We start from the raw sequence: 226,813 nt of genomic DNA on the forward strand, positions 1-226,813 counted from the left end.
ACTGGCCTCGTCGAACTCGTCATGCGCATTGCTGCTGCGGTCGCGCTGGGTGCGGTGCTGGGCTTCGGTGGTGTTGCGCTGAGCAACCCGCTCGCCTGGATTGGTGCGGTCGTCATCCTGGTTCCCGGGTATGTGCGTGCGCACAAGGCGCTGGCGCGGATGCCGATCGATCCGGACGAGATGACGCTCACCACGCCGATTGCCATCGTCGGACCCGATAACAGCTCGCTGAATGTGGATGCCATCGTCACGCAGTCGGTGCCGACCATCGTGCAGCGACGGTGGAAGCGGCTGCTCAAGCGCTAACGCGGCCTACCGTGCGAGCAGCCCGCTGCCATCGCGCAGCTCGAACACCAGCTGCGTCTCCGTGCCGCGGACGACGGGATGCACGGTGATGTGTTCCAGCACGATGTCGCGCAGTGCCGCAGCATCTTGCACTGCGACGTGCACTAGGAAGTCGTCGACGCCGGCGACGTGAAAAACCTGCAGCACGCGCGGCATCACGGCGAGAGCATCGAACAATGCGTTGACCTTCTCCCCGGTGTGATTCGCCAGGCGCACCTTGATGATCGCCTGGAGTGGAAAGCCGAGAGCGGCCTCGTCGAGGCGGATGCGGGTGTCGCGAATGATGCCACGATCGCGCAGGCTCCGCACGCGATGCGCGCACGTCGACTCTGCGATTCCCAGCTGATGCGCGAGCGCCTTATTGGTGAGATCGGCGCTGATGCTGAGCGCGGCGAGGATCTCGAGATCGAGTTCATCGAGGGATGCTGCAGGCAGTTGTGCTTTCGACAATCTGACTACCTCCGGATCGAGCGTCTTTGCTGAAGAAGTCGGAAACCGTGTCCTTTACGGCAAGTATTGTCGAATCTTCCCACTCAAGTTGCGATTCCGGCAAGATTGGGGGATGACTGCACTGCATCCCGATAAGCCGCTGCACCCGGATACCGTCGCCGTCCACAGCGGGCGCGCCGACCTTACTGAACTCGGCGTCCATGCCCTGCCGATCGACCTCTCCACCACGAATCCGCTGCCGGATATTGAACGCGGCGGCGACTCCTACGAGGCGATGGCGACCGGTGGCCGGCCGCCGGCTGACGGCAGCATGGTCTACGCGCGCTTGTGGAACCCGACGGTCGCGCGGTTCGAGGATGCGCTCGCCGAGATGGAGCACGCTGAGGCCGCAGTGGCATTCTCCTCGGGGATGGCGGCGATGACCGCGACGATTCTCGCGATGACTTCGGCGACCGGGCGGCACCACGTCGTGGCGGTACGACCGCTGTACGGCGGAACGGATCACCTGCTGGGCTCTGGTCTGCTGGGCACCGAGACGACCTATTGCCACCCGTCGGAGGTGGGTGTCAGTATCCGTCCCGATACCGGTCTTGTCGTCATGGAGACGCCGGCGAATCCGACGCTCGAACTCGTCGACATTGCCGCTGTCGTGGCAGCGGCGGGAGATGTGCCCGTCGTAGTCGACAACACCTTCGCGACGCCGATTTTGCAGAACCCGCTCGATCATGGGGCGGCCATGTCACTGCACAGCGCGACGAAGTACCTCGGCGGACACGGCGACGTGATCGCGGGTGTCATCGCCTGCAGTGAGACCACGGCCGAGGCGCTGCGCCGGGTGCGGGCGGTGACCGGGGGATTGCTGCATCCGCTCGGCGCGTACCTGCTGCACCGCGGGCTCACCACGCTGCCGGTGCGGATGCGTCAGCAACAGGAGAACGCGCAGCAGATCGTGCAGTGGCTGATCGATCAGCCCGAGGTGGATGAGGTGTTCTTCCCTGGTCTCAGTGGGGATCCGGAGGGGATTCTCGAGCGGCAGATGCGCGGGACCGGAGCGATGATCGCAATGCGGATGCGCGGTGGGTATGCCGCGGCGAGTTCGGTCGCGTCAGCCGTGCAGCTGTTCACGCACGCGGTCTCTCTTGGCGGCGTGGATTCGCTGATCCAGCATCCGGCAGCGCTCACTCATCGCCCGGTTCCCGCGGATGCGCGCCCGGATGCGGACGTGCTGCGGCTGTCAATCGGGCTGGAAAACGCCGGAGACCTCATCGCCGACCTCGGGCAGGCGCTCCGTCAGCTGGCTCAGATGCCGACGGCGACGGATCTGGGATCATCCGCGGAGCCGAGCGCCCGGTTGCTGTAGCGAGTTATGACGCGACGACGGCCGGCACCCGCCGCCGCAGACGCTTGCCGATCACGCCCTGGTGCGGCGCGAACAGGTACACGAGCGCGAACACGCAGCCCTGCACCATGACGACGAGCCCGCCGGATGCCGCATCGATCCAGTAGCTGAGGTAGATGCCGATTACGCTGCACAGCGCCGACATCACGGGCGCGATCACGAGCATCCGTCCGAATCGATCGGTCAGCAGATATGCGGTCGCGCCGGGGATGATCAGCATCGCCACGACCAGCACGACTCCGACGACCTGCAGCGCGACGACCGACGTCAGTGCGAGCACGCCGAGCAATAGGGCGCCGAGGAAGCGCGGCGAGAGCCCGATCGCGAACGCGTGCGTGGGGTCGAAGGCGTAGAGGGTGAGGTCGCGGCGTTTGATGATCAGCACGCCGAAGGCCACGGCGGCGAGGATCGCGATCTGCAGCAGGTCGGTGTCAGAGACTCCGAGGATGTTGCCGAAGATGATGTGGTTGAGGTCGGTCTGGCTCGGGGTGACCGAGATCAACACCAATCCGAACGCAAACAGGGTCGTGAAGACGATGCCGATCGCGGCATCCTCTTTCACACGGCTCGTGCCTCGGATCAATCCGATCAGACCGACCGCGAGGAAGCCGAAGACCAGCGCCCCGATCGCGAACGGTGCCCCGAAGATGTACGCGAACACGACGCCGGGCAGCACCGCGTGCGAGACGGCATCGCCCATCAGCGACCAGCCCACCAGTACGAGCCAGCACGACAGCAGCGCGCACACGATCGCGGCAATCACGGTGGTGACCAGGGCGCGCACCATGAAGTCGTACTGCAGCGGCTCCAGAATCCAGTCAAAGATCATGACGCCTCCAACCCGAAGGCTCGGGACAGATTGGCCGGTTCGAGCGCCTCAGTGACAGAACCGTGGAACAGCACCCGGTGCAGTAGCAGGACGGCTTCATCGGCCAGCGACGGCAACGCGTGCAGATCGTGGGTAGAGACCAGCACTGTATCTCCTGATGCCGCGAGCTCGCGCAACAGCCGCACGATCGTCGCCTCGCTGCGCTTATCGACACCGGCGAATGGCTCATCAAGCAGCAGGATGCCTGCACCCTGCGCGATGCCGCGTGCGACGAAGGCGCGCTTGCGCTGCCCGCCGGAGAGCTGCCCGATCTGCCGGTTCGCGAGATCGGTCAGCTCTACTCGTTCCAGGGCCTCGTCAACGGCATCCCGGTCGACCTGACGCGCTCGCCGCATGAGGCCCTGTTTTCCGTACCGCCCCATCATCACGACGTCGCGCACCGAGACGGGGAAGGTCCAATCGACGTCCTCGCTCTGCGGTACGTAGCCGACGAGTCCGTGCTTGCGGGCGGATGCCGGATCCATGCCGTCGAGTGTGGTCGAGCCGGATGCCGGACGCACCAGCCCCAGGATCGTCTTGAACAGCGTGGACTTGCCCGAGCCGTTCATGCCGATGAGCCCGGTGATGCGACCCGCCTCGACATTCAATGAGACGTCATCCAGGGCGAGCACGTCGCCGTAGCGAACGGTGATTCCGCGCACTTCGATGGCGCTGCGCGCCTTGATGGTGCTCATGAGCCGGGCCCGGCGCCGGTCAGCCCAGCGACGATCGTGTCGGCGTCGTGGCGGATGAGGTCGAGGTACGTCGGCACTGGGCCATCAGCCGTCGACAGCGAGTCGACGTAGAGCGTGCCGCCGAACTCGGCATCCGTCGCATCGACGACCTGTCGCATCGCCTTGTCAGAGACGGTCGATTCGCAGAAGACCGCGGGCACGTCATTCTCTTTGACGAACTCGATTGCCGCAGCGATCTGGCGCGGAGTGGACTGCTGCTCAGCGTTCACGGCCCAGATGTATGCCTCGGTGAGGCCGGCATCCCGGGCGAGATAGGAGAACGCGCCTTCGCAAGTCACGAGTGCACGCTCGTTCTTGGGCAGTGTCTCGAGCTCGGCGGTGAGGTCATCCTGCACCTGCTGCAGCTCGGCCTTGTACACCTCGGCGTTGGCTGAGAACTCCTCGGCGTGCGTGGGGTCGAGCTCGGCGAACGCGGTGACCATGTTGTCGACGTAGAGCTGCGCGTTCGCGGGGCTCATCCAGGCGTGTGGATTCGGCTTTCCGGCATACGCGTCCGCGGTGATGTCGATCACGTCGATCCCGTCGGAGACGACCACGTGCGGTACCTCGACCGAGTCGACGAACTGCGCGAACCAGACCTCGAGGTTCAAACCGTTGTCCAGGATGAGGTCGGCATCGGCGGCCTTGCGCACATCGCCCGGCGTCGGTTCGTAGCCGTGGATCTCTGCGCCGGGCTTCGTGATCGACTCCACGCGCAGGTGCTCGCCCGCGACATTCTGGGCGATATCGGCGAGTACGGTGAAGGTGGTCAACACCATCGGGCGGTCGTCATTCGCGGCATCCGGGGTCGCGGCATCCGGGTCGATGGAGTTCGGTCCGGCGCATCCGGCCAGCACGACGGTGCCAGCGAGGACGAGCGCCGCAGCGGCGTGGGTCAGCGACGCGAACCGAGAATTTTTAGGCACACCGAAAACGTACCTTTTAGGTGCACCGAAAACAAGCGTCGCGGGGGTTGGTCCGGGCACACCTGCAGGGCGGATGCACGGACGTAGGGCGAAACGCCGTTGAATTCCCCTGCATCCGTTCGATGGCCCTGCAAGTGTGAGTCCCATCCGCCCACGGCAGAGCCGCTCTGAGCAGATTCGGGCACCGGGGTCGCCCCGGCGACGCACTCTGGATCCATGAGCGAAGACAACCCCATCCCGCAGTTCGGTCCTGACGCCCGCCGCGCACTGTTCCACGAGCGCATCCTCGTGCTCGACGGCGAACTTAACGATGACAACGGCACTCTGCTGATGACGCAGCTGCTGACCCTTTCGGCGGAAGACTCGGCCGCAGATATCGCCCTGTGGATTCACTCTCCTGGCGGATCGGTGCCGTCGATGCTCGCCATCCGCGACATCATGAATCTCATCCCGAACGACGTCGCGACCCTCGCCCTCGGCACAGCCGCAAGCGCCGGGCAGTTCCTGCTCTCCGCAGGCACGAAGGGAAAGCGGCGCGCCCTGCCACACGCGAGGATCCTGATGCACCAGGGGTCTGCCGGGATCGGCGGCTCCGCGGGGGAGATCGAGACGCAGGCCGACGATCTCCGCCAGATGCGCGACACCGTGCTCGGACTCGTCTCCGAAGACACCGGTCAGAGCGTCGAGCGCATATTCGAGGACTCGCTGCATGACCGCTGGTACACCGCCACGCAGTCACAGGAGTACGGATTCATTGACGACATCGTCACATCCATCGCAGAAGTCATGCCGCGTCGCCGTGTGCGGGTCGGGTTGGGGACGGATGCCGCATCCACAACACAAGGAGCGAAGTCATGAGCAGCTACACGATCCCGAACGTCATCGCGCAGCATCCGCGCGGGGAACGCGTCATGGACGTCTACTCGCACCTGCTTGCCGAGCGCGTGATCTATCTCGGCACCGGAATCGATGCCGGCGTCGCCAACGCGCTGATCGCCCAGCTGCTGCATCTGGATTCGGACAGCCCGGATACCGGCATCCAGTTCTACATCAACAGCGAGGGCGGCGATCCGGGCGCGGCACTGGCGATTTACGACACGATGCAGCACATCCGGCCAGCGGTCGCGACGACCGTCGTCGGTCAGGCGATCGGACCGGCCGCACTCCTCGCCGCCGCCGGTGCGCCGGGGCAGCGGGCTGCGTTGACGCACGCGCGGATCGTGCTTCATCAGCCCGCCGGACAGTCGCGCGGGGCGATCCCCGACCTCATCCTCGCCGCCGACGAGGTGGTCAGGGTGCGTGCCGACATGGAAGCCGTGCTCGCCAGGCACACCGGTCGTTCCGTCGAAGCACTGCGCGCTGACACCGACCGGGATCGGGTGTTCACGGCATCCGCCGCGTTGGACTACGGACTGATCGACACCGTATTGGGGGAGCGGATGGTCGTGTGACGGCGCTCAGGCAGCGAGGGCGAAGACGCCAACGGCAGCGGATGCCGGGATCGATGCTGCGCGTAGCTCCTCGGCCACGTTGCTGGTGAGGTCGACGAGCGTGACGTCCAGGGCTCCGCCGATCGCGGCGATCATCTCGCTGGACGGCTCCTTGAGTCCTCGCTCGACCTCGGAGAGGTACTGCGGAGAGACGCCCGCCTTCTCGGCCGTCTCAGTGAGAGTCTCTTCGCGCTCGTGCCGAAGCCTGCGCAGCTGATCGCCGAGCAACTGGCGCCAGAGCGGCTCGGGCTCGTTCTGGCGCCGACGCGGTGGGGTCGGCGTACGCGGGAAAGCGATGATCTCGGCCATGGTTCACGGTAACGCCGCCGTCGCCCACTGCGACAGTCGTTCTGCTCAGAGCAGAACGGGCCCACCCGCCCTCACCCGGCCAGCTGCTCCGCGAGGAACGCGGCCTGGCGCTCCCACTGCAAGCCCTGGCCACCCTCGTGTTCGTTGAAGGCGTACTCGACGATCTCTGCGATTCCGCCCCAGTTGTTGCGCGCGGCGTACACGGTCGATGGCGGGCACACCGGATCCATCAGCGCGACCGAGAAGAGCGAAGGACAGGTGGCGCGGCGGGCGAGGTTCACACCGTCGAAGTACGACAGGGTCTGGAAGGTGCGCTCCGTGGCATCGCGGTGAATCGACAGGTACCGGACGACCTCGTTGTACGGGTCGCGGCCGGTCATCCCTACGGCACGTTCGAATTGGCACAGGAACGGCACGTCTGGCATTGCGGCGATGAGCCCGTTAGACAGGGCGGCTGCGGCGATCGCGATCCCGCCGCCCTGGCTTCCGCCGCACACGGCCACGCGCGATGCATCGATCCGGTCGAGCGAGCGGATGGCGTCGATCGCGAGCACCGCATCCGTGTAGACGCGGCGGTAATAATAGCTGTTCGGGTCTTCGATCCCTCGGGTCATGAATCCAGGGGCCGCCGGACCCGAGCCATGCGGGTCGGGGGTGACGCCGCCGGTGCCCCAGGCGCTGCCCTGTCCGCGGGTGTCCATGAAGAAGTGCGCGTATCCAGACGTCGCCCATCCGAGTCGCTCGTGCGGCAGCCCGCGACCTCCGCCGTATCCGTTGTACTCGACCACTGCGGGCAGTGGCTCATCCGTTCCGGCAGGCAGCAACAGCCATCCACCGATCGGATCCCCGCCGAAGCCGCTGAAGGTCACGTCGTAGACCTCGACGGCCTGAAGCGGAGAGTCGATTCGCCGCAGCTGAATCGGCTGCGCGAGCGCACGTGAGGCGGAAAGCGTCTGCTCCCAGAAGTCGTCGAAATCGGTGGGTTCGGCGATTTCGGGGCGGTAGGAGCGCAGCTCCTCGGGTGGCAGATCAAAACGCGGCATTGCGGCATCCTTCAATCGGGGGTCGGCGGCAGTTTATCTGGGCGCCAATCGTTGCCACGTCACGGCCTGCCTCGATTAGTCTTGACGTTGAGATCTCCCCTCGTTTTCCTCCCCATTTCTGCGCACTGCCTTTTTCGCCTTGACGCCCCTTGCGTCGGGAGAGTTATCCAGCGCGCAGATGTCAGAAAGGTGTTCCCCTGTGAATGACTCCGCCGAGAACAACGTCGACGAGCAGGGGTCTGACTTCTTCGACCAGCTCACCCAGGGGCAGACGCGAGAGCAGGGCGCTTTCACGATCGGCTTCCGCGGATACGACAAGGGTGAGGTGGATGCCGCGATGGCGGGCCTGCGGATGCAGCTGCAGCGCGCCGACGCAGGACTTGCCGAGGCACGCTCCGGCGTGAGCCGCGACGTCGAATCTGTGCGCTCCGAGGTCGAAGCCGTACGTGCCGAGAGCGACGCTCGCATCGCTGAGATCGAGGCGCAGGCTGATGACCGTGTGGCCGCGCTGGAGGCAGAACTCGCCGCCGCACGCGTGCAGGCAGATGATGCCGAACAGCAGGTCGCGACGCTTGCGAATGAACTTGTGGATGCGCCCAAGAGCGAAGCCGACGCCGAGGGATCGCGCCTGCAGTTCGAGGCAGTGCTGAGGGTTGCTGAGGAACAGTCCTCCGTGCTGATCCAGAACGCTGCCGTGCAGGCGGATCGTCTGCTCGAGGCCGCTCGCGCAGAAGCAGATACCCGACGGGCTGAACTCGCCGCCGAAGTCGACCGGATCACCGCACAGGCGCAGCACGATGCCGATCAGGTTCGACTGCGTATCGACACGGAGTACACCGCCCATGAGGCGCGCGTGCAGCGCGAGGGGGCGCACGCTTCGGAGAAGGTCATCCAGGCTGAGCAGGAGGCGGCGACAGTCCGCACCGAGGCGGAGAAGGGTTCCGCCGCGCTGCGCTCGATGGTCACCCGTGAGACCAGCCAGCAGCGCGCCGATGCCGAGCGTGAGGTGCGCGAGATGAACGCTCGCGTGCTGGAATTCGAAGAGACACTGACCCGCCGTCAGGATGAGGCGCAGCAGGAGTTCTTGCTGTTGCACAACCAGGCCGTCGCTCACGCCGAGCGCATCACGGGCGATGCCAATGAGCAGGTCGCGTCCTCCCTCGAGCACACCAAGCGGATCTCCGCGAAGGCCGACGACTACGAGCGTCTGATGCGCACGCAGGCTCAGGCTATTGAAGCGGATGCGCAGGTGCGTTCTCGCGAGACCCTCGAGCGTGCACGGGTGAAGGCGCAGAAGATCGTCAGCACAGTCACCGGTCACACCACCGAGGTGCTGCGTGATGCTGAGGATCGCACCCGCCAGCTGCGCTGGCAGCAGCAGCAGCTGAACAGTTTCATGGCTGAGGTACGCGAGCTGATTCGCCCCGAGGGTGTGCCGAGCGCGGATGCCGCGGATGCAGAGTCGGACGAAGATGAAGATGCTGTCGAACTCGACGAGGATGCTGCCGATGTCGAGGCTGACGAGGTTGAGAACGAGTCGGACGACGACGACGACGATGACGACGACGACGCAGAAGACGAAGTAGACCGCAAGAAGGCGAAGACGAAGTAGACGCCAAAGCCTGAGCGCTTCTAGTCCATTCGGAAGGCACCGCAGCGTACGCGCTCCGGTGCCTTTCGTGTTTCGCCCCGCGCCATCAGCGTTCGTCGTAGCCTGGGAGCATGTCCCATATGGTGAGCGCGACCGAACTGGCTGAGCTGAGGAGTTCCGGTGTGCGTATCCTCGACGTGCGTTTCCGGTTGGACCAGCCAGACGGTCGATCCGACTATCTCGAGGGCCACATCCCCGGCGCGGTATATGTCGACCTCGAGTCGGAGCTGTCCCGTCCCGGGCGCTCCGATGAGGGGCGGCACCCATTGCCGTCGACAGAGCACGTGCAGGATGCTGCGCGCAGCTGGGGGCTCAACGATGGCGATGTTGTCGTCGTCTATGACGACTATCGGGGGCTGGCGGCTGCGCGTGCGTGGTGGCTGCTGAGCCGTGGCGGTGTCGACGTGCGAGTGCTGGACGGCGGATGGGCCGAGTGGCAGGCCGCCGGTGGTGACGTTGAGACCGGTTCGGCCGAGTTCACGCCCGGCACGGTGACCTTGACTGATATTGCAGGTGACAGTCTCACGATCGATGAGGCTGCGGCATTCCCGGAATCCGGGGTGCTCATCGACGCGCGTGCGCCGGAGCGATTCCGCGGCGAGATCGAGCCGCTGGATCCGATCGCTGGACATATCCCGGGTGCGATGAATCTGCCGATGGGGGTGCACCTTCGAGAGGATGGCACGCTGCGCGATCTCGACTCTCTGCGAAGGAACTTCGCCGACGTTGGGATTGGCAACGAGACGCCCGTTGCCGCCTACTGCGGATCGGGAATCACCGCTGCGCATACGGCGCTCGTGCTCGCAGAGGTAGGCATCGATGCGAAGATTTTCCACGGTTCGTGGAGCCAATGGTCGAACACGCCTGGTCGACCGATCGCTAAAGGGGAGCACACATCATGAGCAAACGAATCGTCGTCGGGATCGAGCAGACGTCGGCAGGGGAGCGGGCGCTCGCCTGGGCCGCCCAGCGAGCAGCAGAGCGGAAGAGCGCTCTGCTGCTCGTTTCCGTTGTCAGCGGTGCACTGGGTGTGGTCGGCGAGGGCGAACTGCTCGCCGAGGCTGAACGTCAGACACAGGACTGGCTGAGTGCCGAGTCCGAGCGACTGCGCACCCACGGTCTGCGTGTCGAGACCCAAGTCCTTCTCGGCAACCCGGTCGCCCAGCTTGCGAAGGCGTCAGATGAAGAGGAGATGCTCGTCATCGGCAGCGACTATCGCGGGCCAGGGGAAGGGCCAGCGCGTGGCCTTCACGGCGTGCGCATTGCGTCCGCGGCATCCGTTCCGGTCGTAGTGATCCCCGACATGGATGTCACCGGGCGTACCGGCGTTGTCGTTGGTGTCGATGGTTCGCCCGTCTCTGAGGCGGCGATCGCCTTCGCGGCCGCCGAGGCTGACCGACTTCACGAGCCACTCATCGCGGTCGCCGTCTGGACGCCGATGACGGTGAAGCCGCGCAACGCGTTTGTGTACCCGGATGACTATCTGGAGAATCTGAATCTTGCCGCCGAGGAGAGTCTGGCGCTCTCCCTCGCAGGCCTTCGTCAGGACTACCCCGATCTCGAGATCCAGACGCAAGTCCGGCGCGGCTACCCGTCTGCGATCATCAGCGAGCTCGCATCCGATGCCAGGCTCGCTGTCGTCGGTTCGCACGGTCGCGGTGCGGTGGCACGGTTCCTGCTCGGTTCGATCAGCCACGAGGTGCTCACATATCTCCGTACGCCGACGGCAGTGGTCAGGTAGCGCGCGAGATATAGCGGCGCCGCACTGCCGACTCACGCTCGTTCGCCGAACCCCCAGCGCAGCACGAGCATCCCTGGGCCCCACCCGTGGCGCACCTGGTGAATCGTCGTGGCGCCGTCGAGGAACAGCGGTGTCACCCTGGTGTCCGTGGGGGTCTCCTCGACCTCCTCGATCCAGTCCGGCAGGGCGTCGGGGTGGAACCTGGTCCAGAGCACGATGTCGCGACACCGGCGGGCGACGCCATGTCCGGTCTCGCTGGTGCTCGGATAGCCGGGTGGGTACTCCAGCTTCCACTCGATCATCGTCGTCTGCGCGGGCCCGAGTGGGCGCTCGAGCTCGAACATCGCGCCGTGTACCTCACCGCTCGGGTGCGAATGGCGGCGAGAGATGTGTCCGCCGGAGACGAAGCTGAAGGTGGGGGCAGGCGTGCGAACCCCGGGGGTGAGATCGAGATAAGGGACGTTCGTGATCGTTCCGGAGGTGGACTGCAGAAGCGTGCGTGTGGTGCGTGAGATCACGAAGCCATCGCTGCCGACCTCGGTGACCGCGGTGGTTGCGACGTCACGTGCAGGATCCATGACCGGAGCATCCAGAGCTAGGAACGTCTCGGCCACAGCCTGCTCTAGGCGTCCTTCTTCCATTGGATACTGCGGTGGGCCGATAGGGCCGACGCGCTGGGTGGGGCCGATCAATGACAGCAGAGCGCGGGCATCCAGATCGAGCAGCGACTCGATCTGCTCGATCGCGGCCATCGATTGAGGCCCCTCCGGGCGCCGTGCACCAGAGCGCCAGTAGCTGAGCGTCGCCGCCGAGACGGGGTTGCCGCTCTCTGCCAGGCGCTCCCGCAACCACGTGAGAGTGACGCCACGCGCGAGGATCGCCGAGCTCAATGCCGCAGCGAAGTCGACCTTTTCGTCGACGCCGGCGGATTCTTCTTCGAACATCACAGACCTCCCCAGGTATGTGAAGAAGCAATGTCTAACCTTGAGCATAAGACCACGCGGGTACCCGGGCTCGGGTTCACACGTGGGCGACACGGCCGGATCGCGGCGGATAGGGCACTATCCACGCACGCGGTCTGCCCGTTACGCAGTGTCCCCCCGCTGCGTGTATGTGAGGTTCGCTTGTCGTTCTGGGGACGGCAGTCGAACCTCACATTCCTCTTCACGAGAGGCCATCGGCCCCGGAATCGCAGATGCCCGACGGTGGGCGTGCGCGCACCCGCCCACGCGTAGACTGGATACACCACCCCGGAGGACCGAGGAATCGTCATGTCTGCCCCAGATCGCACCTTCACTGTGCGCCACGTCCAGTTGCTGCGCGCACTTTTCGCGGCGGCGGCGGCTCTCATGATCACGTTCTCGTCTGATCACTCCGCAGCGGTCGGCTTCGCCGTCTTCGGCGGTTTCGTCGCAGCGAGCGGGTTCGTCCTGATCCTCGGCGCCTGGCAGTCGGTCCCCGCCGGATCGCGCTGGCCGTTCATCCTGCTGGCAGTGATCGACCTTCTTGCGGCGATCACGAGTGGCATCCCGACCTGGCGCACCGATGGCATCTTCTTCATCGTCGTCATCATCTGGGCCGCGGCATCCGGTCTGGTCGAGCTGATCGCCGGCCTTCGTGCACGCCGTACCGACCCCACCGCGAAGGATGCCATTACGGTCGGCGCCCTGGGTCTCGTCCTCGCGGTCGTCCTACTCATCATTCCGGCTGACTACTCTCTGCAGTACTCAGTCGAAGGTGCGGGAGCACTGACGCTCTCTGGAATCATCCTCGCCGTCGGCATGGTCGGCGGTTACACCGCCATCGTCGCGGTCTTCCTTGCTATCGCCGGCTTCTCGCCGCGACGCGAGGCTGTGCAGAAGGATGCCGAAACCGTTGACGCCGCAAGCGCACCGGTCGAGACTGGAGGAGCCGCGTGAGCGACAACAAGCCCAACCGCCGAGAGTTGCTGCGTCCGTTGCACCTGCTCGGGATCGCACTTGTCTGCGGTGTGTTCGCCGCGGTCGTCACCCTCGTATCAACAGGTGCCTTCACCGATCGCGTCAATCGGTTGATCTCCTCCGGCAACTACGACGGTCTGACTCCGATCGCCCTGGGCCTTGTCATCGGCGGCGGAGCGTTCATTGTCACGCTGCTTGTCATGTCGATGCTGATCCTCGCCGTCGACCCGCGCGAGTACGAGAGCAAGACTCTCGACCGTCCTGTGCTCTACGACGAGGAACCTGGCGACCAGCCCGCGGCGGATGCGGACGGCTCGGGCTCCTCGAAGTCCTAGCCTCGGGCATCCGCCGCGCGCGAACTACTTCGCGAGGCGCTCGGCGATGCCGATGTAGGTCGCAGGCGTCAGCGCGAGCAGGCGCTGCTTGGCCGCATCGCCGATCTCGAGACCCTCGACGAAGGATGCCAGCTCCGCAGCCCCCACGCGGTGACCGCGAGTGAGCTCCTTCAGCAGCGCGTACGGGTCGCTGATCGTCGAACGGCCGGCGACGACCTCGGCGCGGATCACGGTCTGAATGGCTTCGGCGAGAACCTCCCAGTTCACGTCGAGGTCGGCCAGCAGCACATTGCGCGCCAGTGAGATCTCGTTCAGTCCGCGGCGCAGGTTGTCGAGCGCGAGCAGCGAGTGCCCGAACGCGACGCCAATGTTGCGCTGTGTGGTGGAGTCGGTGAGGTCGCGCTGCATCCGCGAGGTCACCAGTGTCTGCGACAGCGAGCCGAGCAGCGCGGCCGACAGCTCGAGGTTCGCCTCAGCGTTCTCGAAGCGGATCGGGTTGATCTTGTGCGGCATGGTCGACGAGCCCGTCGCGCCAGCCACAGGGATCTGCGCGAAGTAGCCCATCGAGATGTAGGTCCAGATGTCGGTCGCGAGGTTGTGCAGGATGCCGCCGGCATGACGGGTGCGGTCGTAGAGCTCGACCTGCCAGTCGTGCGACTCGATCTGCGTGGTCAGGATATTGAAGCCCAGACCCAGACCCTCGACGTACTCGCGAGCGATCGTCGGCCAGTCGGCGTCCGGGTCGGCCGCCAGATGTGCGGACCAGGTGCCGGTCGCGCCGGAGAACTTCGCCAGGTAGTCGGATGCTGCGATCTGGGCGCGAACGCGCTCCAGACGCCACGCGAAGACAGCGATCTCCTTGCCCATTGTCGAGGGAGTCGCCGGCTGGCCATGTGTACGGGACAGCATCGCGGCGTCCGCATGCTCGACAGCGAGCTCGCGCAGCTTGGCGATCACATCGTCCAGAGCGGGCAGCCACACGTCCTCGACCGCACGCTTCACGGTGAGCGCATACGAAACCGAGTTGATGTCCTCGCTCGTGCACGCGAAGTGCGTGAGCTCGGCGATGGAATCGAGCCCGAGGGCAGACAGCCGATCGCGCACGAGGTACTCGACGGCCTTCACATCGTGGCGTGTGACCGCTTCCTTCTCGGCGAGCCAGTCGATCTCGGCCTGGCCGAAGTCACGGTATAGGCCGCGTAGGCGGTCTTTGTCAGCATCCGCCAGTGGCGACGTCTCGAACAGAGAGCGGTCAGTCAGAGTGATGAGCCACTCGACTTCTGCCTCCACTCGGGCACGATTCAGGCCCGCTTCAGAGAGATACTCGCCGAGCGGCGAGACAGCGCCGCGGTATCGACCGTCGAGAGGGCTCAGCGGCTGGATGGGGAAGGAATTTGGGGAAGTCAGGGGAATCCTCCTGATCGGGCCCCTCAAATTCGGGGCGTCGTGCGGCTCTGACGCAGGGCGGGTTCGAGCTGGCGGAACAGGCCCCGGGTCGCGGTCTCAATCATAGCGAGCACTGCATCGAACATTGCCGTGTCCGCGTAGTAGGGGTCAGGTACATCCATGCCATCAGCGTCGCGGTCGAAGGACAACAGCAGAATCACCTTGCCCTCCTGGTCTTCATTGCGCGCCCACTCGCGGAGGATGCGCTCGTGCGTGCGGTCGAGTGCGACGACCAGATCGTTCTCGGCGAAGGATGCTGCGGTGAACTGTTTCGCACGGTGGTGTGATCCGTCGTATCCGCGGCGCTCAAGCGTGTCGATCGTGCGGTGATCGGCGCGCTCTCCGACGTGCCACTCTCCGGTTCCGGCGCTGCTCGACACGATTCGCGGGCCCAGCCCCTGGTGTTCTGCGAGGTCGCGAAACACCACTTCCGCCATAGGAGAGCGGCAAATGTTGCCCGTGCACACGAAGATGACGCGGAAGGGATCCGGCGATGTCACGGGATCTATTCTGCCGGGCGAAACCCGATCCTGCACAGCCGGGACCATCTCTTTCTCCACAAACCTTCCGCAGCGTGGACTCTGCACGGTTTATGGGTTTCGGCATCCGGGCGGCAGCGCGTGCCAGGCATCCTTGGCGCATGTTCAATATCGAAAGCCCCGTCGCGGTTGAGCTCACCGGAACCACCTTGGAGTGGGTCCGGGCGTTCACTGCGGTGGAAGAGGCGATCAGCGTTCTTGAAGACGCCGGAGCCGCGCTGAACCCACTCATCTACGAGAGCGAATGGCAGGCATATGGAGTCCGTGCCCTGCACGATCTCATCGTCGAGCTGAAGACTCGCACGGCCATCGAAATCGGTGAGCTGGGTACGAGACTCTGGGAGATCAAGTTGAGGGCGACGCCATGAGCGGATCTGTCGACATCACTCACGGCGGCGCGATCGCGGTTGACCCGGAAGCGCTGCGATCGGTGGCGAGCGCATTGCTCGCCATTGCTCCCACGTTCGCGCTCGCAGGTGCGGCGATCCGTCGAACCTACAATCACGTCTTGGGCGTGCCGGGCATCATCGGCCGTGTCGACATGGGGGCGCTGTGGGCCAGCGGCGACCGGGCCGACGCGATGAGTCAGGAATGCCAGAGCGCGGCGCAGAACACGTTCCTGATGGCCGACGTCTACGAGTTGGTCGAGACCAGGGCGGAGTTGGCGGCTCTCGCCATTGCGGACGGAGCAGCAGCCGATGCGCTCTCCGCGCGGATCGCTGAGCTTGAAGCGTCCGATCCGCGTGTCACGGAGATGGAGACCTGGCTTCTTGCCGGTTGGAAGGACGGCAGGTACGAGGGTCTGGCTGAGCAGCAGCTTCAGATTCCGGGCGTCTTCGATGCATCGTGGCTGTTCCTTCTCGCAGCGGGCATCGGCACGCGTCGACTCGGAGCCATCCGTTCGGGGGACACCCTTTCCGGACACGGCGACGCAGTATCGGTTGCACCAGTGAAGACCAGCTCCCCGATTGCGCCGCCGACGAGCCTCGCCGAAGCCTTCCGACGGTTCCCCGATACGAAGGGAGCGCAGTTCAAGGTCGAGAATTACACGATGCCCGACGGCTCGCATCGTTTCGTGCTCTACGCGAAGGGCACCGGCTCGCCCTGGTACGGGTTGGGAGAGCCACTGGACATGAAGTCGAATCTCGAGCTGTACACCGGCCAGGAGTCGGCCTCGTATCAGGCGACACTCGACGTGCTGAAAGCAGCCGGTGCGCAGCCGGGAGATCGTGTCGACATCTACGCGCACTCACAGGCGGCAATCAATGCGGCCTACCTGTCATCGCAGAGCGAGTACGACGTGAAGGTGCAGGTGACAGCGGGCAGTCCGGTGCATCCAACGTTGAACGAGGATCAGCTACTGATCGAACTGCGTCACACCGACGATGTTGTCAGCTCGCTCGCCGGCGGCGGTGCACCTGGGGGCAGTGGGTCGCCGGACAGCTTCGTCGCCAGTCGAGTGGGTGACCCGGAGTATCGACCGCACGACCTTCTTCTCAAGACTCATTACCTCGACACCTACATCGAGACGGCGGAAATGGTCGATGCGTCGGGTGATGTGCGGCTGCACGCGATCGAGGAGAACTGGCGCGAGCTCAACGAGGCCGTGTCGATCGAGGCAACCGAATACGAGGCGGAACGCGAGTGAACGGGGCGCCGGGTTGGTGCGGCGCGGGGTCAGTCGCGGCGCTTCTTCTTCTGCGGGCGAAGGATCGCGCCGAACACGGCGTTGATGATCGAGATGATGATGGCCGCGAGCACGCCCCACCAAAAGTCGCCCACAGTCAGGCCCCACCCGAAGCCGGAGGTGATCGCCGCGGTCAGCCACAGCAAGAATCCGTTGATGATCAGGCCGATGAGGCCGAGGGTGAGGATGTACAGCGGGAACGCGACGATCTTCACGATGGTGCCGATGATCGTGTTCACGAGGGCGAAGATCGCGCCGACAGCCAGGAACGTCAACACCAGCTGCAGGGTCTCGCCGGGTGCGAAGGCGGTGACGGACACTTGCAGAACGGAAATCAGCGTCACCACCCACAGGGCGAATGCGTTGACGATGACACGAATGATGAAGCGCATAGTGGATTCAGTCTCGCACGATGGGGGCGGGGTGTCACCGGTGTCGGTGGCTGTGGCTACCGTGTTGAAGGAACAGAGCGATCGCCTTCGGTCGGGAAGGCACCAGGAGAACAACGATGAACCGAGGATGATATGAACATGCATTCCGACCAGTCCGCGCAGGTCGTCCTTTACACAACCCCTGATGGTGAGACGACCCTTGACGTGCTCGCGGACGACGCGACGGTGTGGTTGACGCGTCAGCAACTCGCCACGCTGTTCGGTCGTGACGTCAAGACCATCGGTAAGCACGTGAGCAATGCGCGAGGTGAAGAACTTGAAGGCATGGCAGTTGTCGCAAAATTTGCGACAACTGCCGCAGACGGCAAGATCTACCAGGTAGAGCACTACAACCTCGACATGATCCTGTCGGTGGGGTATCGAGTGAAGTCCGCCGAAGGCGTACATTTTCGGCGTTGGGCGACCGACGTCTTGCAGCGCTATCTGGCCGAGGGGGCAGCGCTCAACCAGCGTCGACTAGACGAACTGGGTTCGATCGTGAAGGTCCTCGCTCGATCGACTGATCAGCTGGTCGCCGGTGTCGCCTATCTATTAGGGCTTCGCCGGCGAAGCCCTCTATCCGGGGGTGGAAGAGAAGGCCGCCAACCTGCTCTATCTCGTTGTCAAAGACCATCCGCTCTCCGACGGGAATAAGCGCAGCGGTGCGGCTCTCTTCGTGACGTTCCTCAGCCGCAACGAGATTCTCGAGCGCGCGGGCGGTGCGATCATCAACAACAACGCGCTCGCCGCGATCACTCTGCTGGTCGCGATGAGCGACCCGAAAGAGAAGGAACTTATGGTCGCCCTCATCACCCGCATGATTGCGGAGAACGCCGCGTGAACTGCCGCACGCTCGTAGACTCATCTTCGTGACCGAGCCCATCCTTCCCCGCATCCGTCCCGAGATCGCGGCACTCGCGCCGTACCGACAAGGCAAGCAGGCGGGCCCCGACGCGTTCAAGCTCTCCAGCAACGAAAACCCCTTCGATCCGCTGCCGTCCGTTCTGGAAGCGCTCGCTCACACCACTGCGATCAACCGCTATCCAGATGCCACGGCAGCCCGACTGCGCGAGCGCCTGGGGGCGCGCTACGGCGTCGCCACCGATCAAGTGCACATTGCCAGCGGCAGCGTCGCGATCCTCTACCAGCTGGTGCAGGCCGCCGCGTCCGTCGGCGATGAGGTCATCTATGCCTGGCGCTCCTTCGAGGCCTACCCCGGCCTGCCGCTCGTCGCTGGCGCCACCGGGGTTCCGATCCCGCTAACGGCCGACGCGCGCCATGACCTCGATGCGATGGCGGATGCCGTTACCGACAACACCCGCGCCATCCTGCTCTGCACACCGAACAATCCCACCGGTCCGATCATCACCAGCGCGGAGTTCGAGACGTTCGTCAACCGTGTTCCGGCTGATGTGCTGATCATTCTCGATGAGGCATACACCGAATTCGTGACTGCCGCCGATGCCGTCGATGGTCTGGCCGAGCGCGTGTACGAGAAACACCCGAACGTGGTCGTGCTGCGCACCTTCTCCAAGGCCTACGGCCTGGCAGGACTGCGAGTCGGTTACGCGATCGGCCAGGCGAAGGTGCTCGACGCGGCGAGGGCCACCGGCATCCCGCTGTCCGTCACCTCGGCCGCGGAGATCGCCGCGATCGCGAGCCTGGATGCTGAAGCCGAGCTCATGCAGCGCGTGGCAGTACTGGTTGAACGCCGCACGACGCTGGTGGCAGCACTTCGTGCGCAGGGATGGGCGGTGCCTGACAGCCACGCCAACTTCGTGTGGCTGCCCGCAGGAGAGCGGACGGACGAGATCGCCGCCGCCTTCGTCGAGGCCGACATCATCGTTCGGCCGTTCTCGGGCGATGGCATCCGTATATCCGTTGGAGAGCATGAATCGGTGGAGAAGATCCTACAGGTTGCTCAATCCGTTGTGGAGCGTCTCCAGTAATCCATGGGCATGCTCGACTAGCGTGGAACGGTGACCTCGTCAGAGACCGATATCGTCCGCGTCCTGGAAGCGGACGGCCGTTTTGCGCCCAGTGCTGCCGCCGAACAGTACCTGCCGTTGATCGATGCGATCAGCGATGCAGAGCTTGAGCAGTTCTATCGCGACATGGTCGTCATCCGCGCCATCGACAATCAGGCCACCAACCTGCAACGTCAGGGCCAGTTGGCGCTGTGGCCACCGAGCCGCGGTCAGGAAGCGGCCCAGGTGGGATCCGCCCGCGCCGCCCGCGCACAGGACACGCTCTTCCCTTCCTATCGAGAGCACGCCGTCACCCGCATCCGTGGTGTCGACACGCTCAGCATCATCAAGCTGATGCGCGGTGTCTCGCACGGTGGCTGGGATCCGACCGAGTCGGTCAACGGAAACACTCGCCTGTACACGCTGGTGCTCGGATCGCAGACCCTGCACGCCACGGGCTACGCCATGGGCCTCACCTTCGACGGCAAGACCGGTACCGGCGACGCGGAGCGCGATGAGGCCGTGATCGTCTACTACGGCGACGGCGCTTCCAGCCAGGGTGACGTTCACGAGGCGATGGTGTTCGCTGCCAGCTACCAGGCCCCGACCGTCTTCTTCCTGCAGAACAACCAGTGGGCGATCTCGGTTCCTGTCGCCACGCAGACGCGCGTGCCGTTCGTGAAGCGCAGCGCGGGCTACGGCATCGAGAGCATCCACGTCGACGGCAACGATGTGCTCGCCAGCTACGCCGTCTCCCGAGTCGCTCTCGATGAGGCGCGTAGCGGGAAAGGTCCGCGCGCGATCGAGGCGGAGACTTATCGGCTCGGTGCGCACACCACGAGCGACGATCCGACCAAATACCGCACCAGCGAGGAAGAGCAGTCGTGGGAGAAGCGCGACCCGATCACGCGCATGCGGGCCTTCCTTGCGGGTAAGGGTGCGAGCGCATCCTTCTTCGAGGACGTGGATGCCGAGGCATCCGACGCGGCAGAAGACCTTCGCGTGCGCACTCTGGCGCTGGAATCGCCCACGGCAAACCTGATCTTCGACCACGTCTACAGCGAGCCGCATCCGCTGATGGATGAGCAGCGCGCCTGGCGCGAACAATACGAGGCGTCTTTTGAGCAGCCGACGCAGAACGGAGGCGCTCACGCATGACGCTCGAAACCATGCCATTCAGCAAGGCACTCAACGCCGGCCTGCGCAAGGCGATGCAAGACGACCCGCGTGTCCTGCTCATGGGTGAGGACATCGGCAAGCTCGGCGGCGTCTTCCGCATCACTGAGCACCTGCAGCGCGACTTCGGTGAAAGCCGTGTGCTCGACACTCCGCTTGCGGAGTCCGGCATCGTCGGCACCGCGATCGGTCTGGCGATGGCCGGGTTCCGCCCGGTGTGTGAGATTCAGTTCGACGGCTTCGTGTTCCCGGCGTTCGACCAGATCACTACGCAGCTGGCGAAGATGACCAACCGGCACGAGGGCACGATCTCCATGCCGATCGTGATCCGCATTCCCTACGGCGGACACATCGGCGCAGTTGAGCACCACCAGGAGAGCCCGGAGACGTACTTCGCGCACACTCCCGGCCTCCGTGTGGTGTCGCCGTCGACCGCGAACGACGCGTACTGGATGATCCAGGAAGCGATCCGATCGAACGACCCGATCATCTTCCTCGAGCCGAAGAGCCGCTACTGGCACAAGGGTGAAGTCGAGATCGAACAGTCCACGGCGGCCCTGCACGCATCGCGGGTGGTGCGCTCCGGCACCGACGTGACCCTGGTCGGCCACGGCGCGATGGTGACGGTGCTGCTGCAGGCGGCCGCGCTCGCCGAGGGTGAGGGGACGAGCTGCGAGGTCGTTGACGTACGCTCGCTGTCACCGGTCGACTACGGACCGATCCTCGATTCGGCCCGTAAGACCGGCCGCATGATCTACGCCCAAGAAGCCCCTGGCTTCAACAGTCTCGGCAGCGAGATCGCCGCGACCGTGATGGAGCGCGCGTTCTACGCCCTGGAGGCACCCGTGCTGCGGGTGTCGGGCTACGACGCGCCGTTCCCGCCCGCCAAGCTGGAAGGCACCTTCCTTCCGGATGCCGACCGCATCCTTGAGGCCGTCGACAGGTCGATGGCCTACTGAGTTGTTCCGAAAGGACACCGGATGAGCACCCAGAACTTCACCCTCCCGGACGTCGGCGAGGGCCTGACCGAAGCTGAGATCGTCACGTGGAAGGTCGCGCCTGGCGATGCGGTCGCGATCAACGACGTCATCGTCGAGATCGAGACGGCCAAGTCGCTCGTCGAGCTGCCCTCGCCGTACGCCGGCGTTGTCGGCGAGCTGCTCGTGAGCGAGGGGGCGACGGTCGAGGTCGGCGCGCCGATCATCAGCTTCGTATCGGATGCCGCAGCTGTCGCCCCGGCGGCGCCCGCAGCCTCTGCCGCAGAGGAGGCCGGAGGATCAGTTCTGGTCGGCTACGGAACGGGAGCGGGCGCGACCTCGCGCCGCACCCGTCCGGCGGTGCGCTCGGTGCGCTCATCGGTCGGCGTGATCGCGAAGCCGCCGATCCGCAAGCTCGCACGCGACCTGGGCGTCGATCTGTCAGCTGTCACCCCGACCGGTGCCGACGGCGAGGTCACACGCGACGATGTCGTGGGGCACGCCTCGCAGGCCAGCGTCTTCCGCAACATCGAGACTCCCGAGTGGAGCACTGTGCGTGAGGAGACCGTTCCCGCGCCGAAGAGTGCGCCCGTCGGCCTCGCCCGCGGTGTGGCTCCCGCACCGGCTTCTGACGCTTCTGACGCTTCGCGCACCGAGTCGATTCCGGTCAAGGGCGTCCGCAAGGTCAGCGCCTCCGCGATGGTGCAGAGCGCGTACAGCGCGCCGCACGTCACGGTGTGGAAAGAGGTCGACGCGACTCGCACGATGGAGCTGGTCAAGCGGCTCAAGTCTTCGCCGGACTACACCGACATCAAGGTGTCACCGCTGCTGATCGTTGCTCGTGCCGTGATCTGGGCCGTGCGTCGCAACCCGATGGTCAACGCCGCGTGGATCGAGACCGAGGACGGTGCCGAGATCTCGGTGCGCCACTATGTCAACCTCGGCATCGCCGCCGCGACGCCGCGCGGGCTTCTGGTACCGAACATCAAGGATGCCCAGGACCTCAGCATGAAGGACCTCGCCCGCGCCCTCAACCGACTCACGCTGACGGCCCGCGAGGGCAAGACGCCGCCGGTCGATCAGCAGGGCGGCACGATCACGATCACGAACATCGGCGTCTTCGGTATGGATGCCGGAACCCCGATCATCAACCCCGGCGAAGCCGGCATCGTGGCGATGGGCACCATCAGCCAGAAGCCGTGGGTCGTCGACGGTGAGGTGCGTCCCCGTTTCGTCACCACCGTTGCCGGTTCCTTCGATCACCGCGTGATTGACGGGGATGGCATGAGCCGCTTCATCGCTGACGTTGCGAGCATCCTGGAAGAGCCGGCACTGCTCGTTGACTGACGGGAGGAGACGCCTGCGCTAAGCACCCAAAGCGTCTAGGCGCGGACCTTTGTGTTCATGAGGCTCGGCTGGAAGTCGGTAGCGATTTGGATCGCTTCCTGGCGGGTGGAGCATTCAAGCTTTCGATATAGCGAGCGCAATTGCGACTTGATCGTGTTCGGTGAGACCTGGAGTGCTCGAGCCGTCGCTGTGGTTGTTCCATGTATCGTGATCGCTCTCAGAACGCGCTGCTCGCTGTCTGTCAGTTGCGGGCGCGATCGAAGATGGACATGGTGCAAGTTGGACAAGTTTGTCGTCAAGCTCTCGGCCGTCAGCGCGGGAACAAGCTCGGTGACGCACTCGACGAACTTGCTGGGAACAGACGCGAAGATTCGGCGATTATCGGGGTTGATTCCCCATCGAGCAACCTTCACTGCGGCGTACTCATCGACGTCCCCAGCGCGAGCGCACCGAAGCCAGGCTGCGAGGAGCGCGCACTCAACGCGTTGCCCCAGACCCAGGTCGGGATCAGTGATCAGTGCGCGGATCCCCAGCGCGGCGGAGTCGAAATCATCTGTGTAGAGCGCAAGCCTCACCGCGGCAAGTTGAGTGAGCGAGCCACCACGGTCAGCATATTGATTCAGGACTTTTCGTGCGTTCGCAAATTCTTCGGTTGCGGTGAGCGCCTCAACAGTGGCAGAAGTCATGACATCGGAAGCGAATGATCCGTGGTGTGGGTGTTGCTGACTTGCGAGCTGCAAGGCCTCAAAAGTTTCGTGAGGGCGGTTTTGTGCCAGCAGAGAGCGCACCCGCGCGAGGAGGGCGAAAGGCCACGTAAATTCGCTGCTGTCATACGGCTCGAGCGCGGCAATTTTGTCATCGAGGTCGTCCGTCATGCGATCGGCGCTGATGAGGGCGCTGGCGGCTGCCATCGTTGCGAAATGAGCTTTCGCGTGTGCCGGCGACGCGGGAGGCTGTATGGATGCAGCCGCGAGCGCGCTGTCTGCATTTCCCAGGGACCCGCGAACAGCATGCGCGAGTGCAGTGCGGCCCAGTGTGAGTCGCTCCGCATCGGGCTGGGCCGACATCCGGGCAAGCTGCGTCGCGCTCGAGAATTTCAGGAGTGCCTGGGACGTATCGCCGGCACTCAGAAAAGTAGATCCGATCTGCAGGTGGTAAAACCACAGGGGACCATCGGTGCGATCGCGTGAATCGGCACGCGTTTCGATGATTCGATCGGCGAATTGTCGTGCATGATTCAGCGCTTTGGACTCATCACCCTTGATGCGAAGCACAATCATCTGACCGAGAATCATGAGATCGAGCTGACCGGGGCTGAGCGCATGAGCCACCTCGGGGCGAATCTCCGGTAGCGACCAGTCGGCGGTGCGGGACAGAGTGAGCAACATGGGGTGGTTGAGGAAAAGCAGCGGATGCTTTTCAATGACGTCTCGGGGCAGCGAGTTCACCGCGGCCAGCATGAGGTCCCAATTGGTATTAAACAATGGCCAGACGTGGAACAGAAGGCTCTGTGCGATGAGTTCGTGGTCACCCGTGCTGAGAGCGCGCTCAACCCCTGCGTGCGCTGCAGTCGCGTCGTTTGGGTTCACCTGAGTGGCCCCCTTTTCGTCAAGAGTGCGTGTATCGACACCGGCTCTTTCGCCGCGCTCTTTAGAGAGATCTTTCCAATTTTTTAGATAGATCTCTCTAATAAAGATCCGTGGTGCGTCCACCATCCCATACATAACATCCAGAATGTGGGGGTGAATCGGTTTCGGATGTGCATCTAGCCCTCAGCTAACCCCGGGTCAACCTTTACGTCTTGCCAGGGAATGAGCACTTTCTTGATGATGAGAAGTATCGATGCGGTGACGGGAATGGCGATCAAGGCACCCAAGAGCCCCAATAGCGTGCCGCCGACGAGTGCGCCGATGATAACGAGAACCCCGGGAACAGAGATCGCACGGCCCATGACCTTCGGGGTAAGAACGTACGCCTCCAGTTGCATGTACACGAGGTACACCGCGGCGAAGATGAGCGCAGGAAGCCACCCTGAAAACAGAGCGAGAGACGTAGCGACCCCCCAGTACAGCACCGAGCCGACAAGTGGAATCAGGGTGAGGCAGAACGCGACAACGGCCATAAGCATCGCGAACGGCAGCTGCAGCACGAGGTGCAGCACGAAGGCGACGAGTGAGTTGCACAACGCAAGTATCGTCATCCCCATCAGATACCCGCCGACGGATTCCGCGATCTGATCCGCCATATCTGAAACGACTGCGCGGTTGCGCGCAGGCATCAAGCGGTTCAGCGAAGCCTTCATGGTCGTAAGCGATGCCAGGAAGTACAGGCTCAGGACGACGACGATGACCGATCCCGATACGGCCGTTGCAATCGAACTCCCGGCATGAACAACTCCGAGACCGATGGTTGCCATATGTGACGGCTGGGTGAGATAGGACTTCACATCAGTCACGATCGAGCTGGCATCTGTACCCAGCGTGTTCTCCAGCCAGGCGTACACACTCGACGCTTGAAAGTCCTTGATGGCGCTGGGGATGCTCTTCGTGAGCTGAGAGACCTGTTGCAACAGCGGCGGCACGATCAGCAAGATCACCACTGCAATCGCAATGGCGAAGAGAGCGGACACGAGCGCGATCGCCCACCCTCGAGTGAGACCGCGCGCCTCGAACCAGCGCACGATCGGATCGAGCCCCAGCGCGAGGAACAACGCGAATCCGATCGATATGAGCACCGTCGACAGATGCGTGACAGCGAGCCCAAGGGCGAATGCCGCGAGACCGCCGAGGGTAAGGAGAAAGCCCGTCGAGAGCGGATGGCTCGCTCTCGCCCAGATTGACTGGGGGCGTAGTTCCGTCAATTTTCTTCCTCGTCTTTGTGTGAGGCAGATCGCCAGCCCCGAGAGATGGCCGTGAAGTCGCGGCTGAATCCGGCGCCCAACATCATCCCGATCGCGATCGCAAACAGAGATGCGAAGGTGCGCAGAAGGGTGGTCGTCGCACCAGCGGTACCGGCTGCGGCTTCGCTGAGGCCGATGAATCCCATCGCACCGGGAACCAGCAGCCAGTACGCACAGGTGAGCATGATCGCCGTTGACGGTGCAGCTTTGAGCCGCCCGGCAAGATACACGGCGGGGATGACGATAACTGCGCCGATGAGTCCAGAAAGCTCAGCCCCGAGGAGGAGATTACCGAGCAACTGGGCCGAGTACGCGACGACGAGCGCGTAGAGAATCCAGACCAATGAACCACGGGGAGAGGCGGAAAACAGGTAGTAGCCAAGGCTGACCAGCAGAATTCCGACCCAGGGTGCCCATGCGCCCAGTTGCTCGGCCGTGCCCGTTGATGTCGGTGGCTGGCCACCGACCGAGATTCCCACGTACACCCCGAATGCCAGCAGCCCCAGCCGAGCGATGCCATATACCAGCCGGCTCGCGCCGGCCATCATCTGTCCTGATGTCAGTTCGACGGCCGCGATGGTGAGCGTCAGCCCTGGCAGGAAGGAGACGAGGGAGGGGGCGACGAGTCGGAGGACGTCATCATGCACGATCGGTCGAACAAGCACAGAGATAAGCAGCGTCACGCTGAAAGCAGTGAGCACCGGAAGTATGAGGGATAGCGTTTGCGACCGGCTGCCGATGAACACGATGACTCCGACGAGCGCGCCTAACACAACATAGACGGGCAGTGCGGTGACCGTCGGGTTGAGGACCATACCGAAACCCACCGTCAGCAGCATGTACCCCACAACACTGAGGACAGGTCCGAACCTCGGTGGCTCAGACCGAATCCGAGAGATTGTGGCGACGACAGTTTCTGGCAACGTTCGGGAAACCCCGGCGTCTCGCACAAGCCGCTCCATCGCCGCGGACTGGTCAAGCCGAAGTGCGTCATGATCCGCGGGGAAGATCGCCGTTTGCGATGGCGTGGTTCCGGTGTCCTCTATCAGAATGAGCGTCGGTAACACGAAAATGCGAAGATTCCGACACTCATACTGTTCGGCGAGATCGTTGAGGGTAGCTTCGACATCGTTGGTGGCCTGGGATGACGCCAGGAGCGTCGCGCCGATCTGACCAAGCATCTCGGTGACACCAGCGTCAGGAAGCGGCGCCGCATCATCGCGAAGGCGTGGTCGAACAGCCACGAGCGCGCCTCGCACCCGATCGACGAGTCCTGGTCGAGGGACTACGGCAGTCTTGCGGCTGGACATGATCGAGCTCACTCTGCTGCGTGGGCGAAGAGGTGGAAACGGGACGCGATCGCGACGGCTTCGTCACGGGTCGAGCAACCAAGTTTTCGGTAGAGCGAACTCAGCTGAGACTTGATCGTGTTGGGTGAGACATGAAAGCTCATGGCCATATCGGCCGTGGTCGCATGCACGGGTAGAGCATTGAGTACACGAAGTTCACTGCCTGTCAGCACAGGGCGACGCTGGACGTCGACGTGCGCGAGGCCCTCGGTGGCTTGGTCGAACGCGGCAACCTCATCGGCGCTCAAGCCCTCTCTGGTGAGCTCGATGAGCTGCGCAGGCATTGTCGCAAGCAGCCGTCGGCTATCCTCCCTGAGTCCGAGCCGCCAGATCTGGCGCACCGTCGCAGAGTGGAGTGTCCCCGACTGCACCATCTCATGCCAGGCAGAGAGCAACAGCAGGTTCGCGTGCTGTCCAGGGCCGAGATTTCGACTCTGTTCGAGGCGGCGCAGCGCGCTGCTCGCGAGGTCTGTGCGGGACTGGTGGAGCGAGACCCGCACGATCGCCGACAGGGTGAGCATCCCCGGCTTCGTCTGCGCTTCGATGACGTTCTGCGCTGTTGTCGCATCGCCTACACCCCAAAGCGCTTCGAGGTATACAGAAGAAATCACGTCGGACGCGAATGAGCCGTGCTGTGGAGGATGTGCATCCCGCGCCAGGCAGACCGCTTCGAGCGCTTCGTCAGGACGAAGGCGGGCCAGGAGCGACCGCGCTCGGACGAGAAGAGCGAGCGGCCAGCTCATCGCGATGCTGTCGTAAGGCTCCAAATTGGACAGGAGCTCGTCGACGTTGCTCACCATTCGTTCGACGCCGATGAGCGCAGCGGCTGTTCGCTCGGCCGTGACACTCGATTCGCGGTGTGCGATCGTCGATTGTGGCTGCAATGCGGCTTCCGCGAGGGTGGCTTCGGCGTCGCTGAGGGAACCGCGCACGGCGTAGGCGAGCGCTGTGCGCGCGAGCACGAGCCGCTCAGCATCCTCTTGCAAAGAGAGGCGCCCGAGCTCTCGGGCGATCGTGAACTGAAGTAACGCTCGCGACGATTCTCCGGCCGCGAGGAGCGTTGATCCGATTTGGTAGTGGTAGAACCAAAGGGGTCCATCGATTCTGTCGCGCGAGTTGCCCTTCGTGAAAGCGATTCGATCTTCGAGTCGCCGAGCGTAGATCAAAGACGCAGCGACATCTCCGCTGGCTCGAAATGCGATGATCTGCACGAGGGTGAGCACGTCGAGTTCGTCGGGGGTCATGATGCGCGCTTCGTCCGGGGACATGAGCGGTTTGAATGGCCGCGTCGTCCTGGCAAGAACCGGCGTCATCGGATGCAGCGCTCGCAGAATCGGGCGTCGATCCAATACGGAGTTCGGAAGCGATTCGACGGCTGATCGCAGCAACTCGAAGTGCGAGTTGAACAGCGGCCAGATGTTGTCGACCGTGGTGCGTGCGATCGACTCAGCGTTTCCTGAGGCGATCGCACGCAGCAACTCCTGCTCAGCTTTGGCAGAATCATGAAAGTTCACAGCCGCCTCCGCGCACCGAAGTGTCCGGGCAGCCCGCGACTAGTCATACGGAATCTGTCGCGTGTGCGGCGGCGAAGTTCTTGATGTCAGTGAGCGTGAGGAAATGAAGCTCCCGCAGGGGCTCGAACTCTTTGCTCACATTGCCGGCGATACCATCCGCGATGGCCAGCTTCGCGTTGAGTTCGAGGATGAGTTGCGGTGAGCCTTCGCTGAAATCGAAGTCGGCAAGATCGACCCAGACAACGTTGGGATGACTGGTTGATTCGAAGATGAACCGCTTACGGGTGAGGTCAACGACGACCTGCCAGATGGTCTGCGAGGCATCTGGCTTGCCCGGGTCCGGCAGACGGAATGGCTGCGCCGCATTACGGATCACACTGAACATCGAGGCAATCGCCTCCACCTGTGTGCGTGGCTGCGGAAGTCGATCCACGTAGTGGGCCGCGCGAGCAAAACGGTCAGAAGCAAGGGTTGTGCCAGGTAGAGGGCGATCGCCGCCGAATCCTTCGACCTCAGCGAGTAGCGCGATTTGCTCTTCATAACGCGGCGAGTTCGTCATGACGCGGTACGCGCGGTCGTGGTGGACCTCGACCTTGCCATCGATGTACTCGATGATGGCGGAATCGCCCGTGGCATCGTCGAGAGCGAGGTGAATCGCGGGGACTTCACCACTGGCAGGATCGGTGAGCTGAACGACCTGTACGCCGTGATCTTCGATCCAGGCAACGGATTCGGCGACGGTAGCGAAATTGTCCAGGAAGTATTGCAGCCAGATCGCCTGGCTGAGCGCTGGCCTCGTCTCGTCGAGCTCGCCATACGTCGATTCAGCAAGCCAGAGAATGTGGCCGCCGAGACCTGCTTCATTCAGGCCGTCCACGGAGATCATGTCGAATGCGGTCGCAACCACGCTGCCATAGCGGGAAACCCAGGTGAGGTTACCGTTCACTCCATCGTTGCGCTGGGCTCCCCGAGGAAGCGTCCAGAGATTTGTCCCGAGATCACGGTGATAGTCCATGTTCCGGCCGACGATGACGTTGCCGACTTCGTCCGTCCACACCACTCTTGTGCACATTTTTCCTCCGGGAAGTTCAGTTCAGATCGAATCAAATTGGGAAATGTCCCGTATGAGCTCTCGTATGGCGCCTGGCGCATACTCGCTACTTCTTTCGTGGTCGAAACCAAGGAAAAAGAGAACCAATCACGACACCGGTGATGAGAATAGCGAGGAACCATCCCCAGGCAGGCATGGTGAATTGAAGAAAAAGAAAGCGCAGCGTGGCAGGACCAACGTTGGAGAATACGAACGAAAGTGCCGCGATTCCCAGGATGATTGCGATAATTGCCCTACTGTTACTCGCGGCGCGTTTGTTGGCTGTGGTGTCCGACGCGGGAGGCTGCTGGTTAGTCATGCGTACTCTTTCTGCGCGCTGTCAGTGGGAATAACGGGAGATTCCGCGAACGGAATCTTGGAACGGACACTACCCACATTTGACTCTCGTCCGCGAGAGGGTGAAACCAGGGTGAAGCCGGGATGAATAGGCGGATGATGCAGAGGGCGATTTTTTAGAGCTTCGTCTGCACTGCCTTGTCGACGGCTAATAAGGTCACCACCATGACCCCAGCGACCCATGCACCGCAGAGAATGATTATTCGCAACGTCTGTGTTTTTGATGGCGTGAGCGATCGTACTCAGGACAATATTGATGTCCTGATAGAGGGCCCCCGAGTGGTGGCCCTCACTTCTTCCCCCGTCGCAGGCGGCGCATCGGATGGCGCCATCGAGATCGACGGTAAGGGAAAATTCCTGATGCCCGGCCTGAGCGATGCCCACGTGCACCTCATGGGTAATTCGAACAGCATGCTTGATTTCGTTCAAGGCGCAACCGGTGCGCTATACGGCAATACGATCGCCGAGGCGAAGCGAATGCTGTTGCGTGGTTTCACGACCGTGCGAGACATGGGCGGTGACACTGCGCCGGTGAAGGCGCTGATCGACCGCGGCACGTTCGAAGGTCCGCGCATCTTCCCCAGCCAGGCGATGATCTCGCAGACGTCCGGTCACGCCGACTTTGCGTTCGTTTACGACGTACCGGAAGAATTCGGTGGCAAGCCGAGTCGCACGGAGGAGATTCACTTCACGCGCGTCGCCGATGGTGTTCCCCGCGTCCTCGCTGCCGTTCGTGAGCAGCTGCGCATGGGCGCATCCCAGATCAAACTGACCCTTGGTGGTGGCGCAGCGTCGATGTATGACCCGCTGAACACCCTGCAGTACACCCCTGATGAGATCAAAGCGGCCGTTGACGCCGCGAGTGATTACGGCACCTACGTTGCCACGCACGTCTATACGCCGGCCGGAATCCGCCGCGGCATCGAAGCGGGCGTGAAGTCGATTGAGCACGGACACCTGGCGGACGAAGCCAGCGTTCGCCTCATCGGCGAATCCCAGACCTGGTTGTCGATGCAGCCGTTCGCTGAAGACGATCACCACTACCCCGACCCCGTTCGCGCGGGGAAGAACACTGAAATCTGTCACGGAACCGAGCAGGTATACGAATGGGCGAAGAAATACGGGGTGAAGACGGCGTGGGGCACTGACCTGCTTCTTGAGCCGCAGTCGGCCCCACGCCAGAGCGTGATGGCTGCGCGGCTGGGCGACTTCTACAGCAATGTTGAAGCGCTCAAGATGCTCACCTCCGGAAACGCAGGACTGTTCGAGCTCTCCGGCGAACGCAACACGTATCGCGGCGGAAAACTTGGCGTCATCGCTGAGGGTGCGTGGGCAGACATGATTCTGGTCGATGGAAACCCGATTAATGACCTCTCTCTGATTGCAGAACCGGAGGCGAACTTCAAAGTGATCGTCAAGAACGGTCACGTTGTAAAGAACGACCTGTAGGCCGTCCGGCCCGCCGTATGCGCGCGGGAGAAGTTCGTTCTGAAAGAGGAGAAGACATGGAATCGCACTCGGATGCATCCGAATCCGTCGCCGTGCGTGGCGCGCAACCGCGACATGCGGCACCGACGACGAACGACATTCTCATCGATGCACGAGGCCTCGGTGTAGAAGCCTCGTGGGGTCACATTTATGGCCCGGTCGATTTGAAGGTGCAAAAGGGTGGTGTGACCGTGCTGGTCGGCGCGGGTGGGCGTGGACGAACGTCGTTGATGCTCACCCTTGCCGGTCGGATGAAACCGTCAGTTGGGTCTCTCACCGCATTCGGCCAAACCAACAAAGACCATAACCTCTTCAACAACGCCGCCATCGCCAATATTGATGAGGTCGACGGCATCACGCAAACAATTCGCGTGCACGATATTGTCACCGAGCAAATTCGTTGGGCTGCACGCTGGTACAACTGGGTTCCGCAGTCGACCGAAGCAGATCTGGAACGTATTTGCCGTCCGGTTTTCGGCGATTACAAGCTTCCGACGATGAACGCGATGGTCGAGGAACTTCCTGAAGTGACGGCGACACTCTTCCGCATCGCGGTAGCGAATATTCGCAAGCCAGAACTTCTGGTCGTCGGTGGTATCGACACGCTGCACAGCGTGCGGGGTGCACACACGGTTCTTGATCGCTTGGTTGCCCTCGGGAAAGAACAGACGGTCATCACTGCCGACGTAAACGGTGTTGTGCGAGAGAGCGGGGTTCGCGAGTTCGTCGAGGTTCCCAATCTGACTGACAAAGAATTCGCGATCCTCGAGCAGGAAGGCCTAAGCCGATGATTGCCGCATTTTCTCCCGGCAGTGATTTCAAGCGGTATTACCGCGGACGGATGCCGCGTCTCGCACTGATTGTCATCATCATCATGCCGTTGATGTACTGCGCTTTGTACCTTTGGGCCTTTTGGAACCCGTTCGGTGAAGTAGACAAACTTCCCGTCGCGATCATCAACGTCGATGAGGGAGCCACGGTCGACGGTGAACGTACGGACGCCGGCGTTGATGTGGTGAAGGGGCTGATCGAGTCGAAGCAGCTCAACCTCTATGAGGTCAGTGAGAAAGAGGGCGTCGACGGTCTTGCTCACGGCCGGTTTGCCTTCACCATCACGGTCCCTAAGAACTTCAGTGAGTCGGTGACTTCGGCCGCCACAGACAGCGCTCACCAGGCGACTCTGATTTTCACGTACAACGACGCGAACAACTACCTCTCGACCGTTATCGGGCAGGACGCCGCTGAAAAGGTCATCAATCAGGTCAGCGCCCAGGTGGGTGAGCAGATCTTCGAGAAGGTGTTGGGCGTTGCTGAGGGCACGATCCCGAAGCTCCGTGAAGCCGCCGCGAAGGTCGATGAGCTGAACACCGGCATGCAAACCGCGAACGATGGTGCTCAGAAACTGGCCGAGAACCTGGTCACCGCTAAGGACGGCTCAGCGACGCTGGCCGACGCACTGGACGAACTAGACAACGCCGTAAACGGTGCGGTCTCCCAGGCGGAGACGGTCATCAATAGCCAAGGCCTCACCGGCACTGAACTGCGCCAAGTCGTGCAGCGCATCACCGCGAACACCAATCAAGCAGCTGAAGCCCTCAACACGGTGGCAGACAAGCGCGATGAAGCGGTGGCTCGGCTCGACGCCATCATTGACGAGCTGGCAGCTGGCGACGAGATCCAGCAGGACATTGGCATCCGTCTCGCTGACGTACGCAACTACATTGCCGATAACTGGCTCACGCAAGATCTCACGAGTACCTTCGCTGCGATCCAGCAAGACGTCGACATCATCGCTGCTGAACTCGATAACCAGAACAGTCGTGTCAGCGTGATTCTGCGTTCTGTTGAAGACGGTGGCATCCAGCGTGATCTCGGGAAGGTGCAGTCGGCCGCAGGCCAGCTTCGCTCCGGTGCAGACCAGCTGTCGTCCGGTCTGGTTCAGCTCAGCGCCGGCGCAACAGAACTTGCCGCCGGCACCCCGCTCCTCGCCGCAGGAACGGATCAGCTCGCTGAAGCCGTGAATGAGGGTATGCAGTTCATCCCCTCATGGGACAGCACACAGCAGGGCAATTTCATTAAAGCGATTGCTGACCCGGTGGCGCTGAAGGAGATCACAAACAACGAGGCGAAGACATTCGCCTACGGGTTCGCTCCCTTCTTCATCGGCCTCGGATTGTTCGTCGGCTCTCTCATCGCGTGGATGCTCTTCACCCCGTTGCAGGCACGGCCGCTCGCCCAGGGACTTGGATCATTCCGCGTCGTTCTCGCTTCGTTCGTGCCCACGTTCTTCGTCGGAACTCTGCAGGCGGTTCTGCTCTTCACCGTCTTGTACTTCGCGCTGGGTCTAAAGATGGTCCATCCGCTCGGAACCCTGGGCTTCATGGTCCTGATGGTGGCGATGTTCTTGGCACTGATTCAGATGTTCAACACACTGTTCGGCCCCGCGGTCGGACGTGTTGTCACCCTGATGTTCTTGATGATCATGCTGACATCCGCCGGCGGCATCTACCCCGTGCCGGTGACCTCGGTGCCGTTCCAGTACATCCACCTGTTTGACCCCATGACGTTCACCGTCACCGGCCTCAGGCAGCTCGTAGTGGGCGGCGTCGATTCCAGGTTGTGGTCCTCGATCGCCGTGATCATCGCGCTGACAGTCGCCTTCATCGCGGTCTCGACCTGGGCTGCCCGTCGTAACAGGCAGTACAACATGGACCGTCTCTATCCGCCCGTGGAGGTATAGCTCGATTCCGCGAGGGGCGAGCCATACCGACATCATCCCCATCCTCGATACAAACCTTGGAGCGAAAAGTGACTGCTAACACCTCCCACGCTCGTCAGACGACGAACATCGATCCCACGACGAGCTTGAATCCTGTTTTCGTGCGACCCGGCGAAGCAACAGAGTTCGACAAGTTCGTGATGCCGGAGAACTCGAGCCTGCCCGAGACCGCTTACCAGATCGTGCACGACGAAGCGATCCTGGACGGCAACTCCCGGTTGAATCTCGCCACGTTCGTCACCACGTGGATGGACGACAAGGCAAAGCAGATCTATGCCGAGGCTGCCGACAAGAACATGATCGACAAGGACGAGTACCCGGCGACAGCGGCGATCGAGGATCGTTGCTGGCGGATGCTCGCTGAGCTCTGGAACGTTCCGGACACGGCCGACACGATCGGTACCTCCACGATCGGTTCATCTGAGGCCTGCATGCTCGGTGGCCTCGCATTGAAGCGTCTCTGGCAGCAGAAGCGCAAAGCAGAAGGCAAATCCACCGAGAAGCCGAACCTCATCATGTCGGCGGCCGTGCAGGTCGTCTGGGAGAAGTTCTGCAACTACTGGGACATCGAGCCGCGCTATGTGCCGGTCACTCCGGATCACATGGTGCTCGATGGGTTCGAGCTCGAGAAGTACGTAGACGAAAACACCATCGGTGTTGTCGCGATTCTCGGCCAGACCTTCACCGGCGCTTATGAGCCTGTCGAAGCGATCGCCAAGAAGCTCGATGAGATTCAGGCGAGCACCGGTCTTGACGTCAAGATCCACGTCGACGGTGCATCAGGTGCGATGGTTGCACCGTTCTGCCAGCCCGACCTCAACTGGGACTTCCGTATTGACCGAGTGAACTCGATCAGCACGTCCGGTCACAAGTACGGTCTCGTCTACCCCGGTGTCGGCTGGGTTGTCTGGCGCAACCAGGCAGTGATGCCGGAGAGCCTGATTTTCCACGTGAGCTACCTCGGGGGCGACATGCCGACCCTGGCGCTCAACTTCTCGCGTCCCGGTGCGCAGGTGCTGTTGCAGTACTACCAGTTCCTGCGTCTGGGCCGTGAGGGCTACCGTGCGATCCAGCAGAACTCGATCGACGTGGCCACCTATCTGTCCTCTGAGATCGCGAAGATCGGCCCCTTCGACCTCATCAGCAAGGGGGACACGATTCCGGTCTTCGCCTGGGTGCTGAAGCCCGGGTACACCGACAAGTGGAGCCTGTACGACCTTGCCGACCGCCTGCGGATGAAGGGGTGGCTCGTGCCGGCGTACCCCATGGCCGACAACATGTCGGACATGGTTCTGCAGCGCATCGTCGTCAAGCTCGGACTCAGTCGCGACCTCGCGACAGCGCTGCTGTCAGACATCAAGGGAGAGGTGCTCTTCCTCGAATCGCTACAGACTCCGCTTCCTCGTGAGGCCGGTAGCGGGTCACACTTCCACCACTGATCTGAGTGTGTTCCGGGGAGGAAACCGATCAGGCTTCCTCCCCGGACCTATCCCACGATGGCGTCGTTGTCGTACCAAGAGAGAGATGGAGCACTGAGCATGAGCGTGGCAGCAACGAATATCGGACATCCACGCAACCGTTTCTTCGTGCCGACGGTGGCGAAGCAGTGCTGGGGCTTCATGATTGGTTCTGCATTCTTTGCCCTGGGATCTGCCCCTGGCCTGAGCGAAGCTCTCGGCAGTACGGGGTCGAATCTGCTTTTCTTCATCGGGGCATGGTTCTTTACGACGGCAGGGCTCATCCAACTGTTTTTGAGCGGCGCGATGGCGGTTCCGGTCTCGTACGCTCCCGGGCGGATGGTTCGGGCCGAGTGGCTTGCAGCGGCAACGCAGTCCTTCGGCACGCTGCTGTTCAACGTCAGCACAACCAGTGCGCTCTATGCCAAATCAGTCTCGGCGCAGGAACGCCTCGTCTGGAACCCGGATGCCGGTGGTTCAGTGGGGTTCCTCGTGAGCGGTGTGCTCGCTTTCGTGGCCTACGCCCACGTTTCCCAGCTGTGGGAGCCGTCCAAACGGGCGTGGTGGTCGGTATTGATCAACTTCGTCGGATGCGTTGCTTTCGGTATCTCGGCGGTTGGCTCGTACATTCTCTCGAGCGGCAACGTCGTCAACGGATCGTTGGCCAACTACGGGACGTTCATCGGGGCTATTTGCTTCCTCCTTGCCTCCCTCATTGTGCTGCCGCAGTGGGATCGCCGGGCACCCGCTGCCCGAGTCTCTGCAGAAACCGGGTGAGCCGTGGCGAACTCCCTGCGCCAGCGCTGGCGCACATCCGACAGCGAATCGTTCGCACTGATACTTGCGGTGTCTGCGTTCGTGGTGAGCGGGCTCATAGCCGTCTTGTGTTTCTGGGGTCGAGAACTCCCCATCTCGGGCCATCAATCGGTGGGGGAGTTTGCTTCGATTGCCGCCGCGATTGCCGCGGCGCTCTCTTTCGCCGGGTCGCGATTGGCGGTGCGCCTTAGATTGCGGTCTCGCGCTGGTCGAGCCACGAGAGTACGTTTTCAATGGTTCGATCTGGTGGCATTGTCGCTGGCTCATGGCGTGATCGCGCTTTTCGGATCGATCGGGCTGGCCGCGGTCATGCAGCAGAGCTTTCTCGGAGCGACGCTCTATGCCGATCCTGCCGCTGCGATCGTCGCCGCGATGACGGCGCTGAGTGCCTATTGCGCTTATCTCAGCGGGACGGCCATGTCTCCCCGGCATCTGTCACTGGTGCTCGCGGTCTTTCTTGCGGTGGGAATGATCACCGCAATGTTGAGTTCAAGTGACCCGCTTTGGTGGCAAATGAACCTCTCCGCGCTCGGAATCACACACGACATCTCGTCGCTCACTTTCAACCTGACATTGATCGTGTCGGGCGTCATCATCACGACGATCGCTCGCCTTGCAACTGAGGGCCTGCCTTTTTTCACTTCGTCTCAGGTTCGTCGTCGACGCATGGTGTGGGCGCTCTTCGTGCTCCTTGGCGCGATGCTCTCATGTGTCGGGTTGTTCCCCGTCGATCGGTTCTTCCTCATTCATAACACCGTGGCAACGGGCATGATGGTTGCCTTCGCGGTGCTGACAGTCGCGCTTCCGTGGCTCGTCCCCAGCATGCCGCGGGTCTTCCTCGTGCTCGGGTTTGTTTTCGTTGCCGTCATCATCGGGCTCGTGGTGCTCTTTGTAGTCGGGATCTACAACCTCACCGCCGTTGAACTCGTGGCATCGATGCTCATCTTCACTTGGATCATTCTCTTCCTGCGCAACGTCGAGTCGACCGGCGAGAACATAGCAGGCGCCACCGGGTACAAGCGGTACCGAGAGGAATGATCATGACAGGTCCCGTCGACGGTGCGGCTCTTGCACAGCGAGTGCAAGAGCTAGAAGTTGAGAACGCGAAACTCAAAAGTAAGAAAACATCGTCGAATCCGGTTGCGGGTGCCCGCTGGCGCAGCGTGGTCTCGGCTGTGTGCATCGTGGTGGCGTCGATCCTCGTTCCGGCGTCAATCATCGGCGGATGGGCGCGGATGCAACTCGTCAACGAGGATGCGTTCGTTGCGACGCTGGCGCCGCTCATCGACGATGCCGCAGTGCAAGACCTCATCGCTGACGAGACGATGTCCGCCATCCGCGCACAGGTTGACTTCGGTGTGCTTACCGACGAACTCTTCGACGCGATTGTCGACCTGGGAGTGCCTCCCCGCGCCTCCGCGGCACTAGATATCCTCCGTCAGCCGGCAGCTGATGGCCTCACGAACATCGTTGAATCGACACTCGCCAGCGCAGTCGCATCCGATGTATTTTCCGACGTGTGGGCTACCAGCGTGCGAGGCGCACACAAAGCGCTCACCCTCGCATCCACCTCTGATGGCGGCGGCATAATCGTGCTGTCGCGGGACGGTGTGGGTATTGCGACGGGTCCTCTCATTGCGGAACTCAAAGAGACGCTCACCAATCGCGGTGTCGCCGTCGCTGCGCTCATCCCCGCAGTCGACCGCACCATTGCTCTCGGCGACGGCGAGGCGCTCCTCACGATCCGTGCCACCTATGCGCTTGTCGAGACCACCGGGCAATGGCTGCCCTTCGTCACGATCGGGCTCTTCGCGCTCGGTATTGCGTTCGCTCGCCGCCGAAGCACGGCGGTCGTGGGGGCGGGGATCGGTACGGCACTGGGAAGCGGGGCACTCGGAGTCGTACTGCTGCTGGGATCGGCCGGTGTCGGCGTTGCCGCGGGCGAACTTGGCCTGGCGCCCCGAGGGGTCGAAGCGATTTATATGCACCTCACCGGCGGCATCAGAAGCAGCGTGTGGCTGTTCATGGTGCTCGGCATCCTGATGGCGATCGGCGGATGGGTCTGTGGGCGCTCCGCACTTGCGCTGAAGACCCGCGGTGCTGTTGTAGCCGTCACCGCATCAGTACGTCAGAACCTGGCTGAGCGCAGATCGCGCAACGCACAATCGCGCAGTGATGCGCTGGATTCTTCAGAAAGCAAGGTGCAGCTCTGATGCTTTCACTACTCGGAGATATTCTGACTCTCGGCGTCGCCATTGCCATTAGCCCACTGGCGATTGTGGCCGTTATCCTCATGGCTACCTCAGGCAAGGGCCGCACCAACGGCACCGCTTTCATACTGGGGTGTTACACGCTTGCCGTACTGCTGGTCGGTGTGCTCGTTCTCATCGGGCGTGCATCTGGGGCGGATGACCCAGACTCCGGTGCGAATATCACCGTGGACGTTCTTGAGATTGTGCTCGGTGCGGGGTTGCTTGCGCTGGCCTTTCACCAGTGGGGCAAGCGTCTGGAAACCGAGCCGCCAAAATGGATCAGCGGCCTCGACCACCTGAGCATAGGGAAGGCGTTCCTGCTGGGGGTGCTGATCTCGGGCCCGCTCTCGCCTAAGGACCTACCGCTGCTGATCGCAGCAAGCGGAAGGATCTCGCAGGCGCGTCTCCCGGTCGAGGAGGTCATCCCAGTGATCCTCATCTTCGCGCTCATCGGGGTCAGTGCGGCTGCGATTCCTTGGTTGATCAGCGTCATCTCACCGAATTCGGTGGAGCGTCGCCTCACGGGGGCGAGGACGTGGCTGCTGGCGAACCATTCCGTGGTGATGACAGTGCTTTTTGTGATCCTCGGATTCAAGTTGATGGGCACGGGAATCGCCGACCTGGCGAGCTGACCGATGGATGCCGTGCTCTGGGTGGTCCCGCTTCTTGCGGTTACTGCACCGCTCCTCGCTCGCGGACTTTCCCGGTGGGTGAGTATCCCCATCGTCGTGTTCGAACTTCTCCTGGGGATCATGGCTGGCCCGAGCGTGCTGGGGTGGGCCGGCCCCTCGCTCTTCATGGGCACACTTGCGCAACTCGGACTGGCGATGCTGTTCTTCGTTGCCGGCTCCGAGATCGACTTCGCATCTCTCAAGGGGCGCACCGGGCGAAACGCCACTTTCGGGTGGCTGCTGAGCATCGCTATGGGGCTGCTTTTGGGATGGCTACTCGCCCCCGGTGCAGCAGCCGTCATTATCGGTGTGGCACTGTGTTCGACCGCGCTCGGCACCGTTTTGCCGATCTTGCGTGATGCAGGTGAAATGCGCACGCCATTCGGAGCGGCGGTAGGTGCCATCGGCGCCGTCGGGGAGTTCGGTCCGTTACTGGCGATCTCGATCTTCCTGGGAGGTCGAGATCTCGGACCCGCCACGGCCGTGATGGCTCTCTTTGCGCTTCTCGCAGGTCTCGCGATCTGGCTGTCGATTCGAATTCCTACTGGAGCGATGCACCGATTCATTAACTCGACGCTGCATACCTCGGGCCAGTTCGCGATCCGTGTTGTCTTCCTTATCTTGACGGCACTGCTCGCGTTGAGCCTCTTCCTCCGCCTGGATATGCTGCTCGGTGCGTTTGTCGCCGGTGTCGTATGGCGACTCCTTATGCGCGATGCGAGCGAACATGATCGCCATGCTGTCGAAAGCAAAATTGAGGGTGCTGCGTTCGGATTCCTCATCCCGCTGTTCTTCGTTTACACCGGTGTGACGTTCGATCTGGCTGCGTTGATTGAGCGGCCGATTCTGTTCGCCATGGTCCCTCTCGTTCTTGTTGCTCTGCTCGTAGTGAGGGGACTACCTTCTATGCTCGCGGCGCCTGCCGGGGCCGGGTGGCATGAGCGTATTTCGATCGGGCTCCTGGGCGCCACCGGGTTGCCGATCATTGTGGCGGTCACCGCAATCGGTGTTTCCAGTGGAGTGCTGGACCCGGCGATGCAGTCGGTCTTGGTTGCCGGAGGAATGCTCTCTGTACTAATACTTCCGGTGATCGCGATGGCTATTCGCGGTGCGCGCACGCCCGTTGAGCAGGGGAGCACACTGTGACATTAGAGCTGTTGGTCGTCATCCTCGCCGGAGTCATGGTGATCGTGTTGGCGCACGTTCTCTCCAGCCGAATCGGCGTCGCCGGGCCCCTCATCCTGGTAGCGATTGGTCTCGCCGTCGGTCAGCTTCCGTGGGTGTCTGCCATCTCTGTGGCGCCGGAGCTCATCCTGGTCGGGGTGCTCCCTCCGCTGCTTTACTCGGCGGCGGTCTCGGCTCCAGCGATTGAGTTTCGTCGCGATCTGAGCACCATCAGCGGTCTATCCGTGTTGCTCGTGATTATCAGCTCACTCGTGCTCGGACTCTTTTTCTACTGGATCATCCCCGAGATCGGATTTCCGCTCGCCGTTGCGCTGGGGGCGATCCTGAGCCCGACGGATGCCGTAGCGACATCCGTCGTTCGCAAACTCGGAGTGCCGCGCAGAGTCGTCACGGTATTAGAGGGCGAGAGCCTTCTCAATGATGCAACCGCACTCGTTCTGCTGCGCACTGCCGTCGTCGCTGTGGCGTCCGGTTTCTCGCTGCTGACAGCGGTCGGCTCATTCATCTGGGCCGTGCTCGCGGCACTTCTGGTTGGAGCATTCGTAGGGATGCTGGCGCTGAGACTTCGCTCGTGGACCACCAGCGCCACCACCAATACCGCGATCGGACTCACTGTCCCTTATCTCGCCTATCTGCCCACCGAAGCCCTCGGAGGATCAGGGTTGGTCGCGGCCGTGATCGCAGGAGTTGTGTGTGGTCAGGGTGCGCTGAGATGGCTGACACCAGAGCAGCGCACATCAGACAAACTCAATTGGCGCACGATCGAGTTCTTGCTTGAGGGTGCCATCTTCCTGATCATGGGGCTCGAACTGTACGGCATTGTCGAGGACAGCCGGGCAGCGGATCAGGGACTACTCGCGGGACTCGGTATTGCCGCACTCGCCTTCGTCATTTTGATGGTGGTGCGAACGCTTTACGTCATCCCGGTGCTCAGCGTGCACAGCGCGCGGGTGAAACGCGCTGTGCAGGGCCGCATCGATGCGAGCACAGCAGAGCCAGAGGACGATGACGATGACGCGGAACGTACCTCTCGCTGGCGAAACATCGGGGCAGCTCGCGCGGCACGTAGCCCGAAGCACCTCGGAAAGTTGCGCGCAGATATTGATTACTTCGACGCCTCACCGCTCACCTGGAAACACAACACGATCATCGTGTGGGCCGGTATGCGCGGCGCTGTGACTCTCGCCGCAGCGCAGACGCTCCCGGAAAATACCCCCAAACGTGACCTCATCATCTTCATTGCCTTCGTCGTTGCGGCTGGCAGCCTTTTGCTTCAGGGCCTCACCCTGCCATTCCTGGTGCGAATGCTGGGTCTGATGCGGCCCACAGGAGACGGGCCACCCCGCGCCGAGATTCGTGAGATCGATCGTGAACTCCGCGATACCGCCCTCGCCGCACGCGAAAGCCGTGCACTGCTTCGCGCAGATGAGACCGAGTTCTCTGACGACGTGTTCGCTCTCCCCGGTTCGTGGTTTGTCACTTCGCGAGATACCGAGGACCAACCAGATAGGTCGGAGGAGCTTGCCTTCGAACTCGCGCTCGTCGGAGTGATGCGCGCTCGCCTTCACGAACTGGGCCGGTCGGGACGGCACACGACAAGCGCACTGCGATATGCCCTCGATGAGCTCGACGCCTATGAGATCAGCGTCAAACTCCACCTCGGAAGCGAGAAATAGCTATGGAAATGGGATCAGTTCCGCTCATCGGGATCGTGCTGGCTCTTGCCTCCGCGGCCGCGCTCGCCGTGGGTAACCTGTGGCAGGCTCGCGGCGTGCGAACGATGGAGCTTGACTTCAGTCAGCGCCAAGAAGGTTCGAAGGCAATGCGCCTTGTTCACGAGCGTTTCTGGTTGCTTGGAGCCCTGCTCCTGGTTGTCTCGATCCTCTTTCAGATGGGGAGCCTTACATTCGCGCCGTTGATGGTTGTGCAACCCATCGGCGTCACCGCTCTCGTCTTTACGGTGTTGCTCACCTCGATCGTCGCGAAGCGCGCTCCGAAGGCGGCGGTCGTCAGGGCGATCGCTACCTGTGTCATAGGCGTTGCGGCATTCGTCACAGTCGCAGCAGTCGTGAGCACACAGCACGCGATCACAGATGTGCAGCTGGTGGCAGTTCTGGTGGTTCTGGTGAGCGTGCTGGTTGTGACCGGCATCGTCCTCGTCGTGGGGCGAAGCCGGCCGACACCGAGGGTGCTGTGGGTCTTGCTCGGCGGGGTGTATTCGGGCTTCGTTGCGACGCTGGGCAAGACCGTCATCCTGCGCGTGCAGGCGGTATGGAAATCCCATAACCTCGCTTTCGACCTCTCGAATCTCCTCACAATCGGATGCCTTGTTGGTATCGGTGTGGCGGGCGCGCTGTCGATCTACTTCACCCAGCGAGCGCACGCCACGAATCGCCCCGAAGTCGTCGTTGCAGGACTCACCGTGATCGATCCGGGTGTCGCCGTGGTGCTCGCGATTACGATCCTCGGCGAAGCAAGCGGCGCCCCGCTCTGGGCAGTGATCGCGTTTGTGGTGGCCGGGGTGGTATCTGTCAGCGGAGTGTTTGCACTCTCGAGGGCAGAGAACGCTCAGGTCAGCGTTGACAGCTGAGGTGGGCCACAGCGGGTGGGTCCGTGCCCTGGTGCGATTGGCTCCGGCGCGGATCCAATGGGAACGAGTGGTGCTCGCAGCCATCGGAATCACCGTGCCGGTTGGTCTCACCCTTCTGATCAATCCACACAACGCGACGGTCCTCGGCGCCGGAGCGTTGGCGTCTATGGGGGCCTTGGTCGGATCGGTGATGGATACCGGCTCAGCTGGCGCCGAGCGCGTGCGAAAAATCGCACTGGTGACGGCCGCGGCATCCGTCGGCTTTGCTCTCGGCACCCTGGTTTATGGCCACTCCGCCTTGACCCTCTTGGCGGTGATCGCTGCCACCCTCGTTTCTGGGCTTTCCGGATCGATCGGCCCGGTCACGTCCAAAGCCGGGTTGTACTTCCTGATGTACGCCGTCACCGCCGCTAACGCAGACTTTGGCCTTCATTCGCCCTGGCTGGCGCCACTGCTTTTCTTCGCAGGCGCGCTGTGGCGGCTGTGTCTGACGGCAGTCTCGGCCGCGCTTATCGGAGTGACACTTTCGCCCGAGCGCAGGGTCGTTGCTCAGGTGTACAAAGCGCTGGCTACTCAGCTGCAGGCGCAGGCGGGGGCAGCGGCGAACGGCGCCGGTGTAAAACTGACGACCGCCCTCGATGACGCATACGACACACTGGTCGCATCGCGAACACACATCGCAGCTCGCGATACGCGTTGGCAGGATCTGGTCACGATCCTGAATACCTCTGCGCCCGTGGTTGATGCTGCGATTGCGATGGCAACAAAGCAGGTGACCCCCGAGAAAGACGCGATCGTGTTTCTGCGGGGGATCGCCCTATGGATCGCTGATCCGAAGGCCGCGCTCCCCGAGCTCGCGGAGCCGCCCGTAGCGGACTCCGCGAGTGCTGAGGCCCGCGCTCTACGTGCGGCTCTCGAACGCGTGAACAGAGTAGCCACTCAAATCTCCGCCTCTGATTCTGAGCGTTCCGAGCAGCTGGTCGATCTCGATCTTCCTGCCACGCAGTCTTTCGCAGACCTGCTGCATCGCATGGAAAGGCCGCTGTCGGCCGGAGCCGAGACGTGGAGATTCGTCGGTCGGCTCGTGTTGTGTATGGCTATCGCGCAGGGGCTATCCCTGGCACTGCACTTGGACCGCCCTTACCTCGTCATGCTCACCGTCGCCCAGGTGATGAAACCAGACTTCGGATCGATTTTTGCGCGGGCCGTCCAGCGTGGCTTCGGCACGTTGATTGGTGTTGCTGTCGCCGCGCTGACGATCTCGATGCTTCCGCTCGGAGGGTGGCAGATTCTCGTCATCCTGTTGTTGGCGGCGCTGGTGCCGATCACGATGCCGCGAAACTTTGGGCTATATTCGGCCATCACCACGTCGTTGGCCGTGCTGCTGGTGGAGATTCACGCCGGAGCGAGCTCCGGGCTCGTCGACTCGCGACTGTTGGATACGGTGCTCGGGTGTGCGATCGTCTTGCTGATCGGGTATCTGCCGTGGCCGGCTACGTGGCGTGCGCCCCGGCATCTAGCGGCCAATGTTGCGGGGCTTGTTCGATCCGTGGCCCGATATGCGGGAATCGCGCTGGTGGATTCTGCAGGGCAAGGCAGCGCTGCTGCCAGTAGCGAGGAGCGTGCGGCGGCCGCCCGCAGGGCAACCTACCGTCAACTTTCTGACATGCGCACGCTGGTCGCGCGATCGCTCTCCGAGCCGCGCACTGCCGACGCCGCGGCGACCTGGATGCTCGAGATCGCCGCGTTGGAGCGGGTCACAGATGCGATCACCGCGGCAGCGACAACGGAAGCTGCCTCTGCTGTCGCCATCAATCGGCGAGATGCCGAACGCGCGCAGGCCGCGCTGATGGAGCTCGCCGGAGCGATCGATGCAGGTCAAGCTCCGAGGCCGTTGACGGCCGCGACTGCCGGGCCTCTCGCACTGCTGGACGACGAGATCTCATCCGCGCGAGAGGCGGCTTCGGCGTGGTCTATGCACCGCAGAAGACAGCGCAGAGGCGTTCGATCACGCCGCGAGTCGGGCGCGGAGCATTGATAGCTCGTCAGCGGTGAGGCCGGCCGAGCGGAGATAGCCCGCAGAATTGCCATCTCGATCGTCGACCCAGGTAAGCGCTTGTTCGATCGCCTCCGGCGGGGTGCCAGTCACGAGCGCGCGCAGAGCGGGAGTGAGCTCAACGCCGTAGGAAGTGACCATGTGAATCATTGCGTCGGCCCAAGGCCCCGCAAGGTTTTCCTGGGAGATGGCGTAGTCATCAACCACTGCAGCTCGTTCGACACCAGCAGCATCGAGCATGAGAGCAGTTGTGAGGCCGGTGCGGTCCTTGCCTGCGGTGCAGTGCACCAGCACGGCGCTCGGGGACGCATCGTTCGATGCCGCGATCAGGCGAGCAACCTGAACAAATGCGGTGGCACTCTGCTCGAGCATCCCCGTGTAGAGATCGCCCAGGGTGGGCACCTCGAAACTCGCCGGGGTCGCCTGGGCTGCCGGGGATGAGCCGTTCGGGACCAACTGTTGTGCCATATCCGCCATCGCCCCCTGCAGGATAGGAAGCTCGATGACGCGGATCGGACGCGAGGCGGGGATGCGATCGGGTGCGACCGTTCGCTCTGACGGCGTGCGAAAATCCACGATCACGCCGATGTCGGTCGCGGCGAGTGCATCCAACCCGCTCGGGGTCAGTGACGCGAGCGCATCTGAACGGAACAACACCCCAGATCGCGTGACGCCGCCGCCCTGAAGAGGCATGCCGCCGGTGTCGCGGAAGTTGTAGAGACCTTCAATTCCGGAGCCGGTCATGGGGGTCAACCCTTCTTCCCGAAGGTGAATGCTCGGATGATGTTGATGATTCCGAGCACACACAGCGAGATGCCGAGCATCCACCACAGCACAGCTGCGCCCCACATCGGGGAGAACATCAGCACGACTCCGGCGATGATGCTGAGAATTGCGAAGAAGATCGACCAACCGGTGGGGGAGGAGCCGCCGAGCGTGGAGATGGCGACGATGCCCTCCACAATCCACATGATGCCGACGATCAATCCGAGCAGCACGGCAAGCGCAACGGTGGTTTGTGACAGGTTCATGAACGCCACGATGCCCGCGATGATGAACACTGCGCCCAGTACGACATGACCGATTCTTGGCCACGTGCGCATGCCTTTACTGAAAATACCGAGGCATGCATAGACCAGGCCAGAAACGAGTGCGTAGATCGCGATGATCGCGGCAACAATGATTGCGGATTTGCCTGGCCATACCAGGATCAGAATTCCGACGATGAGAGCGAGCAGACCGCCCACACCGAGTGCAGTGCGAATGCCGTTGAAAGTTGTCTGGGGAGTAACAGCTTCTGTAGTCATTTGATTACTCTCTGGTTGGCTGCTCAAACCACGATCTGGGGAATCGTTGGGCGATGTTCTGCTCGCACAGCCAGCATGGCGAGCAATCCTCCTGCTTTCCATGTGAGGCGAGAAAGTTCATCCCTGCTCTCACCCGATGCTTCATCCCCTGATAGCCCGGTGCGGGCATCGGTCGGCACGCCTGCCCGCTGCGGCGAGCACTCGCACTGCCGTGTTGAGAATGGTTATCATTAGCGTGTACAGTCGAAGTATGAAGAAGCCCGTCGTCACCCTTGCACTCGCATCCGTCTCCGCTCTTGTCCTGGCCGGATGCTCTAGTCCTGCAACCTCGGCGGGCGCCGACGACGGCTCGATCCAGGTCATCGCGAGCACCAACGTGTACGGTTCGCTGGCCGAGCAGATCGGCGGCGATCGGGTCGAGGTGACCTCGATCGTCACCTCCGCCGCGCAGGATCCGCACTCCTATGAGGCATCCGCTCGTGATCGCCTCTCTGTGCAGAATGCCGAGCTCGTTATCCAGAACGGCGGCGGATACGACTCCTTCATCGACACGCTGCTCGGTGATTCTGACGCCCATGTGCTCACCGCCGTCGAGTTCGCGCACGGCTACCCGGGCAATGAGGGCCACGAAAGCGAGGGCCATGAGGATGCTGAAGATGACCACGCCGCCGAAGAAGAGCACGGCCACGCCGAAGAGGCTGACGGGCACGAAACCGACGACCACGCCGACGAAGACGAGCACGCGGGCCACGACCACATCGAGGGCTTCAACGAGCACGTCTGGTTCGACCCGCACACGATGATCCATGTGGTGGAAGGCATCGCCGAGGAGCTGACCGAGCTCGACCCGAAGGGCGAAGCCGATTTCACTGCCGCAGCCGACGCGATCGTCGCTGAGCTAGAGAGCTTCGAAGCAGACCTCGAGACGCTCGGTGCTGAGGCAGACGGAGCATCCGTCTTCATCACCGAACCGCTCCCCGGCTACATCGCCACGGCCGCGGGCCTCACCGATGTCACCCCCGTTGGCTTCGCCGAATCGGTGGAGGAGGGCAATGACGTCGCCCCGGCGACCCTGCTCGCAGCCCTCGAGGTGATCGACAGCGGTGACGTGCAGGTTCTGCTCACGAATGCGCAGACCGGTGGCGCCGAAACGCAGCGAGTCGAAGACGCAGCCGAGGCCGCTGGCATTCCCATCGTGACCTTCACGGAGCTGCTCGAGGACGGATCGTCGTACGCTGAGTGGATGCACGATGCGATCCAGAACCTCGCCGACGCACTCCGGTCGTGAGTGCGGGCGACACTGAGCGCGCTCCGATACTCGAGATCCGCGGCGCTGCACTTCACCGCGGCAACCGTGAGCTGTGGTCAGGGCTCGATCTGACCGTCGAACCAGGGGAGTTCATCGCGGTGCTCGGCCCCTCCGGCTCTGGTAAGACGACGCTCATGCGGGCGATCCTCGGTCTGCAGTCGCTCAGCGAAGGCAGCATCCAGGTCGCAGGCTCCCCGGTGCGCCGCGGAAATCCGCGCATCGGTTACATCCCGCAGCAGCGGCCGCTTCCTCCGGACACCAGCATGCGCGCCCGTGATGTCGTGGCGCTGGGCGTCAACGGCACCCGGTTCGGCCTGCCGATCCCGCGTCGCGGTGACCGCGCTCGTGTGGATGCTCTGCTCGAAGGTGTCGGCGCATCCCACTTCGCGGATCGGCGTGTGGGGCTGCTTTCCGGTGGGGAGCAGCAACGGCTGCGTGTCGGTCAGGCCCTTGCCGATGAGCCCACTCTCCTTCTCTGCGATGAGCCGCTCTCGAACCTCGACCTCGCCAATCAGCTGGGCATCACCGACATCATCGACAGGCAGCGCCGTGAGCGTGCGGCCGCGGTGCTGTTTGTCACGCACGACATCAACCCGATCCTTGGCCGCGTCGACCGCATCCTCTACATCGCCGGTGGTCGCTTCGTGCTCGGTACCCCCGAAGAAGTGCTGCAGAGCAGGGTCCTCACCGACCTGTATGGCACCCCCGTCTTCGTGCTGCGCGCGGGCGACCGCCTGGTGGTCGTCGGCGTCCCAGATGCGGAGCCGCATCACGATCACGGAGACCACGACGCAGGAGATGCCGCATGATCGCCGCGACTGTGGTGTCGCAAATTCGGAGATGTGCGCGATCTTCGGAGGAATCCCGCGAATCTCTCCGAAGAAGCTGCGCATTTCCGAGCGTGGCGCACGCGGAGGACCACGCATGATCGCCGCGACGGGCCTGTGGCAGGCCGTCGACTGGAGCGACGTCTTCTCCTTCCAGGATTACGGAGCGCTCGTCGCTCTGCTCGCCAACTCGATCATCGCTGGTGCCGTGCTTGGCATCGTGGGTGGCCTGATCGGCGTCTTCGTCATGCAGCGTGACCTCGCCTTCGCCGTGCACGGCGTGAGCGAGTTGTCATTCGCCGGAGCTGCGGCGGCACTGCTGTTCGGTGGCAGCGTCGTCGCTGGATCCCTCGGCGGTGCGCTGGTCGCGGCGATCCTGATCGGAATCCTCGGCGCCAAAGCTCGTGATCGCAACTCGATCGTCGGCGTGCTCATGCCGTTCGGCCTGGGCCTTGGCATCTTGTTCCTCTCGCTCTATGACGGACGCAGCGCGAACCGCTTCGGTCTGCTCACCGGGCAGATCGTCTCGGTGTCGAGCCCCGACCTCGGTTGGCTGATCGGCATCAGCGCCTTCGTGCTCATCGGGCTGCTGCTGATGTGGAACCCGCTGCGGTTCGATTCACTGGATGCTGTCGCAGCTTCTGCCCGCGGCATCCCGACCCGGGCGCTGAGCCTGGCGTTCATGGTGCTGCTCGGACTCATCGTCGCCGTCGCCGTACACATCATCGGTGCGCTGCTGGTCATGGCGCTGCTCGTGACACCGGCCGCGGCCGCGATGCGCATCAGCGCCGGACCCCTGGCTGTGCCGCTGCTGGCCGCGCTGTTCGGTTTCGTCTCGGCGGTCGGTGGCATCCTGCTCGCTCTCGCCGGAACCCTCCCCGTGAGCCCGTACATCACGACCATCTCATTCCTGATCTACGCGGTGTGCTGGATGGTGCAGCGCTCGCGGGCGCGCGTGCGGCGCTCCGCGCGTTCATAACTCCTCAAAAACTGCGAGCGGCCCGGCGTCGACTGTGGCGTGCGGAAATGCCAGGTTCACGAGACTCACGACGAACTTTCCCGGCTCTTCATGCATGCTCAGGTGTGCCGAATTTTCGAACCAGACGACCTCTTTCGAGGGGGCCGATACCTGCTCTATCCAGCGCTCGACAGGAGGGGTCGGTGTCGTCCAGTCATGACGCCCGAGGAACTGGAGAATCGGCACATCGAAAGCGATCCGGTCCCGTGCGTCGAAGCGGAGCACTTCGGGAAGCAGCGTGGGCATGGTCGCCTGCTGCCCTGCGTCGATCAACTTCAGTTCGTCGTCGGTGTAATACGGTGACAGCTTCTCCGAGCCCCTGAGGTAGGCAGACTCTGATCGATACGCGGATAGTCCTCCGTAATGCTGCGACCATTTCCTGCAGATCATGACCCGCTCAATGGTCAGCGGCTGAGTGCCGGGATACTCGCCAAGCGCGTGAAGCTCTGCGAGAGCCTCTTCGTTTCGATCCGCCGTTGCGCTTCGTATCGCGTACTCGAAGCACTCCACCTCGTTCTCCGTACCAGAGACCACTTGACCGACGCCGATGTATCCCCAGAGCAGGTCGGGTCGTCTCTCAGCCACCGTGATTCCGACGATCGTCCCCCAGCTGTGTCCGAGAACGCCCACTTTCGACACCCCGAGCTCACCCTGAATCCACGCGATCAGTTCCGTCAGATCGTCGACGTACCTGTCGGGGTTCAGATCCATTTCATCGTTCAGGGTTGCTGCAGATTTGCCGCTGGCGCGCTGGTCATAGTTGACGACAGTGAAGTAGTCCTCGACTGCTCGCTGCCATATCCAGGACGACGGCAGCGAGGGAAGCGCTGGTCCGCCGTGGCAAACGATGAGCACGGGATTCGTCGTGCTCCGACCACGGATCGAGACGAACTGCTTGATGCCTCCGAGTTCAACATACGCGGAGCGGTCGATCGCTCCAGGGTTGGGAATCTGGCAGAGATCCACGATGACAGCGCGGCCTGTTTCGTTACTCATGCTCATCAGCCTAGAAAGGCCGGTTGGCTCGCACCATCGGCTGAACCCCCGAGAAAACCGCTGTTAACCCTCCTCTAAACTCTCCGGTTTCGTCGCGCAACTCCCGGGGGATTTCCCTACCCATCCCCTAGGGGTCGAGCCGGCCACGGGGCACCCAGCCGGTAGTGATCCGGACGGCCTAGAATCGGCGGTATGGCTCAGCGGAACACCTGGCAACGCGAGCGAGTGCGCGACGCGCTCTCCGATGCGCGCGGTTTCGTGAGCGCGCAGAGCCTGCATGCCACGCTCCGCGAGGAGAAGACCGGCATCGGCCTGGCCACGGTCTATCGCGCGCTGTCCGGGCTTGCGGCATCAGGCGACGCCGACTCGCTGCAGAGCCCGGAGGGTGAGGCGCTCTACCGTGCCTGCTCGACGGAGGGTCACCACCACCACCTAATCTGCCGGTCCTGCGGACTGACCGTCGAGATCGAAGCCAAGGAAGTCGAGGCCTGGGCGCAGCGCACTGCATCGCTGCACGGCTTCAGCGAGGCCGAGCATGTCGTCGACATCTTCGGGCTGTGCACTCCGTGCGCCAAGCAGCGGGCTGCGGCAGAAGGGGCGGCGTGAGCACGGTCACTGCGAGGCGCTCTGGCGCTTCGGCAGGGATGCCTGCACGGCGCAAGCCCCGCTCGCCGTGGCTCGCCCCGCTGATCGGCATCGCCGTCATCGCCGCTCTCTTCCTGATCGACCGGTTCGCGCCGGCACTCTTCCAGGACTCACTGCCGCACCGCGCACAGGACGGGCTCACCCTTGCGCTCAGCGTGCTCATCGAGGCGTTGCCGTTCATCGTGCTCGGCGTCGTGCTCTCGATCGTGGTGCAGGTCTGGCTGCCACCGGACACCATCCAGCGCTGGCTGCCGAGACAGGGGTGGGCTCGCCGGGCCGTGCTATCGCTGCTCGGGATGCTGATTCCCGTCTGTGAGTGCGGCAATGTGCCCTTCGCCCGAGGCTTGATGATGCGCGGCCTCGCGCCTGCGGAGGCCATGACCTTCCTGATCGCGGCACCCATCGTGAACCCGATCGTGATCATCACCACGCATGCGGCGTTCGGCTGGGATGGTGGCATCCTCATCGCCCGACTCGTCGGCGGCTACCTGATCGCGAACCTGATCGGCTGGATCTACAGCCGCCACCCCGCACCCGATGCCCTGCTCACTCAGCAGTTCACTGCCACGTGCGAGCGCATCACGCACGAGCACGGCACCCCGACCAAACGCAGCCTCACACAGTTCCTCGTCGAGTTGCGCGCCGTCATGCCCGCACTCGTGATCGGCTCCGCGCTCGCCGGAGCCGTGCAGGTGCTGATACCGCGTGATGTGCTGCTGTCGATCGGATCGAATCCGGTGCTGTCGATCGTCACGATGATGGCGCTGGCGATGACGGTCGCGATCTGCTCCAACGTGGATGCCTTCTTCGCGCTGTCGTTCGTCTCGACGTTCTCGTCGGGTGCGCTGATCGCATTCCTGCTGGTGGGGCCGCTGGTCGACATCAAAATGCTGGCGCTGCTGCGCACCACGTTCACGGCTCGCACGCTGGTCGGCGTCGTCGCGGTGGTGCTGGCGAGTGCCTTTGCGATTGGGATCGGGGTGAACGTCTTTGGCTGAGTCGCACGCATCCGCCCCCTCGCGCTGGCACGCCGTCGGATCCCGGTGGCTCGGCCTCGGCCTTGCCGTCGTCATCTCGGTGGTGACCATCGGACTCGCCGTGACCGGCCGGCTCACCCTCTACATCAGCCCCGAATCGATCTGGTTCGCCTGTGTCGGGGCGGTCGTCGTGCTTATCGGTGCGATCTGGTCGTTCACAATCCCGCTCGGTGAGGAAACGGATCACGGGCACGATCACGGACATGTGGATGCTGATGGAAAGGATGCCGCGGTACCCCGGCGCCGAACCCTCAGCATCGTCGGCACTGTTTCGGCCGGCGTCATCGCCAGCGGTGTCGTCGTCGCAGCCCTCGTGCTTCCGCCCGCCTCGCTGTCCGTCGAGCTTGCGATGTCGCGCGCCGGCGCTGACGGTGCGCTGTTCGCCGGAGCTGACACTCCGACTCTCGGGGTGGCTGACACGACGACCTTCGGTATCGGGGAGTGGTCGAGCGTCTTCGCGACTGCCTCGCGCCCTGAGACCTACGACGGACAGGCCGTCACCCTGACCGGTTTCGTCACCCCCGGCGGAGAATCGGATGCGGTGAACCTCACGCGCATGATCATCACGCACTGTGTGATTGATGCCCAGCCTGCTGCGGTGCCGGTCAGCCTCGAGGCGGGCGACTACGGCACCGGACAATGGATTGAAGTCACCGGCACCATCAAGGCCGACTCCGATGGCTCGCTGCGCGTCGTACCCACCTCGGTGGTCGCGATCGATGAGCCGGGGGATCCCTATGAGTACTGAGGATCAGTCGACGCCTCCCCGCACCCGTGCCGAGGCCAGAGCCGCCCGCGAGGCTGCTGAGCAGGAGTTGGCGGCGCAGGATGCGCCGGCGCAGGATGCCCCGGCGCTCGCGCCCGCGGCGACAGAGCGCACCGTGCCGGCCATTCCGGAAGCGCCTGCCGACGATGTCTTCATCCCGGCGCTCGCTGTTCCCGTCACCGATCCCGAGTCCCGGACCGCCGAGCCTGTCTCGGCATCGGAGCAGCGTGAGCCGTCCGACGCATCCGAACGGCCGACCGCCCCGAAAGACCGCCGCTTCCTCTACACGTTGCTCGCCGTCGTCGGAATCCTCGTGGTCGTCGCCGGTGGCCTCAGCGCCGTCAGCCTCACGCAGGGGCCGCGGTTGAGCCAGGTGCAGGTCGATCCGAGCGAAGCGATCGAGGTCTCCGGCAGCCGCGTCATCCTCACGGCAAACCAGTCGCTGCAGGAGATTGACGAGGCGCAGGTCACTGTCGAGCCCGCGGCGCCGTTCACGATCGATGCCGCGGGGCGAAGCATCGGCGTCCGCTTCACCGTCCCGCTTGACGACGCGACGAAGTACACGGTCCGCGTCGCTGACGTCACCGGCACTGGCGGAGGGCCCACGTCCGAGCTGGCGACGAGTTTCACGACTCCGGCGACCGAGATCTTCCTGCTCAACAGGACAGACGAAGACGACTCGATCTTCCGTGCCGACCTCAGTGGTGACGGGGTTCCCGTCTTCACGCATCCGCGTATCAATGATTTTCGCGCCACCGCCACGAATCTTGTCGTCGCCGTCGAAGATAACGACGGCTCGAGAATCCTCGTCATGAACCGTGATGGCAAGAATGTGCGCGAGTTGACGCTGCCTGGAGATGGCTATGTCAGCTCGGTGCAGGTCTCTGATCGCGGCGGTCTGGTCGGATACATCTACACTGACCGTGAGATCAGTGAAGACAGCGGCCGCGCAAGCGTGCTGGTCACCCAGTCGCTTAGTGGTGGAGATGAGCCGCAGATCGTGCAGGTTGGCGAGGAAGAGGCCAGCATCGCGGAGTGGCAGTTCGTGCCGGATTCCGCTGCCGTGCTGTTCATCGACTTTGCGGGAACACTGTCGCTCGATGATCGCGCGGGGGATGCCGGAGCCCAGAACATGGGCATCGCGATGCATCTGCTCGGAGTCTCGCGCGGCACTTACACCGCCATCATCGAGCACATCGACGGCAGCATCGTGGAGCTGAACCTTGCCGATGGCTCGCAGACTCCGCTCGCGGCATCCGACCCCGACTACGGACCGGCCACGACCGTCACTCCCTACCCTGGGGGCACGCTGCGTCACGTTGTTTCGCGCGATGAATCAGGGCTGCCGACCGGCCAGGCGATCATCCGCGTCGATGATGACGGGGTGGCCACGCCGCTGCTCGAGGTCGCCGCCGGTAGTGCGATTTTGCAGGCGTGCGCTTCGCCCAGCGGGCAGTATGCCGCCGTGACTGTCGCCCCGGATCTGATCGAGAACGCGTACGACGACTTGCTCGTGTCCCTGCCGAAGACCCTGCAGACGCATCTGCTTGACCTGCGCTCGGGTGAGGAAATGCCAGTGCTCACCGGATTCGACATCTCGTGGTGCCGGATGGCCCCGGGCTTCTTCTGAGCACATGGTGCTGATCCCATGACCCTGCGCCGTGCGACCAGGGCAGAGCTTGCGGGACTGCCGCTCGAAGTTGCGCCTCGCCTGCTCGGCGCCGAGCTTCGCACTGTTGTTGATGGGCTGACGGTGGCGCTGCGCATCGTCGAGGTTGAGGCGTACCACGGGCAGGGGACGGGTGATGCGCCAGACCCCGGGTCGCACGCGCGCATGGGGCGCACCGCCCGCAACGCCACGATGTGGGGCGAGCCGGGGCACCTCTACGTGTATCTGAGTCACGGCATCCACTCCTGCGTCAATGTCGTGTGTGGCCCCGACGGCCTCGCCGGAGGTGTGCTGCTGCGCGCGGGTTCGGTGATCGAAGGGGCGGATGCTGCGGCATCCCGATCCGGCAGGGCAGGGCGCGATCTTGCCCGCGGACCGGGCCGATTCGGTCAGGTGTCTGGCCTGCGGCATCCACTTCATGACGGGATCGACGCAATCACCGGCGATTCCTTGAATGGCGCGCGTGCGCAGCTGTGGCTCGGCGATCCAGTCGCAGGCATCGCGACCGGTCCACGCGTCGGAGTCGCCGGCATCGCAGGAACGAGCGCGTTCCCCTGGCGGTTCTGGATCGAGGGCGACCGGTCGGTCTCGCCATTCCGTTGGGGCCGAGGCGCGGCCGGAAGTCAAGCCATGCTAAACTGAATCTTTGTCTGCGCACACTCCTGTGCGTGGTTCGTGTGTTGTAGCCCTTTCGCCTGCTGAGCTAGTCGAAGTACGAGGGGCGCGGCACGCAGACAAGGGATCTTGGGTGAGGCCGTCCGGTCTCACGGTAATGAAGGAGTAATCACATGGCAGCAGTGTGCCAGGTGACAGGAGCCATTCCCGGTTTCGGTCACACCATCTCACACTCGCACGTTCGTACGAAGCGTCGCTTCGACCCGAACGTGCAGAAGAAGACCTATTTTGTGCCGTCTCTCGGTCGTAAGATCACGCTGAACGTGTCCGCCAAGGGCATCAAGGTGATCGACGTCCGTGGCATCGAGAACGTGGTCAAGGACCTCCAGTCGAAGGGTGTCAAGCTCTAATGGCTAAGAAGTCACAGGACATTCGTCCGATCATCAAGCTTCGTTCGACGGCAGGCACTGGTTACACCTACGTGACCAAGAAGAACCGTCGTAACACCCCCGACCGCCTCGTGCTGAAGAAGTACGACCCGGTCGTCCGTAAGCACGTCGAATTCCGCGAGGAGCGCTAAGCATGGCGAAGAAGAGCAAGATTGCTCGTAACGAGCAGCGCAAGGTCATCGTTGAGCGCTACGCAGAGCGTCGCCTCGAGCTGAAGAAGACCCTGGTCGACCCGAACGCAACCGACGAGGCCCGCGAGGCCGCACGTCTCGGACTGCAGAAGCTGCCGCGCAACGCGTCGCCGGTTCGCGTCCGTTCGCGTGACGCCATCGACGGTCGCCCCCGTGGAATGCTGACGAAGTTCGGCATCTCGCGTGTGCGCTTCCGCGACATGGCACACCGTGGCGAGCTGCCCGGTATCACCAAGTCGAGCTGGTAAGCATCGCTTGAAAAGGGGCGAGGATCTTCGGATCCTCGCCCCTTTTGCGTGTCCGGAGGCGCATCTGGAGGTGCATCCGTTCGGGAGGACTCCGCCCGAATGGGAGGACTAGAACGTAGCATCCGCTCCTCCCGAGACGGTGATCTCCTCCCGACCGAAGTGGCGCCACTCGTTCTGCACGGAATGCTGATGTTCGATGTTGTGCACGGTTCGCGCATTGGCGGGGACGCGGTCACCGTCACACGCGCCAAGATCGCTGGATGGATGCTCTCACCGCACTTCGCACGCTTGGCAACGTTGCGCCGGTCTCGGCACTTCGCGACGCCGGAGTCACCGCGCACGCGCTGAAGATGGCGAAGGCTGCGGGCGCCGTCCGGGTGGTGCGCCGCGGATGGGTGGCAACGGCGGATGCCGATCCGCTATTGATCTATGCGGCCAAGGCAGGGGTCGTGCTCAGCTGCACGACCGTTGCCAAACGGATGGGGCTGTGGGTGCCAGATACATCGCAGACCCACGTGGCCGCCCCGCCGTCATCCGGTCATGTCACCGCGGAAGACGCCATTGTCCATTGGAACAAGCCGATCGTTCCTCGAAACCCGCACTCCTGCGAAGACGGCATCGAGAATGCGTTGATCATCGCGTCGACCTGCGTGAATCCCGAGCACGCCCTCGTGCTTTGGGAATCGGCTCTCAATGAGGGCATGATTTCCCAGACGGAACTCCTGCGATTGCCGCTGCCCGCCCGCGCGAGGGAGTCGTTGGAGGCCGCGCGCCCGTTTTCAGACTCAGGGCTGGAGACGATCTTTGTACGTCGCGTGAGATGGCTCAACCTGCCGCTGCTTCAACAGGCGTGGATCCTTGGGCGACCCGTCGACCTACTCATCGGTGAGCGGCTGGTGGTGCAGATCGATGGCGGGACCCATGTCGGCGCGCAGCGGTCAGCGGACATCGCTCATGATGCGCTACTGAAGCTGCATGGCTACCACGTCATCCGCGTCAGCTACGACCAGATCATGAACCGCTGGCCCGAAGTGCAGGCGCTCATCATGGCTGCCGTCGCGCAGGGGCTGCACCTCGCCGCATGAGCGCACACGGCGCGTGTGCCGCCGGCACCACATCCGCTGGGGAGGACTTCGCCCGAACGGGAGGATCCTCCTGCCGCATCCGGCCCTCCCTGAGCGGCGTTCTCCTCCCGAGTGGATGCCCCTCCAAAGGCGGTTTCCGGGGTCACTCGAGTCACATTCGTCACTTCTGTACCGCGACACGCGCACTAAAACCTCAAAACCCGCGAAATGACGCGGAAATGTGGGCGGTGGTTGATACATTCGAGGCGGTCACTCGATCAGGAGCATCCGCTCCGGCAACCCACAATCAATGCGACACTTCGTCGCTGGAGGATGACATGGCTGACAAGTCCATCACCAAGACCGAGCTCGTCGCGAGCATCGCTTCTGCCACTGGCCAGAGCCAGGCCACCGTCTCGGGCGTCCTCGACTCGCTCTTCGCCACGGTTTCTGACGCTGTTGCCAAGGGCAGCAAGGTCTCGATCCCGGGCTGGATCGCTTTCGAGCGTGTCGACACCGCAGCTCGCACGGGCCGCAACCCGCAGACCGGCGCCGAGATCAAGATCCCGGCCGGCCAGCGCGTCAAGGTGACCGCTGGTTCCAAGCTGAAGGCATCCGTCAAGTAAGACGGCTCCTTCTCGAAGGCCGTCCCTCCTCGGAGGGGCGGCCTTCGTGCTTTCTCCGACCGCGACGAGCATAGGCTGGAGGGGTGACTTCCCACGCCCCCCGCACCGCGCAGTCCTCGGCGTACCGGGCTGCCGGCATCGTGGTGCTCGCCACGGCTGCATCTGTCGCTCTCATCGCCGGACTCTTGTTCGGTGGTGGCGCTGCCGAGCAGCTTCTCCAGGACCCCGGTGCGTTCGTGCGCTGGGGGCTTCCCGCAGCGCGCACGGTGAACAACATCAGTGCCGCGGCCATGATCGGCTCGCTCACGCTCGCCCTCTTCGCGCTGCGCGCCGGAGATAAACCGTTCGAGACGGCACTGGATACCGCATCCGTCGGCGCCGCCGTCTTCACAGTCTCCGCCGGCGCGACCGGATTTCTCACCTTCCGCAGCGCCTTCTCCGGCATCGAGCTCAGCCTGGATGATCAGTTCGGTGAGCAGCTCGGGCGATTCTTCCTCGTGCTTCCGCTCGGTCAGGCCTGGCTGATCACCACGCTGATGGGCGCGGTGGTCACGATCCTGCTGTTCGCCTGGCGAAGCTGGACGCCCACCCTCATCACGGCCATCATCGCCTTCGCTGCTCTCCTCCCGATGGCCACCCAGGGGCACTCCGGCGAGCTCTCCGGCCACGTCATCGCCGTCAACTCGATCCTGCTGCACACTATCGGCGCCGCTGTCTGGCTGGGTGGGTTGATCCTGCTGGTCGTCCTGCGCGGCGTGAAGGGTGTTGACTCGGTTGCCCTGGTGCGCCGCTATTCCAGCCTTGCGATCGCGGCGTTCGTCGTCGTCGCGGCATCCGGCATCGTGCGTTCCATCGTCGGCCTCGGCAGCTGGGAGGGGCTGTGGACGCCCTACGGCATCATCATCCTCGCCAAGGTGGTGCTGCTCGGCGGCATGGGCCTGCTCGGCGCCTGGTATCGCGCACGACTGATCCCTCGCCTCGACGGCGAGAAAGCTTCGCGCTGGTTCTGGATGCTGGTGCTTGGCGAAGTCGCCCTGATGGGACTGGCATCGGGCGCGGCTGCCGCGCTCGCACGTACGCCTCCTCCCACGGGTGAGACGAGCGCCATCAGGCAGACGCCTGCGGAGATCCTCACGCGCTCTCCGATGCCGCCGGAGTTCACCATCGACAAGTGGTTCACCGGCTGGGACTTCGACATCCTCTGGGCCATGGCTGTGGCACTTGGAGCCTTCTTCTACCTGGCTGGCGCTTGGCGTATGCACCGGCGAGGAGATGGCTGGCCGATCCACCGCACGGTGTTCTGGCTGCTCGGACTCGCGGTCCTGTTCTGGGTCACCTGTGGACCGATCAACCTGTACCAGGAGTACCTGTTCAGCGTGCACATGCTCGGGCACATGATCCTGTCGATGGCGATCCCGTTGTTGCTGGTGTCTGGTGCTCCGATCACGCTCGCGCTGCGCAGCATCCACAAGCGGGATGACGGAACCCGCGGTGCGCGTGAGTGGATCATGTGGGCCGTACACTCCCCGTTCTCACGCGTGATCACGCACCCGTTCGTCGCCGCGGGCATCTTCATCGGGTCGCTGTGGGCGTTCTACTTCACCGATCTTGTGCGCTGGTCGATGTATGAGCACCTGGGCCACGAGTGGATGATCATCCATTTCCTGATCTCCGGGTATCTGTTCGTGATGACGCTGGTCGGCATCGACCCGATTCCGTATCGACTGCCGTACCCGGGCAGGCTCATCACGCTCATCGCCATCATGGCGATGCACGCGTTCTTCGGCATCGCGATCATGATGCAAGAGGGGCTGATGGTCGCGGAGTGGTTCGGCTCGATGGGCCGCATCTGGGGCCCAACGCCCATGGAAGATCAGTACATCGGCGGCGGTATCGCGTGGTCGGTCGGTGAGATTCCGACGCTGATCCTTGCGATCACGGTCGCGATCCAATGGAGCCGAGACGACACGAGGGAGCAGCGCCGCAGCGACCGGCATGCGGATCGCACCGGCGAGGCCGAGCTTGAGGAATACAACGCGCAGCTGGCAGCACTTGCCGAGCGGGATCAGCGCACATCGCGCTGACGGGTCACTCGACTGGCGACCCGACCCGAATGGATGCTGAGTCATCCGGCAGGATCACGATCGTGCCGTTGACGCGGAACGGCACATCTTCGGAGACATGCTGAATCGACCCGTCAAAGAGGGAGCGGATGTCGACCTCGATGTGAGCGACGGCATCCGTCGCGGGAATCATCCAGTGTGCGCCGTCGGGCTCGACAGTAACGTCAGGCTGCGCGCTGATGGACCACACCGGCAGGTTCGCGAGGCGGTTCTGCACTTCGAGTCCGAACGGACAGGCCGTCGGCAGCAGCACCTGCTGGGTGGTGCACTCGGTGAGGAACTCCTCCACCCTGGTCTGCACGACGGAGACGAACTCCTCACTCGGTATTGTCTGCACCTCGACGGAAGTCTGGGTGAGGGGAGCATCGGCCAGGATGCTGACGCCGGGCGAAGTGGAGATCGCGGTGTCCACGGTGACCGAGTACACGCCGGGAGTGAACACCAGCAGCGGCAGCGGGTCGGTGGGAGCGGCATCGGCCCCGGCCGGCGATACCTGGTGCCGATCGATCTCGAAGCCGTTGACGGCGAAGCGGTCGGCGCCGAGAACGGTCAGAGATACTGCTGCCAGTGGTGTGCGGGTGAACTTCCAGTTCGGAGTGACGCCCACCCAGCCGTCCTGCTCGACCTCGAACGTGCTGACACCCGGATGCGAGCCTGCGACGTACGACACCGTGACCGATGTGACCGCGTTGATCGTCTCCTCCGAGACCACCGTGATATCGCTCAGTGGCGCGAGCGCCGACTGGCGCAGCAACGCTTCGGATGCTCCGGTGGCGATGCCGGCATCCTCAATCGTGTCGCGGTCGATGGCGACGCCGGGGACATGCAGTGCGTCGGCGGCGCGGCCGGTGGCGAGCAGATCAAGGTACCGGGTGACGAAGGCGGAAGGACCGTAGAACTCTTTGTAGAGCGACATGCCGGCGGCGCCGAGTGCGCCGAGCAGCAGCACGCCGATCAACGCAAGAATCGTGAGATCAGTGCCAAGACTGCGACGCCGCGGCGACGTCGTCACTGGCTGATCCATGGCGTCAGTCTAGGAGGACGGGCTGTGACAGTGCCGAGCGTTGCGGGGCGGCGAAGTACGATGAGTGTCGTGTCCTTTCCCGCCTTGTCCGACGAGCAGCAAGACCTGTACCAGCTCATCGAAGACACCAGGGAGCACGTTTTCATCACGGGACGCGCCGGCACGGGCAAGTCAACGCTGCTGCAGTACTTCGCCTGGAACACCGAAAAGCAGATCGCGATCTGCGCGCCGACCGGTGTCGCCGCCCTGAATGTTGAGGGGCAGACGATCCACTCGCTGTTCCGCCTGCCGATCGGTCTCATCGCCGAGAACGAGATTGATCAGAACGACGCGACCCGGCGCATCCTGAACGCCATCGACACGCTGGTGATCGATGAGATTTCGATGGTCAACGCCGATCTCATGGACGGCATGGATCGTGCACTCCGGCAGGCTCGCGGTCGTCGGGCAGAGCCATTCGGCGGCGTGCAGGTCGTGATGTTCGGCGACCCGTACCAACTCGCCCCTGTGCCGCCGCGCGGCGACGAGCTGCGCTACGTGCAGGACCACTACCGATCGTTCTGGTTCTTCGATGCCAAAGTGTGGGCCGGGGCGACGATGGGTGAGATCGACGGCCTCATGGATCTCGGACGCCACGGTGCCCAGTTGCACGTGCGCGAGTTGGTGCAGATCCACCGGCAGTCAGACGACGGGTTCAAGTCGATGCTGAACGCCGTGCGCTACGGGCGCGTGACGGCTGAGATCGCCGAGGTGCTGAACAGGCAGGGCACACGTACCCCGCCGGATCCTGAGCCCGGCGAGATCCCGATGATCACCCTCGCTACCCGCAATGACATCGTCAACAACATCAACCGACGACACCTTACGGCGCTCGCAGGTAAAGAGCAGACGGCCATGGCAGAGATCAGCGGCGACTTCGGCCGAGGGGATTCCTCATACCCCGCGGATTCTGAGCTGAAGCTCAAAATCGGCGCACAGGTGATGTTCCTGCGCAACGACGTGTCAATGACCGGTGAGCCACCGCGCTGGGTAAACGGCACGATCGGCACGGTCAAGCGCATTCTCGGTGGATCGGTGCGAGTCGAGATTGACGGTGAGGACGTTGACGTCGAGCCTGCTGTCTGGGAGAGGTTTCGCTACTCCTACGACCCGAACGCCAAGACACTCAGCCGCGACGTGATCGCGGAGTTCATGCAGTTCCCGCTGCGGCTCGCGTGGGCAGTCACGATCCACAAGTCGCAGGGTAAGACCTACGACCGGGCGATCATCGATCTCGGCGGCGGGGCGTTCGCACCGGGGCAGACCTATGTGGCGCTGTCGCGGCTGACCTCGCTGGATGGTCTCTACCTGTCGCGGCCTCTTCGGCCCAGCGACATCAAGGTCGATGAGGACGTGCGCCGCTTCATGCGCGAGGCCTGGGAGAAGGCGTCGACCCCTGAGGTGGATGCTTAGGCCGCTACGCGTGCCCGATCCAGGTCTTCGAACAGTTCCGTGTTGAAGCGGTAGGCCAACAGCACCTCGTCGATCACGCGCTCGCGCTCCGCGTCATCCCAGGGTGCAGCATCCAACTGCTTGCGATAGACGTCCTTGAACGCTTTCGGGTCGGCGATGTCATCGAACAGGTAGAAGCCGATACCGTTCGTCTCGAAGCCGAACCGGCGCTGCATGACCCGGCCGATGAACACCCCGCCAGAGAGGTCGCCGAGGTATCGGGTGTAGTGATGCGCGACGAAGCCGCCAGCCCAGGTGGAGCCGACCTCGATGATGCGCTCGACGTAACGCTGGGTGGTCTCCAGCGGCGTGATCTTGTCTCTCCAGTCCGGTCCGACGAGGAATTCGAGGTCGGCCTCAAGCGCAGGAAGGCGCGTCAGCTTGTCAGTGATGAAGACGGATGCCACGGGGTTTCGGCGCATCCGTTCGCCGGCAGACTCCAGCGCCGAGTAGATGAAGTAGTGCTGAGCGACGAGCGCGATGTAGTCCTCGCGGGACCCTTCGCCTCCCAGCAGATCCGCCATGAAGCCTGCGTGCTCACTGCGGGAGTGGGAGGTCGAGGATCGCTCGCGCAGCGCCGCAGAGAAGGAGATGAGTTCCGCCATGCGCCCAGTGTAAGGCGTACCTAACCTGAATGATAGGGGAGCGCTCAGGCGTGTGGTCGAGGCGTGACGCCGAGCCGCTCGCAGGCCGCGTCGTATAGGGCGACGACTTCGCGCCGCACTGCGGAGCGTTCCGTGATCGGACCGCCGAGCCAGGGGACATCCAGCTCTTCGGGGATGCCGACGCGGGTGATCTGCCAGACGCCGCCGTTGCCGTCGAAGTCCAGCATTACCGCACCGGTGATCTTGAAATCGGATGCTGAGGCGAACGCGCGCGCGATGAGGAGGTTGTCCTCTGCATGGTCCTCGTTCATATGATGCAGAACCGCAGAGACGACGTCGTCTTCGAAGATATGGGACACGTCTTTACTGTACGTCTCCCGCAAGCGGGAGTGGATGGTGACGAGTTTCCAGGTGGGAGCTTTAGACTCGGGGCATAAACCACCCTGGAGTTTCTTTCATGCACGTACTTCCGTCGCGCCGCTGGCGCGCCGCCGCCGCAGGCGCTGTTGCGCTCGCGCTCGTCCTGACCGGCTGCTCGACCACGGAGGAGACTTTCTCCTACACGCCACCAGAGCAGGTCGACCAGTCGCTGCCTGAGGACACGGCCGCCCAACTGCAGGCCGCGGTCGAGAACGCGATCGTGAAGACCGGCTCGACGGGCGCGATCGTTGGCGTGTGGGTGCCGTGGAGCGGTACCTGGGTGACGGCGATGGGGACGCAGTCTCTCGAAGACCAGACGGCAGTCACCACAGACATGACGTTCCGCATCGCGGACACCACGCGGATGATGACCTGCGACGTGCTGTACGGCCTCGCCGATGACGACGTCGTTGAGCTGGATGCGCCAGTGCCGGACTATGTTTCCGGTGTCGCTCAGCTTGAGGACATTACCCTGCTCGACCTCTGCAATGGCACGAGTGGTGCCGGTTCATCCGAGTCAACGGTCGCGAGCATGTGGCTGAACACTCCAGAGCGGGTGTGGGCACCGCTGGAGCTGGCATCCTTCGGTCTGGGGCAGGCGCCTGCGACCTCGCACACGACCTATCGCGACTCCGATTCCGGATATTTGCTGCTCGGGCTCGCGCTGGAGCGGGCAGCCGGAAAGAGCGCATCGGAGCTCATTGCCGAGTACGTCACTTCCCCGCTTGACCTCGCCGGCACGTCGCTGCCGCGTACTGCTGCCGCAACGCCGGGGGAGAACTCGCTGAGTGGAAACTACCTGAACGCGATCGAGGGCGGCTACGACTGCTCGGCGCCCGTCGATATCACGACGCTCTCCTCGAGCACCGGCTTCACCGACTCCGGCGTGGTCTCAACGATCGACGATCTCGGCCGCTACGTGCAGGCCACGGCGCGTGAGGCACTGCGCGGCGAAGATGCGGAGTCTGATCGATTCGCAAACGCACTGCCCAGCTCGCCGGGTGCCCCGTCTTGGTATCAGGCCACCGGCGGCGCGTTTCTGGTCGGGTCGATGATCGGCCAGCACGGCTGGACTCCCGGCTACGCGAGCTCTGCCTACTCTGACCCGGAGACCGGCTTCACCGTGGCAGTCGTGCTGAACAACTCCTCGGCAGGTTCGGGCCCCGCGGCGTACCTCGCCTGGGAACTCGCCGCAATCGCGTCGAAGTCGCCGGCCGCGAGCGGACAGACCGCACCGGATTCGGGGCTGCCCTTCACCGCGGAGCAGTATCACGACGTCATCTCCAACCTCACCGTCTGCGCCACGCCGCCCGCCGCGGAGTAACAGCGCACGAGACGCCCTACCCTGGTGTCATGTCCCAGACAGAGAAGTCTGATCGTGTTCGCCGTATCGTCGTCGCGCTGACGGTGGCTGGCGCTGTCGTTGCCGCAGTACTCAATTCCGGACTCCTCGGCGGCACGGGCATTGCGGATGCTGCAGGCGGAGCCTTCGCCGCAGATGCCACAGTGCTTGCACCTGCCGGCATCGCGTTCGTGATCTGGTCCGTCATTTACCTGGGCCTGGTGGGGTACGGGCTCTGGCAACTGCTTCCCACTCAGGCGGCGAAGCCGCTGCATCGCGCGGTCGGCTACGGCATTGCGGCATCCGCTCTGCTGAACGCCGTGTGGATCGTGTGCGTGCAGGCGTGGCGCATCGCCGAGTCGTTCGTGATCATCATGATTCTGCTCGGGGTGCTGCTGGTGACTTTCGTGCGGGCGTGCCGTAGGGCTCGGCGCGGGACCGTCGCGGAGATCGTGCTCGTCGACGGGATGCTCGGGCTGTATCTCGGCTGGGTGACGGTCGCTGCGAGTGCGAACCTCGCCGCGTGGCTTGCGGACATCGGGATCGACGGGTGGACGGAAGCACCGGGGGTTCCCGGCACGATCGCCCTCATCATCGCCGGGCTCATCGCGGTGTTCACGGCCTGGCGCGGCGGTCGCTGGGCGCCAGCGGTGGCGACGTCGTGGGGGCTGGTGTGGATCGCCGTCGGACGTTGGTCGGGCGCGCCGGACGCGCCGGTCGTGGCATCCACCGCGATCGTGCTGGCGGTTGTGGTGCTCGCGGTCACGGTATGGCGGTTCCGGTCGCGCACGCGGCAACCGCAGGTCGCAGCCGTGAGGCGGAGCTAGATCGGCCAGCCGGTGTAAGCCTCTGCCAGGTAAGTGCGACCAGCCTCGGAATCGGTGACAGAGCGCAGCTCGCCGAGCTGGCGTTGGCGGTCGAATTCGTTGTGCTCGGGCAGGCTGTGCAGCATGTTCGTCATCCACCAGGAGAAGTGCTGCGCCTTCCAGATGCGCTTGAGCGCGTCATCGGCGTAGGTGCCGATGAGGCGGGTGTCATTCTCGTTGAGGAGCGTGTCCAGGGCGCGGGCGAGCAGCACGACGTCGGCGATCGCGAGGTTCATGCCCTTCGCGCCGGTGGGCGGCACGGTGTGTGCGGCGTCGCCGACGAGCGCGGCGCGGCCGTGCCGCAGTTCGCGCGCGACGAAGCTGCGGAAGCGCAGCACGTCGCGCTGCAAGATTTTGCCCTCTTTGAGGGTGGTGCCCGGTACGCGTACCTGCAGCGTTTCCCAGATCTCCGCTTCGCTCATCGCGTTCGGGTCGATGTCGGGGTCGCACTGGAAATACATGCGCTGTACGTCGGGGCTGCGTTGGCTGATCAGGGCGAAGCCGTCGGGGGAGTTGCTGTAGATGAGCTCGTCCGCGCTCGCCGGCGCGTCACACAGGATGCCGAACCACGCGAACGGATATTCGCGGAAGTAGCCGTCCCGCGAGGTGCCGGCAATCGCCGGGCGCACGACCGAGCGCGAGCCGTCGGCGCCGACGACGAAGTCCGCGTCGATGATGAGCTCTGCGCCATCAGCGTCCGTCGCGATGACGCGCGGCGTCTCGGTGTTGATCCCTTCGACGCGGGATGCGGTGACGCCGAAGCGCAGGTCCTGGCCGGTGCGCAGACGCAGGGCGAGCATGTCTTTGAGTACCTCGTGCTGCGGGTACAGCCAGACACTGCGGCCGACGAGCTCGCGGAAGTCGATGCGGTGACCCGCGCCCTGGAAGCGCAGCTCGATGCCGTCGTGGCGGTCGCCGACGGTGTGCACGCGGGTGTGCGGGTCGATCTCGGTGAGCAGGTCGACGGTGCCCTGTTCGAGGATGCCGGCGCGGATGGTCTGCTCGATGTCTTCGCGCGAGCGCTGGTCGATCACGACAGAGTCGATGCCGGCGACGGCGAGCAGGTGGGAGAGGATCAGCCCCGCGGGGCCGGCTCCGACGATCGCGACTCGGGTGCGGACGGTAGTCGCGTTCGGTGTGGCGGTGCTCATGGCGTCTCCTTCGACGAATGGATGCTGCGCACCAGTGTGCCCCGTTCGCCCTCGCGTAGGCAGGAGATTCTCATTGAATGGGAGTCTCGACGGGGTCTCGAATGGGAGTCAGTGGAGCTCGCGGAGATCCAACTCGATGGCTCGAGCCGCACCGATGAGAGCGTTGATCGCCGGGGTCGGCGCGGTCTCCGGTGTCGGCGCGGTCTCGCGGGGGAGTACCACAGAGAGAGCGGCGACGACCTCACCGTGCGCGCGCACCGGGACGGCGACCCCGGTCGACACTGCTTCGATGGATCCGGGGGCGACGACGTAGCCCCGCCGCCGGATCGACGCGAGTAGCGAGCGGAGAGTCGCGGCATCCGTCACCGTCTCCGGCGAAACCGCGCGCAGAGGTGCGGCGAGCACGCGCTCGCGCACCTCTGGGTCCGCGTGCGCGAGCAGCACGAGGCCGGAGGACGACGCGTGCAGCGGCAGGCGTCCGGCGATACGGGTGATGTTGGCCCCGGCGTCCGGATCGGAGAGGCGCTCGAGGAACAGTGCCTCCTCGTGTTCGAGCACGGCGAGCTGCGTGTGCTCGCGAATCTGCGCCTGCACGCGCTCCATGTGTGGCAGGGCAGCCTGGCGCAGGCGGAGTGCGCTCGATCCGCGCAGCGCGAGTTCCCACAGGCGCATGCCGAGGCGGATGCGACCTTCCTGGTCACGCTCGAGCAGGCCTTCCGAGACGAGCTCGCCGACGATGCGGTGGGCGCTCGATATCGGTAGGCCGGTGCGGCGTGCGATGTCTGTGGCGGTCTGCATCGTGCGCTCTGTCGTGAACGTGTCGAGCACGCGCACGATGCGCTGGGTCATCGAGTCACCGGAGGGGGAGTTCGCCATGGGGCTACTTTCTCACGCGTGCTCTGGTTTCTTCCCCTGACACTGGGTACAATCGTTGGTGCCCCAACTATCCCGACTCGGTCGGAAGACTTCTCCGGCTCAGCCCGGATGTGATCAAAGGAGATCTGATGCAGTTCTATCGCGACGGATACCGTCCAGGTGACCCGGACATCCGCCCGGCATCGCCGCAGGCGCTCGGACGCAGCGCGGAGTTCCCGGAGAAGGTCGATGTCCTCATCGTCGGTACCGGACCCGCCGGAACCGTGCTCGCCGCCCAGCTGGCCGAGTTCTCCGACATCACCACGCGCATCATCGAGCGCCGCGAGGAGCCGCTTCAAGTCGGCCACGCCGACGGCGTCGCCTGCCGCACGGTCGAGATGTTCCAGGCTTTCGGTCTCGCCGATGCTCTCGTTCGCGAGGCGTACTGGGTCAATGAAGTGCGCTTCTGGGGTCCGTCCGAGGGCGACCGCTCGAAGATCGCCCGCACCGGCTGGGTCGAGGACACCCCCGAGGGTCTCAGCGAGTTCCCGCACGTGATCGTGAATCAGGCGCGCATGCAGCAGTACCTCCTCGAGCACGCGGCGAATTCGCCGAGCAGGCTTCAGGCTGACTACGGCATCGAGTTCATCGGATTCGAGATGGAGGAGTCCGAGCATCCCGTCGCAGCACGCCTCCGCCGAGCCGATGGTACTGAGTTCACCGTCCGCGCGAAGTACGTCGTCGGTGGTGACGGCGCGCGCAGCAACGTGCGCCGCGCGCTCGGCATCCAACTCAAGGGCGATGCCGCCAACCATGCCTGGGGAGTCATGGACGTGCTTGCCACCACTGACTTCCCGGACTGGCGCACGAAGAATGTCGTGCAGTCGGCTGGCAAGGGAAGCCTGCTGATGATTCCCCGCGAGGGTGGCAACATGGTGCGCTGCTACGTCGACCTCGGCGAGGTGTCCGCCGGAGACGGCGAGATCCGCAAGAAGACGGCCGAGGAGCTCCGCGTCGTCGCGAATGAGATCCTGCACCCGTACTCGATTGATGTGCACCAGGTCGCCTGGTCGAGCGTCTACGAGGTCGGCCAGCGCGTCGCCGACCGCTTCGACGACCTGACCGCGGATGCCCCGGCCGATGCTGCTCCGCACGTCTTCGTCGCAGGAGACGCCTGCCATACCCACAGTGCCAAGGCCGGTCAGGGTATGAACGTGTCAATGCAGGATGCCTTCAACCTCGGTTGGAAGCTCGCGGCCGTTCTGCAGGGACGCTCGGAGGCCACGCTGCTGCGCACGTACTCCGAGGAGCGCCGGGCGATTGCCGTCGATCTCATCGCGTTCGACAAGTACTGGTCGGCTTACATCGCTCAGCCGGCGCTCGATCACGAGCATCCGGAGCGCGGCGGCGTCTCGCCCGCCGACATGCAGGCCGAGTTCGCGCGTCAAGGTCGTTACACCGCGGGGCTCGCGACGACCTACACGCCATCGACTCTCACCGGTGCATCCGACCACCAGGGGATCGCGAGCGGGTTCGAGGTCGGCGCCCGCTTCCACTCGGCACCGGTGCGCCGCGTGGCGGATGCCCGGCCGATGCAGCTCGGCCACACGCACCTCGCGGACGGACGCTGGCGCATCTACGCCTTCGGCGACGAAGGCGGTGTCGCGCTGAGCCAGTTCGCGTCGTGGTTGACCGAGGGCGAGGACTCGCCGGTGCGGACGTTCACCGCTGCGGATGCCGACATCGACAGCGTCATCGACGTGCACGCGATCTTCCGCGGATCGCACCACGACATCGACGTCACCGCGTTGCCGTCGATTCTTCTTCCGCAGTCGGGACCGCTGGGGCTGCAGGACTGGGAGAAGACCTGGGCCGCCGACGCGAAGGACGACATCTTCGTGAGTCGCGGGATCGCAGCGGAAGGCGCGATCGTCGTGGTGCGTCCGGACCAGTACGTCGCGCACGTGCTTCCGCTGACGGCCCGCGAGGAGCTGCGGGACTTCTTCGCAGGCTTCCTGCTGCCCAGATCAATCGCGCAATCGATATCTGAATGATCGCAGGGAGGATATTGAAAGCTTCGCAGAAGCGATAGCTTGACGATCGCAGAAGTCATAGTGAAAAGTTCGCAGAAGCGATAGTCTCGTTATATGACCACTTATCGTGAACGAGTCGCTGACGTGATCGTTCGCGATGCTCTCGCCAGTTTTGGTGCGCTCATCATAGAAGGGCCCCGCGCGGTGGGTAAGACGACGACGGGCCTGCGTCATTCCGCGAGTTCCGTCCGATTGGATTCTTCGCCACAGGTCGCCGACCTCGCTGAGGTTGCGCCCGGCGCCGTTCTTTCGGGTGCGGTTCCGCGGCTTCTTGATGAGTGGCAGCTCGCGCCCACGCTGTGGAACGCTGTGCGCCACGAAGTCGACCATCGCGGCCTGCCTGGGCAGTTCATCCTCACCGGATCCGCTACTCCTGCGGACGATCAGACGCGACATAGCGGCGCTGGCCGCTTTCGCAGAGTTCGGTTGCGGCCGATGGCGCTGGCTGAGAGTGGGGAGAGCACGCGCACGGTGAACCTGCGAAGCATCCTCGTCGGTGAACCAGCGGGTGCGTTCGGTGGACCGACGGTCGAGGAGTATGCGCAACTGATCGTGCGAGGTGGATGGCCCTCGCTCGTCGATGCGCCTCAGCGCTCTGCGACGGACTATCTCACGAGCTATCTGGACGACATCTCCCGAGTGGACCTGCCGGAGATGGGCGTGCGGGTAGACCCGGTTCGGATGCGTGCCCTTATCCGGGCGCTTGCACGGAACATCGCGACTGAGATCCCTCTGGCAAAGCTCGCGCGCGAAGCCGAGATCGGGCCGGATGCGGCGGCGACATCCGCGCAGACGGCGCGCCGTCACATCGATGCGTTGACGCGGGTTTTCGTCGTGGAGGAGCTTCCTGCGTGGGCCCCGCACCTCCGGTCAAAGGTTCGCCTTCGCGTTCAGCCAGTGTGGCACTTCGCCGATCCATCACTCGCCGCCGCTGTCCTCGGGGCATCGCCGCAGAGGTTGCTGGCGGACCTCGAGACATTTGGTTTCTTCTTCGAATCCCTGTGCGTGCGCGACCTTCGGGTGTACGCCGAGGCGCTGGGGGGTGATCTGTTCCACTATCGGGATGAGACTGGGCTGGAGGTCGATGCGATCCTCGAGCTGCGGGACGGAACATGGGCTGCGTTCGAGGTAAAGCTCGGCGGTGCGAAAGCGATCGATACGGCGGCCCGTAGTCTTCACGCCCTCGCAGCCAAGGTGTCATCGCAGCGAGCATCGGAGTTGAAAGCCAAAGTCGTTCTCACCGCCGGCAACGCGTCGTATGCGCGTCCCGATGGTGTTCAAGTGGTCTCGATTGGCCACCTCTTTACAACCTGATGGCGCGTCGCAAGCTGGAGCCGGCTGAGAGGATGGATGCCGTGATGACCATGGCCGACCTCCCCGAACCGCAGCGACACGTCGGAAACCTCATCCGTCGTGCGCAGCAGCTGCACCTGGCGACGTGGGCGCGCGTGGCCTCGGCCGAGATTACGAGCGCGCAGTACAGCATCCTCGCGGTGCTGGACCGGCTCGGCGAGGCGAGTCAGCGCGAGCTGTGCGACGAGGTCGACCTCGACCGTTCCACGATCACCGATCTCGTGCGAAGGATGGAGAGGGCAGGACTGATCGCCCGCCGACGGGCCGAAGGCGATGCGCGCCGGAATGTCGTGACGCTCACCGCGCACGGCGAGGCGGAGCGTGCGCGTCTCGTGCCGCTCGTGATCGAGGTGCAGCGCGAGCTGACCGGGCACCTTGATTCGACCGAGGTGGATGCGCTCTTTCGCGGACTCTGGGCGATGCTTCAGCGGTAGCCTCGACACATGCCCACCTCTGTATCCGCTTCCGCGACTGCATGGGCACCGCTCGATCCTCAGGCGGCCGCCGAGCTGCTGTCCGCGGCATCCGTGCGCTGGTGGCTGTCTGGCGGAGCCGCGCTTGACCGTTGGCTCGGGCGCGATATTCGTCCGCGGCCGAACATTGATGTCAGCGTCATCGCCGCGGATCTCGCCGGGCTGGTGGCGATCCTGCCCGAGGGTCTCAGCGCCTGGGCGCCCGCAGACGAGGGCGATGACATGATCCCGTTCGCGGATGCTCCGGCCGACGCCGACCTGCAGCCAGTGCTCGTCCGTGACGACGCGGAGGGCGTCTGGATCCTCCAGATCAACGTCGAAGACGGCGCCCCGCGCGCATGGGTCTACAAGCGCGACCCCCGGCTGCAGCTGCCGTGGGATCGCGCGGTGCTCGATATCGACGGCATCCCGACCGGCGCCCCCGAGGTGCAGTTGGTGTGGAAGGCACTGCGCCCCCGGCCGGAGGACGATGCCGACAAGGATGCCGTCGTCGCAGAGCTCTCCGACGAAGCGCGCGCCTGGTACGAGAAGGCGATCCTCTCGATCCACCCGCACTCGAACTGGTCAATCCATGTGCGGAGCCCGTTCGCGCCGGCCAAGGCCAGCTGGAACAAGAAGAACCGCACCTGAGTTCCGTCAACTTTACGTGAATTGCATCGACTTAACGGCACAATTCACGATAAGTTGAACCTGACTGAGGAGGTGCTCGCGTGATCAACCGCGTGACCTGGGAGCGGATCGATGCTGTCGCCGACGAGTATCGGCACGCAGCCGCGCGTCACCCTGAGGCGCTGGCCGAGATCGCGCTCGTCGAGCTGGCAGAGTCTGTGCAGCAGTCGAACGCCATCGAGAACTCCACGCTCACGTTGGATGACACCGAGCGGATCCTCGACGGATATATGCCCGCAGCGCGCCACCAACTTCGCGAGGTGTACGAGGCGAAGAACCTGGCGGCCGTCACGGAAGATCTGCTGTCCGGCGGCGAACCGTTCACCAGCGACGTGATTCTGCGTTGGCACGGGATGCTGCTGGCGGGCATCCGCGACGATGTCGCCGGGAGGTTCCGTCGGGCGGAAGAGTGGGTGCGTGTCGGTGGTCACCTCGGCGCCAACCCCGCGTTCGTGCCCGAGCTGGTCGCGGACGCCGTCGCCCGATTCCAGGAGGACGAGTCGATGCCGCCACTGGAGCGCATCGCATGGTTTCACTGCGAGTTCGAGGTCATCCATCCATTCGTCGATGGCAATGGCCGCATCGGGCGCGTGCTGATCAACAAGCAACTGCAGGACATCGGGATGCCTCCGGTGATCGTGCGTGCGCGCAATCGGCATGCCGACTATTACCCGCAGCTCGAGGAGTACTCGAAGAAGTACTCCCACGACGGCATGACCCGGCTGCTCGTGCTGCTGATGCTCGAATCGATGCACAAGCGCATCGCGCTGATCACGAGCCGTCGCGTTGTCACGCTCGCCGATTGGGCGCGGGCTGCAGGCATCAGCGGAGCGTCGGCGACGAACAAGGCGAAACGGCAGACGATCCCGGCGTTCCGAGTACGCGATCGATGGATGATCGCGGAGGACTACCGCTGACCCCAGCGACAGCCCCCAGCCCCGCTATATGGCGCGAACCTCCGGTTCGCCGCGGAAAAGCGCAGGTTAGCGCCACATAGACGGGCCGGACGGCGGGGCAGGGCGTCAGCCCCGCCGGTACTCGTCCGTCGTCACGGCATCGCGCACCACGGAACGGAACCATTTCTGAGCCGGCGACAGGCTCGCCTCGCGCCGCGTGTACAGCGATACCGGGGTGCTCTGGGCAGGCCACGGCAGATCGGCGATCTGCAGTCCGCCGAACCATCCGCTGAACACCTCGGCGACGTGTCGCGGCAGTAGGACGACGAGATCGGTCGCCTGGAGCACGGCCGGCACGGTCGAATACTCCTCCACGGTCAACGACACCTGCGGCATGAGCCCGTGTTCGGTCAGCACCTGCAGCGGGAAGACGTGCCCACCGCGGGCCGAGACGCGCACGAAGTGGCGCCCGCCGAACATCTCCGGGCCGGTCTCGGGAAGCGGATGCTCTGCCGACGACAGTGCGACGTACTCCACTGCCCGCACGTGCGTACGCCACAGCCGCGGGCTGCCGATCATCGACACCGTCATCGCCAAGTCGATCGTGCCGCGGATGAGGCCGTCCTCGACCTGGTCCGAGTCCAAGCGCTCCACCTGCAGGTGCGGGCCAGATGCCTCGCGGGCGAGCGCGGCCATGATCGGCGGCAGGAAGGTCTGCTCGCCGATCGAGGTGAGGCCGAGCGCCAGCTCGCCGCTGAATCCGGCGGGTTCGAAGGCGTCCGGATCGCTGACGGTCTCGTCGATCTGCGCCAGTGCTTCGTGCAGCGGACCGAACAGGGCTGTGGCCTTCGCGGTCGGGACCATGTCGTGCCCCTCGCGGCGGAAAAGGTCGTCGCCGAAGCGGTCGCGGAGCTTGCGCAGTGTGTAACTGACCGTCGGCTGAGTCACATGCAGGCGCTCGGCGGCGGCCGTGACGCTGCGCAGCTCGTAGAGCACGACGAAGGTGCGCAGCTGGTTCAGATCCGCGAGTGACATCTATCGATTGTATCTATGGCCATTGGCTTCTATATCTATTGGACTATGTTCAGTGCCCGACTTAGAGTCGGGACCAACAGCATCCGAGTGACAGCATCCGAGTGACAAGGACGACACGCGTTGATCATCGACATTCACGGCCACTACACGACCGCACCCGCACAGCTGGGCGCGTGGCGTGACCTGCAGATCGCCTTCACTAAGGCAGGTGGAGAAGCACCGGATCCCGCGACGCTGCACATCAGTGACGACGACATCCGCGAGACGATCGAAGCTAACCAGCTCAAGCTCATGAATGAGCGCGGCAGCGACGTGACCGTTTTCAGCCCGCGCGCCTCTTTCATGGCACACCACATCGGCGACCTTGAGGTGAGCAAGACCTGGGCCCGAATCTGCAACGACCTCGTCGCGCGTGTCAGCGAGCTGTATCCGAACCGTTTCCTGATGGGCGCGATGCTCCCGCAGTCGCCCGGCGCGGATCCGGCGACCACCATCGACGAACTGACTCGTGCCGTCGAAGAACTCGGCGCCGTCACCGTGAACCTCAACCCCGATCCCTCCGGTGGAAAGTGGAGCGCCCCGGCGCTCACCGACCGCTCCTGGTACCCGATCTACGAGAAGCTCGTCGAGTACGAGATTCCGGCCATGGTGCACGTGAGCACCACCTGTCGACCCGACGTTTTTCACACCACCGGCGACCACTACCTTGGCGCTGACACGACCGCGTTCATGCAGTTGCTCAAGGGTGACCTGTTCACGGACTTCCCCGACCTCAAGCTCGTCATCCCGCACGGTGGCGGCGCGGTGCCCTACCACTGGGGTCGCTTCCGCGGGCTTGCGATGGCGCTGGGAAAGCCCGAGATCGAAGAGCACCTGCTGAACAACGTCTACTTCGACACTTGCGTGTATCACCAGCCGGGCATCAACCTGCTGACCGAGGTTATTCCGACTGACAACATCCTGTTCGCCAGCGAGATGATCGGTGCCGTCCGCGACATCGACCCGCGCTCCGGTCACTACTTCGATGACACCAAGAAGTATGTCGACGCGACCTCGAACCTCACCGATGCGCAGCGTCAGCAGGTCTTCGAGGGCAACGCCCGCCGTGTCTACCCACGACTTGACCGCGCCCTGACCGCGCGCGGTCTGTGAATCTGGAAGAAGAGAAATGCGACTGAACAACCTCGGCATCGTCCGCACGAACATCGAGCGCCCCGACCCCGACGACGTGGCGCGCCTGGCGAAGTTCGGCGTCGCGACCATCCACGAGGCCATGGGCCGCGTCGGCCTCATGCGCCCCTACATCCGCCCCATCTGGAACGGCGCGAAGCTGTGCGGTCCTGCCGTCACGGTTCTGCTGCAGCCGGGTGACAACTGGATGTTCCACGTCGCCGCTGAGCAGGTGCAGGAGGGCGACATCATCGTCGCCGGCTGCACCACCGAGAGTGAAGACGGCTTCTTCGGCGATCTGCTCGCCACCTCGCTGACTGCCCGTGGCTGCAAGGGCCTGGTCATCGACGGCGGAGTCCGCGACGTCGCCGACCTGGAGAAGATGGGCTTCCCGGTCTTCTCTCGTGCGATCAACTCCAAGGGCACAGTGAAGGCGACGCTCGGCTCGGTGAATGTGCCGGTCGTGGCTGCGAATGCGCTCGTCAATCCGGGTGACGTGGTCGTCGCCGACGTCGACGGTGTTGTGGTCGTGCCGCGCGAGCTGGTCGGTGCGGTGGCGGATGCCAGCCAGAAGCGCGAGGACAACGAAGAGGCCAAGCGTCAGAAGTTCCGCGAGGGCGTGCTCGGGCTCGACATCTACGCAATGCGCGAGCCGCTGGCTGCGGCCGGCCTGGAATATGTGGAGGACTGACGATGGCGCACGGTGACACCACGGGTGACTTCACCAAGAGTGAAGGCTGGTTGGACTGGTACGACGGCCCTACGAAGCCGACGTTCGTGCTCCCCGAAGGGGCAGTCGACGCGCACTGTCACGTCTTCGGGCCCGGCGCCGAGTTCCCGTACGCTCCCGAGCGCAAGTACACCCCGTGCGATGCCTCGGCCGCGCAGTTGTTCGCCCTGCGTGACCGCCTCGGTTTCGACCGCAACGTCATCGTGCAGGCGACCTGTCACGGCGCCGACAACAGCGCTCTCGTCGATGCGCTGCGTCGCAGCGAGGGGCGAGCGCGCGGCGTCGCGACAGTCCGCCGCGACGTCACCGACGAGCAGCTCGCCGAGCTGCATGAGGCCGGCGTCCGCGGAGTCCGATTCAATTTCGTCAAGCGTCTCGTCGACCGGGTGCCGACCGACTCACTCGAGGAGATCGTCCAGAAGATCGCCCCGCTCGGATGGCACGTGGTCATCTACTTCGAAGCCGAAGACCTGCCCGAGCTGTACGACTTCTTCTCAGGCATCCAGGCAGATCTCGTCGTCGACCACATGGGTCGGCCCGACGTCACCAAAGACCCGAACGGTCCGGAGTTCGAACTGTTCCTGAGGTTCATGCGCGAGAACCCGAACGTGTGGACCAAGGTGTCATGCCCCGAGCGACTCAGCGTCACGGGTCCGCGTGCACTTGATGGCGAACAGCACGCCTACACTGACGTCGTGCCGTTCGCGCGTCGCGTGGTCGAGGAGTTCCCCGATCGCGTGCTGTGGGGAACAGACTGGCCCCACCCCAACCTGAAGAACCACATGCCCGATGACGGACTGCTGGTCGATTACATCCCTCAGATCGCGACGACGCCAGACCTGCAGCGAAAGCTGCTGGTGGATAACCCGCGCCGCCTCTACTGGCACGAATCTCTCAAGACCGAAGGAGTATGAAATGGCACTCGATAAGCCGTACAAAGACGTCCCCGGCACCACGATCTACGACGCCGATCAGGCCCGTAAGGGTTACCACCTCAACCAGTTCTCGATGTCGCTGATGAAGCCGGAGAACCGCGAGCGGTACCTGGCCGACCGTGCAGCCTATCTCGACGAATGGCCGCTCAACCCGGTGCAGCGGCAGGCCGTGCTCGACATGGACATGAACACCATGATCGCCGAAGGCGGGAACATCTACTTCCTGAGCAAGATCGGCGCCACGCACGGTCTGAGCTTCCAGCAGATGGCCGGATCCATGACCGGGATGTCGGAAGCGGCCTACCGCGACATGATGGTCGGCGGTGGACGCAGGCCCGAGGGCAACCGTCTCAAGGATCTCGATGGATGGACGCCTCCGGAGCCCGGTGAGAAAGCGAACACCTTCCGACCGGATGCTCCGGCGAAATACACCTCGGCACTGTTCACCTCGCACGTGCCAGCGATCGGTGCCGCGATGGATCTCGGTAAGACCGAGGAGCCGTACTGGAAGAAGGTGTTCGACGGCTACCAGTGGACCCGCAAGTGGGTGAAGGACCAGAAGCCTGACGTCGTCATCCTCGTCTACAACGACCATGCCACCGCATTCGATGCGTCAATCATCCCCACGTTCGTGCTCGGCACCGGCGCCGACTATCCGGTTGCCGATGAGGGCTATGGGCCCCGCCCGGTGCCTGATGTGAAGGGCTATCCGGAGCTTGCCGCGCACATCGCCCAGTCGGTGATCCAGGACGATTTCGACCTCACGCTCGTGAATGAGATGGTCGTCGATCACGGACTCACGGTGCCGCTGTCGCTCGTGTTCGGCGAGGTCGACGAGTGGCCGGTCAGGGTCATTCCGCTGGCGGTCAACGTCGTGCAGTATCCGGTGCCGTCTGGTCGCCGTTGCTACGAGCTCGGGCGTGCGCTTCGCCGCGCGCTGGACAAGTGGGATGGCGAAGAGCTCAACGTGCAGATCTGGGGCACCGGTGGCATGAGCCACCAGTTGCAGGGCCCGCGCGCCGGGCTCATCAACGAGGAGTGGGACAACGCGTTCCTCGACCACCTCATCGAGGACCCGCTGGGCCTGACCGAATGGCAGCACATGGAGTACGTCGACGAGGCGGGTTCCGAGGGCATCGAGCTCGTCGACTGGCTCATCGCACGTGGTGCGATGGATGATCAGTTCGGTGGGGATGCTCCTGAGCTGAACCACCGGTTCTACCATGTGCCCGCGTCGAACACGGCGGTCGGACACATGGTGCTGACCAACCCGTCTGCCCACAAGGAGTAGTGCATGACTGACAAGATCCGCGTAGCCGTCGTCGGCGCCACCGGCGCCTTCGGCATGAAGCACCTCGACGCTCTGGCGAACATCGACGACGCCGAGGTGACTGTCGTCAGCGGCACGCAGCTGGAGAAGACGCAGGCCGTCGCCGACAAATACGGCGTGCCGACGGCGGTCGTCGGCCTCGACGCCGTGCTCGAGCGCGACGACGTCGATGCCGTCATTCTCGCGACGCCGACCGGCATGCACGCCGCTCAGACGCAGGCGGTGCTCGCCGCGGGCAAGCACGTGCAGGTGGAGATTCCCCTCGCCGATTCGCTGGCAGATGCCGAGGCGACGCTCGCGGCAGCCGAAGCGGTCGAAGCATCCAATCTGGTGGCGATGGTGGGGCACACGCGACGGTTCAACCCCTCGCACCAGCTCGTGCACAACCAGATCACCGCGGGCGAGTTCAATGTGCAGCAGATGGACGTGCAGACGTACTTCTTCCGCCGTAGCAATACGAACGCCAAGGGCGAAGCGCGCTCGTGGACCGATCACCTGCTGTGGCACCACGCAGCGCACACGGTCGATCTGTTCGCCTACCAGGCGGGCAAGATCGTGCAGGCGAATGCGATTCAGGGCCCGATCCATCCGGAGCTCGGCATCGCCATGGACATGTCGATTCAGCTCAAGAGCGAATCCGGCGCGATCTGCACGCTGTCGCTGTCGTTCAACAACGACGGCCCGTTCGGCACGTTCTTCCGCTACATCGGCGACACGGACACGTATATCGCCCGCTACGACGACCTCTTCAACGGCAAGGAAGAGCAGATCGACGTGTCGAACGTCGCCGTCAGCATGAATGGCATCGAGCTGCAGGACCGCGAGTTCATCTCCGCGATCTGTGAAGGGCGCGAGCCGAACTCCTCGCTTCGTCAGGTCATCGACTGCTACCGGGTGCTCGGTCAGCTGGAGGAGCAGCTCGCGTGACTGTGTCTTCGGGTGGGCCGCAGGCGCTTCCCCGCATGGGGCTCGGATGCATGAACCTGAGCCACGCCTACGGCATCCCACCGTCTGCTGAGGACGGGCTCGCACTGCTGCGGGCAGCGCTCGACGGCGGTGTGACGCACCTTGACACCGCGACGCTGTATGGCGCAGGCAGTAACGAAGAACTTGTCGGGCGCGCGCTGCGTGGGCGGCGCGATGAGGTCGTGCTGGCGAGCAAGGGCGGCATGGCGATGACTCCCGAAGGCAAGGTGATCGACGGTCGTCCTGCCACGCTGCGCGCCCAGGTGGATGCTTCGCTCTCCCGGTTGGGCGTGGACCATATCGATCTGTACTACCTGCACCGGTGGGACAAGAGCGTGCCGATCGCCGAGAGCGTGGGCGCTTTGGCCTCGGCTGTCGAGGCGGGGAAGATTGGTGCGATCGGGCTGAGCGAAGTGTCGGTCGCGACGCTGCGCGCGGCGCAGGCGGTCGCCCCCATCGCCGCCGTGCAAAACGAGTACTCGCTGTGGAGTCGCAACCCAGAACTCGGGATGCTTTCGGCTACGCAGGAAGCGGGTATCGCGCTGGTCGCGTTCTCGCCGGTGGCGCGCGGATTCCTCAGCGATTCGGTCGGGGACCCTTCTGCGTTGGCGGAGAAGGATATTCGTCGCGCGATGCCACGGTTTCAACCGTCGAACTGGGCAGCGAATGCTGCATTGCTGCCGGCCTGGCGTGCGCTCGCCGCAGAGGCTGGTGCTACGCCCGCGCAGCTCGCGCTCGCCTGGCTGCTCTCTCGCGGCGAGCACGTCGTGCCGATTCCCGGGACGACCAGCATCGACCATGTGGGCGAGGACTTCGCCGCGGTTTCGCTGACGGTGGATGCCGCGCTGCTGGCGCGCGCGGGTGAACTGATTTCCACTTCCACTGTTTCGGGTCCGCGCTATGCGCCGGGTCCTGCCGCCGAGGTGGATGCTGAAACGTTTGAGGACGCCGCGTGAAGGCGATCTCCTCGATGGCGACCCGGCATGTGCTCGCCGATCTGGCGGCCGTGGCAGTCGATGCGGGGCTGCCGCTCGTCGAGGTCGAGTCAGTCGGGGGTGTGGATGCTGCCGAGCGGGTGGCCGCAGGTGAGCAGTTCGACCTCGTGTTCCTGGCTTCGGGGGCATTGGGGAAGCTCGCCGATTCGGGACACGTGGATGCCGCAACCGTCGTGCCGCTCATGCTGTCGCAAGTGGCGGTGGCCGTGGCATCCGGTTCGTCCGAGCCTGCCGCGCGACCAGATGGCGCCGCGTTCGACGACGCCGCGGGGCTGCGTGAGGCGCTGCGCGCGGCGAAGCGGATCGGGTACTCGACCGGCCCCAGCGGCACGGCCCTCGTTCGCATGATCGAGGCGTGGGGTATGACCGAGGAGATCGGTGATCGGCTCGTGCAGGCGCGCCCGGGTATCCCGGTGGCGCGCTCGCTCGCCGACGGCGATGTCGACCTCGGCTTCCAGCAGCTCAGCGAACTCGTCGGCCAGCCTGGTGTGCGCATCCTCGGTGTGATGCCCCCCGACTGCGCGATCGATACGGTATTCGGCGGGGCGGTGGCCACGGCATCCTCCGACAAGGACCGCGCGGCCGAGGTGCTGGCCTTCTTCGCGTCTGCCGAGGCCGCCCCGATCAAGACGGCGCAAGCCTTCGGCGCCCCCTAACCCCCGCCCGCCCCGCCCGCCCCGCCGACACGACCCCGCCCGTCCCGTATTAGAAGGGCTGTGGCTGGCGGCTCGAGCGGCGTACACTTCCACTCACCGGAAGCGGTTCGTCACGAGGAGGTGGCCGATGGCTGAACGTGCGGCCGAGCCAGGGCAGAGCGTTACAGGGCGAGTGCTCACGATTCTGGCGCTCTTCGAGCGATCGCTCGCACCGCGAAGCCTGACTGAGATCAGTGCCGAGACCGGATTGCCGTTGAGTACGACCCACCGCCTGGTCGCCGAACTGGAAGTATGGGGCGCCCTGCAAAGGGACGACAACGGTCGCTATCAAATCGGGCTGCGGCTGTGGGAACTCGGCCAGCACGCAGGACGTCAGGTGCGCGAGATCGCCCGGCCTCTGCTGCAGGACCTCTTCACCCTCACTCAGGAGATGGTGCACATCGCGGTCAGAGAGAACGCCGAGGCGCTGTACATTGACCGCGTATACGGCACCAGGCGCGTACCGCAGGCGACGCGCGTCGGTGGTCGACTGCCGTTGCATGCGACCGCAGTCGGCAAGGTGCTGCTCGCATTCGAGGAGCCATGGGTGCGCGAGGCGATCATCACGCAACCACTCGAAAGACGCACAGCGCTGACGCACGTCGATCCGGATGCTCTGCGCGCTGAGTTGGCAATGGTGCGCTCGCAGAGCTTCGCCACGACGGTCAACGAAGCCCGGCTCGGCGCGACATCGATCGCTGTGCCGGTGTTCCAGTTGGGGGTGGTCGGCGCTGCCCTAGGGGTGGTCACCACGACAGATGCCGCGTCATCGATTGAGCGTCATCTTCCGGCGATGAGGGGGATCGCGCGACGCCTCGAAGCGAGTGTCGGCGGCTTCCCGTTGCAGACACTTCAACAAGCCGCTTCCACTGGACGGAAGTCGACCACCCGAAAGCCTGATCCGAAGCGTTAGATGAACACTAGTTCCGGCGGCCCACCTGCACATCATGGAAGGTCGTCGGAATCCCAATGCATCAGGTGCTGACACGAAGGAGTCGTCATGGCACTCTCGCCAACCGAAGCCCGAGCCGCAGCCGCAGCCGGCTGCCCCGTCGATCACAGCGCAGCCGCTCAGGCTGAGGCCGCCCACGATCGCCATGGCTATGAGCCGTTCGATATGAAGAACCCGTTCCCGTCCTACGCCGAACTGCGTCGCAACGAGCCCGTCATGTACGACGAGAGCATCGACTGCTGGGTCGTCACCCGCTACGCCGATGTGAAGTCGACGTTCGAGAACTGGGAGATCTTCTCCAGTGAGAACGCGCAGGCACCGGTCCGTGAGCGTGGCCCGCAGGCCACGCAGATCATGAAGGATGGCGGCTTCACCGCCTACTCCGGACTATCCGCTCGCATGCCTCCGGAACACACCCGCATTCGCGCCATCGCACAGCGTGCGTTCACCCCGCGCCGCTTCAAGGCGCTTGAGCCCACGATCCGTGAGAACACCCGTGCCGCGCTCCAGGGAATGCTCGCGAACCCCGACCGCACCGGCGACTTCTTCGCCCAGGTCGCCTATGACATCCCGACCATCACGATTCTCACTCTGCTCGGCGTCGACCCTTCGCTCGTCCCCACCTACAAGCGCTGGTCGGATTCCCGGGCCGCGATGACGTGGGGAAACCTTGACGACGAGGATCAGATCCCGCACGCACACAACCTCGTCGAGTACTGGCAGGAGTGCACCGCGCTGGTCACCGAGGCCCATGCCGCCGGAGGCGACAGCCTGATCGCCGACCTCGTCACGGCGCAGGACGGTGGAGCGGAGATCACCGATCACGAGATTGCCTCGCTTTGCTACAGCCTGCTGTTCGCAGGGCACGAGACCACCACGACCCTGATCGCGAACTGCATCCGCGTGTTGCTGACGCATCGCGAGCAGTGGGAGCACCTCGTCGACGACCCCAGCCGCATCCCCAGTGCGGTCGACGAGGTGCTCCGTTTTAGCGGCTCGATCGTCGCCTGGCGCCGCCGTGCGCTGGCCGACACCGAGATCGGCGGTGTGGCGATCCCGAAGGGCGCGAACATCCTGCTGGTCATGGGCTCCGCCAACCGCGACGCCGAGGTCTTCGAAAACCCCGACGCTTTCGACATCGGCCGCAGCGACGCCCGCAACCACCTGTCCTTCGGTTTCGGCATCCACTACTGCCTCGGCAACATGCTCGCCAAACTCCAAGCGAAGATCGCCCTGGAAGAGACCATCTCCGCCGTCCCAGGCCTGCAACTGGCCGAGGACGCCGACATCGACTTCCGTGAGAACCTCTCGTTCCGCGTGCCGCTCTCCGTACCTGTCACCTGGGAGGCCTGACATGAACGACTACCTCTTCATCCGCTTCTTTGACACGGCAGGTGCGACGACGATCGAAGACCTCGGTGGCAAGTGTGCATCGCTGGTGAACCTCACATCGGCGGGGATGCCGGTTCCTCCCGGCTTCGCCGTGACCACCGCTGCATATACCTCCTTCGTGGAACTCACCGGCCTCGCCGATGAGATCGATCATCTGCTTGAGGGCCTCAACGCCGACGACGTATCCGAGGTCGACGCCGTGTCGGAGAAGATCCGCGCCGAATTCTCCACCCGTGAGATTCCGGATGCCATCGTCGCCGAGTTCGATCGCGCTTACGCCGCACTGCAGCAACGCTTCACCGAGGAGCAGCCAGTGGCAGTGCGCTCGTCTGCCACGGCTGAGGACCTGCCGGATGCGAGTTTCGCCGGACAGCAGGACACCTACCTGTGGCTGCGGGGTCGGGATGCTGTCGCCGAGCATGTGCGCCAGTGCTGGGCCTCGCTCTATACCTCGCGTGCCATCGTTTACCGCCTGCGCAATGAGATCCCGGACGAGGGTCTGTCCATGGCGGTCGCGGTGCAGAAGATGGTCGACGCGAAAGCGGCAGGAGTCGCCATGACCATCGACCCCTCCAACGGTGACCGCTCCACCATCGTCATCGATGCGGCCTGGGGCCTGGGCGAATCCGTGGTTTCCGGCACTGTCACCCCCGACAACCTGCACATCGACAAGGTGCTTCTGACGATCTCCGAGGAGCAGATCGGTGAGAAGCACATGGAGATCGTTCCGGATGCCGCATCCCGCGGCGTCGTCGAACGCGAGGTGGAGGCAGAGCGCCGCAGCATCCGCTGTCTCACTGACGAAGAGGTTACCGCCGTTGCGGCGATCGCGAAGCGCGCGGAGAAGCACTTCGGCTCACCCCAAGACATCGAGTGGGCGATCGATCGCACACTGCCCGCCGGTGAGAACCTGCTACTGCTGCAGTCCCGCCCTGAAACGGTGTGGTCAACGAAACAGCCAGATCGCGCGCCGACGAGTTCCGGCTTCGGAATCGCCAGTATCACCCAGTCCTTGATGACCCAGATCGGCCGCTGAGCCGCTTACCCGAAGTTTCCGAAGATCCCGCAGTCCCCGAAAGGACGCAGTCATGTCAGAGTCGACCGCTGTAGACACCACCACCACCACCGCACGCAATTCCTTCCCCAGCCCCTATGAGCAGGAGCCGCCTGCTGGCGCCGAGGGGTGGAAGGACCTCTACGCCTACAACCTCGTGTTCCAGGACAACCTCCGTGAAGTGGAGGAGAACAAGTTCTGGTTCTGTGACAGCCAGCACTGGCCGACAGTGACCAAGCCCTTCGAGACGATCGGATTCGAGTTCGCCGTCGGCTGCCTCGGCCAGTACAACGCTCGTCAGCTGCTCATCCCCACCGCGAACGGCATCGAGTATCGCATCCACAACGGCTACGTCTTCATGTCGCCGGTGGCGGTTGACCCGCAGCACATCGAGGCGCGTGTTCCGGAATTCATGAAGCGCGCCGGGCACTACTTCGAGAATTGGGACAGCCTGCTCGAAAACTGGCACAAGAAGCTCCGATCCACGATCGATGAGATCGAGGCACTCGACTTCACCGGACTGCCGGATGTCATCCCGATCGAGGACGTGCTGGCAGGTAAGGGTACGAGCCCTGCCACGGAGTTCCTGGAGAACTACGACCGCCTCATCTCGTTGGCCTACCGTGCCTGGCAGTACCACTTCGAGTTCCTCAACCTCGGCTACGTCGCCTACCTCGACCTGTTCATGTTCTGCAAGGAGTTGTTCCCGCGGATTCCCGACCTGGCCATCGCGACGATGGTGCAGGGCGTCGACATGGACCTGTTCCGCCCGGATGACGAGCTGAAAAAGCTCGCCAAGATCGCCGTACGCGACGGCCTGAGCGACCTCTTCTCAGACGCACCGGACGCCGAGGCTACACTGGCAGCGGTCACCGCACATGCTTCCGGTGCCGCCTGGATGCAGGCGTGGAACGACGCACAGGACCCGTGGTTCAACTTCACAACAGGCAACGGCTTCTACGCACACGACCAGTACTGGCGTGATGTACCGGCGATCCCGCTGGCGTTCATCAAGGGCTACATCGATCGACTGCAGACCGGCGCCGACATCGACCGGAACGTGGACGTGCTCGTCGCAGAGCGCGACCGCATCACCGGCGAGTACGCCGAAATGCTCTCCGGTGACGAGCTGGCTGCCTTCCATGGCAAGCTCGGACTGGCGCGCGTCGTCTATCCCTACGTGGAGAACCACAACTTCTACATCGAGCACTGGACCATGGGCGTCTTTTGGCGCAAGGCCCGGCAGCTCTCGAACGTGCTGCATGAGGCCGGTTTCTGGGCCGAGCCGAACGACATGTTCTACCTGCGCCGCGACGAGGTGCGCGAGGTGCTGTTCGACTATGTCAACGGCTGGATGGTCGGTGCTCCCGCGATCGGCCCCTCACGCTGGCCGGCGGAGATCGAACGTCGCCGCGGCATCGTGGACGCACTCTCGACCGCACGCCCGCAGCCTGCCCTTAACACGCCGCCAGCGGTCATCACCGAGCCCTTCACTCTCATGCTCTGGGGGATCACCGACGACCAGATCCAGAACTGGCTGGGCAAGAGTGACGTCCCCGAAGGCACGCTGAAGGGCATGGCGGCCTCTCCCGGCATCGCCGAGGGCCCCGCGCGCGTCATCGGCTCCGCAGACCAGCTCTCCGAGGTGCAGGACGGCGAGATTCTCGTCGCTCCCGTCACCGCTCCCAGTTGGGGGCCGATCTTCGGCAAGATCCGCGCAACCGTGACCGACATTGGCGGCATGATGAGCCACGCTGCCATCGTCTGCCGAGAGTACGGGATGCCTGCCGTCACGGGCACGGGCACCGCATCCGTGAAGATCAAGACCGGCCAGCGGCTGCGTGTCGACGGAAACTCCGGCACCGTCACGCTGCTGGATGACTGAACGGGCCAGGAGCTGACATGACCGGTACATCGAATGCCCGCACCGTCGTCGTCACAGGCGCCGGCGGCGGCCTCGGAGCGCAGTTCGCGCGAGCCTTCGCCGCACTAGGCGATCGAGTGATCCTCGCCGACATTGACGCGGATGCCGCATCCAGAACCGCTGCCGAGATCTCGTCCACAGCCGCCGTCCCTGCACTCGCGGTGCACGTGGACGTCACCGACCGTGCGTCGACGGATGCCCTAGCCGCCGCGGCGATAGCCGTTGGGGGATCCGTCGACGTGCTGATCAACAACGCCGCCATCTACGGCGCGGTCACGCGCTCGCCGTTCGAGGACATTGACGAGGACGAGTGGGACCGGGTGATGGCAGTGAATCTCAAAGGTCCGTGGCAAGTGGCCCGCGCCATGTCGCCGCACCTCGTCAGTGGCGGCCGGGTGATCAACATCTCATCGGCCACCGTCTTCAGTGGCTCGGCGCAGTGGGCACACTACGTGGCATCCAAGGCCGGTGTCATCGGCCTCACCCGAGTGCTCGCCAAGGAACTCGGCGCTCGCGACATTACGGTCAACACCGTCGCGCCCGGGTTCACTCTCACCGAGGCCAGTACTGCACTGATCGAGAACGCGGCCGAATACGGTGTCGACCGCGGGGCGATCCGCAGGCCGATCTCTCCCGAGGACATCGTCGGGACCGTGCTGTACCTCGCCTCACCCGCCAGCGCATTCGTCACCGGGCAGACCATCGTCGTCGACGGCGGACGCCAGTTCATCTGACCACCCTTATCTGATCGAAGGAGACCAATCATGAGCACCGTCATCTACACCGCCGACGATGGCATCGTCACCGCGATCGACGGCCGCCCAGGTGACTCGGTCATGGAGACCGCTGTTCGCAACGGCGTGCCAGGCATCGTCGGGGAATGCGGGGGAAGTCTCTCCTGTGCGACCTGTCATGTCTTCGTGGCCGAAGAAACCCGCGATCTTGTTGGCGGGCCGGGTGATCTCGAGGACGAGATGCTCGATGGCACTGCCGTCGATCGCCGGGACGAGTCTCGTCTGTCCTGCCAGATCAAGCTGCAGGACGGCTGCGAATACCACGTCACCACACCGAGCGACCAGATCTGATTCGGAGCACACCATGAACGTGACACTCATCGTCGGAGCCTGCCAGGCTGGCGTGCAGATCGCATCGGTCATGCGCGAACGCGGGGACACCTCCCCGATCATCCTCATCGGCGAGGAAGCGCACCGTCCCTATCAGCGACCGCCACTGTCCAAAGGCTGGATCAAGGGCGAGCTGCAGCCGGATGACGTGATCCTGCGCACCCGGGAATGGTTCGCCGACCGCGATATCGAACTCGTGACCGGCGACCGGGTCGTCACGGTGCACCGCACCGCCGACGGTACGGGCACCGCGGTGACCGAAGGTGGTCGCCGCATCGCCTTCGATCGTCTGGCGCTGACGACCGGAGCATCCGCTCGTCGTCTGCCCTTAGAAGGCACTGACTATCACGGCGTGCACTACCTGCGCGACGCGGATCATGCGATCAGCCTGCAGCCCGCGCTCGCCGACGCGTCGGCAAAGAATGTCGTCGTGATCGGTGGCGGTTTCATCGGCCTGGAAACCGCGGCTGTCGCCCGAGGGCTCGGCAAGAACGTCACGGTGCTCGAAGCCGCACCTCGCCTAGTCGGACGCGTCGTCGCGGAGGAGACCAGCGCCTTCTATCTGGGCGCGCATCGGCGCCGCGGAGTGCAGGTCGTCCTGGATGCGCGCATCGCGCGCATCATCGGCGGCGATGCCCGCGTGGCTGGTGCCCAGGGATCGGTAACCGGAGTCGAGCTCGAGGACGGCACCGTCATTGCCGCCGACCTCGTTCTGATCGGCGTCGGCGTGATCCCGCGCACGGAGCTTGCCGAGCAACTGGGCCTGGACGTCGAGGGTGGCATCGTCGTGGATGCGGCGGCCCGGGCATCCGATGGTCTGACGGTTTCGGCAGGCGACTGCACCATGATGCCCAATCCCTACCCGCTCGGCATGGGCGGCAGCATCCGGCTGGAGAGCGTCAACAACGCACTCGAGCAGGCGAAGATCGCGGCTGCTTCCCTTCTCGGTGAACCTGCGGAGTACCGCTCGGTGCCGTGGTTCTGGTCGGACCAGGGCGATCTGAAGCTGCAGATCGCGGGGCTGTCGACCGGCTACGACAGCGTCGTGGTGCGCGGCGATCCCGACACCGAGAAGTTCGCGGTGCTGTACTACCGCGAAGGGCGATTGATCGCCGCCGACGTCGTGAACCACCCGGCGGAGTTCCTGGCGATCAAGTCGGCCCTCATCAAGGGTGGGACGATCTCACCCGCCGCCGCGGCCGACGTCAGCACATCCCTGAAATCCGCCATCGTCCTGCCCGACGCAGTGAACGCCTGATATCGGAGTCACCATGACACTTTCCACCGCTGTCCCCGTAGACACCAGCCCCATCGCCGCCGCGTCTGCGAACGACGACCTCGACCCGCTGTGGCGTGCCATCGTCGCCGAGTCGCGCTCGCGACAGAACGACATCCATCTGCCCATCTCGTTCGCTTTCGCCGAGCGCTTGTGCGCCTCGCACCCCGAGGCGGACGCCCTGGTCGTCAGAGTCGCCATTGTGCTGCATGACACGGGTTGGTCGCGCGTCGACCAGGACCGCATCATCTCCGAGGGATTCTCCGGTGACTGGCGTCGGGCGGATGTTCGATACGAACATGAGCGGCACGGCTGCGACATCGCCCGCGAGGTGCTGCCGCCGCTGGGGTACGACGAGGCCTTTATCGAACGCGTGACCGCGATCATCGACGGTCACGACACCCGCCAGGTGTCGCACTCCATCGAGGACAGTCTCGTGCGCGACGCCGATCGACTCTGGCGGTTCACTCCCACCGGAATCGCGCTCGCTTCGTCGTGGTTCGGCATCACGCCCGCCGCGTACTGTGCACGACTGCGCGTAGAGATCGTGCCCGAGCTGCTCACCGACGCCGCAGTGCGCATGGCCGAGGCCGAGCTCATGCGCGCCGAAGTGCTTTTGAAGATCGAGCAATTGTCATGACGATGCTCGATGCCGATTTCGTGGTGGCGATGCGTCATCGCCACGACGAAGCTGCCGCTGGATTGCCTTACACACACGTCTCTGGACACCGCATCGGCGGCGTCGAGACGAAGGCATCCGGTGGCGTGAACTCCCCGGTTGTGGACCCAGCCACAGGGGAGCGTTGGGGCTCGGTACCGGATGCTGATGCGTCCGATATCGACGCGGCAGTCGCCGCAGCTCGCGCTGCCTATCCCCAGTGGGCGGCGCGGGCTCCCTCCGATCGTGCCGAGCTGTTGCGCCGCATGGCGGATGCGATCGAGAACAGAGCCGATGTGCTCAGCCTCACCAACACGCTGGAGAATGGATCGCCGGTGGCCGAGACTGCTGGCGCAGCGGCGAATGCGGCATCCATCCTGCGAGTGTTCGCAAGCCTGGCCGGGCAACTCGAAGCGGGCGACGTGCGCGCCTTTCCGGATCGACGCAACGAGACTGTCGTCGCGCAGGACCCCATCGGCGTGTGTGCGCTCATCGCGCCGTGGAACTTCCCGATCAACCTCGTCGTGATCAAGCTCGCACCCGCGCTCGTCGCCGGATGCACCGTCGTGATTAAGCCCGCAGGCCCGACGCCCCTTTCTGCGCGGTTCCTCCTCGACGCCGCGGAGGAGGCCGGTGTTCCCGCGGGGGTCATCAACCTCGTGACCGGCGATGGTGCGACGGGCGAACTGCTCGTGCGCCATCCTGGCATCGACAAAGTGGCTTTCACGGGGTCGACACCGGTCGGGCGTCGCATCGCTGCTGCGTGCGGCGAGCTGCTGCGTCCGGTGACCCTCGAGCTCGGCGGTAAGTCGACGGCGATCGTGCTGCCGGATGCTGATTTGGATGCCATGTCGGCGGTGCTTCTGCGCAGCAGCATGCGCAATACCGGGCAGACCTGCTACATATCGACCCGCCTGGTCACCACTCCCGATCGGTATGACGAACTGGTCGACATGGTTTCGGCGACGGTTGCCGCAGCGCCCGTCGGAGACCCGCTGGATCCCGCGACCGTGTTCGGCCCTGTCGCGACGTTCGCGCAGCGTGATCGGGTGCTCGGGTATATCCGCGCGGGTGTGGCAGAGGGCGCCAGGGCGACGGTCGGCGGAGAGGTGCCCGAACCGCTGCGGGGTGGCGCGTTCGTCGCCCCGACCGTGTTCGCCGACGTCACGCCCGACATGACCATCGCCCGCGAGGAGATCTTCGGACCCGTCATCACTCTGCTCCGCGCGCCGTCAGTGGACGCCGCCGTCGACATCGCCAACAACACGTCGTTCGGCCTCGGTGGGATCGTCTTCGGCGGAGATGAGGATGCCGCGTTCCGTGTGGCGCGACGCATGGACACCGGCTCGGTCGGTGTGAACATGTTCGCCTCGAACCACTACGCGCCCTTCGGTGGTCGGCACGATTCCGGTCTCGGGGTTGAGTACGGGCTGGAGGGGCTCAGGGCGTATCTCACGCCGCAGTCGGTGCATCGCCGCGTGCGCTGACTGTAGGCGCCGCTGCGCCGGGCTTCGTCGTCCCCGATACACCTGCAGGGCGATCGTACGGATGCAGGGCGACACGCCGAGGGATGGCCGTGCATCCGGGGTTTGGCCCTGCATCCGTACGAGGGCGAGGGCGAAGGCTGGTCAGTGACGTCCCCTAAGGAGTATGCTGGCACCGCATAGCGAACCATCATTCGCAGAGCGAACACTCTCGAGGAGGCGCAGTGATCGACAAGACCGTGCCGGATGCGGCATCCGCCGTCGCTGGCATCCCCGATGGGGCGACCGTCATGATCGGGCGGCTCGACAGGGCAGGGCGGCTGGTGGAGCTTTCATGACCGTCACCTATATTTACGACGCTGTGCGCACCCCGTTCGGACGTGCCGGCGGTGCGCTCGCCGGCATCCGGCCCGATGATCTGGCTGCCGTGGTGATGAAGGCCACTATCGAGCGCACCGGAATCGATCCTGCGCGCATCGAGGATGTTATCTTCGGCGACGCGAACCAGGCCGGTGAAGACAACCGTAATGTCGCGCGGATGGGTGCGTTGCTGGCTGGGCTTCCGACCTCGGTGACGGGCACCACGGTGAACCGGCTGTGTGCGTCGAGCGTCGAGGCGGTCATCCAGGGCGCGCGTGCGATCGAGTCGGGGGATGCCGAGATCATTCTCGCCGGCGGGGTCGAGTCGATGAGTCGGGCGCCATACGTCGTGGAGAAGTCCGCGAAGCCGTTCCCTGCCACGGGCAACCAAACCATGTGGAACACCGCGATCGGCTGGCGGATGATCAACAGCGCGCTGCCGACTCATTGGATCATTTCCAATGGAGAAGCCGCCGAAAAGGCCGCCCGCGTCGCCGGCATCAGCCGTGAGGATCAGGATGCCTTCGCGGTGCGTTCTCATGAGCTCGCCGCTAAGGCATGGGCTGACGGCATCTATGCCGAGGAGATCGTGCAGGTTCCCGGTGTGGAGCTGGTGCGCGATGAAGGCATTCGCGACGGTTCGACGGTTGAGAAGCTGCGCGGCTTGCGTGCGCTGTTCATGGCAGATGGCACCGTGACCGCAGGCAACTCCTCGTCGATCAATGACGGTGCATCGGCCGTGCTTCTCGGTGCCGAGGGTGCCATCGATGCCGAGCCGCTCGCGCGCATCACCGGTCGCGCCGCGCACGGCGTCGACCCCGATGACTTCCCGATCGCGCCGATCGAAGCGGCGAACAAGGCACTCGCCCGCGCGGGTCGCACCTGGGCTGATGTCGATTTCGTCGAGCTCAATGAGGCATTCGCATCGCAGTCGCTCGCGTGCCTGCGCGGTTGGCCGGAGCTTGATCCCGAGCGGCTGAATGTGCACGGCGGGGCGCTGGCGATCGGGCATCCGCTCGGCGCATCCGGCGGTCGCATCATCGGCCATGCCGCGCACGAACTGCGCCGCCGTGGTCGCGGGGTCGCGGTCGTCGCTATCTGCATCGGCGTCGGGCAGGGGCTCGCCGTCGTGCTGGAACGCTAGGGTTTCGATGTGACTGAATCGGATGCTGCACCTGCAGAAGCGGCCTCCAGTGCTGATTTCGTGCAGTCGCTTGCTCGCGGGCTCACTGTTATCCGCGCATTCGATGGCGAACCCGCTGAGCTGTCGCTGGCCGAGGTCGCTCGGCGGGCTGAGATTCCGCGGGCCGCAGCCCGGCGGTTCTTGCGCACGCTTGAGCAGCTCGGTTACGTGCGGGCGACGGCGGATGCTCGATTCCTGCTGACCCCGCGGGTGCTGGAGCTCGGCTACGGCTACCTTTCGTCACTGTCACTGCCCGAGATCGTGCAGCCGCACCTCGATGCCCTGTCACACCAGATCGGCGAATCGGTGTCTGTCGCTGTTCTCGATGGCGCAGACATTGTCTACGTCGCCCGTGCCGCTGCCCGCCGCATCATGAGTGTGCGCATCACGATCGGTACTCGCCTGCCTGCGTTCGCGACCAGCATGGGGCGCGTGCTGCTGGCCGCGTTGCCTGAGCCGGAAGCCGGAACCATCTTGGACGCCACGCAACTCGTCGCCCACACCCCGCGCACCCGCGCCGACCGGGATGACCTCGTTGCCGAGATCGAACGCGTGCGCTCGCAGGGCTGGGCCATGGTCGACGGTGAGCTCGAGGAGGGGCTGCGGTCGATTGCTGTCCCGCTGACGACACGGGCAGGGGTGACAGCGGCACTCAACGTCTCGACAAGCACCGCACGGGGGCCGGCCGAAGATGTACGCGCCGAGCTGCTGCCCGCGCTGCAGGACACGGCATCCCGCATCGAAGCCGAGCTGCGCGCCGCCCGCGTCTGATACCCCATCTATATGACGGGAACCTCCGCTTTACGCGCGGAACCGCAGGCTAGCGCCGTATAGACGGACTGATGGCGGGGAACAGCGACCGCGTAGGATTCTCCCATGCAGCTGAACGAGACGCGCGCCTGGAATCGGTTCTACGCGCCGGGGACGCCCATCGACATCGAGCCGGTCACTGGGTCCCTCAGTGACCTGCTTGACGAGCGCGTCGCGCAGTGGTCAGACCGCCCGGCGATCGCGTTCTTCGACAGGACGCTCAGTTACCGCGAGCTCGGCGACCGGGTCTCCCGCGTCGCGAACGGGCTGCGGGGGCTGGGCGTCAAGGCCGGTGACCGTGTCGCGCTCATCATGCCGAACGCTCCTCAGCACGTCATCGCCTTCTACGCTGTGCTGCGCCTCGGCGCCGTCGTTGTCGAGCACAATCCGCTGTACACCCGCGACGAGCTCGAGGTGCAGTTCCGTGACCACGGCGCGACCGTTGTCATCACGTGGGACAAGCTCGTGCCGACTCTGCGCGCGCTGCCCGCCGATCTCGGCATCCGCGACATCATCTCCGTCGACATCACCCGCGCCATGCCGTTCGCGATGCGCCTCGCGCTGACGCTGCCGATCGCGAAGGCGCGCGAGTCGCGTGAGAAGCTGACCGCGCCCGCGCCGGGGACCCTCCCGTTCGCGACGCTTGAGAAGAGTGCGCCGCTTCCGGCGTCGCACCCGCGGCCGGCCGCATCCGATCTGGCATCGCTTCAGTACACCTCCGGCACGACCGGCACGCCCAAGGGTGCGATGATTTCGCACGCCAATCTGTGGGCGAATGCCCGCCAGGGCGCGGCGTGGATGCCCGAGTTCACCCGGGGTGACGGACGCATCTACGGGCTGCTGCCGATGTTCCACTCCTTCGGCGTGCTGCTCTCGGTCATCTACTCCGTCGAGACCGGGTCGTGCGCCGTGCTCTTCCCGACGTTCGATCCGGCGCTGGTTGAGAAGGCCGCGAAGAAGTTCCCGCCGACGTTCGTGCCCGCGGTGCCGCCGATGTTCGACCGTCTCGCCCGCGTCGCCAAGGAAGGCAAGCTCGATTTGACCGGCGTCGTCTACGCGATCTCCGGTGCGATGACGCTGACCCCGGCGATCGTGAAGCGCTGGGAGGACCAGGCGGGCAGCATGCTCAACGAGGGCTACGGGCTTACCGAGACCAGTCCAGTCGCGCTTGCGAACCCGTTCACGGATGCTCGGCGCATCGGAGCGATCGGCATCCCGTTCCCGTCCACGGACATCAAGGTCGTCGACCCGGACGAGCCCACCCGCGAGGTCGAGCTCGGCGATTCCGGTGAGCTGCTGATCCACGGACCGCAGGTGTTCCAGGGGTACTGGAATCGGCCGGAGGAGACAGCGGCCACCCTGCTCGAGGGCGGCTGGCTGCGCACCGGCGACCTCGTCGTGCAGGATGTCGACGGCTTCGTCACAGTCGTCGACCGCAAGAAGGAACTCATCATCACCGGCGGCTTCAACGTGTCGCCGAGCGAGGTCGAGCAGGTCATCGTGACGGTTCCTGGCGTTGCGGCATCCGCTGTGGTCGGCATCCCGCGCGGAAGCGGAGCCGAGGTCGTCACTGCTGTCGTCGTACTCGAAGAAGGCGCGACGTTCGACGAGGATGCCGCCCGCGAAGCCGCGCGCGAGAGTCTGGCCGAGTATAAGCGCCCGAGCTCCTACCTGGTCTGGGAGGAACTGCCAACCTCGCTCATCGGCAAGGTGCTCCGCCGCACGGTGCGCGACACCCTGATCGCCGACCGCCACGCGGTGCGCGCGACGGAGGACTGACCTCCGCCTCCGCCCGCGAGACTTCACCAATGTCCCAGAAACGCGTCGAAACGGGTACATTCGCGAAGTCTCGCGGCTGGTATGGGGTGGAGTTGGCGTTAGCGGGAGAGCACGTACCGGTCCCGCGCGGCGAACACTCCGATCGCGCCCTGCAGCACCATCGCGACCAGAAGAATGGTCAGCGGCACGGTCCAGCTGCCGGTCGCGGCCTGCACGGCGCCGAAGAGCACCGGACCGATCGCGGCGATGGCGTATCCGACCGACTGCGACATGCCCGACAGCGCGGATGAGGTGCTGTGGTCGCGTGCGCGCTGCGCCATCAGCGTCAGCGAGACCCCGAGCGAAGCGCCGGAGAATAGGCCGAGCGGCACAACCCAGAATCCGATCGCGCCCGGCCAGATCATGAGCCCGGCGATCCCCGCGATCCCCAGAATCGGCAGTAGAGCAGGTGTCAGCCGTGCGCCGCGTCCGTGCATCACGAGCGCCACCGTGAGTGAGCCCACCAGCGAGAACACCTGGTAGAGCATGACGTCGAAACCCGCGATCGCGGCGCTACGCCCCGTCGAGATTGATACGGATGCGAGCCAGGTGACCAGCACGTAGAAGCTCGTCGATTGCACGCCCATGTAGCCGGCGACCTGCCAAGCCACCGGATCCCGCCAGATTCCAACGCGCGGAGCGCGGCCGAGCGCCGGCATCCGCACCTCTCGCCGACTTACAAGCCACCAGGCGATCAGGGCGAAGGGCAGGATCGCGCCGCCGGTGATCAGCAGCGACATCCGCCATCCGGCTCCGATGTCGTTCCCGCTGAGTCCGGCCAGCGGAACCGCCAAACCGGATGCCACGGCACCCGCCCCGCCCAGAAGAGCGGAGTACACGCCCATCATCATCGGCACGCGCAACGGGAAGTCCCGCTTGATCACTGCCGGCATCAGCACGTTCCCGATCGCCAGCGCGACGCCGATCAGGCCTGTGCCGATCCAGAGCCAGACGCTCGAGCCGGGCAGCGACCGCACGAGGAGGCCTACCGCGAGCAGGCCGAGCGCGGCCAGCACCGCACCGCCCAACCCCAGCCGTCGCCCGAAGCCATGCGCAAACGGCGACACCACGGCCCACGTGATCAGCACGATCGTCGACAGTGCGCCCAGAAGTGCGAGCGGGATGCCGGTGTCCGCAGACATCCGGTCGATCAACGGGCCAACGGCAGAGATCGCCGGCCGCATCATCACTGCGACGAGGCACAGGGCGATGATCGCGGCGACGGCGTGCGAAGTCCGTCGGCGTTCCGGGGTCGGGATGACGTGTGTCCTCTCGGAAGGTTCCTGTGGCGTCAGGCAGACTTGGGCTGCTCGCTGCCGCCGGCGTTCGTCTTGGCTCGTTGGATCTCACCGTAGATGTGACGGCGCAGTTCCACGAACCGCGGGTCGGAGCGCGTCGTCAACTGGTCGCGCTCGTCTGGCAGATTGATCGTCACATCATCCTGCACGACGGTCGGACGGTTCGACAGCACAATGACGCGCTGGCCGAGGTAGACCGACTCGTCGATGTCGTGCGTGACGAACAGCACGGTGACGCCGAGCTCCTTCCAGATCTTGCGGACGAGGTCCTCGAGATCGGCGCGGGTCTGCGCGTCGACGGCCGCGAACGGCTCGTCCATCAGCAGGATCTGCGGGCGGTATGCCACGGCGCGGGCGATTGCGACGCGCTGCTGCATGCCTCCGGAGAGCTGCCACGGGTACTTGTCCGCGGCGTCCGACAGGTCAACCGCCTCGAGTGCCTCGCTCGAGCGCTGGCGGCGCTCGGCCTTCGAGATGCCCGCGCTCTTCAGTGGCAGTTCGACGTTGGCCTGCACGCTCATCCACGGGTACAGGCTGCGCCCGTACTCCTGGAAGACGACAGCCATGGTTTTCGGTGGACCGGTGATGGGCTTGCCCTCGATCTCGAGCCTGCCCGCTGTGGGCGGCAAGAGACCGGCGATGCACTTCAGCAGCGTCGTCTTTCCGGCGCCGGACGGGCCGACGATGCAGACGAGCTGCCCCTGAGGGATGCTGAACGTCAGATCGCGGATCGCCTCGACGGCTTCGGCCTGCGGCGTCGGCGCCGGGTAGATCTTGCGCAGCCCCTCGACAAGGAGGACGGGGGTGGTGGTGTTTTCAGGACTCACGTTGGACTTCTCTCAATCCGTGGTACCAGCGAAGGAGGTAGCGCTCGGTGTAGCGGAACAGCACCGCAAGACCGAGACCGATCAGACCCAGCACGAGGATGCCGCTCCACATTTCCGGGATGGCGAAGTTGCGCTGGAACTGGATGATGGTGAAACCGAGACCGGCCGACGTGTACCAGAGCTCGGAGATCACCATCAGGATGAGGGCGATCGACAGGCACTGGCGCACGCCCGCCAGGATCTGCGGCGCCGCTGCGGGAAGGATCAGGTAGCGGAGGCGCGCCATGCGTCCCAGGCCGTAGCTGCGCGCCGTGTCGCGCTGCACCTCGTCGGTGGCTCGGACGCCCTCGACGGTGTTCAGCAGCACGGGCCAGAGCGATCCGAAGATGATCACGAACACCTGCATCCGCCAGTTGACGCCGATGATGATCATCAGCAGTGGCAGCAGCACAGGCGGCGGGATCGCGCGGAAGAATTCCAGCAGCGGCTCGAGCAACTGCCGCAGCGGCTTGAACGATCCGATGAGCAGACCCAGACCCACGCCGATCACAATCGATCCGGCGATTCCGAGGAACAGGCGGCCGATGCTGGGAAGCACGTCCTTGGTGAAGCGTTCACCGAACCAGGTGTCGAAGAACGTCGTGACCAGCTCGCCGGGTGTCGGCACGAAGAAGCTGGGGTTGACGATCGTGGAGATCCACCACCACAGCACCAGGACGATCGGCAGCGCGAGTAGGAAGAAGACAGCCTTGAGGAACTTCATCCGAGTGCCTCCGTTCGCACTGAGGTGTGCCATGCGAGCACGCGTCGTTCGACGAACCGAACAACCAGGTTGATTGCGACGCCGATGAGTCCGGTGGCGAGGATCAGGGCATACATGCCAGTGATGTCGCCGCCTTCACGAGTCTCGGCGATTTGCTTGCCCAACCCCGGAGTTCCGATGATGAGCTCGGCGGTGATTGCGAGGATCAGGGCGACAGCGGCAGCCAGGCGGATGCCCGTCATGAGGTACGGCAGGGCCGTCGGCCACATGACGTGACGGATGCGCTGGAAACGGGTGAGGCCGTAGCTTCTTGCCGTGGCATCCGCGACCGGGTCGACATCCTTCGCGCCGTAGATGACCTGCAGCAGGACCTGCCAGAACGCCGCGTAGACGATGAGCAGGAGTCCTGCTTGGATCTTCGTACCGAACAGCAGCACAGCCAACGGGATGAGCGCCACGGACGGAACCGGGCGGAGGAACTCGATCGTCGAGTGCGTAAGGCGCTCGAGGAATCGGCTCGATCCGATGAGGAATCCGATCACGGTCGCCGCGACAACGGAGATCACCAGGCCCAGCGACCAGCTGAGCATGGTGGAGCCGACATCGCGCCAAAAGGCCATGTCGATGACGTACTCGCCGAAGCGGACGAGCACCTCACTGGCCGGTGGCACGAAGCGGGGGTCGACCAGGCCCAGTCGCGAGACGATTTCCCAGATGGCCAGGAATGCGACCACGCCAACTGCACCCAGCCAGGCGCCAGCCCCCGAGGAGGTGCGGCGACGTAGCCGCCGCACCTCGCTCAGAGTGTTGATGACGGCTGTCACGGCAGAAGGTTATCGAAGTCCGGCTCGGCCGACAGGACGCCGTACTTCTGAGCCGCCGCAGCGAGCTTCTCGATCGACGCGCGATCCATCTCGGTCGGGTACTTCGGCAGCGTGATCGTTGCCAACACCTCGGGAGGAGTCTTCGTGTAGGTGGCCATGATCTCGCGGACGGCATCCGGGTTCGCATCGGCGTACTCGAGCGACTTCTGCATAGCCGACTGGAACTTCGTCAGCAGGTCAGGGTCGACGTCGCTCAGAGCGAAGTAAGCCGCGATATCGAGATTCGGGTCGAAATCCGCGTACGCGTAAGTGACGACGTTCAGCCCGGCCTCGATTGCGGAGGTGACGAAGGGCTCAACGACGAATGCTGCGTCAACCTGGTCGTTCTCGACCGCGGCGATCGCGTCGGGGAAGGGCACTTCGACGAAGCTGATCGTCGAGGAGTCCGCGCCCGCTTCGTCAACGCCATCGCGAACCACAGTGTCGTTGATGTTTCCGACGCTGTTGCTGGAGACGGTCTTGCCGGCGAGATCCGCGGGTGAGGAGATGCCGGAGTCGGCCTTGGTGATGACCGCGCCCATGTCCTTCGTGGTGTCGCCAGTGGTGGAGACAGCGGAGGAGACCATCTTGATGTCGAGGCCCTGGTCGGCGGCGACCATCAGCGACAGCGTGTTGCTGAAGCCGAACTGGTAGTCGCCGGAGACGACGGCCGGCACGATGGCTGCACCGCCGGTGGCGGTCTCGATGGTGAGGTCGAGGCCCTCATCTTCGAAGAAGCCCTGGGCATCTCCGAGGTAGATGGCTGCGGTGTCGGCGATCGGGATCACGCCGACCTTGACGGGGGTCAGCTCTGCGGTGCTACCCGAGTCGCCGTCGGTGCCAGCGCCGGTGGTGGGGGCATCCGAGTCGGTGCATCCGGTCAAAACCAGAGCGGTGATCGCCGCGAGGGCGAAAAAGCCTGCCTTTTTCATGTCACTCCGTCGTGTCAGGGTTTGGGTAATGGGCGACTGCTGCGTCACCCGATGCCCTGACCGTACGCGTCGTCACATACCGTTGTCAATTATGTTTGCGAGATTGATAACAATCCGCGACAACCGACGGCAACCAGGTCAGCGGACGGCCGTGGTCTTCGCGAATTCGGTCAGCGTGGTGATCACGCTGCCGACGTGCTTCTCCATGGCGGCGCGCGCCTTGAGTGGATCGCGCGTGCACACGCCCTCGATGATCGCGAGGTGCTCTGGGAACGACGTGCTCGGCCGTCCGGGCACAAGGAAGAGGCGGAACTGGTGGTGCACCATCTGGCCGTTGAGCTGCTCGAGCACGCGGGTGGCCGTGCTGTGCTTGGCGATGTCACGGATCGTACCGTGCAGCGTGACGTTCAGTTCCGAGTAGCGCATCAGCTCGTGATGCGCGATGGCTTCGCGCATCTCCTCGCCGATTTGACGGAGGATGACGATCTGCGGATCGGTAACCCGCTCGGCCGCTCGAGCGGCGACCAGGCCCTCGACGGACTGCCGGATCTCGGTGATCTCGACAGCCTCTTCGGGGGTGATCTCGCGCACGCGCGCCCCACGGTTCGGCGTCAGTTCGACGAGCCCTTCCGCCTCGAGTTGGATGAGTGCATTGCGCAGTGTGAAGCGGCTCGCGCCATATTCCTCGGCGAGATCGGCTTCGATCAGGCGCTGGCGCGGCGCGTAGGATCCGCGCAGAACGGCTTCACGCAGCTTGCTGCGGACGTCAGAATTGTCGGGCACTGGACGTCTTCCTCTCGAGTGACGGGACTCCTCGATTGTGCACTACGGATGCCGCAGCACTCTCTTCGTGCATCTCGCAGCGACCCCGTCGTCGTCAGCAAAATTGTTGACAATACCCGGGAGCATACCGCACTGCGCCGACGGCTGGCCATGGCGGTGCACCGTACGCCTCGCTCGGAGTTGTGCGCCTGCTTCGGACGAATGCGGTTAGAACGTCCGAGGATCCCGCACATCTCCGAAGAAGCCGCTCGCCCACACGGCGGCCCCTCACACCATCCCATGCCGATGCGCGAGGATCACGGCGTGCACGCGGTCCCTGGCCTCGAGCTTCATCAGCACGCGCCCGACATGCGTCTTGACAGTCGACTCGCTCAGGAACAGGCTCTGCGCGATCTCTGCGTTGGTGTGGCCGCGGGCGATCGCGAGGAAAACATCGCGCTCGCGCTCGGTGAGTGACGCGGTGGGATCGGGCTCGTCGCTCGCGGGAGCCAGATGAGGCCCGAGGTGCTCGAGCAGCCGGCGGGTGACACGCGGCGCGAGCGCCGCATCGCCACGATGCACGGCCCGCACTGCTGAGGTCAGCTCATGCCGCTGCGCGTCCTTGAGGAGGAATCCGCTCGCGCCCGCACGGATCGCACCGAACGCGTACTCGTCAAGGTCGAACGTGGTCAGCACCAGCACCCGGGTATCCGGCAGCGCCTGCACGATTGCCTCCGTCGCGGCGATCCCGTCGAGCCCCGGCATCCGGATGTCCATCAGCACGACGTCCGGTGTGAACTCCGTCGCCCGCCGGATCGCCTCCTCGCCGTCACTCGCCTCACCGACCACGACCATGTCGGCTTCCGCCTCGAGCACCAGGCGGAAGCCGACCCGGATGAGCTCCTGGTCATCGACGAGGAGTATTCGAATGGGCTCGGTCATGGGGCATCCTCAATTGCAGGAGAAGGGGGAGAGTCGGATGCCGCAGGCAACTCCGCACGAAGCATCCATCGGCCATCGCTTGCGGGTACCGACTGCAGTGTGCCGTTCACGTGAGCCGCGCGCTCGCTCAGTCCGCGCAGCCCGAACCCGGTCGTGCCGATGGGGCCCGAGGCCCCATCGTTATAGATCTCGACCACGATCGGATCCGCTGAGTAGTCGATGCGCACCTCGATCTTTGACGCGTGCGGGGCATGCCGCATGGCGTTGGTGAGCCCCTCCTGCACGATCCTGCCGATCGCGAAGCTCACCGCCGGCGTCACGTTCGCCTCTCCGGTGGTCGTGAGCGTGACCGGATAGCCGGCATTCTGTGCGGTCGCGACGGTGACGTGCGGTTGCACCGGCGCGGACGGAGCCAGCGGGAGGTCAGAGTCTGCATCGCGGAGGACGCCGAGCATCGACCGCATCTCGGTGAGGGCGCCACGCGCGGTCGCCGCGGCGGCCGTCGCGGCATCCCGAGCTCTGTCCTGATCGGCGGTCGCCGCGGCGCCCTCAGAGAGGGCGACAATCACGGTGAGCGAATGGGAGACGATGTCGTGCATTTCGCGGGCGATGCGCGCACGCTCGCTCGCGGCTGCGATCTGCGCTTGCTGATCGCGTTCGGTAAGCAGCTGCCGGGAGCGGTCGATGACCGCCTCGATATAGCGCTTGCGGCCGCCGACGTTGATGCCGATCAGTGTTCCAATCAGCGCGAGCGTGAGTTGGCCGAGGACACCGTTCAGCGCATCCTGGAGCGTGATGGCTCCGGCGCGCTCGAGGATGAATGAGATGAGCGTCAGCGTTCCGATGCCGATCCCCAGCCCCGTCCATGCGGCACGAGTCGAGCGATAGACCGCGAGCGTGTAACTCGTGACGACGAGAAGCGGGCCGCCTGCGGGCTCGAGCAGGAACAGATACGCGACAGCTACCGCGTACGAGGCGGCGAAGGTCACCACTGGCCACTGCCTGCGGCGCAACAGCAGGGCGCAGGCGATCACGACCAGAACCACGAGGATGACATTGGTGATCACTGGTGGAGGGTCGATGACCCTGATCCCGCCGCCGGGTGTCGTTTCGTATGAGGTGAAGAAAGTTGCCGGCGCGATCCCGAGGAGGAGGCAGATGACGGCGATGATGACATCGGCTGCGATCGGATGCCGCGCCCAGAAGCGCCGGATGATGCCGGGCGGACGCGGCAGCCGCAGCTCGTCGTCCTCACGGACGGCGGTGCTGCGGCTGCGCGAATTCATCACGGCCTCGACTTTACGCGTCGCGAGTGCGCAGTACCGCCCAGGCGGACAGCATCCCCGCGGTGACCCATGCGGCCAGCGTCAGGTAGGCCTCGACGAGGGGCAGGCCCCAGTCATCCTGCGGCAGGATCGCGCTCTGCGCTGCGGCCATCGGCAGGTGTCCGATGACGTCACCGATCCACTGCCACTCCTCTCCTGGCATTGCGAAGATGCTTCCCACGATCGGGAGGACGAACAGGAGTCCGACGGTCGCGGCGATCGCGCCGGCGCCGGAGCGGATGAGGAAGCCGAACGCGACGCCGATCAGGGCGAAGACCGCCATCGAGATCGATGAGGCGAGGATCGGCAGGATCGATTTGGCCGGGTCATCCCAGGCGAACGGCATGTCCCTGCCGGCGAAGATCGGTGTGACCGCGATCGCAGCGACGAGGGAGATCACGAACGAGGCGACGAACATGAATACTGCGACGACGATCGCCTTCGCAGCGAGGACCGATCCGCGGACTGGATCGGCAGCCAGCGTGGAGCGCATCATCCCGGTCGAGTATTCGCCTGTGACCGCGATGACCCCGAGGATGCCCGCGAGCAGCATCGTGAACTGGATGGGCGAGACCACGGCCTGGATGGGCTCGAATCCCGGCACGTCCATGGCGAGTGCAACGAGGACGGCGATGCCGATCGTCAGCAGGGCGACGAGGCCGATCGACCACCAGGTCGAGCGGAGCGTGGACAGCTTGATCCATTCGCTGTGCACAGTCCGGAAGAACGTGAGGCGGTACGGCGACGCACTCTGCGTGCGCAGCGGCGCCGGAGCGGCGGGAGCCACGGTGGTCATGAGATCTCCTTCGAGCGGTACTCGACCGATTCACCGGTGAGTGCGAGATAGGCATCCTCGAGAGAACCGGTGGCCGGAGTCAGCTCGTGGATGGGGATGCCGCGGTCTGCGGCGATGTCTCCGATACGGGATGCCGGCAGCCCGACGATCTCGATCGTCTCGGGGCTCGTGCTGACGATCTCGATGTCGGGACCGGCCACCGCGGCGGCGAGGTCAGAGGTACGAGGGCTCCGCACCAGGACGGTGTTCCTTGTCCACGCCCGAACGAGCTCTTCGAGTGGAGCATCCGCGAGTACCTGCCCGCGGCCCATGACGATCACGTGATCGGCGGTCTGCGCCATCTCGCTCATCAGGTGACTGGACAGCAGCACCGTGCGACCCTCGGATGCCGCGTGGCGGACGAATTGGCGCACCCAGCGCACGCCCTCAGGGTCGAGGCCGTTCACCGGCTCGTCGAGGATCAGCGTGTGTGGGTCTCCGAGCAGTGCCGAGGCGATGCCGAGGCGTTGTCCCATGCCGAGCGAGAACTTGCCGGCGCGCTTTCGTGAGACGGAGCCGATGCCGGCGAGGTCGATGACCTCGTCAACGCGCGACAGCGGAATGCCGTGAGTGGCGGCCATCGCACGCAGATGGTTTCGCGCGGTGCGACCCGTGTGGACGGCTTTCGCGTCGAGCAGCACGCCGACCTCGGTGAGGGGTGCGCGCAGCTTGCGGTATTCCTGCCCGTTGACGGTCGCTCGGCCCGAGGTGGGACGGTCAAGGCCAACGACCATGCGCATCGTGGTGGATTTGCCGGCACCGTTCGGGCCGAGGAAGCCCGTGACGGTTCCGGGTTTGACCGTGAAGGACACGTCCTGGACGGCTGTCTTGTCTCCGAACCTCTTCGTGAGGCCTTCTGCTGTGATCATGTCTTCGACGCTACGGGCGAAGTGGGTTCTGGCACGTCCTCCTTTGGTGCCGGATTGGGCGGATGTAGGTGGCACCGCGGGACCATGACCTAGAGTCGGATCCGTATGAAGGCGGGCATCCGCGGTGGGAAGGGGAATGATGGCGATCATCGACAACGGCATCTATGTGGATGGCATCCGCACCGAGAACTCGACGAGTCTGAACGAGACGTTCGAGCTCATGCGCGAGCGTGGGGGCATGGCCTGGATCGGGCTATACCGGCCGGATGCACAGGAGGTGCGCGAGGTCGCGGACGAGCTGGGACTGCACGACCTCCTCGTTGAGGATGCGCTGTCTGGGCATCAGCGACCGAAGCTGGAGCGCTACGGAGACGTGCTGTTCCTGGTGCTGCGTCCGGCTCGATATCTCGATGCCGAGGAAGAAGTCGAGTTCGGCGAGGTGCACATCGTTGTCGGGCCCGACTTCGTAGTGACGATCCGGCACGCCGAATCGCCCGACCTGGCGCGAGTGCGCACTCGGCTTGAACACGACTCCGCGCTGCTGGCGCGGGGGCCGGAGGCGGTGCTCTACGCCATTGTCGACGAGGTCGTCGACAAGTATGCGCCCGTGCTTGCCGGTCTTGAGAACGACATTGACGAGATCGAGAGCCAGTTGTTCGTCGAGGATGCCGATGCCACAGAGCGCATCTACAAACTCGCCCGCGAGGTGATCGATTTCCAGCGCGCGACGCAGCCGTTGGCAGGGATGATCGAGGCGCTGCTGCGCGGTTCTGAGAAGTACGAGGTGGATGTCGAGCTGCAACGGTATCTGCGAGACGTGCTCGATCACGCGCTACGGATCTCCGACAGGGCTGCGACGTTCCGCACGGTCCTCGATAACGCACTGACCGTCGAATCGACGATCGTCGCTCGCCGTCAGAACGAGGAGATGCGACGGATGACGGAGCTCAGTATCCGTCAGAACGAAGAGGTCAAGAAGATCTCCGGATGGGCGGCGATCCTCTTCGCCCCCACCCTCGTCGGCACGATTTACGGGATGAACTTCGAGGTGATGCCGGAGCTTCACTGGACCTTCGGGTATCCGCTCGCCATCGGCGCGATGCTGGCGATGGGGTTCGGGCTGTATGTCGTGTTCAGGAAGAAGGGGTGGCTGTAGTGTCCCGGATGGGGATCGGAGGGGGATCGGAGGGGGCGAATATGAGTGAATCAACGAGCGTCACGAGCAACCGTGCGCACCATCTGATCTCGTTGGCTGCTGGTGTGTTTGCTTTGCTGTTCTTCATCTTCGGACCAGTCGTGTTCGGCGGACTGCTGGCGGTGCTGGTGGGTGTCGCGGCGGTCATCATCGGCCATCGCGCGTCCGCGCGCCCTGGGCGCATCCGCTGGGTTGCGATCCTCGGGCTCATCATCGCGTACCTCCAGCTGATCACAGCCGGTGGCATCCTGCTGGTGGGGGCGCTCCGCGTGCTGGGTGCCTTGTAGAGGAGTGCCGTCACGCTACCTCGCGGATCGACTGCGGATGAAGGGGTGGCTCGTTCCGGCGTATCCCATGGCCGACAACCTCTCGGACATGGTGCTGCAGCGGATCGTCGTGAAAGCGGGTCTCAGCCGCGATCTGGCATCCGCTCTTCTAGCGGATACCAAGGGCGAAGTCGCCTACCTCCGGCTCGCGCCGTCAGCTCGTCTGAGGGAGCCGTGTCCACTTCCGCGCTCGCATCCGCACGAACAGCCCGGTAGCCATCAGCAAGGCGCCAAGCGCGAGGATGCTGGTCGAATCGGCTCCTGTTGCAGCAAGACCAGAGGCAGGGGATGCGATGTTGCCAGTCGCGGGTGCTGTATCGACTGGGGTCGATCCGGGGTCGCTCGGCGTTGTCGGGTCGACCGGGCTCACAGGATCGATGGGTGCCACGGGGTCCACCGGGTCGACTGGATCTACGGGATCTACGGGATCTACGGGATCTACGGGATCTACGGGATCTACGGGATCGACTGGGTCCACGGGATCCACAGGGTCGACGGGATCGACTGGGTCGACGGGATCCACAGGGTCTACCGGATCAACCGGATCCACGGGATCCACGGGATCCACGGGGTCCACGGGGTCCACGGGATCAACCGGATCCACGGGGTCAACCGCATCCGCCGGAGCGATCGTCAACGTGAGATCCTGCGTCACGGCGCTGACCTCGCCCACGGCCAATGCGAGGGCGAGAAGCGGCACCGGGGCGGCGCCGGGAGCGACTATTGCGGTGATGGTCAGGGGGAACGTTCCCGCAGACTGAACGGCCGGAGTCCCGGAGATCGACGCGGTTCCGTCGCCGTTGTCGGAGAATGACAGCCCGGAGGGGAGTGCGCCGCTAAGAGTCAGGGACGGCGTCGGGGATCCGGAGGAGGTGACCTGGAACACTCCCTCGACGCCAACCTGGAAGGACGCAGTCGGTGCAGAGGTGACCGTCGGAGCCTCCCACGTGGTGAGGGCGAGAGCTTGATCAACGCTGCCGTAAGAGTTGGTGGCGGTAACGCGAACCGTCTGGTCTCCCGCTTCGGTGGGGGTACCGGCGATCGTCGCCGTGCCGTCACCGTTGTCGGTGAATGACAGCCCGGTCGGAAGTACGTCGCCAAGGGTCAGTGATGGTGTGGGGTACCCGCTGGTTGTGACAACAAACGACGTTGCGACGTCTAATTCGAACGTCGCCACGTCGGCGGAGGTGAAGGCGGGGCCTTCTCCCGCTTCGATCGTCCACGTTGTCGTCGCGGATCCTGACCGGTTCGTCGCGGTGAGGGTGACCGTTGACTGTCCAGAATGGGTCGGGGTGCCAGTGATCCTCACGCCGTCGTCGGTGTCGACGAGGCTGAGCCCGTCCGGGAGGTCGGTCGCGGTGATGGTGGGCGCCGGGCTTCCCGTAGCATCCACCCTCACGTCGATCGGCGTGCCCAGTGGGAAGACGGAGGTGGGGATGTTAGCGATCGTGGGGAGCTCGTCGACCGTGATGGTGATGTTGTGCGTGGCGGTGCCATCTGCACTTGTGGCCGTGAGCGTCGCGGTGAAGGTGCCAACCTCGGTTGGTGTCCCGGCGATCGTCAGGCTGCCGTCGGTGGCCGTCCAATTGAGACCGGGGGGAAGCGCGCCTCCCTCTGCGAGGGGGGCTGGTTCGCCGGACAGAGTGAAGACCACGTCTGCGGGCACTGGTTGTCCCTGGGCGAAGATGAGCGATGTGGGACCTGAGATCGACGGCTTGGCGAATGTTGAGACGTAGACGTCTCTCGGCGTCACGCCGTTGGCATTGCTTGCGGTCAGATGCACGGTCACGGGCTGTTCCTGTACCGTCGGCGCGGCGGTGAGCGTCCATTCGGTCGCCGAGTTGCGGGTGAGCGTGATCCAATCCGGCAACGCACTCGGAGTGAGGGTCGCAGTGGGGAATGCGAGCACGGTGATGCGCGTGGACGCTGTGGCACCAACCTCAGCTCGAAGGTCGAGGGGAGCGCCGACAGCCGGGATGGAGTGCACCTCGATGCTGAGCTGTTGCGTGGCCGTCTCGGTGCCGGTGGTCGCTTTGACTTCGAGCGTGGAGACTCCTCCCCAGCCCGTCGGAGTGCCACTCAGCGTCGCGGTTCCATCGAGGTTGTCAACGAAAGTCAGTCCTTCAGGAAGGTCTTCCGCCACGACGGTGAGCGCTGGCGCTGGCCACCCGTCCGTCGTGATCTGGGCAGTGAAGGGGACGTCGACGGCAGCGGTGAAAGTCGAGCCGCTGGTGAAGCGCGGAGCCTCGGTCACGTCGATGACGAGATCCTGCGTCACTGTGTTGCCGGATGCGAGGGTCAGAACGAGTGGGAGTGTCCAGCTGCCGCCGTTGTCGGGGGTGCCGGCGATGGTGAGGCGGTTCTCGTCCGGGTCAGAGGTGGCGGTGAGGCCTGGCGGCAGGTCATCCAGACCGCTGAGGTTTGCAGGGCTGGTTGAGGTCCAGGTGACGTCGAAGCTTCCAATGGCTGTTGTGGAAAAGGTTGCCGCTGCAGGGCTGGTGAACGCGAGGGACTCGACAGTGAGGGTGACGATCTGATCGGTGTGTCCGAGCGGATTCTCAGCGCGTACAGGGATGTCGAAGGTGCCGGTCGCTGCTGGGGCTCCGGACAGCACGCCGCTGCTACTGAGAGAGAAGCCGGCAGGGAGGTCGGTCGAAGCGAAGCTCGGCGTGGGGGTACCCGTCGCACTGAGCTGGGCGGAAAAAGGCGCATCCGCAAACGCCGATAGCGCGGCGGGCGTGACCGCACCGGGAGCGGTTCCCTGCTGAACTGTCACAGTCGTGGAGCCCGCAAGGCTGGGCTGGCCCCAGGTATCTGTGACGGCACCTGCGTGAACTGTCGGAGTGAGTGTGCCCGAGCCAGATTCAACCAGGACGCTCACGGTGTAGGGGTTCGTTCCCGCAAGAGACTCGACCGAGGCCTGCAGGCCGCTGCCGCTGACCGTGACGTCAGCGACAGTGGGGTTGTCTGCAAGCGCGGCCAGAGCCCCGTTGGACATGAAGCTCGTGGTGAACGTGAGCATTGTCGGCTCATCGACCCAGACGATCCCATTGGTGGCTGCCGGCGCAGTGTGCGTGACGATTGCAGATGGGGCAAGTGGCTGCGCGCCACCAGTCGGGGTGGTGCGCAGCTCATCAAGAACGACGACGGTGGAGTGACCGGGGTCATAGTTGCGGGGATAGTAGAACGTCAGTGTGACATCGGTGATCCGAGTGAAGTCGACGCTCGGGGTGAAGCACGACGGAGTTTCGGGGGTGCAGTAGAAATTCAACACGAGATCGAAGTCTGTGACGTTCGGGAAGCTCGCTCCGTAACGTCCGGTGTTGCCCGAAGCGTCGGTCAGGGTGATCTCCGCGGAGACCGCTAAGGGGCCGGCGGTCACGTCCGGACCCCGGGTCACGCTCTCGAGGCCAACCATGAACTGCGTGTTGGTTCCAGCCGACGTGAGATCTGTCTCCGCGAAGCTGTATTGCAGCGAAGCTGAGGTCCTGCTGTTGCCGTCACCGTAGAGCTCAATACGCTTCACGGGGTCGCTGACAGTGGGTGTGGTGCTCGTTCCGGTGTTTTCAACCGTGACGGTCGGCGCCGCGATGCGGTTGCCGTTGAAGTCGTCGATCACGATCGGCGCAGCCGCGGATGCCGAGAGTGGCATGAGCAGCGACCCGGCGATGAGTGCCAGCGTCGTCGCGACTCCGGCCATGCGGGAGCGACGGTGAGGCGCGAACGAAGACTGCGAAGGGCGCATGGAGCTGCACATTCCGGGAACGACGATGATTCCCAGGTCGAGGGCGGTGAGTGGGGAAGTTCGGGTAGCGCGCTGATGTCCGGGGTGAACCCGAGCAGTATGCAGAAGAATTATCTCGTGAGAACGATTGCGGTATTAGAGACCTAGGTCCCCAATTGCTGACTTTCATCCCAGCGGGCGGTTGTTGACCGGACGTGGGCGAGCATCTGGCTTCGCGATTGATGGAGGGACTGACGGGAATCGAACCCGCGCTATCTGCTTGGGAAGCAGAAGTTCTACCATTGAACTACAGTCCCGCGGCCTTGCGGCGCCCCGCCAGCATAACAATAAAAGCGAGGTCAGCTCCGCCGCAAGACGCTACCGCAGCGGGTTGAACGGCTCGATCGCCGGATGTACCTTCCCGGTGACGATCTGCTCGGCGAGCAGCTTGCCCGTGACAGGGCCGAGCACGATGCCCCACATTCCGTGGCCGCCGGCGACGTACACGCCCGGTGCGCGCGTGGCGCCGACGATCGGCAGGCCGTCAGGAGTCACGGGCCGCGAACCCACCCACTCGTCGTGCCGGTTGTCGAGATCCACGCCCTGCATCAGAGTGCGTGTCTGATTGATGATCGCCTGGATGCGGCGGGCCTGAAGTGGCTCGTCCGGACCACGGAACTCCATGGTCCCCGCGATCCGGAACCTGCCCTGATACGGCGTGCAGGCGATCCGCTGCGCCGGCAGATATACCGGATGCGTCGCCGGCTCGTCGGTGTCGACGGTGAATGAGTAGCCGCGCCCCGCTTGAACAGGGACCCTGACTCCCAGCGAGCGCGCGAGTTTCGGCATCCACGCCCCGGTCGCCACCACGACAGAATCGGCAGAGAGCCGCTCACCGGATGCGAGAACCACACTCGCAGCAGAACCAGCAGAACCAGCAACCCCACCGTCCACGCGTGCCACCTCGGCATCGGTGCGTAGCACCGCTCCGCGCGCGACGACGGCATCCGCCAACGCCTGCACGAACGGCGCCGGCTCCAGGAACCGTTGCTTGTCGAGCCGATACGCGACCTTCACCGCATCCGAAAGCATCGGAGCAAGTTCGCGCGGATTCTCCAGTCTCTCCAACGGCGCGTCCTGTCCGTGCCGGACCACTCCGGCGATCTCTCCGAGGAACCCCTTCGCATGCCGCTCTTCCGTGAACCCGATGACGAACGGGCCCTCCCGAGTCCACGAGTCGACACCGCCGTCTGTGAGTTCATCGAAGGCGGACAGAGCCAGCTTGTCGATCGGAGTGAGCGCCGCCATCGTGCGATCCCACGCGCGGTGCGTGCCGTGCGCGGCGAAGCGTCCGAGAAACCCCCAGAGCGCGGCATCCACTCGGAACGGCACGTGCAGTGCGGCATCCGGATCCAGCAGCGCCTTCGGTCCATACGTCCACAGGCTTGGATCAGCCAGCGGAATCGCCTTACCGGGCGTGAGCCAGCCGGCATTTCCCCAGGATGAACCAGCGGCGACGCCGGTGCGGTCGAGGACTGTGACCTCGACACCATGCTCCTGCAGATGCCAAGCGGTCGCGAGTCCGACCATGCCAGCTCCGATGACGATCGAGTGCGCCATTGCAAACCTCCCGAGATGCGACAGAAGTCGAGATACGACAGATATGTCCAGGATGGCAGATCTGCCCCGTCATCCGGTTGAGATTGAAAGAATCCTCGCCAACTGCACCAAACGCGAATAGGATCCTCGCGACGAGAAGGGAATCAGTCATGTCTGAGAAGGATTCTTCGCGGTTCGCAGACCTCGACGACATCGACCGCGCCATCCTTATCGAGATCGAGCGCGACGGACGAGTTTCGAACACCGAACTGGCCGCTCGCGTTGGCGTCGCCGAATCGACCTGCCACAAGCGGATGCGCGCCCTGACAAGCGCCGGCGCGATCATCGGTTTCCGTGCCGAGATCGATCCCGAAGCCGTCGGCCTGCACTTGGAGGCACTCATCGCGATCCGGCTCCAAGCCCACGCCCGCGGCAATCTCCACCGCTTCCAGTACTATCTCGAGTCGCTCCCCGCGACGCGGCGGGTGTACTTCCTCGCCGGTGACCGCGACTTCCTGGTGCACGTCGCCGTTCGTGACGCCCAGGCGCTGCGCGAACTCGTCGCCGACACCATCAGCGTGCGCGAAGAAGTCGCCGGAACCACGACGAACCTCATCTTTGAACACGCACCGCGGAGGCACGGCTGATGGGCGCCATCATCGGGGAGATGCTCCCGTTCGCCGTCGGCATCGCGATCAGCCCGGTGCCGATCATCGTCGTGATCCTCACGCTTTTGAGTCCTCGTGCCCGCTTGAGCAGCCTGGGCTTCTTGCTCGGCTGGGTGGTCGGCACCCTTGCGGTGATCGTGGCGCTCACCGCCCTCGCGTCGATCCTGCCCACCCATCAGCATCACGCGCGGAATTCCTGGGAAGGCGCGATCAAGCTGGTCCTGGGCGGGCTGCTGATCTGGCTGGCGGTCAAGCAGTGGCGCAAGCGCCCGCACGGCGATGAGAAGCCTGAGCTGCCAGCATGGATGCAGAAGATCGACACCTTCGGATTCGGTGACGGTCTGAAGTTTGGACTGATCCTCTCCGCAGCGAACCCAAAGAACGTGATACTCGGCGCGAGTGTCGGCGTCGACCTGGGGGCTGCCGATCTGAGCCTTGAGGGGCTCATGCTCGCCATGGCCGTATTCGTGCTGATGGCTTCGTCCACAGTCATCATCCCGGTGGCCGCGTATCTCATCGCCTCCGACCGTATGCACACACCGCTGGCTGCGCTGCACACCTGGCTGACCCGCGAGAACCACACCATCATGGCTGTGCTGCTCTTCATCCTCGGTGCCAATGCCCTCGGCAACGGGATCGGCGCGATCTGGCCGTAGGCTGGTGCCGTGCTTCTCAGCGACCGCGACATCAAAGCAGAACTCGCCGCCGGCCGGATCGGCCTGTCTCCGCACGAGCCGGAGATGATCCAGCCGTCGAGCATCGACGTGCGCCTGGACAGGTACTTCCGCCTGTTCGACAACCACAAGTACCCCTTCATCGATCCTGCCGAGGATCAGCCCGAGCTCACCAGGCTGATCGAGGTGAAGCCGGATGAGCCGTTCATTCTGCACCCCGGCGAGTTCGCGCTGGGCGCCACTTTCGAGCAGGTCAGCCTTGCCGACGACATCGCCGCTCGTCTGGAAGGCAAGTCGTCGCTCGGGCGTCTCGGCCTCATCACGCACTCCACCGCGGGCTTCATCGACCCGGGCTTCACCGGTCATGTCACCCTGGAGCTCGCGAACGTCGCCACCCTGCCGATCAAGCTCTGGCCAGGGATGAAGATCGGTCAGCTCTGCTTCTTCCGACTCTCCTCGCCCTCTGAGAATCCGTACGGCTCCGGGCCCTACGGCAACCGTTATCAGGGCCAGCGCGGGCCGACGGCCTCCCGCTCGTTCCAGAACTTCCACCGCACGAATGTCGGCACAACCGACGTCGGATCACTCGGCGGCTGATCGCCCGACGTCAACCCGACTCCGAGAGCGGGCGCACACGTAGTATCAAGAGCGTGAGCATCGAAAACACGGAGAATCCGCAAGGTCCCGGCGAGGATGCCACGACTGAGCAGCCCGCCGGCGCACCGATCGCGCCCGCCTCGCCCCTGGCAGCGGGGGTGGAGCCATTCGACGTCCCCGCACCGGAGACGGTCGACGTCCCGGACGCAGAAGCGGCCATCGACGGTTTCGAAGTGCCGCCACCGCCAAAATTCGGGGCGCCGCCCCCTCCCAGTGCCGCGCCGGTCGTTCCGCCGGCGCCATCCGAGAACACCGGAACTGACACAGCGGACGCTCCTGCGCTCCGCAAACGCAGCACTTGGGCGCCCGACGACACCTGGACCTCGGCATCCGCCCACAAGCAGGAGGTTATGCCGCCGACCGCTGCACAGAAAGCTGAGTCACGTGCGGCGGCATCACGCGCCGCAACGGCTCGCGATGAAGCGACGCGGAATTACGTCAGTCCGGCCGCTGGCGGAACAGCCGGGCAAAGCTACCGCGGCTGGACGATCGCGATCTACGGTGGTCTCACGGTGCTGATCGTCGGCGCCATCGGCCTCATGGTGTTCCTGGCGACGCAAGGCTGACATCCGCGGCGGAGGCCTCGGCCTGCCTGCCCCTCTACCGCGGGGGTATGGAAAACGTCGGTTATGAGCGCTCATAACCGACGTTGTTCATACAGCCTGCGAGGTGCAGGTCAGCGGTCGTCGCGACCACGACTGAAGCCGGAGTCGAAGCCCCGCTCGTAGGCGCCCTGCGCGAAGTGCGCAAAACGGGCGCGGGCGTGGCCGCGGTGATCGTGAGGCCCGCCGTGAGGGTGAGGCCTGTGGTTCTCGTGGTTGGTGTCATGCACGAAGCCGCGTTCGCCATGGCGGCAACCCTCGTGGCTGTGGTCGTGGCTGTGGCTGTGGCCGTGGCCGTGGCGTCCGAACCCGTGTCGGTGCCCGAACCCACGATGTCCGCGCCCACGGGGGAGCGGCGTCTCCTCATCCCATCCGAACGCGCGAGCAAGCTGCTCGAGCGTGGCGATGGTGGTGGCGAGGTCTTCAGCGGGAACCGCATCGGTGACCTTCGCGCGGATGCCTTCGACGACGCTGCCGAGGCGCTCCTTGGCCGTGCGGCCTTCGTCGGTCAGGGTCCAGGTGCCATCGGCATCCGTCACCCAGCCGAGCTCGATCAGTCGCGCCAGTTTGTGGGCGGGCAACTTACGTGGCTGCGACGGGCGGTCGCTTTTCGGGTGGCCACTCGGAGCGGTGCCGTCGATGACGTTCAGGAGGCGCCACTCGCGGCGCGTGATGCCCTCGGAGTCGAAGGCGGAGGCGAACTCGGCCGCCATCAGGCGATCGACGGCCTTGAGCCAGAATCCGAATGGGCGACTGTTTGCAGTGTTGTTGTTCTCATCAGTGTTGATGCTGTTCATGGAAGAAGTCCTTTGCTTGTAACCTTGCATGTATATGTAGTGTGACATGCAAACTAGATACATGTCAAGTCGCATGTAAAATCAAATGCGTGAGCACTGACAATCCCGACCCCGCCGAGTCCATCGCGCAGGCACTGTCGCGCCTGCGTGGGCGGCGACCGCATGGCCGCGGCCACGGTGGACCGCACGGAATGCGCGGCGACCTCATCGGCGACTTGCACGGTCACGGCGGCGAACACGGCCCAGGGCACGGTGAGCATCCGCGTGGCGCCCGCGGGATCGTCCCCCCACCGTGGGCGAGCGGGCCGGGCGGACGCCTGGGCGGGCCGGCCTGGATGCGGATGCTCGAGGCTCTCGCTGTAGCATCCGAACCACTCAGCGTCAGTGCGCTCGGTGAAGCCGTCGGTGTCGACCAGCCTCGCGCCTCGCGCCTGGTGCAACAGGGGGTTCAGCGTGGCCTCGTACAGCGCGAGGCCGACCTCGACGACGCGCGCCGCACGCGCATTGCGCTCACAGATGAGGGTCGCAAGATCGCCCGCGGCATGCGTGGCGAGCGGCGGCAGGTGCTCTCTCGTGCGCTTGAGTCATTTACCGAGGACGAGAGTCGCGAGCTCGCCCGGTTGCTGTCGAAGCTCGCCGACAACTGGGAGAGCTGAGCTTCCGAACTGACGACTGGCCAATGGCTCCGTCTCAGCGCACCGACGTCGCCTTGACGGGAAGCAACAGCAGGAATCCGGCGAGCAATACGATCATGATGCCGAGGATGCCGTATGTGGTTGAGCCGGTGAGCACGATGAGCAGCGTCCAGGCGCCCGATGCCATCCAGCTCGCAGCGCGTCCGGTCGTGGCGTAGAGGCCGAAGATCTCACCCTCTCGCCCGGCCGGTGTCACGCGTGCCAGGAATGAGCGGGATGCCGCCTGCGCGGGGCCGACGAACGCGCACAGCAGCAGACCGCCGATCCAGAACACGATGGTTCCGGCATCCACCAGGAAGAAAACGGCGAGGCCGGCGACCACCATCGCGGCCAGCGCGAACAGGATGATGCGCTTGGGGCCGAATCGGTCGTCCAAGCGGCCGGCAAGGATCGTGGATACACCGGCGATGAGGTTGGCGGCGATGCCGAAGATGGCGAGCTCCAGGAACTCGAAGCCGAACACCTGACCGGCGATGATCGCGCCGAAGGCGAAGATGCCGCCGAGCCCGTCGCGGAACACCGCGCTGGAGAGCAGGAACCAGAACGTCGGGCGGGTCTCGGGGGAGCGGTAGAGCTGGACGACGTCCTTGGTGAGCAGCACGTATGAGCGGAAGAAGCCGACCTTGCGCTCTGGGCGTCCGAGTGACGGCTCCGGCACATTCAGGAAGATCGGGATGCTGAAGACGATCGCCCACACGGCGCATCCGACTGCGATGAGGCGGAAGGGCAGGCCTCCGTCATCGGAGATTCCGAACCAGTTGAAGGCGTAGAAGACGATGACGATGACGAGAGCGATGACACCACCGATGTAGCCGAAGCCCCAGCCGAGACCGGAGATCTTACCCACTGTCTTAGGGTTCGCGATGCCGATGAGCATGGCGTTGGAGTTCACCGCGGCGATCTCGCCGAACACCGAGCCGGCTGAGATCAAGGCGACGCCGAGCCAGAACAGTGCCGGTGTCGGCTCTACGAACCACAGGCCGAACATGCAGAGGATGAGGGCCCCGGTGCCGATTCCGAGCCAGAGCTTCTGGCGTCCGGCCGCATCCGCACGCTGCCCGAGCACGGGGGCGAACAGCAGGATCGCGAATGCCGCGATCGTCGAACCGAGCCCCAGACCGGATGCAAGATCAGCCTCGGCCGCCTTGTACACCGCACTGTCGGGATCGAGTGCTGCGATCTCCGGCGGCATGAACGCATCGGTGGTCAGGTAGAGAGCGGCGAAGATGAACGTCAGGATGACGGTGTTGAAGGGCTGCGTCGCCCAGTCCCACAGTGCCCACGAGTAGACCTGCTTCTTCGGTGCTGGGGTCTCGCCGCGCAGTTCCAGACCGATCACGCCGACGGCGCCGCTGTTTGCGGTGGCCGACGGCTGCGGCGGCGTCGAGTCGGGCTTGTCGGGTGCGCTCATGTTCGAAGTCTGGCCGGGTCCGGTGAACGGGTGGTGACGGCGCGCCGCAGCATCCGCTCCGTCCCGAGCGCGGCCTATGCGTCGCCGGCCTCTCGATCATGACCGCGAGGCCTCACGTGAACGACGCCGCCATCAGTTCGGCGAAGAGTTCCTCGGCGTCGCACTCCACCCGGCGCCGGGCGAACCAGTCGCAGACGTTCACACAATCGCGGTGCAGCAGATCGAGCCCCTGTGGGTTCGCGATGATGTCGACGATCTGCGGCAGATCGATCACGCGCACCTGGCCATCGTGCACGAGCAGGTTGTAGGCGGACAGGTCGCCATGGGCGAAACCCGCGCGGGCGAAGGTATGCATGATCTCGACGATCTGCGCGTAGTACTCGGCGAGCATGCGGCGGTCGCCGCGCTCCTGGGCGAGACGGGGTGCGGCCGTGGCATCCGTCCCGATGAATTCCATCAGCACCTCCGACCCGTTCACCTGCACGGGATAGGGCACGGGTGCTCCGAGCTCCCACATTCGGCAGAGGGCGCTGAACTCGGCGAACGACCACTCAGCGGCTGCCACTTCGCGCCCGAACGCCGTCTTCTTCGCCATCGCGCGGCCGTCGCGCGAATTCTGCACGCGCCGCCCTTCGGTGTACACCGCGGATCGATGGAAGGTGCGGTGCTCAGTGCTGCGGTATCGCTTGGCGGCGAGCAGTACTCGCTGGGCCTGGCTGTCTGGCACGGCGCGTTCGATGAGGAAGACGTCCGCCTCTTTGCCGGTCTTGAGGATGCCGAGTTCGGTGTCGATTGCGCCGGCTGATGTCACGACCCATGTCGGCCAGGGTTCGGGGCCGCGTTCGGAAGGGGTGATGGCTGTCCACGTGGACCAGCGCTGGTCTTCGCCGGGTTCGATTTCAGAAAAGGACAGGGGGTCAGAAAAGGACAGGGTTGCGTCGAAGGACGCAAAAGGATCAGTCAAGGTGGTTGCTCCGGAAGTGGAGGCCACACGCGGATCAGGAGCGGGAGGCCTTGAGGGGAAGGTTGTCGGCGGCAGGCGGTGCGACAAAGACAGCGTTCATGTCACAGCTCCTTTCGCTCAAATTCCTTCCGGGGCATTCCCGGTGCGAACTCAACAATAAACCATGCGCGTCTCGGAGCGCACGTGCTTTTTGGTGACCGGCTCGCAGCGCGGCTCAGCGCGAGTCGTCTGAGCGGACCGCGATCTCGTTGTCCTCGGCATCCTTCAATGCGCCGCCGACGTAGTGGTCGCCCTCCTTGAGGATGGCGAGAAGCTCGTGCGGAATCTCCCGGAACGCGGGAACTGAGACGGCCTCCGCGTCGACGGCGCGGCGACGTTTCAGGACGTGGTGGAAGAAGATGTTCAGCAGCAGCGCCATCATCGTCGTTGAGCTGATCGACGACTGGAAGATGACCGAGAACCATGCCGGGAACGCCGCGTACACAGTCGGGACCACCAGCGGCAGCAGTCCGAAGCCGAGCGCGACCGCGATGATGATGAGGTTCAGGCTGTCGCGGTAGTCGACCTTGGCGAGCGTCGCGATGCCGCTGGCTGCGACGGAGCCAAACAGCACGATGCCGACACCGCCGAGCACCGGGGTGGGGATGGCGGCGACCACTCGTCCGAGGACGGGCAGGATGCCGAGGACGACGAGGATCACACCGCCCGCGGCGACGACGTACCGGCTCTTGACCTTGGTGATCGCGACGAGTCCGACGTTCTGGGCGAAGGCGCTCTGAGTGAACGAGTTGAAGATCGGCGACACGGCGCTGGAGAGCATGTCTGCACGCAGACCTGCCGCGATGCGCTTCGAGTCGACCTTGGTGCCGACGACCTCACTGACGGCCAGCAGATCGGCGGTCGTTTCGGTGAAGGTGACCAGCACGACGATCAACATCGAGAGGATCGCGGCGACGTTGAACGTCGGCATCCCGAAGGCGAAGGGGGTCGGAAGCGCCACGATCGGGCCCTCCGCGACCGTGGAGAAGTCGGCTGCGCCGACGACTGCGGCGAACACCGTGCCCAGCACGAGTGCGATGAGGATGCTGAGACGGGAGATCGTCGGCGTGCCGAACTTCGTCAGCAGCACGATCAGCAGGAGAGTGAAGGCGGCAAGCCCGAGGTTGGCAACCGAGCCATAGTCATCGGCGGTGGTATCGCCGCCCATCGCCCAACCTGCAGCGACTGGCAGGAGTGATAGCCCGATCGAGACGATCACGGTGCCGGTGACTACCGGTGGGAAGAAGCGCACGATCATCGCGAACGCAGGCGCGAGCAGCAGACCGATCACGGACGATGCGATCACTGCGCCCATGACGGCAGGCAGTCCACCCTCGGTCATGATGGCGATCATCGTCGCGATGCCAGAGAACGAGACGCCCTGCACCAGGGGCAGCTTGGAGCCGAAGAACGGCAGGCCCAGAGTCTGCAGGATCGTGGCGAGTCCGCCGACGAACAGTGCGCAGGCGACGAGCATCCCGATCTCGGGTTGTGACAGCCCGCCGGCCTGGCCCATCACCAGGGGAGGGGCGATGATGCCGCCGTACATCGTCAGCACATGCTGAAGCCCGTAGGCGAAGCTCGGAGCGATACCGAGTTTTTCGTCTTCGGGGCGCGCCGAGGCTGCTGATTTTGTTTTGGTCATGAGTGGGGGGAGCCTTCGAGAGAGAATGAGCGACACTCGACGATATCTGGTGCGCCGGCCCGCTCCGGACGAACGGTCGGATGCTGCGGACGACTGATCGGGCGCGGCATCCGTCTGCCTGCGATCTTAGAAGCATGACAATCACCGCGCCCATCCCCGTCGCTCCCGCTGCCGAGCGGATCCGCTACGGCGCCCTCATCGTCTTGATGATGATGGGGTTTCTGCTTGTCACCGCGGAGTTCCTGCCGAACGGCCTGCTGACAGAGATGGCCGCGGGCCTCGGCATCACACCCGGCCAGGCAGGGCAGACCGTCACCGTCACGGCGCTGGTCGGGCTGATCGTGGCGCCGACGGTGGGCCTCGTGTTTCCCCGGGTCGATCGTCGATCACTGCTGATCTGGATGGCGCTCGCCGCTGCCGTCTCGAACCTCATCGTCGCGATCGCGCCGAACCTGGTCATCATCCTTCTCGCACGGTTCCTCCTGGGCGCGGCGATCAGCACGTTCTGGGCGATGTCGATCACGGTCGCCGTAAGGATCGCGGGGCCTGAACGTCTCGGTCGTGCCGTGATGTTCACTTCCGCAGGCGTGTCGCTCGCCACAGTGGCGGGCGTTCCTCTTGGCGTGATGCTCGCCGAGATCATGGACTGGCGTGCGGTGTTCGCGCTCGCCGGAATCGTCACCGGCCTGCTCGCGATCGCGCTGCGGACGCTGCTGCCGGCGGTCCCCGCCGCTCAGGTCTCCAGCATCCGAATCCTGATCGACACGTTCCGCCGTCCAGGGGTCGGTCTCGGACTGGTCGGACACATGTTCGTCATTCTCGGGCACTTCCTCGCCTACACGTACATCCGTCTCGCGCTGGAGCGGATGCCGGACATCGATGCCGGCACGATCGTGCTGCTGCTCGCGCTCTTCGGCGTCGGCGGTCTGATCGGCAACATCGTCATCGGCCTCGTCGTTGACCACTCCTTCGCGTTCTTCGCAGTGCTGGCACCAGTGGTCATCGCGGTGGCGGTCGGCGGGGCCATCCTGCTGGCTGGTTCCGTGCTCGCGATCGGCGTTGTGGTCTTCGTCTGGGGATTCTTCTTCGCCTCGTGGCTGATCGTCGTGAACACCTGGGTCGGTCACCGGATGCCCGACCGGCTCGAGGCGGGCGGCAGCCTGGTCGTCGTCGGATTCCAGGGTGCGATCATGATCGCGGCCGGGCTCGGCGGGCTCCTCGTCGACAACGTCGGGATCGAACTCGTTTACGTACTGGGTGCGGCTGCACTCCTCGTCGGTGCCGCGCTGTTCGGGGCGTCGAACCGGGTGGGCCGCTGAGGCTCACGCCGCTACGCGGGAACCGGGTCCAGCTTGCGCACGCGCCACGACGACGGGGTTGCACCCGTCGCGCGGCGGAACGCGCGGCTGAAGCCTTCGTCGGAGGCATAGCCGAGCTGTCGGGAGACGTCTGAGACCGCGTGACCAGAGGTCAGCAGTTCCTTTGCCGACTGCATGCGCACCTCGGTGACGTAGCTGGCGGGCGAGCGGCCGATGGCCCGGTGGAATCGTTCGGCGAACACCGAACGCGACATCGCACTGATGCCCGCGAGCGCTTCCACGGTCCACTCTCGGCCGGGCTGGTCGTGGATGGCTTCAACGACACGATCCAAGAACGGGTCGCCTGAGCGGGACGGCCACCCGGCGGGCGCGCAGCCGTTCTCGGCCCAGGCGCGGATGACCGACAGCAGTACCGTCGTCGTCATCAGGCGGCAGATGACCGGGTCGCCGGAGCGCAACGGCCAATCATCAGGGGTTGCAGGACCGAGGTTGCGGGCGAGAGCCGCGGCCGCGGGTTCGAGACCTGCGAAGTCAGTGACGGTGATGAATTCGGGCAGTACATCGCGCAGCTCGGCGGCCGTATCGGACAGCTGCAGCTCGGCGATCATCAGCGAAGCGCCATCATCCGAGCGCAGCGTGACGGGTTGGCGACCGAGAGTCAGGAAGGCATCACCCTCGACCAGCAAGTCCTGTGCTGCATTCGGCGAGTATGCGACCGAGCGTGAAACGCGGTCGACGTCGAGCGCGCACGCCTGGCCGAGTGGAGGTTGTCCGTGAACAGCGCCGCCTGCAACGAAGACGAGCCACACGGACCCGGCCGGAAGAGAGGCGACAGAGCCGGGACCCAGTGTGTCTCGACGTGCGACACCGAGGCGGACGTCGACGGAGGAGAGCACTCTCTCCAGCGCGGCCGCATCAATCGTCGTCATGCTTGTGGGCAACGATGCGTCGCGGTCGGTTATTCCGCACCCACCGCTACGCTCGGGGCCATGGTCACGGCGGATGCATCGACTCGCTGACTTAGGCTGGAATGCGACCCCAAGGAGTGCCGTGTTCCATACACCTGCCCGATTGTTCCGTGTACTCGCGATCGCCGAGGCGATCACCTGGACGATCCTGATCTCTGCGCTCATTGCCCGCGCGGTCGGCGCTCCAGGCATCGTGGTGACTGTCGGCGGTGGCATCCACGGGTTCATCTTCCTCGCCTATGGCGCGACGGCGATCCTCGTCGCGTTCAACCAGAGGTGGTCGATCGGCGTCGCCGTGGTGGCGATCGCCAGCGCGGTTATCCCGTACGCGACCATCCCCACGGAGATCTGGCTGCATCGCAGTGACCGGCTACAGGGCGAATGGCGCCTGGAAGAGAGCGATCACCCGCAGGATCGCACCTGGTACGACCGGCTGATGCGCTGGTTCCTGCGCCGACCGTGGGTACTCGTGGCGCTCATCGCCGTTGCGGTGGTGGCACTCTATGTCGTGCTTCTCCTTGCCGGTCCTCCCGGCGGCAAGTGAGTTCCGCCGCTCGTGCTCAGGTTGCCGCGTAGAGGTCGAATCCTTCTCGGAACACGACGTTCTTCTCGCCGGCGCGAATAGGCTCGGCGAACCGGTTCTGTGCTGGCGGCAGCGGGCAGTTGTACTGCGCGGAGAAGCCGCAGGGCGGCACGAAGGCGCGGTTGAAGTCGAGGGTCACCGCACCGGGCGTGCCGAATGCGGCGGGGCCGCGACGAACGGTGAGGAAACGGCCGGACCCGTATGTCTCGCCGCCGTGTGAGGGATCGCCGTTCGTGGAATCGCCGAACACCAGCAGAAGCGAGTCACCGTTGTCGAGGGCGGCCAGGCGATGGATAGCGCCGCCGCGGGTGAATGTGATGTCCCCCGGTATGGCCGTGTCTCGCGTGCCGCCGTTGTCGCGGATGTGCTCGACGGGGATTGTGTGGTCGGTATCGGATGGAATGAACTGCGCGTCGATCACCCAGTCTGGGGCGTAGGGGTAGGCGTCGATGTCAGTGAACGCCGTGATCGCAGCGGACTCGGCATCCCAGCGGCGGAGCCCATACTCGACGTCGCCGGTCGTGAGATTCTTGCGCTCGAGTGGCGTCACCGTGACGGATGCGCCAGCCGCAGCCTGTTCAGCATCCACATCGGGGCGCTCGCTGCCCGTCCAACGTGTCTCGATGAGCGCGAGATTTCCGGTAGGTGCCGTCACGGAAGCACGGCGCTCACGGCGCCAGAGCGCGTGGTCATCGGGTGCAGCCATGGCTTCTCTTTCGTGAAGGAAGAGGAGGGGGATCAGTACGCGGCGATCGCGTTCTGAGCGATGACCTCGGCGACGGTGGCATCGAAGTCTCCGCCGGTGCAGTCGACCAGCGTGTACACGCCGGCGCCGACGTGGCCAAATGCGCGCGCGGTCATGCTCCACGTGCGGGCATCATCATCCTGCTGGCCCCCGATGCTGCGCGCGTCCAGGCCGCCTGCGCCGCCCACCTGGTAGCTGAGTTCGGTGTTGGTGGCCGCGGCCGTCACGTCGGCAACCTCGGCGTCCAGGAAGAACGCGATCACCGCATCGGTGTCGGCGGAATCGTCGCCGGTCGGTGTCAGGCCGTCCAGCGTCCCCTGCCAGAATGACGCCGTGCAGGTGCCGTCCGTTGTGGTGTAGCCCCAGGTGCCGTTTCCGGTGTCGGGTGTGGTGATCTCCCACCCGTCATCGAACATGAGGCCGTCGGCCCACTCGATGTACGTGGAGTCGGAAAGCAGCGCTCCGTCAGCGAACGAGAGTGTTGCCGGAACGTCGCTGTACGTCTCCTCGGACTCATCGTCGGCCGGTTCCTCGACGGTGGCCTCTTCAGAGGGCGAAGGAGTGCTGATCGGTTCTTCTGCACTTGGTGCTTCAGAGGGGATGGAACTGAACAGGCATCCACTGAGCGGCAGCGTCGTGAGAGCGAGGATTGCGATGGCTGTGACCCGAAGAGAGCGCGTTCTGTTCATCCGGTCAGCCTAACCCCGTATCCAAACTTGAGTGGAGGCGTATCAAGTTTGTTTTGACAGCATCCGCTCGCCTGAGTACAGTTGAGTCATCGCGACTCAGGTTTACTGATTCGCCAGAGAACTTCACTCACAGACTTCAACCAGAAGGAGAATCGCATGGCACGTGCTGTTGGAATCGACCTGGGTACGACGAACTCCGTCGTCAGCGTCCTCGAGGGTGGCGAGCCGAAGGTTATCGCCAATGCCGAGGGCTTCCGCACGACCCCATCGGTCGTCGCATACACGAAGGACGGCGAGATTCTCGTCGGCGAGACCGCGAAGCGTCAGGCTGTCACGAACGTCGACCGCACCGTCGCATCCGTGAAGCGTCACATGGGCACCGACTGGGGCTTCGACGTCGACGGAAAGAAGTGGACGCCGCAGGAGATCTCCGCGCGCATCCTCATGAAGCTCAAGCGTGATGCTGAGTCCTACCTCGGCGACACCGTGTCGGATGCTGTCATCACAGTCCCCGCGTACTTCAACGACGCCGAGCGCCAGGCCACCAAGGAAGCCGGCGAGATCGCCGGCCTCAACGTGCTGCGCATCATCAACGAGCCCACCGCTGCTGCCCTCGCCTATGGCCTGGACAAGGGCAAGGAAGACGAGCTCATCCTGGTCTTCGACCTCGGTGGCGGAACCTTCGACGTCTCGCTGCTCGAAGTGGGCAAGGACGACGACTTCTCCACCATTCAGGTGCGCTCCACCTCCGGAGACAACCGCCTCGGCGGCGATGACTGGGATCAGCGCCTCGTTGCTCACCTCATCAAGCAGTTCAAGGAGACCACCGGCGTCGACGTCTCCGGCGACAAGATCGCTCTGCAGCGTCTGAAGGAAGCAGCCGAGCAGGCGAAGAAGGAACTCTCCTCCTCGACCAGCACTTCCATCAACCTGCCGTACCTGTCGCTGACAGAGTCGGGCCCCGTCTCGCTTTCGGAAACGATCACGCGTGCGAAGTTCGAGGACCTCACCAAGGACCTGCTTGACCGCACCAAGAAGCCGTTCGAAGACGTCATCCGTGAGGCGAACGTCAAGGTCGCCGACATTGACCACATCGTGCTCGTCGGTGGATCGACGCGTATGCCTGCTGTTGCCGAACTCGTCAAGCGCGAGACCGGCAAGGAAGCGAACAAGGGCGTCAACCCGGACGAGGTCGTCGCCGTCGGCGCCGCTCTCCAGGCTGGTGTCCTGCGTGGCGAGCGCAAGGACGTGCTGCTCATCGACGTCACCCCGCTGAGTCTCGGTATCGAGACCAAGGGTGGTCGGATGACCAAGCTCATCGACCGCAACACCGCGATCCCGACCAAGCGCAGCGAGACCTTCACCACGGCAGACGACAACCAGCCGTCCGTCGCGATCCAGGTCTTCCAGGGCGAGCGCGAGTTCACTCGCGACAACAAGCCGCTCGGCACGTTCGAGCTCACCGGTATCGCCCCGGCGCCCCGTGGCGTCCCACAGGTCGAGGTCACGTTCGACATTGATGCCAACGGCATCGTGCACGTGTCCGCCAAGGACAAGGGCACCGGCACGGAGCAGTCGATGACCATCACCGGCGGCTCGTCGCTGTCGAAGGAAGATATCGAGCGCATGGTTCGCGAGGCCGAGGAGAACGCGGCTGACGACAAGAAGCGCGCCGAGGCTCTTGAGCAGCGCAACCAGGCAGAGACGCTCTCGTACTCGATCGAGAAGTTGATCAAGGAGAACGAGGACAAGCTCCCCGCCGAGGTCAAGGACGAGGTTCAGGCTGACGTCGACGCTCTGAAGACCGCTCTGGCCGGCGAAGACGATGACGCGGTGAAGTCGGCGTTCGACAAGCTCAACGAGTCGCAGGGCAAGCTCGGCGAAGCGATCTACGCACAGTCGCAGTCGGATTCTGCGGCAGGCGAATCCGCCGACGGCGATGCTCCCGCCGATGAGGCTTCTGACGAAGAAGATGTCATCGACGCAGAGGTTGTCGACGACGAGGACGAGAAGAAGTAGCCATGACGAAGAAGAACTTCGACGACAATGCCGAGGTTCCTGAGGACGAGGGGTCGGATGCTGCGGCATCCGGCCCGTCGCCGCAGGAGAACCCTGATTCTGCTGAGGCTGCCGCCGCAGAGGGATCCGACGGATCGATCACCGACCCTGTCGAGGGGCTCACGGTCGACGACATCCTGAACGCAGAGCAGACCGACGAGGCAGCAGCAGGTGACGCGGCGATCGCTGATGCGGAGTCCGCTCTGCTCAACGACCTCAAGCGACTGCAGGCGGAGTACGCCAACTACCGACGACGCACAGAAGAGCAGCGGCACGTCGAGATCGCGCGTGCCAAGGGTGAGGCTGCCAAGGGGCTGCTCCCGGTGCTTGACGATCTCGACCGTGCCACCCAGCACGGCGACCTTGTCGAGGGCACGCCCTTCTTCGTCATCGGCGAGAAGGTGCGCACCGTTGTGGAGCGCCTGGGTGTTGTCGCCTACGGTGAAAAGGGTGAAGCGTTTGATCCGCAGCACCATGAGGCGATCTTCCAGCAGCCGACCCCGGGGGCTACGGCCTCGACGATCCTCGATGTCGTCGAGGTGGGCTACCGCCTCGGTGACGTCGAGCTGCGTCCGGCGAAGGTCGTCGTCGCTGTTCCTGCAGAGTAGGTGATCGATGGCCAGCCAGGATTGGTTCGACAAGGACTTCTACAAGACGCTCGGCGTCTCCAAGGACGTCGCTGATGCGGATCTGAAGAAGACGTACCGCAAGCTGGCGCGTAAGTATCACCCGGATTCCAATGCGGGGGATGCGAAGGCGGAGGCGAAGTTCAAGGAGGTCAGCGAGGCGTACTCGGTGCTCTCCGACGCGGAGCAGCGCAAGGAGTATGACGAGATCCGGGCCATGGGCTCCGGCGCGCGTTTCACTTCGGGCGGTGGCGGTGCGGGTGGCTTCGAAGACGTGTTCAGCCGATACGGGCAGCAGGGTCGTGGTCAGAGCAACGCCGACTTCGAGGACATCTTCGCGATGTTCAACCAGGGGCAGGGCGGCAGCGGCTTCGGTTCCGGGCGCTTCGGACAGACGAGCGGTGGATTCCGCGGCCGCGGCGGCCCTCAGAAGGGCACCGACGTCACCGCACGCACCACGCTTGACTTCGCCACTGCCGTGCAGGGTGAGACGATCACCCTGCAGGGCGAGGACGGCAAGCCGTTCAAGGTGAAGATTCCTGCCGGTGTCGCTGACGGGCAGAAGATTCGCCTGCGCGGTCGGGGTCGTCCGTCGCCTGATGGCGGCGAGAGTGGCGACATCGTCGTGACGATCAAGGTGCGTTCGCACCCGGTGTTTACGCGTGATGGCCTGAACCTACGCCTGACCGTGCCGGTCAGCTTCACAGAGGCGACTCTCGGCGCGACCATCGAAGTGCCCACTCTCGGTGGGGACGTGGTCAAGCTCCGCGTTGCACCAGGCACGCCGTCCGGTCGCATCCTGCGGGTCAAGGGTCGCGGCGTGAGCACGGCGAAGGGCACCGGCGATCTGCTCGCCGAACTGCAGGTCGCCGTTCCCACGCATCTGGATGCTGCGGCGCGCGAGGCGCTCGAGAAGTTCCACGAACTGGAGCCGAAGGAAAACCCGCGCGCGGAGATGATGGCGAAGGCGCAAGCCTGATGATGACGAGTTCGAGTCGCGGAGGTGATCGCAGTGGTCGAGGATGAAGATGCCCCGGTCTTTGCGATCGCCGTCGCGGCCGAACTTGCAGGCATGCACCCGCAGACACTGCGCCAGTACGACCGCATCGGGCTGGTCGTGCCCGGCCGCACGCGCGGTGGCTCCCGCCGCTATTCGGCGCGGAACATCCAGCAGCTTCGCGAGGTCGCCAGGCTCGGCGCCGAGGGCATGAGTCTTCCCGCCATTGCGCGGCTGCTTTATCTCGAGGACGAGGTGCGGATGCTGCGCCACCGAGTCCTCGAACTTGAAGGGGCCCTGCGCTCCGAGCGCGCGAACCGCCCCGGCGTGCGTGTTTTCGCCGCCGGTGCGAGCGGAGTGATCCCGGTTCTCAGTGGCCGCCGTATCCGTCGGTCGACCGATGTCGTGTTGTGGCGGCCGCGGCGTCCCGGCGACGAAGAGTGACTGACAACGGCCGTTCCGCGTCTCGATATCGCGCTCGCAGGGCATATTGGGGTAGCCTGATCCCACAAATGTTAACTGTAGACATTTTGTCAGCGGGGCGGAGAGCAGTGTGGCCACCAGACTTCAACCGGTGAAGGTCGTGCGCGAAGCGCTCGGAACCCAGGTTGCGAACCACATTCGCGATGCGATCGTCCGAGGCGATCTCGAGGCGGGTGAGCGCCTGGTTGAGACGGAGTTCGCCGATTCCCTCAATGTCAGCCGTGGCCCGGTGCGTGATGGTTTCCGCATCCTCGAGGCCGAAGGTCTGATCGCCAAACGGGGTCAGGGTTACCTCGTTCAGAGCCTCGACGAGCGTGACATCCGCGAACTCTATTCGCTGCGCAGTGCGCTGGAGTCGCTGGCGACATCGATGACCATGGCGCTGGAGAAGACTCCAGACCTCGGCGCGATGCGTGCGGTCGTCGAGGCCATGGGCAAGGCTGCGGATGCCGGCGACTCGGACGAGTTCGCCCGCGTCGATGTCATCTTCCACAGCATGCTGTGCGATCTTTCCGGTCACCGCCGGCTTGCCGCTGTGTGGCGTCAGTATGAGCCGATCACCATGGCGCTGCTGCGGGTGACCGTGCTCGTCGACGATGATCTGCACGTCACGACCGCGCGCCACGCGCTTTTGATCGACCTCATCGAGGGCGGCGACAGCGCGGCAGTGCTCGCCGAACTGGAGGATCACCTCGACGGTTCGCGTGAGCGGATGCTGGAAGCGTGGCGCACCTCTGCCGCGCGGCAGACGACGCCATGACCGTGCCCGCCTCCGGGCCCGCCACTAAGGCACTCGACAAGGCCACGTTTCGAGAGCGGCTTAACGCGCGGCGCGAGATGAGTGGCGCCTGGGTGTTCCTCGATGACGCCGTCACGGCCCAAGTGATGGCGCGCGCAGGGTTCGACTTCATCACGATCGACCTTCAGCACAGCTACTCGACGATGAGCTCTGCGGATGCCCTGGTCGAGGCCGTGCGGCAGGGCGGAGCGCCGGCGATCGTGCGCGTCCCCTGGAACACCCCCGACCTGATCATGCGGTCACTCGACCTCGGCGCCGATGGAGTGATCGTGCCAATGGTCAACAGCGCGGCCGAGGCCGAAGCTGCCGCCAGCGCGTGCCATTACGCGCCGCGTGGGACGCGCAGTTGGGGTCCGCTGTGGCAGGGAGTGCATGAGAGCTTCCCCGATCACGAAGAAGGCGATCGCGCGGCAGCCTGCATCGTCATGATCGAGACCGCCGCGGCGTACGCCGACATCGATGCGATCGCCGCAGTTCCGGATGTTGATGCCGTGTACATCGGACAGAACGATCTCTCGCTCAGTGCCGGACTCGGCCGCCAGACATACGCGGAGTCTCCGCAGATGCACGCGATGATCGAGCGCATCATCGAGCGCAGTCATGCCGTCGGGACCGCGGTGGGCCTCGACTGCGGCGGTGCCGACGCGGCGCGCTACTGGCGTGAGCGCGGCATCGACTTCGTCATCGCGGCAAACGATGTCGCGCTGCTGGGGCAGGCTGCGGCGGCGGCTGCCGCAGATCTCCAGAAGCGCTGAGCCGCGGCATCCGCGGGTTCCTTCCGTATGCCCGCACGCATGTGTTCACTGTTGACTGTCAACAGTGAACACTGCTACGCTCGGCCCCGTCAGTCCCTAACTGCACTCAAGACAACTCGCACTCAAAGAGGAGCAAAGATGCCTATCAAGCGCATGAACCGCGTGCTGGCAGCCGCCGCGGTTTTCACCACAGCAGCACTGGTTATGTCCGGATGCACGAAGGTCGATGAGGGTGGCGACGCCGCATCGTCCTTCCCCGAGAAGGACATCCGCCTGATCATCCAGGCCAACCCCGGGGGCGGCTCTGACCTGTCTTCGCGCGCGCTCGCCACCCAGCTCGAGGGCATCCTCGATGTCAGCGTGATCCCGGAGAACATGCCGGGCGCTGCGGGTGCGCTCGCGATGGAATACGTCGCAGAGCAAGACCCTGATGGCTACGTCATCGGCTTCGGTCCGGTCGAGATCGCCATGCTCAACACCACGCAGGACGCGAACGTGCTGCCGGAGAACTTCGACCTGCTCGGCCAGATCATGCTGGCGCCAGGCGTCATCACGGTCGCAGCCACCAGCGATGTGCAGACTCTGGAAGACCTCGTCGCCAAGGCGAAGGCCGCGCCCATCACGATCGCCAACTCCGGCGCCGGTTCCATCTGGGAAGCGGCCAGCATCGCCTTCGGCACCGAGGTCGGTGGCCAGGTCACTCCCGTCCCCTACGACGGTGGCGCGCCCGCAGTAGCGGCAGCCGCATCCGGTGAGGCCGACGCAGCCGTCTCCGGCCTCGGCGAAGCACTCTCGCAGGGTGACGCCGTGCGCATCCTCGCCGTGCTGAACGACGAGCGCCACCCGGATGCTCCCGACGTCGAGACTGCAGAAGAAGCTATCGGGGCCGAGCTCATCTTCGGTGGCTGGGGCGGAATCTACGCGCCCGCCGGTCTTCCGGACGACGTGCACGCGACGCTCGAGTCCGCCATCAAGGAAGCCGTAGAGTCCGACACCTACACGCAGTTCCAGCAAGACGCCGGAAACCTCGTCGTCTACCGCGACTCTGCGGAGTTCACAGAGTTCGTCGGCGAGCAGTTCACCCTGTTCCAGGATCTGCTGGGCTGACATCAATGACGGAGGCCGTGGGACACCCCGGCCTCCGTCCCCGTCCCCGTCTCGGTCGAAGGAAGCACATGTCAACAGATGCCGCAGAGAGCGACGAGTACGAGAGCGCGACGCCCTCGCGTGCGCTCGAAATAGCGTTCGCCATCGTCGCACTCGCATTCACCGCGGGATACCTGGCGCTGTCGACGCAGATCCATCTGCGCCGAGAAGTTGCGGCAGGACAGATCGATGCCCGATTCTGGCCCATGCTGCTCGGAGTGACGGGCGTCGTCGTCGCCATCATCATTTTGGTGTTTGCGATCACGCGGCCGGCACCAGGGCGTGAGGACACTGAGCGCATCCAGCCCGGTGGCGTGGCCAGGGTGGTCGCAACTCTCGTGATCTCGGGTGCCTTCGTCGCCGTCTGGTCACTCGGCTCGGTCATCCTGTTCGGCTACCGCATCGAAATCTTCCCGATTGCCGCAGCCCTGCTCATGGCCGCTCTGATGCTCGTCTACGGGCACCGGCGCTGGCTGAGCCTCATCATCTACACGGCATCCGTCACGGCGTTCATCTACGTCGTCTTCGGGATGCTCCTGAGGATTCCGCTATGACCCCGTTCCTGGAGGGGCTCGACGCGCTCCTTGACATCTCGATCCTGCTCTACATGCTCGTGGGCCTCTTGCTCGGCTTCATGGTCGGTGCCTTCCCCGGTATCACCGCCACCATGGCTGTCGCGCTCGCCGCCGGTTTCACCATGACTCTCGAGCCCGTGCAGGGTCTCGCTGTGCTGCTCACCATCTACGTCGCCGCGAACTTCGGTGACCGGGTGCCGTCGATCCTGATCAACACGCCAGGCACCCCGGCATCCATCGCGACGACGCTCGATGGCTACCCGATGGCCAAGCAAGGCAGGGCAGGACTCGCGCTGACGATGTCGGCGATCGTGTCTGCTGTCGGCATCCTCGCCTCGCTCGTGCTGTTCGCGGTTGCGGCCGTGCCGATCGCGAGCTTCGCCCGCGACTACTTCAAATCTCCCGAGCTGTTCGCGCTCGTGGTCTTCGGTATCGCGATCATGATTGGCATCTCGTCGAAGTCGATGCTCAAAGGCATCCTCGCCGGTCTCTTCGGACTCATGCTCGGCACGGTCGGCACATATGCCGCCACTGCAGACAAGCGGTTCACCTTCGGCTCGCTCGACCTCGTCGAGGGGCTGAACTTCATCGCCGTCATCATCGGGCTCTTCGGCATCGCCGAGCTGTTCGATCAGCTGCTCACCTATCGCAAGAACAACGTGCGTCCGATCTCGAGCCTCGGCCGCTGGTGGCCGAACAAGGCTGAGTTCAAGCAGAGTGGTCGCGCGACTGCAGTTGCCGGAGCGGTCGGTCTCGGCGTCGGCCTCATCCCTGCGGCCGGTGGTGACATCGCAGGTCTCATCGGCTGGGACCGCGCGCGCAAGGCGTCGAAGCATCCCGAGATGTTTGGGAAGGGCTCGATCGAGGGCGTTGCGGCTTCCGACACCGCATCCAGCGCGACGCTGGGCGGATCACTCACCACGACCATGGCGTTGGGCATCCCCGGTGACTCGGTGATGGCAGTGATGATCGGTTCGATGATCATCTGGGGTATCACTCCCGGCCCAACACTGTTCACTGAGCGGCCCGATCTGGTCGTCTCGATCGTCGGCATCATGCTCGTCGCGACGCTGCTCTCGCTCGTGCTGAGCCTCGTGCGCATGAAGGGCATGGTGAAGCTTCTCGACGTGCCGCAGCCGTATCTGTGGAGCGGCATCCTGATCTTCTGCATCATCGGCACGTATGCCACCTCGAACAGCATCGCGACGGTCATCACGATGCTCTTGTTCGGAGTCATCGGCGTGCTGCTCAAGCGGATGCAGGTGCCGGCCGGGCCGGTCGTACTTGGTCTGCTTCTCGGCCCGCTCGCCGAGGAGAACCTCGCACGCACCCTCGCGATCCTTCCGACGAAACCGTTCTTCGAGGTTGTCAGCCCGATCGCGATTGTGCTGCTCGTCCTCGCCGTGCTCTCGATCGTCATGCCGGCGATCCGTGCGGCGCGCAAACCCCGTTCGGAGCGTGCATCCTTCGCGGATTCGGTGCTCGACACCGAGAGCCTCGCTCAGATCTCGAAGGCGCATGACGAACTCGCCGCCGATCCCGAGCTGCTCACATCGACTGTGCGCACGCCTGACTCACCACCGCGGCGCGGCCTGCGCCGAAAGAACAAGGAGAACAAGAAGTGACCCGTTACGACATCCTGACTGCCGTTCCTACTGCGTTTCATCAGGACGGGAGCCTTGATCTGGAAGCGTCGCGCGCGATCTTCCGGTTCGTGGGGGAGTCTGGAAACGAGGGCGCATTCGTTCTCGGGACGACGGGGGAGTTCCCTGCGGTGGATGCTGCGGAGTTCCGCTCGCTTGTCGAGGCGGCGCTTGCTGAGCTGAAGGACCGGATGCGCGTGGTCGTGCACGTCGGTCAGCCCAGCACGTTCGAAGCTGTGCGCCTCACGCGCATCGCGCGCGAGCTCGGTGCGACAGAGTTCGCCGCTCTCACTCCGTACTACCTGCGCTCGACCGAGGCCTCGATCTTCGACTATTACCAGGCAGTGTCGGATGCCGTGGGCGACGGTCGCCTGTACATCTACATTTATCCCGCGCGCAGCGGCAACACGGTCTCACCGGAGTTGCTGGTGCGTTTGTCGGCGCTGCCGAACGTCGTCGGCGCGAAGATCAGCGAGCTGTCACTGGAAGAGATCGCGGCATATCGTGCGGTGGTTCCTGAGGAGTTCGAGCTGTACACGGGTGCCGATCGTGACCTGATCGCTGCCGTTGAGGTGGGCGCCCAGGGTGTCGTCTCAGGTGTCTCATCGGTGACACCGAAGCCGTTCCGTGCGCTGGCGGATGCCGGACGCTCGGGCGATGCCTCCGCGATCGCGGCTGCGCAGATTGCAGTCGACGATGTCGTGTCTCTCATCGGTGGCGACATGGCGCGGATGAAAGAGGCATATCGCGTGCTTGGCGTGGCCGACACCTTCTGTCGTATGGCGATCGCTGAGCCGACGGATGCCGAGCGCGCCGACGTGCGCCGTGTTGTCGAGCTCTATCGCTGAGGTTCTCTGCCCGGGTGCGCACCCGGCATCCAGAACGCACAAACCGTCCTTCCCGAAGCCGGGGAAGGGCGGTTTGTGCGCTTTCGGTTGTGGAGCGGGCACTGTTGGCGGCGAGTAATCTCAGCGCTGACGGCGGGAGCGCTCAGCGAGCGCATCGACAGCCCCCGCTGGGTGCCCCGCGGCCGAGTGGCTGAAATCGGTTACAGTGAACTCCACAATGACCACCATCTACGACGTCGCAGCGCTCGCGCAGGTCTCGCCGGCGACGGTGTCGCGCGTGTTCAACGGCACGAGCGTCTCCTCGGCGAAAGTAGCAGCGGTGCGTGCTGCCGCGGAACAGCTGAAGTTCGTCCCCAACCGCACGGCCCGCACGCTGCGACGGCAGAGCTCTGAGGTCATCGGGCTGATCATCCCTGATATCGAGAACCCGTACTTCACCGAGATGGCGCGCGGGGTCGAGGATGTCGCATCCGAAGCCGGTTATTCAGTGGTGCTCTGCAACTCCGACTCGGCGTTGGAGAAGGAAGCGACGTACCTCGATATCGCCATGGCTGAGCACATGTCGGGGGTGATTATCGCGACAGCATCGGAGGAGTCGAAGCTCGACGGTATCCTCGCCACCGGCCGGCCAGTCGTCGCGGTTGACCGCAGCACGACCTACGACATTGACGTTGTGACTATGGCGAATCGCGCCGCGGGGGCGAGTGCCACGCAGGATCTCATCGATGCCGGCTACCGCAGCGTTGCCTACATCGGCGGCCCCGAGCACATCGACACGGCGGCCGAACGCGCGGCCGGATGGCGCGATGCGCTGGCCAAGGCCGATCGCGAGGTCGACCCGGAACTGCTCCGCTTCGTGACCTTCCGCGTCGACGGAGGACGCGCGGCTATGGAAGAGCTTCTCGCACTGCCCGAGCCTCCCGACGCCGTCGTTGCCGGCAACAACCTCATCGGCGTCGGTGCGATCCAGGTGCTCACCGAGCATGGTCTTACCCCGCCGAAGGTCGGCGTTGCCGTCATCGGCTCGCTACCGTTCACGACTCTCTCGCCGACAGCGGTCACCGTGGTGCGCCTCCCCGCGCGCCATATGGGCGTCACCGCCGCGCGGATGCTGCTCGAGCGCATCCGTGGAGATCAGCAACCTGCCCGCACGGTCGTGCTGCGCAACGAAGTGCAAGCGGCCAGCGCCCAACGATGAGTTAGGGCGAGCCCCAGAAGCGCGTGGCCAGCGTCGCAACCTCTTTGTCGAGAGTTTCGATCTTGTGCTCGACCGTGTCGAAGCGGGCGTTCATCTCGCCACGTAGCCCGCCGATCTCGCTGACCATCTCACCACGCAGGCCACCGATCTCGCCGCGTAGTCCGCCGATCTCGCCGAATATCTCGCCGCGTAGCCCGCCGACTTCTGCACGGATCACCCGGCTCATCATGGTCGTCATCAGTGTCATGCCACCCAGCATGATCGCCGTGAACACACCGATGAGCGTCCAGACCTGTGGATCGTTCATCTCCATGCCTCCATTCTGCGCTCTTGCCAGGAGTTTGTCACCGATGTTCGGTGCGCATGCTGCGCAAACACACGATCTGTGGAGAACTCAGTGCGGGGTGGAATTGTGCAGAGAGAGTCGCGCTCCTGGCGTCTCCCTTGTATGATGAAATCGATTTCATGTAGGGTCGGGAGAGAGTTCGCGATCAGGCGCGTCATGTGCTGCACCCTCGGAGTCCCACCATCAACGGAGAACACCATGACCTACACGCTTCCTGTCTCGGCATCTCGCCCGGCATCCGCCCCGAAAACCGCGTACCTGATCACGTCCGGTGACCTGCGCGAGGCCGCCAACGTCGGCGGATGGCCCACCCAGGTCGCTCTCGAAGCCGGCGTGTCCCGCGTCTTCGGTGAGCTCGGCTGGAGCGTCGTCCGCGCCTTCGGCGTCGACCCCGCCACCGGGCACGGATTCATCTCCAGCCAGCGCATGGGCCTTGAGATTTTCAAGAACATCCCCACTGACGCGCCGTTGATCGTTGCGATCGCGAACTGGCAGTACTCGCACCACGTGCTCGCAGGCCTGCGCACTCACCAGGGCCCGATCCTCACGGTCGCGAACTTCGCGGGCGACTGGCCGGGACTCGTCGGTCTGCTCGGCCTGAACGCCGGCCTCACCAAGATGGACAAGCCCTACTCTTCGACCTGGTCGGTCGACTTCACCGACGACTGGTTCACGGCCACCCTCAAGGAGTGGACCGAGACCGGCACCATCACCCACGACTACTCGCACGTGCGTGCGCTCCCCGCGCTCCCGGAGAGCCCGGAGAAGCAGCTCGGCGAGGCACTCGCCGCCCAGCTCCGCGACGAGAAGGCCATCATCGGCGTCTTCGACGAGGGATGCATGGGCATGTACAACGCCATCTTCGATGACGAGCTGCTCAACCAGACCGGCATCTACAAGGAGCGACTGTCGCAGTCCGCGCTGTACGCCGAGATGCTCAATGTCGCAGAAGACGAGGCAGACGCCGCCTTCGACTGGCTCGTCGAGCACGGCATGACGTTCCACTTCGGTGAGGATGGCACGACTGAGCTCACCCGCGAGCAGGTGCAGTGGCAGATGAAGATGTACATCGCCGCCCTGCGCATCTCCGACGACTTCGGTCTGGATGCTGTCGGCATCCAGTACCAGCAGGGGCTGAAGGATCTTGTCCCGGCGTCCGACCTCGCCGAGGGCATCCTGAACTCCACCGAGCGCCCGCCGGTCACCTCGCGCGATGGTTCGCGCGTGCTGCACGAAGGTCGCGCGTTCCCGCACTTCAACGAGGCCGACGAGGGCGTCGCGGTCGACGCGCTGGTCACCGACCGCGTCTGGCGTGCGATGGGCCTCGTGCCCGACAACACGCTGCACGACGTGCGCTGGGGCGAGGACTACGACGGCCAGTTCGTCTGGGCATACGAGATCTCCGGTTCCGTGCCGGCATCGCACCTCGGGGGCTGGGACAAGGCTGAGGGCTGGCGCCAGGGCCACGTCTTCTTCCCGGCTGGTGGCGCCACGCTCAACGGTGTGTCAAAGCCCGGCGAGATCGTACTGTCGCGCGTGTTCATCGCCGAGGGCATCCTGCAGGCAGACATCTTCCGTGGCGCGGTCGTCGAGCTCCCAGAGGCGGAGACTCAGCGCCGCAAGGATGCCACCAACCCGGAGTGGCCGCTCGCTCACGTCGTGCTGAACGGTGTCTCTCGTGATCAGTTCATGGCTCGCCACAAGGCCAACCACGCACAGCTCGTCTACGCGCCGGATGCCGAGACTGCCGACAAGGCGCTCATCGCGAAGGCTGCGATGTTCGACGGCATGGGCATCAAGGTGAACCTGATCGGCGACGTCACGGTCTGATTCACCTGGTGGCCTGATCGACAACAACGCTTGACCTGCGTCACGGCCTAACCGACAACGCACAAACCGTCCTTCCCAGACGCTGGGAAGGACGGTTTGTGCGTTGTCGAGAGCATGGCGTGCGCGGCGGCGCTCAGCCGGGCAGCAGCCCCGCGACGAGGGCATCCACGACTTCGTCGGTGGAGGTCTCCGGATCGATGGGAGAGGTGAGTCGATCGAAGATGAGGCCCTCGATCGCGTAGTGGAACAGGGCGATCTCGCGTCGCCCTCCTGGCAGCCCGGCAGCCTCATTGAACGCAACATCGCCGTCGAAGCCAGTGCGTTGCCACGCGCCCAGTGAGGCGGCGAGGTCCGGACGCCGGGCGGCTTCGAGCCGCAGTTCGTACAGGGCGAGCGTCACCTCGCGCTGCGTGGTCAGACGGCGCACGATGTCACGCGTGTAGTCGGCGAAGAGTGCGCGGCTGGGTTGTTCTTCGGCGCGGGCCTCGAGATCCGCCGGGGCGGGCGCGAGACGCACGCCGATCCGTTCGAACAGTCCGGTGAAGAGTGTCTCTCGGGTGCGGAAGTAGTTCGAGGTCGTACCGACCGGAACGCCCGCCTCCGCATCGATCGCGCGATGGGTAAGGCCGCGTGAGCCTTCCCGCGCCAGCACTGCGATGCCGGCATCCGCCAGAGCATTGCGCCGCATTTCGTTCTTCGCCATGGACTGACTCTAGCGCAACCACTGCATCTGTTGTAGTCTCCAATCACTGCACCTGTAGTTATTGGAGAAATGATGCGAGAACTTACCTATTACGTCGCCGTGAGCATCGATGGGTACATTGCCGGCCCCAACGGAGAATTCGATCGGTTCCTCGTCGAGGGGGATCACATGGTCGGAATCGTCGAGAAGTACCGGGGCACAGCACCGACCGTGCTCGCCGAGAAGTTCGGCTTCCCGATCGACGGCGGTCCGTTCGACACCGTGCTCATGGGCTGGAACACCTATGCGGTCGGCCTCCCCGATCTGCCCGACCCCTACCGCCACCTCCGGCAGATCGTCTTCACACGCGGACATGACGCCCCGGAAGGATCCGACGGCGTCGAGTTCACCGATCGCGATCCCGTCGAGGTCGTGCGCGAACTCAAAGCGGAAGAGGGCAAGGGGATCTGGCTCTGCGGAGGCGGCTCGCTTGCGGCCGTGTTGCGCGACGAGATCGACCGGCTGGCGCTCAAACGCAATCCGGTTCACTTCGGCGATGGCATCCCGCTGTTCGAAGGGCGAGGCTACGCACCCGCCGACTTCCGCCCCACCGCGATCACGCCGTACGAGTCTGGAGTCGTGCTCGCCGAGTACGTGCGCAGCTGAGCGCCGTAGTTTCAATGAGCGCAAATGGCTGTATCTGGATGCCGGATGCAGCCATTTGCGCCTGTCGAAGGAGCGGAGAAACCCAGCCGGAACCGGTAGTGTGGCGACACCATGAGGATGACGCGTCGCGAGCTGCTGATCGGCGCCGGAGCCGGCGCCCTCGGTGTGCTGCTCGTATCCTGCACGCCGGAACCGAAACCCACGCCGACCCCGACGCGCACGCCGTCTCCGCTTCCCACGACCAATGTGCCGGCTCCCGCCGCGAGCATCCGCAGCACATGGTCAACGGATCCGTTCTCGCGCGGCGCCGTCAGCTACACCCGCATCGGCGTGCAATCGGCCACCCGTGAGACTCTGACAGAGCCTGTCGAAGGGCGGCTGTTCTTCGCGGGTGAGGCGACGGATGCCGAAAATCCTGGCACCATGCGCGGTGCGATCCACTCGGGTGAAAGCGCAGCGGTGCGCGTGCGCGCCACGGCAGGTCCTGGCGAGCGGATCGCCGTGATCGGTGCCGGGCTCGCCGGTGCAACCGTCGCCGCAAAGCTTGCGGATGCTGACATCGAAGTCACCGTGTTCGAAGCCCGCGATCGGGTCGGCGGACGTGTCCACTCGCAGCTCGACGACGACTGGCCGATGCCGATTCAACTCGGCGGATGGCTGCTCGGCGATGACCCGAAAAGCAGCCGCCCCATCCTCGACAGCCTCGAGACCGTCGACCTGGCATCCGCTCTCTGGCGCTCCCCGGAAGACGACCTAGACCCAGTCGGCAACGCACCGCTGGAGAAGGCGCTCGCCGCGGCCCAAGCCTTCCCGGCCGATGTCTCACTCTCCGAGGCACTGACGGAGACCGGCGCCGATCCTGAGGAGCCGGGCCTTGCCGCACTTCTCGCGTACCTCACCACCACCTCCGGCGCGGATGCCGACACCGTGTCAGCCTGGTTCCCACCGGCTCTGCCGAATCCTGCAAAAGCCGGCATCGTCAGTGATCTCGGCGCCGTGGTGCAGGAGATGCTCGACGGTGCGCAGCTGACCCTGTCGTCCGCGGTGACCCGCATCGCTTACGACGACGCCGGTGTCAGTCTGCGCCTGGGGACGGGGGAGTCGACCTCGTTCGATCGGGTGGTGATCACCGTGCCGCTCGGCGTGCTGCAGCGCGAAGGAATCGAGTTCGCGCCGCCCCTGCCGTTCCCGTACCGCGGCGCGATCAACGCGCTGGGTATGGGGCACATCGAGACGGTCTGGCTGCGCTACGACGAGCCGTTCTGGGACACCGAGGCGACGATCTGGCACGCTGTGGACGGCGACCAGCTGATCCGTACCTGGATCAATCTGCTTCCGGTTACCGGCGAGAACGTGCTGGTGGGAATCGTTGGAGGAACGGCCGCCGAGAAGTTCGCAGAGCTCGAAGAGGACGACGCTCTGGTGGCGGCTCTCACATCGCTGGATGCATTCCTGCCTTCCGGCGAGACGGACTGATCCGGCTGATCACCGCCAGCACCGTTGCGATGAGGGCGAAGATCGCCAGGGCGATGCCGCTGGTCACCAGGAACTCCCCGATCCCGCTGACCTGGCGCAGGTCCAGGAAGTAGTACGGATACCAGCCGATCATCGGACCCCGCCACATCGTCACCCCGCCCCAGACCAGGGGGAACACGAGAGAGCCGGGGATGATCCACCACGGCACCGACCGGTGTCCTGGTGTGAGCGTCCATGCGATCGCGGTGAGAGCCGGAAGCCAGAAATGCAACACCTGATCTGACCAGGGGACATCCACGCGGATGCCGCGGACACCTGCCTGCCAGACGATCAGAGCGAATGCGAGGCCCGCCGTGATCGTCCAGGTCAGCACCAGTGAGAGGGCGATGCTGAACCAGCGCGGATCTTCGTCGCGTCGGAATGCCAGGATGCCGCCGACAACGAGCAGCACGACGAGTGCGCAGTTCGACTCCACGGTGAGATAGGCGAAGAAGTTGCGGCCGGCGATGGTCTGCGAACTCAGGCCCCAGAACAGGCGGTGGACCAGCGCGCTCAGGCATACGACCGCCGTGACAAGACGAAGCACGCCGAACGTGATTCGTGCCTTCACTGTCGCCAGCCTCCCCTTCGACGTGGATCCACGCCATCCGGCGATTCTACTTAGATGCCCAGGATCGCCTTGGCGATGACGAAGTAGATCACCAGGCCCGTGGCGTCCACGAATGTCGTGATGAACGGGTTCGAGAACACGGCCGGATCCACGCGGATCATCCGGGCAACCAGCGGCATGATCCCGCCGATCGTCGCAGCTACGGTACACACCGCGACCAGCGTGCAGCCGATCACGAGTCCGATCTGCCAGTCGTACACGAGCGCCGTGATCGCGAATCCGAGCAGGCCCAGCAGCACTCCGAGCGACACGCCCACTCGCAGCTCACGACTCAGGACGCGCAGCAGATCTCGCGGCCGTATTTCACCGAGCGCCAGCGCACGCGTCACGGTGGTTGCCGCCTGATTGCCGGTGTTCCCACCGGTGCCGATCAGTAGCGGCACGAACAGAGCCAGCACCGTAAGTTGCTCGAGGGTCGCCTCGAACACCGACAACACCTGCACGGTGAGCGTCGCGCCGACAGCGAGCACGAGCAGCCACACGACACGTGAACGCACGATACGGCGGATCGGCGTCGACAGATACGGACGGCCGAGCGGTTCCACACCGCCCTGGCGCGCGGCATCCTCGTTCTCCTCGCGTTTGAGGATGCGCACGGCGTCGTCGATGGTGAGGATGCCGACCAGCCGGCCCTCGCTGTCGACCACCGGAACGGCGAGGAGACCACGGTCGGTGCAATCGCGGGCGGCGGTCTCGGCATCTGCGTCGGCGAGCGCGGTGTGCGCGTCCTGCATCATCGCGTCGACCAGGGTGTCGTCGTCGGCGGCGAGGAGATCGCGAAGACTCACGACGCCGACGACCCGTCGTGCGCTGTCGGTCACCGGAAGCGTGTAGATCGTCTCGGCATCGTCGATGCGAGCCCGCAGTCGTCTCAGCGTCTCGGCGGCGGTGAGCTCAGGGTGGGTGGTGACGTACTCCGGGCTCATTCGCCGGCCGATCGAGTCACGCGGATAGCCGAGCACGGATGCCGTGAGTTCCCGCTCGTGCGGCGAGAGCCCCCGGAGCAGGCGAGGAGCGACCGACGCGGGAAGCTCGTCCAACAGCCAGACGCGGTCGTCCGGATCCATCTCTTCGAAGAGCGCGGCGACCTCGGCATCCTGCAGTCCGCGCACGAGCTCACCCTGCAACTCGGGTGACAGGTCTTCGAAGACCTCTACCGCCCGCTGTTTCGACAGCAGCCGGTACACGATCGCGCACTGATGCGGGCTCAGGCGGTCGAGAACCTGCACCATCTGCCTGGTCGATATCGGTGAGAGCGCGGCGGATGCTGCGGCGAGATCTCGGCTCGACAGGCTCTGTTCGATGGTGTCGATGAGGTCTGTCGTTGCGGCAGGTTGTGTGGGGAGCGGCTGCGTAGGGGGCTGCGTGTTCATGGCGTGCGTCTTTCGAGCATGCCGACAGCGCATCGGAAGAGGCGCGCAGTCGACGGCTGGTCGGATGAGTCGAAGCCGGACAGCCGCAGATGCGCGTTAGAAGACGAGAGTCCCAGGTGCGAAGGCGGAGTCCGGAGGCATATGGCAACTATCACCACTCATGGGAGCACCACCTCGATTCCGTCGTCGTGGTCGCATGCGACCGGAGCATTGCGGGAGTGCCCGCGCCGCCTCGGCAAATCTAGCTCATTCGACTGGGAGGGTGCCGCTGTGCTCATGCGCTGTGCTCATGCGCCGTCTTAGGCGGCGATGTCGAAGCGCGCGCGTCCGCCGAGTCGTGGTGTGCGGCCGGGGTCGACGTAGGTGGGTGGGATGAACCAGACGTGTGCGGTGGTGCCCGTGCCGTCGATGCGGATTTCCCAGCCGTTGTCGTGAACGCGGTGGTGGCAGGTTTCGCAGAGCAGGATTCCGTTGGAGAGGTCGGTGGGTCCGTGGTCGCGTTTCCACCATCGCAGGTGGTGTGCTTTGGTCATGTCGGGTGGGAGGTTGCACATGGCGCAGCCGTCGTCGCGTTCGACGAGTGCGAGGCGTTGTGCTCGGGTGAAGAGGCGTTTGTGTCGACCCCAGTCGAGGATTTCGCTGTCTGCGCCGAGGACGAAAGGGATGATTCCTGCGCCCGCGGCCATCCGGCGGGCGGCACTGGCGCTGATGGGCTGGTCGATGCCATCGATCGTTGCCGTGCCCGTGCTCGTGTCGCCCACGAGGTCGGTGTAGTTGATGCGCACGATGACTGTTGCCCCGGCGACCGGGGTGCGTTCCTTGCAGCCGAGGACGTGGGAGCAGAACAGGGCGAGCGCGTCGGCGTGCAGCATGGCGATGGTGCGGTGGTCGGCGTCCGGTGCGTCGGGGTCGGGAGCATTTTTGCGTGCGGCGAACGCGGCGGTCACGTACCCGTGTAGTGCGGTGACGATGGGTGCGCCGGTTTCGACGTCGAAGTCTCCGTTGAAGCGCAGTCGTCCGCCGCGTTCGTAGAACGTCAGGGATCGTTTGCTGCGCTGATCGTCTTCACGCGGTTCGACGCCGTCGGGGTTCAGCCATGCTTCGGCGCGGACGGTGAGTCGGCGGACCTCATCGAGCGCGAGCCCGGGTGCAGCATCGACGAGCAGTCGCTCGCCCTCACTGATTCGTTCCACGCCGGCGGCGATGCGACACCGCTCAAGGACAGCGATGATCAACGCGGCGGCCTGGGCACTGAGCGTCCCTGCTTTCATCGACTCACGTACTAGCGGATACTTCGCCGGAAGCTTTGCTCCGAGGAGATCTGTGCGCATCGCGGTGGCCTGCCCGACCGTGATCAGCCGGGAGGCGTCTCCGGTCGAGATGCCGGTGGCGGCGGCGATCAGCTTCGCCGGGGTGCGGAACCCCTGCTGCTTCGCCAGCGAATCGGCCCCAAGCTCGGGCCGCGACTCGCTCGCGATCCCCGCCGCGACATCCACATGCACCGCATCCAACCGGCGCTGCACTACTCCCACCGCGTTCGTCACCGCGATCAACTGCTCCCGCGACAGCTCCGACGCATCCCCCACGCCCGCCCACGCCACATCAAGGCGGGATACCGCCTCGTACAGACCGGTCAGCTGTGACATGTCATCAGCTTATCGCGAAATCGTCGGCTTGTCGAATATTTGTTCTATGAAATCTTCAACAAGTTCAATGAAACTAATGGTTGCGCTGGTCGCGACGCGAGGTTACATTCGTCTTTATGTACTACAACCTAGCAGGAGGCGTCAGCCACCGTTCTGCTCCGCCAAGAACTCTCGGTAGTCGGCCAGCGATACTGCTGCGTACGCCCAACCCCACTCCAGCAGTGCCTCGGTCACGACGCGCCCGTCGCCGATGTATCCGGCAACCGCCGTGGCTGTCGCCGACTGGCCATGTGCACGCGCGAGCGTCGCCGCGCACGCCTGTGCGTAGGTGACGAACGGTCCGTCGTCGAGTTCTTCGACTTCGACGCCGCCCTTCATGTCGTGGAACTGCCGCACGTAATAATCGGCGTTCGGGCTCTGCACATGGCCGAGGAACGGATCGGACAGCGCCTGCAGGATTCGCTGCATCGCCACGACCCTGGCGCCCTCACCGGACGTCTTGATGAGCTCCTGCAGCACCGGCGGCTGCGTCACATGCCCATACTCGATCAGCACGCTCTGGCCCGCCTGCTTCGGTTGCATCAGAAGCGTGTGATCGTCACCGTCTTGCAACAGCACCAGATAGCAGCGGGTACCGACGCTGCCCACACCAACGACGCGGCGTGCGACATCCGAGACGGCGTAGTGGTGAAACAGCATGGCAACGTCGCTGTTGGCTGACCAACGGTAGGCATCGACGAGATCGTCGACCGCTGCGAGGACCTCCGCCTCAACCGGGGCGGTCGTCGGCGGCTGATGCACGAAATGGCGCCTACCCGTCCCATCCACCTGCGTGAGCCGGTGCACCGCGCGATCTCCGGTGCGGCGCTGGGCATGCTTCACTGCCTTGCGGATCGCGCGCCGCGCGTCGCTGTCGAGCAGCGTCTTGGTTGATTCGACGTCGAAGTGCGTGAAGTAGCGCTCGGTGGGACTGAGCGCGGAGTTGCGCCGGATGCCGCGGGCGTATGTCTTCACCGCTGTACGGATGGCGGCTTCGATCACGGCATCCACTCGGCCAGAAGCTTGCCCGCCGACCACGATGCTGCCGACGAGACGCTTCACATCCCACTCCCACGGTGCCCACGCGGCCTCGTCGAAATCATTCAGATCGAACATGAGGTCGCGTTGCGCCGATGCATAGAAGCCGAAGTTCGACACATGCGCGTCGCCGCAGGACGCGACCAGGATGCCGGAGTGCGGAGCATCCGCGAAATCGGCGGCCATGAGCGCTGCAGTCCCGCGATAGAACGCGAACGGACTGGCAGACATCCGTTCGGCGCGCAGCGGGACGAGCTCCGGCACCCGGTCGGCGTCCTGTGCGGCGAGGATCGCCAGCGGGAACCGTGATGTCGTCGACAGCACCGCGAGGTTACGGCGGGGCGTGCGACGGCGGGCATCCTTGCCTTTGTCCAGCAGCTCGGCGCGGGACGCGGGGCGTGAGAATTCGGTGCTCATCCGCTCATCTTGGCAGGGCGAAGTGGCAGCTGCGCCTACGTATGGCGACCGATCCGGGTGTAGACCTGGGTACTGGTCGCCGCCGAGGTCAGGACTTCTGGCCACTGCAGTCCTTCTGCATGTCTCCGTAGCGTCGAAGACATACGAAAGGTCTACTCATGATCAGAGCTCAATCCCTGACGAAGCGATACCGCGACAAGGCCGCCGTCAACGGAATCTCCTTCACCATCGAACCCGGAAAAGTGACCGGGTTCCTCGGCCCTAACGGTGCGGGGAAGTCCACCACGATGCGGATGATGGTGGGCCTCGACAAGCCGACCAGTGGCTCAGTGGAGTTCGCCGGCCGTCGGTATCAGGATCTCCCCGCACCGCTGCGCGAGGTAGGAACCCTCCTCGACGCAGGGGCGGCCCACAAACGACGCACCGCCTACAAGCATCTGCTGGCGATCGCCTCGACGCACGGTATTTCCGCTCAGCGCGTGCACGAAGTGATGGAGATCGCGGGAATCGAATCCGTGGCGGGCAAGAAGGTCGGCGGATTCTCCCTCGGGATGCGGCAGCGCTTGGGGATCGCATCAGCACTGCTCGGGGACCCGGGCACGATCATTCTCGACGAACCGGTAAACGGCTTGGATCCCGAGGGTATCCTCTGGATCCGTGCGCTCCTGCGCCGCCTCGCAGAGGAAGGGCGCACCGTTCTGCTCTCCTCGCACCTGATGAGCGAGATGATGCAGACCGCTGATCATCTGATCGTGATGGGGCGAGGTCAGATCCTCGCCGACGGACCGATCCGAGAAGTTGTCGCCGACTCCACCCAGTCTGTGGTTCGAGTGCGCACCCGCGACATCCGCCGCTTGACGACGCTGCTGACACTCCCTGACATCACCGTCACTCCCACGCCGGACGGGGCAGCGGAGATCATCGGGCTGAGCGCGGAGTTGGTGGCAGACGCGGCCTCCGCGGCGGGCATCGTGCTGCACGAAATAGTCACCGTCGAAGGCTCCCTCGAAGACGCATACCTCGCCCTCACCGCCGAAGCGATCGAATACCGGTCCACGACCACAGGAAATGGAACGAGCCGATGACCTCTCTCAACGTTCAGACCGAGTCCGCGACCGCTCGTCACGCTCGGGTGCATTTCTCGGATCTGCTTCGATCCGAATGGATCAAACTCACCAGTCTGCCTACGATGCTCCTGGCGCTCGGCGGAATCTTTGCCACAGGGGTCGGAGGTGCACTCTTCCTCAGCGTGACCCTGGCGTCATCTCAGCCGCCTTCCGTGCTCATCGTGGGGAACACCATGGGTGAGGTGACGGGAGGGATGGTCGTCCTCGGCCAGATCATCGCCGGAATTCTTGGCGTGATGGCCATCGGTTCGGAGTATTCCTCTGGCACGATCCAGCCGACCCTCCTGGGGTCACCGACGCGTCTACGTGTCCTGTGGGCCAAAACAGTCGTCGTCTTCATGTCCGTGACCGTCACCGCGGTCGTGACGGTGTTCACCGCGTGGGCTGTGTCATTCCCGTTCTATGCCGAGTTCGGTCTGCAGGTACCGTTGGGTACGCCGGGTGTGGGGGTGGCGATGTTCGGTGCCGCCGTCTACCTCGGCCTGGGTGCGGTCTTCGGACTGGGTATCGGCGCTCTGGTGCGGTCCACCACAGTGGGGTCGATCATCGTCTTCGTCGCCACGCTGCTCGGTCCTGTCATGGCCTCGGTTCTGCCCTTCGGGCTGTTCTCCAGGATCGTGCGCGTCAGTCTTCTCGGAAACGCAGGGGACGCGATGGCCCGCGTGGTGCCGGAGGGCGGACCATTCCTGGACGTGTGGACCGGACACATCAGCACGGAAGCCGGGTGGATCATCGCTAGCGTGTGGGCAGTGGTTACGCTCGCCGCAGGGGCGATCGTGTTGAAGCGAAGGGACGCCTGATCATTCGTAAAGATTCAGGGTGGGGTTCCGCTGCGGCGGTGCCCCACCCTGTTGTGCCCGAAACGCACATCGGAGGCGGAGATCGCGTCTCCTTCGCCGACATGATGCTTGTCGGCGCGTACGTCCTCATCGCCGTCGGCCTGGGTTGTCTCTCAATCGAAGCTCCGCATGACAGCCCTCTCTGGGTCATGCTGGTGCTTCTGGCCGGTGGTGTGGCGACGCTGCTCATTCGCCGCCGCTGGCCGGCCGTCGCCTTCACAGCAGCGCTCGTGCTGACCTTGCTCTCGTTCGCCGCGGGCAGTGCAGCCGAGGCCGCGCTGCTCGTCATCGCTCTCATCGAACTGGGTGTCACCCGCAGCGGGCGAGCCGCATGGCTGGGTTTCATGGCTACGGCGTTCGCTGGCATCGCCGGGGCCGGGATCCTCGCCAATCGTGCGCGTTTCGGCCCGGCTTTTTGGGGAGCGATCCTTCCCCTGGCCACGCGGGACCTCGTGCAAGCATGGTTGAGCAGCCTGACGATCATTGTGGTGATCGCCCTGATCGCGACGCTCCTCGGCGTGAATATCGGCCACCGCCGTCGCTTCGTCGCCACGCTCGTGGAACGTGCGGAGCAGATGAAGCGCGAACGCGACCAGCAGGCACGCATCGCGAGCGCGCAGGAACGCGAACGTATTGCCAGGGAGATGCACGATGTCATCGCGCACAGTCTGGCGGTCATGATCGCCGTATCGGATGGCGCGCAGGCCATTGCGATCCGACGGCCGGAAGAGGCGCAAGAGGCCATCAGGCGCGTCGCGGAGACCGGGCGTCGCACTCTCGACGAAGTGCGACTGCTGCTCGGAACCGTGCGCGGTGTCGACTCGGATTCGCTCCTGACAGCGCAGGCGCCACAGCCCAGTATCGAGCAGTTGCCTGCACTGATCGAGGAGTTTTCGGCTGCGGGACTCCCCGTGACCCTGGAGACAACCGGATCCGCTCCTGCGGACCCTGTGACACAACTCACGGTCTATCGAATCGTGCAGGAATCCCTCACCAACGTGCTTCGGCACGCGAATGATGTGCGAGGCGTGCGCGTGCTCGTTGTGCTTTCGACGACCATGATCGAGATCTCGGTGGAGGACTCCTCCGCCATCGCGGCGACACCGCGTGATCCGGGTCGAGGGCTGCTGGGCATCCGGGAGCGGGCCGCAATCTACGATGGGATCGTAGAAACCGGGCCTCGGAAGGCTGGAGGATGGCGCGTGTTCGTACGCCTCATGGTGGGGGAGAAGTGATGGCGGTCGAACGGACACGCGTGCTGCTGGTGGATGACCAGGAACTCGTTCGCTACGGATTCCGGCTCGTGCTGGAAGCAGAGGACGACATCGTCGTCGTGGGGGAAGCCTCGGATGGAGAGCAGGCGGTCATCTCCGCTGCCCGGCTTCAGGCAGATGTCGTGCTGATGGATGTGCGCATGCCGGGCATCGGCGGCATCACTGCTACCCGTCAGATCACCGCATCCTTCCCAGACACTCGCGTGATCGTGTTGACCACATACGATCTCGACGAGTTCGCGTTCGGCGCGCTTCAGGCCGGAGCCGCCGGCTTCCTGCTGAAGAGCACGCGGCCAGCAGATCTTGTCTCGGCGATCCGCACGGTGATGGCCGGTGATGCGGTCGTTTCGCCGCGCATCACCGCGAAGCTGATCGAGGTGGCCGTCCCCCATCTCGGAAGGGGAGCGCAACGCGGCGCAGATGAGGCGCTCGACGCCTTGTCGGAGCGCGAACGCGAGGTGTTCCTCCTGGTCGGTCGAGGACTCGCCAACGCCGAGATCGCGCAAACGCTGCACCTGAGTGAATCAACGGTGAAAGCGCATTTCGGTCGCATCCTGACCAAGCTCGAGTTGACGAGCCGGGTGCAGGCCGTGATCCGCGCCTACGAGCTGGGCATCGTCGGCGGAAGCACCGTCGCAGAGTAAATCAGGCCGGATCGATCCGCAGCACGCCCGGCGTCTCGCCACCCGTGACGTCGTCAGCGATGCGGATGCTGCGCGCCAGGTCGTCGAGCGCAGAAATCACCGTCGCGAACATCTCCCGAGAGCCGCCGACCGCCGTGAGAGTGATCAGGTGCGTGCCAGTGTCCCAGGTATAGGTGGCGAACGGGGGAGAGGACGGCTGCTCCGGGAAAGAGATCACCAGCTTCTCGCCGGCGCCGAGGCGGGAAGGAAACGATTCGGTGTCGTCGTACTCCATGGGCATCATCGCCCTGGCCCGGCGCACCTCATTGGTGAGCTCCTGAGTTGTCGCCATGGCGACGACGAGTTCAGGGTCGGCCTTCCACGTCCACGCCAGCACGCGCCCGTCGGCCCGCTTCATCATCGCCGGCGCGAGCTGGCTGATCGCCCACGCGCCGACACGCGTTCCGCGACGGGCGGTCCCGTTTCCTGCCTGCATGGCCTGGCCCATCAGCATCCGCAATGCCGCCTTGCGCTGGCGGCGTCCCTTCCAGCCGAACGATTCCGTCACGGGGATCCAGAGTTGGGGGTCTGCGGATGAGGCGATGCGCATGTCCCCACGGTAGAGGATGACCCTGCGTGAGCGCTCCGACCGCGGCTGGCCTCCGCGGCGCTGCAGGCCCCTCCGGTAGAGTTGCCAGCGCCCGGATCCGGGCCCTTTCTTGCCGCGTACCGTAAGGCTGCATATTCGTGACCTCCTCTGACGCTCCGTTGAAGATCCTCATCGGATGCGACACCTTCGCCCCTGACATCAACGGCGCCGCGCGCTTCGCCGAGCGCCTCGCGGCAGGGCTGGTGCAGCGTGGCCATGACGTACACGTCGTCGCCCCGAACACGAAGTATCGTCGGGCGACACCTGCAACAGAGGTCATCGAGGGCGAGCCGATGACGCTGCACCGCCTGCCTTCGGTGCGGTGGATGCCGCACGACTGGCTGCGGTTTGTGTGGCCGTGGCGATCCACGCACTACGCGCGCAAGGTGCTGGACAGCGTTAAACCCGACATCGTGCACATTCAGTCGCACATCATCATCGGCCGCGGTCTCGCGCACGTTGCCGCAGAGCGTGGCATCCCGGTCATTGCCACGAACCACGTGATGGCGGAGAACCTCCTCGACCACTCCATGTTCCCCAAGTTCATCGACGACCTCATACTGAAGTGGGCGTTGGGGGAGGCGAAGCGCACCTTCGACCTCACGCGCGCCATCACGACCCCGACGCGTCGCGCTGCCGACTTCCTCGAGCAGACCATCGAGGTGCAGGGCGTCATCCCGATCAGTTGCGGGATCGATCGCACGCAGTACACGCCGGTGATCGCCCCACGCGAGAAGAATCGCATCATCTTCGTCGGACGCCTGACGGCCGAGAAGCAGGTCGAGGTCATCCTGCAGGCGATGACGAAGCTCGACCCCGCATTCGAGACCACGTTCGACATCGTCGGTGGTGGCGACCAGCGCAAGAATCTCGAGCGGCTGAGTGCGGAGTTGGGTCTCTCTGACCGCGTCACCTTCCACGGCCGCACGACCGATGCGGAGCTGCGCGCGCTGCTGTCGCGCGCGAGCCTGTTCGTGATCGCCTCGATCGCCGAATTGCAGTCCATCGCGACCATGGAAGCGATGGCCTCGGCGCTGCCGATCGTGGCCGCGAATGCCGTCGCGCTGCCGCACCTCGTGCAGAGCGGCGAGAACGGGTATCTGTTCGAACCGGGCGATGCCGACGAGCTCGCGGCACGGATGACGGATGTGCTGACCACCTCGCCGGAAAAGTACGCGCGGATGCAGCAGGCGTCGCTGGACGGCGTACTCGTGCACGACATTAACCGCACCCTCGACACGTTCGAGGCTCTCTACCGCGACGAACCGCTGCCGGAGTAACCCATGCACATCGTCTTCTTCGGCGATCAGCACCTCGAATCCCTCGGTGGAGCGCAGGTGTCGATGCGGCTGCAGCGACGATTCCTCGAGCGTGCCGGTCATACGGTGACCGCTGTCGCGCCGAAGATGCATGCGCGTGGCCTCGCGACCACGGATCCTGGATATCTGGACACTCCGTCAATTCCGATCACCCTTGATCGTGAGTACTCGATGTCGTGGCCGGGGCGGCGTACCGACCGCTTTCTGGACCGTGCTTTCGCAACCCGGCCGCCGGTCGACCTCGTGCACGTGCAGGGTGACTTCTGGGGGGCGTTCATCGGGCATCGCTTCGCCCATCGTCACGGCATCCCGGTCGTGCACACCATGCACAACCGCGTCGATGTCGGGATGGCCGCGGTCACTCCGCTGCACTGGCAGGTGCTCGCCGTGCTGAACCTGTGGCGGCGCCAGACGATGCACGGCATCGGCTCGCGGGTCGGCGGAAACGACGGCTGGGCGTTCCTCCGCGGAATCGCGCAGGGATCCAGCGCGGTCACGGCGCCCTCTGGTCACTTCGCGCGCAGGCTCGAACAGCACGGGGTCTTCGGCAGCGTGGACGTGGTGTGGAACGGCATCGACGATGAGTTGCTGGCCCAGACACGTGTGGCCGAGCGTGATGCCTCCACCACGCGGCGCCCGCGTTTCGTGTGGCTCGGGCGGATGAGCCCTGAGAAGAGACTGCTCCCGTTCCTGGAGGCGGTTGTCGCATCCCAGGTGGACGCCGACATCGAGATCATCGGCGGCGGAGGGCAACTGCGCGCCGCAGAGAAGATCGCGCGCGGGCACGACGGGGTACGGTTCGCGGGACGGCTCAGCTACGCCGAGACCCTTGCCCGTATCGCTGCGGCGGATGCTGTCGTGCAGACTTCCATCGGTTTTGAGACTCAGGGAATGACGCCGTTCGAAGCGGCTGCCCTCGGCACGCCGACCATCGTCTGCGACCCGGACATCGCCGGGGAGCTGCGCGGCGGACTATGGGCAGTGCCGGGGCCTTCAATCACTGAGCTGTCCGACGTGTTGCGGCGCGCAGCATCCGACATCGTGGCGGGAACCGCACCGACACCCGACCCCGAGGTGGCAAAGGCCTTCCGCCAGTCATCGCGCACCGCGGCGATGATCGAGATCTACGAGCGCGTGCTCGGCGAGCGATGAAACCCATGGGCGATACGCTGGGCGAATGACCAGCTCTGAGCAGACCTCCGATCGGATGCTTTCGTCGAGTCTGCGGGTACTGCTGACGCTTGCCGCATCCGTCATCGTCATCGCCGGGCTCTCCTTCGCGCGCGAGATCGTCGGGCCCATCGCCCTGGCGATCGTGATCGTGGTGATCTGTGAACCAGCCCGCAGCGTGCTGACCCGCCGCGGATTGCCCACGTGGCTCGGATCGACTCTCGTCATCGCACTCGCCTACGTCATCCTGCTCGCGATGGGCGCGCTGCTGTGGTTTGCAGGAACTCAGTTCGCCCGCCTCGTGGTCGACCTGACTTCTGATCGTGGAGTCATCCAGCAGTTCACCGAGTTCGTCGCGTGGCTGGACGGGCTCGGATTCGGTCAGGAGGCGACGGATGCCGTGACGTCGTTGCTGGCGCCGGCCAACCTGCTGAAGATGGTGCAGAGCGTCGGCGGCACGGTCGTCGCAGTGGGCACCGCACTGTTCTTCGTCTTCGCCTACATCATCTTCATGGCTGTAGATGCGGCCCGCTACCGTCACGCGCCAGCCGTGTTCGGTGCCACGCGCAGCCACGTCATCGGACGCATCACCCTGCTGAACCGCGGCATCCGTCGGTATTACATCGTCAATGCGAGCTTCGGTGCGATCGTCGCGATCGTCGATGGCCTCGCACTGTGGTGGATGGGTGTGCCCGCACCCATCGTGTGGGCGATCCTCGCATTCGTGACGAACTTCATCCCGAACGTCGGTTTCATCCTGGGCCTGGTGCCCCCTGCGATCCTCGCGTTCGCCGTCGGCGGCTGGCCGCTGCTGCTCGGCGTGATCATTGTCTACACCGTCGTCAATGTCGTACTGCAGGTGCTCGTGCAGCCGAAGTTCGTCAGCGACGCGGTTGATCTCAGCCTCACGCTGAGCTTCTTCTCGGTGATCTTCTGGACCTTCGTGGTCGGCCCGCTCGGTGCGATCCTGTCGATCCCGCTGACGCTGCTCACTCGCGCGCTCGTGCTGGAGGGCAACCCGGATGCGCTCTGGTTGCGCTGGGTCACGGGCGATCGCACGGCCGTGCCGCCGCTGGAGCCCGAAGCGGTGCCGGTGCGCCAGCGACGCAGACGCCGGTGGGTGTGGTCGCGCTGACCTGCGGTGCAACCGCGGATCAGTAACCTGCCGGTCAGCGGATGAACATGGACAGTGTGCCGACGAGGAAGCTGACCACGCCGCTCGCGACACCGGCGATGCCGAGGCCGACGGCGATACCGGCCTGTCCGTGCGGAGCGTCGAGACGCCTAAGGCCGACAATGCCGGAGATCAGCGCGGCCAGCGCGGCGCAGAACACGAGCACTACGCCGATCGAGGCGAAGAGCGAGATCAGAAAGAAGTTGTCGCTGTTGATCGTTAATTGAACAACGATGCCCGACACCAGGCTCAGTCCGAGGCCGAGGAGGCCGAAGATGAAGCCGACCCGCCCAGGTGTGTTGCGTCCGGACGCACCGGGGTGAGCGGGCTGTTGAGGCTGGCTCTGGTAGTACGGCTGCGCGGCAGTCGAGGACTGTGCAGGATGACCGGGCTGCCGGCCAGCGGGGGATACGTACGGCGGAAGCGGGGGCTGTTGCGGATCGCTCATGCGGTCGAGCCTAATCCCGGCCAGGAATCAGACCGCGGTCAGGAATCAGACCGAGATCAACCATCAGCGATAGCTGATCGATGCCTCGGCGCTGTCGAGGGCGTCATGGTCGGCGACGCGTGACCAATCGGTGGCGACGGCGTGAAAGCCATCGCGACGAAGCTCGATGACAGTGGCGATGAGCCCAGCGAGGGCGAGTACTGCGAGCAGGATAATAATGGACATGGCAGAAAAGCTACGCCTGTTGCTTTCGTGCCACTAGTGGCAGAATCGACATAGATCGTCGAAAAACTGCCAAACTGGCTATCGTCACACTTCGCCGTCGAAGGAGCACCATGAGAACTGTCGCCTGCATCGTCCAAGACGGCTTCGCGCCGTTCGAGTTCGGCGTTGCCTGTGAGGCGTTCGGCCTTGATCGATCAGATGACGGCGTCCCGAACTTCGACTTCCGTGTCGTGTCCACCGAGGTCGGACCGGTGGCATCCAAGTTGGGCTTCTCCATCAACGTGGAGAACGACCTCTCCTTCGCTTATGAGGCCGATCTCGTGGTCGTGTGTCCGATTCCCCGCAAATGGTGGGGAGCCACCGATTCGCGCATCCTCGATGTGGTGCGGGATGCCGACGCGAGGGGCGCGTGGTTGCTCAGCGTCTGCAGTGGCTCATTCGTGATCGCAGAGGCGGGCGTACTCGACGGACGGCGGGCGACGACGCACTGGATGTACACCGACGAGATGACGGCGATGTTCCCGCTGATCGACGTCGACCCCGATGTGCTGTTCGTGCAGGATGGCCGCATTATCACCAGCGCGGGAACTGCGGCCGGCCTTGACGCCTGCCTGCACCTGCTGCGTCAGGAGATCGGTGCCGAACTCACGAATCGTGTCGCACGGCGCATGGTCGTGCCGCCGCAGCGTGATGGTGGTCAGGCGCAGTACATCGATCGACCGATCGCCACGGTGCAGAACGACTCGCTTGCCGCGATTACGGAGTGGACCATGGAAAACTTGCGCGAGGACCTGACCGTTGAGCAGCTCGCCTCGCGTGCGCATATGTCGCCGCGTACCTTCGCACGTCACTTCAAAGCAGAGCATGGCGCGACACCGGCGGCATGGCTGGCCCGCCAGCGGATCATTCACGCCCAGCGGATGCTGGAGCGCACCGACCTGGGTCTCGATGAGATCGCCCAGGAGTGCGGGTTTGGCTCGGCCGCCGTGCTGCGGCAGAACTTCGCGCGCGTGCTCGCAACGACGCCGACCGCATACCGTGCGCGGTTCGCCTGCATCGCGGATGAGTCGGCGGCCTGAGTTACCAGTGTCCAGGCGTCGGCAGAGGGGTTTCGTGTACCTCGACCCCTGAATGGTTGACGGCGGCGACGCAGTACAGCAGTGACTGGGTCGGATAGCCGTGCGGCCGGTTGTCGCGGATGATCGCCGCATCGTCGGTGGGGTCAAGGGTGGTGGATGCCGCGAGCAGATCAATCCACTCGCTCTCCCAGGCATCCGTCCGAGCGGCGTGAGCGCGGAACTCCGGCAGCCAGCGCGCGATGCGGGCGGTGGCCGGATCATCCAGCCCATCGTGCGCGATCATGTGCACGCCCTGAGGAACGGGCGTCTCGCGCAGAGTCTGACCGTCCCAGGACAGCACCCGAGCGGAGTCTGGTCCGACTTCGAGCAGATTGAATCCGTGCATCGCCAGTGGCGCGACGGGAGGCCGTCCGGCAACTGACTCCAGAGCCAAACTGCCGCGGGTGAGCACCTGGTCTTCGGGAAGGTCGAGAGTGTCTGCCCGGTTCAGGAGTACGGCGAGGCGTCGGGTCGCCGGATCAGCGGCGAGCCAGGCGCCGCCCGCCCGCCGGTCGCGGATGCCGATCACTCCCGGATAAGCGTCCGGCCACCACGGGCCCAGCGAATCCCACGCACGTTCGGGGTCTTCATCACGGATCGCCAGCAGACGCGAACCTCTGGGTTCAGCGACATCGATCACGACGGTGCACACGCGGTCAGTCTAAGTGCCATGCTGTCGCGTTTCGCAACAAGCGTGCGCTCAGATCTCGATCACGATTTTGCCGCGCACGCCGCCATGCTCCAGCGCGCGGTGCGCGCCCGCGACGTCTGACAGCGGAAACACGCGGTCGACCTGTGGGCGAATCGCACCGGCGGAGACCCATCTGCCGAGTTCGGCCAACAGTGGCGTTCGCGGATCGCCGCTGAAGAATCGCGTCCAGCGGGTGCGTCGCAGCGAGTGCGCCGCGAGGTGGCTGAGTGCGCGAGCTGGATGCCCGAAATCGATCGAGATGGTGACCATCCGGCCGCTCGGAGTGAGCAGTCGGCGGAACGCGGCAAGGTCGGTGCCCACAGTGTCCAGCACGACGTCGAACTGTCCGAGATCACCCGGGTCGCGGTAGTCGATCGCTTCATCCGCTCCCAGTTCGCGCACCAAATCCAGATTGGGGGCGCTGGCCAAACCCGTCACTTGAGCGCCCATCGCCTTCCCGAGTTGCACGGCCACGTAGCCGACTCCACCGGTGGCTCCGCGTACCAGCAGTCGTTCTCCCGGGGCGAGAGCGGCCTTGTCGCGCAATGCGGTGATCGCGGTCGTGCCGACGGGCAGGGCGGCCGCCTGGACAGCATTCAATCCGGCGGGCACATGATCGATCCGGTCGGGTGCGATCGACACATATTCTGCGGCGGTGGCGGCGGCAAGCCCGCCGATACCCCATACGAGATCCCCGACGGCGAAGCGGGAGGAGCGCGGTTCGACGACCTCGCCCACGACATCGAGACCGATCCGCTTCGGGAATCGATTGCCGCTGAATGGCCGCATTTTCCCCGCGCGCATCGCCAGGTCGATGCCGTTTACGGAGAGGGCACGCACTCGAATCAGGACTTCTCCCGGTCGCACCTGTGGACGCGGTGTCGACACCTCATGGAGCACCTCAGGGGGGCCGTACCGGTCAAAGCTGACCGCGCGCATGGAAGTGGGAGACATATGCCTTGTTTAGCATCGAAGTGGAACGACCTGCCCCGCAGAGGTCGCCGCTCAGGCAGAATCAAGGCATGAACATCGTCGTCGGAGTCACAGGCGGCATCGCCGCGTACAAGACCGTTCACCTCGTGCGCCTACTGATCAAGGCGGGTCACGACGTCACGGTGATTCCGACCGACGATGCACTGCGATTCGTGGGTGCACCGACGTGGGAGGCGATCAGCCGCAATCCGGTCACGACGAGCGTGCACGACGACGTGGCGAAGGTGCGGCACGTTGCTCTCGGCCAGGCTGCTGACCTCGTGATCATCGCCCCGGCCACGGCGAACACGATCGCGAAGATGACCGCGGGGCTTTCCGATGACCTGCTCGGCACGACGCTGCTGGCGACGACAGCGCCGGTTGCGATCGCCCCGGCCATGCATACGGAGATGTGGCGGCATTCGGCAACGCAGGCCAACATCAGGGTCCTGCGCGAGCGCGGCGTGCACGTGCTGGGGCCAGGCGACGGCGAGCTGACCGGCGGTGACTCAGGACCAGGGCGGATGCTCGAACCGGAGGACATCGTCGATGCTGCCCTTGCATTGCTCGCGCCGCAGGATCTCGCGGGTCTCCGGGCGGTCGTCTCGGCCGGCGGCACGCGCGAGCCGATCGATCCGGTGCGCTTTCTTGGCAATCGCTCCAGCGGGAAGCAGGGCGTCGCGCTCGCCGCGGAAGCCGCAGCCCGCGGCGCCATGGTTGATCTGGTCGCAGCGAACATCGCCGCCGATGTGCTCGCCGAGGCGCGGCATCCGCATATTCAGGTGCATCCGGTCGGCACTGCCGCGGAGCTCGGCGAGGCGATGAAGGATGCCGCGGCATCCGGCGATGTGGTCGTCATGGCTGCGGCGGTCGCCGACTATCGTCCAGCATCCGCATCCGACCAGAAGCTGACCAAGGAGGATGGCGCGCTCACGAGCATCGACCTCGTTGAGAACGAGGACATCGTGGCAGGCCTTGCCGCCTCTCGCCCGCATGGTCAGATCATCGTGGCCTTCGCCGCAGAGACGCTGCGCGACCCGGAGGAGCGGCGCGAGCGTGCCCGGCGCAAGCGCGAGCGCAAGGGTGTCGACCTGCTCGCCGTGAACCTCGCGGACGCCGATCACGGCTTCGAGAAGCCAGACAATGCGGTGGAGATCATCGGCGCAGAGGGAGCGGTCGTGGCATCCGCTGAAGGTTCCAAGCGCGAGGTTGCCCGCGTGATCTGGGATGCCGTGCGCGCGGCGCGCCGTTGAGATAAAGTTGAGTCAAGATCACTCAACTTTGAAGAGGAGCTTTCCAGGAGGAAGCGATGACCAACCCCGCACAGGATGACCAGCAGTCCGCTCTCGAGCAGTTCGGCATCAATCTGACCGACCGCGCCCGCCAGGGCAAGCTTGACCCGGTGATCGGCCGTGACAGCGAGATTCGTCGCGTCAGCCAGGTGCTGACCAGGCGCACGAAGAACAACCCGGTACTCATCGGCGAACCAGGCGTCGGCAAGACGGCCGTGGTCGAGGGGCTGGCGCAACGGATCGTCGCGGGCGATGTCGCGGAGTCACTCAAGGGCAAAGAGGTCATCACCCTCGACATCTCCGCTCTCGTTGCGGGTGCCATGTATCGGGGCCAGTTCGAGGAGCGGCTGAAGCAGGTCCTCAAGGAGATCACCGAATCCGACGGTCAGGTCATCACCTTCATCGACGAGCTGCACACGCTGATGGGCGCCGGTGGCGGCGAGGGGTCGGTCGCCGCATCCAACATGCTCAAGCCCATGCTCGCCCGCGGTGAGCTGCGCCTGATCGGTGCCACCACACTCAACGAATACCGCGAGTTCATCGAGAAGGATGCTGCGCTCGAGCGTCGCTTCCAGCAGGTCTATGTCGGTGAGCCAACGGTGGAAGACACCATCGCGATCCTGCGCGGACTCAAGGAGCGCTACGAAGCGCACCACAAGGTCGCCATTTCAGACAGCGCGCTGGTCGCCGCGGCAGCCCTGTCGAACCGGTATATTCCCTCGCGTCAGCTACCAGACAAGGCGATCGACCTGATCGATGAGGCGGCATCCAGGTTGCGCATGGAGATCGACTCGGCGCCGGTCGAGATCGACGAGCTGCGCCGGTATGTCGACCGGCTGAAGCTCGAAGAGCTCGCTCTCAAAAAGGAGAAGGACGCCGCGTCCAAGGAGCGTCTCACCGTGCTCCGCGAAGACCTGTCCGTGAAGCAGGTCCAACTCGGCGAGTTGCAGGCGCGGTGGGAGCGCGAACGCGCCTCGCTGAACAAGGTCGGCGATCTCAAGGCCCGATTGGATGCCGCCCGCAGCGATGCCGACCGCGCCCAGCGTGAGGGCAATCTCGAGAAGGCCTCCCGGCTGCTGTACGCCGAGATCCCGGCGCTCGAACGCGAAGTGTTCGCGGCAGAGCAGTCCGAGGGTGACGGCGACGGTGAGGGGCGCATGGTCAATGACCAGGTCACCGAAGAGGACATCGCCGGCGTCATTGCGGCGTGGACTGGCATCCCGGTCGGCCGCCTTCTGCAGGGCGAAAGCGAGAAGCTGCTGCATCTGGAGGCCGAGCTCGGCAAGCGACTGATCGGCCAGAAAGAGGCCGTCGGCGCGGTTGCGGATGCGGTGCGCCGCTCGCGTGCGGGTATCAGCGACCCTGGTCGCCCGACCGGATCGTTCCTGTTCCTCGGCCCGACCGGTGTCGGAAAGACCGAGCTCGCCAAGGCGCTCGCCGAATTCCTCTTCGATGATGAGCACGCCATGGTGCGCATCGACATGTCGGAGTACGGCGAGAAGCACTCGGTGTCCAGGCTTGTTGGCGCCCCTCCCGGATACATCGGTTATGAGCAGGGCGGTCAGTTGACCGAGGCCGTGCGGCGCCGCCCGTACAGCGTCGTGTTGCTGGATGAGGTCGAGAAGGCGCATCCGGAAGTGTTCGACGTGCTGTTGCAGGTCATGGACGACGGTCGCATGACCGACGGCCAGGGACGGACGGTCGACTTCTCGAATGTCATCCTGATCCTCACCTCGAACCTGGGCTCGCCGATTCTGATCGATCCGACGATGTCGCTCGACGACAAGCGCGACAGTGTCATGGCGCTGGTGCGTCAGGCATTCAAGCCGGAGTTCGTGAACCGTCTCGACGACATCGTCATCTTCCAGTCGCTCACGGAGGATGATCTCGCTCAGATCGTGGAGCTGTCGATAGACCACCTGCAGACGCGGCTGCGTGAGCGTCGACTCACTCTCGCTGTCACACCCGATGCTCGAGCGTGGCTTGCCGAGCGCGGATATGACCCGGTGTATGGCGCGCGTCCGCTGCGACGGCTCATCCAGAACGAGGTGCAGAACAAGCTGGCCACTGCGCTGCTCTCCGGTGGCGTGCGGGACGGAGATACTGTGCGCGTGGATGTGTCCGTCGACGGCGCGGGGCTGGTGCTGACCACGGACTGAGTGATCGTCGGTTGGTGGCGCTCGGTCGCGGGTCGTTGGTCGCCCTGACGCCTGTAGCGGGAAGGAAGACACGGCTCCGAGGTCATTCGGAGCCGTGTTTTCCTTCCCGCAACGTCCGAAGCGTGCGAGTCAGGGGCACCGGCGACGACGCGGACTTGCCCGTCCGTGAAAGATCGTACTTCTTTCGCCGCCTGGCCGCGTTATTCTTCCGGTTACGGCGGAGTTGCCCCAATAGTGTGTGTAGTTCGCGTGCCGGACGACCGACGCACGGCCGCGACGTGCAAGGGAGCAGTGGATGATGCGAATTGGCATCGTGACAGAACAGAGCGGTGAGACGAGAGTCGCCGCGACGCCACAGACTGTGGGCGCGCTGCGGGGACTCGGATACGAGGTTGCGGTCGAGCGGGGTGCGGGTGTGGCATCCGCTTACCCGGATGATGCGTATGCGGCAGCCGGTGCGACGATCGTCGACGCTGATGAGGCCTGGGCGTCGCCGATCCTGTTGAAGGTGAACGCCCCGACGGATGCCGAGATCTCGCGCATCGCGGACAGCGCGACGTTGATCGCCCAGCTCAGCCCGAACCTGAAGCCGGAGTTGCGTCAGGCTCTCGCGACGCGGGGCATCACTGCGCTCGCGCTGGACGCGGTGCCGCGTATCTCGCGCGCCCAGTCGATGGATGTGCTCAGCTCGATGTCGAACATCTCCGGTTACCGTGCGGTGATCGAGGCGGCGAATGAGTTCGGACGCTTCTTCACCGGTCAGGTGACCGCGGCGGGCAAGGTTCCGCCGGCGAAGGTACTGGTTGCCGGTGCGGGTGTCGCCGGACTCGCTGCCATCGGTGCGGCGTCAAGTCTCGGCGCAATCGTGCGCGCGACTGATCCTCGCCCCGAGGTCGCCGATCAGGTGAAATCGATCGGTGGGACGTATCTCGAAGTCATCGTTCCTGATGAGCAGAAAGAGGTCTCCTCTGACGGTTACGCCAAGGCGACCAGTGAGGCCTACAACCGTCGGGCCGCCGAGCTGTATTCCGAGCAGGCTGCCGACGTCGACATCATCATCACCACCGCGCTGATTCCCGGGCGCGCGGCGCCTCGACTGATCACCGCAGCTGACGTCGCCGGCATGAAGCCGGGCAGCGTCATCGTCGATATGGCCGCGGCGCAGGGCGGCAACGTCGAGGGCTCCGTCGCCGGAGAGCGATTCGTGACCGCAAACGGTGTGGTCATCCTCGGCTACACAGACCTGGCCGGGCGTCTGCCCACCCAGGCCTCGCAGCTGTACGGCACGAACCTGGTCAACCTGCTGAAGCTGTTGACGCCTGAGAAGGACGGCCAGCTCACGCTCGATTTCGATGATGTCGTGCAGCGGGCGGTGACGGTGGTGCGGGGCGGTGAAGAGACCTGGCCCCCGCCGGCCGTGCAGGTGTCAGCGGCGCCGGTGGCCGCAGCCGTCGCAGCTGTGCCGGTCGCACCGAAGCGTGCGCTCGGCGCCCGGGGCAAGGCGGCGCTGATCGTCGTGGGCATCGCTGCCCTGTTCCTGGTGAACGCGGTCGCCCCTGCGCCGCTGCCGCAGCACTTCACGGTGCTGCTGCTGTCGATCGTGATCGGCTTCTACGTGATCGGTAAGGTCGCGCACGCTCTGCACACTCCGCTGATGAGTGTCACGAACGCCATCTCCGGCATCATCGTGGTCGGTGCGGTCGTGCAGATCGCGAGCCCGAACATCGTGGTGCAGATCGTCTCCGCAGTGGCTGTGCTGGTGGCATCCATCAATATCTTCGGTGGGTTCGCGGTGACCAGAAGGATGCTGAAGATGTTCTCCAAGGGCCCAGACACATCGACAGGAGCAGAGCAGTCTGCGGACAAGGGAGCCCGTCGATGAGCGCCATTGAGATCTCGGCGTCGGTCGCCGGAGCCGCGTACATCGTCGCGGCGCTGCTGTTCATCATGAGTCTTGCCGGTCTCAGCCGGCACGACACTGCTCGCTCAGGTGTCGGCTATGGCATCGCCGGTATGGTCATCGCGCTTGTCGCGACGGTCTGGGTCACGTTCCAGGGTGCGTGGGGTGAGCCGCATGCGGTCATCGGACTGGTGCTGTTGGTCGTGGCGATGCTGGTCGGCGCGGCCATTGGTCTCTGGCGGGCACGCAAGGTCGAGATGACCGGGATGCCAGAACTCATCGCGCTGCTGCACAGCTTCGTAGGGCTGGCCGCAGTGCTGGTCGGCTGGAACGGGCACCTCGCCGCACCGGACTACACCGGCGCGCTGGCAGACATCCATCACGGTGAGGTGTTCATCGGCATCTTCATCGGTGGAGTGACCCTCACCGGCTCCATCGTCGCGTTCCTGAAGCTCTCGGGGCGGATGTCCTCGAAACCGCTCATGCTGCCGGGCAAGAACGTGCTGAACCTCGGTGCGATCGCCGTTTTCATCGCGCTGACCGTCTGGTACGTGATTGCCCCAGGGCTCGGGCTGCTCATCGTCGTGACGCTGCTCTCGCTCGCTCTCGGCTGGCACCTGGTCGCATCGATCGGCGGTGGCGATATGCCGGTCGTCGTCTCGATGCTCAACAGCTACTCGGGCTGGGCGGCTGCGGCAGCGGGCTTCCTGCTGAACAATGACTTGCTCATCGTCACCGGCGCCCTGGTGGGTTCCTCCGGTGCGTACCTGTCGTTCATCATGTGCAAGGCGATGAACCGCTCCTTCATCTCGGTGATTGCCGGAGGCTTCGGCATCGCCGCGCCCAAAGGCGACGAGGTCGACCATGGCGAGCACCGTGAAATCGATGCGGCATCCGTCGCCGACATGCTCAGAGATGCATCGACCGTTGTGATCACGCCCGGCTACGGCATGGCCGTTGCGCAGGCGCAGTATCCGGTCGCGGAGCTCACCCAGAAGCTGCGCGACCGAGGAGTGGACGTGCGGTTCGGTATCCACCCGGTCGCTGGACGCCTGCCTGGGCACATGAACGTGCTGCTGGCGGAGGCCAAGGTGCCGTACGACATCGTCCTCGAGATGGACGAAGTCAACGATGATCTGGCATCCACCGCCGTCGTGCTCGTGATCGGCGCGAACGACACGGTCAACCCCGCCGCGGCGGAAGATCCTTCGAGCCCCATCGCCGGGATGCCGGTGCTGCGGGTGTGGGAGGCAGAGAACGTCATCGTGTTCAAACGCTCGATGGCCTCCGGTTACGCCGGAGTGCAGAACCCGTTGTTCTTCCGCGACAACGCGCAGATGCTGTTCGGCGACGCCAAGGAGCGTGTCGACGATATCCTCCGCGCGCTCTAGCGCCGCGTCTCAGGGCTGGCGGTATCCGGCGCAGTCGAGAACACACAAACCGTCCTTCCTTACGCTCGGGAAGGACGGTTTGCGTGTTCTCGACGCCGGATGCGAGATGCCGCCACCGTGCGCTAGTCTCGGCGGCATGAGACTTTCCGGCCGGTTCGTTCGCGTCTTCCAGTGGATCGCACCCGTGCTGCTGCCGCTGATGGTCCTGTTCGGACGAGGGGTGCTGGGCGCACCGATGGGCTGGATGACGCTCATCGGCATATTCGCCGCCCCGTTCGTCATCATCGCGATGTACATCCCGCCGATCATCGTCGCCTTCGATCGCGATGCGAAGGCCGGACGCAGCACGCGTCGGGGCTACAACATCGCGAGCTGGGTCGTCTGGGGTGGACTGCTCGGGATCATGTTCACCCTCGCGGACGGCGGCGACTCCCCGCCCTTCGGTTCTGTCCTCTCCACCTGGGGCCTGAACACCGCTGTGACCGGCGCGCTCTTCGGCGCCGCGATGTTCGCCGTCGTCATCGGCTGGATCGCGGCGCTGGTATACGCCATCGCCGGCGTCGTCGTGTCCCGCGCCGAGGGGCGAGTCGCCACCGGAACCCAGACCGTGGTCCCGCCGCTCAGCGGCCGGTGAACTCCGGCTTCCGCTTCTGCTGGAACGCGGCGAAGCCTTCGCGGTAGTCGGCGGTGTCGCGGAGCGCCGCCTGGTTCGCGTTCTCCGCGGCGACGGCATCCCAGAGTGCGAGCCGCTCGTCGCGCAGTCGTGCGATGAGTCGCTTACTGGCCAGGAACGCCTGCGTCGCGCCTGCAGCGGCGCCGGATGCCGCGACAAGAGTCGTGGAGATGACATCAGCGGACGGGAGCACCTGGGAGAACAGTCCCGCGTCGACCGCTTCCGTGCCGCTCATGAGCCTGCCGGTGTAGATGAGATCGAGTGTCCGGTGCGCGCCGAGACGTTCGTAGAACAGCGCGTGCCCGCCTGAATCGAGCGTCGCGCCGAGCGCGGCGAAGGGGGAACCGATTTTCGCGGTGTCGGCGACGTAGACGACATCCGTCGCGATCAGCAGGCCGAGCCCGACGCCGAGGCAAGCGCCGTGGGCGGCGGCGAAGGTCGGTGCCGGGAACGCGGACATCTTCTTGAGCAGCGGAGTCACGAGGCCGTCGAGGTAGCCGGTGACGTCGTCGGTCGCGGGGTCGACTCCGGCGATGTCGCGTCCGGCGCAGAATCCTGCTCCCTCGCCGCGCAGCACGAGCGCGCGGACGCCTGCCGCCGCGGCCTCGTCGTAGGCCGATCCGAGGTCGGCCAGCGCCTGCTCGTCGAGCGCGTTGCGCTTCTCGGGCGCATTGAGCATCACATGGGCCACACCTTCGATGATGGTCAGATCGATCATGCGAACTCCTTCAATCACGTGTCGTAGTCGACGACAACGGTCTTCGTCGTCGGATGGGACTGGCAGGTCAGCACATAGCCGCGCTCGAGCTCGTCCGGCTCGAGGGCGAAGTTCTGCGTCATACGCACCTCTCCCTCCACGAGTCGTGCGCGGCACGTGCCGCAGACTCCGCCGGCGCACGCGAACGGCACGTCACCGCGCACACGCAGCGCAGCATCCAAAATTGCCTCATTGGCGGCGACCGGGGACTCCACAGTGGATGACAGCCCATCGAGGGTGAACTCGATGCGGCGCACCTCGTCGCCCGCGTTGACGATGACGGGGCGCCCTCGGTCGACGCGCGGACCGTCGGCATCGCTTGTGAAAAGCTCGAAACGGATGCTGGAGGAGGGCACGCCGCGACGCTCGAGCGTCTCGCGGCACAACGCGACGAGATCGAACGGCCCGCACAGGAACCACTCGGTGACGGTGGCCGGCGGCAGCAGTCCGTCGAGGATCGCGCCGAGCTTCTCCGCGTCGATGCGACCGGAGAGCAGAGGAGCGGTGCGCTGCTCGCGGGAGAGCACATGATGCAGAGCGAGGCGGGCTGGGTAGCGATCCTTCAGGTCGGCGAGCTCGTCGAGGAACATGACGTCCTGCGTGGCACGGTTCGTGTAAACGAGGCTGACCTGCGCTGTGGGCGAGGACGCCAGCACATGAGCGGCCAGCGACATCATCGGTGTGATGCCCGATCCCGCTGCGATACCCGCGATGTGTGCACCGTCGAGGTCGGGGAGATTCGTCGTGAAGCTCCCCTCCGGACTCATGACCTCGATGCGGTCGCCGGGAGCCAGGTGCTCGTGTGCCCAGACGGAGAACAGCCCACCGATGTCGCGCTTGATCCCCACACTGATCTGGCCGAGGGACGGCGCGCGGCAGATCGAATAGCTACGCCGAACTTCCCGTCCGTCAACGTGTGCGCGCAGCGCGACGTACTGCCCCGGTAGGTATTCGTAGTCGCTCTGCAGCTCCGGCGGCACGGTGAAGGTCACCTCGATGCTCTCCGGGGTCAGCGGTCTGACCTCAGAAACCAGGAGTTCATGGAAGCGCCCTCGGCGGCGCACGGTCGTACTCATCAGCCCGGTGTTCATAGCGCTTTGAAGTGATCGAAGGGTTCGAGGCAGGCGCGGCACTCGAAGAGCGACTTGCAGGATGTCGAGCCGAAGCGGGAGGCTTCGTGGGTGTCGAGGGATCCGCAGCACGGACACTTCACCCCGAGCCGGAGGCGGATCGGACCCTGCCCGATCAGACCCTGCCCGAGCGCCGCGCGGGCATGTGGCGGAGCGATGCCGTAGTCGCGGAGCTTCTGCTTTCCGGCATCCGTCATCCAATCGGTCGTCCACGCGGGTGACAGAGTCGTGCGCACCTCGACGTTGTCGAATCCGGCCGCGGTCAGTGCGAGCACGACGTCATCGCGCATGGCGTCGAGCGCGGGGCATCCGCTGTAGGTGGGGGTGAGCGTGACGATCACGCGCTCGCCGTCGACAACGACCTCGCGGAGCACGCCGAGATCCTCGATCGTGAGGACAGGGATCTCTGGGTCGGTGACGGTCGCGGCGATCCGCCAGGCATCCGCCCGTTTCGTGGTGGTCACCATGATGCCCCCGGATGCTGCCTCGCCAGCACCTGCATCTCGGCGAGCAGATGCCCCATCTCGGGGAAGTGGCTTCCGCGGCGCCCGCCGCCTGCCGATGCGCGCGCATCGGGAATCTCGAGCGCGGCCTCGGCGAACACCGCTGCGATCACGGCGTCGAAGCCGGCACTCAGCGTGGAGGGGCGCACCGCGATCCCGTCGAGGTCGTCGATCAGCGGTTCGTCTCGGAACAGTTCTTCGACGTACGGCCAGACATCCCCGATCGCGCGGAGCATCCGGCGGCGAGATTCTGCGGTTCCGCCGGCCAGGCGCAGCGTCCACTGCACGGCGTGATCGCGGTGGTAGTCGACCTCTTTCAGCGCCTTCTCGGCGACTGCGGCGAGCGTCGCATCCGTCGAAGAGCGCAATGCCGAGTACAACTCGAACATGTAGGCGGATGCCGCGAGCTGCCGCGCGATCGTCTGTGCGAAGTCGCCGTTGGGCTGCTCGAACAGCCACGCGCTGCGGAACTCCGATTCATCGCGGAAGTACGCCAGGTCGTCTTCGCTTCGGCCGTCGGCGGTGCCGGCGTAATGCAGCAGGGAGCGTGCATGGCCGAGTAGGTCGAGCGCGATGTTGCCGAGCGCGACGTCCTCTTCGAGTTCGGGACCGTGCGCGATCCACGCACCGAGTCGCTGAGCGAGGATCAGGGCGTCATCGCCGAGCCAGAGCGCATACTCGGCGGTGGCTGCCGTGGTGACCGACGCGTCGGCTCCCGTCAGCTCTGCGGCGAGATCGAGTGCATCCACCGTGACTGCGCCATGCGGGAGGGGTCGCACGTTGTCGCTTGGGCCAGTCATAGGTGGGGCACCCCCTCGGATGCGGTGTAGTACACCGCGTGGCGATAGTTCTTGCCTGCGGGGCTCTCGAAGAACGCGCCCTTGGCATCCGGATCGCTCGTGGTGATGGCATCCGCCGGCACGACCCAGATCGAAGTGCCCTCGCCGCGCCGCGTGTACAGGTCGCGGGCGTTTCGGATCGCGAGTTCGGCATCCGGCGCGTGCAAGGAGCCCGCGTGCACGTGACTCATACCTCGGTTCGCGCGCACGAACACCTCCCAGAGCGGCCAGAGCTCTGTGTTGTCGATGCCGGGCGTCGCCATCACGCCACAGCCTTCGCAGCGCGCAGCTCTTGCTTTCGGGCGTACTCCGAAGCAGCCTCGCGCACCCATGCGCCCTCTTCGTGTGCCTCACGGCGCGCGCGCAGCCGCTCAGCATTCATCGGACCGTTGCCGCCGAGCACCTCGAAGAACTCGGTCCAGTCGATCTCGCCGCCGATGTGCTCCTGCGTCTCTTCATCGAAGTGCAGAGCGGGGTCCGGCAGAGTGACGCCGAGGATCTCGGCTTGCGGCACCAGCATCCCGATGAAGCGTTGACGCAGCTCATCGTTCGAGAAGCGCTTGATGTTCCACGCCATCGACTGCGCCGAGTTCGGAGAGTCGCCGTCGGGCGGCCCGAACATCATCAGGCTGGGCCAGTACCAGCGGTCCACGGCATCCTGCGCCATCTTCCGCTGCGCATCCGTGCCCTTCATGAGGGTGAGCAGAATCTCGAAACCCTGCCGCTGGTGGAAGGACTCCTCCTTGCAGACACGGATCATCGCTCGCGCATACGGACCATAGGATGCCCGGCACAACGGCACCTGGTTGCAGATCGCGGCGCCGTCGACGAGCCAGCCGATCGCACCCATATCCGCCCAGGTCGGGGTGGGGTAGTTGAAGATCGACGAGTACTTCGCCCTGCCGGTGATGAGCTGTTCCGTCATCTCCTCGCGGGTGATGCCGAGGGTTTGGGCTGCCGAGTAGAGGTAGAGGCCATGGCCTGCTTCGTCCTGCACCTTCGCCATCAGGATCGCCTTGCGCTTCAGGCTCGGCGCCCTCGTAATCCAGTTGCCCTCCGGTTGCATGCCGATGATCTCGGAGTGCGCATGCTGGGAGATCTGGCGGATCAGCGCACGGCGGTAGGCATCCGGCATCCAATCGCGCGGCTCGATGCGGGAATCGGCCGCGATGATTTCGTCGAAGCGGCGCTGTTCGTCGGAGTATTCCTCCTCGACGGACGAAGGACCTTCGGGGGCGGTCATGTTCGGCTCCTTTGCCATGCACGTCTTTACTGACCGATCGTTTAGTTATTCTCGCACAGTGGATCGTGGAGCGCAAAGCTCGTTCGGCCGAGGCGACGTGAGGGGCGAACGCGATGTCGGTCGCGTGAGGCAGAGTGGAGACATGACATTCGACGCGCCGCGCTCACCCGAACAGGCATCGGACACCCGCGCCGCTGCCCTCGCCGCGTTGCGCGACCTCGTGGGGCGCCCGGACGTCTCGTTTCACGACGGGCAGTACGAAGCGATCGAGGCGCTGGTCGCTGAGCGCCGGCGGGCGCTCGTCGTGCAGCGAACCGGGTGGGGTAAGTCCGCGGTGTACTTCGTCGCGACCCTGCTGCTGCGTAGGCAGGGAGCGGGTCCGACCGTGCTTGTCTCGCCCCTGCTGGCGCTCATGCGCGACCAGATCGCTGCAGCCGAGCGGGCCGGCGTTCGTGCGGTCGCGATCAACTCGACGAACGCGCACGAGTGGAGCGATGTGCTCGCCAGCCTCGAACGCGATGAGGTCGACGTGTTGCTGGTCTCGCCGGAGCGGCTCAACAACCCTGCTTTCCGTGAGCAGCAACTGCCGGCGCTTGTGAAGCGCATCGGCATGCTCGTCGTCGATGAGGCGCACTGCATCAGCGATTGGGGGCACGACTTCCGCCCCGACTACCGGCGGCTGCGCGACCTCATCGCGCAGATGCCCGCGGAGGTGCCTGTGCTCGCCACGACGGCGACTGCGAACAGTCGCGTCGTGGCGGATGTCGCCGAGCAGCTCGGCACAGGCGGCGCGGGCGGCGACACCGGGCCCGAGGTTCTCACCATTCGCGGACCTCTTGCCCGTGCATCCCTGCGGCTCGGGGTGCTGCGGTTGCCCGATGCCTCGAGTCGTCTGGCATGGCTGCTCAGTCATCTCGATGATCTGCCTGGCTCTGGGATCATCTATACGCTCACGGTGGCGGCGGCGGTCGATACCGCCCGCCTGCTGCGCGAACGCGGCCACGAGGTGCGCGCCTACACCGGTCAGACCGACACGGATGAGCGCATGGAATCCGAGGGCATGCTGAAACGCAACGAGGTGAAGGCCCTCGTCGCGACCAGCGCGCTCGGTATGGGCTTCGATAAACCCGACCTCGGATTCGTGTTGCATCTCGGGGCACCCTCGTCACCTGTCGCGTACTACCAGCAGGTCGGTCGTGCGGGCCGTGCGAGTGAGAGCGCTGACGTACTCCTCCTGCCCGGCGTCGAAGACCGTGACATATGGCACTACTTCGCGACGGCATCCATGCCGAATCAGGAGCGTGCCGAGCGCGTGATCGCCGCGCTCGGGGACCAGCCGATCTCGACCCCTGCGCTCGAGGCGATGGTCGACATCCGCCGCACGCCGCTCGAGCTGCTACTCAAGGTGCTTGACGTCGATGGTGCTGTGCGCCGGGTGCAGGGCGGCTGGGTCGCCACCGGTGCGCCATGGGTCTATGACGCGGAGCGGTACGAGCGCATCGCCGCCGAGCGTCTCGCCGAGCAGCGGCACATGATCGAGTACGAGCAGACCGATGGATGCCGGATGGAGTTCCTCCAGCGTTCACTCGACGACGACACGGCAGTGCCGTGCGGGCGGTGCGACAACTGTGCGGGCATCTGGTTCCCCCGTGAGATCAGGGCGATCGCGACCGCCGCGGCGACAGAGTCGCTCGACAAGGTTGGCATCCCCGTCGAGCCGCGACGTGCGTGGCCCACGGGCGCCGGCCGTCTCGGAGTCCCCGTCAAGGGACGCATCTCCGCCGCCGAGCAAGCCGGCGAGGGTCGGGCGCTCGCCCGGCTGACCGACCTCGGATGGGGTGGCACGTTGCGTACGCTGTTCGCAGCCGGCGCTCCCGACGAGCCGATCTCGCCGCAGATGCTCGCCGGGTGCGTTCGGGTGCTCGCGCAGTGGGGGTGGACAGAGCGTCCGGTCGCTGTCGTTGCCATGCCGTCGCGCTCCCGGCCGCTCCTTGTCGATTCGCTGGCTCGAGGACTCGCCGAGGTTGGGCGACTGCCCTACATCGGGGCGTTGGGTCATGCGAATGGAGGCCCGACCGGCCAACCGGGCGGCAACAGCGTATTTCGCCTCGCTGGGCTCTGGGACCATTTCACCGCCGATGGTCTCGATATCCCTGCTGGTCCGATCCTGCTCGTCGATGACCAGGCCGACAGTCGGTGGACGCTGACGGTTGCCGCTCGCGTCCTCCGTCAGGCGGGCGCGACCGAGGTGCTGCCGTTCGTGCTCGCCCTGCGCGGCTGACAGATTCTCTGCGGCGACCAGCTCAGAGGGCCGGATGTGCACGGTCATCGGCGTCGAGCAGGCGATGCGCCGCAGCGGCAAGCTGTGGGATGTCGTGCCGTGCGGTTGCCGTGACGATCGCGTGGGTCGTGTCGAAGTAGCGGTGCGTGAGGTGATCGCGCATCCGAGCGATGTCGCTCCACGGGATGCCCGGCTCGTGGAGCGTCAGCGAAGGGTCGAGATCTTTGACAGCTTCGCCGATCTCGATGAGCCGCACGCGGATCGCGTCGAACACGATGTCGTCGGGGACTTCGGCTCGCGTGATGTGCCTGGCGATCGCCTCGCAGGCGGCGATGATATCGAGTAGGCGATCACGGCTCCGTCTACTCACAGCGTGATCGCTTCTCGCTCAATGATGCGCGCGATATCTGGTTTGAGGCCGGAGCGTGGGATGAGGTCAACGCGTCGACCGAGTAGCGCCTCGGCCTCTCGTTGCATCCGCAGCAGGTCAAACATGCCCACCGTCGGCGAGACATCAACAAGCAGGTCCACATCGCTGGATTCTGTGTCGTCGCCGCGCGCAACGCTTCCGAAGAGCCGAATGATTTCGGCGCCGAGTGGTTCCAGAGCGGCTCGAAGCTCATTTGCCCGTGCGAGCACGCGGGTTCGTACGTGTCCACGCTCAACGAGGAGGGGTGATACCTCGATCGTGAGGCCGATGGTCGAGAGCAGGTGGTCAACCACGGCGAAAGACGGCTCTCTTCGACCATTCTCATACTCACTGATCACGCTTTGCGTGACGCCGGCAAGCTGCGCTAGGGCAACCTGAGTCAACCCGCTTTCCTGGCGGGCGATGCGGAGCAGTTCGGCGGCGCGGCCCATGCTTCAAAAATATCGCACATACGCGATATTGACAATGCGCGATGCGGTGTCTACTCCTTCTCCACCAGCGTCAGCACGTCATAGGTTGCGACGGTGTCGTCATTCTGATTGCGGATGACAGCGTCCCAGCACACCTCGCCGTACTCGTCGGTCTCGCGCGGCGTGATCTTCTTGGCGGTCAGCTCGACACGGATGCTGTCGCCCGGCGAGACCGGAGTCACGAAGCGCAGGTTCTCCAGCCCGTAGTTCGCCAGTACTGGCCCGGGGTCGGGATCCACGAACAGCCCCGCGGCCCAGGAGATGAGCAGGTACCCGTGCGCGACTCGTCCGGGGAAGAACGGATTCGCGGCGGCGGCTTCCTCATCCATATGGGCGTAGAAGGTGTCGCCGGTGAAGTGCGCGAACGTCTCGATGTCGTCGAGGCCGACTTCGCGGGATGCCGACGCGATCCGATCGCCCAATCTCAGCTCGGCCAGGGACTTACGGAAGGGGTGGATGCCGTCTTCCCTGGAAACCGCCCCGGCGTGCCAGACTCCGGTCAATGCCGTGAGCATGTCGGGGGAGCCCTGCACCGCCGTGCGCTGCATGTGGTGCAGCACCGCGCGGATGCCGCCCAGCTCCTCGCCACCACCAGCTCTGCCTGGCCCGCCGTGTACGAGACCGGGCATCGGGGAACCATGGCCTGTCGATGAGCGCGCGTCGTCTCGATCGAGGAACAGGACACGACCGTTGGATGCCGCGATCCCGCTCATGATCTCGGTCGCAAATGCCGCATCGTGTGTGGCGACACTCGTGACGAGCGAGCCGCCGCCGCGTGCGACGAGTGCCGCAGCATCCGCGGTGGTGTCGTAGGTCAGCAGCGATGCTACCGGGCCGAACGCTTCCACCTCGTGCACGGCATCCGCCTGCGCATCGTCGAAGCGCAGCAGCATGGGAGAGACGAAGGCGCCATCGGCAGACGCAGAGATAGCGGCGGGCGGCTCGGTGGATCCGATGACGATTCGCCCACCGGCATCCTGCAGCACCCGAACCTGCCGTTGCACCTCATCGCGCTGCGCGAGCGAGACGAGCGGGCCCATGGTGACACCCTCATCGCGCGGGTCGCCGATGACCACTTTCTCGGCGATCCGGGCACGGACGGCGTCGATCACGGCTTCTGCCTGCGCGGTCGGCACGAGCGCTCGCCGGATCGCGGTGCACTTCTGGCCGGCTTTCGAGGTCATCTCGGTGACGAGCTGGCGCACATAGGCGTCGAACTCGGGTGTGCCAGCCACGGCATCTGGGCCGAGCACCGATGCGTTTATCGAGTCGGTCTCGGAAGTGAAGCGCACGCCGGCGGGGGTGCGATCGCGCAGCGCCGAAGCGGTCGACGCACTGCCAGTGAATCCGACGGCATCACCCAGGCGCAGGTTCTCGAACAGTGTCGGCACGCTGCCGCTCACGAGCTGCAGCGACCCATCGGGCAGCAGACCCGAGTCGACCAGGATGCGCACGAACGCCTCGGCGAGATATCCGGTGGGAGTGGCGGGTTTCACCAGCGAGGGCATCCCGGCGAGGAAGGCGGGCGCGAACTTCTCCAGCGACCCCCACACCGGAAAGTTGAAGGCGTTGATCTGCACGGCGACGCCGGACAGCCGCGTGTAGACGTGGCGACCGAGGAAGCTGCCATCCTTCGACAGCGGCTCGACCGGGCCGTCGACGTACACCTGCGCGTTCGGCAGTTCGCGTCGCCCCTTTCCCGAGTATGCAAACAGCACACCGATTCCACCGTCGATGTCGACCCAGGAATCAGCCTTCGTCGCGCCGGCGCGCGCGGACAGCGCATACAGTTCGTCCTTACGCTCGGTCAGCACCAGGGCGAACTGCTTCAGTAACACCGCGCGCTGATGGAAGGTCAGTGCTCCGAGTGCCGCCTGCCCGGCGGTACGCGCGTAGTCGAGAGCTGCTGCGAGATCGAGGCCATCCGTGCTGACCCGTGCGACCTCGTCGCCGGTGGAGGCATCGCGCACGACGCTCACGTTTACCGGTGCGGCGGGCGTCCACCAGGAGCCCTGCACGTAGCTCGGCAGGATCTCGGTCATGTTGCATCCCATCTGTAAAAGCCTTCGCCGCTCTTGCGGCCGAGTTTGCCGTCAGCGACCATTTGGCGCAGCAGGGCGGGCGGCGCGAAGCGCTCGCCGAGAGTCGCGTGCAACTCTTCTGCGATGCCCAGGCGCACGTCGAGTCCGACGATGTCGGTCGTGCGCAGCGGACCCATCGGATGCCGGTATCCGAGCTCCATCGCGGTGTCGATGTCTTCGGCGGATGCGACGCCGGCATCCAGCATCCGGATGGCCTCGAGAGCGAGCACGAGACCGAGCCGGCTGGATGCGAAACCGGGGGAGTCGCGCACCACGATCGGGGTCTTGCCGAGCGCCTCGACCCACCCGCGAGCCTGCGCAATGACGGCAGGATCGGTGGCTGCACCGGCGACGATCTCGACGAGGACGGATGCAGGGACGGGGTTGAAGAAGTGCAGCCCGAGGAATTGCTCTGGGCGGGCGAGGGATACCGCCAGTGCGTCGATCGATATTGACGAGGTGTTCGAGGCGAGCATGGCGGTCTTAGCGATCACGCTCTCGATGCGCGCAAGTGCGTCGGTCTTCAGACCGCGGTCTTCCGGAACGGCCTCGATCACGAGGTCGCAGTCGGCGAACCGGGCGATATCGGTGCCGAGGCGCAGCGCGGCGTTCAGTTCATCGGCGGAGACGTGAGTTGTGCCGCGTTCGATGGATCGCTCCACGCTCTCGCGGATCCGCAGTGCCGCGGCATCCGCCGCCTCCCGGTCTCGCTCGACGACCAGCACCTCGCTGCCGACCAGCAGGAAGGCGTGGGCAATACCAGCGCCCATGCGTCCGCCGCCCAGCACGCCAACCTTCAGGTCACCGCCATTCGGAAACTCGACCCTCATCGGTGGCCCCGCCGCTCGAGAAACTCGGTCATCCGGCGCATCTTCTCCGGGCTTTCGAACAGCTCCGCCTGCAGCTCGCTGTCGAGTGCGGGGTGGGCATCGCGCGGTGCGCGCATGGCTGTCTTCGTGTGCCGGATGGCGAGGGGGTCGGCCACGGCGATTCGATCGGCGATCGCGTGCGCAGCCGCGAGCAGATCGGCGGGCGCATGAATGCCGGAGATCAAGCCCGCAGCCAGAGCCTCATCGGCAGTGAGCAAACGAGCGGTGAGCAGCATTTCGCTGGCCAGGCCCCCGCCGATGATCTCACGCAGGCGCCAGGTCGCCCCTGCCGCGGCGATGATGCCGAGGCAGGGTTCCGTGTTGCCGATCTTCAGCGTCGGTGTCGCGATACGGATGTCGGCGGCGTAGGCGAGTTCGGCGCCGCCACCGAGCGCGTAACCGTCGAGCGCGGCGATCACCGGCATCGGCAGCTCGTGGATGCGGATGAAAGCCGTCGCATTTATGGCGCGGCGCGCGTCTTCGGCGCGACGGGCGCGCAACTGGGTGATGTCGGCTCCGGCAGCGAAGACTCCGTCTGTTCCGGTGAGAATCAGTGTGCGGGGTTCGGCCTCGAGCTCCTCGCAGAGCGAGTGGAACGCATCGACCATCTCGCGGTCGATTGCATTGCGTTTGTCGGGTCGGTTCAGACGCGCGATGACTCGGTCTGAGTGGCGGTCGACGACGAGGGCGATCTCGTTCATCTGCGCTCCCGTCCGCACCCTCGGTCGATCTTTTTTGAACATTCGGTCAGTATTTAATTATGGCAAGGAACCGCCGGGTCGGCAATGGTGCCAGACTAGAGCGCGTGTCAGTGTCTGAGGAAGCGATCGAGGTGGTGCCTGCTCGTCGCGGCCGCCCTGGGTACGACCAGCAGCAGGTGCTCGAGATCGCCGTGCAGGTGTTCATCGAGCAGGGCTACGACGCGACCTCGGTGGCCTCGCTGGCTGGGCGTCTTGGTTTGACCAAGTCGGCGCTGTACCACCACTTTGAGTCCAAGGAGGCTCTGCTGGAGGTCGCACTGGAAGAAGCGATCGGCTCGCTGGAGGGTGTGCTGCGTGAACCCGGTGCACAGAGTGGATCCGCCCGTGAGCGGCTTGAGTACGTACTTCGTGGCGCTGTGTGCGTCCTCGTGGAGAAGCTCCCCTATGTGACTCTGCTGCTGCGCGTGCGCGGCAATAGCGACATCGAGCGTGCGGCTCTCGAGCGCCGTCGAGCGTTCGACCGGGAGGTCACCGCGCTCGTGCGTACGGCCCAGATCGAGGGCACCGTGCGCGCCGATCTCGAGGCCTCGGTGGCCACTCGCCTGCTGTTCGGCATGGTCAACTCGATCGTGGAGTGGTACCGCCCGACCGGCGCCGAGGGCGCGGCGGAGCTCGCCGATGATGTGCTGGCTGTGGCGCTGGATGGCCTGCGCACGCGCTAATCACGCGTCGCCGGCCGAGAACGCATAAACTGCCCTTCCCGACGGCTCGGAAGGACGGTTTCTGCGTTCTCGATCCTGGATCGTGCCGATCAGGCGCTGGCGATAACCGTCTCTGCCAGGGGACGACGAGCGCGCGGCGCAGCCTCGCGTTCCTGCATCTTCTCGGAGAGCGTCGACGGGTCGCCGAGCTCGCCGAGGGCGATCACTGAGATCGGGGCGAAGCGGCTCTCCACGCCGGGCAGAGCGGCAAGCTGCTCGCGCTCGATGCCGCCCATCTGGTGCACAAAGAGGCCGTCGGCGTGTGCCTGCACGGAGAGGTGGGCGACAGCCTGGCCGAGGTCGTACTGCGCCCACGGACGCGGCTTGCCTTCGGCATCCGTCAGTTCAGCGAAGGCCACGATCAGCACCTGGGCGTTGCCGGCCCACTCTCGGTTGAAGCCGATGAGCGAATCGTCGATCTGGGTGTGCAGGTCGGTGCCGCGACGGCTGACGATGAAGCGCCACGGCTGGGTGTTTGCTGCGGACGGCGACCAGCGAGCGGCCTCGAGCGCTGCGGCGAGCTTGTCCTCGTCGATCGGCGCGCTGGTCTCGAACGCGCGCGGGCTCCACCGCGCGGCAAGCACGTCGAGAAGGGGCACAGAGGTCTCAGCGGTGCGCACAGTGGTGCGCTCGGCGGTGGGAATGCTCATGATGTCCTTCGGGGTCGAATATTCGGGTGGACCCCGTCGTCCAGCACTGCATTCAGCGTAATGGACTCCGCTGTACGCCCGTCACTGAAGGCAACGGACGGTCAAACAGCCGCGGCCAAGCGTGCTGCCCTGCGCTCCTGCTGCACATCAGGATCCGGCACCGGCGCCGCCGCGAGCAGTCGCTTCGTGTAGTCGTCAGACGGATACTGCAGCACCTGCTCTCGTGACCCGGACTCGATGATCGACCCCTGCCTCAGCACGGTCACGCTGTCGCAGAGCTCATCGATCACAGCGAGATCGTGGCTGATGAACACGCACGCGAAGTTCAGCCGTTCCTGCAGCTCGCGGAATACATCCAGCACCTGGGCCTGCACTGATACGTCCAGGGCGCTGGTCGGCTCGTCTGCGATGAGCAGCGCTGGGTCCAGTGCGACGCCGCGAGCGATGGCGACGCGCTGCTTCTGTCCGCCCGACAGCTCGTGCGAATACCGACCTGCGCGGTCGAGGAGGCCGACTGATTCGAGCAGCGCATCCGCGCGATCGGTCAGCTCGCTCCCGCGCAGACCTTTGATTGCCTTGAGCGGCTCTTCGACGCTCTGCCGCACCGTGTAGCGAGGGTTCAACGACATTGCCGGGTTCTGGAAGACGACTCCGATCCTGCGGCGGGTCTCACGACGCACGGCTCTGGTCGCGGTGCGCATGTCGATACCATCGACGGTGATCGATCCGGCTGTCACCGGAGCCGCCCCGATGATCGCTCGTCCGATCGTCGACTTGCCACTGCCGGATTCACCGACGAGACCGAGGATCTCGCCCCGGTGCACCTGCAGACTCACTCCTTCGACCGCGCGGAAGAAGCCACGCAACCGGCCGCCATAGGTGACCTCGAGATCAGCGACGTCCAGCACGAGCGGAGCATCCGCTGCCGTCTTGCCCGACGCCGCACGCTCGCCGATGCGCGGAACCGCGCTGAGTAGCTGCTTCGTGTATGACGCGGTCGGCGTGAGCAGCACACCCCGCACCGTCCCCTGCTCGACGAGCTCGCCGTCTCGCATGACCACCACGCGGTCGGCCAGTTCCGCGACGACGCCCATGTCGTGCGTGATGAGCAGCACGGCGCGTCCGTCGCGGCGACCGAGGCGGGCGAGCACATCGAGCACCTCCGCCTGCACTGTGACATCGAGCGCCGTGGTCGGCTCGTCGGCGATGAGTAGCTGAGGGTCGGATGCCAGTGCCATCGCGATGCCGACCCGCTGGCACTGCCCACCGGAGAGCTCATGCGGGTATTGCTTCATGCGCCGTGCTGGCTCAGGAATCTCGACCAGTTCGAGAAGCTCGATCGCACGCCTGCGCGCCGCACCAGCGCTGAGCGAACGGTTATGCGCACGAACGGCCTCGACCACCTGGAAGCCGATTGTGAAGACCGGGTTGAGGGATGCGACCGGATCCTGCGAGATCAGCGCGATCTGTGCGCCGCGGACGCGTCGCAGCTCACCGGAGCTGAGACCGAGAAGCTCGCGGCCGTGCAGCTTCACCGAGCCCGTCGCGTGTGCATTCTCGGGGAGTAGGCCGATCACCGATAGCGCTGTCACCGATTTGCCGGAGCCGGACTCGCCGACGACTGCGACGACCTCGCCGGGCGCGATGTCGAGATCGAGCCCGTGCACGACCTCGATCGGGTTGCGGGTGCCGAAACGGACGCGCAGATCGCGGATGCCGAGAACGGGGTCGGTGGTCGGTGCACTCATGTGTCAGGCCCTGTCTTCGCCCGCGTCACGGGCACGTTTGTGCTCCCGCCAATCGGCGAGCATCTTGTGGTGGTAGTCCTGCACCCACTCCAGGTAGTCGCGGCCGTTGGTGAGGCGGATGCGCGCATCATCATCATCGGGAGTCAGCCAGCGAAGTGCGGCATCGAGGGAGCGGATCTCTTTCTCGAAGTAGCGCCGTTCGTTCGCCAGGAAGCTGCCCCACGGGTCTTCCTCGGCTTTGAAATAGTGGCTGCGATCACCGGGCACGGGATGGCGCCTGATGAAGTTGGTGTCGATCAGTCGCCTTGTCGCCATCGACACGGCACCGGTGCTCGCGCCGAGTGCCTCGGCGAGGTCGGCCGACGAGATGTACGTCTGGTCCATGATCATCAGGTAGCCGAGCACCTTGCCGTCCATGCGGGACGTCCCGGCCATCTCCCAGATGAGGCTGATTTCCTCGGCGAACTGGCGTCGATACTGCTCGCGCTCGTCGACCTCGCCGTGCGTGACCTCGCCGTGCGTGATCTCGCCGTGCGTGATCTCTTCAGGAGTGGCATCCGCCATGTTCGATCCCTTCTCGTTCACCATCAGCATCCCACTCTCATCGACGCTCTCGCGGATCGAATACGCTGCGCAGCTCCTCGCCGAGGGCGACGACCGCGAGCACGGTGAGTGCCAGCAGGATGCTGGGCAGGATGAGCACGTGCGGTGCCGTTTGGAACACACGAGAGCCTGCGGCAATCTGCAGACCCCACGAAATGGATGGCGAAGACAGCCCGATGCCGAGATACGTCAGCGTGCTCTCGGCGACGATGACGCCGCCGATGGTGAGCGTTGCCATCAACAGCACCGGCTGTACGGCGTTCGGCACGACGTAACGGCTGAGGATGCGGCCGGTGCTCAGACCCATGGTCCGCGCGGCGAGCACATGGTCGGCTTTCGCGACCGAGCGCACTGACGCACGCATGAGCCTGGCCATCATCGGCCACCCGAACACTCCCAGTACGACACCGACGGTGAGCACGTTGCGGGTGCCCAGCATATTCAGCACCACGATCGCGGCCAGCAGGAAGGGGAAACCGAGGAACACCTCGGTCAGCCGCGAGACGATCCAGTCGGCGGTGCCTCCGCCCATCCCGGCGACGAGGCCCATCACAAGAGCGATCGTGAGGGATATCCCGGTGGCAAGCAGGCCGACCGCGATCGAGGACTGCGCACCGTAGACAGCGCCAGCCCAGATATCGCAGCCCTGGAGGTCAAAGCCGAACGGATGCCCGGGGGCCGACTCGATCTTGCTGTCCGCGAGGTCGCATGCGCGAGGGTCACCGTTTCCGAAAAGCGCGGCGAAAGGAGCGGGGGCGACCGCGAAGGCGAGCATGACGAGGAGGATGGCGGCGCTCATCCAGAACAATGGTCGGCGCAGCAACATCTGCCACGCGGCCGGTCGCGGCGTCTGGGGCAGCACAATTCGAGTCGTCTTCGGTGCCGGGATCTTCGCGGTCGTGGGTGGGATGTTCTTAGGCACGGCGGATCCTCGGGTCGAGCAGCGCGTGGATGGCATCCACAAGCAGCGAGGTGATCAGGAAGATGACGATGAGCGCCGTGGAGATACCGACGACCATCGCGGCTTCGTGATCTCGGATCGCGGTGAACAGGAGGTTCCCGACACCGGGGAGGTTGAAGATGCCCTCGATGACGACCGTGCCGCCGAGCAGGAACCCGAGGTCGGTCGCCAGAAAGGTCGCGGTGGGGATGAGTGAGTTGCGCATGACGTGCAGGCCGATGACGCGGCCCTCGCCGATGCCCTTTGCGCGGGCGGTGCGCACGTAATCGGCATCCAGGTTCTCGATCATCGACCCGCGGACAAGACGTGAGACGGAGGCGAGTCCGATCGCGGCGATCACGAGGGCGGGGAGCAGATATGACACCGGCCAACCCTCGCGGATGCCAGCGACGGGCAACCAGTCCAACCGCACCCCGAACACGATCTGCGCGGTGATGCCGAGGACGAAGATCGGGATGCAGCTGAGGCCGATGGTGATGACCAGCAGTCCTTTGTCGATCACCGTGCCTTTCTTGAGGGCGGAGACGATGCCGACGGCGAGGCCGAGGACCACCTGGATCGTCCAGGCGGTCAGCGCCAGCGTGATTGTGACAGGCCAGCGCGCGGACAGCTTGTCTGCCACCGGGCGCCCGGTGAGGTCCAGGCCGAGATCGCCGCGGAGGAGGTTGCCGAGATAGTTGGTGTACTGCACCCACAACGGCTGATCGAGCAGGTACTTGGCGTTGATCGCATCGACCACTGACTGCGGTAGCTGGCGGTCGCCGGCAAGTGCGCGGATGGGATCGCCCGGCAGGCTGAACACCGCGAAGTAGATGATGAAGGTCACGCCGATGAACACCACAGCGAAGCCGGTCAGGCGCTGCAGAACGCTCACGGTCAGGCGCATCAGCCGCGCTCCAGTTGCGCATGTGCGGCGAGGATGGCGCCGTACTGCACGCCGACGACGCGGGCCAGCGGGATCGGCGTCGAGCTACGTCGGGCCGAGGCCTCGTGGAACCAGGCCTCGAACACCTGCTGTGCATCGCGCGCCGCGGTACGTACGTCAGGGGAGGCGAGACCTGCATCGACCTCGGCCTGCAGCGCGCGCAGCAGCATGCCGCCCCAGCGCAGTCGGTGAAGGTCCACGAGACCCTCCAGGCTCGACAGCTCCGCGACCGTCGCGGGCCGATCATCTTCGGCATCCGCCCGCGCGATGTTACCCTCGCCGGCGCCCAAGGCCATCGGCGAGAACACTCGTGCAGCGCGCAGCAGCGCGGTGTCCATCCGCACCTGCTTCGCGACGCGCTCGAGGAGCGCGATCAGTGTTGCGCCGGTCTCGACGAGCTGCTCTCCGCTGCGGCGCAGGGCGTCGCGGTAGAGGGTCTCGGTCGGGGTCGTGTCATCGGCTGCGGGGTCGCTGAACTGCGGCAGCTCGGCGATCATCGACAGGGTGTTGTACTTCCGCGCGTATGAGGTCGACGCGTCACCGGCGGAGCCGGGAGGGTAGGGGTCGAAGCCCTGCGCCTCTGACCAGTCGTAGACGTCTTCGAGCGTGCCCATCTCGTAAATGGCCTGGTCGAGCACGGTGAAGTGCGCGCCCTCCGCTTCGCCGGCGTGCAACGGCACACCGCAGGATGCCGTGACCTGGTGCAGCAGCGGGTAGAGCGTTGGAACCGCGCGGGAGAGGTAGAAGTAGGCGCCGCCGCCCTCGCTGTTGTGCAGCGGCACATACAGATCTGGCCGGGTGCTGTCGATCGCGCGCGCCAGTGCCTGCGTTTCCGGCATCATCGCGTCGAAGTATGCCGTCTTGTAGTCGAACGGGAACGTCCACTCGACCTGCTCGTCCGGTGCGGGGCGGAAGAACTCACGGGCGTAGCGTTCGCGGTCCGATGGGTCGCCAAACCAGCCCTCATTGAGACGCATGCCATCGGGGTCGGCGCACGGAATGATGTGCCATGCCGTGTCGAGCCCCTCACGGAAGGGCTCATCATGCAGGAGCTGATCGAGCAGATGCAGGATCGTGAGGGACCCGATCGGCTCATTGGGGTGCACCGCGCCGACGATCAGCGCAGACCTACTGCCCTCGCCCACGTGGTACAGCCGGATCGGCTCACCGAGCCGGCTTGTGCCGATGCGTTCGAGAGTGATGAGGTCGGGGCGCTCTGCGCGCAGTTCCTCGATCCGCTCGTGGAGTTCATCGACGGTGGGGATACTCGTCTGCTCTGGTACCGCGCCGGCACGGCGGAGGATGTCCTCCACCGTGCCGAGCATTGTTGCGGGGTCGTGCAAGGGTTCAGCTCCGATTTTCGGGATCGACGGTTCAGTCGGCGACGACGATCTCGGACACGTTGACGGCGCCCGAGTTCGTGTGCAGTTCAGCGATGCGATCCGAGGTGACGTACAGGTAGCGGTTGCCGAACAGCGGCACCGTCGGGAAGTCCTCGAGGATGCGTTCCTGCACTGCGGTGTAGCCCGCGTTGGACTCCTCGACGGTCGCCGCGGCATTTGCCGCCTGGAGCAGCGCGTCGACTTCGGGGTTGCTGTATCCGCCTGCGCCGAAGTTGCCTTCACCGGTCGCGGTGAACACTGCGGTCAGCGTGTTCTGCTGGCTCGGGTAGAGCGCGCCCCAGCGGGCACGGAACGGTCCGTCGGTCGCGCCCTGTCCGACCATGTCGACGAATGCGGCGAAGTCTGCTGACGGGGATGCGATCGCGCTCTCGATGCCGAGGTTCTGGCGCAGCTGGTTGGCGATCGCCTCGAAGAGGTCTTCCTGGCCCCAGTTGGCGATGAAGTGCACCTTCAGCTCGCCGTCGATTCCGCCGGCCTCTTCCAACAGCACTTTGGCAGCCTCTGGGTCGAACTCGCAGTACTCGCCGCAGACGCCGTCGGGATTGCCCGGCATGCTGGGCGCGGTGAGTGAGGTCGCCGGCACCTGGGATCCGCCGAAGACGGCGTCGTTGATCGCTTCGCGATCGATGGCCATCGAGATCGCCTGGCGTACGTGCACGTCGGAGAAGGCCCCGGATCCGAGGTCGAAGCCGAGGAAGTCCACCCCTGGTGCATCAAGTTCGTACACATGATCGCCGAACTCAGTTCTCGCCTGTTCCACCTGCGACGCTGCGATCGCGACGATGTCAATCTCGCCGGCGAGGGTATCGGTATAGGCGGTGGCGGTGTCGAGGTACGGAACGAATGTGACCGCGTCGATCGTCGGCTCGTCGCCGGCGAAGTCCTCATATGTCACAGCATCGATCGGCTCGGTGGCAGACCATCCGTCCACGAGACGGAATGGGCCGTTGCCGATCGGGCTCTCCTCCCACGCCTCGAGGTCTTCCAGCGCGCCAGCTGGCAGTGGGTACAGGCCGGTCTGCCCGATGGTCAGCTGCAGCGGGTACTGCCGGTCGGGAGCGCCGAGTTCCACGGTGAAGGTCTGGTCGTCGACGATGGTGAGTCCTGCGAGCTCGGTGGCCGTCGGCTCGCCTTCGCCAGGGTTCATCTCGGCGTATCCGACGACGTTGGCCAGCTGCGCGCCGTTGACCCAGGCATTCGGGCCGTAGGCGGCGAAGTTCCAGGTGTCGACGTAATTCTGCGCGGTCACGGGTGTGCCGTCGTGGAATGTCCAGCCGTCGCGGAGCGTGATTGTCCACGTCTTCGCGTCATTCGATTCGACGGATTCGGCGGCCACGAATCCGATCTCGCCGTCCTCGCTGATATTCGTCAGCGGGGAGAAAAGCGTCTCCAGAATTGCGTACGATCCGAACTGGTTGCCCGGGACGAAGGAGTCCGGCTCCTCCACGGCGTACCGAATCGGGTCGGCTACGGCGGCGGGGTCTTCGTCTGTCGCCCCTGCCGAGCATCCTGTGAGTGTCAGCGCCAATGCCGCGGACGCGGCTACCAACAGTCGTGCCTTGCTGTGCATAACTCCTCCTTGAGCCACAACGTACGGAAACCGTGTCGGCTGCGGCGGGCGGGCTGCTCGGGTGTGCAGCCGTCTACCAGCACGCTAGAACGGTTTCAGTTCAGTCGTCAATGAACTTTCAGGAATTACTGAAAGTTGTAATAGGAGTGAAACATGCGCGACGCGTGAACGCAATACCTCGGCGGAAAACGACAGAGGAGCGGATGCCGCGGCCACTGTGGCCACGGCATCCGCTCCTCATTTCGACAGGCTCAACGAGCGGTGCGGATTAGCGCCGCAGCGCCTCCCCAAGCTTCACGCGAGCGCCCATCTTCAGCAGGGAGTTCTCGTAGATCTTCGCGCCGATGGTGATCACCACAGCGCAGGCCACGAGCATGAGCGCCAGCGAGGCGAGTGGCTCCCACCACGCCGCCTCGTTGAAGAACAGGCGGATCGGCATCCCCACCGGAGCGGAGAACGGCACGTAGGAGAGCACCGTCATCACTACCGGGTTGTCGCCGAAGAAGATCACCAGGAAGTACGGGATCATCGTCAGATACGTCACCGGCATCATCGTTGTGCCGACGTCCTCCTGTCGCGAAACCAGGGAGCCGGCCGCCGCGAACATGGCTGCGAGCAGGATGAACCCGAAGAAGAAGAACACGGCGAACCAGGCGACTGGGCCGCCGATGCCCTGCAGGATTGCTGTCTGGCCCGACACGATGAGGCCGATCGTGCCGACCACCACCAGTAGGAGGATCTGCGACATCGCGAGCAGCGTGTTGCCGAGCACCTTGCCGGCCAGCAGCACGCGGGCGGGAATCGCGGAGAGCAGGATCTCGATGACGCGCGTCTGCTTCTCCTCGACCACACTCGTCGCGATCGGAGAGCCGAACGAGATCGCGGCCATCATGAACACCAGCCCGAAGGCGATGCCGAGGATGTAGCGCATACCGCCGCCGGCAGCATCCGGGTTCAGCAGTTCGACCGTCGGCGACTCGGAGAGCAGCATCAGTAGCGACTGGGGAGCCTCCTTGTCGGCGATGATGACGGTCCCCGTCGGGGAAGCGGCGTCATCGATCACGGCTGCGTCGACTTCGCCTGCTGTGACGAGCCTCTCGGCCTCCGCACGATCGGCGACGTCGGTGATCTCGAAGCCGTCGACGCCCTGCAGCGTCGCGGCGGCAGAGCTCGTCGCGGCGATCGGCGTAGAGCTGGGCGTCGCACTGGCGATACCAGCCCAGATGATGCCGGCGAGAGCGATCAGCAGAAGGACGCCGGTCGAGATGAGATACGCCTTGCTGCGTAGCTTCGTGCTCAGCTCGCGCTCGGCGACGAGCCAGATGCCCTGCGCAGGAGAGAGGGATGTCGCGCGTGCCGGCGCGGTGGAAAGAGTCACTGGATGACCTCCTTGAAGATCTGTGAGAGCGAAGGATGCTGAGGGGCGAAACGCGTGACGTCGCCGCCTTCGAGCGCTCGCCGGAGCACGCGCTGTGCGGTGGAGGGGGCGTCCACATCGAACACGGCGCTGCCGCCCTCGAAGTCGACGACACTCACTCCTGGCTCTTCGCGCAGCCAGCCCACGTCGCCGCTGCTGTCCAGCTCCCAGCGCGGTGCGGAGTGCTGTTCGCGTAAGGCGTCGCGGGGTCCGGCGGCGCGGATCGTGCCGCCGGCGATGATGACGAGGTCGTCGCAGAGGCGCTCGACGACGTCGAGCTGGTGCGAGGAGAAGAGCACGGAGACTCCGCGCGCTGCGCGTTCCTGCAGCACACCGGCAACTGTTTCGACGGCGATTGGATCGAGGCCAGAGAACGGCTCGTCGAGGATGAGCACATCAGGATCGTGCACCAGCGAGGCGGCGATTTGTGCACGCTGCTGGTTGCCGAGTGAGAGCGCCTCGATGTTGTCGTTCAGCCGTTCGCCGAGTCCGAGTTCGGTGAGCAGCGCCGTGGCGCGGTCCGTGGCATCCGACTTGGAGAACCCGTGCAGGCGGGCGAAGTAGACCACCTGCTCGAGCGCCTTCATCTTCGGGTAGAGCCCTCGCTCCTCCGGCATATAGCCGAACTGCCGTCTGGCGTCGGCCGTGAGCTCCTCCCCGCCGAGCGTGACGGAGCCGCCGTCGGATGCGAGAAGGCCGAGGACGATCCGCATCGTGGTCGTCTTGCCTGCGCCGTTGCCGCCGACGAAGCCGGTGAGGTGGCCCGCAGTCACCGGGAAAGTGACGTCGTCGAGTACCAGGCGCGTGCCGTAGCTCTTGGTGATTCCTGTCAGTTGCAGGGTTCCTGTGGTCATACCTCCACGTTATGAGGGCGCGGCGTGTGGCGGCATCCCCCGTGGGGCGGATCTTCGGCGTCCGCCGCGCGGTGGAGTGTCGTGGGTGGTCGCTTCGGGGTGGTGTGGGCGGCTATGTGCGACCCCTGCCGGGGTGAGGCGCGTGCGGTGGCGGGGCGCCTCAGACGAGGTCGAGCAAGCGCGCGGGGTTCGCGACCAGCATCCGGTCGACGGCGTCGGCGCCGATCGTCTCGCGCAGGCGCGGCAGGTACCGGTCGCCGAGGTAGGCGAGACCGGGCATCCCGCCGTAGGAGATGTAGCGCGTGCGACGGGCGACGTCGCCGCCGAGGAGGATGCGATCACCCGCGCCGCGCTCGACGACCGCTGCCGTCAGTTGCAGAAGTTCCGCGTCGCTGCGTGTGCGGGGCCGCGCGAAGCCGTCGTATCCCAGGTACGCGCCGCGCTGGGCGAGCGAGGAGTGCAGACCGGGATCAGGGTCGCGGTCGGCGTGCGCGAGCACAATGCGATCGGATGCCACGCCCTGGGCCGCGAGCAGATCGAGCACCTCGTGCGCCGCGGTGCAGAACTCCAGGTGCACCATGACCGGCGCATTGGTCTCCCGGTGCGCGGTAGCCAGGGCATCCAGCGTCGTCCGCTCGAACGCGCTGATCTGCCAGTAGTCGATGCCGCCCTTGAGCATGCCGGCGCGCACCGGTGCGCCCGCGTTGGCGCGTGCGGTCGGGACATCCGGGCTCTCGAAGACGGTCGCGTCGTCCGCGGCCATCCCCTTGGTGAGGTCTGCGACGAACAGCTCGGCCAGCTGCTCGACGCTCCAGACCTGGAGTGGATGATCCTCGCCGTAGTGCGCTTCGCGGTGCAGCCCGGTCGTGGCGACGACGTGCAGCCCGGTTGCCTTGCTGATGCGTGCGAGAGCCTCGGGGTTGCGGCCGAGGCCGAAGGGAGTGGCATCCACCATCGCGGCGAAGCCGCTCGCCTTCAGCAGGCCAGCTTCGGTACTCGACGCCTCTTCGTCGTCGAGTTCGTCGCCCGGCAGCAGCGGGGTGACCTGAAAAAGGTGCTCGTGATAGTTCGCCCGACCCAGCAGTGCAGGGTCGATATCGCCGAGGACAGTGCGGATCATCAGCGCGCAGCCTCTGCGGCATCCGCGAGCCGTTCGACGATCTCGGGCGTCAGCTCCAGTTCGAACACGTCGGCAACTACCTGCGACCAGCCGTGGATGAAATAGCGCCAGCCGTCGATCACGTGCAGGTCGCGGGCATCCTCCTGTGCGCGTGCCTGGTGCAGGAACTCCAGCGTGCCGCGGTAGTTGAACTCCCAGACGTATGCGCCCTCGGGGAAGACGACGTCATCGGGCAGGGGAGAGCCGGGGCGATCCTTGCCGAGGCCGGTGGCGTTCACGATCAGTGAGCCGCGGGGCGCGGCAGCGACAAGGGCTGCCGCATCCGCCGGAGTCTCGGTGCGTACGTACTCGATCAGACCCTCGCGGGTGCCGTGCTGGCGGTGCACCTCGCGCAGGTGCTCGAGTTTCTCGTCATCCCGGGCAGTGACCGTGATCTTCGTTGGTGCGTCTTCGCGCTCGGCGAGTGCCCAGCTGAGTGCTGTGCCAGAGCCGCCGGCTCCGAGGATGACCACCTCGCTGCCCGTGGTGGCGAAGTAGTCCGCAGGCAAGAAGTCCTTCAGAGCGAGGTCGACGGTGATCGGATCTTTCGCGCGGCCGGAGAGTCGGGATCCGCGCTTGGCGATGCTCGAGATTTCCGAGCACGACACCGCGAACGGGTCGAGCTCATCGAACAGATCGGATGCCGAGGCATACACATTCATCTTGTGCGTGGTGACCAGGGCGCCGCGGTGCTGCGGGTCGTCACGGATCTGCTCTACCAGGGCGACGTACTGCTCTGGTGAGGCATCCATCGGCAGGTCGTGGCCGATCAGTGTGCGGGTGGGAAGCCCCAGGATGTCGGCCCAGAGTGGGAACACCTTCATGATCGACGACGAGCCGGTGGTCACGCCGACGAACCCCATGTAGTCGCTGGTGGGAGTGGTGGTCATGATGAAGCCTTTCAGCGAGTGACGGGGAAGCGCGGCTCGGCGCCGGCGAGGACGGCGAGAACATCGCCGAGCGAGAGCGAGCCCATGTTGTCGACGGCCTGGGTGGTCTGCGCGCCGAGGTGCGGGGTCACGATCACGCGCTCTGCGAGGTCGACGGCGAGCAGCGGGCTGGCGGATGCCGCGGTGTCGCCGTCGAGGGTGTCCGCCGCGTATCCGGCCAGACGCCCCTCGCTCAGGGCCGCCGCGACAGCCTGCTCGTCGATCAGATCAGGGCGTGCGGTGTTGATGATGATCGCGGCGGGATTGATCGACTCGAGCCGTGCGGCATCGACCAGCCGCTGTCCGCCGGGGGCGTGCAGCGTGATGAGGTCCGCCGTCTGGAACAGCTCGTCGAGCTCTGCGGGTTCTGCCCCGAGCTCGCGGATGCGGTCGGCCGGGAAGAACGGATCGGCGGCGAGGATGCGCGGGCCGAAGCCGCCGAGGCGCCGGGCGACGCCCTGCCCGATGCGGCCGAAACCGATGATGCCGACCGTGGCGGATCCCAGCTCGCGTCCGCGGCGCACGCTCCAGTCACCCTGGCGCACGCGCCGGTCGCCGTCGGGAATGAAGCGGAGGGCGGCGAGCATGAGGCCGATCGCATGGTCGGCGACGGCATCTGCGTTCGCGCCGGGGGTGTTGGTGACCCGGATGCTGCGGGCCTCGGCCGCCGCGATGTCTACGGCCTCGGTACCGACGCCGTAGCGCGCGATCACTTGGAGGTTCGGGGCGGCATCCATATGAGCGGCGGTGACCGGGCCGGTGCCGGCGATCCAGGCATCCGCCGTCGCAAGCAGTGGCGCGAGCTCGGTGAGGTCATGATGCGCGGGGCCGCGGACGATCTCGTGCCCTTGTGCGGCGGCGACGGCGACCAGATCGATGTCGCCGTCCGAGAAGGAGCGGCTGGAGGCGAGGATGGTGGCCATCAGAGGGTCCCTCCCCGAGGAGTGGCCGCAAACCACGGCGCGAGCGCGTCGTAGGCGGAGGTGAAACGGGCGTGCCGCTGTGCGTAGACCGTGTGGCGACTGGCATCTGGCGTGAACTCCGCCGTCACCTCGCTGAGCGCGCGTGCCGCCGAGAAGTCGGCGAGTCCGAGGCCGACGGCGCCGGTGACTGCTGCTCCGAGGCTGTTCGCCTCCTCGACGATCGTGCGTCGGCGCACCGGCATGCCCCACACATCCGCCAGGATCTGCAGCAGTGCGTCGCTCTGGGCCCCGCCGCCGACGGCGTCGATGCGGTCGATCGCAGCGCCCGATTCGCGGAAGGCGTGGATGCTGGTGAGCAGGTTGTATCCGATGCTTTCCAGCACTGCCCGCACGAGGTGCTGCCGGGTGTGGTGGCGGCCGATGCCGACGAAGGCGCCGCGGGCGTTCGGGTCCCAGATGGGGGAGCGCTCGCCGAGCAGGTACGGCAGGAAGTAGAGGTCTTCGGTGTCGAGGTCGCCACCGGCCTCGGCCGTGAGGCGCGCAGTCTCGGGCCTCGCAGGGTCGGATGACAGTGCCTCGGAGATCCACTGGATCGAGGCGCCACCGGCCTGCATCGTCGCGGTGGGGACGAAGCTGTTCGGCACGACGTTGTCGAAGGTGAAGGTGCGCAGGCCCTTGTCGATGAGGGGAGCGTGCGAGGCGAACGAGATCCAGGACGAAGTGCCCAGGCTCAGATAGGCGCCGTCCTCAGGTGCGACGATGCCTGATCCGACGGCGGCCATCGGGCCGTCGCCTCCGCCCATCACCACGCGCACCCCGGTGTGGAGTCCGAGAGCTTCGGCAGCGTCGGCGGTCAGGGACCCGGCGATCGCGGTCGAATCGAGAATCTCGGGGAACAACGTGCGATCCAGGCGTGCGGCCTGCAGAACCTCGTCCGACCAGTCGCCGGTGCGCTGGTCGTAGGCGTTCGTGCCGGAGGCATCCGATCGATCGGTTGCAAGGCGCCCAGTAAGGCCGAGCACGATGTAATCCTTCGCGACGCAGAAGCGGCGCACGCGCGCCCACACATCGGGTTCGTTGTCGCGCACCCACATGACCTTCTCGATCGAGTAGGTGGGGTTCAACCGGTGACCCAGCAACTCATACGCGTGCGCGGCGCCGAGTGCCTGCTCGAGTTCGCGCTGCTGTGCGACCGCGCGGGTGTCGGCCCAGATGATCGCGGGGCGCACGGGCGCACCATCGCCGTCCAGGAGGACCGCGCCCATCATCTGGCCGCTGACGACCAGGCCGGTCACATCGGCGGGCGCCGTTTCCGTGCGCGCGAGGAGGTCGCGGGTGGCGGATGCGACGGCATCCCACCAGTCCTGTGGGTTCTGTTCGGCAATGCCACCGGCGGCGAAGTGGGCGAGGTAGCCGACCGTCGTGGCGGCGATCAAACGGCCGTCGTCGTGGTGCAACGATGCCTTGTTGCCGGTGGTGCCGAGGTCGTGAGCGATGATCACGGTTCGTGCCTGCTTCGTTGGTTGCGGTTCCGGATTGTGCTGTTTTGGAGTATATCTGTAATTACAAGTAACTTGTAGTTACAAGCCGTCGTCGCATCGGATCGCTCAATTCAGAGCCCCATCATCATCAGGAGAGCACCCGTGAGCACCCACCCCGTCGTGGATCTTCCCACCCTGCTGGACATCGCGCCCCAGGGCGGCATCGAGGGGCGGTCCCGGCGTTACGAGAAGTTCATCGGCGACATGGATGGTGTCTACCGCGATGACGCGGCCTGGCAGGATGCCGTCGGCGAGCGCGGCGTGGAGGAACTCGTCTACTGGGTTGACGACCATCGCTATCAAGAAGGTCCAGGGGCCTTGATCGTCGGCACGAGCACGTTGCTACCCGGACGCTACGGGGAGGAATTCGCCGTCACTCGCGGGCACCTGCACGCCGTGGCCGACCGCGCCGAGCTGTACTACTGCCTGAGTGGCCGCGGCGTCATGCTGCTGGAAACCCTCGATGGCCAGACCTCGGCCGTCGAGCTCACCCCGGGCCAGGCCGTCAACGTGCCTGGCCACTGGCTCCACCGCAGTGTCAACGTCGGCGACGAGCCTTTCGTGACGCTGTTCTGCTACGCCGCGGATGCAGGGCAAGACTACGGCGTCATCGCCGAGGCCGGCGGCATGAAGAACCTCGTCGTCGTGGACGATGACGAGGGCTGGGCACTCAAGTTGAACCCGGATCACCGCGGGTACCGCGCGTACGCGGAGGACTGAGGCGCGCTACTGCTTCTGCCTTGGACCGTGCGCAGCGTCGCCCGCGGAGTCCGTGGTCACCGCTACTGTCAGTGATCATGACGACTTCGGTGGATGACGTGCATGCGCGGTCGGGGCTGCGGCTCGGGCTCCCGCTCGCGATCGGCGCGGCGTTCGCCTTCGGGATGTCCGGCGCCTGGGCGCGCGGCCTCATCGATGCGGGGTGGACGCCGGGCGCAGCTGTCACGGTGCGCATCTGGGTCGCGTCGCTGGTGCTGGTTGTCCCCACGATCATCGCGTTGCGCGGGCGGTGGCGGCTGCTGCGCCGAAACGCCGGGATCATCGTCGCCTATGGCCTGCTTGCTGTGGCAGCAACGCAACTGTTCTACTTCCAGGCCGTCGCGGTGATGGATGTCGGACTCGCTCTGCTCATCGAATACACCGCGCCGATCGCCGTCGTGCTCTGGTTGTGGATGCGTCGGGGAGAGAAGCCCACATCGCGCAGCATCTTCGGCGCCGCCGTCGCGTTTGTCGGGCTCGTGCTCATGCTCGACGTGCTCTCCGGTCGCAGCGTCGACGTCGGTGGTGTCCTGTGGGCGTTCGGTGCGATGGTCGGGGCCGCGGCGTACTTCCTGCTCTCTGGGAAGAGTGACACCGGGCTCCCGCCGATCGTGCTCGCAGGATCGGGCCTCATCGTGGGTGCTGTCGGACTGACCGCGGCGGGGCTTATCGGCATCCTCCCGATCGCGTGGAACACGGATGATGTCACTTACCGCTTCGGGCCCGGGTATTGGTCAGCGCCGTGGTTCGTCCCCGTGCTCGCCATCGGCATCATCGCCACAGCTCTGGCCTATGTGCTCGGGATTACGTCCACGCGGATGCTGGGCTCACGGCTGGCATCCTTCCTCGCACTGGCGGAGGTCATCGCGGCACTGCTGTTCGGCTGGTTGCTGCTCGGGCAGCTGCCGAACGTGCTTCAGGCCGTCGGCGCGGGGCTCGTTCTGGTGGGGGTCGTGCTCGTCAAGCTCGGTGAACCCGTTGCGGCAGCAGGAGCGGATCCGCTCGTGCCGCCTATTTCGAACGGCCCTTGAAGTCGCCGGCCCTTGAACTCAGTGGCACTTGAACTCGGCGGTCCGTCGGACGAGACTGGCCGCACCGGTGTCCGATCGGGCCCGGCGAGAGGTCAGAGAGGACAGGGAAATGGCTCACGGAGACATCACGCACATCGACATTCCAGTGACCGATATGGCGCGGGCGCAGGAGTTCTATTCGCGTTTGTTCGGGTGGAACATCGCCGAGATTCCGGGCTTCGAGGGGTACCCGATGTGGCAGGCGCCGAACAAGATCAGCGGAGGAGGGCTGGCGCCGCGCAGTGCTGACTTCGATCAGCCGCGCTCGTACGTCGAGGTCGATTCGATCGATGAGACCGTCGCCGCGGCCGTGGATGCCGGCGCGACCCTCGCGATGGCGAAGCAGCCGATCAGCGAGACGAGCTGGTGGGCCGTGATCGTCGATCCTGATGGCAACTCGATCGGGCTGTATGAAGGTGTGACTGACGCCGGATGATCATCCGGAGGCTGAAAGCGCTCGGCCCGCGCAGCACGGGCTTCGATTCTCGGCTAGCGTCGAGAAACGCAGTCAACAGTGCGCGAATCGAGGAGCAGAACATGGCCGAGCACGAGACCGTGGTCCGCTGGCACGACACGGATGCCGGGATGGCGGCGCTGCCGCAACTCGATGGAATCGAGTACCTGCGCCGGATGCAGCGGGGCGAGCTCCCCGGTGCGCCGATCGCCGCCCACATCGCCATGGAGCTGCAGGAAGTGGATGTCGGCACCGTGACATTCGTCGCACGCCCGGACGAGTCGCACTACAACCCGATTGGCGCCGTGCACGGCGGGTTCGTCTGCACGCTGCTCGACTCGGCACTCGGATGCGCCGCGCACACCCTGCTGCCCGCGGGGACCGGGTACACCTCGATCGAGATCAAGGTGAACTATCTGCGTCCGGTCATGAAGGGGAGTGGTCCGCTGACCTGCGTCGGTCGCGTCACCAAGCCCGGCTGGCGGGTGAGTTTCGCCGAGGGGGAGGTCCTCGATGCGCAAGGGCGCGTGGTGGCGACGGCATCCGGATCATTGCTCGTGTTTCCCCTGGAGGGCGAGGGCTGACCTGCGGGTATCTGTATACGTTCCAGGGTGACAGGATAACCAAACCGGCCCTTCGGCGCCTTTTATGTATACACTAGCCATGTGAGCACCGTAGTCGAGCGAACCAGAGCGAGCGATCGCGCCTATGCGACGTTGCTGGAGGAGATCCAGTCCGGCGATCTCGCCCCCGGCACCGTTCTCGCCGAGGTCGAGCAGGCCGCACGTCTCGGCGTGAGCCGCACCCCGCTGCGCGAAGCGCTGCAGCAGCTCAGCGCTGACGGGCTCGTCGAGCAGCAGTCGCCGCGCGTCACCGTCGTCACCGATATCGATGCCGACGACATTCGCGCGCTGTTCGAGATTCGGCGCGCGCTGGAAGAATCCGCTGCGCGCCTCGCCGCTGCACGCGGCAATGCGGAGCTGTTCGCGAGCCTGGCATCCGAATTCGCCGCTGCCGGAGCATCCCTCGCCGCCTCGACCGGCCGCGATGACTACTACGCGCTCATCGCCCGCTTCGACCGCGCCGTCGATGCCGCTGTCGACAACGACTACATCGCCGCGGCGCTGCGCACCGTGCGTACGCACCTCGTGCGTGTGCGCCGACTGTCGCGCGACAACCCGACCAGGCTCATCGCCTCGGTCGCCGAGCACCAGCTCATCGCCGAGGCGCTCGCCGAACGTGACGGCGATCTCGCCGCTCACGCCACACACGTGCATCTGCGGAACGCTCTCACCAGCATCCTCGAATCCCTACCCTCCGACAACCCACTTGCGACTGAAAGCTGAGCACAGCCATGACCGTCAACCACCACGTCCGCGTCTACAAGAGCGAAGAAGATCTGCCCCGCGAGAACCAGCTGGCCTGGAAGATCGCCGAAGTCGCGACCGATGCCGTCGAGGTCGAGCAGGCCGTCGTCGACATGATCATCAACCGTGTCATCGACAACGCCTCTGTCGCCGCGGCATCCCTCACCCGCGGTCCGATCAAGGCCGCCCGCGATCAGGCGTTCAGCCATCCGGTCTCCACTGGCGGCAACGGCGCGACCGTGTTCGGTGCCCCGCTCGAGGAGCGCACCAGTCCCGAGTGGGCGGCATGGGCCAACGGCGTCGCCGTGCGTGAGCTCGACTACCACGACACGTTCCTCGCAGCGGACTACTCGCACCCCGGCGACAACATCCCGCCCATCCTTGCGGTCGCCCAGCACGTCGGTTCCGACGGGCGTGCGCTCGTGCGCGGTCTCGCTACGGGTTACGAAATCCAGGTCGACCTGGTGAAGGCGATCTGCCTGCACAAGCACAAGATCGACCACGTTGCCCACCTCGGCCCGTCGGCTGCGGCCGGCATCGGAACCCTCCTCGGCCTTGATGCCGAGACCATCTACCAGGCGGTCAGTCAGGCGCTGCACACCACCACCGCTACGCGGCAGAGCCGCAAGGGCGAGATCTCGACGTGGAAGGCGCACGCCCCGGCCTTCGCGGGCAAGATGGCCGTCGAGGCCGTCGACCGTGCCATGCGCGGACAGACCAGCCCTTCGCCGATCTACGAAGGTGAAGACGGCGTCATCGCCTGGATGCTGGATGGCCCGGATGCTGCGTACGAGGTGCCGCTGCCCGCAGCGGGCGAGGGCAAGCGCGCGATCCTCGACACGTACACGAAGGAGCACTCGGCTGAGTACCAGGCGCAGGCCTGGATCGACCTGGCGCGCAAGCTTCACGGCGAGGGCATCGACACGACGGCGATCGAATCCGTCGTGCTGCACACGAGCCACCACACGCACTACGTGATCGGCTCCGGCGCGAACGACCCGCAGAAGTACGACCCGACCGCCTCGCGCGAGACGCTCGACCACTCGATTCCGTACATCTTTACCGTCGCGCTGCAGGACGGCACGTGGCACCACGTCGACTCGTACGCTCCTGAGCGGGCATCGCGGGCCGACACGGTCGCACTGTGGAACAAGGTGACGACGCTCGAGGATGCCGAGTGGACGCGCCGCTACCACTCCAACGACATCGCGGAGAAGGCCTTCGGCGGACGCGTGGAGATCACGCTGACCGACGGCTCTGTCGTTGTGGATGAGATCGCGGTCGCGGATGCTCACCCGCTGGGTGCGCGGCCGTTCGCCCGTGACAACTACATCGCCAAGTTCCGTCTGCTCGCCGAGCCGGTTCTTGAAGCGGCTGAGATCGAGCGATTCCTTGAGCTGGTGCAGAGGCTTCCTGAGCTCACTGCGGCAGAGGTTGCGGAGCTCTCAATCATCGCGAAGCCGGGTGTGGTGGAGGCCGAGCCGACCACCAAGGGGCTGTTCTGATGCGTACCGCGTGCACAACTTCGGATGCCGCGGCCGACACGCCGCGCTCTGCGCGTGTGCCTCGGCGTTTCGTATCTGAGATCCGAAGTTGTGCTCGCGAGTCGAGCCGAAGAGGAGGGTTCTGATGCTGTACTCCCACACCACTCCCGCTGAGAAGCGGCGGCTGTTCCGCGAGCGTCTCGCCTCCGGTGAGCTGCTGCGGTTCCCCGGCGCGTTCAACCCGCTGAGCGCCAGGCTGATCGAGCAGAAGGGGTTCGAGGGCGTCTATATCTCGGGCGCTGTGCTCGCCGCCGATCTCGGCCTGCCCGACATCGGACTCACGACGCTCACCGAGGTCGCTGCCCGTGGTGAGCAGATCGCGCGGATGACTGACCTTCCCGCGATCATCGACGCTGACACCGGCTTCGGCGAGCCGATGAATGTGGCTCGCACGATCCAGGAGCTAGAGAATGCCGGTCTCGCCGGTGCTCATATCGAAGATCAGATCAACCCGAAACGCTGCGGTCACCTCGACGGCAAGGCCGTGGTCGATCTCGGTACTGCGGCGAAGCGCATCCGTGCCGCCGTCGATGCGCGGCGTGACGAGAACTTCCTCATCATGGCGCGCACCGACATCGCCGCAGTTGACGGTCTGGAGGCGGCGAAGGATCGCGCGAAGGCACTGGTGGATGCCGGAGCCGACGCGATCTTCCCCGAGGCGATGCGCTCGCTGGAGGAGTTCGCGGCGATCCGTGCGGCAGTCGATGTGCCGATCCTGGCGAACATGACCGAGTTCGGCAAGAGTGACCTGTTCTCGGTCGACCAGCTGCGGGATGTCGGTGTGAATATCGTCATCTGGCCGGTGTCGATGCTACGCATCGCGATGGGCGCGACCGGTCGTGCACTCGATACGCTGATCGAGGAAGGACATCTCACGAGCAAGCTCGGCGAGATGCAGCACCGCGCCGACCTCTATGACCTGATCGATTACGAGTCGTACAACCACTTCGACTCGGGCGTCTTCAACTTCACCATCACGAAGGAGTGAGCAATGGCTGACAACGACATCAAGAAGGGCCTGGCAGGGGTCGTCGCTGACGAGACTGCCGTCAGCAAGGTCAACCCCGAGACGAACAGCCTGCTGTATCGCGGTTACCCGGTGCAGGAGCTGGCGGCGACCCAGTCGTTCGAAGCTGTTGCCTACCTGCTGTGGCACGGCGAGCTGCCCACTTCCTCTGAGCTGGCGGATTTCCGGGCCACCGAGCGTGCGAATCGCGCGCTGTCGCCCGCCGTCAAGGAAGCGATCGATCGCCTGCCGATCGACTCGCATCCGATGGACGAGGTGCGCACCGCGGTCAGCGTGATCGGCGCGATCGAGACGGCGGGCATCAGCAACGTTCTGGATGCCGTCGGCACTCCCGAGGAGAACCTCGAGCGCAGCCTGAAGCTGTTTGCGGTGCTCCCGGCGATCGTGTCGTACGGCCAGCGTCGTCGGCGCGGGCTTGAGATCGTCGAATCGCGGGACGACCTCGACTACGCCGCGAACTTCCTGTGGCTGACCTTCGGCGAAGAGCCGGATGCCGTCGTCGTCGATGCGTTCAACCGCTCGATGATTCTGTACGCGGAGCACTCCTTCAACGCATCCACGTTCACCGCTCGCGTCATCACCTCCACTCTCAGCGACCTGTATTCGGCTGTCGTCGGCGCGATCGGTGCGCTGAAGGGCCCGCTGCACGGTGGAGCGAACGAAGCCGTGATGCACATCTTCGATGAGATCGGATCTGCATCCGAGGTCTCTGGATGGTTGGATACCGCGCTGGCGGAGAAGCGCAAGATCATGGGCTTCGGCCACCGCGTGTACAAGCGCGGCGACTCGCGCGTGCCGACGATGAAAGTGGCGCTCGACACTCTGGTCGCGCACTACGACCGTCCGGATGTCGCCGAGCTGTACGACACTCTCGAGAGCGAGTTCGTCTCGCGCAAGGGCATTTATCCGAACCTCGACTACCCGTCGGGTCCGGCGTACAACCTCATCGGCTACGACACGCTGACGTTCACGCCGCTGTTCATCGCGGCGCGCATCACCGGTTGGACCGCGCACATTCTCGAGCAGCAGGCGTCGAACGCGCTGATCCGACCGCTGTCCTCGTACAACGGTCCGGATGAGCGTCACATCGAGGAGTACGTGCCGGACACCGCGGCGATCGACGTGTTGGAGCGGGCTGAAGAGGCGGCGGGGTGATGGCTGCCTCTCGCGAGAAGATCGCGATCGTCGCCGGGGCACGGACCCCGGTCGGTCGCTTCGGCGGGGCGTTCAAAGACACTCCGGCACATGAGCTGGGCGCTGCGGCGACGGTTGAGGCGCTGCGGCGCTCGGGTATCTCGGGTGATCGCGTCGGCGAGGTCGTGATCGGCAACATCGGTCAGGTTGCGGGGGATGCCTATATCTCGCGTCGGATCGCTTTGTCGGCAGGCCTCGACGTGAACACTCCCGCATTCACCGTGAACCGGTTGTGCGGCTCTGGTCTGCAGGCGATCTGGTCAGCGGCGCAGGAGCTGCTGTGGGGTGGCATCGCCGTCGCCGTCGCCGGTGGTGCCGAGAACATGACGCGGATGCCGTTCTACGACTTCAACGCGCGGTTCAACGACCGGCTCGGGCATCGCTCGCTGCTGGATGGCACGATTGCGATGCTCACGGATCCGTTCACCGAGAAGCACATGGGCACGACGGCAGAGAACGTCGCATCGCGTTTCGGTGTGACGCGGGAAGAGCAGGATGCTTTCGCGCTCGAGTCGCAGCGACGTGCGGCGACTTCCGAGGCGCAGGTGGCTTTTGTCGAAGAGATCGTTTCGGTGACCACCTCAGGGCGTAAGCCCGTTGAGGTGTCTCGTGACGAACATCCGCGACCTGAGACGACGCTGGAAACTCTGGCCGGATTGCCTGCGGCGTTCGCCAAGGATGGCACGGTGACTGCTGGCAACGCGTCGGGTATCAATGACGGTGGTGCAGCGACAGTGCTGATGCGCGAGGCGGATGCTCGTGCCGAGGGTGCACCGGTGCTGGCCACGATCGAGGCTGTGACAACGGCCGCGCTTGAGCCCGAGATCATGGGCTACGCGCCGACGCTGGCGTTGAAGAAGCTCTTCAAGCAGACGGGGCTCACGCCCGCCGACATCGACACGGTCGAATTAAATGAGGCGTTCGCATCTCAGGCGCTGGCTGTCATTCGCGATGCGGGGCTCGACCCGGCTCGCGTGAATCCGTATGGAGGAGCGATCGCACTCGGGCACCCGGTCGGGGCGACCGGAGCGATTCTCACTGTGCGTGCTGCGTTGACGCTGCAGCGTACGGGTGGCGAGTACGCGATCGTGACGATGTGCATCGGCGGCGGGCAGGCGCTGGCGGCGCTGCTGAAGCGAGGGTGATCAGTCCGATCCCGTGTTGATCTCGCGTGTGCCACGAACAGTCACAGACAGGAGTAAAGCGGCCAGGAACACGAAGATGGCACCCGCGTCTGCGAAGCTCGTGCAGGCGGGGGTCAACGGGGCGGCTGAGGGCTCTGCTCAAAGCGTTTCGGAGGGCCGTCGCGAGGCTGAACGTTCTGCGACCCAAGGCCGCGGGTAGCTAGGGCGATCAGTTGACCGGGCGCTTCGACTGGCTCAGTGGTCAGATTTCGAAATCTTCGCCATGGAGGATCGTCAGTACTACGAGCGGAAAGGTGAAGTGAAGGGTGGTAACTGTTGCTGACGCACTCCGAAGATCACATCGAGATACCTCCATCCACTGGGAGAACGGCACCGGTGATGAAGCCCGACTCCTCAGCGGCTAGGAATTCGATCGCTCCAGCGATCTCAGCGGGAGCCGCGAACCGTGCGATCGGTCCCGTTAGTTCGGGAATACGCTCCTCGGGAATCGAAGCGGTCATTCGAGTCGCCGCCTGAGGTGAAATCGCGTTGACGGTGATCCCGAAGCCGGCGAGCTCCTTGGCCGCGGTCTTGGTGAATCCGATGATTCCAGCCTTCGCCGTCGCGTAGTTGGCCTGACCGAGGTTGCCGTGCAAACCCGTGAACGAGGTGACGTTGATGATGCGGCCGTAGCCCTGGGCCCGCATCGTCGAAACGACGGCGCGACTGAAGCGGAATGTACCACCGGCATGGACGGCCAGAACGGACTCCCAATCCTCGTCAGTGAGCTTCCACAACATACGGTCGCGGAGGATGCCGGCGTTGTTGATGAGAATGTCCACGCGACCGGTGTGCTCGAGTGCCGTCTGGATGACGCGCTCGGCATCTTCGGTTCGACTGACATCGGCCTGTACGGCGATCCCGCCGACGTCCGTGGCTGCTTCGGTGAGCACGTCTGCGTCGAAGTCGGCCATGACGACATCAGCGCCGGCCAGCGCGAATGCGCGGCTAACCTCTAAGCCGATTCCTCGCGCGGCGCCGGTGACGATGACGGTGCGTCCGCTGAAGTTGAACGTGAGGTTTGCCATGGTGTGCCTTTCGATCGTGATGGTCGTAATGGGCTCAGGCGGCTGACCAGCCGCCGTCGCTGGGCAGAACGACGCCGTTGATATTGGCGCCCTCATCGCTCAGGAGGAACGTGATCGGAGTGGCGAGCACATCTGCGTCCACACCCGAAGGGATGATCGGGTACGAGGCGCGGACACGCTGTCTGCCCAGTTCTGATCCCCACGTGGTCTGGATGTTCGTACGCACGGGGCCGGGCGCGACTGCATTCACTCGGATGCCGCTGGGGCCATACATGTAGGCGCTACTGACAGTGAGGCCGATCACTGCATGTTTGGAAGCCGTGTACGCGACACCCGCTGCCGATCCTCGCAGAGACGCTTCCGATGCCACATTCACCACCGACCCTCTGCCCTGTTCGACCATGCGCGGGACGACTGCACGCATCAGCATCATCGGAGCGTCCACATTCACAGCGAAGACACGTTCCCACACGGCATCCGATACCTCGCCGACCGGGGTCATGTCGTCCATGACTCCCGCGACGTTCGCGAGTGCGTCGATCCGATCGCCTGCGGCGCTGACCACGCGAGCGATCTCGGCGGCATCTGTGATGTCGGCGGCAACGGTGATCAGCTCGCCGCCAGCGGCTTCTGCGACAAGGTCGGACAGGCGTTCCGCGGCGATGTCGACGGCGACCACACGGCCGCCTTCCTGGGCAACGCGCAGTGCCGTCGCCCGACCTATTCCGGAACCGGCGCCGGTGACGATCACAGTCTGATCCGTGAAGCGGGCTAATTTGATGAACGGGTCTTGAGAGCGGGGACGATCGGACATGCCATCTCCTCTTCTGGCGGGACGACGATGTCCTGCGCGGGGTTGATCCGTAATAAATCTACCGTATGATCGGTAGAAGATTCTCGCAATGAACATCAGGAGGTCAACGGATGACCCTCGTTAATTGGCGTCCTCTCGACGGCGTCACCGTCGTGGATTTCACGCGCATGGCGCCCGGTGGGACGGGGACGCTGCTGTTGGCGGACCTGGGCGCAACCGTCCACAAGATCGAACACCCGACCGGTGGAGACGACACACGTCATCTCAAGCCGAAGGTCGGCGCAGATTCATCAGCACAGCACCAGTACATGGACCGCGGCAAGCACTCGGTGCGCGCGGATCTCAAGCAGCAAGCAGATCTCGCCCTGGTGCGATCGCTCGTTGCAGACGCGGATGCCGTAATCGAGAGCTTCCGACCCGGAGTGGCAGCGCGCCTCGGCATCGGCTTCCATGACCTCGCCGCGATCAACCCCTCGCTGGTCTACGTTTCTTTGTCGGGTTACGGACAGAGCGGTCCGCGCGCTGCGACGGCCGGGCATGACCTCAACTTCGTTGGATACGCGGGCCTATTAGGCGAGACCGTCCCGCGAGTCTTACAAGCGGATGTGACCGGCGGAATCCTCGCCGCTCTGGCGATCGTCTCTGGTGTCGCACGCGCACGCCAGGACGGAACGCCCGCACATGTCGATCTCTCACTCGCCGATGCCGCCCTCGCGCTCGGCGGTATGCAGGTGGTGGAGGCACTCGCCGCACGCTCTCTCGACGTCGAAGTGGAGACCCCTCTCAACGGTCAGTCGCCCTGTTATCAGATCTACCGTTGCGCAGATGGTCGTTCATTGGCCGTCGCTGCGATCGAGCCGAAGTTCTGGCAGCGTACCCTCCAGTTGCTGGGCCGCGAAGAATGGCTGGTGCGACAGCATGACCCCACGCTGATCTCAGAGTTCGGCGCAGTCATTGCCACCGAACCGCAGGCGCACTGGGTGGAAATCCTGGTGGAAGATGACACGTGTGTGAGCCCCGTGCTCGACCCGCAGGATGTGAGCTCTGATTCCCACATCCTCGAGCGCGGTGCGCTATGCGAATACGACTCTGTGGCCGGGCCTCTCTGGCAAGTCGCATCGCCGTTCCGAAATCTCGCCACGATCCCGGCCGCTGTCGGCCATTCAAACTGACTGAAGGAGTCCCCATGCGTGAAGCTGTCATCGTTGAAGCAGTCCGCACCCCTGTTGGGCGCAAGAACGGCCCGCTCTCGCGGGTGCATCCGGTCGATCTGGCCGCAGCCACTCTCACTGCGCTCGCCGAGCGCTCTGGCATCGATCCGAGCCTGGTAGATGATGTCATCTGGGGCTGTGTTAGTCAGGTCGGCGAACAGTCGATGAACGTCGGCCGTTATGCGGTGCTCGCCGCTGGGTGGCCGGAGAGCGTCCCCGCAACTACCGTCGACCGCCAGTGCGGTTCCTCGCAGCAGACGGTGATGTTCGCAGCAGCCGGTGTCATGGCCGGCCACTACGACATTGTGGTCGCCGGAGGTGTTGAGTCGATGAGTCGTGTGCCGATGTTCTCTTCTGTCGCGAACGGACCCGGAGACCCAGGCAACGCTGTCGGAATCAGCGACCGCTACGGGGACACGCTTGTGCCACAGGGCGTGGGGGCGGAGATGATCGCCGAGCAGTGGAACCTTAGCCGTGAGGACCTCGATGCGATCGCCGTGCGATCGCATCAGCGTGCGGCTGCCGCCATCGCCGACGGTCGTCATGAGGGGCACATCATCCCGATCACCGTTCCTGCCGATGACGAGAACGAGGAAGAGGTCTTTTCCGTCGACTCGGGGATTCGTCCCGGCACGACGATGGAGATCCTCGCGGGGCTGTCGGCTCCGTTCCGAGAGAACGGTCGCATCACCGCAGGCAACGCCTCTCAAATCTCCGACGGTGCTGCTGCCCTGCTCATCATGACTCCCGAGAGAGCAGAAGAGCTGGGGCTGACGCCCATCGTCAAGATCATCCACTCTGCCGTTGTCGGTGTTGACCCCATCACCATGCTGACCGGACCAATTCCTGCGACCCGCAAGGTGCTCGAGCGTTCGGGGATTCCTCTTTCGGAGATCGGTGCATTCGAGGTCAACGAGGCATTCTCGTCCGTCCTCGGAGCGTGGCAGAAAGAGATCGGACCGGATCCCGATCTCGTCAACCCCAACGGAGGCGCGATCGCCATCGGCCACCCACTGGGCGGTTCGGGTGCGCGGATCATGGCAGACCTCGTCCACCACATGCGGCGCAATGACATCACCTACGGCCTGCAGACGATCTGTGAAGGCGGCGGCATGGCCAACGCCACGATCTTTGAACTGTGGAAGGCATGAAGAGATGATGAAACGTGCTGTCGCGACCGAGATCTCGACTGACCCCGCATCCGTTATCTCGGTCATCGATTCCCCGATTCCCGATCCCGCGCCCGGATTCGTGCTCGTCAACGTGCGAGCCGCGTCACTCAACCAGCATGACCTCTGGTCGATCAAGGGGGTCGGCACGACCGCCGAGCAGTTTCCTTTGGGCATCGGTTCCGACGTCGCCGGCGTGACTGAAGAGGGGCGCGAGGTCATCGTGCACTCGCTGATAAGCCCTGCGCCTTCCGGCCCGGGCGGTGAGCTGCTCGATCCGCGTCGGAGCATGTTCGCCGAGGCCAGCACCGGTGGCGCAGCGGAATGGGTGCTTGTTCCCGAACGAAACCTCATCGATAAGCCGGCCGAGCTCGATTTCGTCTCGGCCGCCGCACTGCCCACCGCGTGGCTGACGGCATATCGCATGCTGTTCACCGCCGGGAGTGTGCGCCCCGGCGATACTCTCCTAGTGCAGGGGGCGGGTGGAGGAGTCGCCACGGCGCTGATCTCGCTTGCTGCGGCAGCCGGCATCCGCGTCTGGGTTACGGGACGTAATGAGGCACGCTTGGCACGTGCCCGCGAACTGGGCGCACACGCGACATTCGAATCTGGAACACGCCTACCCGAGCGGGTGGACGTCGTGCTGGAGACGGTGGGCGAGGCGACGTTCGAACACTCGCTCCGTTCGGTGCGGCCAGGTGGACGAGTCGTCGTTGCCGGCGCGACGACGGGCAACCGTGTGAACGTTGACCTCAACCGGATCTTTCTGAATCATGTGTCCATCGTCGGGACATCGCTGGGTGAGATCGAAGATCTCCGTGCCCTGGTCCGCTTCGTCACCTACGCCGGTATCCACCCGCTCATCGATTCGACATTCGCGCTCGACGATGCTGCGGCAGCTGTCGCCCGCTTGGCCGACGGCGAAGCGATCGGAAAAGTCGTCATCACACCCTGACCTCTCATTGGCCGGGCTGACAACACAATCAAGAAGGAGTAAAGCAGTGGATTTTAACCTCACCGAGGAGCAAGAAGACTTCCGCGGATTCGTGCGCGAGTGGGTCGACAAGGAAGCTCCCAAGTCAGCCGCGCTGGAATGGGAAAAGAACGAGCATGAGTTCCCGTTCGAGCTCTGGGACAAATTCAGTGCAGCAGGCTTCCACGGGATCGGGATCCCGGAGGAATACGGCGGCCAGGGTGGCGACATCGTCACGCAGATGATCCTCGCTCGCGAGCTGTCGCGTAACCTCGCCGGTCTTACCTGGGTCTGGGGCATCACTTCCTTCGCCGGGGGTAAGTCGGTGGGCCTGTATGGCTCGGAGGAGCAGAAGCAGAAGTACATCCCGCGGATCTGCTCGGGCGAGGACAAGTGGGCAATCGGATTCACCGAGCCCGGCGGCGGCACCGACGTGCTCGGGGCGATGCGCACGGTCGCCAAGAAGGTCGATGGCGGTTGGGTGATCAACGGACAAAAGACGTGGAGTTCCATGTCGCACGTCGCCGATTACATCCTGTTGCTCGCCCGTACCGACGAGAACGTCGAGAAGCGCCATCAGGGGCTGACACTATTCATTCTGCCCACGAAGTCTGACGGGATCACCATTCGTGAGATCCCGAAGCTGGGAATGCGTTCGCTGGGCTCATGCGATGTCTTCCTCGACGACGTATTCGTTCCCGATGAGAACGTGCTGGGAGAACCGAACAACGCCTGGCGTCAGGTGATCCCCACGCTGAACAACGAACGAGTCATGCTCGCGTCGTTCTGTGTCGGCATCCTCGACGGCGTACTCGAGGACGCCCTGCGCTACATGAACGAGCGCGAGGCGTTCGGCGGCAAGATCGGTCGGTTCCAGGCTCTGCAGCACCACGTCGCCAACATCGCCATGTGGCGCGATCAGTCCGAGCTCATGGTGTTCAAGGCGGCGTGGCTGCAGTCGCGTGGCGAACCTGCCGGGCAGGCGTCGAACATGGCGAAGGTGGTCGCGTCAGAACTCGCGGGGCAGGGTGCAGACCTCGGCCTGCAGATCCTCGGCGGAATGGGGTATTCGGCGGAGACCAACATGCAGCGGTACTGGCGTGACGTGCGCCTCTTCCGCATTGGTCCGATCACGAACGAGATGGCACGCAACACGATCGCAGAAGGCCTCGGTCTGCCTCGATCCTTCTAAATCGAGCACAGAGCACCGCCATGAGCCCCCGCAGCAGAGGTACCCTTTTGGCCGCTACTGCGGCATTTCTGGGCATCCTGTTCGTGGGGCTCTCTCTGCGTACGGTGATCACTTCCATCTCCCCGCTGTTGGAGGTGATTTCGGCGGAGGTGCCGCTGGATGGGGTCACACTGGGCATCATTGCAGCGGCACCGACGTTGGCGTACGCGCTGAGCGGGGTGATCACCCCGCTCATCGGGCGCCGTGTCGGGCTTGAGCGAACCATCATGCTCGTTCTTCTTGTCATGATCGCCGGGCATGCGGTGCGGGCGGTGTCTGTAGAGCCGGCAGGTCTTCTGATCGCAACTGTGGTGACACTGTTTGCATCGGGAGTCGGCAATGTGTTAATCCCGCCACTCATCAAGCGACACTTTCCGGAACGGATTGGCGTCGTCACAGCGGTCTACGTGGCAAGCCTCGCAATCAGCAGCGCTGTTCCCGCACTGGTGGCCGTTCCGCTGGCCGAGCTCATCGGCTGGCGTGCTTCATTGGGAGTGTGGTGCGTAGCAACGGTCGTCGCGCTGCTGCCGTGGATCATCGAAGCCCGCGTCTCGCGGACTCGACGTGATGCGGGGGACGCATTTGCGGAGCCGGGTCTAGCGCGGGGTGGTGGCTCCGTGCATCCCGGCGGGCGGATGGCCTCGAGTTGGATCGCCTGGTCCCTGGTTGGGCTGTTCGCGATGTGCTCGTTCGGCGGGTTTGCGATGCTCGCGTGGATGCCGACGATCCTCGTCGAGACAGCAGGACTCGATCCGGCGGCTGCTGGCTCGCTGTTGTCTCTGTTCGCCGTCTGCGGGTTTCCGATCGCCATCCTCGTGCCGCCGATCGTTGACCGGATAGCTGCGGCCATCATTCCCATCATCGTGATCGGAATGCTCAGTTTCGTGGTCGGGTACTCCGGGCTCCTCCTTGCTCCGAGTGCAGCACCGGTGCTGTGGGTGCTCGCCCTCGGCGTGGGCTCGCTGCCCTACCCGCTCGCATTCACCCTCATTGGGCTGCGCACGCGGTCGGCGGCGATGGCACTGCGGTTGAGCGGGTTCGTTCAGGCGGTTGGTTACGTCCTCGCCGCAATTGGACCCTTCACCGTGGGGATCCTCTACGAACTCACGGGAACGTGGTCGCTGCCGCTGGCCTTCCTCATGGTTGCGGTGCTGTTGGCGGTTCCTGCGGTCTTCGTTCTGGGCAGACCAGGGTTCGTCGAGGACGAAATCGTCGCGCGAACGGGTCGACTTCGCCGTTGAAGCGGATGTCGACTGGGGCGGGTAGACCCGCTCAGCCCCGCCCGCTCACGACAGGTACTGCTCCTTGAGCTTGAACTTCTGAATTTTGGTGCCCGCGTTCATCGGCCATTCGGTCACGATGTGCACCTCGCGGGGCACCTTGAATTTCGCCAGACCCTTGGCGGCAAAATCGATGATCTCCTGCGGATCGACGTCATGGCCTGGGCGCAACTCGACGAACGCCACGGGAACCTCGTCGTATTTGTCGTCGGGCTTGCCGACGGCGGCGGCGACGGCGACAGCCGGGTGGGACATCAGATATGCCTCGATCTCGATGCAGGCGACATTTTCGCCACCGACCTTGAGCATGTCCTTGACTCGACCCAGGAAGGTCAGGTAGCCGCGCTCATCGACGCTGCCGCTGTCGCCGGAGTTTAGCCAGCCTTCATCATCGAAGGCCTCAGCGGTCTTCTCCGCGTCGTTGTGATAGTTCGTGAAGAGGTTGAATCCGCGGAACCAGAGTTCACCGCCGACACCAGGGCCGACAGGCTCGCCGGTCTCGAGATCCCGCACCTGCATCTCGACGCCGTCGAGGGGGAAGCCGGCAGTGGAGCGCTCTTCAGCGGAATCATCAAGGCGCCCCATCACTGCGATGCCACCCAACTCGGTGGAGCCGTAGCAGCTGATCTGCTTCGTCCCGTTCGGGAACTGCTCGGCGTACTTGCGCAGCAGTTCTGCGGGGCCGACGGTGAGAACTGCGCGGACCTTCGAGAACGCCGCCTCCACATCGTCAGCGTTGTTCAGGAGCGGCTGGGTCAATGCCGGGTACGCGGGGAAGAGTACAGTGGCACCCTCGTTGCGGATGAGATCCAGCGCTCGCCCGGGATCGAAGTAGACCATCGATATATACGTCGCGCCGGCGTCAAGGACTCCGGTCATCGGCGCCTGTGAGCTGACGTGGAAGAACGGCAGCGCGTTCCACAGCTTGTCTTCCGGCGTGAGGCCGAACCGCTCCCGACCGACCTGATAGCCGGTCGCGACGATCGAGCGGTGGGGGAGTCGGCATCCCTTCGGGTTAGCTGTCGTTCCGGACGTGTAAAGCATCATGTACGTGGACTCGGGATCGGTCTCGAGTGCAGCGTCGAGCACGGTCTCGGCGAGGACACTTGCCGCGTGGGCGAGGAAGCTCTCGGCTGTGCCGAAGCCGGTTGCCTCACTAGTGCCGAAGAGATAAGCACCCAGAAGAGCAGGAGCTTCCGGAGTCGTGCCGGCGACGCCCATACCGGCGTCGGCCAGACCCGGGAGCGCCTCATGGAAACGCTCGACCAGGTCGACATGCTCACGGGCGATGTCGTTGATGAGCAGTACGCGCACACCCGAGTCCTGGATGACATAGGCAGACTCTCGAGGAGCCAGACGTGTGTTCATCGGCACGGCAACAGCCCCTGCCAGCGTGCTGCCGAAGAGCGCATGGATCAGATCGATGGAGTTGTGCATGGCGACGCCCACGTGATCGCCGGGGCGGATGCCGAGGCCGACGAGCGCGCGTGCGAACTCCAGCGAGCGGTCGAAAAGCTCCTGGTAGGTTTCGTGGATGATATCGCTGCCGGTGTCGAAGACGAAGGCATCTCGATCGGCAAACTTCTCCACGCCCCGGAACAGGAGCGCGGGAACCGTGTTGTGATGTGTAGGGGTGTGCACGGTCTCAACGACTCCTTAGTTTTCACTTCTTCGTGGTGTACTCAGGGGAACAAAAGCTCTTACAACCATACGGTTGTTAGAAACAAATCTCAAGGGTCGACCTACCTCAGTTTCCGTGAACGTGTGGCGTGAGAATGTTTCTGCCATAGCCAGGCACAGCCGGCGTCGGAATCAGCGCCGATGCAGATCATAATGTCTTCGCTCTAGTGAGCTGACCGGTTCGATCGCGCCCACGACCGGTAGCTTGGATGTATGACCAATCAGGACGTCACAGCTCCGCCGGCGAGCGCGCGCAAGACGTCGCGTCCGATCTCTCGCAAGTCCGGGGACGAGCGCTGGGAGGAGTTGCTTGACGTCTCGGCACGAATGTTCGCTCGACACGGCTATGCAGCGACTTCGCTGCAGCAGATCGCTGATGAGCTGGGCATCCTCAAAGGCAGCATCTACTACTACATCAAGTCAAAAGGCGACCTGCTGTACGAGGTGATCCGAAGTGTCTACTGGGACGGCTTCGAACGGTTCCAAAGCTACAGTCAGGAGTCCGGGACCGGTCTGGAACTGCTCGCCAGAGCAATCGAGGGGCATGCGGTTTTCCTCGTGGAGCATCTCACGGCCACAACTGTCTACCTGCACGAATTCGAGCGTCTCGAACCAGCTCGACGTGAGCAGCTGACTGAGTACGATTATCACCAGCTGGTCCGTGACCTCATCCGGCGGGGGCAGGCAGATGGGAGCGTTCGAGGTGACGTTGACCCGTCGATCGCGGCCCTGGCGATTCTCGGTTCGACCAACTGGATCTACCGGTGGTACCGCGCAGGATCGAAGTCTCCGGAGGAGATCGGGAGCGAGTTCGCGAAAATATTTGTCACCGGCCTGGCAACAGGCTGAGCTTCAGGCCGCGACCGATCAGGCCGACCGAGCTAGCGCCGCGAGATCGAAATCCTGGTCCTGTGCCTGTTCGGGCGTGATACACGGGCCATGTGTCAGCAGGGAGCGCGCGGCGATATGGTCAGCGGGTTTCGAGAATGATTCGGCACCCAGCAGTCCTCCGTCGTTGAACGCGAAGATGCTGAATCGACCGCTGTCACTGTCACCGCGCACCACGTAGCGATCTGCTCCCGCGACCAAGCCAGCAATCTGGAGTTTCACGCCGGCCTGCTCGGTCCAGAACCACGGTGCCGTGATGTACGGCGTCGTCTGTCCGGTCAGGCCCGCGGCAACCGACCGTGCTTGATCGGTTGCGTTCTGCACGGATTCCAGCCGGATGTCGCGTCCGCCGTAAGGAAATGCTGCGACATCGCCGATCGCCGAGACCGACGGGTTCATCGTGCGCAGGAACTCATTGACGCGAATGGCGCGCAGCGACGTGTCGCAGAGGTCGGCGCCGGCTGGTGCGATGTTTGCCGCGGAGCCCACGCTGACGAGGACGAGATCGGACGGCAGCAGCTCTCCTGAGCTCAGCCGCACTGCGGTGACCCTGCCCGCGGCGCCGACGATCGCGTCGACTGAAACGGCTGTTCGCACCGTTACTCCGAGGCCGCGATGCTTCTCGACGAGAACATCGGATGCGACTGCGGTCAGGGTTCGCGCCATCGTGCGCGCCGCTGTCTCCAGAACAGTGACCTCGAGCCCTGCTTTGCGAGCAGTGGATGCGACTTCCATTCCGATGAGGCCGCCGCCGATGACGGTCAGCTTCGCGCCGCTTTGCATCGCAGCACGGAGGCATTCGGCATCGTCGACGGTCGAAAGTTGGAACACGCCGCCAAGCTTCGCCCCGCTGCCCGGCCACGGGCGGGGCGCAGAGCCTGTGGCGATCACAAGGTGGTCGTAATCCAGCTTGCGCCCATGCGAGAGTTCGAGGCGCTTCCGGCTGTTGTCGATGCCGACGGCCGACTCGCCGAGTGCAAGCTCGATGTCGAGCTTCTCGTAGAACGACATGGGCCGGAACGCGAGCGATTCACGATCGAGGTCTCCACTGAGAAGTGCTTTCGACAACGGCGGGCGCCGATAAGGCCGTTCGATGCTGGCATCTACGAGCGTTATGGCGCCGTCGTACTCGCGATCCCGGAGCGCTTCGGCTGTGGTGGTTCCGGCCTGGCCTGCGCCAACGATGACGACAGAGCGCATGTCAGACCTGGGCCTCGGGGAGTCGGACGCGTGCGTGCAGTATCGATTCGTCCATGATGAGCTGGCAGGAGAGCCGAGAGCACTCATCCACGGGTGACGCCGCGAGTTCGAGCATGTCGCGTTCGTCCTGGGTCTGCTCGGGCAGTTGTCCCGCCACTGATTCGACATAGACGTGGCACGTTGCGCACATGAGCTGGCCACCGCATTCACCGACGATGCCTCGTACGCCGCTGGACACCGCCGCCTGCATGATGCTGGTGCTCGCAGGAACAACAAGTACCGTCTCGGTGCCGTCGGCTGCCAAGTACTCGACGCGGCTCATGCTGTTGTCTCCCTCGAGTCGTACTCGACGTGGAGTGCTGTGACCGCTCGTGCGGCGATGAGTGGTTTCCAGCAGATGTTATCGGTGACGCGGAGGCCGGGGAGCCGTTCGAAGATCTTCGGCAGCGCGATGCGCGCTTCGATTCGGGCGAGCTGCGCCCCCAAACAGGCGTGTGCACCGCGGCCGAACGCGATATGTGACGGCTGGGTCGGCCTGCGGATGTCGAACGTGTCGGCGTTCTCGAAGATGCTCTCGTCCCGATTGGCTGAATGCAGTACGAGGTAAGCGCGGTCGCCCGCGTTCAGAGTCTTGCCGCCACGCTCGTGGCTCTCCGCGACCCAGCGCACGATGACCTTGATCGGCGCCTCGTAGCGGAGCACCTCTTCGATGGCGGTGTTGATGAGCGACGGCTCGGTGAGTAGCTGCCCGCGCACATGGGGCTCGCGTTCGAGTATGACGAGGAAGTTGCACAGCAGGTTCGTCGTGGTCTCGTGTCCGGCGAAGAGGATGAGCGTGCACATCGAGAGAAGCTCCGCCTCTGTGAGCACGTCACCGTCCGCAGTCGGAGTCATGAGGGCTGAGATCATGTCGTCGCGAGGGTCGGTTTTGCGCTTGTCGATGAGATCTCGCAGGTAGTCCTGCATCTCGCCGACGCTTGTGAGCGCGCGTGTGTAGCGATCGGGCGCGGCCTTGTCTCCGGCGCTGAACGCGACCAGCGCGAGCTCATCCGACCATTTTCGAAACAACGGACCGTCGCTGGCCGGTGCCCCCATCATGCGTGCGACGACAGTGGCGGGCAGTGGGCTGGCGATTCCCTCGATGAAGTCGGTGCTGCCGGAAGCGATGAAATCATCGATCAACTCGTCGACGAGTTGACTCATCCACTCCGCCATCCGGGCGATCTGCTGACCGCGGAAGGCGTTGTTTGCGAGCTTCCGCAACCGTGTGTGCACCGGTGCATCGGTCACCGAGAGCCAGTCACCCATGACCTCGAGCATGGGTCCGAGGCGCTCGCGGCGCTCCGGGGGCAGGATCTCGAGCAGAGGACGGATGCGGTCGGACGAGAGTCTCGGGTCCATGAATCCGTCGACGACGTCGTCGTATCGTGTCAGCAGCCAGGCCCGTTGCGCGGCGTCCCAGTGCACGGGATCGTGTGCTCGCAGATCTGCCCAATAGGAGTTCGAGTCCTCGATCAGTTCGGGGGAGAGAATGTCTTTGCTTTCGACGGACATGTGGGTTCCTTATCGTGTTACCTTCACGGCATCCACAGAGTACCCGCCAAACGATCGTTTGTCGACTATCGATAATTCGATCGGATGGCAGGATCCGATGATTTTCTTCGGGATGATGTTTGACTTTTCCCACCCGGGGCCCGAGACTCTTCTATATAACAACCAGTTGTTAGATTTATTGAAGAGTTCTGACGCGTGGACGTCCCGATCTGCTCGTCACTCGCATGGATCTTGTCGACCCAGTGAACAGCGAACCCCCATACAAGAGGAGAGTGCAATGAGGCACACAATCAAGGCAATCGCGATCGCAGCACCGCTTGCGCTCGTTCTCGCCGCATGCAGCGCGACGTCCGACGGATCCGCAGAGGGAACGGGCGACGCTCCCGCTGATGTGAGCGAGGTGACACTATCGTTCCTGGGTGATATTTCCGGGGCTGCAGCATTCTGCGGCAGTGAGGCTCAGACCGGTTTCGAGGTTGCCATCGACTGGGTCAATGAGAATGACTTCGCTGGTGGTGTCACCCTCAACCCGGACATCCGCGACACGCAGACCGACCCGAAAGTCGCTGCGACCGAAGTTCAGTCGATCGTCTCGAGCGACTCAGTGGGGGCCGTGATCGGCTGCGCCTCGGGTGTTTCGCAGGCTACCGCTGCGGCAGCGCAGAGTCTCAGCTTGCCGATCGTGGCCATGCAGTCCGGCAGCGAAGCCGTGATCGAGGCGGGCGATCACATCTTCCGCACCACAGCACCGCAGTCGACGTACCACTTCCGTCAAGCGGAGTACTACATCGAGCAGGGCATCGAGTCCGTCGCACTCGTTACCCAGTCCGACGTTCCGACACTTGTCGAGGTCGCCGAAACCATTTACCCGCCAGTCTTCGAAGAAGCCGGCGTCGAGATCGTCTCGAATGAGAGCTTCTTGGGTACTGACACGGACTTCACCGCTCTTGCCTCGAAGGTCGTCGGTGCCAAGCCTGATCTGGTCCTCCTGCTCGGCCAGGGAACTCCGAACGTGACCGTCTCGACCGCGATTCTGAACCAGGGCTATGACGGTTTCGTCGGCGGCTCGGCGGGCTTCGCTAATGGGGTTCTCGAGCCGTTGGGAGCGAGCGCGGACGGCTTCACCTGGCCCACGGACTTCAGCGTGGATGGACCGGCTGAGTCGACTCAGGAGTTCGTCAGTTACTACGAGGAGCAGACCGGCGAAGCCCCCGGAGCGTTCGCAGCTGAGACCTGGGATGCTGTTCTGCTATTCGCCGCTGGAATCGCTAATGCCACCGACCCCAGTGACCGCGCGTCTGTGCTCGAGGGCATCAATCAGGCCGCTGATGCTGGCTTCGACGGTGCGGTCGGACCGATCAGCTTCGAAGACCGTGACGCCCGCATCGATGGCATTCTCGTCGAGTGGCGAGACGGTGCAGTCAACGTCTTAGGCTAGCTAACCCCGCGGGAATCGAGGGGCGGCGCGTTGCGCGTAGCGCCCCTCGACTCCCGCTTGAATCCTCCGCAAGTCGCTGTAGAAAAAGGAAAGGAGGGGTGAGACCGTGCTTGGTCAGTTCGTCAACGCCATCATCCTGGGTTCGCTGTATTTGATGTTCGCCCTGGGGCTTTCGCTCTCCTGGGGCGTGCTCAAGGTGCTCAACCTCGCGCATGGCTCGATCTTCATGTTCGGTGCGTTTAGCGCGTACATCGTCACACGCGAGGTGTCGCCAGACATCCCGTTGTGGGTGCTCGTCATCTTCGCGGCCGTCATCGGTGCAGTGCTGTCAGTCATCCTGCAGATCTTCGTCTTCCGACCGATTATGCAGCGAGCCGCCGATCAGCATGCGGCTGAGCTTGCGATCCTGATCGCCAGCATCGGAGCGAGCCTCATCCCTATCGCGGTGGCACTCAACTTCGCCCGGGCCGAAGTGGTGAATCTTCCGATGGAGATCACGCAGACGCCCATCCACAAGTTCGCCGGGATCACGATCTCCGACCTTCAGATCACCATCATCCTGGTTGGTATTCTTTCTACGCTCGCTCTGTGGTGGTGGGTCTCTCGCACGCAAGGCGGTCGTGCCCTGCGCACGATCGCGCAGGATCCCAAGACCGCCGAGTTGCTCGGCATACCCGTCGCTCGTATGTCGGCGCTGACCATGGCGGTCAGTGGCGCGCTCGCCGGTGCCGCTGGACTTCTGCTCGCAGCCAACTCCAACGCGGTCGATGCTCATTCCGGTGAACACCTCCTGCTCAAGGCCTTCGCCGTCATCATTCTTGGCGGCGTCGGATCCATTCCCGGTGCAGCACTGGGAGCATTCGTGCTCGCATTTGCGGAGACAGCCGCCGTGGTCTTCGTCGGCGGGAGCCTCCGAGACGCGATCGCCTTCGCTCTCATCCTCGTGGTGCTACTGGTGCGACCACAGGGAATCTTCGGCGAGAAAGCGTGGAAGCGCGCATGATCGACTTCCTGGCGCAGAATGATCTGCTCCTCAAAACCTTGATGATGTACATCGTGCTCGGACTGAGCGTCCAGGTGGTGCTGCGAGCGGGCGTCTTTTCGCTCGCCAGCGCCGGCTTCTGGGGGATTAGCGCGTACACGACGGCTATCCTCACCAAGCTCATTCCCTGGCCGTTGGCGATCGTCATCGGACTCCTGATCTGCGCGGCAGCATCGGGCCTGCTCGCCCTGCTGCTCACCCGCCTACGTGGTCTGTACCTCGGCATGGGAACGATCGCATTCAACCTTCTGGTCGTCGCGGTGGCGCTCAACTGGACGCCCGTAACGGGAGGCCCGTCCGGAATCTTCGGGATCCCCATGGTGATGTCCCTACCGGCATCCATTGGCCTCGCTGTGCTCGCCGTCGCCAGTGTGGCGTTGTGGCAGTCCCGTTCGGGTGGACGCTTCGCCGATGCGCTGCGAACGGACGAACCACTTGCGATGTCTCTCGGGATCGATACTTTCAAGCTTCGGATCGCGACTTTCATGTTCAGTGCCGTTCTCGGTGCGCTGTCTGGCAGCATGTCCGCGCTCAGCTACGGCGTGCTCGGGCCGAACGACTCAGGTTTCTCCCTGGTTGTAATGGGGCTGACGATCGTCGTTCTCGGTGGGACATCCTCATGGGTGGGAGCTGTGATCGGCGCGTTCATCGTGACGATGCTGCCGCGTTGGATCGGGTTCGTCCGTGAGTGGACCGATGTCGTTTATGGTCTGCTCATCATCATCATGGTGATCTTCGCGCCGCAGGGAATCTGGGGCATCATCCAGCAGCTGTGGCACCGTGTGCGTCAGCGGAAGCTTCCGGATGCTCCCGTAGCGCCGGCCACAACGACGATCCGGTTTCCGACGAAGAGGGAGCAGAGGTCATGATGGCGCAGGCATCACAGCCGGTCCTCGATGTCGACGACGTCAAGGTCCACTACGGCGGGGTTCGTGCCGTCGACGGCGTCTCGTTCCAGGTCTGGCCGGGCGAGCTCGTGGGCATCGTCGGGCCAAATGGCTCAGGTAAGACGACGCTCGTCAACGCGATCACCGCGTTGACGCACATCACCGACGGTGACATCCGAGTCGATGGTGAGACGATTAAGAAGTTCGCCGCACCGCGTATTGCGAGGCTGGGCGTTCGTCGCACCTTCCAGGCAATTCGTCTGCTCCCCGATCTCACCGTTGTCGAGAACGTGATGTTGGGAGCGGACGACGGTGGAAGCCCGCTCGACGCGGCCTTCCGACCCCTCCGTGCCGCCAAGGCGCAGCGTCGATCACGGGTTGCTGCGCTCGAAGCGCTGGGTCGAGTCGGGATGGTCGAGTACGCCGAGCTTCTCCCGGGCGCTCTGCCCTATGGGTTCCAACGGCGCGTGGAGATCGCTCGAGCTCTCGCGAGCTCACCGCAGCTTCTTCTGCTTGACGAGCCGGTCGCGGGCATGAATCCGCGAGAGCGTGAGGAAGTCTCAGAGCTCCTGCTGAACCTTCGCTCCGAAGGTCTCACCCAGTTGCTCATCGAACACGATCTGGGTCTTGTTACGCGGGTATCGAGCCGGATCGTCGTTGTGGACTTCGGCAAGGTGATTGCGACAGGTGATCCCGTTGAGACAATCCGTGATGAGCGAGTGAGGGAGGCCTACCTTGGTCGAAAGAACGCATGATCTGCTGCAGGTGAAAGACCTGCGCGTCGGATACGGGCACCTCATCGGTCTCCGTCGCCTCGACGTCACGGTTCAGGCAGGGGAGATCTCAGTGATGCTCGGCGCGAACGGTGCTGGAAAGTCTTCTGCGCTCAATGCGATCGCCGGTTCAGTCAAATCCCGGGCCGGTCGCATTGTCTTCGACGGAGCCGATATCACACGTAAACCTGCCTGGAAAATCTCGCAGGCCGGGTTGGTGCTCGTCCCCGAAGGGCGCCATATCATCGGGCCGTTGACCGTGTCGGAGAATCTCAGGCTCGGCGCGTTCGGTAGAGGTTCTGCGAAGCAAGCGCGCGAGGGGGAGGAGGAGATCTATGAGATCTTCCCGATGCTCGCCGAGCACCGTCGCAGCCTCGGTGGGCTTCTCAGCGGTGGGCAGCAGCAGCTTCTTGCGTTCGGTCGAGCGCTCATGGCCAAACCGAGGCTGATCCTGCTGGATGAGCCATCTATGGGGTTGGCGCCGATCATGGTTGACCGGGTGCTCGAAGCTGTCGTCAGAATCGCGGGACGCGGTATCGGTGTGCTGATGGTGGAGCAGAATGCTGCCGCCCTGGACGTCGCCCATCAAGCCGCTGTGCTTGAGCAGGGAATGGTCGTCGTTCGCGGGACTCCGAACGAGTTATTGGCTGATGATCGTGTCACCCAGGCGTTCCTCGGCGTCGCCTGAGCCGGATACTCGGCTACCGTGCCGCCGCGAGGCGACGCGTGTAGCTGAGTCGGTCAGTCACCACGTGCCCCGTGATCGCACCGGCGCTGGTGCTCACATAACCGCTCGCGTAGAGCGAGCCGGGCGTGCCGATCAGAGAGTCGAACTCAGCTCCCAAGCCACCGGCGTACACACCGTCCGCTCGAATGTGGAACGCGGCCCGCTCACCGCAGCTGAACAGGTCGAGAACGTCGACCGACAGTCCCTCGAGTCGCGCGCGCTCGTGTCCGGCTTCAGATTCATCGTCGAACTCGACGTCGTCGCTTGCGAACAGCTCTCCGTGCTCCAACCATCTTCTGACCGATGATTCGACCGGGTCTGACTCGGCGGCGAGGGAGTCAGTCCAAGGATCGGTTCCGGGCGCGGGAACCGGGTGGGATGCTGCGCCCTCTGATTGGCGACGTCGGGAGAAGTAGTCCTGCTCGACTCGACACTCGGTGAGGCGTTCGCCGTCCCAGCGGTACAGGCTGACCCCGCGCCACGAGGCGTCCTTGCCGGTGAGAAGGGACTTGCCGTGTTCACTGAAACGCAACGCGGCGCGGTTGCCACTGGTCATGAAGTCGTGGACGGTGAAGCCCAGCCCCGGGTACTGACGGTACTGCTTCTCGGTCGCGGGCTTGTAGGCGTCGTCGCGACCCCGAATCTCGAACTCACCCATCCGCAACACGTAGTCCTTGACCATCAGGCGATCGCAGACGTCGAAATCGTGGCTGGCTGTGTAAGCGTATGCGTAATCGCGCAGCAGAAGGCCGAGTGCGGGGATGCGGGAACCGGTCATGGAGTCCATCGTGGGGGCTTTCAGATCAGGCCGCGCGCCCGCAGGCGGGTGGCGACATCAGCGATCTCGTCGCGGATCATCGTGGGGATGGTGAATGAGGTGGGGTTGAGGATGTCATCCAGATGCGTGGCGATGTCGTCGGCAGTGGCATCGGCCTTTGCGGATATCCATCCTTGCGTCAGCCCGTAAACGACTCGTGCGTAGCGACCGGCGAGGGCGGAGAACGCCTCACCGGTCACGCGGCAGTCGCTGCTGGCGAGATACACGGCTAACGGGGCAACCGTCTCGGGTGCACGCCGGGCGGTGAGCGAGTTCAGGAGCGCGCGCACCCCCGCAGGGTCTTCGCCGACGTGAGCAGTTCCGGCTGCGATCTGCGAGATCGCATAGGGCAGTACCGAGTTGACTTTGATGTTGAACTCCGCTCCCTCGAGGGCGAGCGTGCGCGACAACGCCATCACTCCGCCCTTGGCGGCACCGTAGTTGCCGTTGCCGACGTGGCCGAAGGTCGATCCGGAGCTCGTGAAGACGATGCGACCGTAGCCCTGAGCTTTCATGTGCGGCCACGCAGCTCGGGTCGTGTACATCGCAGCGAGAAGGTGCACGGCTACCACCGACTCGATGTCTTCATCTGTGAGCTCATCGATTGTTCCGGTGCGCAGGAACCCGGCGTTGTTGATGATGGCATCGATGCGGCCGAACGATTCGACCGCTGTGGCGACGAGGCTTTCGGCGCCGGATGCGGTCGAGATATCGGAGCGGTCCGCGACTGCGCGCCCACCTGCGGCTTCAATCTCGGCGACCACCGCATCCGCCCGCGGGGTCCCTTCATCGTCCATCGCCAGGTCATTGACTACGACTGCGGCGCCGCGTCGGGCGAGTTCTCGGGCGTAGGCACGGCCGAGACCCCGGCCCGCTCCAGTGACGACAGCGCACTGGCCGTCCATTCGAATTTCAGTCATGGGTACCTCACGGTCGGTGTCGGTCGCTGGTCAGGCTGGCGGCGCATCAGCTGCGCTGCCGACGAGTTCGCGGATGGCGGTGTTGGCGTCGTGGACGGCTTCGCCGATGCGGCTGATCTGCCGCGCGTCGCCGATCAGGATGCTGGTGATGCCGTGTTCGGCGAGTTCCGCGGCCAGGGTGTCGTCGCTGCGGCGGCCCTGGGCAATGACGATCATCGCTGCCGTGATGTGTGTTGTACCGGCATCCTCGTTGAGAGTGACACCGGTGCGGTCGATCGAGAGAACATGGGTGCCGGTGCGGATGGAGACGTGTGGGTTCGCGCGCAGCCGGGTCAGCAGAACCTTGCGATACAGCGGTTCGGCGGCTCGTGCGAGCTGATATTCGTCCGATCGAGAGATGAGCACGACATCCAATCCGCGTGCAGCTATGAGCTCCGCGGTCTCACAGCCCGTCTCCCCGCCACCGTAGACGACGACCGGACCTCGCCAGGATTCTGGCGTCGGACCGCGATCTAGAAGCAGATCATAGGCCGATACAACGTGCGCCAGGTCGTCTCCCGGGATGGCCTGCGCGGTCGGCACGGTTCCCTGTGCCTGAATGACCGCGAAAGGATCGAGAGCAAGAACGTCGTCGAGGGTTGCCCGAGAGCCCACCCGCACGTCGACTTCTGACGCGGCGAGGCGACGCTCGAGATAGTCCCGATACCAGAGCAGGTTGTCTTTGTGCGGTGGTGCGGCCGAGGTGATAATGCCTCCTCCGAGGCGGTTCTCGCTTTCGAACAGCGTCGTGGTGAAGCCGATCGACTCGGCCTGCACCGCGGCGGCGAGGCCTCCGGGGCCGCCGCCGATGATCACGATCCGTCGCCCGTGGCCGACGTTCTCCGTGATCAGCGGCACGGTCTCGCGCCCGGTCCGCGGATTCTCCGCGCATCCGGTAGGGAGGTGCTTGAAGACGCGATCCGCGCACCAGTTGCAACTCGTGCACGGCCGGATGTCTGCACTGCGCCCCTGTGCGGCTTTGGCGACCCAGTGCGCGTCGGCCAACAGCGGACGACCCAGCGCAACCAGATCCATGTCTTCGCGCAGGAGTGCGGATTCGGCGGTTTCTGGAGTGCGCGAGCCGATTCCCGCGACCGGGACGTCGACAGCATCCCTGATACGCCGGGTCATCTCGAACCGCCAGCCCTCCTTCGACATGGGGTCGATCGTGCGCTCCAGCGAACCAGTGAGCGAACCGGTTGAGACGTCGATGCCGTCCAACCCGGCAGCAACGAGTCGAGGTGTGATCCGCGCCATGTCCTCGATGCCGAGACCCCCCGGTGCGAAGTCATCCGCGGAGATACGGTACAGGAGCGGGACGTCCCCGATCGCATCCTTGATCGCGCGAATGACAGCGATGGGGAACGCGAGCCGGCGCTCTTCATCACCACCCCATTCGTCATCCCGCTGGTTCGTCAGCGGGGAGAGGAACGCCATGAGCAGGTATCCATGCGCGCCGTGCAGCTCGATCGCCTCGTACCCGGCGAGCAGTGCGCGACGGGCAGCCTCGCGAAAGCTGGCGATGAGGCCGACGATCTCGGCACCGATCAGCGCGCGGGCGCGCAGGCTGTCGTCACGGCGCGAAAGGACGTTGCTGGGTGCTACGGCCACGTGACCCTCTCGGGGTACGGCGAACTGCCCCGGCGCCTGCAGCTGCAGAGCCGGCGTCGCACCTCCGGCGCGGATCGCGGCTACCAACCGTGCATGGCCCGGGATCGCGGCGTCGTCATCGAAGACGAGCTGACGCTCCTCTGAAACTCCGTAGCTACTGTCGATGCAGGCGAACTCCACGGCGATGAGGCCGACGCCACCCCGCGAACGCTCTGCGTAATACGCGATCTGGGCCTCAGACACTCGGCCACCGGGATCGGACAGCCCCGATGACATCGCCGCCATCAGCGTACGGTTCCGGATAGTGACAGAGCCCAGGGTGAAAGGGCTGAGCAACGTGGGATAGCTCGTCACGGGATCACCACATTCGCGACACCCTCGACCGCACGCTCACCCTTCTCGATGTCGAGCCAGACGCGGCTTGTGATGTGCATGCCGTCAGAGTGACGCTCGATACGCTCGATGCTCCCACCGGCTGTGACGATATCGCCCTCGAATACATTGGCCAAGAGTCGCGATTGGAAGCGCTGCAGGTGTGCGGTCGGGAAATTCTTGCGCACCATGTCCATCATGTACGCGAGGTTGGTGGGGCCCTGGTTGATGAGTCGGTCGCCGAGACCGAGTTCGCGCACGGCGTCCGCGTCGAGGTGGATCGGGTTGGGGTCATCGAGAAGCACAGACATTGTCTTCATGGCTTCTGCGGTAACCGCCGTGACTCGGTGTGGGGTGAGAGCGTCGCCGGGAGAACGTTCGTTCACGGAAGATTCTCCTTTCGGGGCAGGACGAAAGAAAGGCGAGCGGATGCCACCATATTCCCGTCGTCGTCGACGAGGCGCTCTTCGAAATCGAGGAGGTCGAAGATGCCGGCTGCCCTGCCCTGCTTGCGAGTGATGTCGAGGATCGTGCCTTCGACGCGGTATTCAGTGTCGGCTCGCATCGGCGTCACGTATTCGAACTGGACGCTGCCGAGCATCGGACCATCATCGATGTCGAAATGAGCGAGAGCGCAGACTTCCCCGACGCTCATGCCAATTCCTCGCTGGGTGGCCAGATATGCGTAGATGGGGTGCAGTTCACCTGCGGGTCCTGGGGAGCCCAGCACGTCGACCAGCAGGGGTGCCTCGGCCGCCGGAATGCTGATCGTGCCGGTCATCAGCGCTGTTCCAGGAAGAGCTCGAAGATGCTCGGGAAGGTCTGCTTCGGGCATGGATCCTCCGGTCGTTCCGCTTGGTCGACGTCGATGAGGCGCGGGATGGCCTCTGTGTTACTATACCGACTGATTGGTAGAAATGATACTCAGTGAAGGGCGGGGGCATGGCGTTCAAACGGTCCGCACGGTCAATTTTCGAGCCCGAGCACAAGGAGTTCCGCAGCGCGGTCCGTGAGTTCCTCGCTCGCGAGGCGCTGCCGAAGGTAGCGCAGTGGAAGCGGGATGGCATCATCGACCGTGATTTCTGGCGCAGTGCGGCAGAAAACGGCTTCGTGGGTTTCGCCGTGGAACCCGAGTACGGCGGCTTGGGCATCCGCGACTTCCGGTACAACGCGATCATCGAAGAAGAGGTCGTCTACGCGGGGGCAGCGACGGATGCCTTTCAGCTGACGAACAGCATCCTGGTCCCCTATCTGACCGATCTCACCACCGCAGAGCAACGCGAGCGCTGGCTGCCGGGTATCACCAGTGGAGACATCGTCCCGGCCATCGCAATGTCCGAGCCCGGCGCTGGCTCCGATCTGCGCGGTATCAAGACGACTGCCCGGTGGGATGGCGAGCAGTGGATCCTGAACGGATCGAAGATTTTCATCACCAGTGGGATCCAGGCCGACTTGGTGATCGTGGCAGCACGCGTCGAACGCGACGACATCGAGGGTCTTGGGCTCTTCGTGGTCGAGGCGGGCATGGTGGGCTTCGAGCGCGGGCGCAGGCTCGACAAGATCGGCCGGGAGGCTCAGGATACCGCTGAGCTCTTCTTCGATAATGTCGCCGTACCCGAATCCAACGTGCTCGGCGAAGCTGGCAGGGGTCTCAGCCTCATGATGCGTAATCTCGCATCCGAGCGCCTTGCGATGGCGGTCACCGCGATCGCTGATGCTGAGCGTGCGTTGGAACTTACGACGGAATACACCGAAGAGCGGGTTGCCTTCGGTAAGTCGATCTCGAGCTTCCAGGCCAACAGCTTCGACATTGCCGAGATGGTCACGGAAGTGCGCGTGGGGCGAGTCTACGTCGACGACTGCATTCGCCGTCAGGTCGCAGGCGAACTCAGCGATGCCGAGGCTGCGGGCGCGAAATACTGGGCCACCGAACTCGAATGGCGAGTGCTCGACCGCTGTTTGCAGTTGCACGGCGGCTACGGATACATGAACGAGTATGAGATCGCCTGGCGCTGGCGTGACGCCCGGGTGCAGCGCATCTACGGTGGCACCAGCGAGATCATGAAGGAGATCGTCGGACGCTCGATCGGGCGGTGACGCAAAGTTCTGGCGCGCGGCCTTCGAGTATCTCGTTAGCGTTACCGCCGGGATACCGGAATTCCCAGACCCTTAGGCGACCGACTGCATGCCGGGCAGTCCGGCGCGTACGAAGTTGGTGCAGGTCTTCGAGAGCTCAGCGGCTGATACCGTGCCCGAGCGGTACCACGTGTAGGGCCAGCAGATCGTGGCCAACACCATATTGGCCACGAGTCGAGTGTTGGAGTCCGCTGCCAGTGAGCTTTCGGCTTTGAGCTCTTCCAAGAGCGCGATCAGTGCATCGTCGTATGCATGCCGGGCTTCGCGCACGCTCTTCAGGCGGTCGCCTTCGAGTCGGTGCCATTCATGGTGGTAGACGGCCACACGGGTCACGTTGAGCGCGAGGTAGGTGACCTGCGCTTCAACGAAGTGCAGCAGCCGCTCCAGCGCGGGCACATCCTCCTGCTGGCGGGCTTCATCGAGCTGAGCGCGAGAGACTTCGTGGACGTCCTCCACGATGCGGTAGAGAAGGTCCTCCTTCGACTTCATGTAGTAATAGAGGCTCCCCTTGAGCAGCCCTGTCGCGCGCGCGATGTCATCCATCGAGGTCTGAGCGTATCCCTGACGGTGGAAGAGGTTCTCGGCGATCTCCATGATCTGCTGAGCGCGTTCAATACCCTTCGCTGTGCGCGGGGAGTTCCGTGCGGCCTCGGAAGCCACATTCGTCGTGCTCGCCATAAGTTCCTCCGTCTATCAGTCTGTCGTGACTCGCGCGTTCGAGCGCGGTGCCGTGTGGATGCCGTCGCGATCGAGTTCAGCGATCAGGTGATTCTGTAGCTCGAACTTCTTCACTTTCGTTCCCGACATTGGCCATTCGACCACGAAACGTATGTATCGGGGAACTTTGTACGTTGCGATCTGATTGACGCAGAACTCGATGATATCTGCCTCGGTCGCTGCCAAGTTCGGGTTCAGCTCGATGAAAGCCGCCGGCACTTCACCGTAGCGAGCGTCCCGCACGCCGACGACCTGAGCAACCCGAACGGCCGGATGGTGCACGAGCAGGTCTTCGATCTCGATGGCGGCGACGTTCTCGCCTCCAACCTTCAACATGTCCTTGTAACGGCCACCATAGATAAAGTTGCCGTCCAAGCGGCGGGCTGCGCGGTCGCCGGAGTGGAAGAACCCCTCTGCATCGAAGACAGCGGCGTTGATCTCCGGTGACTTGTAGTAGCCCTCGAAAAGGGCGTAGCCGCGATAGCAGAGCTCGCCGAATTCTTCGTCAGGCACCTCGTTGCCGGTGTCCGGATCCACGATCTTGGCCTCCATGCCGGGCACGACGTGTCCCAGGGTGTTGACTCTGACCTCGAGTGGGTCATCAGGATGACCCATGGTCAAATTGCTGGCGGTCTCCGTCGCCCCGTAGGAAGTCACTTGCCGAGCCCACGGCATCCGGTTCTCGAACTGGGTCATACGTTCGGGCGTCGCAATGTTCTGGATCACACGCACGTGGGAGAGATCGGACGTGGCGAACTCGGGGTGATCGAGGATCGGAAGCCATATTGCTTCGAAGGCGGGGTAGAGAACAGTGCACTTCTCGTCGCGAATCGTGCGCAGTGCCTGGCCCGGCTCGAAGTGACCGGCGTGGCAGAACGTTGCGCCGAGCGTGAAGCACGCGAACATCGGGACGATGCCACCGCAATGGAACAGCGGAAGCGGGTCCCAGAACGCATCTTCCTGGGTCAGAGAGAAGAAGGACTGCGCGACGTTCGGGCCATGACGCGAGATCGACTCATGAGTGAGGAGACATCCCTTGGGTCGTGAGGTCGTTCCTGAGGTGTACATGAGGAGTGCGATGTCACGTATGCGCACCCGGTTCTGGCGGTTCTTGAGCTCATCGAGCGAGATCCCGGCTGCTGCGGCATCGAACTGTGCACGTGTCAGGAACGAGTCCACACGTCCGGAGAAGTCCACGACGTGCCGCAGTGCGTCGCCGATCGATTCGTACGCGTCACCCGGCTGCGGGTTGAGCACGCGATGAACGAGACGTGGGTAGTCGGTGCCGGCATCATCAGCATTGACGAGAAGGACGCTGAGATCGGCGTGACCGATGATGTAACTTGCCTCGGCCTCTTTGAAGCGGCCGTTTATCGGCACGCTCACCGCTCCGACCTTCGCGGTGGCGATGAGGGCGAGCACGAAATCCAGGCAGTTATGCATCAGGATGCCGACGTGATCTCCCGAGCGCACGCCCAGTCCGATCAGGCTTGATGCGAAGGCATCGGCGCGCTGCGCCAGTTCTGGATAGCTCAGCCGCACGCCTGACGGCATGACAAGAGCGATCCCGTCATTCGTGGCCGCTTGCCGATCGACGATGTCGCCGAGCGGACTGGCCGGGGGTGTCAGGGGCATGCTCGTGTCCTCTGTCTTACTTCATCGCGCGCAGTTGCCGGTGTACCGCGATGCGATTGCTCGCGCCACGCAGGTCGTTCACGGTGTTGCCTGTGAGGTCACCGATCGCGCCGACCCAAGTCTGGATGGTGCAGCCCAGGAGCTCATCGTCGTCCGGTAGGCCCCCTTCGTACGTGCCGATGATCTTGGCATTGAAGCCCACTCGGTTCGCCTCAGCGACGACGGCGATCAGCTCTGTCGTGATGATTCGGATGCGGGGCTGTTCGGCCTGTGCGAATCCGGTGTCGAGTCGGGATTCCGCCGGCGGCCATGCTTCGAGGCCATTCAGCCAGGAACGCACGATTGGCGCCGCAGCGGCGGATGCGCTCGGACTCGCATCCTCATGCCCCGACCAGGGGTCGACCGCAACCGGGGGCACCGGGTCGCTCACGCCGGCCTGGAGCTGACGGCGTTTGCCGTAGTGGTCCTGTTCCACCCAGCATTCCACGAGCCGGCTGCCGGCAGCGCGGTAGATGCCCATGCCGATCCAGGAGGCCTCGTTGTCGGGGTGACGCGATGACCGACCGTGTTCGCTGAAGAGCACCGCTGTCTTCTCGCCGTCCGTAACGAGTTCATGGATGCTGTAGCCCAGCTGGGGGAACTGCTCCATCTGTAGCTGCACGGCAGGAAGGTAATGATCGTCGCGTCCTACGAGCGTCTCGGTGCCCACGTGCAGGGTGTAGTCATCGCTCATGATCTCCAGCGGCACAGCGAAATCGCGGCTGTTCACGAATCCGTACGCGTAGCGACGCAGTACTTCGATCATCCGGTTCAACTCCTCATCGAGTGGATATTCTTAGGGTACACCTTATTCGACCAAACGAACGGTCGAACGTGTATGGTCGAACATGCAGACAGAGGGGGCATGAATGGACAGCACAACTTTGCGCG

223 protein-coding genes and 1 tRNA gene (2 of these 224 running past the window's edge) are annotated in these 226,813 nt (G+C 64.6%); 130 read left to right on the forward strand and 94 right to left on the reverse strand.

What is annotated here, in order from left to right:
* Positions 1-306, forward strand: the 3' end of a protein-coding gene (locus ACSU1G_RS24975) for an MATE family efflux transporter (RefSeq protein ID WP_439282736.1). 1,167 nt of this gene lie to the left of the window's left edge; 306 of the gene's 1,473 nt are visible here — the last part of the coding sequence; its start codon lies beyond the left edge, outside the window; its stop codon occupies positions 304-306.
* 6 nt (positions 307-312) lie between these two features.
* On the opposite strand, the gene ACSU1G_RS24980 is transcribed toward ACSU1G_RS24975, so the two are convergent.
* Positions 313-795: an Lrp/AsnC family transcriptional regulator gene (locus tag ACSU1G_RS24980; protein WP_439282737.1), complete on the reverse strand. Its 483-nt coding sequence runs from the start codon at positions 793-795 to the stop codon at positions 313-315.
* 112 nt (positions 796-907) lie between these two features.
* Between ACSU1G_RS24980 and ACSU1G_RS24985 the strand changes: the two genes are divergently transcribed.
* The gene (locus ACSU1G_RS24985) at positions 908-2,155 is read left to right on the forward strand and encodes a trans-sulfuration enzyme family protein (protein ID WP_439282738.1); all 1,248 of its coding nucleotides are present in this window, start codon (positions 908-910) and stop codon (positions 2,153-2,155) included.
* Positions 2,156-2,159: 4 nt separating this feature from the next.
* Here the strand turns inward: ACSU1G_RS24985 and ACSU1G_RS24990 are convergent, their stop codons facing one another.
* Genes ACSU1G_RS24990 through ACSU1G_RS25000 form a run of 3 tightly spaced genes read right to left on the reverse strand, consistent with a single transcriptional unit; the run spans position 2,160 to position 4,722 of the window.
* A complete protein-coding gene (locus ACSU1G_RS24990; RefSeq protein ID WP_439282739.1) occupies positions 2,160-3,023 on the reverse strand; it encodes a metal ABC transporter permease in 864 nt (287 codons plus the stop codon).
* Positions 3,020-3,757, reverse strand: coding sequence for a metal ABC transporter ATP-binding protein (locus ACSU1G_RS24995; protein ID WP_439282740.1), 738 nt, complete (start codon positions 3,755-3,757; stop codon positions 3,020-3,022). The genes ACSU1G_RS24990 and ACSU1G_RS24995 overlap by 4 nt, the downstream gene beginning before the upstream one ends.
* Positions 3,754-4,722 carry a metal ABC transporter substrate-binding protein gene (locus tag ACSU1G_RS25000; RefSeq protein ID WP_439282741.1) on the reverse strand — a complete coding sequence of 323 codons (969 nt, stop codon included), beginning with the start codon at positions 4,720-4,722 and terminating at the stop codon, positions 3,754-3,756. Before ACSU1G_RS25000 ends, ACSU1G_RS24995 begins: the two co-directional genes overlap by 4 nt.
* A gap of 216 nt (positions 4,723-4,938) precedes the next feature.
* Here ACSU1G_RS25000 and ACSU1G_RS25005 point away from each other — a divergent pair, with 216 nt between their 5' ends.
* Complete coding sequence (locus tag ACSU1G_RS25005) at positions 4,939-5,580, forward strand: ClpP family protease (protein WP_439282742.1); 642 nt, start codon at positions 4,939-4,941, stop codon at positions 5,578-5,580.
* The gene (locus tag ACSU1G_RS25010) at positions 5,577-6,173 is read left to right on the forward strand and encodes a ClpP family protease (RefSeq protein WP_439282743.1); all 597 of its coding nucleotides are present in this window, start codon (positions 5,577-5,579) and stop codon (positions 6,171-6,173) included. The genes ACSU1G_RS25005 and ACSU1G_RS25010 overlap by 4 nt, the downstream gene beginning before the upstream one ends.
* Before the next feature lie 6 nt (positions 6,174-6,179).
* Here the strand turns inward: ACSU1G_RS25010 and ACSU1G_RS25015 are convergent, their stop codons facing one another.
* Both ACSU1G_RS25015 and ACSU1G_RS25020 read right to left on the reverse strand, forming a co-directional pair.
* A complete protein-coding gene (locus tag ACSU1G_RS25015) occupies positions 6,180-6,521 on the reverse strand; it encodes a helix-turn-helix domain-containing protein (protein WP_439282744.1) in 342 nt (113 codons plus the stop codon).
* Between the two features lie 71 nt (positions 6,522-6,592).
* Positions 6,593-7,564, reverse strand: coding sequence for an acetylxylan esterase (locus tag ACSU1G_RS25020; protein WP_439282745.1), 972 nt, complete (start codon positions 7,562-7,564; stop codon positions 6,593-6,595).
* Between the two features lie 199 nt (positions 7,565-7,763).
* Between ACSU1G_RS25020 and ACSU1G_RS25025 the strand changes: the two genes are divergently transcribed.
* From ACSU1G_RS25025 to ACSU1G_RS25035, 3 genes are all read left to right on the forward strand, one after another.
* Positions 7,764-9,176: a cell division initiation protein gene (locus ACSU1G_RS25025; protein ID WP_439282746.1), complete on the forward strand. Its 1,413-nt coding sequence runs from the start codon at positions 7,764-7,766 to the stop codon at positions 9,174-9,176.
* Between the two features lie 110 nt (positions 9,177-9,286).
* Positions 9,287-10,117: a sulfurtransferase gene (locus ACSU1G_RS25030; protein WP_439282747.1), complete on the forward strand. Its 831-nt coding sequence runs from the start codon at positions 9,287-9,289 to the stop codon at positions 10,115-10,117.
* On the forward strand, positions 10,114-10,956 hold the full coding sequence (locus tag ACSU1G_RS25035; protein WP_439282748.1) for a universal stress protein: 843 nt from the start codon (positions 10,114-10,116) through the stop codon (positions 10,954-10,956). The genes ACSU1G_RS25030 and ACSU1G_RS25035 overlap by 4 nt, the downstream gene beginning before the upstream one ends.
* Before the next feature lie 32 nt (positions 10,957-10,988).
* Here the strand turns inward: ACSU1G_RS25035 and ACSU1G_RS25040 are convergent, their stop codons facing one another.
* Complete coding sequence (locus ACSU1G_RS25040; protein WP_439282749.1) at positions 10,989-11,900, reverse strand: hypothetical protein; 912 nt, start codon at positions 11,898-11,900, stop codon at positions 10,989-10,991.
* Positions 11,901-12,227: 327 nt separating this feature from the next.
* Between ACSU1G_RS25040 and ACSU1G_RS25045 the strand changes: the two genes are divergently transcribed.
* Positions 12,228-12,875, forward strand: a complete 648-nt coding sequence (locus tag ACSU1G_RS25045) for an acyl-CoA synthetase (protein WP_439282750.1) — start codon at positions 12,228-12,230, stop codon at positions 12,873-12,875.
* Positions 12,872-13,231 (forward strand): hypothetical protein, encoded by a 360-nt coding sequence (locus tag ACSU1G_RS25050; RefSeq protein ID WP_439282751.1) that lies wholly within the window; start codon positions 12,872-12,874, stop codon positions 13,229-13,231. Before ACSU1G_RS25045 ends, ACSU1G_RS25050 begins: the two co-directional genes overlap by 4 nt.
* 24 nt (positions 13,232-13,255) lie before the next feature.
* On the opposite strand, the gene purB is transcribed toward ACSU1G_RS25050, so the two are convergent.
* Both purB and ACSU1G_RS25060 read right to left on the reverse strand, forming a co-directional pair.
* Positions 13,256-14,638: an adenylosuccinate lyase gene (gene purB, locus ACSU1G_RS25055; RefSeq protein ID WP_439283121.1), complete on the reverse strand. Its 1,383-nt coding sequence runs from the start codon at positions 14,636-14,638 to the stop codon at positions 13,256-13,258.
* A gap of 23 nt (positions 14,639-14,661) precedes the next feature.
* Positions 14,662-15,177 (reverse strand): low molecular weight protein-tyrosine-phosphatase, encoded by a 516-nt coding sequence (locus ACSU1G_RS25060; protein ID WP_439282752.1) that lies wholly within the window; start codon positions 15,175-15,177, stop codon positions 14,662-14,664.
* Positions 15,178-15,317: 140 nt separating this feature from the next.
* Here ACSU1G_RS25060 and ACSU1G_RS25065 point away from each other — a divergent pair, with 140 nt between their 5' ends.
* Both ACSU1G_RS25065 and ACSU1G_RS25070 read left to right on the forward strand, forming a co-directional pair.
* Positions 15,318-15,584, forward strand: coding sequence for a hypothetical protein (locus ACSU1G_RS25065; RefSeq protein ID WP_439282753.1), 267 nt, complete (start codon positions 15,318-15,320; stop codon positions 15,582-15,584).
* Complete coding sequence (locus tag ACSU1G_RS25070; protein WP_439282754.1) at positions 15,581-16,864, forward strand: hypothetical protein; 1,284 nt, start codon at positions 15,581-15,583, stop codon at positions 16,862-16,864. Before ACSU1G_RS25065 ends, ACSU1G_RS25070 begins: the two co-directional genes overlap by 4 nt.
* Positions 16,865-16,893: 29 nt before the next feature.
* On the opposite strand, the gene ACSU1G_RS25075 is transcribed toward ACSU1G_RS25070, so the two are convergent.
* A complete protein-coding gene (locus ACSU1G_RS25075) occupies positions 16,894-17,295 on the reverse strand; it encodes a phage holin family protein (RefSeq protein WP_439282755.1) in 402 nt (133 codons plus the stop codon).
* A 132-nt stretch (positions 17,296-17,427) separates the two neighbouring features.
* On the opposite strand from ACSU1G_RS25075, the gene ACSU1G_RS25080 reads away from it, so the two are divergent.
* The 6 genes from ACSU1G_RS25080 to ACSU1G_RS25105 are packed head-to-tail and all read left to right on the forward strand — an operon-like array spanning position 17,428 to position 22,801.
* A complete protein-coding gene (locus ACSU1G_RS25080) occupies positions 17,428-17,988 on the forward strand; it encodes a virulence RhuM family protein (protein ID WP_439282756.1) in 561 nt (186 codons plus the stop codon).
* Positions 17,921-18,175 carry a Fic family protein gene (locus tag ACSU1G_RS25085; RefSeq protein WP_439282757.1) on the forward strand — a complete coding sequence of 85 codons (255 nt, stop codon included), beginning with the start codon at positions 17,921-17,923 and terminating at the stop codon, positions 18,173-18,175. The genes ACSU1G_RS25080 and ACSU1G_RS25085 overlap by 68 nt, the downstream gene beginning before the upstream one ends.
* Positions 18,176-18,203: 28 nt before the next feature.
* Positions 18,204-19,283 (forward strand): histidinol-phosphate transaminase, encoded by a 1,080-nt coding sequence (locus ACSU1G_RS25090; protein WP_439282758.1) that lies wholly within the window; start codon positions 18,204-18,206, stop codon positions 19,281-19,283.
* A gap of 30 nt (positions 19,284-19,313) precedes the next feature.
* Positions 19,314-20,459, forward strand: a complete 1,146-nt coding sequence (locus ACSU1G_RS25095) for a thiamine pyrophosphate-dependent dehydrogenase E1 component subunit alpha (protein WP_439282759.1) — start codon at positions 19,314-19,316, stop codon at positions 20,457-20,459.
* The gene (locus ACSU1G_RS25100; protein ID WP_439282760.1) at positions 20,456-21,436 is read left to right on the forward strand and encodes an alpha-ketoacid dehydrogenase subunit beta; all 981 of its coding nucleotides are present in this window, start codon (positions 20,456-20,458) and stop codon (positions 21,434-21,436) included. Before ACSU1G_RS25095 ends, ACSU1G_RS25100 begins: the two co-directional genes overlap by 4 nt.
* A gap of 21 nt (positions 21,437-21,457) precedes the next feature.
* Positions 21,458-22,801, forward strand: a complete 1,344-nt coding sequence (locus tag ACSU1G_RS25105; protein ID WP_439282761.1) for a dihydrolipoamide acetyltransferase family protein — start codon at positions 21,458-21,460, stop codon at positions 22,799-22,801.
* Between the two features lie 35 nt (positions 22,802-22,836).
* Here the strand turns inward: ACSU1G_RS25105 and ACSU1G_RS25110 are convergent, their stop codons facing one another.
* From ACSU1G_RS25110 to ACSU1G_RS25135, 6 genes are all read right to left on the reverse strand, one after another.
* Positions 22,837-24,516 carry a helix-turn-helix transcriptional regulator gene (locus ACSU1G_RS25110; RefSeq protein ID WP_439282762.1) on the reverse strand — a complete coding sequence of 560 codons (1,680 nt, stop codon included), beginning with the start codon at positions 24,514-24,516 and terminating at the stop codon, positions 22,837-22,839.
* 50 nt (positions 24,517-24,566) lie between these two features.
* Positions 24,567-25,661 carry an AI-2E family transporter gene (locus ACSU1G_RS25115; protein WP_439282763.1) on the reverse strand — a complete coding sequence of 365 codons (1,095 nt, stop codon included), beginning with the start codon at positions 25,659-25,661 and terminating at the stop codon, positions 24,567-24,569.
* Positions 25,658-27,010: a threonine/serine ThrE exporter family protein gene (locus ACSU1G_RS25120; protein WP_439282764.1), complete on the reverse strand. Its 1,353-nt coding sequence runs from the start codon at positions 27,008-27,010 to the stop codon at positions 25,658-25,660. Before ACSU1G_RS25120 ends, ACSU1G_RS25115 begins: the two co-directional genes overlap by 4 nt.
* Positions 27,011-27,018: 8 nt before the next feature.
* Entirely contained in the window at positions 27,019-28,362 is a 1,344-nt protein-coding gene (locus ACSU1G_RS25125) for a helix-turn-helix transcriptional regulator (RefSeq protein ID WP_439282765.1), read from the reverse strand.
* 244 nt (positions 28,363-28,606) lie between these two features.
* Positions 28,607-29,623 (reverse strand): linear amide C-N hydrolase, encoded by a 1,017-nt coding sequence (locus ACSU1G_RS25130; RefSeq protein ID WP_439282767.1) that lies wholly within the window; start codon positions 29,621-29,623, stop codon positions 28,607-28,609.
* Between the two features lie 97 nt (positions 29,624-29,720).
* Entirely contained in the window at positions 29,721-29,972 is a 252-nt protein-coding gene (locus ACSU1G_RS25135) for a LapA family protein (RefSeq protein WP_439282769.1), read from the reverse strand.
* A 203-nt stretch (positions 29,973-30,175) separates the two neighbouring features.
* On the opposite strand from ACSU1G_RS25135, the gene ACSU1G_RS25140 reads away from it, so the two are divergent.
* The 12 genes from ACSU1G_RS25140 (at position 30,176) to ACSU1G_RS25195 (ending at position 45,286) form a co-directional block, all read left to right on the forward strand.
* Entirely contained in the window at positions 30,176-31,459 is a 1,284-nt protein-coding gene (locus ACSU1G_RS25140; protein WP_439282771.1) for an amidohydrolase family protein, read from the forward strand.
* Between the two features lie 56 nt (positions 31,460-31,515).
* Complete coding sequence (locus ACSU1G_RS25145) at positions 31,516-32,289, forward strand: ATP-binding cassette domain-containing protein (RefSeq protein ID WP_439282773.1); 774 nt, start codon at positions 31,516-31,518, stop codon at positions 32,287-32,289.
* Positions 32,286-34,238, forward strand: coding sequence for a YhgE/Pip family protein (locus ACSU1G_RS25150; RefSeq protein ID WP_439282775.1), 1,953 nt, complete (start codon positions 32,286-32,288; stop codon positions 34,236-34,238). Before ACSU1G_RS25145 ends, ACSU1G_RS25150 begins: the two co-directional genes overlap by 4 nt.
* A gap of 68 nt (positions 34,239-34,306) precedes the next feature.
* Positions 34,307-35,716 (forward strand): glutamate decarboxylase, encoded by a 1,410-nt coding sequence (locus ACSU1G_RS25155; RefSeq protein WP_439282777.1) that lies wholly within the window; start codon positions 34,307-34,309, stop codon positions 35,714-35,716.
* 99 nt (positions 35,717-35,815) lie between these two features.
* Positions 35,816-36,511, forward strand: a complete 696-nt coding sequence (locus ACSU1G_RS25160) for a hypothetical protein (protein ID WP_439282779.1) — start codon at positions 35,816-35,818, stop codon at positions 36,509-36,511.
* A gap of 3 nt (positions 36,512-36,514) precedes the next feature.
* A complete protein-coding gene (locus ACSU1G_RS25165) occupies positions 36,515-37,588 on the forward strand; it encodes a hypothetical protein (RefSeq protein WP_439282780.1) in 1,074 nt (357 codons plus the stop codon).
* A 2-nt stretch (positions 37,589-37,590) separates the two neighbouring features.
* Entirely contained in the window at positions 37,591-38,763 is a 1,173-nt protein-coding gene (locus ACSU1G_RS25170) for a hypothetical protein (protein ID WP_439282782.1), read from the forward strand.
* Positions 38,763-39,434, forward strand: coding sequence for a GAP family protein (locus ACSU1G_RS25175; protein ID WP_439282784.1), 672 nt, complete (start codon positions 38,763-38,765; stop codon positions 39,432-39,434). The genes ACSU1G_RS25170 and ACSU1G_RS25175 overlap by 1 nt, the downstream gene beginning before the upstream one ends.
* A 3-nt stretch (positions 39,435-39,437) precedes the next feature.
* Positions 39,438-40,619: a cation:proton antiporter gene (locus ACSU1G_RS25180; RefSeq protein ID WP_439282786.1), complete on the forward strand. Its 1,182-nt coding sequence runs from the start codon at positions 39,438-39,440 to the stop codon at positions 40,617-40,619.
* The gene (locus tag ACSU1G_RS25185; RefSeq protein WP_439282788.1) at positions 40,616-42,334 is read left to right on the forward strand and encodes a cation:proton antiporter; all 1,719 of its coding nucleotides are present in this window, start codon (positions 40,616-40,618) and stop codon (positions 42,332-42,334) included. Before ACSU1G_RS25180 ends, ACSU1G_RS25185 begins: the two co-directional genes overlap by 4 nt.
* A gap of 2 nt (positions 42,335-42,336) precedes the next feature.
* Positions 42,337-43,248, forward strand: a complete 912-nt coding sequence (locus ACSU1G_RS25190; RefSeq protein ID WP_439282789.1) for a multidrug DMT transporter permease — start codon at positions 42,337-42,339, stop codon at positions 43,246-43,248.
* A gap of 70 nt (positions 43,249-43,318) precedes the next feature.
* On the forward strand, positions 43,319-45,286 hold the full coding sequence (locus ACSU1G_RS25195) for an FUSC family protein (protein WP_439282791.1): 1,968 nt from the start codon (positions 43,319-43,321) through the stop codon (positions 45,284-45,286).
* Here ACSU1G_RS25195 and ACSU1G_RS25200 read toward each other — a convergent pair.
* Together ACSU1G_RS25200 and ACSU1G_RS25205 are read right to left on the reverse strand one after the other, a co-directional pair.
* Positions 45,257-46,048 (reverse strand): tyrosine-protein phosphatase, encoded by a 792-nt coding sequence (locus tag ACSU1G_RS25200; RefSeq protein ID WP_439282793.1) that lies wholly within the window; start codon positions 46,046-46,048, stop codon positions 45,257-45,259. The genes ACSU1G_RS25195 and ACSU1G_RS25200 overlap by 30 nt on opposite strands.
* Positions 46,049-46,053: 5 nt before the next feature.
* Positions 46,054-46,611, reverse strand: a complete 558-nt coding sequence (locus ACSU1G_RS25205) for an HdeD family acid-resistance protein (protein ID WP_439282795.1) — start codon at positions 46,609-46,611, stop codon at positions 46,054-46,056.
* Between the two features lie 250 nt (positions 46,612-46,861).
* Here ACSU1G_RS25205 and ACSU1G_RS25210 point away from each other — a divergent pair, with 250 nt between their 5' ends.
* From ACSU1G_RS25210 to ACSU1G_RS25220, 3 genes are all read left to right on the forward strand, one after another.
* Complete coding sequence (locus ACSU1G_RS25210; protein ID WP_439282797.1) at positions 46,862-47,899, forward strand: metal ABC transporter solute-binding protein, Zn/Mn family; 1,038 nt, start codon at positions 46,862-46,864, stop codon at positions 47,897-47,899.
* On the forward strand, positions 47,896-48,729 hold the full coding sequence (locus ACSU1G_RS25215) for a metal ABC transporter ATP-binding protein (protein WP_439282799.1): 834 nt from the start codon (positions 47,896-47,898) through the stop codon (positions 48,727-48,729). Before ACSU1G_RS25210 ends, ACSU1G_RS25215 begins: the two co-directional genes overlap by 4 nt.
* A 115-nt stretch (positions 48,730-48,844) precedes the next feature.
* Positions 48,845-49,726, forward strand: coding sequence for a metal ABC transporter permease (locus tag ACSU1G_RS25220; protein ID WP_439282800.1), 882 nt, complete (start codon positions 48,845-48,847; stop codon positions 49,724-49,726).
* Here the strand turns inward: ACSU1G_RS25220 and ACSU1G_RS25225 are convergent.
* Positions 49,721-50,761 carry an alpha/beta fold hydrolase gene (locus tag ACSU1G_RS25225; RefSeq protein ID WP_439282802.1) on the reverse strand — a complete coding sequence of 347 codons (1,041 nt, stop codon included), beginning with the start codon at positions 50,759-50,761 and terminating at the stop codon, positions 49,721-49,723. The two genes, ACSU1G_RS25220 and ACSU1G_RS25225, sit on opposite strands and share 6 nt — an antisense overlap.
* Before the next feature lie 192 nt (positions 50,762-50,953).
* On the opposite strand from ACSU1G_RS25225, the gene ACSU1G_RS25230 reads away from it, so the two are divergent.
* From ACSU1G_RS25230 to ACSU1G_RS25280, 11 genes are all read left to right on the forward strand, one after another.
* Positions 50,954-51,367: a Fur family transcriptional regulator gene (locus ACSU1G_RS25230; protein WP_439282804.1), complete on the forward strand. Its 414-nt coding sequence runs from the start codon at positions 50,954-50,956 to the stop codon at positions 51,365-51,367.
* Between the two features lie 38 nt (positions 51,368-51,405).
* Positions 51,406-52,404 (forward strand): permease, encoded by a 999-nt coding sequence (locus ACSU1G_RS25235; RefSeq protein ID WP_439283123.1) that lies wholly within the window; start codon positions 51,406-51,408, stop codon positions 52,402-52,404.
* The gene (locus ACSU1G_RS25240; protein ID WP_439282807.1) at positions 52,397-53,191 is read left to right on the forward strand and encodes a TIGR03943 family putative permease subunit; all 795 of its coding nucleotides are present in this window, start codon (positions 52,397-52,399) and stop codon (positions 53,189-53,191) included. Before ACSU1G_RS25235 ends, ACSU1G_RS25240 begins: the two co-directional genes overlap by 8 nt.
* Entirely contained in the window at positions 53,181-54,839 is a 1,659-nt protein-coding gene (locus ACSU1G_RS25245; RefSeq protein ID WP_439282808.1) for a hypothetical protein, read from the forward strand. Before ACSU1G_RS25240 ends, ACSU1G_RS25245 begins: the two co-directional genes overlap by 11 nt.
* Positions 54,840-54,857: 18 nt before the next feature.
* Entirely contained in the window at positions 54,858-55,520 is a 663-nt protein-coding gene (locus ACSU1G_RS25250; protein ID WP_439282810.1) for a DNA-3-methyladenine glycosylase, read from the forward strand.
* A 146-nt stretch (positions 55,521-55,666) separates the two neighbouring features.
* Positions 55,667-55,903 (forward strand): 50S ribosomal protein L28, encoded by a 237-nt coding sequence (gene rpmB, locus ACSU1G_RS25255; RefSeq protein ID WP_439282812.1) that lies wholly within the window; start codon positions 55,667-55,669, stop codon positions 55,901-55,903.
* On the forward strand, positions 55,903-56,073 hold the full coding sequence (rpmG, locus tag ACSU1G_RS25260; protein ID WP_439282814.1) for a 50S ribosomal protein L33: 171 nt from the start codon (positions 55,903-55,905) through the stop codon (positions 56,071-56,073). Before rpmB ends, rpmG begins: the two co-directional genes overlap by 1 nt.
* Before the next feature lie 2 nt (positions 56,074-56,075).
* Positions 56,076-56,381: a 30S ribosomal protein S14 gene (rpsN, locus tag ACSU1G_RS25265; protein WP_241927273.1), complete on the forward strand. Its 306-nt coding sequence runs from the start codon at positions 56,076-56,078 to the stop codon at positions 56,379-56,381.
* A 260-nt stretch (positions 56,382-56,641) separates the two neighbouring features.
* Positions 56,642-57,466: an endonuclease domain-containing protein gene (locus tag ACSU1G_RS25270; RefSeq protein WP_439282816.1), complete on the forward strand. Its 825-nt coding sequence runs from the start codon at positions 56,642-56,644 to the stop codon at positions 57,464-57,466.
* Positions 57,467-57,783: 317 nt separating this feature from the next.
* The gene (locus ACSU1G_RS25275; RefSeq protein WP_439282818.1) at positions 57,784-58,071 is read left to right on the forward strand and encodes an HU family DNA-binding protein; all 288 of its coding nucleotides are present in this window, start codon (positions 57,784-57,786) and stop codon (positions 58,069-58,071) included.
* 83 nt (positions 58,072-58,154) lie between these two features.
* Positions 58,155-60,155: a cytochrome c oxidase assembly protein gene (locus ACSU1G_RS25280; protein WP_439282820.1), complete on the forward strand. Its 2,001-nt coding sequence runs from the start codon at positions 58,155-58,157 to the stop codon at positions 60,153-60,155.
* A 4-nt stretch (positions 60,156-60,159) separates the two neighbouring features.
* On the opposite strand, the gene ACSU1G_RS25285 is transcribed toward ACSU1G_RS25280, so the two are convergent.
* A complete protein-coding gene (locus tag ACSU1G_RS25285) occupies positions 60,160-61,218 on the reverse strand; it encodes a hypothetical protein (protein ID WP_439282822.1) in 1,059 nt (352 codons plus the stop codon).
* A 60-nt stretch (positions 61,219-61,278) separates the two neighbouring features.
* Here ACSU1G_RS25285 and ACSU1G_RS25290 point away from each other — a divergent pair, with 60 nt between their 5' ends.
* The gene (locus ACSU1G_RS25290) at positions 61,279-62,670 is read left to right on the forward strand and encodes an ATP-dependent DNA helicase (protein WP_439282824.1); all 1,392 of its coding nucleotides are present in this window, start codon (positions 61,279-61,281) and stop codon (positions 62,668-62,670) included.
* Here ACSU1G_RS25290 and ACSU1G_RS25295 read toward each other — a convergent pair.
* Complete coding sequence (locus ACSU1G_RS25295; RefSeq protein WP_439282826.1) at positions 62,667-63,314, reverse strand: heme oxygenase (biliverdin-producing); 648 nt, start codon at positions 63,312-63,314, stop codon at positions 62,667-62,669. The two genes, ACSU1G_RS25290 and ACSU1G_RS25295, sit on opposite strands and share 4 nt — an antisense overlap.
* Positions 63,315-63,358: 44 nt before the next feature.
* On the reverse strand, positions 63,359-63,673 hold the full coding sequence (locus ACSU1G_RS25300) for a DUF2470 domain-containing protein (RefSeq protein ID WP_439282828.1): 315 nt from the start codon (positions 63,671-63,673) through the stop codon (positions 63,359-63,361).
* Positions 63,674-63,771: 98 nt separating this feature from the next.
* Here ACSU1G_RS25300 and ACSU1G_RS25305 point away from each other — a divergent pair, with 98 nt between their 5' ends.
* Positions 63,772-65,058, forward strand: a complete 1,287-nt coding sequence (locus tag ACSU1G_RS25305; protein WP_439282830.1) for a serine hydrolase domain-containing protein — start codon at positions 63,772-63,774, stop codon at positions 65,056-65,058.
* Between the two features lie 29 nt (positions 65,059-65,087).
* Entirely contained in the window at positions 65,088-65,903 is an 816-nt protein-coding gene (locus ACSU1G_RS25310; protein WP_439282832.1) for a TspO/MBR family protein, read from the forward strand.
* Here ACSU1G_RS25310 and ACSU1G_RS25315 read toward each other — a convergent pair.
* The gene (locus ACSU1G_RS25315) at positions 65,900-67,093 is read right to left on the reverse strand and encodes a 4-hydroxybenzoate 3-monooxygenase (RefSeq protein WP_439282834.1); all 1,194 of its coding nucleotides are present in this window, start codon (positions 67,091-67,093) and stop codon (positions 65,900-65,902) included. The genes ACSU1G_RS25310 and ACSU1G_RS25315 overlap by 4 nt on opposite strands.
* A 108-nt stretch (positions 67,094-67,201) precedes the next feature.
* A complete protein-coding gene (locus ACSU1G_RS25320; protein WP_439282836.1) occupies positions 67,202-67,969 on the reverse strand; it encodes an IclR family transcriptional regulator in 768 nt (255 codons plus the stop codon).
* Positions 67,970-68,097: 128 nt separating this feature from the next.
* Between ACSU1G_RS25320 and ACSU1G_RS25325 the strand changes: the two genes are divergently transcribed.
* The 5 genes from ACSU1G_RS25325 to ACSU1G_RS25345 all read left to right on the forward strand — a co-directional run bounded on the left by ACSU1G_RS25325 (position 68,098) and on the right by ACSU1G_RS25345 (position 73,453).
* Entirely contained in the window at positions 68,098-70,002 is a 1,905-nt protein-coding gene (locus ACSU1G_RS25325; RefSeq protein WP_439282838.1) for an FAD-dependent monooxygenase, read from the forward strand.
* Between the two features lie 93 nt (positions 70,003-70,095).
* Positions 70,096-71,355, forward strand: coding sequence for an ATP-binding protein (locus ACSU1G_RS25330; RefSeq protein WP_439282840.1), 1,260 nt, complete (start codon positions 70,096-70,098; stop codon positions 71,353-71,355).
* Between the two features lie 44 nt (positions 71,356-71,399).
* Positions 71,400-71,828 carry a MarR family winged helix-turn-helix transcriptional regulator gene (locus ACSU1G_RS25335; RefSeq protein ID WP_439282842.1) on the forward strand — a complete coding sequence of 143 codons (429 nt, stop codon included), beginning with the start codon at positions 71,400-71,402 and terminating at the stop codon, positions 71,826-71,828.
* A 9-nt stretch (positions 71,829-71,837) separates the two neighbouring features.
* A complete protein-coding gene (locus ACSU1G_RS25340; RefSeq protein WP_439282844.1) occupies positions 71,838-72,497 on the forward strand; it encodes a hypothetical protein in 660 nt (219 codons plus the stop codon).
* An 80-nt stretch (positions 72,498-72,577) separates the two neighbouring features.
* Entirely contained in the window at positions 72,578-73,453 is an 876-nt protein-coding gene (locus ACSU1G_RS25345; protein ID WP_439282846.1) for a Fic family protein, read from the forward strand.
* A gap of 105 nt (positions 73,454-73,558) precedes the next feature.
* Here ACSU1G_RS25345 and ACSU1G_RS25350 read toward each other — a convergent pair whose 3' ends face one another.
* Positions 73,559-74,467 (reverse strand): LysR family transcriptional regulator, encoded by a 909-nt coding sequence (locus ACSU1G_RS25350; protein ID WP_439282848.1) that lies wholly within the window; start codon positions 74,465-74,467, stop codon positions 73,559-73,561.
* Positions 74,468-74,587: 120 nt separating this feature from the next.
* Between ACSU1G_RS25350 and ACSU1G_RS25355 the strand changes: the two genes are divergently transcribed.
* From ACSU1G_RS25355 to ACSU1G_RS25445, 19 genes are all read left to right on the forward strand, one after another.
* A complete protein-coding gene (locus ACSU1G_RS25355) occupies positions 74,588-75,619 on the forward strand; it encodes an amidohydrolase family protein (RefSeq protein ID WP_439282850.1) in 1,032 nt (343 codons plus the stop codon).
* A gap of 16 nt (positions 75,620-75,635) precedes the next feature.
* Positions 75,636-76,328, forward strand: coding sequence for a 4-carboxy-4-hydroxy-2-oxoadipate aldolase/oxaloacetate decarboxylase (gene ligK, locus ACSU1G_RS25360; protein WP_439282852.1), 693 nt, complete (start codon positions 75,636-75,638; stop codon positions 76,326-76,328).
* A 2-nt stretch (positions 76,329-76,330) separates the two neighbouring features.
* Positions 76,331-77,281: an amidohydrolase family protein gene (locus ACSU1G_RS25365; protein WP_439282854.1), complete on the forward strand. Its 951-nt coding sequence runs from the start codon at positions 76,331-76,333 to the stop codon at positions 77,279-77,281.
* 1 nt (position 77,282) lies between these two features.
* Positions 77,283-78,593 carry a protocatechuate 4,5-dioxygenase subunit alpha/beta gene (locus ACSU1G_RS25370; protein WP_439282856.1) on the forward strand — a complete coding sequence of 437 codons (1,311 nt, stop codon included), beginning with the start codon at positions 77,283-77,285 and terminating at the stop codon, positions 78,591-78,593.
* A 3-nt stretch (positions 78,594-78,596) separates the two neighbouring features.
* Positions 78,597-79,559: a Gfo/Idh/MocA family oxidoreductase gene (locus ACSU1G_RS25375; protein ID WP_439282858.1), complete on the forward strand. Its 963-nt coding sequence runs from the start codon at positions 78,597-78,599 to the stop codon at positions 79,557-79,559.
* A 35-nt stretch (positions 79,560-79,594) separates the two neighbouring features.
* A complete protein-coding gene (locus ACSU1G_RS25380) occupies positions 79,595-80,554 on the forward strand; it encodes an aldo/keto reductase (RefSeq protein WP_439283125.1) in 960 nt (319 codons plus the stop codon).
* Complete coding sequence (locus ACSU1G_RS25385) at positions 80,551-81,249, forward strand: substrate-binding domain-containing protein (RefSeq protein ID WP_439282860.1); 699 nt, start codon at positions 80,551-80,553, stop codon at positions 81,247-81,249. The genes ACSU1G_RS25380 and ACSU1G_RS25385 overlap by 4 nt, the downstream gene beginning before the upstream one ends.
* Positions 81,250-81,376: 127 nt before the next feature.
* A complete protein-coding gene (locus ACSU1G_RS25390) occupies positions 81,377-82,201 on the forward strand; it encodes an IclR family transcriptional regulator (RefSeq protein WP_439282862.1) in 825 nt (274 codons plus the stop codon).
* A gap of 87 nt (positions 82,202-82,288) precedes the next feature.
* On the forward strand, positions 82,289-83,593 hold the full coding sequence (locus ACSU1G_RS25395; protein WP_439282864.1) for a cytochrome P450: 1,305 nt from the start codon (positions 82,289-82,291) through the stop codon (positions 83,591-83,593).
* Between the two features lies 1 nt (position 83,594).
* On the forward strand, positions 83,595-84,668 hold the full coding sequence (locus ACSU1G_RS25400; protein WP_439282866.1) for a PEP/pyruvate-binding domain-containing protein: 1,074 nt from the start codon (positions 83,595-83,597) through the stop codon (positions 84,666-84,668).
* A 52-nt stretch (positions 84,669-84,720) separates the two neighbouring features.
* On the forward strand, positions 84,721-86,571 hold the full coding sequence (locus ACSU1G_RS25405) for a PEP-utilizing enzyme (protein ID WP_439282868.1): 1,851 nt from the start codon (positions 84,721-84,723) through the stop codon (positions 86,569-86,571).
* Between the two features lie 17 nt (positions 86,572-86,588).
* The gene (locus tag ACSU1G_RS25410; protein WP_439282870.1) at positions 86,589-87,344 is read left to right on the forward strand and encodes an SDR family NAD(P)-dependent oxidoreductase; all 756 of its coding nucleotides are present in this window, start codon (positions 86,589-86,591) and stop codon (positions 87,342-87,344) included.
* Between the two features lie 30 nt (positions 87,345-87,374).
* On the forward strand, positions 87,375-87,695 hold the full coding sequence (locus tag ACSU1G_RS25415) for a 2Fe-2S iron-sulfur cluster-binding protein (RefSeq protein ID WP_439282872.1): 321 nt from the start codon (positions 87,375-87,377) through the stop codon (positions 87,693-87,695).
* A gap of 13 nt (positions 87,696-87,708) precedes the next feature.
* Positions 87,709-88,992 carry an NAD(P)/FAD-dependent oxidoreductase gene (locus tag ACSU1G_RS25420; RefSeq protein WP_439282874.1) on the forward strand — a complete coding sequence of 428 codons (1,284 nt, stop codon included), beginning with the start codon at positions 87,709-87,711 and terminating at the stop codon, positions 88,990-88,992.
* Between the two features lie 13 nt (positions 88,993-89,005).
* Positions 89,006-89,650, forward strand: a complete 645-nt coding sequence (locus tag ACSU1G_RS25425; protein WP_439282876.1) for an HD domain-containing protein — start codon at positions 89,006-89,008, stop codon at positions 89,648-89,650.
* Positions 89,647-91,155 (forward strand): aldehyde dehydrogenase family protein, encoded by a 1,509-nt coding sequence (locus ACSU1G_RS25430; RefSeq protein WP_439282878.1) that lies wholly within the window; start codon positions 89,647-89,649, stop codon positions 91,153-91,155. Before ACSU1G_RS25425 ends, ACSU1G_RS25430 begins: the two co-directional genes overlap by 4 nt.
* A gap of 331 nt (positions 91,156-91,486) precedes the next feature.
* Entirely contained in the window at positions 91,487-92,656 is a 1,170-nt protein-coding gene (locus tag ACSU1G_RS25435) for a thiolase family protein (RefSeq protein ID WP_439282880.1), read from the forward strand.
* Positions 92,657-92,665: 9 nt separating this feature from the next.
* On the forward strand, positions 92,666-93,466 hold the full coding sequence (locus tag ACSU1G_RS25440) for an IclR family transcriptional regulator domain-containing protein (protein ID WP_439282882.1): 801 nt from the start codon (positions 92,666-92,668) through the stop codon (positions 93,464-93,466).
* Positions 93,467-93,571: 105 nt separating this feature from the next.
* Positions 93,572-95,284 (forward strand): long-chain-fatty-acid--CoA ligase, encoded by a 1,713-nt coding sequence (locus ACSU1G_RS25445; protein WP_439282884.1) that lies wholly within the window; start codon positions 93,572-93,574, stop codon positions 95,282-95,284.
* A gap of 98 nt (positions 95,285-95,382) precedes the next feature.
* On the opposite strand, the gene ACSU1G_RS25450 is transcribed toward ACSU1G_RS25445, so the two are convergent.
* The 10 genes from ACSU1G_RS25450 to ACSU1G_RS25495 all read right to left on the reverse strand — a co-directional run bounded on the left by ACSU1G_RS25450 (position 95,383) and on the right by ACSU1G_RS25495 (position 104,739).
* Positions 95,383-96,582: an MFS transporter gene (locus ACSU1G_RS25450; protein WP_439283127.1), complete on the reverse strand. Its 1,200-nt coding sequence runs from the start codon at positions 96,580-96,582 to the stop codon at positions 95,383-95,385.
* A 32-nt stretch (positions 96,583-96,614) separates the two neighbouring features.
* Positions 96,615-97,448 (reverse strand): ABC transporter ATP-binding protein, encoded by an 834-nt coding sequence (locus ACSU1G_RS25455; RefSeq protein ID WP_439282886.1) that lies wholly within the window; start codon positions 97,446-97,448, stop codon positions 96,615-96,617.
* Positions 97,438-98,211, reverse strand: coding sequence for an ABC transporter permease (locus tag ACSU1G_RS25460; protein WP_439282888.1), 774 nt, complete (start codon positions 98,209-98,211; stop codon positions 97,438-97,440). Before ACSU1G_RS25460 ends, ACSU1G_RS25455 begins: the two co-directional genes overlap by 11 nt.
* Complete coding sequence (locus ACSU1G_RS25465) at positions 98,208-99,035, reverse strand: ABC transporter permease (RefSeq protein ID WP_439282890.1); 828 nt, start codon at positions 99,033-99,035, stop codon at positions 98,208-98,210. Before ACSU1G_RS25465 ends, ACSU1G_RS25460 begins: the two co-directional genes overlap by 4 nt.
* Positions 99,032-100,006 (reverse strand): ABC transporter substrate-binding protein, encoded by a 975-nt coding sequence (locus tag ACSU1G_RS25470; RefSeq protein WP_439282891.1) that lies wholly within the window; start codon positions 100,004-100,006, stop codon positions 99,032-99,034. The genes ACSU1G_RS25465 and ACSU1G_RS25470 overlap by 4 nt, the downstream gene beginning before the upstream one ends.
* 138 nt (positions 100,007-100,144) lie before the next feature.
* Complete coding sequence (locus ACSU1G_RS25475) at positions 100,145-100,789, reverse strand: GntR family transcriptional regulator (RefSeq protein WP_439282893.1); 645 nt, start codon at positions 100,787-100,789, stop codon at positions 100,145-100,147.
* 267 nt (positions 100,790-101,056) lie between these two features.
* Positions 101,057-101,710 (reverse strand): response regulator, encoded by a 654-nt coding sequence (locus ACSU1G_RS25480; protein ID WP_439282894.1) that lies wholly within the window; start codon positions 101,708-101,710, stop codon positions 101,057-101,059.
* Positions 101,707-102,996 carry a sensor histidine kinase gene (locus ACSU1G_RS25485; protein ID WP_439283129.1) on the reverse strand — a complete coding sequence of 430 codons (1,290 nt, stop codon included), beginning with the start codon at positions 102,994-102,996 and terminating at the stop codon, positions 101,707-101,709. The genes ACSU1G_RS25480 and ACSU1G_RS25485 overlap by 4 nt, the downstream gene beginning before the upstream one ends.
* 13 nt (positions 102,997-103,009) lie before the next feature.
* On the reverse strand, positions 103,010-103,831 hold the full coding sequence (locus ACSU1G_RS25490) for an ABC transporter permease (RefSeq protein WP_439282896.1): 822 nt from the start codon (positions 103,829-103,831) through the stop codon (positions 103,010-103,012).
* A complete protein-coding gene (locus tag ACSU1G_RS25495; protein WP_439282898.1) occupies positions 103,828-104,739 on the reverse strand; it encodes an ABC transporter ATP-binding protein in 912 nt (303 codons plus the stop codon). Before ACSU1G_RS25495 ends, ACSU1G_RS25490 begins: the two co-directional genes overlap by 4 nt.
* Before the next feature lie 139 nt (positions 104,740-104,878).
* Here ACSU1G_RS25495 and corA point away from each other — a divergent pair, with 139 nt between their 5' ends.
* Together corA and ACSU1G_RS25505 are read left to right on the forward strand one after the other, a co-directional pair.
* Complete coding sequence (gene corA, locus ACSU1G_RS25500) at positions 104,879-105,895, forward strand: magnesium/cobalt transporter CorA (protein WP_439283131.1); 1,017 nt, start codon at positions 104,879-104,881, stop codon at positions 105,893-105,895.
* 41 nt (positions 105,896-105,936) lie between these two features.
* Positions 105,937-106,221, forward strand: coding sequence for a hypothetical protein (locus ACSU1G_RS25505; RefSeq protein WP_439282900.1), 285 nt, complete (start codon positions 105,937-105,939; stop codon positions 106,219-106,221).
* Between the two features lie 193 nt (positions 106,222-106,414).
* Here the strand turns inward: ACSU1G_RS25505 and ACSU1G_RS25510 are convergent, their stop codons facing one another.
* The 3 genes from ACSU1G_RS25510 to ACSU1G_RS25520 all read right to left on the reverse strand — a co-directional run bounded on the left by ACSU1G_RS25510 (position 106,415) and on the right by ACSU1G_RS25520 (position 111,604).
* Positions 106,415-109,960, reverse strand: coding sequence for a putative Ig domain-containing protein (locus tag ACSU1G_RS25510; RefSeq protein WP_439282902.1), 3,546 nt, complete (start codon positions 109,958-109,960; stop codon positions 106,415-106,417).
* A 267-nt stretch (positions 109,961-110,227) separates the two neighbouring features.
* Positions 110,228-110,301, reverse strand: a tRNA-Gly gene (locus tag ACSU1G_RS25515).
* Positions 110,302-110,362: 61 nt separating this feature from the next.
* Positions 110,363-111,604: an NAD(P)/FAD-dependent oxidoreductase gene (locus ACSU1G_RS25520; RefSeq protein WP_439282903.1), complete on the reverse strand. Its 1,242-nt coding sequence runs from the start codon at positions 111,602-111,604 to the stop codon at positions 110,363-110,365.
* A 149-nt stretch (positions 111,605-111,753) separates the two neighbouring features.
* On the opposite strand from ACSU1G_RS25520, the gene ACSU1G_RS25525 reads away from it, so the two are divergent.
* From ACSU1G_RS25525 to ACSU1G_RS25540, 4 genes are read left to right on the forward strand one after another with little or no spacing between them, the layout of a single operon-like run.
* Complete coding sequence (locus ACSU1G_RS25525; RefSeq protein WP_439282905.1) at positions 111,754-112,230, forward strand: Lrp/AsnC family transcriptional regulator; 477 nt, start codon at positions 111,754-111,756, stop codon at positions 112,228-112,230.
* A complete protein-coding gene (locus tag ACSU1G_RS25530; RefSeq protein WP_439282907.1) occupies positions 112,230-112,907 on the forward strand; it encodes a GAP family protein in 678 nt (225 codons plus the stop codon). The genes ACSU1G_RS25525 and ACSU1G_RS25530 overlap by 1 nt, the downstream gene beginning before the upstream one ends.
* Positions 112,908-112,916: 9 nt before the next feature.
* Entirely contained in the window at positions 112,917-113,522 is a 606-nt protein-coding gene (dcd, locus tag ACSU1G_RS25535; protein ID WP_439282909.1) for a dCTP deaminase, read from the forward strand.
* Positions 113,523-113,575: 53 nt separating this feature from the next.
* Positions 113,576-114,148, forward strand: coding sequence for a hypothetical protein (locus tag ACSU1G_RS25540; protein ID WP_439282911.1), 573 nt, complete (start codon positions 113,576-113,578; stop codon positions 114,146-114,148).
* 110 nt (positions 114,149-114,258) lie between these two features.
* Here ACSU1G_RS25540 and ACSU1G_RS25545 read toward each other — a convergent pair whose 3' ends face one another.
* Entirely contained in the window at positions 114,259-114,981 is a 723-nt protein-coding gene (locus ACSU1G_RS25545) for a MarR family winged helix-turn-helix transcriptional regulator (protein ID WP_439282912.1), read from the reverse strand.
* A gap of 89 nt (positions 114,982-115,070) precedes the next feature.
* On the opposite strand from ACSU1G_RS25545, the gene ACSU1G_RS25550 reads away from it, so the two are divergent.
* Positions 115,071-115,637, forward strand: a complete 567-nt coding sequence (locus ACSU1G_RS25550; RefSeq protein ID WP_439282914.1) for a MarR family winged helix-turn-helix transcriptional regulator — start codon at positions 115,071-115,073, stop codon at positions 115,635-115,637.
* A gap of 34 nt (positions 115,638-115,671) precedes the next feature.
* Here the strand turns inward: ACSU1G_RS25550 and ACSU1G_RS25555 are convergent, their stop codons facing one another.
* The 3 genes from ACSU1G_RS25555 to ACSU1G_RS25565 all read right to left on the reverse strand — a co-directional run bounded on the left by ACSU1G_RS25555 (position 115,672) and on the right by ACSU1G_RS25565 (position 119,735).
* Positions 115,672-117,087 carry an MFS transporter gene (locus ACSU1G_RS25555; protein ID WP_439282915.1) on the reverse strand — a complete coding sequence of 472 codons (1,416 nt, stop codon included), beginning with the start codon at positions 117,085-117,087 and terminating at the stop codon, positions 115,672-115,674.
* Positions 117,088-117,199: 112 nt separating this feature from the next.
* Positions 117,200-118,051 (reverse strand): serine protein kinase RIO, encoded by an 852-nt coding sequence (locus ACSU1G_RS25560; RefSeq protein WP_439282917.1) that lies wholly within the window; start codon positions 118,049-118,051, stop codon positions 117,200-117,202.
* A 214-nt stretch (positions 118,052-118,265) separates the two neighbouring features.
* Positions 118,266-119,735 carry a nucleobase:cation symporter-2 family protein gene (locus tag ACSU1G_RS25565; RefSeq protein WP_439282919.1) on the reverse strand — a complete coding sequence of 490 codons (1,470 nt, stop codon included), beginning with the start codon at positions 119,733-119,735 and terminating at the stop codon, positions 118,266-118,268.
* A 134-nt stretch (positions 119,736-119,869) separates the two neighbouring features.
* Between ACSU1G_RS25565 and ACSU1G_RS25570 the strand changes: the two genes are divergently transcribed.
* On the forward strand, positions 119,870-121,054 hold the full coding sequence (locus ACSU1G_RS25570) for an MFS transporter (protein ID WP_439282921.1): 1,185 nt from the start codon (positions 119,870-119,872) through the stop codon (positions 121,052-121,054).
* An 11-nt stretch (positions 121,055-121,065) separates the two neighbouring features.
* On the opposite strand, the gene ACSU1G_RS25575 is transcribed toward ACSU1G_RS25570, so the two are convergent.
* Positions 121,066-121,983 (reverse strand): helix-turn-helix transcriptional regulator, encoded by a 918-nt coding sequence (locus ACSU1G_RS25575; RefSeq protein WP_439282923.1) that lies wholly within the window; start codon positions 121,981-121,983, stop codon positions 121,066-121,068.
* 121 nt (positions 121,984-122,104) lie between these two features.
* Here ACSU1G_RS25575 and ACSU1G_RS25580 point away from each other — a divergent pair, with 121 nt between their 5' ends.
* Positions 122,105-122,566, forward strand: coding sequence for a DUF3817 domain-containing protein (locus tag ACSU1G_RS25580; protein WP_439282925.1), 462 nt, complete (start codon positions 122,105-122,107; stop codon positions 122,564-122,566).
* A 16-nt stretch (positions 122,567-122,582) separates the two neighbouring features.
* Here ACSU1G_RS25580 and ACSU1G_RS25585 read toward each other — a convergent pair whose 3' ends face one another.
* Positions 122,583-123,311, reverse strand: coding sequence for a DUF1684 domain-containing protein (locus ACSU1G_RS25585; protein WP_439282927.1), 729 nt, complete (start codon positions 123,309-123,311; stop codon positions 122,583-122,585).
* 32 nt (positions 123,312-123,343) lie between these two features.
* A complete protein-coding gene (locus ACSU1G_RS25590) occupies positions 123,344-124,039 on the reverse strand; it encodes a hypothetical protein (RefSeq protein WP_439282928.1) in 696 nt (231 codons plus the stop codon).
* Between the two features lie 156 nt (positions 124,040-124,195).
* Here ACSU1G_RS25590 and dnaK point away from each other — a divergent pair, with 156 nt between their 5' ends.
* The 11 genes from dnaK (at position 124,196) to ACSU1G_RS25645 (ending at position 135,167) form a co-directional block, all read left to right on the forward strand.
* On the forward strand, positions 124,196-126,058 hold the full coding sequence (gene dnaK / locus ACSU1G_RS25595) for a molecular chaperone DnaK (RefSeq protein WP_439282930.1): 1,863 nt from the start codon (positions 124,196-124,198) through the stop codon (positions 126,056-126,058).
* A gap of 2 nt (positions 126,059-126,060) precedes the next feature.
* A complete protein-coding gene (locus ACSU1G_RS25600; RefSeq protein ID WP_439282932.1) occupies positions 126,061-126,705 on the forward strand; it encodes a nucleotide exchange factor GrpE in 645 nt (214 codons plus the stop codon).
* A 7-nt stretch (positions 126,706-126,712) separates the two neighbouring features.
* Positions 126,713-127,702 (forward strand): DnaJ C-terminal domain-containing protein, encoded by a 990-nt coding sequence (locus tag ACSU1G_RS25605; protein WP_439282934.1) that lies wholly within the window; start codon positions 126,713-126,715, stop codon positions 127,700-127,702.
* A 33-nt stretch (positions 127,703-127,735) separates the two neighbouring features.
* Positions 127,736-128,164: a heat shock protein transcriptional repressor HspR gene (locus ACSU1G_RS25610; RefSeq protein ID WP_439282936.1), complete on the forward strand. Its 429-nt coding sequence runs from the start codon at positions 127,736-127,738 to the stop codon at positions 128,162-128,164.
* 130 nt (positions 128,165-128,294) lie between these two features.
* A complete protein-coding gene (locus ACSU1G_RS25615) occupies positions 128,295-128,963 on the forward strand; it encodes a GntR family transcriptional regulator (protein WP_439282938.1) in 669 nt (222 codons plus the stop codon).
* Positions 128,927-129,757, forward strand: a complete 831-nt coding sequence (locus ACSU1G_RS25620; RefSeq protein ID WP_439282939.1) for an HpcH/HpaI aldolase family protein — start codon at positions 128,927-128,929, stop codon at positions 129,755-129,757. The genes ACSU1G_RS25615 and ACSU1G_RS25620 overlap by 37 nt, the downstream gene beginning before the upstream one ends.
* A 138-nt stretch (positions 129,758-129,895) precedes the next feature.
* Entirely contained in the window at positions 129,896-130,864 is a 969-nt protein-coding gene (locus tag ACSU1G_RS25625; protein ID WP_439282941.1) for a tripartite tricarboxylate transporter substrate binding protein, read from the forward strand.
* Positions 130,865-130,932: 68 nt separating this feature from the next.
* Positions 130,933-131,457, forward strand: coding sequence for a tripartite tricarboxylate transporter TctB family protein (locus ACSU1G_RS25630; protein ID WP_439282943.1), 525 nt, complete (start codon positions 130,933-130,935; stop codon positions 131,455-131,457).
* The gene (locus ACSU1G_RS25635; RefSeq protein ID WP_439282944.1) at positions 131,454-133,103 is read left to right on the forward strand and encodes a tripartite tricarboxylate transporter permease; all 1,650 of its coding nucleotides are present in this window, start codon (positions 131,454-131,456) and stop codon (positions 133,101-133,103) included. Before ACSU1G_RS25630 ends, ACSU1G_RS25635 begins: the two co-directional genes overlap by 4 nt.
* Positions 133,100-133,969 carry a dihydrodipicolinate synthase family protein gene (locus ACSU1G_RS25640; protein WP_439282946.1) on the forward strand — a complete coding sequence of 290 codons (870 nt, stop codon included), beginning with the start codon at positions 133,100-133,102 and terminating at the stop codon, positions 133,967-133,969. The genes ACSU1G_RS25635 and ACSU1G_RS25640 overlap by 4 nt, the downstream gene beginning before the upstream one ends.
* Before the next feature lie 217 nt (positions 133,970-134,186).
* Entirely contained in the window at positions 134,187-135,167 is a 981-nt protein-coding gene (locus ACSU1G_RS25645) for a LacI family DNA-binding transcriptional regulator (RefSeq protein ID WP_439282948.1), read from the forward strand.
* A gap of 1 nt (position 135,168) precedes the next feature.
* Here ACSU1G_RS25645 and ACSU1G_RS25650 read toward each other — a convergent pair whose 3' ends face one another.
* A complete protein-coding gene (locus tag ACSU1G_RS25650) occupies positions 135,169-135,480 on the reverse strand; it encodes a hypothetical protein (RefSeq protein WP_439282949.1) in 312 nt (103 codons plus the stop codon).
* A gap of 231 nt (positions 135,481-135,711) precedes the next feature.
* On the opposite strand from ACSU1G_RS25650, the gene ACSU1G_RS25655 reads away from it, so the two are divergent.
* A complete protein-coding gene (locus tag ACSU1G_RS25655; protein ID WP_439282950.1) occupies positions 135,712-137,343 on the forward strand; it encodes a fucose isomerase in 1,632 nt (543 codons plus the stop codon).
* A gap of 133 nt (positions 137,344-137,476) precedes the next feature.
* Here ACSU1G_RS25655 and ACSU1G_RS25660 read toward each other — a convergent pair whose 3' ends face one another.
* Positions 137,477-138,046 (reverse strand): TetR/AcrR family transcriptional regulator, encoded by a 570-nt coding sequence (locus ACSU1G_RS25660; RefSeq protein ID WP_439282952.1) that lies wholly within the window; start codon positions 138,044-138,046, stop codon positions 137,477-137,479.
* A 69-nt stretch (positions 138,047-138,115) separates the two neighbouring features.
* On the opposite strand from ACSU1G_RS25660, the gene ACSU1G_RS25665 reads away from it, so the two are divergent.
* The gene (locus ACSU1G_RS25665) at positions 138,116-138,691 is read left to right on the forward strand and encodes a dihydrofolate reductase family protein (protein WP_439282954.1); all 576 of its coding nucleotides are present in this window, start codon (positions 138,116-138,118) and stop codon (positions 138,689-138,691) included.
* 111 nt (positions 138,692-138,802) lie between these two features.
* Positions 138,803-140,167, forward strand: a complete 1,365-nt coding sequence (locus ACSU1G_RS25670) for an FAD-dependent oxidoreductase (RefSeq protein WP_439282956.1) — start codon at positions 138,803-138,805, stop codon at positions 140,165-140,167.
* Here ACSU1G_RS25670 and ACSU1G_RS25675 read toward each other — a convergent pair.
* The 4 genes from ACSU1G_RS25675 to ACSU1G_RS25690 form a co-directional block, all read right to left on the reverse strand.
* Positions 140,124-140,777, reverse strand: a complete 654-nt coding sequence (locus ACSU1G_RS25675; RefSeq protein WP_439282958.1) for a Pr6Pr family membrane protein — start codon at positions 140,775-140,777, stop codon at positions 140,124-140,126. The two genes, ACSU1G_RS25670 and ACSU1G_RS25675, sit on opposite strands and share 44 nt — an antisense overlap.
* Positions 140,778-140,827: 50 nt before the next feature.
* Positions 140,828-142,210, reverse strand: coding sequence for a magnesium transporter (mgtE, locus tag ACSU1G_RS25680; protein WP_439282960.1), 1,383 nt, complete (start codon positions 142,208-142,210; stop codon positions 140,828-140,830).
* A 299-nt stretch (positions 142,211-142,509) separates the two neighbouring features.
* Entirely contained in the window at positions 142,510-143,856 is a 1,347-nt protein-coding gene (locus ACSU1G_RS25685) for a DUF222 domain-containing protein (protein WP_439282962.1), read from the reverse strand.
* A 141-nt stretch (positions 143,857-143,997) separates the two neighbouring features.
* On the reverse strand, positions 143,998-145,350 hold the full coding sequence (locus ACSU1G_RS25690) for a DUF2252 domain-containing protein (RefSeq protein ID WP_439282963.1): 1,353 nt from the start codon (positions 145,348-145,350) through the stop codon (positions 143,998-144,000).
* Between the two features lie 158 nt (positions 145,351-145,508).
* Here ACSU1G_RS25690 and ACSU1G_RS25695 point away from each other — a divergent pair, with 158 nt between their 5' ends.
* The 4 genes from ACSU1G_RS25695 to ACSU1G_RS25710 are packed head-to-tail and all read left to right on the forward strand — an operon-like array spanning position 145,509 to position 149,234.
* Positions 145,509-146,435 carry an ABC transporter ATP-binding protein gene (locus ACSU1G_RS25695; protein WP_439282965.1) on the forward strand — a complete coding sequence of 309 codons (927 nt, stop codon included), beginning with the start codon at positions 145,509-145,511 and terminating at the stop codon, positions 146,433-146,435.
* Entirely contained in the window at positions 146,432-147,277 is an 846-nt protein-coding gene (locus tag ACSU1G_RS25700; protein ID WP_439282966.1) for a hypothetical protein, read from the forward strand. Before ACSU1G_RS25695 ends, ACSU1G_RS25700 begins: the two co-directional genes overlap by 4 nt.
* Positions 147,278-147,315: 38 nt before the next feature.
* Positions 147,316-148,551, forward strand: a complete 1,236-nt coding sequence (locus ACSU1G_RS25705; RefSeq protein ID WP_439282968.1) for a sensor histidine kinase — start codon at positions 147,316-147,318, stop codon at positions 148,549-148,551.
* Positions 148,551-149,234, forward strand: coding sequence for a response regulator (locus ACSU1G_RS25710; protein ID WP_439282970.1), 684 nt, complete (start codon positions 148,551-148,553; stop codon positions 149,232-149,234). The genes ACSU1G_RS25705 and ACSU1G_RS25710 overlap by 1 nt, the downstream gene beginning before the upstream one ends.
* A 1-nt stretch (position 149,235) precedes the next feature.
* Here ACSU1G_RS25710 and ACSU1G_RS25715 read toward each other — a convergent pair whose 3' ends face one another.
* Positions 149,236-149,823 (reverse strand): hypothetical protein, encoded by a 588-nt coding sequence (locus ACSU1G_RS25715; protein ID WP_439282972.1) that lies wholly within the window; start codon positions 149,821-149,823, stop codon positions 149,236-149,238.
* Between the two features lie 131 nt (positions 149,824-149,954).
* Here ACSU1G_RS25715 and ACSU1G_RS25720 point away from each other — a divergent pair, with 131 nt between their 5' ends.
* From ACSU1G_RS25720 to ACSU1G_RS25730, 3 genes are read left to right on the forward strand one after another with little or no spacing between them, the layout of a single operon-like run.
* Positions 149,955-151,142, forward strand: a complete 1,188-nt coding sequence (locus ACSU1G_RS25720) for a glycosyltransferase (RefSeq protein ID WP_439283132.1) — start codon at positions 149,955-149,957, stop codon at positions 151,140-151,142.
* Positions 151,143-151,145: 3 nt separating this feature from the next.
* Positions 151,146-152,333 (forward strand): glycosyltransferase family 4 protein, encoded by a 1,188-nt coding sequence (locus ACSU1G_RS25725; RefSeq protein WP_439282974.1) that lies wholly within the window; start codon positions 151,146-151,148, stop codon positions 152,331-152,333.
* A 25-nt stretch (positions 152,334-152,358) separates the two neighbouring features.
* Positions 152,359-153,486: an AI-2E family transporter gene (locus ACSU1G_RS25730; RefSeq protein ID WP_439282976.1), complete on the forward strand. Its 1,128-nt coding sequence runs from the start codon at positions 152,359-152,361 to the stop codon at positions 153,484-153,486.
* Positions 153,487-153,520: 34 nt separating this feature from the next.
* On the opposite strand, the gene ACSU1G_RS25735 is transcribed toward ACSU1G_RS25730, so the two are convergent.
* Both ACSU1G_RS25735 and ACSU1G_RS25740 read right to left on the reverse strand, forming a co-directional pair.
* Positions 153,521-153,973, reverse strand: coding sequence for a hypothetical protein (locus tag ACSU1G_RS25735; protein ID WP_439282977.1), 453 nt, complete (start codon positions 153,971-153,973; stop codon positions 153,521-153,523).
* Positions 153,974-154,036: 63 nt separating this feature from the next.
* Positions 154,037-154,198: a hypothetical protein gene (locus ACSU1G_RS25740; protein WP_439282979.1), complete on the reverse strand. Its 162-nt coding sequence runs from the start codon at positions 154,196-154,198 to the stop codon at positions 154,037-154,039.
* 110 nt (positions 154,199-154,308) lie between these two features.
* Here ACSU1G_RS25740 and ACSU1G_RS25745 point away from each other — a divergent pair, with 110 nt between their 5' ends.
* Positions 154,309-155,277 carry a GlxA family transcriptional regulator gene (locus ACSU1G_RS25745; protein WP_439282981.1) on the forward strand — a complete coding sequence of 323 codons (969 nt, stop codon included), beginning with the start codon at positions 154,309-154,311 and terminating at the stop codon, positions 155,275-155,277.
* Position 155,278: 1 nt separating this feature from the next.
* On the opposite strand, the gene ACSU1G_RS25750 is transcribed toward ACSU1G_RS25745, so the two are convergent.
* A complete protein-coding gene (locus ACSU1G_RS25750) occupies positions 155,279-155,968 on the reverse strand; it encodes an NRDE family protein (protein ID WP_439282983.1) in 690 nt (229 codons plus the stop codon).
* Between the two features lie 48 nt (positions 155,969-156,016).
* Complete coding sequence (locus ACSU1G_RS25755; protein WP_439282985.1) at positions 156,017-156,961, reverse strand: NAD(P)-dependent alcohol dehydrogenase; 945 nt, start codon at positions 156,959-156,961, stop codon at positions 156,017-156,019.
* Positions 156,962-157,029: 68 nt separating this feature from the next.
* Here ACSU1G_RS25755 and coaBC point away from each other — a divergent pair, with 68 nt between their 5' ends.
* From coaBC to ACSU1G_RS25780, 5 genes are all read left to right on the forward strand, one after another.
* Complete coding sequence (coaBC, locus tag ACSU1G_RS25760) at positions 157,030-158,232, forward strand: bifunctional phosphopantothenoylcysteine decarboxylase/phosphopantothenate--cysteine ligase CoaBC (RefSeq protein ID WP_439282987.1); 1,203 nt, start codon at positions 157,030-157,032, stop codon at positions 158,230-158,232.
* A 56-nt stretch (positions 158,233-158,288) separates the two neighbouring features.
* Entirely contained in the window at positions 158,289-160,430 is a 2,142-nt protein-coding gene (locus ACSU1G_RS25765; protein WP_439282989.1) for an ATP-dependent Clp protease ATP-binding subunit, read from the forward strand.
* Positions 160,431-160,725: 295 nt separating this feature from the next.
* Positions 160,726-162,312, forward strand: a complete 1,587-nt coding sequence (locus ACSU1G_RS25770) for a Re/Si-specific NAD(P)(+) transhydrogenase subunit alpha (RefSeq protein ID WP_439282991.1) — start codon at positions 160,726-160,728, stop codon at positions 162,310-162,312.
* On the forward strand, positions 162,309-163,721 hold the full coding sequence (gene pntB / locus ACSU1G_RS25775) for a Re/Si-specific NAD(P)(+) transhydrogenase subunit beta (protein ID WP_439282993.1): 1,413 nt from the start codon (positions 162,309-162,311) through the stop codon (positions 163,719-163,721). Before ACSU1G_RS25770 ends, pntB begins: the two co-directional genes overlap by 4 nt.
* 136 nt (positions 163,722-163,857) lie before the next feature.
* Entirely contained in the window at positions 163,858-164,355 is a 498-nt protein-coding gene (locus ACSU1G_RS25780; protein WP_439282995.1) for a hypothetical protein, read from the forward strand.
* On the opposite strand, the gene ACSU1G_RS25785 is transcribed toward ACSU1G_RS25780, so the two are convergent.
* The 6 genes from ACSU1G_RS25785 to paaA are packed head-to-tail and all read right to left on the reverse strand — an operon-like array spanning position 164,342 to position 168,866.
* On the reverse strand, positions 164,342-165,112 hold the full coding sequence (locus tag ACSU1G_RS25785) for an enoyl-CoA hydratase/isomerase family protein (RefSeq protein WP_439282997.1): 771 nt from the start codon (positions 165,110-165,112) through the stop codon (positions 164,342-164,344). The genes ACSU1G_RS25780 and ACSU1G_RS25785 overlap by 14 nt on opposite strands.
* 14 nt (positions 165,113-165,126) lie before the next feature.
* Positions 165,127-166,227, reverse strand: coding sequence for a 1,2-phenylacetyl-CoA epoxidase subunit PaaE (gene paaE / locus ACSU1G_RS25790; RefSeq protein ID WP_439282999.1), 1,101 nt, complete (start codon positions 166,225-166,227; stop codon positions 165,127-165,129).
* A gap of 11 nt (positions 166,228-166,238) precedes the next feature.
* A complete protein-coding gene (paaD, locus tag ACSU1G_RS25795; RefSeq protein ID WP_439283000.1) occupies positions 166,239-166,748 on the reverse strand; it encodes a 1,2-phenylacetyl-CoA epoxidase subunit PaaD in 510 nt (169 codons plus the stop codon).
* Positions 166,742-167,584 (reverse strand): 1,2-phenylacetyl-CoA epoxidase subunit PaaC, encoded by an 843-nt coding sequence (paaC, locus tag ACSU1G_RS25800; protein WP_439283002.1) that lies wholly within the window; start codon positions 167,582-167,584, stop codon positions 166,742-166,744. Before paaC ends, paaD begins: the two co-directional genes overlap by 7 nt.
* A complete protein-coding gene (gene paaB / locus ACSU1G_RS25805) occupies positions 167,581-167,886 on the reverse strand; it encodes a 1,2-phenylacetyl-CoA epoxidase subunit PaaB (RefSeq protein WP_439283134.1) in 306 nt (101 codons plus the stop codon). The genes paaC and paaB overlap by 4 nt, the downstream gene beginning before the upstream one ends.
* On the reverse strand, positions 167,886-168,866 hold the full coding sequence (gene paaA, locus ACSU1G_RS25810; RefSeq protein ID WP_439283004.1) for a 1,2-phenylacetyl-CoA epoxidase subunit PaaA: 981 nt from the start codon (positions 168,864-168,866) through the stop codon (positions 167,886-167,888). The genes paaB and paaA overlap by 1 nt, the downstream gene beginning before the upstream one ends.
* 142 nt (positions 168,867-169,008) lie before the next feature.
* Between paaA and ACSU1G_RS25815 the strand changes: the two genes are divergently transcribed.
* Positions 169,009-171,147, forward strand: coding sequence for a DEAD/DEAH box helicase (locus ACSU1G_RS25815; protein ID WP_439283006.1), 2,139 nt, complete (start codon positions 169,009-169,011; stop codon positions 171,145-171,147).
* 22 nt (positions 171,148-171,169) lie between these two features.
* On the opposite strand, the gene ACSU1G_RS25820 is transcribed toward ACSU1G_RS25815, so the two are convergent.
* Genes ACSU1G_RS25820 through ACSU1G_RS25840 form a run of 5 tightly spaced genes read right to left on the reverse strand, consistent with a single transcriptional unit; the run spans position 171,170 to position 175,698 of the window.
* Positions 171,170-171,517 carry a HepT-like ribonuclease domain-containing protein gene (locus tag ACSU1G_RS25820; RefSeq protein ID WP_439283008.1) on the reverse strand — a complete coding sequence of 116 codons (348 nt, stop codon included), beginning with the start codon at positions 171,515-171,517 and terminating at the stop codon, positions 171,170-171,172.
* The gene (locus tag ACSU1G_RS25825) at positions 171,514-172,008 is read right to left on the reverse strand and encodes a helix-turn-helix domain-containing protein (RefSeq protein ID WP_439283010.1); all 495 of its coding nucleotides are present in this window, start codon (positions 172,006-172,008) and stop codon (positions 171,514-171,516) included. Before ACSU1G_RS25825 ends, ACSU1G_RS25820 begins: the two co-directional genes overlap by 4 nt.
* 50 nt (positions 172,009-172,058) lie before the next feature.
* Positions 172,059-174,089 (reverse strand): phenylacetic acid degradation bifunctional protein PaaZ, encoded by a 2,031-nt coding sequence (paaZ, locus tag ACSU1G_RS25830; RefSeq protein ID WP_439283012.1) that lies wholly within the window; start codon positions 174,087-174,089, stop codon positions 172,059-172,061.
* Positions 174,086-174,958, reverse strand: coding sequence for a 3-hydroxyacyl-CoA dehydrogenase family protein (locus ACSU1G_RS25835; RefSeq protein WP_439283014.1), 873 nt, complete (start codon positions 174,956-174,958; stop codon positions 174,086-174,088). The genes paaZ and ACSU1G_RS25835 overlap by 4 nt, the downstream gene beginning before the upstream one ends.
* Positions 174,955-175,698: an enoyl-CoA hydratase/isomerase family protein gene (locus ACSU1G_RS25840; protein ID WP_439283016.1), complete on the reverse strand. Its 744-nt coding sequence runs from the start codon at positions 175,696-175,698 to the stop codon at positions 174,955-174,957. Before ACSU1G_RS25840 ends, ACSU1G_RS25835 begins: the two co-directional genes overlap by 4 nt.
* Before the next feature lie 104 nt (positions 175,699-175,802).
* Between ACSU1G_RS25840 and ACSU1G_RS25845 the strand changes: the two genes are divergently transcribed.
* Positions 175,803-176,420 carry a TetR/AcrR family transcriptional regulator gene (locus ACSU1G_RS25845; RefSeq protein ID WP_439283018.1) on the forward strand — a complete coding sequence of 206 codons (618 nt, stop codon included), beginning with the start codon at positions 175,803-175,805 and terminating at the stop codon, positions 176,418-176,420.
* A gap of 89 nt (positions 176,421-176,509) precedes the next feature.
* On the opposite strand, the gene ACSU1G_RS25850 is transcribed toward ACSU1G_RS25845, so the two are convergent.
* The 13 genes from ACSU1G_RS25850 to xylB form a co-directional block, all read right to left on the reverse strand.
* Positions 176,510-177,109, reverse strand: coding sequence for a nitroreductase family protein (locus tag ACSU1G_RS25850; protein ID WP_439283020.1), 600 nt, complete (start codon positions 177,107-177,109; stop codon positions 176,510-176,512).
* A 101-nt stretch (positions 177,110-177,210) separates the two neighbouring features.
* The gene (locus ACSU1G_RS25855) at positions 177,211-178,857 is read right to left on the reverse strand and encodes a dipeptide ABC transporter ATP-binding protein (protein ID WP_439283022.1); all 1,647 of its coding nucleotides are present in this window, start codon (positions 178,855-178,857) and stop codon (positions 177,211-177,213) included.
* Positions 178,858-178,860: 3 nt separating this feature from the next.
* Positions 178,861-179,451, reverse strand: a complete 591-nt coding sequence (locus ACSU1G_RS25860) for a GbsR/MarR family transcriptional regulator (RefSeq protein WP_439283024.1) — start codon at positions 179,449-179,451, stop codon at positions 178,861-178,863.
* Positions 179,452-179,458: 7 nt separating this feature from the next.
* Positions 179,459-180,382, reverse strand: a complete 924-nt coding sequence (locus tag ACSU1G_RS25865) for an ABC transporter permease (protein ID WP_439283026.1) — start codon at positions 180,380-180,382, stop codon at positions 179,459-179,461.
* Positions 180,375-181,307 carry an ABC transporter permease gene (locus ACSU1G_RS25870; protein ID WP_439283028.1) on the reverse strand — a complete coding sequence of 311 codons (933 nt, stop codon included), beginning with the start codon at positions 181,305-181,307 and terminating at the stop codon, positions 180,375-180,377. Before ACSU1G_RS25870 ends, ACSU1G_RS25865 begins: the two co-directional genes overlap by 8 nt.
* Positions 181,307-182,689 carry a M14 family zinc carboxypeptidase gene (locus tag ACSU1G_RS25875; protein ID WP_439283030.1) on the reverse strand — a complete coding sequence of 461 codons (1,383 nt, stop codon included), beginning with the start codon at positions 182,687-182,689 and terminating at the stop codon, positions 181,307-181,309. The genes ACSU1G_RS25870 and ACSU1G_RS25875 overlap by 1 nt, the downstream gene beginning before the upstream one ends.
* 31 nt (positions 182,690-182,720) lie before the next feature.
* The gene (locus tag ACSU1G_RS25880; protein WP_439283032.1) at positions 182,721-184,319 is read right to left on the reverse strand and encodes a peptide ABC transporter substrate-binding protein; all 1,599 of its coding nucleotides are present in this window, start codon (positions 184,317-184,319) and stop codon (positions 182,721-182,723) included.
* Positions 184,320-184,587: 268 nt separating this feature from the next.
* Positions 184,588-185,697 (reverse strand): ABC transporter permease, encoded by a 1,110-nt coding sequence (locus ACSU1G_RS25885; RefSeq protein WP_439283034.1) that lies wholly within the window; start codon positions 185,695-185,697, stop codon positions 184,588-184,590.
* Complete coding sequence (locus ACSU1G_RS25890; RefSeq protein WP_439283036.1) at positions 185,694-186,590, reverse strand: ABC transporter ATP-binding protein; 897 nt, start codon at positions 186,588-186,590, stop codon at positions 185,694-185,696. Before ACSU1G_RS25890 ends, ACSU1G_RS25885 begins: the two co-directional genes overlap by 4 nt.
* 160 nt (positions 186,591-186,750) lie before the next feature.
* Positions 186,751-187,710 (reverse strand): phosphotriesterase family protein, encoded by a 960-nt coding sequence (locus tag ACSU1G_RS25895; protein WP_439283037.1) that lies wholly within the window; start codon positions 187,708-187,710, stop codon positions 186,751-186,753.
* Positions 187,710-188,639 (reverse strand): shikimate dehydrogenase family protein, encoded by a 930-nt coding sequence (locus ACSU1G_RS25900; protein WP_439283039.1) that lies wholly within the window; start codon positions 188,637-188,639, stop codon positions 187,710-187,712. Before ACSU1G_RS25900 ends, ACSU1G_RS25895 begins: the two co-directional genes overlap by 1 nt.
* 11 nt (positions 188,640-188,650) lie before the next feature.
* Positions 188,651-189,601: an NAD(P)-dependent oxidoreductase gene (locus ACSU1G_RS25905; protein ID WP_439283041.1), complete on the reverse strand. Its 951-nt coding sequence runs from the start codon at positions 189,599-189,601 to the stop codon at positions 188,651-188,653.
* Positions 189,601-191,103: a xylulokinase gene (gene xylB, locus ACSU1G_RS25910; RefSeq protein ID WP_439283043.1), complete on the reverse strand. Its 1,503-nt coding sequence runs from the start codon at positions 191,101-191,103 to the stop codon at positions 189,601-189,603. Before xylB ends, ACSU1G_RS25905 begins: the two co-directional genes overlap by 1 nt.
* A 141-nt stretch (positions 191,104-191,244) precedes the next feature.
* Here xylB and ACSU1G_RS25915 point away from each other — a divergent pair, with 141 nt between their 5' ends.
* From ACSU1G_RS25915 to ACSU1G_RS25955, 9 genes are all read left to right on the forward strand, one after another.
* Entirely contained in the window at positions 191,245-191,862 is a 618-nt protein-coding gene (locus ACSU1G_RS25915; RefSeq protein ID WP_439283045.1) for a glucose-6-phosphate isomerase family protein, read from the forward strand.
* A gap of 77 nt (positions 191,863-191,939) precedes the next feature.
* Positions 191,940-192,932 (forward strand): EamA family transporter, encoded by a 993-nt coding sequence (locus ACSU1G_RS25920; RefSeq protein WP_439283047.1) that lies wholly within the window; start codon positions 191,940-191,942, stop codon positions 192,930-192,932.
* Between the two features lie 109 nt (positions 192,933-193,041).
* Positions 193,042-193,407, forward strand: coding sequence for a VOC family protein (locus ACSU1G_RS25925; RefSeq protein ID WP_439283049.1), 366 nt, complete (start codon positions 193,042-193,044; stop codon positions 193,405-193,407).
* Between the two features lie 101 nt (positions 193,408-193,508).
* Complete coding sequence (locus ACSU1G_RS25930; RefSeq protein WP_439283051.1) at positions 193,509-194,009, forward strand: PaaI family thioesterase; 501 nt, start codon at positions 193,509-193,511, stop codon at positions 194,007-194,009.
* Between the two features lie 81 nt (positions 194,010-194,090).
* The gene (locus ACSU1G_RS25935) at positions 194,091-194,771 is read left to right on the forward strand and encodes a GntR family transcriptional regulator (RefSeq protein ID WP_439283053.1); all 681 of its coding nucleotides are present in this window, start codon (positions 194,091-194,093) and stop codon (positions 194,769-194,771) included.
* 8 nt (positions 194,772-194,779) lie between these two features.
* A complete protein-coding gene (locus tag ACSU1G_RS25940) occupies positions 194,780-196,297 on the forward strand; it encodes an MmgE/PrpD family protein (protein WP_439283054.1) in 1,518 nt (505 codons plus the stop codon).
* 124 nt (positions 196,298-196,421) lie between these two features.
* Positions 196,422-197,324, forward strand: a complete 903-nt coding sequence (gene prpB / locus ACSU1G_RS25945; protein WP_439283056.1) for a methylisocitrate lyase — start codon at positions 196,422-196,424, stop codon at positions 197,322-197,324.
* A gap of 3 nt (positions 197,325-197,327) precedes the next feature.
* Complete coding sequence (locus ACSU1G_RS25950) at positions 197,328-198,518, forward strand: bifunctional 2-methylcitrate synthase/citrate synthase (RefSeq protein ID WP_439283058.1); 1,191 nt, start codon at positions 197,328-197,330, stop codon at positions 198,516-198,518.
* Positions 198,518-199,702 carry a thiolase family protein gene (locus tag ACSU1G_RS25955; RefSeq protein WP_439283060.1) on the forward strand — a complete coding sequence of 395 codons (1,185 nt, stop codon included), beginning with the start codon at positions 198,518-198,520 and terminating at the stop codon, positions 199,700-199,702. The genes ACSU1G_RS25950 and ACSU1G_RS25955 overlap by 1 nt, the downstream gene beginning before the upstream one ends.
* A gap of 335 nt (positions 199,703-200,037) precedes the next feature.
* Here ACSU1G_RS25955 and ACSU1G_RS25960 read toward each other — a convergent pair whose 3' ends face one another.
* Both ACSU1G_RS25960 and ACSU1G_RS25965 read right to left on the reverse strand, forming a co-directional pair.
* Complete coding sequence (locus ACSU1G_RS25960; RefSeq protein WP_439283062.1) at positions 200,038-200,769, reverse strand: SDR family oxidoreductase; 732 nt, start codon at positions 200,767-200,769, stop codon at positions 200,038-200,040.
* A gap of 34 nt (positions 200,770-200,803) precedes the next feature.
* Positions 200,804-201,583: an SDR family NAD(P)-dependent oxidoreductase gene (locus tag ACSU1G_RS25965; protein ID WP_439283064.1), complete on the reverse strand. Its 780-nt coding sequence runs from the start codon at positions 201,581-201,583 to the stop codon at positions 200,804-200,806.
* Between the two features lie 110 nt (positions 201,584-201,693).
* Between ACSU1G_RS25965 and ACSU1G_RS25970 the strand changes: the two genes are divergently transcribed.
* The 5 genes from ACSU1G_RS25970 to ACSU1G_RS25990 are packed head-to-tail and all read left to right on the forward strand — an operon-like array spanning position 201,694 to position 207,408.
* Positions 201,694-202,755, forward strand: coding sequence for a CaiB/BaiF CoA transferase family protein (locus ACSU1G_RS25970; RefSeq protein WP_439283066.1), 1,062 nt, complete (start codon positions 201,694-201,696; stop codon positions 202,753-202,755).
* Between the two features lie 14 nt (positions 202,756-202,769).
* Positions 202,770-203,945 carry a thiolase family protein gene (locus tag ACSU1G_RS25975; RefSeq protein WP_439283068.1) on the forward strand — a complete coding sequence of 392 codons (1,176 nt, stop codon included), beginning with the start codon at positions 202,770-202,772 and terminating at the stop codon, positions 203,943-203,945.
* A 4-nt stretch (positions 203,946-203,949) separates the two neighbouring features.
* A complete protein-coding gene (locus tag ACSU1G_RS25980; RefSeq protein WP_439283070.1) occupies positions 203,950-204,918 on the forward strand; it encodes a zinc-binding dehydrogenase in 969 nt (322 codons plus the stop codon).
* Between the two features lie 46 nt (positions 204,919-204,964).
* The gene (locus tag ACSU1G_RS25985) at positions 204,965-206,128 is read left to right on the forward strand and encodes an acyl-CoA dehydrogenase family protein (RefSeq protein WP_439283072.1); all 1,164 of its coding nucleotides are present in this window, start codon (positions 204,965-204,967) and stop codon (positions 206,126-206,128) included.
* Positions 206,129-206,175: 47 nt separating this feature from the next.
* Positions 206,176-207,408 (forward strand): MFS transporter, encoded by a 1,233-nt coding sequence (locus tag ACSU1G_RS25990; RefSeq protein WP_439283074.1) that lies wholly within the window; start codon positions 206,176-206,178, stop codon positions 207,406-207,408.
* A 45-nt stretch (positions 207,409-207,453) separates the two neighbouring features.
* Here ACSU1G_RS25990 and ACSU1G_RS25995 read toward each other — a convergent pair whose 3' ends face one another.
* Positions 207,454-209,088 (reverse strand): class I adenylate-forming enzyme family protein, encoded by a 1,635-nt coding sequence (locus tag ACSU1G_RS25995; protein ID WP_439283076.1) that lies wholly within the window; start codon positions 209,086-209,088, stop codon positions 207,454-207,456.
* Positions 209,089-209,340: 252 nt separating this feature from the next.
* On the opposite strand from ACSU1G_RS25995, the gene ACSU1G_RS26000 reads away from it, so the two are divergent.
* Complete coding sequence (locus ACSU1G_RS26000; RefSeq protein WP_439283078.1) at positions 209,341-209,976, forward strand: TetR/AcrR family transcriptional regulator; 636 nt, start codon at positions 209,341-209,343, stop codon at positions 209,974-209,976.
* 18 nt (positions 209,977-209,994) lie between these two features.
* Here ACSU1G_RS26000 and ACSU1G_RS26005 read toward each other — a convergent pair whose 3' ends face one another.
* Genes ACSU1G_RS26005 through ACSU1G_RS26015 form a run of 3 tightly spaced genes read right to left on the reverse strand, consistent with a single transcriptional unit; the run spans position 209,995 to position 212,769 of the window.
* Complete coding sequence (locus tag ACSU1G_RS26005) at positions 209,995-211,215, reverse strand: NAD(P)/FAD-dependent oxidoreductase (RefSeq protein WP_439283080.1); 1,221 nt, start codon at positions 211,213-211,215, stop codon at positions 209,995-209,997.
* Position 211,216: 1 nt separating this feature from the next.
* Positions 211,217-211,537 (reverse strand): 2Fe-2S iron-sulfur cluster-binding protein, encoded by a 321-nt coding sequence (locus tag ACSU1G_RS26010; RefSeq protein WP_439283082.1) that lies wholly within the window; start codon positions 211,535-211,537, stop codon positions 211,217-211,219.
* Positions 211,534-212,769: a cytochrome P450 gene (locus ACSU1G_RS26015; protein WP_439283084.1), complete on the reverse strand. Its 1,236-nt coding sequence runs from the start codon at positions 212,767-212,769 to the stop codon at positions 211,534-211,536. Before ACSU1G_RS26015 ends, ACSU1G_RS26010 begins: the two co-directional genes overlap by 4 nt.
* Before the next feature lie 277 nt (positions 212,770-213,046).
* Between ACSU1G_RS26015 and ACSU1G_RS26020 the strand changes: the two genes are divergently transcribed.
* The 5 genes from ACSU1G_RS26020 to ACSU1G_RS26040 all read left to right on the forward strand — a co-directional run bounded on the left by ACSU1G_RS26020 (position 213,047) and on the right by ACSU1G_RS26040 (position 217,597).
* Positions 213,047-214,207, forward strand: coding sequence for an ABC transporter substrate-binding protein (locus tag ACSU1G_RS26020; protein ID WP_439283086.1), 1,161 nt, complete (start codon positions 213,047-213,049; stop codon positions 214,205-214,207).
* 106 nt (positions 214,208-214,313) lie between these two features.
* Positions 214,314-215,210, forward strand: a complete 897-nt coding sequence (locus ACSU1G_RS26025; protein ID WP_439283088.1) for a branched-chain amino acid ABC transporter permease — start codon at positions 214,314-214,316, stop codon at positions 215,208-215,210.
* Complete coding sequence (locus tag ACSU1G_RS26030; RefSeq protein WP_439283089.1) at positions 215,207-216,118, forward strand: branched-chain amino acid ABC transporter permease; 912 nt, start codon at positions 215,207-215,209, stop codon at positions 216,116-216,118. Before ACSU1G_RS26025 ends, ACSU1G_RS26030 begins: the two co-directional genes overlap by 4 nt.
* The gene (locus tag ACSU1G_RS26035) at positions 216,115-216,891 is read left to right on the forward strand and encodes an ABC transporter ATP-binding protein (protein WP_439283091.1); all 777 of its coding nucleotides are present in this window, start codon (positions 216,115-216,117) and stop codon (positions 216,889-216,891) included. The genes ACSU1G_RS26030 and ACSU1G_RS26035 overlap by 4 nt, the downstream gene beginning before the upstream one ends.
* A gap of 10 nt (positions 216,892-216,901) precedes the next feature.
* On the forward strand, positions 216,902-217,597 hold the full coding sequence (locus ACSU1G_RS26040; protein WP_439283136.1) for an ABC transporter ATP-binding protein: 696 nt from the start codon (positions 216,902-216,904) through the stop codon (positions 217,595-217,597).
* A 13-nt stretch (positions 217,598-217,610) separates the two neighbouring features.
* On the opposite strand, the gene ACSU1G_RS26045 is transcribed toward ACSU1G_RS26040, so the two are convergent.
* From ACSU1G_RS26045 to ACSU1G_RS26065, 5 genes are read right to left on the reverse strand one after another with little or no spacing between them, the layout of a single operon-like run.
* Entirely contained in the window at positions 217,611-218,414 is an 804-nt protein-coding gene (locus tag ACSU1G_RS26045) for a nuclear transport factor 2 family protein (protein WP_439283093.1), read from the reverse strand.
* A 20-nt stretch (positions 218,415-218,434) separates the two neighbouring features.
* A complete protein-coding gene (locus ACSU1G_RS26050) occupies positions 218,435-219,373 on the reverse strand; it encodes an SDR family NAD(P)-dependent oxidoreductase (protein ID WP_439283095.1) in 939 nt (312 codons plus the stop codon).
* A 30-nt stretch (positions 219,374-219,403) separates the two neighbouring features.
* Complete coding sequence (locus tag ACSU1G_RS26055) at positions 219,404-221,377, reverse strand: FAD-dependent oxidoreductase (protein WP_439283097.1); 1,974 nt, start codon at positions 221,375-221,377, stop codon at positions 219,404-219,406.
* The gene (locus ACSU1G_RS26060; protein ID WP_439283099.1) at positions 221,374-221,781 is read right to left on the reverse strand and encodes a MaoC family dehydratase; all 408 of its coding nucleotides are present in this window, start codon (positions 221,779-221,781) and stop codon (positions 221,374-221,376) included. The genes ACSU1G_RS26055 and ACSU1G_RS26060 overlap by 4 nt, the downstream gene beginning before the upstream one ends.
* The gene (locus tag ACSU1G_RS26065; protein WP_439283101.1) at positions 221,778-222,230 is read right to left on the reverse strand and encodes a hotdog fold domain-containing protein; all 453 of its coding nucleotides are present in this window, start codon (positions 222,228-222,230) and stop codon (positions 221,778-221,780) included. The genes ACSU1G_RS26060 and ACSU1G_RS26065 overlap by 4 nt, the downstream gene beginning before the upstream one ends.
* A gap of 107 nt (positions 222,231-222,337) precedes the next feature.
* Here ACSU1G_RS26065 and ACSU1G_RS26070 point away from each other — a divergent pair, with 107 nt between their 5' ends.
* Entirely contained in the window at positions 222,338-223,492 is a 1,155-nt protein-coding gene (locus ACSU1G_RS26070; RefSeq protein ID WP_439283103.1) for an acyl-CoA dehydrogenase family protein, read from the forward strand.
* A gap of 72 nt (positions 223,493-223,564) precedes the next feature.
* On the opposite strand, the gene ACSU1G_RS26075 is transcribed toward ACSU1G_RS26070, so the two are convergent.
* The 3 genes from ACSU1G_RS26075 to ACSU1G_RS26085 are packed head-to-tail and all read right to left on the reverse strand — an operon-like array spanning position 223,565 to position 226,688.
* Positions 223,565-224,209 (reverse strand): TetR/AcrR family transcriptional regulator, encoded by a 645-nt coding sequence (locus ACSU1G_RS26075; RefSeq protein ID WP_439283105.1) that lies wholly within the window; start codon positions 224,207-224,209, stop codon positions 223,565-223,567.
* Positions 224,210-224,224: 15 nt separating this feature from the next.
* On the reverse strand, positions 224,225-225,883 hold the full coding sequence (locus ACSU1G_RS26080) for an AMP-binding protein (RefSeq protein WP_439283107.1): 1,659 nt from the start codon (positions 225,881-225,883) through the stop codon (positions 224,225-224,227).
* Between the two features lie 16 nt (positions 225,884-225,899).
* Complete coding sequence (locus ACSU1G_RS26085) at positions 225,900-226,688, reverse strand: nuclear transport factor 2 family protein (RefSeq protein WP_439283108.1); 789 nt, start codon at positions 226,686-226,688, stop codon at positions 225,900-225,902.
* Between the two features lie 103 nt (positions 226,689-226,791).
* Here ACSU1G_RS26085 and ACSU1G_RS26090 point away from each other — a divergent pair, with 103 nt between their 5' ends.
* Positions 226,792-226,813 carry the 5' end (the start) of an SDR family NAD(P)-dependent oxidoreductase gene (locus tag ACSU1G_RS26090; protein WP_439283109.1) on the forward strand. Its footprint extends 755 nt past the window's final position, so 22 of the gene's 777 nt are visible here — the first part of the coding sequence; the start codon lies at positions 226,792-226,794; the stop codon falls past the right edge of the window.

The organism is Microbacterium sp. A93 (assembly GCF_051842835.1).

Bases quoted from the DNA above. Each gene is read 5' to 3' on its own strand.
- ACSU1G_RS25780 (WP_439282995.1), top strand. From the start codon at position 163,858: ATGAGACTTTCCGGCCGGTTCGTTCGCGTCTTCCAGTGGATCGCACCC.
- corA (WP_439283131.1), top strand. From the start codon at position 104,879: ATGGCGATCATCGACAACGGCATCTATGTGGATGGCATCCGCACCGAG.
- ACSU1G_RS25665 (WP_439282954.1), top strand. From the start codon at position 138,116: ATGATGCGAGAACTTACCTATTACGTCGCCGTGAGCATCGATGGGTAC.
- ACSU1G_RS25485 (WP_439283129.1), bottom strand. From the start codon at position 102,996: ATGAATTCGCGCAGCCGCAGCACCGCCGTCCGTGAGGACGACGAGCTG.
- ACSU1G_RS26030 (WP_439283089.1), top strand. From the start codon at position 215,207: ATGATCGACTTCCTGGCGCAGAATGATCTGCTCCTCAAAACCTTGATG.
- ACSU1G_RS25920 (WP_439283047.1), top strand. From the start codon at position 191,940: ATGACGACTTCGGTGGATGACGTGCATGCGCGGTCGGGGCTGCGGCTC.
- rpsN (WP_241927273.1), top strand. From the start codon at position 56,076: ATGGCGAAGAAGAGCAAGATTGCTCGTAACGAGCAGCGCAAGGTCATC.
- ACSU1G_RS25870 (WP_439283028.1), bottom strand. From the start codon at position 181,307: ATGCGCCTGACCGTGAGCGTTCTGCAGCGCCTGACCGGCTTCGCTGTG.
- ACSU1G_RS25860 (WP_439283024.1), bottom strand. From the start codon at position 179,451: ATGCTGATGGTGAACGAGAAGGGATCGAACATGGCGGATGCCACTCCT.
- ACSU1G_RS26065 (WP_439283101.1), bottom strand. From the start codon at position 222,230: ATGCCCGAAGCAGACCTTCCCGAGCATCTTCGAGCTCTTCCTGGAACA.
- ACSU1G_RS25555 (WP_439282915.1), bottom strand. From the start codon at position 117,087: ATGAGCGCACCCGACAAGCCCGACTCGACGCCGCCGCAGCCGTCGGCC.
- ACSU1G_RS25275 (WP_439282818.1), top strand. From the start codon at position 57,784: ATGGCTGACAAGTCCATCACCAAGACCGAGCTCGTCGCGAGCATCGCT.
- ACSU1G_RS26000 (WP_439283078.1), top strand. From the start codon at position 209,341: ATGACCAATCAGGACGTCACAGCTCCGCCGGCGAGCGCGCGCAAGACG.
- ACSU1G_RS25520 (WP_439282903.1), bottom strand. From the start codon at position 111,604: ATGGCGCACTCGATCGTCATCGGAGCTGGCATGGTCGGACTCGCGACC.
- ACSU1G_RS25160 (WP_439282779.1), top strand. From the start codon at position 35,816: ATGAGCGTGGCAGCAACGAATATCGGACATCCACGCAACCGTTTCTTC.
- ACSU1G_RS25425 (WP_439282876.1), top strand. From the start codon at position 89,006: ATGACACTTTCCACCGCTGTCCCCGTAGACACCAGCCCCATCGCCGCC.
- ACSU1G_RS25950 (WP_439283058.1), top strand. From the start codon at position 197,328: ATGGCTGACAACGACATCAAGAAGGGCCTGGCAGGGGTCGTCGCTGAC.
- ACSU1G_RS25660 (WP_439282952.1), bottom strand. From the start codon at position 138,046: ATGGCGAAGAACGAAATGCGGCGCAATGCTCTGGCGGATGCCGGCATC.
- ACSU1G_RS26080 (WP_439283107.1), bottom strand. From the start codon at position 225,883: ATGCCCCTGACACCCCCGGCCAGTCCGCTCGGCGACATCGTCGATCGG.
- ACSU1G_RS25415 (WP_439282872.1), top strand. From the start codon at position 87,375: ATGAGCACCGTCATCTACACCGCCGACGATGGCATCGTCACCGCGATC.
- ACSU1G_RS25220 (WP_439282800.1), top strand. From the start codon at position 48,845: ATGATCGCCGCGACGGGCCTGTGGCAGGCCGTCGACTGGAGCGACGTC.
- ACSU1G_RS25325 (WP_439282838.1), top strand. From the start codon at position 68,098: ATGCAGTTCTATCGCGACGGATACCGTCCAGGTGACCCGGACATCCGC.
- ACSU1G_RS25685 (WP_439282962.1), bottom strand. From the start codon at position 143,856: ATGTCACAGCTGACCGGTCTGTACGAGGCGGTATCCCGCCTTGATGTG.
- ACSU1G_RS25015 (WP_439282744.1), bottom strand. From the start codon at position 6,521: ATGGCCGAGATCATCGCTTTCCCGCGTACGCCGACCCCACCGCGTCGG.
- ACSU1G_RS25655 (WP_439282950.1), top strand. From the start codon at position 135,712: ATGACCTACACGCTTCCTGTCTCGGCATCTCGCCCGGCATCCGCCCCG.
- ACSU1G_RS25815 (WP_439283006.1), top strand. From the start codon at position 169,009: ATGACATTCGACGCGCCGCGCTCACCCGAACAGGCATCGGACACCCGC.
- ACSU1G_RS26015 (WP_439283084.1), bottom strand. From the start codon at position 212,769: ATGTCCGTCGAAAGCAAAGACATTCTCTCCCCCGAACTGATCGAGGAC.
- ACSU1G_RS25380 (WP_439283125.1), top strand. From the start codon at position 79,595: ATGGGGCTCGGATGCATGAACCTGAGCCACGCCTACGGCATCCCACCG.
- ACSU1G_RS25245 (WP_439282808.1), top strand. From the start codon at position 53,181: ATGAGTACTGAGGATCAGTCGACGCCTCCCCGCACCCGTGCCGAGGCC.
- ACSU1G_RS25510 (WP_439282902.1), bottom strand. From the start codon at position 109,960: ATGGCCGGAGTCGCGACGACGCTGGCACTCATCGCCGGGTCGCTGCTC.
- ligK (WP_439282852.1), top strand. From the start codon at position 75,636: ATGCGACTGAACAACCTCGGCATCGTCCGCACGAACATCGAGCGCCCC.
- ACSU1G_RS25340 (WP_439282844.1), top strand. From the start codon at position 71,838: ATGCCCACCTCTGTATCCGCTTCCGCGACTGCATGGGCACCGCTCGAT.
- ACSU1G_RS25900 (WP_439283039.1), bottom strand. From the start codon at position 188,639: ATGACCACCACTCCCACCAGCGACTACATGGGGTTCGTCGGCGTGACC.
- ACSU1G_RS25605 (WP_439282934.1), top strand. From the start codon at position 126,713: ATGGCCAGCCAGGATTGGTTCGACAAGGACTTCTACAAGACGCTCGGC.
- ACSU1G_RS25570 (WP_439282921.1), top strand. From the start codon at position 119,870: ATGACAATCACCGCGCCCATCCCCGTCGCTCCCGCTGCCGAGCGGATC.
- paaD (WP_439283000.1), bottom strand. From the start codon at position 166,748: ATGGTGACCACCACGAAACGGGCGGATGCCTGGCGGATCGCCGCGACC.
- ACSU1G_RS25930 (WP_439283051.1), top strand. From the start codon at position 193,509: ATGGCCGAGCACGAGACCGTGGTCCGCTGGCACGACACGGATGCCGGG.
- ACSU1G_RS25445 (WP_439282884.1), top strand. From the start codon at position 93,572: ATGCAGCTGAACGAGACGCGCGCCTGGAATCGGTTCTACGCGCCGGGG.
- ACSU1G_RS25710 (WP_439282970.1), top strand. From the start codon at position 148,551: ATGGCGGTCGAACGGACACGCGTGCTGCTGGTGGATGACCAGGAACTC.
- ACSU1G_RS25170 (WP_439282782.1), top strand. From the start codon at position 37,591: ATGACAGGTCCCGTCGACGGTGCGGCTCTTGCACAGCGAGTGCAAGAG.
- ACSU1G_RS25410 (WP_439282870.1), top strand. From the start codon at position 86,589: ATGACCGGTACATCGAATGCCCGCACCGTCGTCGTCACAGGCGCCGGC.
- coaBC (WP_439282987.1), top strand. From the start codon at position 157,030: ATGAACATCGTCGTCGGAGTCACAGGCGGCATCGCCGCGTACAAGACC.
- ACSU1G_RS25505 (WP_439282900.1), top strand. From the start codon at position 105,937: ATGAGTGAATCAACGAGCGTCACGAGCAACCGTGCGCACCATCTGATC.
- ACSU1G_RS25295 (WP_439282826.1), bottom strand. From the start codon at position 63,314: ATGGCGGAACTCATCTCCTTCTCTGCGGCGCTGCGCGAGCGATCCTCG.
- ACSU1G_RS25895 (WP_439283037.1), bottom strand. From the start codon at position 187,710: ATGATCCGCACTGTCCTCGGCGATATCGACCCTGCACTGCTGGGTCGG.
- ACSU1G_RS25140 (WP_439282771.1), top strand. From the start codon at position 30,176: ATGACCCCAGCGACCCATGCACCGCAGAGAATGATTATTCGCAACGTC.
- ACSU1G_RS25190 (WP_439282789.1), top strand. From the start codon at position 42,337: ATGGAAATGGGATCAGTTCCGCTCATCGGGATCGTGCTGGCTCTTGCC.
- ACSU1G_RS25480 (WP_439282894.1), bottom strand. From the start codon at position 101,710: ATGACCGAGCCCATTCGAATACTCCTCGTCGATGACCAGGAGCTCATC.
- ACSU1G_RS25960 (WP_439283062.1), bottom strand. From the start codon at position 200,769: ATGGCAAACCTCACGTTCAACTTCAGCGGACGCACCGTCATCGTCACC.
- prpB (WP_439283056.1), top strand. From the start codon at position 196,422: ATGCTGTACTCCCACACCACTCCCGCTGAGAAGCGGCGGCTGTTCCGC.
- ACSU1G_RS26045 (WP_439283093.1), bottom strand. From the start codon at position 218,414: ATGACCGGTTCCCGCATCCCCGCACTCGGCCTTCTGCTGCGCGATTAC.
- ACSU1G_RS25590 (WP_439282928.1), bottom strand. From the start codon at position 124,039: ATGAACAGAACGCGCTCTCTTCGGGTCACAGCCATCGCAATCCTCGCT.
- ACSU1G_RS25770 (WP_439282991.1), top strand. From the start codon at position 160,726: ATGATGCGAATTGGCATCGTGACAGAACAGAGCGGTGAGACGAGAGTC.
- ACSU1G_RS25100 (WP_439282760.1), top strand. From the start codon at position 20,456: ATGACGCTCGAAACCATGCCATTCAGCAAGGCACTCAACGCCGGCCTG.
- ACSU1G_RS25585 (WP_439282927.1), bottom strand. From the start codon at position 123,311: ATGGCTGCACCCGATGACCACGCGCTCTGGCGCCGTGAGCGCCGTGCT.
- ACSU1G_RS25030 (WP_439282747.1), top strand. From the start codon at position 9,287: ATGTCCCATATGGTGAGCGCGACCGAACTGGCTGAGCTGAGGAGTTCC.
- ACSU1G_RS25695 (WP_439282965.1), top strand. From the start codon at position 145,509: ATGATCAGAGCTCAATCCCTGACGAAGCGATACCGCGACAAGGCCGCC.
- dnaK (WP_439282930.1), top strand. From the start codon at position 124,196: ATGGCACGTGCTGTTGGAATCGACCTGGGTACGACGAACTCCGTCGTC.
- ACSU1G_RS25625 (WP_439282941.1), top strand. From the start codon at position 129,896: ATGCCTATCAAGCGCATGAACCGCGTGCTGGCAGCCGCCGCGGTTTTC.
- ACSU1G_RS25075 (WP_439282755.1), bottom strand. From the start codon at position 17,295: ATGCGCTTCATCATTCGTGTCATCGTCAACGCATTCGCCCTGTGGGTG.
- ACSU1G_RS25835 (WP_439283014.1), bottom strand. From the start codon at position 174,958: ATGAGGGTCGAGTTTCCGAATGGCGGTGACCTGAAGGTTGGCGTGCTG.
- ACSU1G_RS25045 (WP_439282750.1), top strand. From the start codon at position 12,228: ATGTCTGCCCCAGATCGCACCTTCACTGTGCGCCACGTCCAGTTGCTG.
- ACSU1G_RS25630 (WP_439282943.1), top strand. From the start codon at position 130,933: ATGTCAACAGATGCCGCAGAGAGCGACGAGTACGAGAGCGCGACGCCC.
- ACSU1G_RS25975 (WP_439283068.1), top strand. From the start codon at position 202,770: ATGCGTGAAGCTGTCATCGTTGAAGCAGTCCGCACCCCTGTTGGGCGC.
- ACSU1G_RS25035 (WP_439282748.1), top strand. From the start codon at position 10,114: ATGAGCAAACGAATCGTCGTCGGGATCGAGCAGACGTCGGCAGGGGAG.
- ACSU1G_RS25150 (WP_439282775.1), top strand. From the start codon at position 32,286: ATGATTGCCGCATTTTCTCCCGGCAGTGATTTCAAGCGGTATTACCGC.
- ACSU1G_RS26070 (WP_439283103.1), top strand. From the start codon at position 222,338: ATGGCGTTCAAACGGTCCGCACGGTCAATTTTCGAGCCCGAGCACAAG.
- ACSU1G_RS25290 (WP_439282824.1), top strand. From the start codon at position 61,279: ATGAGTGTCGTGTCCTTTCCCGCCTTGTCCGACGAGCAGCAAGACCTG.
- paaB (WP_439283134.1), bottom strand. From the start codon at position 167,886: ATGGCGACGCCCGGCATCGACAACACAGAGCTCTGGCCGCTCTGGGAG.
- ACSU1G_RS25965 (WP_439283064.1), bottom strand. From the start codon at position 201,583: ATGTCCGATCGTCCCCGCTCTCAAGACCCGTTCATCAAATTAGCCCGC.
- ACSU1G_RS25320 (WP_439282836.1), bottom strand. From the start codon at position 67,969: ATGGCGAACTCCCCCTCCGGTGACTCGATGACCCAGCGCATCGTGCGC.
- ACSU1G_RS25420 (WP_439282874.1), top strand. From the start codon at position 87,709: ATGAACGTGACACTCATCGTCGGAGCCTGCCAGGCTGGCGTGCAGATC.
- ACSU1G_RS25175 (WP_439282784.1), top strand. From the start codon at position 38,763: ATGCTTTCACTACTCGGAGATATTCTGACTCTCGGCGTCGCCATTGCC.
- ACSU1G_RS25725 (WP_439282974.1), top strand. From the start codon at position 151,146: ATGCACATCGTCTTCTTCGGCGATCAGCACCTCGAATCCCTCGGTGGA.
- ACSU1G_RS25735 (WP_439282977.1), bottom strand. From the start codon at position 153,973: ATGAGCGATCCGCAACAGCCCCCGCTTCCGCCGTACGTATCCCCCGCT.
- ACSU1G_RS25040 (WP_439282749.1), bottom strand. From the start codon at position 11,900: ATGTTCGAAGAAGAATCCGCCGGCGTCGACGAAAAGGTCGACTTCGCT.
- ACSU1G_RS25395 (WP_439282864.1), top strand. From the start codon at position 82,289: ATGGCACTCTCGCCAACCGAAGCCCGAGCCGCAGCCGCAGCCGGCTGC.
- ACSU1G_RS25525 (WP_439282905.1), top strand. From the start codon at position 111,754: ATGTCTGAGAAGGATTCTTCGCGGTTCGCAGACCTCGACGACATCGAC.
- paaZ (WP_439283012.1), bottom strand. From the start codon at position 174,089: ATGACCGAGATCCTGCCGAGCTACGTGCAGGGCTCCTGGTGGACGCCC.
- ACSU1G_RS25545 (WP_439282912.1), bottom strand. From the start codon at position 114,981: ATGAACAGCATCAACACTGATGAGAACAACAACACTGCAAACAGTCGC.
- ACSU1G_RS25825 (WP_439283010.1), bottom strand. From the start codon at position 172,008: ATGGGCCGCGCCGCCGAACTGCTCCGCATCGCCCGCCAGGAAAGCGGG.
- mgtE (WP_439282960.1), bottom strand. From the start codon at position 142,210: ATGAACACGCAGCCCCCTACGCAGCCGCTCCCCACACAACCTGCCGCA.
- ACSU1G_RS25700 (WP_439282966.1), top strand. From the start codon at position 146,432: ATGACCTCTCTCAACGTTCAGACCGAGTCCGCGACCGCTCGTCACGCT.
- ACSU1G_RS25850 (WP_439283020.1), bottom strand. From the start codon at position 177,109: ATGAGCATTCCCACCGCCGAGCGCACCACTGTGCGCACCGCTGAGACC.
- ACSU1G_RS25645 (WP_439282948.1), top strand. From the start codon at position 134,187: ATGACCACCATCTACGACGTCGCAGCGCTCGCGCAGGTCTCGCCGGCG.
- ACSU1G_RS25375 (WP_439282858.1), top strand. From the start codon at position 78,597: ATGACTGACAAGATCCGCGTAGCCGTCGTCGGCGCCACCGGCGCCTTC.
- ACSU1G_RS25435 (WP_439282880.1), top strand. From the start codon at position 91,487: ATGACCGTCACCTATATTTACGACGCTGTGCGCACCCCGTTCGGACGT.
- ACSU1G_RS25315 (WP_439282834.1), bottom strand. From the start codon at position 67,093: ATGAGCACCGCCACACCGAACGCGACTACCGTCCGCACCCGAGTCGCG.
- ACSU1G_RS25840 (WP_439283016.1), bottom strand. From the start codon at position 175,698: ATGAACGAGATCGCCCTCGTCGTCGACCGCCACTCAGACCGAGTCATC.
- ACSU1G_RS25105 (WP_439282761.1), top strand. From the start codon at position 21,458: ATGAGCACCCAGAACTTCACCCTCCCGGACGTCGGCGAGGGCCTGACC.
- ACSU1G_RS25305 (WP_439282830.1), top strand. From the start codon at position 63,772: ATGCACGTACTTCCGTCGCGCCGCTGGCGCGCCGCCGCCGCAGGCGCT.
- ACSU1G_RS25210 (WP_439282797.1), top strand. From the start codon at position 46,862: ATGAAGAAGCCCGTCGTCACCCTTGCACTCGCATCCGTCTCCGCTCTT.
- ACSU1G_RS25970 (WP_439283066.1), top strand. From the start codon at position 201,694: ATGACCCTCGTTAATTGGCGTCCTCTCGACGGCGTCACCGTCGTGGAT.
- ACSU1G_RS25250 (WP_439282810.1), top strand. From the start codon at position 54,858: ATGACCCTGCGCCGTGCGACCAGGGCAGAGCTTGCGGGACTGCCGCTC.
- paaE (WP_439282999.1), bottom strand. From the start codon at position 166,227: ATGAGTACGACCGTGCGCCGCCGAGGGCGCTTCCATGAACTCCTGGTT.
- ACSU1G_RS25370 (WP_439282856.1), top strand. From the start codon at position 77,283: ATGGCACTCGATAAGCCGTACAAAGACGTCCCCGGCACCACGATCTAC.
- ACSU1G_RS25005 (WP_439282742.1), top strand. From the start codon at position 4,939: ATGAGCGAAGACAACCCCATCCCGCAGTTCGGTCCTGACGCCCGCCGC.
- ACSU1G_RS25145 (WP_439282773.1), top strand. From the start codon at position 31,516: ATGGAATCGCACTCGGATGCATCCGAATCCGTCGCCGTGCGTGGCGCG.
- ACSU1G_RS25010 (WP_439282743.1), top strand. From the start codon at position 5,577: ATGAGCAGCTACACGATCCCGAACGTCATCGCGCAGCATCCGCGCGGG.
- ACSU1G_RS25350 (WP_439282848.1), bottom strand. From the start codon at position 74,467: ATGTCACTCGCGGATCTGAACCAGCTGCGCACCTTCGTCGTGCTCTAC.
- ACSU1G_RS26005 (WP_439283080.1), bottom strand. From the start codon at position 211,215: ATGCGCTCTGTCGTCATCGTTGGCGCAGGCCAGGCCGGAACCACCACA.
- ACSU1G_RS24995 (WP_439282740.1), bottom strand. From the start codon at position 3,757: ATGAGCACCATCAAGGCGCGCAGCGCCATCGAAGTGCGCGGAATCACC.
- ACSU1G_RS25495 (WP_439282898.1), bottom strand. From the start codon at position 104,739: ATGATCACAGCAGAAGGCCTCACGAAGAGGTTCGGAGACAAGACAGCC.
- ACSU1G_RS25955 (WP_439283060.1), top strand. From the start codon at position 198,518: ATGGCTGCCTCTCGCGAGAAGATCGCGATCGTCGCCGGGGCACGGACC.
- ACSU1G_RS25635 (WP_439282944.1), top strand. From the start codon at position 131,454: ATGACCCCGTTCCTGGAGGGGCTCGACGCGCTCCTTGACATCTCGATC.
- ACSU1G_RS25575 (WP_439282923.1), bottom strand. From the start codon at position 121,983: ATGACGACGATTGATGCGGCCGCGCTGGAGAGAGTGCTCTCCTCCGTC.
- ACSU1G_RS25065 (WP_439282753.1), top strand. From the start codon at position 15,318: ATGTTCAATATCGAAAGCCCCGTCGCGGTTGAGCTCACCGGAACCACC.
- ACSU1G_RS25335 (WP_439282842.1), top strand. From the start codon at position 71,400: ATGACCATGGCCGACCTCCCCGAACCGCAGCGACACGTCGGAAACCTC.
- pntB (WP_439282993.1), top strand. From the start codon at position 162,309: ATGAGCGCCATTGAGATCTCGGCGTCGGTCGCCGGAGCCGCGTACATC.
- ACSU1G_RS25365 (WP_439282854.1), top strand. From the start codon at position 76,331: ATGGCGCACGGTGACACCACGGGTGACTTCACCAAGAGTGAAGGCTGG.
- ACSU1G_RS25565 (WP_439282919.1), bottom strand. From the start codon at position 119,735: ATGACCAAAACAAAATCAGCAGCCTCGGCGCGCCCCGAAGACGAAAAA.
- ACSU1G_RS25205 (WP_439282795.1), bottom strand. From the start codon at position 46,611: ATGACTACAGAAGCTGTTACTCCCCAGACAACTTTCAACGGCATTCGC.
- ACSU1G_RS25745 (WP_439282981.1), top strand. From the start codon at position 154,309: ATGAGAACTGTCGCCTGCATCGTCCAAGACGGCTTCGCGCCGTTCGAG.
- ACSU1G_RS25940 (WP_439283054.1), top strand. From the start codon at position 194,780: ATGACCGTCAACCACCACGTCCGCGTCTACAAGAGCGAAGAAGATCTG.
- ACSU1G_RS26010 (WP_439283082.1), bottom strand. From the start codon at position 211,537: ATGAGCCGCGTCGAGTACTTGGCAGCCGACGGCACCGAGACGGTACTT.
- ACSU1G_RS26020 (WP_439283086.1), top strand. From the start codon at position 213,047: ATGAGGCACACAATCAAGGCAATCGCGATCGCAGCACCGCTTGCGCTC.
- ACSU1G_RS25785 (WP_439282997.1), bottom strand. From the start codon at position 165,112: ATGATCGATCTGACCATCATCGAAGGTGTGGCCCATGTGATGCTCAAT.
- ACSU1G_RS25135 (WP_439282769.1), bottom strand. From the start codon at position 29,972: ATGACTAACCAGCAGCCTCCCGCGTCGGACACCACAGCCAACAAACGC.
- ACSU1G_RS25270 (WP_439282816.1), top strand. From the start codon at position 56,642: ATGGATGCTCTCACCGCACTTCGCACGCTTGGCAACGTTGCGCCGGTC.
- ACSU1G_RS25890 (WP_439283036.1), bottom strand. From the start codon at position 186,590: ATGACCACAGGAACCCTGCAACTGACAGGAATCACCAAGAGCTACGGC.
- ACSU1G_RS25715 (WP_439282972.1), bottom strand. From the start codon at position 149,823: ATGCGCATCGCCTCATCCGCAGACCCCCAACTCTGGATCCCCGTGACG.
- ACSU1G_RS25650 (WP_439282949.1), bottom strand. From the start codon at position 135,480: ATGGAGATGAACGATCCACAGGTCTGGACGCTCATCGGTGTGTTCACG.
- ACSU1G_RS25490 (WP_439282896.1), bottom strand. From the start codon at position 103,831: ATGACCACCGTGGCTCCCGCCGCTCCGGCGCCGCTGCGCACGCAGAGT.
- ACSU1G_RS24990 (WP_439282739.1), bottom strand. From the start codon at position 3,023: ATGATCTTTGACTGGATTCTGGAGCCGCTGCAGTACGACTTCATGGTG.
- ACSU1G_RS25755 (WP_439282985.1), bottom strand. From the start codon at position 156,961: ATGTCTCCCACTTCCATGCGCGCGGTCAGCTTTGACCGGTACGGCCCC.
- ACSU1G_RS25470 (WP_439282891.1), bottom strand. From the start codon at position 100,006: ATGAAAAAGGCAGGCTTTTTCGCCCTCGCGGCGATCACCGCTCTGGTT.
- ACSU1G_RS25310 (WP_439282832.1), top strand. From the start codon at position 65,088: ATGTCCCAGACAGAGAAGTCTGATCGTGTTCGCCGTATCGTCGTCGCG.
- ACSU1G_RS25070 (WP_439282754.1), top strand. From the start codon at position 15,581: ATGAGCGGATCTGTCGACATCACTCACGGCGGCGCGATCGCGGTTGAC.
- ACSU1G_RS25855 (WP_439283022.1), bottom strand. From the start codon at position 178,857: ATGAGTGCACCGACCACCGACCCCGTTCTCGGCATCCGCGATCTGCGC.
- ACSU1G_RS25020 (WP_439282745.1), bottom strand. From the start codon at position 7,564: ATGCCGCGTTTTGATCTGCCACCCGAGGAGCTGCGCTCCTACCGCCCC.
- ACSU1G_RS25230 (WP_439282804.1), top strand. From the start codon at position 50,954: ATGGCTCAGCGGAACACCTGGCAACGCGAGCGAGTGCGCGACGCGCTC.
- ACSU1G_RS25600 (WP_439282932.1), top strand. From the start codon at position 126,061: ATGACGAAGAAGAACTTCGACGACAATGCCGAGGTTCCTGAGGACGAG.
- ACSU1G_RS25330 (WP_439282840.1), top strand. From the start codon at position 70,096: ATGACCACTTATCGTGAACGAGTCGCTGACGTGATCGTTCGCGATGCT.
- ACSU1G_RS25225 (WP_439282802.1), bottom strand. From the start codon at position 50,761: ATGAGTAACGAAACAGGCCGCGCTGTCATCGTGGATCTCTGCCAGATT.
- ACSU1G_RS25740 (WP_439282979.1), bottom strand. From the start codon at position 154,198: ATGTCCATTATTATCCTGCTCGCAGTACTCGCCCTCGCTGGGCTCATC.
- ACSU1G_RS25460 (WP_439282888.1), bottom strand. From the start codon at position 98,211: ATGAAGTTCCTCAAGGCTGTCTTCTTCCTACTCGCGCTGCCGATCGTC.
- ACSU1G_RS25390 (WP_439282862.1), top strand. From the start codon at position 81,377: ATGGCTGAACGTGCGGCCGAGCCAGGGCAGAGCGTTACAGGGCGAGTG.
- ACSU1G_RS25925 (WP_439283049.1), top strand. From the start codon at position 193,042: ATGGCTCACGGAGACATCACGCACATCGACATTCCAGTGACCGATATG.
- ACSU1G_RS26075 (WP_439283105.1), bottom strand. From the start codon at position 224,209: ATGGCGAGCACGACGAATGTGGCTTCCGAGGCCGCACGGAACTCCCCG.
- ACSU1G_RS25120 (WP_439282764.1), bottom strand. From the start codon at position 27,010: ATGTCCAGCCGCAAGACTGCCGTAGTCCCTCGACCAGGACTCGTCGAT.
- paaA (WP_439283004.1), bottom strand. From the start codon at position 168,866: ATGACCGCCCCCGAAGGTCCTTCGTCCGTCGAGGAGGAATACTCCGAC.
- ACSU1G_RS25400 (WP_439282866.1), top strand. From the start codon at position 83,595: ATGAACGACTACCTCTTCATCCGCTTCTTTGACACGGCAGGTGCGACG.
- ACSU1G_RS25905 (WP_439283041.1), bottom strand. From the start codon at position 189,601: ATGGCCACCATCCTCGCCTCCAGCCGCTCCTTCTCGGACGGCGACATC.
- ACSU1G_RS25110 (WP_439282762.1), bottom strand. From the start codon at position 24,516: ATGGTGGACGCACCACGGATCTTTATTAGAGAGATCTATCTAAAAAAT.
- ACSU1G_RS26050 (WP_439283095.1), bottom strand. From the start codon at position 219,373: ATGACTGAAATTCGAATGGACGGCCAGTGCGCTGTCGTCACTGGAGCG.
- ACSU1G_RS25980 (WP_439283070.1), top strand. From the start codon at position 203,950: ATGATGAAACGTGCTGTCGCGACCGAGATCTCGACTGACCCCGCATCC.
- ACSU1G_RS25200 (WP_439282793.1), bottom strand. From the start codon at position 46,048: ATGACCGGCTCCGGAATTGAAGGTCTCTACAACTTCCGCGACACCGGC.
- ACSU1G_RS25765 (WP_439282989.1), top strand. From the start codon at position 158,289: ATGACCAACCCCGCACAGGATGACCAGCAGTCCGCTCTCGAGCAGTTC.
- ACSU1G_RS25080 (WP_439282756.1), top strand. From the start codon at position 17,428: ATGAACATGCATTCCGACCAGTCCGCGCAGGTCGTCCTTTACACAACC.
- ACSU1G_RS25530 (WP_439282907.1), top strand. From the start codon at position 112,230: ATGGGCGCCATCATCGGGGAGATGCTCCCGTTCGCCGTCGGCATCGCG.
- ACSU1G_RS24985 (WP_439282738.1), top strand. From the start codon at position 908: ATGACTGCACTGCATCCCGATAAGCCGCTGCACCCGGATACCGTCGCC.
- rpmB (WP_439282812.1), top strand. From the start codon at position 55,667: ATGGCAGCAGTGTGCCAGGTGACAGGAGCCATTCCCGGTTTCGGTCAC.
- paaC (WP_439283002.1), bottom strand. From the start codon at position 167,584: ATGACTGGCCCAAGCGACAACGTGCGACCCCTCCCGCATGGCGCAGTC.
- ACSU1G_RS25430 (WP_439282878.1), top strand. From the start codon at position 89,647: ATGACGATGCTCGATGCCGATTTCGTGGTGGCGATGCGTCATCGCCAC.
- ACSU1G_RS26085 (WP_439283108.1), bottom strand. From the start codon at position 226,688: ATGATCGAAGTACTGCGTCGCTACGCGTACGGATTCGTGAACAGCCGC.
- ACSU1G_RS25730 (WP_439282976.1), top strand. From the start codon at position 152,359: ATGACCAGCTCTGAGCAGACCTCCGATCGGATGCTTTCGTCGAGTCTG.
- rpmG (WP_439282814.1), top strand. From the start codon at position 55,903: ATGGCTAAGAAGTCACAGGACATTCGTCCGATCATCAAGCTTCGTTCG.
- ACSU1G_RS25285 (WP_439282822.1), bottom strand. From the start codon at position 61,218: ATGGATCAGCCAGTGACGACGTCGCCGCGGCGTCGCAGTCTTGGCACT.
- ACSU1G_RS26035 (WP_439283091.1), top strand. From the start codon at position 216,115: ATGATGGCGCAGGCATCACAGCCGGTCCTCGATGTCGACGACGTCAAG.
- ACSU1G_RS25125 (WP_439282765.1), bottom strand. From the start codon at position 28,362: ATGACGCCGGTTCTTGCCAGGACGACGCGGCCATTCAAACCGCTCATG.
- ACSU1G_RS25235 (WP_439283123.1), top strand. From the start codon at position 51,406: ATGCCTGCACGGCGCAAGCCCCGCTCGCCGTGGCTCGCCCCGCTGATC.
- ACSU1G_RS25880 (WP_439283032.1), bottom strand. From the start codon at position 184,319: ATGCACAGCAAGGCACGACTGTTGGTAGCCGCGTCCGCGGCATTGGCG.
- ACSU1G_RS25180 (WP_439282786.1), top strand. From the start codon at position 39,438: ATGGATGCCGTGCTCTGGGTGGTCCCGCTTCTTGCGGTTACTGCACCG.
- ACSU1G_RS25405 (WP_439282868.1), top strand. From the start codon at position 84,721: ATGTCAGAGTCGACCGCTGTAGACACCACCACCACCACCGCACGCAAT.
- ACSU1G_RS25690 (WP_439282963.1), bottom strand. From the start codon at position 145,350: ATGAGCACCGAATTCTCACGCCCCGCGTCCCGCGCCGAGCTGCTGGAC.
- ACSU1G_RS25670 (WP_439282956.1), top strand. From the start codon at position 138,803: ATGAGGATGACGCGTCGCGAGCTGCTGATCGGCGCCGGAGCCGGCGCC.